Source organism: Oceanobacter sp. ABM4_470 (assembly GCF_056158645.1).
The window spans coordinates 230,687-460,909 of record NZ_JBSWTR010000002.1; the positions used below are offsets into that span (position 1 = coordinate 230,687).

201 protein-coding genes and 2 tRNA genes (1 of these 203 running past the window's edge) are annotated in these 230,223 nt (G+C 55.8%); 132 read left to right on the forward strand and 71 right to left on the reverse strand.

Going from position 1 to position 230,223, the window contains the following annotated elements; genetic code table 11:
- A protein-coding gene (locus ACXADJ_RS17775) for a tannase/feruloyl esterase family alpha/beta hydrolase (RefSeq protein ID WP_475068630.1) crosses the window boundary here: on the forward strand, positions 1–343 show its final stretch. 1,433 nt of this gene lie to the left of the window's left edge; 343 of the gene's 1,776 nt are visible here — the last part of the coding sequence; its start codon lies beyond the left edge, outside the window; the stop codon is at positions 341–343.
- A gap of 248 nt (positions 344–591) precedes the next feature.
- Here the strand turns inward: ACXADJ_RS17775 and ACXADJ_RS17780 are convergent, their stop codons facing one another.
- Positions 592–1,491 carry a choline sulfate utilization transcriptional regulator gene (locus tag ACXADJ_RS17780; protein WP_475068632.1) on the reverse strand — a complete coding sequence of 300 codons (900 nt, stop codon included), beginning with the start codon at positions 1,489–1,491 and terminating at the stop codon, positions 592–594.
- 187 nt (positions 1,492–1,678) lie between these two features.
- Between ACXADJ_RS17780 and betC the strand changes: the two genes are divergently transcribed.
- The 6 genes from betC (at position 1,679) to ACXADJ_RS17810 (ending at position 9,336) form a co-directional block, all read left to right on the forward strand.
- Positions 1,679–3,220, forward strand: a complete 1,542-nt coding sequence (betC, locus tag ACXADJ_RS17785) for a choline-sulfatase (RefSeq protein WP_475068634.1) — start codon at positions 1,679–1,681, stop codon at positions 3,218–3,220.
- An 87-nt stretch (positions 3,221–3,307) separates the two neighbouring features.
- Positions 3,308–4,252 (forward strand): choline ABC transporter substrate-binding protein, encoded by a 945-nt coding sequence (locus ACXADJ_RS17790; RefSeq protein WP_475068635.1) that lies wholly within the window; start codon positions 3,308–3,310, stop codon positions 4,250–4,252.
- Between the two features lie 218 nt (positions 4,253–4,470).
- On the forward strand, positions 4,471–6,255 hold the full coding sequence (locus ACXADJ_RS17795; RefSeq protein WP_475068637.1) for a SulP family inorganic anion transporter: 1,785 nt from the start codon (positions 4,471–4,473) through the stop codon (positions 6,253–6,255).
- Positions 6,256–6,841: 586 nt separating this feature from the next.
- Complete coding sequence (locus ACXADJ_RS17800) at positions 6,842–8,455, forward strand: BCCT family transporter (RefSeq protein WP_475068639.1); 1,614 nt, start codon at positions 6,842–6,844, stop codon at positions 8,453–8,455.
- A gap of 236 nt (positions 8,456–8,691) precedes the next feature.
- Complete coding sequence (locus ACXADJ_RS17805; RefSeq protein ID WP_475068642.1) at positions 8,692–9,153, forward strand: hypothetical protein; 462 nt, start codon at positions 8,692–8,694, stop codon at positions 9,151–9,153.
- A 54-nt stretch (positions 9,154–9,207) separates the two neighbouring features.
- Positions 9,208–9,336 (forward strand): hypothetical protein, encoded by a 129-nt coding sequence (locus ACXADJ_RS17810; protein WP_475068644.1) that lies wholly within the window; start codon positions 9,208–9,210, stop codon positions 9,334–9,336.
- A gap of 85 nt (positions 9,337–9,421) precedes the next feature.
- Here ACXADJ_RS17810 and ACXADJ_RS17815 read toward each other — a convergent pair whose 3' ends face one another.
- Entirely contained in the window at positions 9,422–9,964 is a 543-nt protein-coding gene (locus ACXADJ_RS17815) for a flavodoxin (RefSeq protein ID WP_028293586.1), read from the reverse strand.
- A gap of 257 nt (positions 9,965–10,221) precedes the next feature.
- On the opposite strand from ACXADJ_RS17815, the gene ACXADJ_RS17820 reads away from it, so the two are divergent.
- The 3 genes from ACXADJ_RS17820 to ACXADJ_RS17830 all read left to right on the forward strand — a co-directional run bounded on the left by ACXADJ_RS17820 (position 10,222) and on the right by ACXADJ_RS17830 (position 12,631).
- Positions 10,222–10,569, forward strand: a complete 348-nt coding sequence (locus tag ACXADJ_RS17820) for a hypothetical protein (protein WP_475068646.1) — start codon at positions 10,222–10,224, stop codon at positions 10,567–10,569.
- An 89-nt stretch (positions 10,570–10,658) separates the two neighbouring features.
- Positions 10,659–12,035, forward strand: a complete 1,377-nt coding sequence (locus ACXADJ_RS17825) for a class II fumarate hydratase (protein WP_475068647.1) — start codon at positions 10,659–10,661, stop codon at positions 12,033–12,035.
- A gap of 83 nt (positions 12,036–12,118) precedes the next feature.
- The gene (locus tag ACXADJ_RS17830) at positions 12,119–12,631 is read left to right on the forward strand and encodes a hypothetical protein (protein WP_475068649.1); all 513 of its coding nucleotides are present in this window, start codon (positions 12,119–12,121) and stop codon (positions 12,629–12,631) included.
- Positions 12,632–12,778: 147 nt separating this feature from the next.
- On the opposite strand, the gene pobA is transcribed toward ACXADJ_RS17830, so the two are convergent.
- Positions 12,779–13,984, reverse strand: coding sequence for a 4-hydroxybenzoate 3-monooxygenase (gene pobA / locus ACXADJ_RS17835; protein ID WP_475069137.1), 1,206 nt, complete (start codon positions 13,982–13,984; stop codon positions 12,779–12,781).
- Between the two features lie 479 nt (positions 13,985–14,463).
- Between pobA and ACXADJ_RS17840 the strand changes: the two genes are divergently transcribed.
- On the forward strand, positions 14,464–15,552 hold the full coding sequence (locus tag ACXADJ_RS17840) for a hypothetical protein (protein WP_475068652.1): 1,089 nt from the start codon (positions 14,464–14,466) through the stop codon (positions 15,550–15,552).
- A gap of 144 nt (positions 15,553–15,696) precedes the next feature.
- Here ACXADJ_RS17840 and ACXADJ_RS17845 read toward each other — a convergent pair whose 3' ends face one another.
- Positions 15,697–16,635 carry a helix-turn-helix domain-containing protein gene (locus ACXADJ_RS17845; RefSeq protein WP_475068654.1) on the reverse strand — a complete coding sequence of 313 codons (939 nt, stop codon included), beginning with the start codon at positions 16,633–16,635 and terminating at the stop codon, positions 15,697–15,699.
- 745 nt (positions 16,636–17,380) lie between these two features.
- Here ACXADJ_RS17845 and ACXADJ_RS17850 point away from each other — a divergent pair.
- From ACXADJ_RS17850 to ACXADJ_RS17860, 3 genes are read left to right on the forward strand one after another with little or no spacing between them, the layout of a single operon-like run.
- Positions 17,381–18,433 carry a TRAP transporter substrate-binding protein gene (locus ACXADJ_RS17850; protein ID WP_475068657.1) on the forward strand — a complete coding sequence of 351 codons (1,053 nt, stop codon included), beginning with the start codon at positions 17,381–17,383 and terminating at the stop codon, positions 18,431–18,433.
- A complete protein-coding gene (locus ACXADJ_RS17855; RefSeq protein WP_051219232.1) occupies positions 18,430–18,951 on the forward strand; it encodes a TRAP transporter small permease in 522 nt (173 codons plus the stop codon). The genes ACXADJ_RS17850 and ACXADJ_RS17855 overlap by 4 nt, the downstream gene beginning before the upstream one ends.
- Positions 18,948–20,270 (forward strand): TRAP transporter large permease, encoded by a 1,323-nt coding sequence (locus ACXADJ_RS17860; protein ID WP_475068659.1) that lies wholly within the window; start codon positions 18,948–18,950, stop codon positions 20,268–20,270. The genes ACXADJ_RS17855 and ACXADJ_RS17860 overlap by 4 nt, the downstream gene beginning before the upstream one ends.
- A 60-nt stretch (positions 20,271–20,330) precedes the next feature.
- Here ACXADJ_RS17860 and ACXADJ_RS17865 read toward each other — a convergent pair whose 3' ends face one another.
- Positions 20,331–21,233, reverse strand: a complete 903-nt coding sequence (locus ACXADJ_RS17865) for a LysR family transcriptional regulator (RefSeq protein WP_475068661.1) — start codon at positions 21,231–21,233, stop codon at positions 20,331–20,333.
- Positions 21,234–21,414: 181 nt separating this feature from the next.
- Here ACXADJ_RS17865 and ACXADJ_RS17870 point away from each other — a divergent pair, with 181 nt between their 5' ends.
- The 4 genes from ACXADJ_RS17870 (at position 21,415) to ACXADJ_RS17885 (ending at position 23,842) form a co-directional block, all read left to right on the forward strand.
- Positions 21,415–22,128 (forward strand): alpha/beta fold hydrolase, encoded by a 714-nt coding sequence (locus tag ACXADJ_RS17870; RefSeq protein ID WP_475068663.1) that lies wholly within the window; start codon positions 21,415–21,417, stop codon positions 22,126–22,128.
- A gap of 65 nt (positions 22,129–22,193) precedes the next feature.
- Positions 22,194–22,607, forward strand: a complete 414-nt coding sequence (locus tag ACXADJ_RS17875) for a nuclear transport factor 2 family protein (protein ID WP_475068666.1) — start codon at positions 22,194–22,196, stop codon at positions 22,605–22,607.
- A 30-nt stretch (positions 22,608–22,637) separates the two neighbouring features.
- Positions 22,638–23,000, forward strand: coding sequence for a protocatechuate 3,4-dioxygenase (locus ACXADJ_RS17880; protein ID WP_028293567.1), 363 nt, complete (start codon positions 22,638–22,640; stop codon positions 22,998–23,000).
- Positions 23,000–23,842: a class III extradiol dioxygenase family protein gene (locus ACXADJ_RS17885; protein WP_475068668.1), complete on the forward strand. Its 843-nt coding sequence runs from the start codon at positions 23,000–23,002 to the stop codon at positions 23,840–23,842. Before ACXADJ_RS17880 ends, ACXADJ_RS17885 begins: the two co-directional genes overlap by 1 nt.
- A 12-nt stretch (positions 23,843–23,854) precedes the next feature.
- Here the strand turns inward: ACXADJ_RS17885 and ACXADJ_RS17890 are convergent, their stop codons facing one another.
- Complete coding sequence (locus tag ACXADJ_RS17890) at positions 23,855–24,562, reverse strand: GntR family transcriptional regulator (RefSeq protein ID WP_475068670.1); 708 nt, start codon at positions 24,560–24,562, stop codon at positions 23,855–23,857.
- 238 nt (positions 24,563–24,800) lie between these two features.
- Here ACXADJ_RS17890 and ACXADJ_RS17895 point away from each other — a divergent pair, with 238 nt between their 5' ends.
- The 3 genes from ACXADJ_RS17895 (at position 24,801) to ACXADJ_RS17905 (ending at position 28,002) form a co-directional block, all read left to right on the forward strand.
- Positions 24,801–25,871, forward strand: a complete 1,071-nt coding sequence (locus tag ACXADJ_RS17895; protein ID WP_475068672.1) for a Rieske 2Fe-2S domain-containing protein — start codon at positions 24,801–24,803, stop codon at positions 25,869–25,871.
- Between the two features lie 12 nt (positions 25,872–25,883).
- Complete coding sequence (locus ACXADJ_RS17900; protein ID WP_475068674.1) at positions 25,884–26,852, forward strand: PDR/VanB family oxidoreductase; 969 nt, start codon at positions 25,884–25,886, stop codon at positions 26,850–26,852.
- Between the two features lie 85 nt (positions 26,853–26,937).
- Positions 26,938–28,002: a TRAP transporter substrate-binding protein gene (locus ACXADJ_RS17905; RefSeq protein ID WP_475068676.1), complete on the forward strand. Its 1,065-nt coding sequence runs from the start codon at positions 26,938–26,940 to the stop codon at positions 28,000–28,002.
- Positions 28,003–28,195: 193 nt separating this feature from the next.
- Here ACXADJ_RS17905 and ACXADJ_RS17910 read toward each other — a convergent pair whose 3' ends face one another.
- Positions 28,196–28,957 (reverse strand): SDR family oxidoreductase, encoded by a 762-nt coding sequence (locus tag ACXADJ_RS17910; RefSeq protein ID WP_475068678.1) that lies wholly within the window; start codon positions 28,955–28,957, stop codon positions 28,196–28,198.
- A gap of 262 nt (positions 28,958–29,219) precedes the next feature.
- Here ACXADJ_RS17910 and ACXADJ_RS17915 point away from each other — a divergent pair, with 262 nt between their 5' ends.
- Both ACXADJ_RS17915 and ACXADJ_RS17920 read left to right on the forward strand, forming a co-directional pair.
- Positions 29,220–30,440, forward strand: a complete 1,221-nt coding sequence (locus ACXADJ_RS17915) for a nucleoside recognition domain-containing protein (protein WP_475068680.1) — start codon at positions 29,220–29,222, stop codon at positions 30,438–30,440.
- A gap of 100 nt (positions 30,441–30,540) precedes the next feature.
- Positions 30,541–31,101 carry a DUF2889 domain-containing protein gene (locus ACXADJ_RS17920; protein ID WP_475068684.1) on the forward strand — a complete coding sequence of 187 codons (561 nt, stop codon included), beginning with the start codon at positions 30,541–30,543 and terminating at the stop codon, positions 31,099–31,101.
- 422 nt (positions 31,102–31,523) lie between these two features.
- On the opposite strand, the gene ACXADJ_RS17925 is transcribed toward ACXADJ_RS17920, so the two are convergent.
- The 3 genes from ACXADJ_RS17925 to ACXADJ_RS17935 are packed head-to-tail and all read right to left on the reverse strand — an operon-like array spanning position 31,524 to position 34,637.
- Complete coding sequence (locus ACXADJ_RS17925; protein ID WP_475068687.1) at positions 31,524–32,447, reverse strand: PAS domain-containing protein; 924 nt, start codon at positions 32,445–32,447, stop codon at positions 31,524–31,526.
- Positions 32,444–33,229, reverse strand: a complete 786-nt coding sequence (locus ACXADJ_RS17930) for a response regulator (RefSeq protein ID WP_475068689.1) — start codon at positions 33,227–33,229, stop codon at positions 32,444–32,446. The genes ACXADJ_RS17925 and ACXADJ_RS17930 overlap by 4 nt, the downstream gene beginning before the upstream one ends.
- 37 nt (positions 33,230–33,266) lie before the next feature.
- Entirely contained in the window at positions 33,267–34,637 is a 1,371-nt protein-coding gene (locus ACXADJ_RS17935; protein WP_475068691.1) for a sensor histidine kinase, read from the reverse strand.
- Positions 34,638–35,048: 411 nt separating this feature from the next.
- Here ACXADJ_RS17935 and ACXADJ_RS17940 point away from each other — a divergent pair, with 411 nt between their 5' ends.
- The 9 genes from ACXADJ_RS17940 to ACXADJ_RS17980 all read left to right on the forward strand — a co-directional run bounded on the left by ACXADJ_RS17940 (position 35,049) and on the right by ACXADJ_RS17980 (position 45,543).
- Positions 35,049–37,544, forward strand: coding sequence for a DUF1989 domain-containing protein (locus tag ACXADJ_RS17940; RefSeq protein WP_475068693.1), 2,496 nt, complete (start codon positions 35,049–35,051; stop codon positions 37,542–37,544).
- Between the two features lie 106 nt (positions 37,545–37,650).
- Positions 37,651–38,004, forward strand: coding sequence for a cupin domain-containing protein (locus ACXADJ_RS17945; RefSeq protein ID WP_028292960.1), 354 nt, complete (start codon positions 37,651–37,653; stop codon positions 38,002–38,004).
- A gap of 118 nt (positions 38,005–38,122) precedes the next feature.
- Positions 38,123–38,665, forward strand: a complete 543-nt coding sequence (locus tag ACXADJ_RS17950; RefSeq protein WP_475068697.1) for a dimethylamine monooxygenase subunit DmmA family protein — start codon at positions 38,123–38,125, stop codon at positions 38,663–38,665.
- Complete coding sequence (locus tag ACXADJ_RS17955) at positions 38,662–39,630, forward strand: PDR/VanB family oxidoreductase (protein ID WP_475068700.1); 969 nt, start codon at positions 38,662–38,664, stop codon at positions 39,628–39,630. The genes ACXADJ_RS17950 and ACXADJ_RS17955 overlap by 4 nt, the downstream gene beginning before the upstream one ends.
- A 261-nt stretch (positions 39,631–39,891) precedes the next feature.
- Entirely contained in the window at positions 39,892–40,911 is a 1,020-nt protein-coding gene (locus tag ACXADJ_RS17960; protein WP_475068704.1) for a heme-dependent oxidative N-demethylase family protein, read from the forward strand.
- Between the two features lie 504 nt (positions 40,912–41,415).
- Positions 41,416–42,516 carry a malate dehydrogenase gene (locus ACXADJ_RS17965; RefSeq protein WP_028292963.1) on the forward strand — a complete coding sequence of 367 codons (1,101 nt, stop codon included), beginning with the start codon at positions 41,416–41,418 and terminating at the stop codon, positions 42,514–42,516.
- A gap of 252 nt (positions 42,517–42,768) precedes the next feature.
- On the forward strand, positions 42,769–43,659 hold the full coding sequence (locus ACXADJ_RS17970) for a LysR substrate-binding domain-containing protein (RefSeq protein WP_475068707.1): 891 nt from the start codon (positions 42,769–42,771) through the stop codon (positions 43,657–43,659).
- Between the two features lie 145 nt (positions 43,660–43,804).
- Positions 43,805–44,671, forward strand: coding sequence for a formyltetrahydrofolate deformylase (purU, locus tag ACXADJ_RS17975; RefSeq protein ID WP_028292965.1), 867 nt, complete (start codon positions 43,805–43,807; stop codon positions 44,669–44,671).
- 137 nt (positions 44,672–44,808) lie between these two features.
- Positions 44,809–45,543, forward strand: a complete 735-nt coding sequence (locus tag ACXADJ_RS17980; protein ID WP_475068710.1) for a cyclase family protein — start codon at positions 44,809–44,811, stop codon at positions 45,541–45,543.
- Between the two features lie 344 nt (positions 45,544–45,887).
- Here the strand turns inward: ACXADJ_RS17980 and ACXADJ_RS17985 are convergent, their stop codons facing one another.
- Complete coding sequence (locus ACXADJ_RS17985) at positions 45,888–46,787, reverse strand: transporter (RefSeq protein ID WP_475068712.1); 900 nt, start codon at positions 46,785–46,787, stop codon at positions 45,888–45,890.
- A 232-nt stretch (positions 46,788–47,019) separates the two neighbouring features.
- Here ACXADJ_RS17985 and ACXADJ_RS17990 point away from each other — a divergent pair, with 232 nt between their 5' ends.
- Complete coding sequence (locus ACXADJ_RS17990) at positions 47,020–47,592, forward strand: hypothetical protein (protein WP_475068717.1); 573 nt, start codon at positions 47,020–47,022, stop codon at positions 47,590–47,592.
- Between the two features lie 200 nt (positions 47,593–47,792).
- Here the strand turns inward: ACXADJ_RS17990 and ACXADJ_RS17995 are convergent, their stop codons facing one another.
- Positions 47,793–48,713 carry a helix-turn-helix domain-containing protein gene (locus ACXADJ_RS17995; protein WP_475068720.1) on the reverse strand — a complete coding sequence of 307 codons (921 nt, stop codon included), beginning with the start codon at positions 48,711–48,713 and terminating at the stop codon, positions 47,793–47,795.
- Between the two features lie 354 nt (positions 48,714–49,067).
- On the opposite strand from ACXADJ_RS17995, the gene ACXADJ_RS18000 reads away from it, so the two are divergent.
- Positions 49,068–49,988: a DMT family transporter gene (locus ACXADJ_RS18000; protein WP_475068724.1), complete on the forward strand. Its 921-nt coding sequence runs from the start codon at positions 49,068–49,070 to the stop codon at positions 49,986–49,988.
- 276 nt (positions 49,989–50,264) lie between these two features.
- Positions 50,265–51,146, forward strand: a complete 882-nt coding sequence (locus ACXADJ_RS18005; protein WP_475068727.1) for an arginase family protein — start codon at positions 50,265–50,267, stop codon at positions 51,144–51,146.
- A 151-nt stretch (positions 51,147–51,297) separates the two neighbouring features.
- Here ACXADJ_RS18005 and ACXADJ_RS18010 read toward each other — a convergent pair whose 3' ends face one another.
- Positions 51,298–52,068 (reverse strand): NAD(P)H-dependent oxidoreductase, encoded by a 771-nt coding sequence (locus ACXADJ_RS18010; RefSeq protein WP_475068731.1) that lies wholly within the window; start codon positions 52,066–52,068, stop codon positions 51,298–51,300.
- Between the two features lie 112 nt (positions 52,069–52,180).
- Between ACXADJ_RS18010 and ACXADJ_RS18015 the strand changes: the two genes are divergently transcribed.
- The 4 genes from ACXADJ_RS18015 (at position 52,181) to ACXADJ_RS18030 (ending at position 56,578) form a co-directional block, all read left to right on the forward strand.
- Positions 52,181–53,089 carry a LysR family transcriptional regulator gene (locus ACXADJ_RS18015; RefSeq protein WP_475068733.1) on the forward strand — a complete coding sequence of 303 codons (909 nt, stop codon included), beginning with the start codon at positions 52,181–52,183 and terminating at the stop codon, positions 53,087–53,089.
- Between the two features lie 333 nt (positions 53,090–53,422).
- The gene (locus ACXADJ_RS18020) at positions 53,423–53,926 is read left to right on the forward strand and encodes a DUF3015 family protein (protein ID WP_475068736.1); all 504 of its coding nucleotides are present in this window, start codon (positions 53,423–53,425) and stop codon (positions 53,924–53,926) included.
- Between the two features lie 77 nt (positions 53,927–54,003).
- Positions 54,004–55,848, forward strand: a complete 1,845-nt coding sequence (locus tag ACXADJ_RS18025) for an Lnb N-terminal periplasmic domain-containing protein (RefSeq protein WP_475068738.1) — start codon at positions 54,004–54,006, stop codon at positions 55,846–55,848.
- Positions 55,849–55,936: 88 nt separating this feature from the next.
- On the forward strand, positions 55,937–56,578 hold the full coding sequence (locus tag ACXADJ_RS18030) for a response regulator (RefSeq protein ID WP_475068740.1): 642 nt from the start codon (positions 55,937–55,939) through the stop codon (positions 56,576–56,578).
- A gap of 186 nt (positions 56,579–56,764) precedes the next feature.
- Here the strand turns inward: ACXADJ_RS18030 and ACXADJ_RS18035 are convergent, their stop codons facing one another.
- Positions 56,765–58,630: a sensor histidine kinase gene (locus ACXADJ_RS18035; protein WP_475068742.1), complete on the reverse strand. Its 1,866-nt coding sequence runs from the start codon at positions 58,628–58,630 to the stop codon at positions 56,765–56,767.
- A 194-nt stretch (positions 58,631–58,824) separates the two neighbouring features.
- Positions 58,825–62,196 carry an autotransporter outer membrane beta-barrel domain-containing protein gene (locus ACXADJ_RS18040; protein WP_475068744.1) on the reverse strand — a complete coding sequence of 1,124 codons (3,372 nt, stop codon included), beginning with the start codon at positions 62,194–62,196 and terminating at the stop codon, positions 58,825–58,827.
- A 202-nt stretch (positions 62,197–62,398) separates the two neighbouring features.
- Here ACXADJ_RS18040 and ACXADJ_RS18045 point away from each other — a divergent pair, with 202 nt between their 5' ends.
- Positions 62,399–63,616 (forward strand): hypothetical protein, encoded by a 1,218-nt coding sequence (locus tag ACXADJ_RS18045; RefSeq protein WP_475068746.1) that lies wholly within the window; start codon positions 62,399–62,401, stop codon positions 63,614–63,616.
- Between the two features lie 456 nt (positions 63,617–64,072).
- Here the strand turns inward: ACXADJ_RS18045 and ACXADJ_RS18050 are convergent.
- From ACXADJ_RS18050 to ACXADJ_RS18085, 8 genes are all read right to left on the reverse strand, one after another.
- A protein-coding gene (locus ACXADJ_RS18050) for an IS3 family transposase (protein ID WP_475062188.1) occupies positions 64,073–65,235 on the reverse strand; the annotation gives its coding sequence in 2 pieces (ribosomal slippage) (positions 64,073–64,980 and positions 64,980–65,235; 1,164 coding nt in all).
- Positions 65,204–65,512: a hypothetical protein gene (locus ACXADJ_RS18055; protein WP_475068748.1), complete on the reverse strand. Its 309-nt coding sequence runs from the start codon at positions 65,510–65,512 to the stop codon at positions 65,204–65,206. Before ACXADJ_RS18055 ends, ACXADJ_RS18050 begins: the two co-directional genes overlap by 32 nt.
- A 40-nt stretch (positions 65,513–65,552) precedes the next feature.
- The gene (locus ACXADJ_RS18060; protein WP_475068750.1) at positions 65,553–66,011 is read right to left on the reverse strand and encodes a methylglyoxal synthase; all 459 of its coding nucleotides are present in this window, start codon (positions 66,009–66,011) and stop codon (positions 65,553–65,555) included.
- A 174-nt stretch (positions 66,012–66,185) separates the two neighbouring features.
- Complete coding sequence (gene pgi, locus ACXADJ_RS18065) at positions 66,186–67,844, reverse strand: glucose-6-phosphate isomerase (RefSeq protein ID WP_475068752.1); 1,659 nt, start codon at positions 67,842–67,844, stop codon at positions 66,186–66,188.
- Positions 67,845–68,148: 304 nt separating this feature from the next.
- Complete coding sequence (locus tag ACXADJ_RS18070; RefSeq protein WP_475068755.1) at positions 68,149–68,802, reverse strand: bifunctional 4-hydroxy-2-oxoglutarate aldolase/2-dehydro-3-deoxy-phosphogluconate aldolase; 654 nt, start codon at positions 68,800–68,802, stop codon at positions 68,149–68,151.
- 61 nt (positions 68,803–68,863) lie between these two features.
- Positions 68,864–69,574 carry a 6-phosphogluconolactonase gene (pgl, locus tag ACXADJ_RS18075; RefSeq protein ID WP_475068757.1) on the reverse strand — a complete coding sequence of 237 codons (711 nt, stop codon included), beginning with the start codon at positions 69,572–69,574 and terminating at the stop codon, positions 68,864–68,866.
- Positions 69,574–71,043, reverse strand: a complete 1,470-nt coding sequence (zwf, locus tag ACXADJ_RS18080) for a glucose-6-phosphate dehydrogenase (RefSeq protein ID WP_475068759.1) — start codon at positions 71,041–71,043, stop codon at positions 69,574–69,576. The genes pgl and zwf overlap by 1 nt, the downstream gene beginning before the upstream one ends.
- Before the next feature lie 261 nt (positions 71,044–71,304).
- Positions 71,305–71,625 (reverse strand): hypothetical protein, encoded by a 321-nt coding sequence (locus ACXADJ_RS18085; RefSeq protein ID WP_475068761.1) that lies wholly within the window; start codon positions 71,623–71,625, stop codon positions 71,305–71,307.
- 158 nt (positions 71,626–71,783) lie between these two features.
- On the opposite strand from ACXADJ_RS18085, the gene ACXADJ_RS18090 reads away from it, so the two are divergent.
- The 8 genes from ACXADJ_RS18090 (at position 71,784) to ACXADJ_RS18125 (ending at position 80,820) form a co-directional block, all read left to right on the forward strand.
- Positions 71,784–72,959 (forward strand): maltoporin, encoded by a 1,176-nt coding sequence (locus tag ACXADJ_RS18090; protein WP_051219017.1) that lies wholly within the window; start codon positions 71,784–71,786, stop codon positions 72,957–72,959.
- Between the two features lie 297 nt (positions 72,960–73,256).
- Positions 73,257–74,006: a response regulator gene (locus tag ACXADJ_RS18095; RefSeq protein ID WP_475068763.1), complete on the forward strand. Its 750-nt coding sequence runs from the start codon at positions 73,257–73,259 to the stop codon at positions 74,004–74,006.
- Positions 73,990–75,453 (forward strand): ATP-binding protein, encoded by a 1,464-nt coding sequence (locus ACXADJ_RS18100; RefSeq protein ID WP_475068765.1) that lies wholly within the window; start codon positions 73,990–73,992, stop codon positions 75,451–75,453. The genes ACXADJ_RS18095 and ACXADJ_RS18100 overlap by 17 nt, the downstream gene beginning before the upstream one ends.
- A gap of 274 nt (positions 75,454–75,727) precedes the next feature.
- Positions 75,728–76,978: an ABC transporter substrate-binding protein gene (locus ACXADJ_RS18105; RefSeq protein WP_475068768.1), complete on the forward strand. Its 1,251-nt coding sequence runs from the start codon at positions 75,728–75,730 to the stop codon at positions 76,976–76,978.
- 153 nt (positions 76,979–77,131) lie between these two features.
- A complete protein-coding gene (locus ACXADJ_RS18110) occupies positions 77,132–78,073 on the forward strand; it encodes a carbohydrate ABC transporter permease (RefSeq protein WP_475068770.1) in 942 nt (313 codons plus the stop codon).
- Positions 78,066–78,938: a carbohydrate ABC transporter permease gene (locus tag ACXADJ_RS18115; RefSeq protein ID WP_475068773.1), complete on the forward strand. Its 873-nt coding sequence runs from the start codon at positions 78,066–78,068 to the stop codon at positions 78,936–78,938. Before ACXADJ_RS18110 ends, ACXADJ_RS18115 begins: the two co-directional genes overlap by 8 nt.
- A gap of 232 nt (positions 78,939–79,170) precedes the next feature.
- Positions 79,171–80,286 carry an ABC transporter ATP-binding protein gene (locus ACXADJ_RS18120; RefSeq protein ID WP_475068775.1) on the forward strand — a complete coding sequence of 372 codons (1,116 nt, stop codon included), beginning with the start codon at positions 79,171–79,173 and terminating at the stop codon, positions 80,284–80,286.
- A gap of 288 nt (positions 80,287–80,574) precedes the next feature.
- On the forward strand, positions 80,575–80,820 hold the full coding sequence (locus tag ACXADJ_RS18125; RefSeq protein WP_028292987.1) for a TIGR03643 family protein: 246 nt from the start codon (positions 80,575–80,577) through the stop codon (positions 80,818–80,820).
- Between the two features lie 173 nt (positions 80,821–80,993).
- On the opposite strand, the gene ACXADJ_RS18130 is transcribed toward ACXADJ_RS18125, so the two are convergent.
- The gene (locus ACXADJ_RS18130) at positions 80,994–81,788 is read right to left on the reverse strand and encodes a LuxR family transcriptional regulator (RefSeq protein WP_475068780.1); all 795 of its coding nucleotides are present in this window, start codon (positions 81,786–81,788) and stop codon (positions 80,994–80,996) included.
- 425 nt (positions 81,789–82,213) lie between these two features.
- On the opposite strand from ACXADJ_RS18130, the gene ACXADJ_RS18135 reads away from it, so the two are divergent.
- The 11 genes from ACXADJ_RS18135 to ACXADJ_RS18185 all read left to right on the forward strand — a co-directional run bounded on the left by ACXADJ_RS18135 (position 82,214) and on the right by ACXADJ_RS18185 (position 90,548).
- Entirely contained in the window at positions 82,214–82,819 is a 606-nt protein-coding gene (locus ACXADJ_RS18135; RefSeq protein ID WP_475068782.1) for an acyl-homoserine-lactone synthase, read from the forward strand.
- Between the two features lie 31 nt (positions 82,820–82,850).
- Positions 82,851–83,444: an NAD(P)H-dependent oxidoreductase gene (locus ACXADJ_RS18140; RefSeq protein ID WP_475068786.1), complete on the forward strand. Its 594-nt coding sequence runs from the start codon at positions 82,851–82,853 to the stop codon at positions 83,442–83,444.
- Positions 83,445–83,466: 22 nt separating this feature from the next.
- Positions 83,467–83,961: a DUF2867 domain-containing protein gene (locus ACXADJ_RS18145; RefSeq protein ID WP_475068788.1), complete on the forward strand. Its 495-nt coding sequence runs from the start codon at positions 83,467–83,469 to the stop codon at positions 83,959–83,961.
- A gap of 126 nt (positions 83,962–84,087) precedes the next feature.
- Complete coding sequence (locus tag ACXADJ_RS18150) at positions 84,088–85,272, forward strand: AfsA-related hotdog domain-containing protein (RefSeq protein WP_475068791.1); 1,185 nt, start codon at positions 84,088–84,090, stop codon at positions 85,270–85,272.
- A 1-nt stretch (position 85,273) separates the two neighbouring features.
- Positions 85,274–86,482, forward strand: a complete 1,209-nt coding sequence (locus ACXADJ_RS18155) for an oxidoreductase (protein WP_475068793.1) — start codon at positions 85,274–85,276, stop codon at positions 86,480–86,482.
- Between the two features lie 25 nt (positions 86,483–86,507).
- Positions 86,508–87,281 carry an SDR family NAD(P)-dependent oxidoreductase gene (locus tag ACXADJ_RS18160; protein WP_475068795.1) on the forward strand — a complete coding sequence of 258 codons (774 nt, stop codon included), beginning with the start codon at positions 86,508–86,510 and terminating at the stop codon, positions 87,279–87,281.
- A gap of 9 nt (positions 87,282–87,290) precedes the next feature.
- On the forward strand, positions 87,291–88,043 hold the full coding sequence (locus ACXADJ_RS18165) for an SDR family NAD(P)-dependent oxidoreductase (protein WP_475068797.1): 753 nt from the start codon (positions 87,291–87,293) through the stop codon (positions 88,041–88,043).
- A 39-nt stretch (positions 88,044–88,082) separates the two neighbouring features.
- Entirely contained in the window at positions 88,083–88,502 is a 420-nt protein-coding gene (locus tag ACXADJ_RS18170; protein ID WP_475068799.1) for a hypothetical protein, read from the forward strand.
- A gap of 145 nt (positions 88,503–88,647) precedes the next feature.
- The gene (locus ACXADJ_RS18175) at positions 88,648–89,031 is read left to right on the forward strand and encodes a DUF3127 domain-containing protein (protein ID WP_028292988.1); all 384 of its coding nucleotides are present in this window, start codon (positions 88,648–88,650) and stop codon (positions 89,029–89,031) included.
- A gap of 215 nt (positions 89,032–89,246) precedes the next feature.
- Positions 89,247–89,972, forward strand: coding sequence for a HupE/UreJ family protein (locus ACXADJ_RS18180; RefSeq protein ID WP_475068801.1), 726 nt, complete (start codon positions 89,247–89,249; stop codon positions 89,970–89,972).
- Between the two features lie 15 nt (positions 89,973–89,987).
- Entirely contained in the window at positions 89,988–90,548 is a 561-nt protein-coding gene (locus ACXADJ_RS18185; protein ID WP_475068803.1) for a hypothetical protein, read from the forward strand.
- Between the two features lie 447 nt (positions 90,549–90,995).
- Here ACXADJ_RS18185 and ACXADJ_RS18190 read toward each other — a convergent pair whose 3' ends face one another.
- Positions 90,996–91,160: an RSP_7527 family protein gene (locus ACXADJ_RS18190; RefSeq protein ID WP_475068805.1), complete on the reverse strand. Its 165-nt coding sequence runs from the start codon at positions 91,158–91,160 to the stop codon at positions 90,996–90,998.
- 703 nt (positions 91,161–91,863) lie between these two features.
- On the opposite strand from ACXADJ_RS18190, the gene ACXADJ_RS18195 reads away from it, so the two are divergent.
- Together ACXADJ_RS18195 and pta are read left to right on the forward strand one after the other, a co-directional pair.
- A complete protein-coding gene (locus ACXADJ_RS18195) occupies positions 91,864–93,081 on the forward strand; it encodes an acetate kinase (protein WP_475068808.1) in 1,218 nt (405 codons plus the stop codon).
- On the forward strand, positions 93,081–95,309 hold the full coding sequence (pta, locus tag ACXADJ_RS18200; RefSeq protein ID WP_475068810.1) for a phosphate acetyltransferase: 2,229 nt from the start codon (positions 93,081–93,083) through the stop codon (positions 95,307–95,309). The genes ACXADJ_RS18195 and pta overlap by 1 nt, the downstream gene beginning before the upstream one ends.
- Positions 95,310–95,453: 144 nt before the next feature.
- Here pta and ACXADJ_RS18205 read toward each other — a convergent pair whose 3' ends face one another.
- Genes ACXADJ_RS18205 through ACXADJ_RS18215 form a run of 3 tightly spaced genes read right to left on the reverse strand, consistent with a single transcriptional unit; the run spans position 95,454 to position 98,309 of the window.
- Positions 95,454–96,764: a TRAP transporter large permease gene (locus ACXADJ_RS18205; RefSeq protein WP_475068814.1), complete on the reverse strand. Its 1,311-nt coding sequence runs from the start codon at positions 96,762–96,764 to the stop codon at positions 95,454–95,456.
- Entirely contained in the window at positions 96,764–97,318 is a 555-nt protein-coding gene (locus ACXADJ_RS18210; protein WP_475068816.1) for a TRAP transporter small permease subunit, read from the reverse strand. The genes ACXADJ_RS18205 and ACXADJ_RS18210 overlap by 1 nt, the downstream gene beginning before the upstream one ends.
- Positions 97,319–97,322: 4 nt before the next feature.
- A complete protein-coding gene (locus ACXADJ_RS18215; RefSeq protein WP_475068818.1) occupies positions 97,323–98,309 on the reverse strand; it encodes a TRAP transporter substrate-binding protein in 987 nt (328 codons plus the stop codon).
- Positions 98,310–98,705: 396 nt separating this feature from the next.
- Between ACXADJ_RS18215 and ACXADJ_RS18220 the strand changes: the two genes are divergently transcribed.
- The 5 genes from ACXADJ_RS18220 to ACXADJ_RS18240 all read left to right on the forward strand — a co-directional run bounded on the left by ACXADJ_RS18220 (position 98,706) and on the right by ACXADJ_RS18240 (position 105,503).
- Complete coding sequence (locus ACXADJ_RS18220) at positions 98,706–99,401, forward strand: aspartate/glutamate racemase family protein (RefSeq protein WP_475068820.1); 696 nt, start codon at positions 98,706–98,708, stop codon at positions 99,399–99,401.
- A 473-nt stretch (positions 99,402–99,874) separates the two neighbouring features.
- Positions 99,875–101,131, forward strand: a complete 1,257-nt coding sequence (doeB2, locus tag ACXADJ_RS18225) for a N(2)-acetyl-L-2,4-diaminobutanoate deacetylase DoeB2 (RefSeq protein ID WP_475068822.1) — start codon at positions 99,875–99,877, stop codon at positions 101,129–101,131.
- A gap of 378 nt (positions 101,132–101,509) precedes the next feature.
- Entirely contained in the window at positions 101,510–102,763 is a 1,254-nt protein-coding gene (locus tag ACXADJ_RS18230) for a diaminobutyrate--2-oxoglutarate transaminase (RefSeq protein ID WP_475068824.1), read from the forward strand.
- Positions 102,760–104,022, forward strand: a complete 1,263-nt coding sequence (doeA, locus tag ACXADJ_RS18235) for an ectoine hydrolase (RefSeq protein ID WP_475068826.1) — start codon at positions 102,760–102,762, stop codon at positions 104,020–104,022. The genes ACXADJ_RS18230 and doeA overlap by 4 nt, the downstream gene beginning before the upstream one ends.
- A gap of 80 nt (positions 104,023–104,102) precedes the next feature.
- A complete protein-coding gene (locus tag ACXADJ_RS18240) occupies positions 104,103–105,503 on the forward strand; it encodes an NAD-dependent succinate-semialdehyde dehydrogenase (protein ID WP_475068828.1) in 1,401 nt (466 codons plus the stop codon).
- A 326-nt stretch (positions 105,504–105,829) separates the two neighbouring features.
- On the opposite strand, the gene ACXADJ_RS18245 is transcribed toward ACXADJ_RS18240, so the two are convergent.
- Entirely contained in the window at positions 105,830–107,023 is a 1,194-nt protein-coding gene (locus tag ACXADJ_RS18245) for an MFS transporter (RefSeq protein WP_475068830.1), read from the reverse strand.
- A 222-nt stretch (positions 107,024–107,245) separates the two neighbouring features.
- Here ACXADJ_RS18245 and ACXADJ_RS18250 point away from each other — a divergent pair, with 222 nt between their 5' ends.
- Positions 107,246–107,653: a PH domain-containing protein gene (locus ACXADJ_RS18250; protein ID WP_475068832.1), complete on the forward strand. Its 408-nt coding sequence runs from the start codon at positions 107,246–107,248 to the stop codon at positions 107,651–107,653.
- 132 nt (positions 107,654–107,785) lie between these two features.
- Here the strand turns inward: ACXADJ_RS18250 and ACXADJ_RS18255 are convergent, their stop codons facing one another.
- Entirely contained in the window at positions 107,786–109,135 is a 1,350-nt protein-coding gene (locus ACXADJ_RS18255) for an alanine/glycine:cation symporter family protein (protein ID WP_475068834.1), read from the reverse strand.
- Between the two features lie 496 nt (positions 109,136–109,631).
- On the opposite strand from ACXADJ_RS18255, the gene ACXADJ_RS18260 reads away from it, so the two are divergent.
- The 3 genes from ACXADJ_RS18260 to ACXADJ_RS18270 all read left to right on the forward strand — a co-directional run bounded on the left by ACXADJ_RS18260 (position 109,632) and on the right by ACXADJ_RS18270 (position 113,327).
- Positions 109,632–110,885 carry an ABC transporter substrate-binding protein gene (locus ACXADJ_RS18260; protein ID WP_475068836.1) on the forward strand — a complete coding sequence of 418 codons (1,254 nt, stop codon included), beginning with the start codon at positions 109,632–109,634 and terminating at the stop codon, positions 110,883–110,885.
- A 135-nt stretch (positions 110,886–111,020) separates the two neighbouring features.
- The gene (locus ACXADJ_RS18265) at positions 111,021–111,494 is read left to right on the forward strand and encodes an NYN domain-containing protein (RefSeq protein ID WP_028293001.1); all 474 of its coding nucleotides are present in this window, start codon (positions 111,021–111,023) and stop codon (positions 111,492–111,494) included.
- A gap of 69 nt (positions 111,495–111,563) precedes the next feature.
- Complete coding sequence (locus ACXADJ_RS18270; protein WP_475068838.1) at positions 111,564–113,327, forward strand: SWIM zinc finger family protein; 1,764 nt, start codon at positions 111,564–111,566, stop codon at positions 113,325–113,327.
- A gap of 311 nt (positions 113,328–113,638) precedes the next feature.
- Here ACXADJ_RS18270 and ACXADJ_RS18275 read toward each other — a convergent pair whose 3' ends face one another.
- On the reverse strand, positions 113,639–114,382 hold the full coding sequence (locus ACXADJ_RS18275; protein ID WP_475068840.1) for a DUF5020 family protein: 744 nt from the start codon (positions 114,380–114,382) through the stop codon (positions 113,639–113,641).
- Between the two features lie 654 nt (positions 114,383–115,036).
- Between ACXADJ_RS18275 and ACXADJ_RS18280 the strand changes: the two genes are divergently transcribed.
- From ACXADJ_RS18280 to ACXADJ_RS18295, 4 genes are all read left to right on the forward strand, one after another.
- Complete coding sequence (locus ACXADJ_RS18280; protein ID WP_028293004.1) at positions 115,037–115,834, forward strand: hypothetical protein; 798 nt, start codon at positions 115,037–115,039, stop codon at positions 115,832–115,834.
- Between the two features lie 64 nt (positions 115,835–115,898).
- Positions 115,899–116,876 carry a substrate-binding domain-containing protein gene (locus ACXADJ_RS18285; protein ID WP_245582629.1) on the forward strand — a complete coding sequence of 326 codons (978 nt, stop codon included), beginning with the start codon at positions 115,899–115,901 and terminating at the stop codon, positions 116,874–116,876.
- Positions 116,873–118,390 (forward strand): ABC transporter permease, encoded by a 1,518-nt coding sequence (locus tag ACXADJ_RS18290; RefSeq protein WP_475068843.1) that lies wholly within the window; start codon positions 116,873–116,875, stop codon positions 118,388–118,390. The genes ACXADJ_RS18285 and ACXADJ_RS18290 overlap by 4 nt, the downstream gene beginning before the upstream one ends.
- Before the next feature lie 15 nt (positions 118,391–118,405).
- Entirely contained in the window at positions 118,406–119,437 is a 1,032-nt protein-coding gene (locus ACXADJ_RS18295) for an ABC transporter ATP-binding protein (RefSeq protein WP_475068845.1), read from the forward strand.
- A 223-nt stretch (positions 119,438–119,660) separates the two neighbouring features.
- Here the strand turns inward: ACXADJ_RS18295 and gpt are convergent, their stop codons facing one another.
- The 5 genes from gpt to ACXADJ_RS18320 all read right to left on the reverse strand — a co-directional run bounded on the left by gpt (position 119,661) and on the right by ACXADJ_RS18320 (position 125,614).
- On the reverse strand, positions 119,661–120,161 hold the full coding sequence (gpt, locus tag ACXADJ_RS18300) for a xanthine phosphoribosyltransferase (RefSeq protein ID WP_475068847.1): 501 nt from the start codon (positions 120,159–120,161) through the stop codon (positions 119,661–119,663).
- A gap of 181 nt (positions 120,162–120,342) precedes the next feature.
- A complete protein-coding gene (locus ACXADJ_RS18305) occupies positions 120,343–121,716 on the reverse strand; it encodes an 8-oxoguanine deaminase (RefSeq protein ID WP_475068849.1) in 1,374 nt (457 codons plus the stop codon).
- A gap of 149 nt (positions 121,717–121,865) precedes the next feature.
- The gene (locus ACXADJ_RS18310) at positions 121,866–122,792 is read right to left on the reverse strand and encodes an ABC transporter permease (RefSeq protein WP_475068851.1); all 927 of its coding nucleotides are present in this window, start codon (positions 122,790–122,792) and stop codon (positions 121,866–121,868) included.
- Positions 122,793–122,798: 6 nt separating this feature from the next.
- Positions 122,799–123,929 carry an ABC transporter permease gene (locus ACXADJ_RS18315; protein ID WP_475068853.1) on the reverse strand — a complete coding sequence of 377 codons (1,131 nt, stop codon included), beginning with the start codon at positions 123,927–123,929 and terminating at the stop codon, positions 122,799–122,801.
- On the reverse strand, positions 123,929–125,614 hold the full coding sequence (locus ACXADJ_RS18320) for an ABC transporter ATP-binding protein (protein ID WP_475068855.1): 1,686 nt from the start codon (positions 125,612–125,614) through the stop codon (positions 123,929–123,931). Before ACXADJ_RS18320 ends, ACXADJ_RS18315 begins: the two co-directional genes overlap by 1 nt.
- Positions 125,615–125,801: 187 nt before the next feature.
- Between ACXADJ_RS18320 and xdhA the strand changes: the two genes are divergently transcribed.
- Genes xdhA through ACXADJ_RS18355 form a run of 7 tightly spaced genes read left to right on the forward strand, consistent with a single transcriptional unit; the run spans position 125,802 to position 134,273 of the window.
- Positions 125,802–127,352: a xanthine dehydrogenase small subunit gene (gene xdhA / locus ACXADJ_RS18325; protein ID WP_475068857.1), complete on the forward strand. Its 1,551-nt coding sequence runs from the start codon at positions 125,802–125,804 to the stop codon at positions 127,350–127,352.
- The gene (xdhB, locus tag ACXADJ_RS18330; protein WP_475068859.1) at positions 127,345–129,882 is read left to right on the forward strand and encodes a xanthine dehydrogenase molybdopterin binding subunit; all 2,538 of its coding nucleotides are present in this window, start codon (positions 127,345–127,347) and stop codon (positions 129,880–129,882) included. The genes xdhA and xdhB overlap by 8 nt, the downstream gene beginning before the upstream one ends.
- Entirely contained in the window at positions 129,879–130,817 is a 939-nt protein-coding gene (gene xdhC / locus ACXADJ_RS18335; RefSeq protein ID WP_475068863.1) for a xanthine dehydrogenase accessory protein XdhC, read from the forward strand. Before xdhB ends, xdhC begins: the two co-directional genes overlap by 4 nt.
- Positions 130,814–131,317 carry a 2-oxo-4-hydroxy-4-carboxy-5-ureidoimidazoline decarboxylase gene (uraD, locus tag ACXADJ_RS18340; RefSeq protein WP_475068865.1) on the forward strand — a complete coding sequence of 168 codons (504 nt, stop codon included), beginning with the start codon at positions 130,814–130,816 and terminating at the stop codon, positions 131,315–131,317. Before xdhC ends, uraD begins: the two co-directional genes overlap by 4 nt.
- A gap of 26 nt (positions 131,318–131,343) precedes the next feature.
- On the forward strand, positions 131,344–131,703 hold the full coding sequence (uraH, locus tag ACXADJ_RS18345) for a hydroxyisourate hydrolase (RefSeq protein ID WP_475068866.1): 360 nt from the start codon (positions 131,344–131,346) through the stop codon (positions 131,701–131,703).
- A 1-nt stretch (position 131,704) separates the two neighbouring features.
- Positions 131,705–133,057 (forward strand): guanine deaminase, encoded by a 1,353-nt coding sequence (gene guaD, locus ACXADJ_RS18350; protein ID WP_475068868.1) that lies wholly within the window; start codon positions 131,705–131,707, stop codon positions 133,055–133,057.
- A gap of 1 nt (position 133,058) precedes the next feature.
- Positions 133,059–134,273: a urate hydroxylase PuuD gene (locus tag ACXADJ_RS18355; protein ID WP_475068870.1), complete on the forward strand. Its 1,215-nt coding sequence runs from the start codon at positions 133,059–133,061 to the stop codon at positions 134,271–134,273.
- 48 nt (positions 134,274–134,321) lie between these two features.
- Here ACXADJ_RS18355 and ACXADJ_RS18360 read toward each other — a convergent pair whose 3' ends face one another.
- From ACXADJ_RS18360 to ACXADJ_RS18370, 3 genes are all read right to left on the reverse strand, one after another.
- The gene (locus tag ACXADJ_RS18360) at positions 134,322–134,618 is read right to left on the reverse strand and encodes a type II toxin-antitoxin system RelE/ParE family toxin (protein ID WP_475068873.1); all 297 of its coding nucleotides are present in this window, start codon (positions 134,616–134,618) and stop codon (positions 134,322–134,324) included.
- Positions 134,619–134,656: 38 nt separating this feature from the next.
- The gene (locus tag ACXADJ_RS18365; RefSeq protein WP_475068875.1) at positions 134,657–134,893 is read right to left on the reverse strand and encodes a type II toxin-antitoxin system ParD family antitoxin; all 237 of its coding nucleotides are present in this window, start codon (positions 134,891–134,893) and stop codon (positions 134,657–134,659) included.
- Positions 134,894–135,188: 295 nt separating this feature from the next.
- Positions 135,189–135,836, reverse strand: coding sequence for a TetR family transcriptional regulator C-terminal domain-containing protein (locus tag ACXADJ_RS18370; RefSeq protein WP_475068877.1), 648 nt, complete (start codon positions 135,834–135,836; stop codon positions 135,189–135,191).
- Positions 135,837–135,905: 69 nt separating this feature from the next.
- On the opposite strand from ACXADJ_RS18370, the gene ACXADJ_RS18375 reads away from it, so the two are divergent.
- Positions 135,906–136,142 carry a hypothetical protein gene (locus ACXADJ_RS18375; RefSeq protein ID WP_475068879.1) on the forward strand — a complete coding sequence of 79 codons (237 nt, stop codon included), beginning with the start codon at positions 135,906–135,908 and terminating at the stop codon, positions 136,140–136,142.
- Here ACXADJ_RS18375 and ACXADJ_RS18380 read toward each other — a convergent pair.
- On the reverse strand, positions 136,132–137,526 hold the full coding sequence (locus ACXADJ_RS18380) for a uracil-xanthine permease family protein (protein WP_475068882.1): 1,395 nt from the start codon (positions 137,524–137,526) through the stop codon (positions 136,132–136,134). The genes ACXADJ_RS18375 and ACXADJ_RS18380 overlap by 11 nt on opposite strands.
- Positions 137,527–138,004: 478 nt before the next feature.
- On the opposite strand from ACXADJ_RS18380, the gene pip reads away from it, so the two are divergent.
- Positions 138,005–138,958 (forward strand): prolyl aminopeptidase, encoded by a 954-nt coding sequence (pip, locus tag ACXADJ_RS18385; RefSeq protein ID WP_475068884.1) that lies wholly within the window; start codon positions 138,005–138,007, stop codon positions 138,956–138,958.
- 53 nt (positions 138,959–139,011) lie between these two features.
- Positions 139,012–139,566 (forward strand): HugZ family pyridoxamine 5'-phosphate oxidase, encoded by a 555-nt coding sequence (locus ACXADJ_RS18390; protein ID WP_475068887.1) that lies wholly within the window; start codon positions 139,012–139,014, stop codon positions 139,564–139,566.
- A 192-nt stretch (positions 139,567–139,758) separates the two neighbouring features.
- Here the strand turns inward: ACXADJ_RS18390 and alc are convergent, their stop codons facing one another.
- Both alc and puuE read right to left on the reverse strand, forming a co-directional pair.
- Positions 139,759–140,769 (reverse strand): allantoicase, encoded by a 1,011-nt coding sequence (gene alc / locus ACXADJ_RS18395; protein ID WP_475068889.1) that lies wholly within the window; start codon positions 140,767–140,769, stop codon positions 139,759–139,761.
- Between the two features lie 10 nt (positions 140,770–140,779).
- Positions 140,780–141,718 carry an allantoinase PuuE gene (puuE, locus tag ACXADJ_RS18400; RefSeq protein ID WP_475068891.1) on the reverse strand — a complete coding sequence of 313 codons (939 nt, stop codon included), beginning with the start codon at positions 141,716–141,718 and terminating at the stop codon, positions 140,780–140,782.
- A 271-nt stretch (positions 141,719–141,989) separates the two neighbouring features.
- On the opposite strand from puuE, the gene ACXADJ_RS18405 reads away from it, so the two are divergent.
- On the forward strand, positions 141,990–142,526 hold the full coding sequence (locus ACXADJ_RS18405; protein ID WP_475068893.1) for an ureidoglycolate lyase: 537 nt from the start codon (positions 141,990–141,992) through the stop codon (positions 142,524–142,526).
- Between the two features lie 360 nt (positions 142,527–142,886).
- Here the strand turns inward: ACXADJ_RS18405 and ACXADJ_RS18410 are convergent, their stop codons facing one another.
- The 4 genes from ACXADJ_RS18410 to ACXADJ_RS18425 form a co-directional block, all read right to left on the reverse strand.
- Positions 142,887–143,879, reverse strand: coding sequence for an isopenicillin N synthase family dioxygenase (locus ACXADJ_RS18410; protein WP_475068894.1), 993 nt, complete (start codon positions 143,877–143,879; stop codon positions 142,887–142,889).
- Positions 143,880–144,008: 129 nt separating this feature from the next.
- Positions 144,009–145,097, reverse strand: a complete 1,089-nt coding sequence (locus ACXADJ_RS18415) for a BMP family ABC transporter substrate-binding protein (protein WP_475068897.1) — start codon at positions 145,095–145,097, stop codon at positions 144,009–144,011.
- A gap of 486 nt (positions 145,098–145,583) precedes the next feature.
- Complete coding sequence (locus ACXADJ_RS18420; protein ID WP_475068899.1) at positions 145,584–145,931, reverse strand: cupin domain-containing protein; 348 nt, start codon at positions 145,929–145,931, stop codon at positions 145,584–145,586.
- A 148-nt stretch (positions 145,932–146,079) separates the two neighbouring features.
- Complete coding sequence (locus ACXADJ_RS18425) at positions 146,080–147,459, reverse strand: flavin-containing monooxygenase (RefSeq protein WP_475068901.1); 1,380 nt, start codon at positions 147,457–147,459, stop codon at positions 146,080–146,082.
- Between the two features lie 669 nt (positions 147,460–148,128).
- Between ACXADJ_RS18425 and ACXADJ_RS18430 the strand changes: the two genes are divergently transcribed.
- The 3 genes from ACXADJ_RS18430 (at position 148,129) to ACXADJ_RS18440 (ending at position 151,855) form a co-directional block, all read left to right on the forward strand.
- The gene (locus ACXADJ_RS18430; RefSeq protein ID WP_475068903.1) at positions 148,129–150,573 is read left to right on the forward strand and encodes a membrane-bound PQQ-dependent dehydrogenase, glucose/quinate/shikimate family; all 2,445 of its coding nucleotides are present in this window, start codon (positions 148,129–148,131) and stop codon (positions 150,571–150,573) included.
- 182 nt (positions 150,574–150,755) lie between these two features.
- The gene (locus tag ACXADJ_RS18435) at positions 150,756–151,253 is read left to right on the forward strand and encodes a MarR family winged helix-turn-helix transcriptional regulator (RefSeq protein WP_475068905.1); all 498 of its coding nucleotides are present in this window, start codon (positions 150,756–150,758) and stop codon (positions 151,251–151,253) included.
- Between the two features lie 56 nt (positions 151,254–151,309).
- The gene (locus ACXADJ_RS18440; RefSeq protein ID WP_028293032.1) at positions 151,310–151,855 is read left to right on the forward strand and encodes a glutathione peroxidase; all 546 of its coding nucleotides are present in this window, start codon (positions 151,310–151,312) and stop codon (positions 151,853–151,855) included.
- 147 nt (positions 151,856–152,002) lie between these two features.
- On the opposite strand, the gene ACXADJ_RS18445 is transcribed toward ACXADJ_RS18440, so the two are convergent.
- A complete protein-coding gene (locus ACXADJ_RS18445) occupies positions 152,003–152,440 on the reverse strand; it encodes a MarR family winged helix-turn-helix transcriptional regulator (RefSeq protein ID WP_475068908.1) in 438 nt (145 codons plus the stop codon).
- Positions 152,441–152,523: 83 nt separating this feature from the next.
- Between ACXADJ_RS18445 and ACXADJ_RS18450 the strand changes: the two genes are divergently transcribed.
- From ACXADJ_RS18450 to rarD, 3 genes are all read left to right on the forward strand, one after another.
- The gene (locus tag ACXADJ_RS18450; protein ID WP_475068909.1) at positions 152,524–153,339 is read left to right on the forward strand and encodes a siderophore-interacting protein; all 816 of its coding nucleotides are present in this window, start codon (positions 152,524–152,526) and stop codon (positions 153,337–153,339) included.
- 280 nt (positions 153,340–153,619) lie between these two features.
- Entirely contained in the window at positions 153,620–154,636 is a 1,017-nt protein-coding gene (locus tag ACXADJ_RS18455; RefSeq protein ID WP_475068911.1) for a hypothetical protein, read from the forward strand.
- Positions 154,629–155,564 carry an EamA family transporter RarD gene (rarD, locus tag ACXADJ_RS18460; RefSeq protein WP_475068914.1) on the forward strand — a complete coding sequence of 312 codons (936 nt, stop codon included), beginning with the start codon at positions 154,629–154,631 and terminating at the stop codon, positions 155,562–155,564. Before ACXADJ_RS18455 ends, rarD begins: the two co-directional genes overlap by 8 nt.
- 608 nt (positions 155,565–156,172) lie before the next feature.
- On the opposite strand, the gene ACXADJ_RS18465 is transcribed toward rarD, so the two are convergent.
- Entirely contained in the window at positions 156,173–156,760 is a 588-nt protein-coding gene (locus tag ACXADJ_RS18465; protein ID WP_475068916.1) for a TetR/AcrR family transcriptional regulator, read from the reverse strand.
- A gap of 20 nt (positions 156,761–156,780) precedes the next feature.
- The gene (locus ACXADJ_RS18470; protein ID WP_475068919.1) at positions 156,781–157,269 is read right to left on the reverse strand and encodes an Lrp/AsnC ligand binding domain-containing protein; all 489 of its coding nucleotides are present in this window, start codon (positions 157,267–157,269) and stop codon (positions 156,781–156,783) included.
- A gap of 498 nt (positions 157,270–157,767) precedes the next feature.
- Between ACXADJ_RS18470 and ACXADJ_RS18475 the strand changes: the two genes are divergently transcribed.
- Genes ACXADJ_RS18475 through ACXADJ_RS18485 form a run of 3 tightly spaced genes read left to right on the forward strand, consistent with a single transcriptional unit; the run spans position 157,768 to position 161,275 of the window.
- Positions 157,768–158,763, forward strand: a complete 996-nt coding sequence (locus tag ACXADJ_RS18475; protein WP_475068921.1) for an ATP-dependent zinc protease family protein — start codon at positions 157,768–157,770, stop codon at positions 158,761–158,763.
- Entirely contained in the window at positions 158,760–160,289 is a 1,530-nt protein-coding gene (locus ACXADJ_RS18480; RefSeq protein ID WP_475068923.1) for an inactive transglutaminase family protein, read from the forward strand. Before ACXADJ_RS18475 ends, ACXADJ_RS18480 begins: the two co-directional genes overlap by 4 nt.
- Before the next feature lie 38 nt (positions 160,290–160,327).
- Complete coding sequence (locus ACXADJ_RS18485; protein ID WP_475069139.1) at positions 160,328–161,275, forward strand: alpha-L-glutamate ligase-like protein; 948 nt, start codon at positions 160,328–160,330, stop codon at positions 161,273–161,275.
- 83 nt (positions 161,276–161,358) lie between these two features.
- Here the strand turns inward: ACXADJ_RS18485 and ACXADJ_RS18490 are convergent, their stop codons facing one another.
- Positions 161,359–162,189, reverse strand: coding sequence for an HDOD domain-containing protein (locus ACXADJ_RS18490; RefSeq protein WP_051219031.1), 831 nt, complete (start codon positions 162,187–162,189; stop codon positions 161,359–161,361).
- A 187-nt stretch (positions 162,190–162,376) separates the two neighbouring features.
- On the opposite strand from ACXADJ_RS18490, the gene ACXADJ_RS18495 reads away from it, so the two are divergent.
- Both ACXADJ_RS18495 and ACXADJ_RS18500 read left to right on the forward strand, forming a co-directional pair.
- The gene (locus ACXADJ_RS18495; RefSeq protein WP_475068925.1) at positions 162,377–163,264 is read left to right on the forward strand and encodes an NAD(P)-dependent oxidoreductase; all 888 of its coding nucleotides are present in this window, start codon (positions 162,377–162,379) and stop codon (positions 163,262–163,264) included.
- The gene (locus ACXADJ_RS18500) at positions 163,248–164,042 is read left to right on the forward strand and encodes a hydroxypyruvate isomerase family protein (RefSeq protein ID WP_028293041.1); all 795 of its coding nucleotides are present in this window, start codon (positions 163,248–163,250) and stop codon (positions 164,040–164,042) included. Before ACXADJ_RS18495 ends, ACXADJ_RS18500 begins: the two co-directional genes overlap by 17 nt.
- Here ACXADJ_RS18500 and ACXADJ_RS18505 read toward each other — a convergent pair whose 3' ends face one another.
- Together ACXADJ_RS18505 and ACXADJ_RS18510 are read right to left on the reverse strand one after the other, a co-directional pair.
- Entirely contained in the window at positions 164,043–164,549 is a 507-nt protein-coding gene (locus ACXADJ_RS18505; RefSeq protein ID WP_475068927.1) for a DUF1289 domain-containing protein, read from the reverse strand.
- A 108-nt stretch (positions 164,550–164,657) separates the two neighbouring features.
- Positions 164,658–164,867, reverse strand: coding sequence for a cold-shock protein (locus ACXADJ_RS18510; RefSeq protein WP_028293042.1), 210 nt, complete (start codon positions 164,865–164,867; stop codon positions 164,658–164,660).
- Between the two features lie 326 nt (positions 164,868–165,193).
- On the opposite strand from ACXADJ_RS18510, the gene ACXADJ_RS18515 reads away from it, so the two are divergent.
- Positions 165,194–166,090: a class I SAM-dependent methyltransferase gene (locus ACXADJ_RS18515; RefSeq protein WP_475068930.1), complete on the forward strand. Its 897-nt coding sequence runs from the start codon at positions 165,194–165,196 to the stop codon at positions 166,088–166,090.
- Here ACXADJ_RS18515 and ACXADJ_RS18520 read toward each other — a convergent pair.
- Complete coding sequence (locus ACXADJ_RS18520; protein WP_475068932.1) at positions 166,071–167,060, reverse strand: bile acid:sodium symporter family protein; 990 nt, start codon at positions 167,058–167,060, stop codon at positions 166,071–166,073. The two genes, ACXADJ_RS18515 and ACXADJ_RS18520, sit on opposite strands and share 20 nt — an antisense overlap.
- A 149-nt stretch (positions 167,061–167,209) precedes the next feature.
- Here ACXADJ_RS18520 and ACXADJ_RS18525 point away from each other — a divergent pair, with 149 nt between their 5' ends.
- The gene (locus ACXADJ_RS18525; RefSeq protein ID WP_475068934.1) at positions 167,210–167,836 is read left to right on the forward strand and encodes a flavin reductase family protein; all 627 of its coding nucleotides are present in this window, start codon (positions 167,210–167,212) and stop codon (positions 167,834–167,836) included.
- A 317-nt stretch (positions 167,837–168,153) separates the two neighbouring features.
- On the opposite strand, the gene feoB is transcribed toward ACXADJ_RS18525, so the two are convergent.
- Together feoB and ACXADJ_RS18535 are read right to left on the reverse strand one after the other, a co-directional pair.
- Positions 168,154–170,427 carry a Fe(2+) transporter permease subunit FeoB gene (gene feoB / locus ACXADJ_RS18530; protein ID WP_475068936.1) on the reverse strand — a complete coding sequence of 758 codons (2,274 nt, stop codon included), beginning with the start codon at positions 170,425–170,427 and terminating at the stop codon, positions 168,154–168,156.
- The gene (locus ACXADJ_RS18535; protein ID WP_475068938.1) at positions 170,424–170,660 is read right to left on the reverse strand and encodes a FeoA family protein; all 237 of its coding nucleotides are present in this window, start codon (positions 170,658–170,660) and stop codon (positions 170,424–170,426) included. The genes feoB and ACXADJ_RS18535 overlap by 4 nt, the downstream gene beginning before the upstream one ends.
- A 468-nt stretch (positions 170,661–171,128) precedes the next feature.
- Between ACXADJ_RS18535 and ACXADJ_RS18540 the strand changes: the two genes are divergently transcribed.
- Complete coding sequence (locus ACXADJ_RS18540) at positions 171,129–171,587, forward strand: hypothetical protein (protein ID WP_475068940.1); 459 nt, start codon at positions 171,129–171,131, stop codon at positions 171,585–171,587.
- A 474-nt stretch (positions 171,588–172,061) separates the two neighbouring features.
- Here the strand turns inward: ACXADJ_RS18540 and ACXADJ_RS18545 are convergent, their stop codons facing one another.
- Positions 172,062–173,993: a VacB/RNase II family 3'-5' exoribonuclease gene (locus ACXADJ_RS18545; protein WP_475068943.1), complete on the reverse strand. Its 1,932-nt coding sequence runs from the start codon at positions 173,991–173,993 to the stop codon at positions 172,062–172,064.
- Between the two features lie 481 nt (positions 173,994–174,474).
- On the opposite strand from ACXADJ_RS18545, the gene ACXADJ_RS18550 reads away from it, so the two are divergent.
- Entirely contained in the window at positions 174,475–176,334 is a 1,860-nt protein-coding gene (locus tag ACXADJ_RS18550) for an alkaline phosphatase D family protein (RefSeq protein ID WP_475068945.1), read from the forward strand.
- Positions 176,335–176,375: 41 nt separating this feature from the next.
- On the opposite strand, the gene ACXADJ_RS18555 is transcribed toward ACXADJ_RS18550, so the two are convergent.
- Both ACXADJ_RS18555 and ACXADJ_RS18560 read right to left on the reverse strand, forming a co-directional pair.
- On the reverse strand, positions 176,376–177,083 hold the full coding sequence (locus ACXADJ_RS18555) for a 50S ribosomal protein L11 methyltransferase (RefSeq protein ID WP_475068947.1): 708 nt from the start codon (positions 177,081–177,083) through the stop codon (positions 176,376–176,378).
- A gap of 5 nt (positions 177,084–177,088) precedes the next feature.
- Entirely contained in the window at positions 177,089–177,829 is a 741-nt protein-coding gene (locus tag ACXADJ_RS18560; protein ID WP_475068949.1) for an MBL fold metallo-hydrolase, read from the reverse strand.
- Between the two features lie 61 nt (positions 177,830–177,890).
- On the opposite strand from ACXADJ_RS18560, the gene msrA reads away from it, so the two are divergent.
- Both msrA and ACXADJ_RS18570 read left to right on the forward strand, forming a co-directional pair.
- Entirely contained in the window at positions 177,891–178,529 is a 639-nt protein-coding gene (gene msrA, locus ACXADJ_RS18565) for a peptide-methionine (S)-S-oxide reductase MsrA (protein ID WP_475068951.1), read from the forward strand.
- A gap of 106 nt (positions 178,530–178,635) precedes the next feature.
- Positions 178,636–179,379, forward strand: a complete 744-nt coding sequence (locus ACXADJ_RS18570; protein ID WP_028293052.1) for a ParA family protein — start codon at positions 178,636–178,638, stop codon at positions 179,377–179,379.
- 33 nt (positions 179,380–179,412) lie between these two features.
- On the opposite strand, the gene ACXADJ_RS18575 is transcribed toward ACXADJ_RS18570, so the two are convergent.
- Positions 179,413–179,778: a hypothetical protein gene (locus tag ACXADJ_RS18575; RefSeq protein ID WP_051219034.1), complete on the reverse strand. Its 366-nt coding sequence runs from the start codon at positions 179,776–179,778 to the stop codon at positions 179,413–179,415.
- 411 nt (positions 179,779–180,189) lie between these two features.
- Here ACXADJ_RS18575 and ACXADJ_RS18580 point away from each other — a divergent pair, with 411 nt between their 5' ends.
- The 5 genes from ACXADJ_RS18580 to ACXADJ_RS18600 all read left to right on the forward strand — a co-directional run bounded on the left by ACXADJ_RS18580 (position 180,190) and on the right by ACXADJ_RS18600 (position 185,291).
- A complete protein-coding gene (locus tag ACXADJ_RS18580; RefSeq protein WP_475068954.1) occupies positions 180,190–181,005 on the forward strand; it encodes a TatD family hydrolase in 816 nt (271 codons plus the stop codon).
- A gap of 249 nt (positions 181,006–181,254) precedes the next feature.
- A complete protein-coding gene (locus ACXADJ_RS18585) occupies positions 181,255–182,673 on the forward strand; it encodes a DUF1329 domain-containing protein (protein WP_475068955.1) in 1,419 nt (472 codons plus the stop codon).
- Positions 182,674–182,882: 209 nt separating this feature from the next.
- Positions 182,883–183,968, forward strand: coding sequence for a murein transglycosylase domain-containing protein (locus ACXADJ_RS18590; protein WP_475068957.1), 1,086 nt, complete (start codon positions 182,883–182,885; stop codon positions 183,966–183,968).
- Positions 183,965–184,681, forward strand: a complete 717-nt coding sequence (locus ACXADJ_RS18595) for a class I SAM-dependent methyltransferase (RefSeq protein ID WP_475068959.1) — start codon at positions 183,965–183,967, stop codon at positions 184,679–184,681. Before ACXADJ_RS18590 ends, ACXADJ_RS18595 begins: the two co-directional genes overlap by 4 nt.
- Positions 184,682–184,754: 73 nt before the next feature.
- On the forward strand, positions 184,755–185,291 hold the full coding sequence (locus ACXADJ_RS18600; protein WP_475068961.1) for a hypothetical protein: 537 nt from the start codon (positions 184,755–184,757) through the stop codon (positions 185,289–185,291).
- 113 nt (positions 185,292–185,404) lie between these two features.
- On the opposite strand, the gene ACXADJ_RS18605 is transcribed toward ACXADJ_RS18600, so the two are convergent.
- Positions 185,405–186,460, reverse strand: coding sequence for an AraC family transcriptional regulator (locus ACXADJ_RS18605; RefSeq protein WP_028293055.1), 1,056 nt, complete (start codon positions 186,458–186,460; stop codon positions 185,405–185,407).
- Between the two features lie 174 nt (positions 186,461–186,634).
- On the opposite strand from ACXADJ_RS18605, the gene ACXADJ_RS18610 reads away from it, so the two are divergent.
- The 3 genes from ACXADJ_RS18610 to ACXADJ_RS18620 all read left to right on the forward strand — a co-directional run bounded on the left by ACXADJ_RS18610 (position 186,635) and on the right by ACXADJ_RS18620 (position 187,939).
- Positions 186,635–186,711, forward strand: a tRNA-Met gene (locus ACXADJ_RS18610).
- A gap of 63 nt (positions 186,712–186,774) precedes the next feature.
- Positions 186,775–186,851 (forward strand) — tRNA-Met (locus ACXADJ_RS18615).
- Between the two features lie 362 nt (positions 186,852–187,213).
- A complete protein-coding gene (locus ACXADJ_RS18620) occupies positions 187,214–187,939 on the forward strand; it encodes an SDR family oxidoreductase (RefSeq protein ID WP_028293056.1) in 726 nt (241 codons plus the stop codon).
- A 108-nt stretch (positions 187,940–188,047) separates the two neighbouring features.
- Here ACXADJ_RS18620 and folK read toward each other — a convergent pair whose 3' ends face one another.
- A complete protein-coding gene (gene folK / locus ACXADJ_RS18625; protein ID WP_475068964.1) occupies positions 188,048–188,437 on the reverse strand; it encodes a 2-amino-4-hydroxy-6-hydroxymethyldihydropteridine diphosphokinase in 390 nt (129 codons plus the stop codon).
- Positions 188,438–188,694: 257 nt separating this feature from the next.
- Here folK and ACXADJ_RS18630 point away from each other — a divergent pair, with 257 nt between their 5' ends.
- From ACXADJ_RS18630 to ACXADJ_RS18675, 10 genes are all read left to right on the forward strand, one after another.
- Positions 188,695–189,546 carry a DNA ligase gene (locus ACXADJ_RS18630; protein WP_475068966.1) on the forward strand — a complete coding sequence of 284 codons (852 nt, stop codon included), beginning with the start codon at positions 188,695–188,697 and terminating at the stop codon, positions 189,544–189,546.
- Positions 189,547–189,630: 84 nt separating this feature from the next.
- On the forward strand, positions 189,631–191,385 hold the full coding sequence (gene recJ, locus ACXADJ_RS18635; RefSeq protein WP_475068968.1) for a single-stranded-DNA-specific exonuclease RecJ: 1,755 nt from the start codon (positions 189,631–189,633) through the stop codon (positions 191,383–191,385).
- 37 nt (positions 191,386–191,422) lie between these two features.
- Complete coding sequence (locus tag ACXADJ_RS18640) at positions 191,423–192,148, forward strand: DUF4124 domain-containing protein (RefSeq protein ID WP_475068970.1); 726 nt, start codon at positions 191,423–191,425, stop codon at positions 192,146–192,148.
- A gap of 261 nt (positions 192,149–192,409) precedes the next feature.
- A complete protein-coding gene (locus tag ACXADJ_RS18645) occupies positions 192,410–193,558 on the forward strand; it encodes an efflux RND transporter periplasmic adaptor subunit (RefSeq protein ID WP_475068972.1) in 1,149 nt (382 codons plus the stop codon).
- Between the two features lie 14 nt (positions 193,559–193,572).
- A complete protein-coding gene (locus ACXADJ_RS18650; protein WP_475068974.1) occupies positions 193,573–196,683 on the forward strand; it encodes an efflux RND transporter permease subunit in 3,111 nt (1,036 codons plus the stop codon).
- A 190-nt stretch (positions 196,684–196,873) separates the two neighbouring features.
- Entirely contained in the window at positions 196,874–197,380 is a 507-nt protein-coding gene (locus ACXADJ_RS18655; protein ID WP_475068976.1) for a TIGR03546 family protein, read from the forward strand.
- 6 nt (positions 197,381–197,386) lie between these two features.
- Positions 197,387–199,189, forward strand: coding sequence for a TIGR03545 family protein (locus ACXADJ_RS18660; protein ID WP_475068978.1), 1,803 nt, complete (start codon positions 197,387–197,389; stop codon positions 199,187–199,189).
- A complete protein-coding gene (locus tag ACXADJ_RS18665; RefSeq protein ID WP_475068980.1) occupies positions 199,189–199,776 on the forward strand; it encodes an AraC family transcriptional regulator in 588 nt (195 codons plus the stop codon). The genes ACXADJ_RS18660 and ACXADJ_RS18665 overlap by 1 nt, the downstream gene beginning before the upstream one ends.
- 96 nt (positions 199,777–199,872) lie before the next feature.
- On the forward strand, positions 199,873–200,733 hold the full coding sequence (locus tag ACXADJ_RS18670) for a helix-turn-helix transcriptional regulator (protein ID WP_475068983.1): 861 nt from the start codon (positions 199,873–199,875) through the stop codon (positions 200,731–200,733).
- A gap of 74 nt (positions 200,734–200,807) precedes the next feature.
- On the forward strand, positions 200,808–201,377 hold the full coding sequence (locus ACXADJ_RS18675; RefSeq protein ID WP_475068985.1) for a YbhB/YbcL family Raf kinase inhibitor-like protein: 570 nt from the start codon (positions 200,808–200,810) through the stop codon (positions 201,375–201,377).
- Between the two features lie 117 nt (positions 201,378–201,494).
- Here ACXADJ_RS18675 and ACXADJ_RS18680 read toward each other — a convergent pair whose 3' ends face one another.
- From ACXADJ_RS18680 to ACXADJ_RS18695, 4 genes are all read right to left on the reverse strand, one after another.
- On the reverse strand, positions 201,495–203,027 hold the full coding sequence (locus ACXADJ_RS18680; RefSeq protein WP_475068987.1) for a protein adenylyltransferase SelO: 1,533 nt from the start codon (positions 203,025–203,027) through the stop codon (positions 201,495–201,497).
- Positions 203,028–203,144: 117 nt separating this feature from the next.
- Positions 203,145–206,012 carry an insulinase family protein gene (locus ACXADJ_RS18685; protein ID WP_475068989.1) on the reverse strand — a complete coding sequence of 956 codons (2,868 nt, stop codon included), beginning with the start codon at positions 206,010–206,012 and terminating at the stop codon, positions 203,145–203,147.
- 148 nt (positions 206,013–206,160) lie between these two features.
- Positions 206,161–206,418: a hypothetical protein gene (locus ACXADJ_RS18690; RefSeq protein WP_028293068.1), complete on the reverse strand. Its 258-nt coding sequence runs from the start codon at positions 206,416–206,418 to the stop codon at positions 206,161–206,163.
- Positions 206,419–206,516: 98 nt separating this feature from the next.
- Positions 206,517–208,352, reverse strand: a complete 1,836-nt coding sequence (locus ACXADJ_RS18695) for a hypothetical protein (RefSeq protein ID WP_475068991.1) — start codon at positions 208,350–208,352, stop codon at positions 206,517–206,519.
- A gap of 147 nt (positions 208,353–208,499) precedes the next feature.
- Here ACXADJ_RS18695 and ACXADJ_RS18700 point away from each other — a divergent pair, with 147 nt between their 5' ends.
- Together ACXADJ_RS18700 and ACXADJ_RS18705 are read left to right on the forward strand one after the other, a co-directional pair.
- Positions 208,500–209,057: a helix-turn-helix domain-containing protein gene (locus ACXADJ_RS18700; protein WP_211225077.1), complete on the forward strand. Its 558-nt coding sequence runs from the start codon at positions 208,500–208,502 to the stop codon at positions 209,055–209,057.
- A gap of 80 nt (positions 209,058–209,137) precedes the next feature.
- On the forward strand, positions 209,138–211,294 hold the full coding sequence (locus ACXADJ_RS18705; RefSeq protein ID WP_475068995.1) for a response regulator: 2,157 nt from the start codon (positions 209,138–209,140) through the stop codon (positions 211,292–211,294).
- Positions 211,295–211,305: 11 nt separating this feature from the next.
- Here ACXADJ_RS18705 and ACXADJ_RS18710 read toward each other — a convergent pair whose 3' ends face one another.
- Positions 211,306–211,716 carry a hypothetical protein gene (locus ACXADJ_RS18710; RefSeq protein ID WP_475068997.1) on the reverse strand — a complete coding sequence of 137 codons (411 nt, stop codon included), beginning with the start codon at positions 211,714–211,716 and terminating at the stop codon, positions 211,306–211,308.
- Between the two features lie 171 nt (positions 211,717–211,887).
- Here ACXADJ_RS18710 and ACXADJ_RS18715 point away from each other — a divergent pair, with 171 nt between their 5' ends.
- The 9 genes from ACXADJ_RS18715 to ACXADJ_RS18755 all read left to right on the forward strand — a co-directional run bounded on the left by ACXADJ_RS18715 (position 211,888) and on the right by ACXADJ_RS18755 (position 224,755).
- Positions 211,888–213,033 carry a 1-acyl-sn-glycerol-3-phosphate acyltransferase gene (locus ACXADJ_RS18715; protein ID WP_036535070.1) on the forward strand — a complete coding sequence of 382 codons (1,146 nt, stop codon included), beginning with the start codon at positions 211,888–211,890 and terminating at the stop codon, positions 213,031–213,033.
- A 38-nt stretch (positions 213,034–213,071) separates the two neighbouring features.
- Positions 213,072–214,232, forward strand: a complete 1,161-nt coding sequence (locus tag ACXADJ_RS18720; protein WP_028293074.1) for a hypothetical protein — start codon at positions 213,072–213,074, stop codon at positions 214,230–214,232.
- Positions 214,233–214,439: 207 nt separating this feature from the next.
- Positions 214,440–215,990, forward strand: coding sequence for a TolC family protein (locus ACXADJ_RS18725; RefSeq protein ID WP_475069001.1), 1,551 nt, complete (start codon positions 214,440–214,442; stop codon positions 215,988–215,990).
- Between the two features lies 1 nt (position 215,991).
- Positions 215,992–217,332, forward strand: coding sequence for an efflux RND transporter periplasmic adaptor subunit (locus tag ACXADJ_RS18730; protein WP_475069002.1), 1,341 nt, complete (start codon positions 215,992–215,994; stop codon positions 217,330–217,332).
- Positions 217,332–220,508: an efflux RND transporter permease subunit gene (locus ACXADJ_RS18735; RefSeq protein WP_475069005.1), complete on the forward strand. Its 3,177-nt coding sequence runs from the start codon at positions 217,332–217,334 to the stop codon at positions 220,506–220,508. The genes ACXADJ_RS18730 and ACXADJ_RS18735 overlap by 1 nt, the downstream gene beginning before the upstream one ends.
- Complete coding sequence (locus ACXADJ_RS18740; protein ID WP_475069007.1) at positions 220,502–221,173, forward strand: response regulator transcription factor; 672 nt, start codon at positions 220,502–220,504, stop codon at positions 221,171–221,173. Before ACXADJ_RS18735 ends, ACXADJ_RS18740 begins: the two co-directional genes overlap by 7 nt.
- A gap of 13 nt (positions 221,174–221,186) precedes the next feature.
- On the forward strand, positions 221,187–222,695 hold the full coding sequence (locus ACXADJ_RS18745; RefSeq protein ID WP_475069009.1) for a sensor histidine kinase: 1,509 nt from the start codon (positions 221,187–221,189) through the stop codon (positions 222,693–222,695).
- A gap of 81 nt (positions 222,696–222,776) precedes the next feature.
- Complete coding sequence (locus ACXADJ_RS18750) at positions 222,777–223,643, forward strand: cation diffusion facilitator family transporter (protein WP_475069010.1); 867 nt, start codon at positions 222,777–222,779, stop codon at positions 223,641–223,643.
- A 113-nt stretch (positions 223,644–223,756) separates the two neighbouring features.
- Positions 223,757–224,755: a hypothetical protein gene (locus tag ACXADJ_RS18755; protein WP_475069012.1), complete on the forward strand. Its 999-nt coding sequence runs from the start codon at positions 223,757–223,759 to the stop codon at positions 224,753–224,755.
- 203 nt (positions 224,756–224,958) lie between these two features.
- On the opposite strand, the gene ACXADJ_RS18760 is transcribed toward ACXADJ_RS18755, so the two are convergent.
- From ACXADJ_RS18760 to ACXADJ_RS18780, 5 genes are all read right to left on the reverse strand, one after another.
- Positions 224,959–225,567 carry an alpha-ketoglutarate-dependent dioxygenase AlkB family protein gene (locus ACXADJ_RS18760; RefSeq protein ID WP_475069014.1) on the reverse strand — a complete coding sequence of 203 codons (609 nt, stop codon included), beginning with the start codon at positions 225,565–225,567 and terminating at the stop codon, positions 224,959–224,961.
- A 12-nt stretch (positions 225,568–225,579) separates the two neighbouring features.
- Positions 225,580–226,527 (reverse strand): cysteine synthase A, encoded by a 948-nt coding sequence (cysK, locus tag ACXADJ_RS18765; protein WP_475069017.1) that lies wholly within the window; start codon positions 226,525–226,527, stop codon positions 225,580–225,582.
- A 357-nt stretch (positions 226,528–226,884) separates the two neighbouring features.
- The gene (locus ACXADJ_RS18770) at positions 226,885–227,772 is read right to left on the reverse strand and encodes an acyltransferase (RefSeq protein ID WP_475069019.1); all 888 of its coding nucleotides are present in this window, start codon (positions 227,770–227,772) and stop codon (positions 226,885–226,887) included.
- Between the two features lie 65 nt (positions 227,773–227,837).
- A complete protein-coding gene (locus ACXADJ_RS18775; protein ID WP_475069021.1) occupies positions 227,838–228,263 on the reverse strand; it encodes a PilZ domain-containing protein in 426 nt (141 codons plus the stop codon).
- A gap of 1 nt (position 228,264) precedes the next feature.
- Positions 228,265–229,167: a glucosaminidase domain-containing protein gene (locus tag ACXADJ_RS18780; protein ID WP_475069023.1), complete on the reverse strand. Its 903-nt coding sequence runs from the start codon at positions 229,165–229,167 to the stop codon at positions 228,265–228,267.
- A gap of 158 nt (positions 229,168–229,325) precedes the next feature.
- On the opposite strand from ACXADJ_RS18780, the gene ACXADJ_RS18785 reads away from it, so the two are divergent.
- Positions 229,326–230,222 carry a diguanylate cyclase gene (locus tag ACXADJ_RS18785; RefSeq protein ID WP_475069025.1) on the forward strand — a complete coding sequence of 299 codons (897 nt, stop codon included), beginning with the start codon at positions 229,326–229,328 and terminating at the stop codon, positions 230,220–230,222.
- The last annotated feature ends 1 nt before the right edge of the window (position 230,223 follow it).

Consider the following 230,223-nt stretch of genomic DNA (forward strand, 5'->3'; position numbering starts at 1 on the left):
GGACACTGCCGACTGGTATGACTCACTTGATGAAGGTACTGGCGACGCCGAAGCCTTTGCTCGTTTCTACGCAGTACCGGGCATGGGTCATTGTCGTGGTGGTTTGTCGACCGATCAGTTCGACATGCTGACCCCACTGATTGCCTGGGTTGAGCAGGGCGAAGCACCAGAAGCGGTGGTAGCGACCGCGCGCGGTGTGGATAACGCCGGTGGTGAAAACACCGAGCTGCCGGATGACTGGGCGGAAGACCGTACTCGTCCGCTGTGTCCGTACCCGCAGGTAGCGCGTTACAACGGCAGTGGCGATATTGATTCGGCAGAGAACTTTAGCTGCCAGCTGTAGTCCCACAAGTTCAGCACGACGCGCACGATGGCAGTACCCCGTCCGGTGTTCTCTCCGTTGCCGGGCGGGTCCAATTGGTGGCAGGGTGGCACCTGCCGGTTCGGATGGTCGCAGTCACGATGACTGCGACCATCCGTATCTTTTCTTTAGTTTTCCCTGACTCCCGAGCCTGCGCGGCCCGCTGACTCCCGACTCCCGACTCCCGACTCCCGACTCCCGAGCCTGCGCGGCCCGCTCACTCCCGACTCTCAAACCCTGATCTCTGCAAACCAGTCCAGCAATGCTTGTCTGGCCAGCGAGCGGGTACCCGGTTGCGGTTCGACCAGATAATAGCCGTTGTCTGAATGGGCGCTGTACTCTTCCAGTCCGACCAACAGGCCATTGCTTAGCATTTCATCGACCAGATGTTTCCAGCCCAGTGCCAGTCCCTGACCGGCAATCGCCGCCTGAATCAGCAGGGTGTAGTTATCAAACGTCAGCACCGGTTCGCCCGGTTCTACCTGGCTGTTGCGGGCGGCAAAGTAGTCGGCCCACTGAAACCAATATTGGCTGTCGTCGACCCGCAGCTTCAGCATCGGCAGCGATGCCAGCCCCTTGTGGCTGCGCACCGGGCCATGCTGTTGCAGAAACGCTGGACTGCAAACGGGCATCACCTGCTCACCGAACAGTCGTAAGGCTTTGGGGTGCGCCGCCGGACTGGAAAACAGAATGGCGACATCGATATCGGCGGCCAGCAGCAAATGGCGCTCCTGTGACGTGACGATGCGCACTTCAATATCCGGGTGACGTTGGCGGAAGTCGGGCAGTCGCGGTAATAGCCAGAAAGCGGCAAAAGCGAAATCGGTTGCGACATTGAGGGTTTTTTTATCGCGGTGGGTGCGCAGTTTTTCGCTGCAATCGGCGATGTCCCGCAAGCTGCCTCTGGCCACTTTGTACAGTTCCTGACCGCTCTCGGTCAGCGCCACTCCCCGATAGATTCGCTCGAACAGCGCAATTCCCAGTTCTTGCTCCAGTCCCCGTACCTGCTGGCTTACGGCCGATTGTGTGGTGCCCAGTTCCTTCGCTGCTGCGGTGAAATTCTGATGGCGTGCAGCGGCCTCAAAGGTCACAAGTGCTTGCAATGTGGGCAATTGGTCATGGAGTGGCATTAGCTCACCTAATGGCTGGCATAAGTTGCCGGGCAGTTTACAGAGATTCACTGAACGATACATTGGAAAAAGGCCCAGACGTCGTCGGCGGGCAAAAAACTGAAATATCGGATGGTTGTTGGCCTTGTCTGTTGGCTTTGCAGGTTGGCATCAAACAGCCATCACCAGTGTGACCAGCGGAGCACGTATGACCCAGCAACAACCGAATATCCTGTTCATCATGGCCGACCAGATGGCCGCGCCAGTGCTGAAAATGTACGGCGGCAAGGTCGCCAAAACCCCGCATCTGGATGCTCTGGCCGAGCGTGGCCAGGTATTTGATTCGGCTTATTGCAACAGCCCGCTGTGTGCTCCCAGCCGCTTTGTGCTGATGAGCGGGCAGCTGCCCAGCAAGATTGGCGCGTACGACAATGCCGCCAACTTCCCCGCCGACATTCCAACTTTCGCCCATTACCTGCGCCGCGAAGGCTATAAGACCGCGTTGTCCGGCAAGATGCACTTTTGCGGCCCGGATCAGCTGCATGGCTACGAAGAACGTTTGACCACGGATATTTATCCGGCGGATTACGGCTGGGTAGTGGACTGGGAAAACTTCGAAGAGCGCCCGAGCTACTACCACAATATGTCATCGGTGACTCAGGCAGGCGTGGCGGTACGTACCAACCAGCTCGATTTCGACGACGAGGTGTGTTTTCAGGCCCAACGTTACCTGAATGATTATGTGCGCGGCTCCGACCTGCGACCGTTTTGCCTGACGGTGTCGATGACGCACCCGCACGATCCTTACGCCTGCCTGCAGGAATACTGGGATCGCTACAGCGACGAAGAAATTGATATGCCGTCGTTCGAGATTGACGACGACCAGCAAGACCCGCATTCCAAACGCTTGCTGCACGTCTATCAGAAAGACCGTAGCCAGATTCCGGACCAGAAAATCCGCGATGCCCGCCACGCTTACTACGGCAATTGCAGCTACGTTGACGACCAGATTGGCGCACTGCTGCAAACCCTGAAAAACACCGGCCTGGATAAAAACACCATTGTGGTGTTCTCCGGTGATCATGGCGACATGCTGGGCGAGCGCGGCCTCTGGTACAAAATGAGTTACTTCGAATGGTCTGCCCGGGTGCCGATGATCATTGCCGCGCCAGAAGGTCTGCAGGGTTTTGATTTTGGCGCGGGTCGCATCCGTCAGTCGATTTCGACCATGGATTTGCTACCCACCTTTGTTGAATGGGCCACCGGCCACAACAACACCGACTACGCCATGCCGCTGGATGGCCGTAGCCTTAACCCGCATCTGAAAGGCGATGCCGACAATGCCCACGACGAAGTGATTGGTGAATACATGGGTGAGGGGGTGACGTCGCCGATGTTTATGATTCGCCGTGGGGACTTCAAATACGTGTGTTGTGGCGATGATCCCGAACAGCTGTTCAACCTCAAGGATGACCCGTCCGAGCAACACAACTTGGCCGAGCTGCCGGAATGCGCCGACAGGGTGGCCGCCTTCCGTGCTGAAGCCGCCGAACGCTGGGACGTCGAGGCCATTACCCGCGACGTCATCATCAACCAGAAGCGCCGCCGGGTTGTGACCGCCGCCCATCAGCAGGGCAAAGAGGTGAAGTGGGATCATCAGCCGATCTTCGACGCCAGCACCATGTACATGCGCAACAACATCGATCTGGACGACCTTGAGCGTCGCGCCCGTTTTCCCGTCGTTGATTAAATATAAATAGATGAACTGCCAGCTTGAGTCGATCGAAACGATGGCTCAGGCTGAAAAAAGAAAAACCAACCGAGGAGTAGCAACATCATGATCAAGACCGGCAAATCACTGGCGCTGACCGCGCTGATGCTGACGGGCGCCGCCAGTGCCATGGCAGACGTTCCAGCCAGCTGTCAGACCGTGCGCTTCACCGACCCGGGCTGGACCGATATCAACTCCACCAACGCGTTAACCGCCGAGGTGCTGCAAGGATTGGGATACAAAACCAAGATCACAACCCTGGCCGTTCCGATTGGTTTTGAGGCGCTGAACAACGGCGAGATCGATATTTTTCTGGGCAACTGGATGCCAGCGCAGCAGAAGTTCATCGACAAATACGTCACCGAAGGCAACGTCGAGCAAGTACGTACCAACCTGGAAGGGGCCAAGTTTACGCTGGCAGTGCCAGAGTACGCGTACAATGCCGGTGTGAAGGACTTTGCCGATCTGGCCAAATTTGCCGATGAGTTCGACAGCAACATTTATGGCATTGAGCCGGGGGCACCGGCCAACCAGTTGCTGCAAAATATGCTCGACAGCAACGACTTCGGTCTGGGCGACTGGACCGTGGTGGAATCCGGCGAGCAGGGCGTCGTCGCTCAGGTCAAACGCATGGTGCGCCGCGACAAGTACATTGTGTTCCTGGGCTGGGAGCCACACCCGATGAACACCACCTTTAAAATGAAATACCTGTCCGGTGGCGACAAGTACTTTGGCCCTGACTACGGCGGTGCCACCATTCACACCCTGACCCGCGATGGCTACAGCAACCAGTGCAAAAACGTCGGCAAGCTGCTGGATAATCTGGAATTCAGCCTGACCATGGAAAACACCGTGATGGGCTACATCATGGACGACGGCATGAAACCGGCCGATGCTGCGCGCAAGTATCTGCAAGCCAACCCGCAGGTGATGAACGCCTGGCTTGAAGGCGTGACCACGGTGAAAGGCAAGGAAGGCAAAGGTGCGGTGTACCAGTATCTGGAGCTCTGATCCGGTCACGCCCTGACTCGCAGAATTCAGGTGGTATGCTCTCCCGGTCTGCCGCCTGATGTTGTCACACGGCCCCGCTGCTTGCGCGACGGGGCCGTGTGTTTGAAGGACCCTCTGAATAACTCGGTGCCCGCTCTGGATGACAGGGCTGTGTAGGGTTCTTCATGGAGTCCTTGGCTATTATAAATAAGTCATTCCATTCATTTGTGAGCCTCTGCATGCCATCTTCTGCGAACCTCCACCGGTTTGACCGCTTGCTGCCGTTTCTGGCGTGGGGCCGGTCGCTGAGCCGGGATGATGTTCGATCCGACCTGATTGCCGGAATTACCGGTGCCGTGATGGTGTTGCCGCAAGGGGTCGCCTACGCCCTGATTGCCGGTATGCCGGCAGAATACGGTTTGTACGGTGCCATGGTGGTGGCAGCCATTGCCGGGTTGTTTGGTTCTTCCCGTCATCTGGTTACCGGCCCGGCGGCGGCGTTGGCCATTATGCTGTTCAGTGTGCTGGCACCGCTGGCGGAGCCCGGTTCGCAACGCTTTATTGAATTGGCGCTGTTGCTGACGCTGCTGACCGGCGTGATCCAGCTGGTGTTGGGGTTGGCGCGCGCTGGTAATCTGGTGGCGTACATTTCCCACACCGTGGTGGTCGGCTTTACCTCCGGGGCGGCGGTATTGATTGCCACCAGTCAGCTCGGACATGCGTTAGGTCTGGAGCATCTGGACGGTGGTTCGCTGCTGGTTCAGTGGCAGCAGTTGCTGACTTCGCTGTCGTCCAGCCATGGGCTCTCGCTACTGATTGCGCTGGTGACGCTGGCGACGACCTTGCTGGTGAAACGGCTGTCCAAACGAATCCCCGCCATGCTGGTGGGCATGTTGGTGGGTGCCGGCTTGTGCTGGTTGCTGGATGGCCAACACAAGGGCGTTGCCATGGTGGGCGAAATCCCCAGCAGTTGGCCGCTGTTTCATGTGCCGGAGATTTCCCTTGAGCTGATTGCCATGCTGCTACCGGGGGCATTGACTGTGGCGCTGTTGGGGCTGGTGGAAGCCGCCGCCATTGCCCGTTCAATTGCGATTCGTTCAGGCCAGCGTATCGACGCCAATCAGGAGTTTGTCGGCCAGGGGCTGGCCAATCTGGTCGGCAGCCTGTTCTCCAGTTTTGCCGGTTCGGGCTCGTTTACCCGCAGTGGTCTGAATTACGACTCGGGCGCTCGTTCGCCATTGGCGGTGGTCAGCTCGGCGCTGTTCCTGTTGGTTATTTTGTTGCTGCTGCCTGACGTTACCGAGTGGATTCCCTTGCCTGCCATGGCAGGCGGTATTCTGTTGATTGCCTGGAACCTGTTCGACTTCAAGCAGCTGGCGCACTTCGCCCATTCGGACCGACGCGAGTGGGTGGTGTTTGTGGTAACGCTGGTGGCCACCCTGACGATTCGGCTGGAGTTTGCGGTACTGCTTGGGGTGGTGGTGTCGTTGTTGCTGTTTCTGGACAAAACCGCACGACCGAACGTGGTGGAAGTCGCGCCGATGGCGCCAAAAACCGAGCCGGAATGTCGCAACGTGGAGCGTTTGCAGCTGCCAGTGTGCCCCGAAGTTCGCATTCTGAGAATCGACGGTGCGGTGTTTTTTGGCTCTGCCGATCACATTCAGCAATCGATTCAGCACTTTTGCGAGCAGCACTCGCAGGTGCGGTTTCTGATCCTCAATTGCACGGGCGTGCATCATATTGATCTGGCCGGGGCGGAGATGCTGCTGCAGGAACAGCGGCGCTTGCAACAGTTACCAGGACAGCAAGACGTCGAGCTGACATTGTGTTGGCTCAAGAACCTGTTGTTGCAGGAACCGGATACCGCACGGCTGGTTCAACAGCTGGGCCCGCAGCGGGTGTTTGATACCAGTGCTGACGCGCTTGCGGCTCTGGTTCCAAAGGTGGCGCCCGAACGCTGTCAAAATTGCACCTTACGGGTGTTCAGACAGTGTCCCGCAGTGGAACCGGACTGGTGCCTGTAATTCGGCCAAAAACTGCTCGCGCTGAGTAGTGGCTCGTCGGAGCCTTTCTTTTTCTGTTCAGAAATAATCCATCTATGTCTAATTAATCGATGGGTTTTTCTGTCCTGTTTGGTTGTTTGGCAATCAAAATCAAATATGTATCAATAAGTTTGTTGATTATTTTGGCCGCTTTTTTGGCCATTTATTAAGCATTCTTGCCACTCTTTGCGCATCTTTCACCGCATTTTTCCCTCTTTCTGAATCTTTCACATTCCTGCTCTGCATGAAAATATCAGAATACTGTCAAAAAAGTATAAGTTTAGAGGTCGAAATAAATTCTGAAATCGTTATTATAATAATCTATCAATCTACCCGTATCCGACTTGTAAGAGTCTATCCGCGACAGGCTTGTTCAAACACGACCCGGTTGCTTTGACAGCACCACCAAGGGCAAGTGATGGTAGTGAAATCCATCTTTCGCCGGTCGCTTGGTCGGCGGATAAGTAGCGCTGTTTTCTGGGGAGGAAACCGCGCCAACAACAAGACGGATGGGGAGGGTTGGCAGTCTGAAACGACTGTTAGCGATTACATTCAATAGGGGATCAGCATGAATAAAGCCGATATTCGCGCTCTTGAAGAGCAATATCAGAGTGACTTTGAAGCTGGACAAGACAACCTTGAGTTCATGGGCATGGACTTGCACAAGGGCGTCTTTTTTATCAGCGCGGCACTTATCGTCGCGTTCATCGTAGGAACACTTTTGTTCCCGGAAGCAGCAGGCGAGTACCTGGGGGCGGCCAAATCCTGGTCGATCAGTAACTTCGACTGGCTGTTCATGGTTGGCGGTAACGTCTTCGTTATTTTCTGTGTGGCATTGATCTTCCTGCCTGTGGGTAAGATTCGTCTGGGCGGCGACGATGCCAAGCCGGAATTTTCCACCGTATCCTGGATTGCCATGCTGTTCGCAGCGGGTATGGGGATCGGCCTGATGTTCTGGAGTGTGGCTGAGCCGGTTGCTTACTTCACCGACTGGTGGGGCACGCCGCTGAACGCTGCAGCCAATACGCCGGAAGGTGCCAAGGCTGCTATTGGCGCGACCATGTTCCACTGGGGTCTGCACCCATGGGCCATCTACGGCGTGATGGGTCTGGCGCTGGCGTTCTTCTGCTACAACAAGGGTTTGCCACTGACCGTTCGTTCCGCTTTCTACCCTTTGTTGGGCGAGCGCGTATGGGGCTGGATGGGTAACGTGATTGATATCATCGCGGTACTGGCCACGCTGTTTGGTCTGGCAACGTCTTTGGGTCTGGGTGCCCAGCAAGCGGTGTCTGGTCTGAACTTCCTGTTCGGTACGCCGGATACCATCACCACTCAAATCTTCCTGATCATCTGTGTTACCGCTGTTGCTGCATTCTCTGTGGTACGTGGTATGGACGGTGGTGTGAAGCTGCTGAGTAACTTCAACATGATCGTTGCTGCGCTGCTGCTGGTGGCTGTATTCCTGTTGGGCCCAACCCTGGAAATTCTGGGCTGGATTGGTACTACCGTTGTTAGCTACGCCACCGACGTGGTGCCGCTGTCCAACTGGATTGGTCGTGAAGACGACAAGTTCTACCACGGCTGGACTGTGTTCTACTGGGCCTGGTGGATCTCCTGGTCACCATTCGTTGGTATGTTCATTGCCCGTGTATCCAAGGGCCGTACCGTTCGTGAATTCATGACGGCTGTGCTGATCATTCCGACGCTGATTACCATCGTATGGATGGGTGTCTTCGGTGGTACTGCACTGGAGCAAGCGACTACTGGTGTGGGCGAACTGGCCAACGGCATCAGCAGCGTATCCCTGAGCATGTTCCAGATGTTCGAGCACCTGCCAATGACCGGCATCATCTCCTTCATCGCCATCGTGCTGGTACTGACCTTCTTCGTAACCTCGTCCGACTCTGGCTCGCTGGTGATCGACTCCATCACCACCGGTGGCAAGATCGAATCTCCAGTACCACAGCGTCTGTTCTGGGCGTCTGCTGAAGGTCTGGTGGCGATTGCCCTGCTGATTGGCGGTGGCAAGGCAGCTCTGAGCGCACTGCAAGCGGGTGCTATCTCGACGGGCCTGCCGTTCACCTTCATCTTGCTGGCCATGTGTCTGAGCCTGTACCTGGGCTTGCAGAACGAAATGCGCATCCAGCGTCTGAAAAAGCCAGGCAAAATGGCCAACGCCTGATTGCCCTGACTTACGGCTCTGGTAACAGAGCCTGACCAGGCCCGCCTCGTGCGGGCTTTGTTGTTTCTGGGGTTGTTGTTTCTGGGGTTGTGTTTTATCACTTTGGCGTCGTAGGAGCAGGCTTGCCTGCGCTGGGCGTGGGGTAGCGGAACGCGCCAGTTACGGTGCTGTTACGGCTACAAGGGTGCGGCGGCTGACAGGATGTGCAAGACTGTTATCAGAACGAAGGATTCGTTATGACTGACAAAACAGCGCACAGCAGCGAGGATCAGATCATGTTCACTCCCGTAAAGCAGCAAGAGCCGACGGGCTGCGGCATCGCTTCGGTGGCCAATATTCTGGGTAAAACCTATCCGGAGATGAAGGACATTGCCAACGACATGGGCATTCATGCCGATGACCAGTCGTTGTGGTCAGACACCCGTTATGTACGCCAGATGCTGGCGACTGAAAGCATCGAAACCTCGCCAACGGAAATACCTTTCACCGACTGGGGCAGCTTGCCGGATATGGCGTTGCTTGCCATCAAGCACCATCAGGAGGACGGCAAGGACTTCTGGCATTGGGTGGTGTTCAAGCGGGTGGCCGGGCAACCTTTCGTGCTGGATTCTGCGGCCTATTTACCTTCTAACATTCGCACCGATTTTGATGCCATGGAGCCCCGGTGGTTTATCGAGATAATGGCTCAGTCGCACTAGGGTCCCTCCAAATAACTCAGTGCCCGCTCTGGATGACAGGGCGAGTTGCAACATGTGCTGCCGCAATGGACGCTGGACGATCTGAAAATCTGTGTGTTGTACGCCTCCCGCAAACATAAGTCGACGGCGGTGCGGGCGTTGATTGATTACCTGGAAGTCTGGTTCAAACAGCAGGATTGGTAATCGTCAGGGCGTATTGGGGAAGGGAATAAGACGGCAAGCTCAGGATGGCAAGGCCACCCTGTGCTTGTGAAGCTCGAAGCGCTGATCAGGCGGCTTCTTTCTTCTCGGCGTATTCGGCCACCACCTGCTTGACCCAACGCTCAACACGGTCGTCGCTCAGTTCAAACTGCTGGTCTTCGTCAACCGCCAGACCGCAGAAACGCTTGCCGTCGTCGATGGATGCGCGGGAGCCGTCAAACTCGTAGCCTTCGGTAGACCAGTAGCCAACGAACTTGGCGCCAGTGTCAGCCAGACACTCGTGCAGCCAGCCCACGGCGTCGATGAAGTAGTCGCCGTAACCGAACTGGTCGCCCAGACCGTACAGGGCCACAACCTGACCGTTCAGGTCCAGTGCCTTGAGGGCGTCTTCAAAATCTTCCCAGTCAGCCTGGATGCCACCGAAATCCCAGGTAGGGATGCCCATGATCAACAGTTCGTACTCTCCGAATGTTTCGGAACCCACGTCGGTGATGTTGTGCAAATCGGCGTCAATGCCATGCTCTTTCAGCTGTTCGGCAATACGGTTGGCGATGTCTTCGGTGTTGCCGGTGTCGGTACCAAAAATAATACCGGTGCGTGGGCTGCTCATAACGGTGCCTCTGAATTCTTCATTTCAAAACTTTATAAACCTGATGAACAAACCAGGTTGACTCTGCACCAAATGCTAATCATTATCATTAATAAATCAAGGCTTGACTCGCGGTTTGGGACACTCTTTTTGTGGAAAACATCTGTTCCCGAATGACCTTAATGCGTTGCCAAACGATAGCGCTGGGTGCAGTCGAACTTACAGTTATGAATCTTATCGGACACCGAAGGGGCAGCGCCATGGCGGAACAGCAGACGATGGAAAATTTTCTCGAGCTGATCGACATGCGCCATGCAGTGCGTTACGGCGAACAACCGGACAGTCCGGGCTTTCTGACGCGCTGGCTGGAGCTGGAAGAAATCACCTTTCCGCGCGTGTGCAACTGCATTAAACGCCGGGTGTACCGCCGTGAATACGACCTCTTGATGGATGCCATCACCGACGAGCTGGTGCCGGAAACCTGGCGACAGCTGTGTCTGGATCATATCCATCATCCGTTGAACGGCCTGTCGGCAGTCGCCAGCAAGCCCCACCACCGCAAGGCGGTTAACCGCTTGCGTTGGGAAATGAACACCCTGGCAGGCTATTTCCTCCAATACAGCTGAGAGCACAGCTGGCATACCCAACAAGCATAAAGAGCACGGCGTCAGCGGCCAATCCGATCCGGCCAGCGCCAACCAACAGGAGACAGGCAATGAATTACCGTACCGTCAAAGACAGCATGGGCGAACTGCAAGTACCGGAAGCGGCACTGTGGGGGGCGCAAACCCAGCGTGCGATTGATAACTTCCCGGTCAGTGGCCAGCCGATGCCAGAGGCTTTCATTCGTGCCCTGTTGCTGGCCAAAGCCGCCGCCGCCAAGGCCAACGTGCAGTTGGGCATGCTGGAAAAACCCATTGGTGATGCCATTGTCGATGCCGTCAACACCCTGCTGGGTGATGCCGAGCTGATGACCCACTTCCCGGTAGACGTGTTCCAGACTGGCTCTGGCACCAGCTCCAACATGAATGCCAACGAAGTGGTCGCCACACTGGCCACTCGTTCACTGGGTCAGGACGTTAGCCCGAACGACCACGTTAACTGCGGCCAGAGCAGTAACGATATTATTCCAAGCAGCATTCACATCAGTGCCGCGATGCAAATCAGCGACACCCTGATTCCGGCACTGGATCACTTGCAGCAAGCCATTCGCGACAAGGCTGCTGAAGTCGACGGCTTTGTAAAAACCGGCCGTACTCACCTGATGGACGCCATGCCTGTGCGCATGAGCCAGTCGCTGGGCGGTTGGGCCGAACAAATTCGCAGCTGCCGCAAGAACCTCGATCACCAGCTGACCCAGCTGCTGCGTCTGGCCCAGGGCGGCACCGCCGTGGGTACCGGCATTAACGCTCACCCGGAATTTTCGGAACTGTTCAGCCACGAACTGAGCAAACTGACCGGCTTGCCGTTCCAGCCAGGCCCTGACCTGTTCGCTCTGATCAGCTCCCAGGACACTGCGGTGCAAACCTCCGGTGCATTGAAAACCCTCGCCGTGGCACTGATGAAAATTGCCAACGACTTGCGCTGGATGAACTCTGGCCCGCTGGCCGGTTTGGGTGAAATCGAACTGGAAGCCCTGCAGCCGGGTTCTTCCATCATGCCGGGCAAGGTTAACCCTGTAATTCCGGAAGCCACTGCCATGGCCGCTGCCCAGATCATTGGTAACGACGCTACCATCACCATTGGCGGTCAGTCCGGTAACTTTGAACTGAACGTGATGCTGCCGGTGATCTCTGCCAACCTGCTGAACAGCGTTCAGCTGGCGGCGAACACCTCGCGTTTGTTGGCCGATAAAGCGGTATCCAGCTTCAAGGTGAATGAAGATAAACTGCAGGAAGCGCTGGCGAAAAACCCGATTCTGGTGACGGCACTGAACCCGATTGTGGGTTATATGAAAGCGGCTGAAATCGCCAAGCAGGCCTATAAAGAGAAGCGCCCGGTACTCGACGTTGCCGACGAGCAAACCGATCTGGGTCGTGAAGAACTGGAACGCCTGCTGGACCCTGCCAAACTGACTCATGGCGGTATCTGATTCGTCCCTGACTACACTTGCCGTTGCCTGACCAGAGTAAACACGGCTCTGGTTCAGGCATCACGACATCGGATGGAGGTCGTATGACGCAGCGAGACACAAAGCACACCTGGCAGGCCGGTATACAGGCCCGTCATGGCGAAAAGCCACCACTGGATTGGCAGCACCATATTGAAATGGGTCAGCAAGCGCTGGCAGCGGGCGATCCACAGGCGGCGAGTCAGTCCTTTGTGCAAGCGCTCGACTTCGGCTACGACCTGCTTTATTGCCCCGGCCAATACCCGATGGTGTCTTACGAGACGGCGTTGGCCAGTGTGGTGTTGGCGCTGCTGAATCTGGTGGAAAGTTATCTGGCCGAAGGCCGCAGTGAAATGGCGCTGGTGCGGCTTAACCGCTGTGTGAACCTGCTGGCATCACAGAATAACGACTGCGACCACGAAGGCATTCGGCTGTGTGTGCAGAAAATGGCGGCACGTCTGGCTGAAGAATGTCCGCAGTTATTGGGACGTATCCAGACCAACAAGCCAGCCTTGCAGGCGTTGGTCGCTCAGCTGGGCACTCTGGCACCGAAGCAGAACCGGATGTCGCTGCATTGAATTCGTTGGTGCGCACCCGTTCCATGAACGGGTATTCGGAAAAATCTCGTTAGAGTGTGTACCGCGCACCAAATTGATGTTGATGACATCGTGACCAAAAAAGCCCGCTGATCCTTCGACCAGCGGGCTTTTTCGTTCAAGTAATGCTTACTTTGGCTCTTCGTATGGTAGGCCAACGTACTGCTCGGCGATCACCTTGCGGCCGTTTTCGCTGTTGAGGTAGTAGTTCAGCTCGGACTGCATGAAGCGCTTCTGCATCAGTGGGTCCATGCCCGTGCTGGACACTTCGCCTTCGAAGTCGTGCATCATGTTGGTCATCCACCAGGAGAAACGTTCACCGTTCCAGACACGACGCAGGGCAATTTCGGAGTACTGCTCGGTACAAGCCTTGTCGCCGTTTTTGTAAACACGGGTCATGATCTTGTACAGGGTGGCCACGTCAGAGGCGGCCAGATTCAGACCCTTGGCGCCGGTTGGCGGCACGATGTGGGCGGCATCACCCACCAGGAACAGGTTGCCATACTGCATTGGCTCACACACGAATGAACGCAGTGGTGCGATGCTCTTTTCGATACTTGGACCGGTTTGCATGGTCGCAGCAACTTCTTCCGGCAGACGCTTTTTCAGTTCGTCCCAGAAACGTTCGTCAGACCAGTCTTCTACCTTGTCGGTCAGTGGCACCTGCAGGTAGTAGCGGGAACGGGTCAGGGAGCGCTGGCTGGCCAGGGCAAAGCCACGATCCGACATGGCGTAGATCAGCTCGTCGTTGCACGGTGGCACGTCGGCCATCAGGCCCAGCCAGCCAAACGGGTAAACACGTTCGTGCTCGGTACGCAGTTCTTCCGGAATGGTCTGGCGGGACACACCATGGAAACCGTCACAACCGGCGATGTAGTCACATTCCAGGCGGATGTCTTCACCCTGATAGTTGAAAGTGACGTAGGGGTTGTCGGACTTCACGTCGTGCGGCTGTACCGATTCTGCGTAATAGTAGGTCGGCAGCTCAGCGGCTTCACGGGCGTCCATCAGGTCGCGGGTAATTTCTACCTGTCCGTAACACATGACGGTTTTGCCACCGGTGAGTTCTTTCAGGTCGATGCGATGACGCTGGTTGTTGATGCTCAGTTCAACACCGTCGTGGACGTGGCCTTCGGCATCCATACGCTCGGACACACCGGCTTCACGTACCAGATCGACAAATCCTTGTTCCAGAATACCTGCGCGAATACGACCCAGAATGTAGTCACGGTCTACGCGGTCGATGATGACGTTGTCGATGCCTTGCTTGTGCAGCAGTTGGCCAAGCAGCAGGCCGGATGGGCCTGAGCCGATGATGGCTACCTGGGTTTTTATCGTTTTCATAAGTGCCTCTGCGGTACATTTTTATTGTTACCTTTCCATCATCGTCCGAATAAACGCTGCTCTGAATGGAGAAATCATTCGACGACTGGCACTTTTTTTACATGGGTGTTCGGTGGTTTCGGTACCTTTTAAGCCCCTCTGAAAATCCCATGCGCTGTTTCTGACAAAGCTTCTGGCTGTCTTCAAATTCCCTCCAAACCCCCTCCAAACCCCGATGGTGACTGACCTTGCAGGGCAGTGTGAGTAAAACTCTCTGGTGTGCTCTCTATCTGTTTTTGGAATGTGATGTATCTCAAAAACTTATATAGGTGGTAATTAAAACAATCGGTTTTTACAACATATGTACCCCGATTGCAGTATATGTACAGCCTTTGGGGGTGGCCTCAATCAAACTGAATTGGCTGACTATTCCGGCGCTGGCGTCCTAACGAACAGCCCGGCACAACAATAAATAAAAGAAAGGCTAAATCATGAAGAAGCACTCCCTGGCTCTGGCTGTTGCAGCCTCCGTTATGGCATCCGTTGCAGGTGCCGGTGAAATCGCCGACGTAAACGGCGTGAAATACAGCATTGGTGGTTACGTTAAGGTAGAAGGTGTTTTCAACCGCCCGGACTCCGATGCCGCACTGGATGCAAGCAACTCCTTTAACGCGACTGCCCGTCAATCCCGTATCAATTTTGCTACCCAGCGTGAAATCGAAGGTCACAAGATCAAGACCTTTATTGAAGGCGATTTCTACGGTGGTCAGTTCAATTCGGGTACGACTTACAACTGGCGTCTGCGTCACGCCTACCTGCAGGTAGATAACGTGACCGTTGGTCAGACCTGGAGCGGTGTGTTCTTCGCAACGGCGCCGATGGATGCGCCACAGTTCAACTTCTGGGGCCTGGGCCTCGGCACACTGGGCGGTAATGGCGGTACCATTCGCCCGGACCTGGTGTTGCACTACACCAATGGCCCGGTTCGCATCAGTATTCAGGACCCGGTAAACGCCAAAGCAGGCTACCCGGATCTGGTGGCGTCCTACACCCAGCGCTTTGACGGCGGCAGTGGCTTTACTGTGGCAGCCACCGGTCGTGACGTTGCTGTTGGTGATGGCAGCAACACCGGGGATGAAGATTCCAAGTTTGGTGCTGGCCTGTCGTTCGCCGGTAAGTTGGGCATGGGCGACCTTACCCTGCACGGCTCCGTTTACACCGGTAAGGGTGTGGGCGTGTTCTCTGGTTTCGGTGTGAACGGTGCCTATGCGCCGGTCAAGAACGCCGATGCTGAAGACGGCGATCTGGTTAGTCAGATGGGCTTCGCAGCGGGTCTGAGCTACCGCCTGAGCGACGACCTGAAAGCCGGTGTGCGCATGGGTCGTGTGAGCGTTGACGATGCTGCCGATTCTGAAATGAACGTGATGAACGCCAACCTGACCTACGCCTACACCAAAGGCCTGGATATCGGCGTTGAATTCCGTAAGCAGGACGTTGATACCCTCAACAACCCAACCAGCTTCCCGAACATCCGTCCGAAGGGCAAGCAGCTGGAAATCATGGCCATGTACAAGTTCTGAGTACCGGCCCGGCGTTGGCCTTGCTGATTGGCGGCAAGGCTAACCCAACAAACTCTCCGTTGTGTGTTGTAAAGAATCCGGTGTTGTCATGAGCACCGGATTTTTTATGTCCGACACCCGACACCCGACACCCGACACCCGACTTCAGACGTTCTTGCTACGACTGCTGCGCAGGGTATCCGATGGCGATTCGCCAAAGCGCTCGCGGTAGTAGCTGGCAAAGCGCGACAGGTTGGTAAAGCCGTAGCGGGTGGCGATGTGGGTGATGTTCTGACTGGGGCTGTTGCAGATGTCGTCGTGGGCAGCCTGCAGTTTCACACAGCGAATAAACACCGAGGGAGTGATGCCCAGTTCCTTGTTGAACAGGTTATAGAGGGTCTTCACGCTGACATCGCATTGCGCTGCCAGCCAGTTGACGTCGATGTCTTCGGTGATGTGCTCTAACAGCAACGCCCGTACTTTTTGCACCCGTGGGTGCTGGCTGTGGCCAACGCCGGGACTGGTGCTGTCGTGGCTTTGCAGGCTCTGCCACAGGGCGTGGTAGAACAGCTGCTGGTAGCAGTCGGCGTTGCTGGCACTGATTGGCGTGTCCGGTTCGGCGCAGAGGGATTGCAGCAGAAATTGCAGGCGCTGGTTGCGGCCCTGTTGCCATTGTTGCTGGAAGATCCGGTTCAGCTGGCTGCTGTCAGTCATGTCCAGTCGTTGGTTGTTGACCGCCACGCAGAGCCAGTCCTGATTGGCGCTGGCGCCTAATTCAAGAGCTTGCTGATGGCTGACCCAATGGGGTTGCGCCAGCAGGTTCTCGAACGGGTCGGTCGGCCATACCAGCAGACTGATGTCGTCGGGGCATTCAATGGCCACCCGGCAGCTGCGGTTAAAGTGCAGGCGTGCCAGTTGCAGGTCGCCGATACGCCACTGGTTCTGGCGCACGCGGGCGTCGCTGTTCTGGCCGCTGGCGCAGTCTATGAAGAAGCCTTTATCCCTGCAGGCAAAGAGCTGCAGTAAAGGGCTGTGCAGGGCCTGGTGGTCACTGCCCTGATTGACGGCCAGATCAACCGACCGATGGAGATAGCTTCCCAGCATGGAATCCCTCGTTATTATTTTGTTGGGATTATAGGGTTACTTCACTATTACCAGAAATCGCGTTGAAGTCTCTGGTACAAACATCGTACTGACTGGTACAAAAACAACATCGCCCCTGAAAAACCGTGCCCTTCCACGGCTTTGCGGGTGCTGTTGCGCTACATCGAGGTGTACCGGCTACATGCTCTGACGGCATGTTTATGCTCTCGAATGTTATGTCTGTGTGGCTGTCAGGGCAAAGTCCAATTTCACCAGAGGGGTATTGGTTTTTGCTATAGGGCCGAAAATTTGTTCATCGGCCAGCGTTGCGGATATGTCGCTTTGGAATGATCCCGGTCAATGTTCTTATAGCTTGGCCTGCTTCGTTAAAAGCCGGTTAAACCCTTTGTTAATGGGGCTTGTAGCGATTTTAACCGCTTATTAACGATGCGTTTTGTAGTCTCAAAGGTGCCATTTTGAATATGCAACTATGCAAAAAACGAATGGTATCCCTGCTTATTTAATTACCAGCCGTACTTTCATGGTGCTAGCTTGCAGTCCTGAAGTGAGGATTTCGCTATGGGTCTGCGTGCCGCCAGATGGCAGGGTATTTTTTCAATACTTTTGTGGGTAGACCTTCCGGAACCTGACTGAAAGCCAGAATCTGTTGCATAAAATAACAGTCCAGAGGTTGTATGATTTTGCCGTAAGTGCCGAAATTGGCCGGGGCAATATCTGACCCATAAAAATAACAAGGTGCAAAACAATGAAACTGAAGAACCTGCTGGTAGCACTGGGTATCACATTGGGCAGCCTGACTGCCGCCACCACCCAGGCCGCTGAACCTGAATTCACTCTGAAGCTGCATCACTTCCTGACGCCACTGTCGCCAACCCATCAGAAGCTGATGGTGCCGTGGGCCGAGAAAGTGATGAAAGAATCTGACGGTCGTATCAAAATCGACATCTACCCGGCCATGCAGCTGGGCGGCAAGCCACCACAGCTGTTCGACCAGGCTCGTAAAGGTGTTGCTGATATCGTCTGGACCGTTGGTGGTTACACCCCGGGTCGTTTCCCGAAAGCCGGTGCTTTCGAACTGCCATTCATGCCGGTAAATGCAGAAGCCACCTCCATGGCACTGCAGGAATACGCCGAGACTGAAATGCAGGACGAGCTGGAAGACGTTCATCTGTTGGCCCTGCACACTCACGCGCCAGGTGCATTCCACTCCCGTGACACCCTGATCAAGACCGCTGACGACATCGACGGCCTGAAAATGCGTGCGCCAAACAAAGCCATGGCAGAAGCCCTGAGCACTCTGGGTGCAAGCCCTGTGTTCATGCCGGTACCTACGCTGCCAAGCGCACTGTCCAAAGGCGTTGTTGACGTTGCCGTAATGCCTTTCGAGGTGGTTAACCCGCTGAAGATTCACCAGCTGGCGCCTAACCACACCGAGATCAAGGGCGAGCGTGGTCTGTACACCCAGTTCTTCATGTTTGTGATGAACAAGAAAACCTACAACAAGCTGCCTGCTGACCTGCAGAAAGTGATTGATAACAACTCTGGTATCAACGAAGCCCGTCGCATGGGTTACGAATTCGACCAGGCAGAACTGCCAGGCTACGAAGTGTCCCGTGCCGAGAATAACAAGTTCTACACCATCTCTCCGGAAGAAACCGCCAAGTGGAAGAAAGCCATGCAGCCGGTAACCGACGACTGGATTGAAGACATGAACGACGAAGATCTCGACGGTACTCGTCTGTACAAGAAAGCCAACGATCTGATCAAGAAGTACGAAAAGGTAGTAAGTGAATCATGAATGACATTGCCCTGAACCAGCCTGCGTGGCTGGTACAGGTGCGCGCCATTCTGACATGGCTCGCCCGTCAGCTTGCGCTGGTGGGCGGTGTCATCATGTTGGCCCTGGCCTTCATGACTGTTGTCAGCGTTATCGGTCGCGCCCTGTTTTCAACTGCGATTAGTGGAGACTACGAGCTGGTAGAAGCCGGCTTAGGGATTGCGATCTTTCTGTTTCTGCCCGAAGGCCACCGTGCCTGCGGACACGTGGTGGTGGACGTATTCACCAACAACCTGGCTCCCAAGCCCCTGAAGGTACTGGAGACCGTTGGCGAGTTCTGTTTCTTCGTAGTGTCCTGTGTGATGGCGTGGCAAATGACCATCGCCGGTTACGACGCCTACGACTACATGGAACAGAGCATGATTCTGGAACTGCCGCTGTGGATTGTTTACGCAGCCGGTGTGTTGGCAAGCACCCTGGTGGGCTTGCGCGCTCTGGAACGCCTCATCAGCTTTTTTATGGGGGCAAGTGAAGAATGACTGAGAACGTAGAACTGGCCTTTGGCATGATCGCACTGCTGCTGGTGCTGATGGCCTTCCGTATTCCGATTGCGCTGGCCATGATGGCTTGTGGCGCACTGGGTTATACCCTGCTGGCAGGTTATGAATCCGTGCTGGACTACTTTGGCACCGTACCGGTGGCCAAGTACTCCACCTACGACCTGTCAGTTGTACCGCTGTTTTTGTTGATGGGTGAACTGGCAACCCGTGCCGGTATCACCAGTGAACTGTTCCGAACCTGTAACACCTGGATCGGTCAGCTGCGTGGCGGTTTGGCGATGGCCTCCGTATCCGGCTGTGCGGCCTTTGGTGCGATTTGTGGTTCCTCGCTGGCCACCGCTTCCACCATGGGTAAAGTGGCGCTGCCGGAAATGAAGAAAGCCAACTACGACGGTGGTCTGTCTGCGGGTGCGCTGGCAGCGGGTGGTACCCTGGGTATCCTGATTCCACCGTCCATGGTGTTGATTATTTTCTCGGTACTGACTGAGCAGAACATCGCCAAGATGTTTATCGCGGCCTTTGTACCGGGCTTCCTGGCGGCGTTTGGCTACCTGCTGGCAATCGCAGTGGTTGTGCGCATGAAGCCGGAAGCAGGCCCTGCCGGTGAAAAGACCAGCTGGGCACAGAAGTTCCGCTCCACACTGGATGTATGGCATATCACCATGATCTTCCTGGTGGTACTGGGCGGTATTTACGCCGGTATCTTCACCCCAAGCGAAGCCGCTTCTGTGGGTGTGGTTCTGACCGCGGTTCTGGCCTTCACCCACGGTGGTATGCGCTGGGACGGCTTCAAGGAAAGCATCCTGAAAACAGCGGTTTCCACTGCGATGATCTTCTTCATCCTGTTGGGCGCTGACCTGTTCAGCGTATTTGTTGCCCTGACCCAGCTGCCAGCAGCGGGTGCCGAGTGGATCAGCCATGCCGGTTACTCCCCATACATGGTGCTGACCATCATGCTGATCAGCTACCTGATTCTGGGTTGTTTCATGGACTCGCTGGCGATGATCCTGCTGACCATTCCAATCTACTTCCCGATCATCATGGGCATGGATTTTGGTCTGTCACCAACCGACCTGGGCATCTGGTTCGGCATCATCGCGCTGGTGGTGGTGGAAGTCGGCCTGATTACGCCACCGGTGGGCATGAACGTGTTCATCATCAAGTCCTTCGACAAGGAACTGAAGATGACTGACGCCTTCCGCGGTGTGATTCCATTCCTGATCTCCGACATCCTGCGGGTGATCCTGATGATCATCTTCCCGGGCATTACGCTCTGGCTGGTGCACCTGATCGGCTGAGCCTGACCTTATAAAAAAACCGGACCCTGTGTATGCAGCGTCCGGTTTTTTTGTGGCTGTTTAAAGCGTTGAGTCCGGTTGATTCAACGCCTCAATATCCTCCCGAATCCACTCACATAAGGCCCGTACCCGGGCCAGTTTCTCATTGCGTTTGGGAATGTGCGCCCGATACCAACGGTCTTGTGGTGGGATGTCTGTCATCAACGCAATCAGGCTGCCGTCTTGCAGTCCGGCACGAGCAATGTAGGCGGGCAAAATGGCCAGCCCCAAGCCTTGCTGGGCTCCCAATGTGAGGGTGTAGTTATCGTCGCTGCTGAGTCGCGGTTGTACATCCACATAGACCGGCCCCTTGCTGGATTCAAACGCCCAGGTGTTGCCCTGCGGGCTGAACACCAGACAATCGTGGTCGACCAGATCGGCGGGGTGCTTGGGCGAACCTCGCTGGGCCAGATATGCCGGCGAGCCGTACAGGCCCACCATGGTGGGCGCCAGTGGCAGCTGAACCACGCCGTCGTAGTGCGCCAGTCGGCCGCTGATCATTACATCGATATTTTCTTCCAACGGACTGACCGAGCGATCACTCATCAGGGTTTCCACCGTAATACCGGGATGGGTCGCCATAAAACGGGTGATCGAACGAGACAGGGCGGCCATGGATATGGTGGTCGGCAGCATCAGCCGCAAGTGCCCTTCCAGCTTGCTGTCGTCGGTGCTGGCGTGTTGCAGCAGCGCCTCAAATTCCGCCAGACACTGGCGTGCAGAAGGCAGTAAGCGGCTGCCTGCATCGGTTAACTCCAGCGTGCGGGTGGTGCGGTCGAAGAGCCGGTTACCGAGGGTGTTTTCCAGCTGGGCGATGCGCTTGGCGACCACCGAAGGCACCACATGCAGGCTGCGGGCGGCGGCGGTGAAGTTGCCATGGTTGGAGACGGCCAGAAAGGTTTTCAGGTTGGTCAGGGTATCCATGGCCGCGCTTCCACTGTGAAGGTTATTTTTTCCAAATCGAGATTACAGACTGCTCGATTCTGCATTTTTTATTGCAAAAAGGATTAGATAGCATGATGCCATATCCTGCCAAACAGCGTTATCACGGCTTCCTGAAGCCGTTGGCTGACGCTGAATAACAACCATTGATGCTGGAGCTGATATGCCTGCCAATCTGGTTTTCCTGCCCGGCTTGCTGTGTGACCAAACGGTCTGGAGCGAGCAACTGAACGCGTTCCCCGATAGCCGTTGTCTGGTTGCCGATTACGGCGAACTGGACAGCATTGGGGCGATGGCGCAGCAGGTGCTGGCAACCAGTCCACAACAGTTTGTGCTGGTCGGGCACTCCATGGGTGGTCGGGTGGCGCTGGAAGTTGCTCGTTTGGCACCCGAGCGGGTAAGCCATCTGGTGCTGCTGGATACCGGTTATCAGGCGCGGGCTGAAGGCAGCGCCGGAGAGCAGGAACGTGCGGGTCGTATGGCGCTGCTGGGGTTGGCGCAAAGCCAGGGGATGCGCGCAGTTGGGGAGCAGTGGGTGCAGGGAATGGTGCACCCCGAGCGGCTGGATCAGCCGGAATTTATTGAGTCGATTCTGGCCATGATCGAGGCCAAAACCCCGGCCATTTTTGCCGCCCAGATCCATGCTTTGTTAAACCGCCCGGATGCCACACAGGTATTGCAACAGCTGACTTGCCCTACCTTGTTGATGTGTGGCCGGGAGGACAGCTGGAGCCCACTGGCACGCCATCAGGACATGGCGCAATTGTGCCCCACGGCAGAACTGGCGGTGATTGAGCACAGTGGCCATATGAGCACCATGGAACAACCGGCAGCGGTGAATCAGGTGCTGGTCGACTGGCTCACGAGTCATCACTGAAGCCGCCATAAAAATCACTATAACAATAACCACGTAAACCGCTATCAAGCCGCAGGATATTTGCCATGACTGAATCCCATCAACAGATAGAAAGCGCCTGTATCCGCTTGGTTCTGGATGCCGTGCATTTCGTCGACAGCCGTCAGTTCGATTGTTTTGCCCGTTGTTTCAGTCAGCAAGGAAGCCTGTATCGGCCTGGTAATTCGGTTCCGCTGCAGGGCCATAAGGCCATTGTTGATGCCTACGAAAGCCGTCCTGCTAGCCGGGTTACCCGTCATATTTGCAGCAATATGCGGGTCGATATCCACAGTGCCAGCTCGGCCACGGTGCACAGCTATGTGCAGCTGTACGCCAAAGACACCGCGGCGGATGGCCCGGACGAGCAGCCTGCGCTGAAGATTGGCGAATTCGAGGACGCATGTGTGTTCGAAAATGGCGAATGGCGTATCAGCGAACGCAAGGCCCGCTTCGTTTTGTAAGCACGCAATTTCCACCCGGAGAATAACCACATGACCGATATCACCACGGATACCCATTGGGGTATCCCGGGCACCTATGTCTTCGATCTGGCATTGTCGCAACAGGGATATGCCATTAACAAAATGTGTAATTCGTTAAAAACACAGGCAAATCGGGATCTGTATCTGGCCGATGAAGAAGCCTATATGACGGCTTACCAATTAACCGAGGCGCAAAAAGACGCCATTCGCCAGCGCGACTGGCTGCGGTTAACCCAGCTGGGCGGCAACCTGTTTTTCTTCCTCAAGCTGGCGGCCACTCTGGGCTATGGGTTGTATCAGATTGGTGCCGAAATGCGTGGCGAAAGCTACGAGGCATTCATGCAAACCCGACGTGTTGCGGGGGCGGTGTAATGGCCAAAATCGTCGCCGGTATCGGCTCCTCACATGTTCCTTCCATCGGTCGCGCCTACGACCAGTACAAGCAAACCGATCCCGCCTGGCAGCCTCTGTTCGATGGTTACCAGCCGGTGAAGCAATGGCTGGCAGAAGAGGTCAAGGCGGATGTGGTGATTCTGGTTTACAACGACCACGGCACCGAGTTCTTTCTGGACCGCTATCCCACGTTCGCCCTGGGTGTCTCAAACCGTTATCAGATTGCCGATGAAGGCTATGGCAAACGGCCATTGCCCGAATTTGAAGGTTACGCCGCGTTTTCACGTCATCTGGCCAACCAGTTGGTGGCCGATGAATTTGATCTGACCCTGTGTCAGGAAATGGCTCTCGACCACGGCTTTCTGACTGCTATGCCGCTGTTGTGGCAGCACAGTGACAGCGACTGGCCGGTTAAGGTGGTGCCTTTGCTGGTGAACGTGATCCAGCATCCACTGCCCAGTGGTCGCCGCTGCTACAAGCTGGGACAAGCCCTGAAACGGGCGATAGAAAGCTGGCCCGAGGATTTGCGGGTCGCGATTGTCGGCACCGGAGGTTTATCCCATCAACTCAACGGCGAACGCTTTGGTTTTATCAACGAGCAGTGGGATCAGCAATGGATGCAACGAATCCAGACCGAGCCCGAAGCGCTGGCCGATTTATCGCACAAGGAGGTGATGACTGCCGCCGGTGCAGAAGGTGGCGAAGTCATCATGTGGTTGGTGATGCGCGGTGCCATGGAGGCTCAGGTTGAAGAGATGCATCGCTTTTATTACGCCCCCATGACTACCGGGATTGGCTTGCTGGCGTTGCAAAACGGTTAAGCCGCTGAACGCTCAGCGACGAATCAGTTTGCTTTGTTCGCCATCGGAGTCGTCGGCTGCGTATTCGTTGGCATAGCCCAGGGTGGCGTTGGCGTGTTCTCGCATCAGGCCTTCGGCGCGTGCGCCCTGACCTCGGGCGAGGGCATCCACCACCGCATGATGCTGCAAGTGGGCGTAGTAGAAACGGCGAAATTCCCGTTCCGGCTTGCCGGGGTCGACCGCCAGTGCGGTGACGGATGCAAACGGCAGGTGCTGATTGCGGGCCAGCGCCGCTTCAATGGCCGGGTTGTGGCTGGCCTTGATCAGGGTCTCATGAAACAGGCAGTTGACGTCGTGGTAGGTCTCGAAGTCTTCGTCGGTCAGGTGGCCTTTGGCAAACAGCGCATCGCCGTCTTTCAGGCACTGGCTGAGCGTTGGTAATACGTTTGGATCCAATCCGCGTTCCACCGCTTGCCGTGCTGCCAAACCTTCCAACACCCCACGGACTTCAATCGCACCGGTGATTTCTTCATGGGAGGTTTCCCGCACCGTGTAGCCACGGCCGGTTTTGATCAGAAAACCTTCCTGCTCCAGCTCCTTGAAGGCAATGCGCACCGGCATCCGCGAGACTCCCAGCGACTCGGCGGTGGGGATCTCGGCCAGCCGTTGGCCACCTTTGAGAATGCCGTCGGCAATTTGTTTGCGCAGGGTAACCAGTACCTGTTTGCCGGTAGAAGCCATGACGATGGAAGTCCTTGGGTCAGCGTTGTTGTTATTGGATCCCGATTGTATGTCAGCCGCGCAAAAATTGCCTGTATGGCGCGGTTTTGAATGTTTTTGGATCCCAAAAAATACCTAAAATGGATCCAATTGAGCCAATAAAACCAAGTTTTGCTGATCTGGATCCATATTTTCTATCTAATTGGATCCAATTGGCGAGCAAAGACAAGCGCCGACAATAACAACAAGAGAGGTCACCATGTTTATCAAGAATGCCTGGTACGTTGCCTGTACCCCGGACGACATTGAATCCAAGCCGCTGGGCCGCACCATTTGTGGCGAAAAGATGGCGTTTTACCGCGACGAAACCGGCACCGCAGTGGCGGTGGAAGACTTCTGCCCCCACCGTGGTGCGCCGCTGTCATTGGGATATGTGGAAGACGGCAAGCTGGTGTGTGGTTACCACGGTCTGGCGATGGGCAGCGACGGCAAGGCCGCCAGTATGCCATTGCAGCGGGTACGTGCTTTCCCTTGTGTGAAGTCGTACGCGGTGATCGAACGTTACGGGTTTATCTGGGTGTGGCCGGGCGAAAAAGCCCTCGCAGACCCGGCCAAAATGCACCATTACGAATGGGCGGAAAGCGACGAGTGGGCCTATGGCGGCGGTTTGTACCACATCCACTGTGACTACAAGCTGATGATCGACAACCTGATGGATCTGACCCACGAAACCTACGTGCACTCCACCTCCATTGGCCAGAAAGAAATTGACGAAGCGGCACCGGAAACCAAAGTTGATGGTGAACAGGTACTGACCCTGCGCGAAATGGAAGGCATCAAGGCGCCGCCGTTCTGGCAAATGGCCATGCGTGCCAACGACCTCGACCCTGAAGCCAGCGTTGACCGCTGGCAGATCTGCCGCTTCACACCACCAAGCCACGTGATGATCGACGTGGGTGTCGCACTGGCTGGCAAAGGCGGTATCAACGCCGACCAGAAAGACCGCGCTTCCAGTGTGGTAGTCGATTTTATTACCCCGGAAACCGAAACCTCCCACTGGTACTTCTGGGGCATGGCGCGCAACTTCAAGGCTGACGATGCTGAGCTGACTGCCAGCATTCGTGAGGGGCAGGGCAAGATTTTTGGTGAAGACCTCGAAATGCTGGAGCGCCAGCAAGCCAACCTGTTGCAGTGGCCAGAGCGGGAATTGCTGAAGCTGAACATTGATGCCGGTGGTGTACAGTCCCGTCGCATCATCGACCGCCTGTTAGCAGAAGAGCAGCACGCCGACGTGATTGCCTCCGACGCCCAGCGCCGCAACGTATCGTAACGGGAGCTGGCCATGAGCGATCTGATCGACGTTGAAATCCGTGCTCTTGAGCAGCAATCCGCCCGGGTCACCAGTTACGAGCTGGTGACCCTCGATGGAAAGCCGCTGCCCGCCGCCAATGCGGGGGATCACATTGATGTACATATTGCTGTGGATAACGGCGATAACCTGATTCGACAGTATTCCCTTTGTGCCCAACCGGGAGCGCAAGGCTACCGCATTGGCGTACAACGGGAAGACGACGGCCAGGGCGGTTCCCGTGCCATTCATGCCCAGTGGCAAGTGGGCACCCGGCTGCAAATCAGCCCTCCACGTAACCTGTTTGCGCTGGTCGACGATGCCAGTCACTCGATTCTAATGGGTGGCGGCATTGGCATTACGCCGGTGTTGTCGATGGCCTGGCAACTGCACCAGCAGGGCCGCTCGTTCGAGCTTCATTACAGCGTACGGTCACTGGCGGAGGCAGCGTTTATCCGCGAGTTGCAGCAGTCGCCCTTTGTCGAGCGTGTGCATCTGTACATCGCCAACGACGGTGGTCGGGTGGATATGGCCCGGTTGCTGGTGCGTCCGCAGCCGAATACCCATCTGTTTGCCTGTGGCCCGGCGGGCTACATGGACGCCATCTGGCAAACCGCCGACACCATGGGCTGGAACCACAGCAACCTGCACCGCGAATACTTTGATGCCCCGGCCGTTGAAGCAACGCCTGATGAGGCGGCATTCACCGTACGGCTGCACAGCAGCGGTCAGGAATTCGAGGTTGCGGCAGACCAATCCATTGCCGCAGTTTTGATGGAAGCGGGGGTCGATGTGCCAGTGTCGTGTGGCAAGGGCATTTGTGGTTCCTGCATGACCCGGGTGGTCGATGGCCAGCCCGAACACCGTGATCTTTATTTGACCGAAGAAGAGCAGGCATCCAATCAGTGGATCACACCTTGTTGCTCTCGGTCAGCATCCCCTTTGCTGGTGCTGGATCTCTGATCCGCCCGGCACTGCTCGTAATAACAATAAACCTGTCAACCAAGCGCAATAACTATAAAAAGGCAAAGGTATGAAGATAAAAACCATGATGGCAGTCCTGCCGCCGCGAGCCTCGGCTCTGGCCAAATCCGTCGCAGTCGCCCTGTCGCTGGGCATGGCATCCCATGCTCTGGCAGCAGAACCGGAAGTGACCCTGAAGCTTCACCATATGTCGCCACCGGCGTCTAACGCCCATAGCAATTTTCTTGAGCCCTGGGCCGAAAAGGTGATGAAGGAGTCTAACGGCCGTATCAAGATTGATATTTACCCGTCCATGCAACTGGGTGGCAAGCCGCCACAGCTGTTCGACCAGGCACGCAAAGGCGTTGCCGATATTGTCTGGACGGTGGGTGGTTACACGCCGGGCCGTTTCCCCAAAGCCGGTGTGTTTGAGCTGCCGTTTATGGCGACGTCTGGCCGGGTCAGCAGCATGGCCTTGCAGCAATACGCCGAAGAGGAAATGCAGGACGAGCTGAAAGACGTTCATCTGCTGGCGCTGCATACCCACTATGCCGGTTCTATTCTGTTGCGCGACAAACCCGTCACCAAGCTGGAAGACATGGCGGGCCTGAAAGTTCGTGCCCCCAACAAATTGATGGCTGAAGCGCTGGAGCTGGCGGGAGCATCACCGGTTTTCCTGCCGGTGCCGACGTTGCCGTCTGCCATTTCCAAAGGTGTGGTGGATTCCGCCTTGCTGGCTTATGAAGTGGTGACGCCGCTGAAAATCCATGAAATGACCCAGTACGCTACCGAGATCACTTCCAAACCGGGCCTGTACACCCAGTTCTTTGTGTTCGCCATGAACAAGGACAGCTACGACAAGCTGCCAAAAGACCTGCAACGGGTGATCGATAACAACTCCGGCATTGAAACCGCAGGCTGGATTGGTCAGGTGTGGGACGACGCCGAAGTGCGTAACCGTAATACCATGGTGGCCAACGGCAACGTCATCAACCAACTGTCGGATAGCGAAGTTGCTCGCTGGAAACAAGTGATGCAGCCCGTAACCGACCACTGGATTGAGGAAATGGACGACGAAGGCTTCGACGGTAAACAGCTGTACCAGAAAGCCAACGACCTGATCAGCAAGTACGAGAAAATCGCTGAATAACCGGTGACATAACACCGCAGCAGGGTTTCGCCACCGGCCGACGCACCAGGGTATTGCACCACCCAGCGCGCTGGCTGGTGGCGACTCTGTCTTAAGGCGGGAATTTGTCAGGGAGCGCGGGCCGCTGGCCCGCATACTAAAAACATACCTGGCTCCCACGCTCCTGCCTGACTTCTACGAGGGAGCCAACGCCTCAGCCCTTACGTGAAATCGAAAACGGCCCAAAGCTCTGCGAAGTCGGCATCATCTCCAGCTGGTTCACGTTCAAATGCGGCGGCAGGCTGGCGATCCAGTAAATCGTCTCGGCAATGTCCTCCGGCTGAATCGGCTCGGCGCCTTCATACAATTTATCGTGAGCGTCCTGATTACCGTCGGTCCGCACCAAGGTAAATTCACTTTCTGCCAGCCCCGGTGCCAGATTGGTCACCCGTACTCCGGTACCTGCCAGATCGGCGCGCAGGCCATAGCTGAACTGCTCTACAAAGGCCTTGGTGCCGCAATACACATTGCCACCCGGATACGGCCAGTGACCGGCAATCGAGCCGATATTCACAATCGACGCGCCGCGGCCCTGAGAAATCAGGGTTGGCAGCAGCGCGTGGGTCATGGTCACCAGACCACTGATATTGGTGTCGATCATGCGCTGCCATTTTTCGGTATCGCAGTCTTGTGCGGGTTCGGTGCCTAACGCCAGTCCGGCATTGTTCACCAGCAATGTCACGTCACGGAAATTCTCTGGCAGCTCGGCCACCGCCTGCTTTACCGCATCGGCATTACGCACATCCAGTGTGAGGATGTGGACGTCGGTTTTCTCTGCCAGCTGTTGTTGCAGCTCTTGCAAACGCTCGCTACGACGGCCGGTCAATACCAGCTTCCAGCCAGCCTCCGCCATTCGAATGGCCGTTGCACGACCAAAACCGGACGTTGCCCCTGTTATAAAAGCCGTGTTCGACATACTGATACTCCTTGTTGATGACGCTTGCTGAAATGACTCGATTGATTGGCCTGATGTATTGGCCCGACTTATTGGTCCTGAAGGGCGCGCTATGCACACTTTGCAAATACCTTACCCCATCATCGCAATGGCCCAACAGTAACACTTCGTCTCGTTTTCGGCGGGGCACTTGTTTGTTTTCAGAGACGGGGACGCACCGCCCAAGCGTTCTCGTCGTGGTAGTCTTTCTTCATAACCCATCCATTTACGCAAGGACGCTCCATTGAACCGACTCTGGGCCCTGTTTTTTCTGATTGGTATTGCCGTTGCCGCCGCCCGCTGGCTGGGTGGTGATGTCGAGGTGTTCCAGCAGCTGGTGTCGGCCAGTTTTGATATGGCCAAACTCTCGGTAGAAATTGCCATCGGTCTGGTTGGTGTGCTGGCCTTGTGGTCGGGCTTGTTCGCCATTGCCGAGAAAAGCGGCATGGTGAATGTGCTGGGGCGCGGGCTGCAGCCGCTGTTTTCGCGCTTGATGCCGGAAGTGCCCAGGGGCCATGAAGCCCAGGGTGCCGTGACCATGAATCTGGCCGCCAATATGCTGGGGCTGGATAATGCCGCAACGCCACTGGGTATCAAGGCGATGCAGGCGCTACAGAGCCTGAACCCGGTAAAAGACACTGCCAGCAATGCCCAGATATTGTTTCTGGTACTGAATACCTCGTCGGTGACCCTGCTGCCAGTGACCATTTTTATGTACCGCGCCCAATTAGGCGCGGCCAATCCTGCGGAAGTCTTTCTGCCGATTTTAATGGCCACATTGGCGTCTACGTTGACCGGCCTGTTGCTGGTGATGAAGATCCAGAAAATCCGCATCGACGCTGTGATTCTGGCGTATCTGGGCGGTTTGGTGGCACTGGTGGCCAGCCTGATGTTCTGGCTTGGCGAGCTGCCATCCGAGCAGCTGGGCAGTGTGTCGGGCCAGCTGGCGAATGGCATTCTGCTGTTCGTGATTGCGCTGTTTTTGCTGGCAGGACTGAAAGCCAAACGGCCGGTGTACGAAGACTTTGTCGCCGGGGCCAAAGGCGGCTTTGAAACGGCCGTTACCCTGATTCCCTATCTGGTCGCCATGCTGGCAGCCATTGGTGTGTTTCGTACCAGTGGCGCGCTGGACTATCTGCTCGATGGCTTGCGCTGGTTGCTGGATGCCGTGGGGCTGACCAGCTGGTATGTTGATGCCTTGCCGGTGGCCTTTATGAAGCCGTTCAGCGGCAGCGGTGCCCGCGCCATGATGCTGGATGTGATGAACACTCATGGTGTGGACTCGCTGGCTGGTCTGCTGGCGGCGGTGATGCAGGGCAGTACCGAAACCACTTTTTATGTGCTGGCGGTGTACTTTGGCGTGGTCGGTATCAGCCGCATTCGTTATGCGCTGTGGGCCGGTCTGGCGTGTGATGTCGCCGGGATGCTGGCGGCGATTCTGATCTGTGGTTGGTTCTTTAACTGACGGGCGTCGTCATAATCGAAAACTATTGTTCATTGGTACAACTATGGATGCTGGCAGCGAGTCGCTATCATGTGCGGCTTGATGTCAGCAGGTAGTTTTCATGTCGTTCAATTCCCATCCCCAATCCTCGTCCGTAACCCGCGAGCCATTGCACCGTCGCAACATCGATGTGCAGGGCTATTTGCGCAGTGATGGATTGTGGGAAGTCGAAGCCGTCATGCGCGACACCAAACACTACGACTTTACCTTGCGGGATCGTGGTTTGTTGCCCATTGGCGAATACCTGCACGATATGACGATGGCGCTGGCAGTGGACGACCGGCTGGTAATTCGTGAAGTGCGGGCGGATATGCGCTCGACGCCGTACCGCGATTGCAACGGTGCCGAACCCCGTTATGACCTGCTGGTGGGCATGAAGATTCGTGGTGGCTGGATGAATGAGGTGAAGGAAAAGCTGGGGCGCTCAACGTCCTGTACCCATCTGACCGAGTTGCTGCCCGTGCTGGCAACCGCTGCGTTCCAGACCATTCAGGGGTATCGGTTGGAGCATGACCGTACCCATGCCGCCAGCCCGAAAAACCGCAAGCATATGCAGAATACCTGCTATGGCTACCGCGAAGGTGGGCGGGCAGACCAGTTATTGTGGAAGAGTGCGGAATAGGTTGTTGATGTTTTGGAGGGGGCGTACTCCTTGAGAGTATCGAGAGCAAGCTCTCTCCCACAATCTCGCTGTAGGTTGGGCGGGGCCTACAGGGGACATCTATTTAATCCTGCACGGCTCTGCGCGAGTATTGCCGTTGTTCAGTGCAAGGCGACGGATGCAGCGAAATGACGAGTCCTTTTCAAATTCGTCAACACAGCACTGGGCGGCGGCAACCCGCGCCCTGCGGGGGCTGCCGGATGATCTCGACTCTGTGTCGCCGACTTTTGACTTGACCCGTCAGGCCTGCAAGTCGGCTTCGTGATTCGAAACCACCCGGTAGCCCAGAGTGAGCACCGGATTAAATAGATGTCCCCTACAAGCTGAACACGCAGAGATCGGGAATAAATTCCCTCCTGCAAGTCAGTGCCAGACGCCCGACCTCAGCCTACTTTATTCACATCCACCATCAGGCCTTCGTGGCTGAAGATTACCCCTTCAATCGCCAGTACGTTGCCGTTGCGGCTGTATACGCCGTGGCCTTTTTCGGTGACGTATTGCAGGCGGCCGTCGGTGTGGTACAGCCGGTAGTTGAGTTCAAAGTTGCCTCGTTGTTGCAGGGCGGCCTGAACGTTTTCCCAGACGTAGTCGGCGTCGGCCGGGTGGATCAGTTTGCCGAGGGTTTTCTGGCTGCGTTCCAGCAGTTCGTTGGCGTGGTAGCCGGTGATGTCGTAGCAGCCGTCGCTGACGTATTCCATGGTCCAGTCGCGGTCGTTGCGGGAGCGGTAGATCATCAGTGGCAGTCGTCCCAGCATGCTGGTGAGTCCGCGCTGGTTGGCGCTGGCTTGCTGGTTGGCCTGTACCTGGCTGGTGATGTCGCAGAGGGTGGCGCAGTAGCGGCCCGGCGCTGGGCTGGCGTCTGCTGTGCCTGTGCTATTGGGGATGTTGGCGGTATTGGTGTTCATGGGTTGCAACCGCAGTTCGCACCAGATGGTTGCTTGCTGGTGGTTCAGCAGCCGTACCCAAATCGGGTCGGTGGCCGGGTGCGGCTGGTCTGTTTCAGCGTCGTCGTACTGGCGGGCATCGATGGCCTGCAGCAGTTCCGGCCGCCAGCTCATGGCGTCGAACAGGGCATGCCATTGGCCGCGCTCCTGTGGGTGCAGGAAATCTTCAAAAAATTCACCACAGGCGTCGGCGGGAGCAATGCCGGTCAGCCGTTGCCAGGCGGCGTTGGTGTAAATGATACGGCCCTGGCGGTCGAACTGAATGATGCAGTCAGCCAGGCTGTCGAGCAGGGCGGTCAGTTCGGCCAGCGGGTCGGTGGCCGTCTGTGCCGGACGTTTGAAAAACGTTGGAAAGCCTTTCATTCGGGCACGTCCTCGGGGGCAATCTGGTAGTTGTTGGTGTGCACCCAGGCAGCCAGTTCCAGTCGTGAGTGCAGGTTGAGTTTGCGCAGCAGGCTTTTCACGTACACCTTCACCGTGCCATCGCTGATGCCCAGTTCGCGGGCGATCAGTTTGTTGTTGAGGCCACGGGCGATCAGTTGCAGGGTTTGCTGTTCGCGGGTGGTGAAATCGACGTTGAGGTCTTCACCGCTGCTATCCCGCTGCCCATCTCTGGCGCTTTCTGTAACGCTTCCGTTGTCTTGAATGCGGTTGTTGTGGCGCTCATCGGTTACTGGCGGATTCTGCCGCAGTGTGTTGGCCAACAGGGTGACGCCGCGGTCGCTGACGGCCACTTCGCCATTCATCACCCGTTGCAGTTTGGTCACCAATTCATCCGGTGCGGTGTCTTTCATCAGAAAGCCGTCGGCTCCTTGCGCCAGTGCTTGCAGCAGGTCGTCGTCCTCTTCCGAGGCGGTAATCACCACCACTTTCATCGTCATTCCGGCCGCACGAATCTGTTGCAACAGCTCCAGCCCGCCAATGGTTGGCATGTTGAGGTCGAGCAGCACCAACTGGGGTTGCCACTGCTGCAACAAGGGCAGTAACTCGCGGCCGTCTTCGATGTCGGCCACCACGTTGAAACATGGGCTGTCGTTCAGCAGCTGCACCACGCCGCGGCGAAACAAGGGATGGTCATCGACCATGATCACCGGGGTTACCGTGGCGGCGGGGTCTTCGGGACGGGTTTGAAGGGCGACGTTCACAGGAGCCTCCATCACAGGCGGTTGTTAATACTGGTTGTTATTGTTTGTTGGTGTTGTTTGTTGATGTGGAGCGGGCAGGTTTGGTTGCGCTGTCTTGCGGCAGTGGAATAACCAGTTCTACCCGGGTTCCTTTTAGCTGAGTTCCTTCTGCCAGGGTTCTTTCTTTCCGGGATTCAGCCTGACCTTCGGGGCGTGCGCCAATGTTCAGCACTGCGCCGATACGCTGGGCCCGTTCTTTCATGATCTGGATGCCAAAACTGTCGCTGCGGCCTTTGCCGCGAATGCCTTTGCCGTTGTCTTCAATCTGGCAAATGAGCACCGATTCACCGTGATCAGCGCCGTGATTCAGGTCTCTGAACAAGCGAATGCTGGCATGGCTGGCGTGGGCATGGCGCACCAGGTTGCAGACCGATTCCCGCACGATGTACATCAGCTGGGTGCTGGTTTGTTCATTCAGCGCCAATGCGCTGAGGTCGGCCCGGATATCCAGTTCAAACACCATGGCTGTGCGTTGTTCAAATTCATCGATCAGCTGTTCGAGGCTATTGGCCAGTCGGTTGGGGCTGGTGGTGAGGCGGGCGGTGGCAATCAGTTCACGGGTTTGGCGATAGGCGTAATGGCACAGCTGTTCCACTTCTTTGGCCTGTTGGCTGGCGCTGCTTTCCACTGTCAGCTGGCTTGCCAGTCGAGCGCTTTGCATACGGGTGTAAGCCAGCGACTGGGCCAGCGAATCGTGCAGCTCGGCGGCGTGTGCCCGGCGTTCGTCGGCGACGGCTTGTTGCAGTCGTTGTTGCTGCTGATACCAGCCTGATAACCCCTGTTGCAGCCGTTGTAGCAGCTCGGTCAGGCGAGGCATCAAGCGGTTAGTTGCCTGCTTTTCGGCCCCGTGCTGCTGACACACCTGTACCAACAACCAGCCCTTCGTGTCGGGCTGGCCTGTTTGCGCAATGTTGAACGGAAATAGCTGTTGGTTGGCGGCAAGCCACTGCTCCGGTTGGCGCAATAGTCGGGAGCAGTTATTCACCGGTGCGCTGAAATGCGGGGTCAGGGCGATGTAGTCGTATTGGGCATTGTGGTTGTTCGTAGTGCTGTCAGAGCGGGTACTTGCGGGCTCTGCTGCGGGCATGGCTTGCGGTAACACCAATGCCTGTAAAGGCGCTTCTTGGCTGTCCTGTGCCAGCGTGGATTGAATCTGCTCCAGCAGTTGCGGCAACTGTTGCAGCGAATCGGCGCTGGCGATGGCGCAGGCCAGATCACTCAGCTGCCAGAACCAGGCATCGCTGCGTACTTCGTCTTCCGCCCGACAGCCTGCGTAGCGTTGCTGGTGATCGTGAGTCAGCCATTGCAGCAGTCGCTGCCAGCCGGTTGAGGCAGGGCGGGACGCAGCATGATGAAGCGGTATCGACATAACTCCTCCTTATCTGTCTCCGGGCAAGGCCAGTTGGGCTGCTGATGTTGCACTCGTTGTGCCAGCCAGAACCCCGGCCTGCGGGTTTGTGCAGAAAATCACCTTTACCAAACCGACCAAGTCGCTTTCAGGGGCGCAAAGAACGCCTTGGGTATGTCTGTAACTCTTTGTTTTAAATGATGTTTACGGTCTGTTTTTCGCGCTTCGCTATTGGGGGTAACCCTTCCTGAGTATTGAGAGGTCAGGTCCTGTGGGTAAATATTTTTAACCAACGGGAAACACAAACCCTGTGCCAGAAAGCGGATCACCGGATGCACCAGTGTGAAGCGACAGCGCAGTGATTTGCCCCTGAATTTGGCAATGGCCACGTGTATTACTGCATTCACCTCACAGCACTGACAGGAGGGCATCATGGCGTCAGCATCTTCAACCACGGCTTTACTACTGCCTGGCGCAATGATGGCTAGCCAACAGCTTGCGGCTGCCAACATGCCCCGCCGTTTTCGTATTGCCGGACGCCACTGGCAGCGGCTGGAGGTAAAGCAGGGCGATGTACTGACACTGAATGGCCAGGATGAACATCAGGGGGTGGAGCTTGTGCGACTGGACGCCCGGCTGTCGCCACAACTGAACATGGCAGCATCTGAGCTTGTTGTTCAGCCCGCGGCCCGTTCATTGGCCATGCTGGAAGAAAACCGTCCCGCTGCGGCTACGTTGGCAGCGGTTTTAAGCCAGCACCAATGCGGCCCAGCCGAACTGGAGCAGGCGCTGGTGGTCGCGCCAGAGGCCTTGAAGACTGGCGTCACGTTGACCAGTCTGTGCGACCAAACCTTATTGATAGTGGCTGCGGCACCGGCTCTGAAATTACAGCCTGTGCAGCTTGTTACTGACGCTTCCGGCGAGAACCAAACCGAAGCCGCGATGATTGCACCTGCTGAAATTCTGCTGACGTTTACCAGTGCCCGCACGAATCCCACGGTGAGTGACGACAGCTTGCCCGTGCCGTTTTCATACGATGGCTCAGCGGAGCTGCAAGGTGCACTGAGCAGCCTTCGTGTACCGCATTCCAGTGCCCGTGCCTACACGGTTAAAGCCGGTGAATACATCCAGATTCTGGATGTGCAGGGCAAGCAATGTTCGGACTTTATTGCCTTTGATCTGGCGGATGTTGAAGCCGCCCAGCGCGGCGAGATCAGCCCGTTTGAAATTGCCACTCTGGATGCCGCTGCCACTCGTACCATTATGGGACACACGTTACCCAAGCCGGGCCTGCATTCGCGTTTCTACGATCAGCATATGCGCGCCATGCTGGAAGTGGTGCAAGACACCGTTGGCCGTCACGACAGCTTTCTGATGGCTTGTACTCCCAAGTTCTATGACGACGCCGGCTATTTTGGCCACATCAGTTGCAGCGCCAACTTCAACGCTCAGTTGAAAGATTGGGGCGTGCCGCCTCGGGCTGGCTGGCCTGCGATCAATTTCTTTTTTAACACTGCGGTGTGCGACGAAGGCTCGGTCACCGGTGATGAGCCATGGTCGCGCCCAGGCGACTACGTACTGCTGCAAGCCCAGCGTGACTTGCTGTGCCTCAGCTCTGCATGCCCGGACGACATCGACTCCGCCAACGGCTGGTTTCCAACCGATATTCACGTGCGGGTGTACGCCGCTGATCACTCGTTTCCCCGCGCCATGGCTTGGCGTAATTCACCCGAGGAGCTGCCCCGCATGACCCAGCAGACCGGTTTTCATTCCAGGGTTGCAGCCCTGACCCAACACCTGAGCGAATACCGTGGTTATTGGGTGGCTGACGAATACAACGGCTTTGGCGCTACCGCTGAATATCTGGCTTGTCGTGAGCGGGTGGCCATGATCGACCTGACGCCATTGCGCAAATTCGAAGTCGCCGGGCCGGATGCCGAACGCCTGTTACAGCTGGCGCTGACCCGCAACGTACGTCGACTGTCAGTGGGCGAAATTGCCTATACCGCGCTGTGTCATCCCACCGGCGGCATGATCGATGACGGCACCATTTTCCGCTTGGGCGAGCAAACTTTCCGGCTGGTGGCGGGCGACAGCTACGTTGGCAGCTGGCTTAAACAATTGGCCGAAGAACATGGTTTCCGTGTGCGAGTGCAGGAATCGACTTCGCAGATCCACAACATTGCCGTGCAGGGGCCAAACAGCCGCGAGCTGTTAAGCGAATTGATCTGGACGCCGGAGCATCAGGTGCCGGTCGCTGAACTGGCCTGGTTCCATCTGACGCTCGGTCGTTTGGGGAGCCCGGAAGGCGCGCCAGTGATGGTCAGCCGAACCGGTTACACCGGCGAGCTGGGCTTTGAAGTCTGGTGCCATCCGGATGCCGCCGAAAGCCTTTGGGATGCGGTATGGGATGCCGGACAGCCGTTCGGTATCGCGCCGATGGGCTTCAAGGCCCTCGACATGCTGCGCATCGAAGCCGGGCTGATTTTTGCCGATCACGAATTTTGTCCACAGACCAACCCCTACGAAGCCGGCATTGGTTTCACTGTGCCGATGAAGACCAAGGAAGAAGACTTTATTGGTCGCGAGGCCATGAAACGCCAGGCCCCGGAAAGTCGCCACAAGTTGATGGGCCTGATCATCCACAGCAACGAGCCGGTGGCTCATGGTGACGAGGTGTTTGTGGCCCGTGCTGACGGTGCTGCCGCCGATGACTACAAAAGCCGCTACGCCGTTGGCGTGGTCACCAGTGCGATCTTCTCGCCCTTGTTAAAACAGCAAATCGCCATGGTGCGACTGGCTCCGGAAGTCGCCGAAGTTGGCCTGAAACTGGAAGTCGGCCAGCTGGATGGTCTGCAAAAACGCATTCCAGCAACGGTGACGACATTACCGTTCTACGACCCCGAACGAACCCGGGTTCGATCCTGATTCAGGCGCGCTGCCGCCCCCGCGGCGTGTCTGAAACCTGAAAAACCAAAGCAAGACCGTACTCAGCAGAAATTAATAACCAACATTCAAGACAGAGGATCACACCATGCCAATGACACATTTCTCCAAAGCTCAGGAAATCAAACAACCGCACATGGGTCGTGAAGGTATCCATGCGTTCCTCGGCGACGTGGCAGTTTCCAACGACGAAGACAAAACCATCGCGGCGGGCTTCTTCCGTATGGAAAAGTCCGACGAGCCGCTGGTGTACGAATACACCTACCACGAGATGAAAGTGATTGTGGAAGGTTCCATGGTCATCAGCGATGAAACCGGCCAGAAGGTATTGGCACTGCCCGGCGACGTTTTCTACTTCGAAAAAGGCAGCGTGATTACCTTTAACTCGGAAGATTACGGCATCGGTTTCTTCTGCGGTCAGCGCCGTGAAGGCGAAGGCTGATTTCGAGCGGGTAACTGTTTCAAGGCCGCTCCGCGTTCTCCCTGCTGGTGGGGCGGCCTCTTTTCTTCCAGCACGGATGGCATGTTTGCCGTCAGTCAGGCCAGTACAGGAGGTTGAAATGACCATCACCGTGGAAATCGATGAACGGGTGAAAAGCCGACCGGAATACTCCCCCGTGAAACTCGACCTGAAACAACAGCAACAGGTGTTTATCAGTGCGACGGGCAATAACGCCACACTGAAACGGATGTTCGACGACTGCGTAACCCAATTGGGCAACCAACGAGTGACCTGGCTGCTGGTGCATCAGGATGTGAAACGGGTGATCGCTGAAACCGCCGTCGACTTCCCACTGGCTACCGCCGTCTACATTGCCGGTACTGAAGCCTGGATGTGGGACGTACGTAACGCCCTGATTGCCGAGGATTTTGCACCCGAGCAAATCCAGATGCTGGCACCGGAATCCAACGCCCGTCGGTTGTTTTGCACCCATTGCTACACCGTGATGGAAGGCGTAACGCACAACCCGCACAGCTGTTCAGGCTGTGGTGAATTGCTGCTGGTGCGTGACCATTTCAGCAAGCTGCATGGCGCTTATGTCGGGGTATCCATCAACGCCGAAGACCGCAGTGAGATTCCAGCCACGGAGGCATTGGTATGAGCATGAACAGCACGGATAACTACCGGGTCAAAGTGACAAACATTGTTGAAGTTGCTCCGACCATCAAGGAATTCACCCTGGTTGCCCAAAACGGCGAACTGACGCCATTTTCGCCCGGTGCCCATGTGGTGGTGAGCATGAAAGGCGAGAGCGCCGACGGTCAGCCGAAGCAATGGAAAAACGCTTACTCATTGCTGAGCGACCCGCGCGACACCTCAGCCTACAAAATCGCTGTGCGATTACAGCCGCAATCCCGTGGTGGCTCGGTGTTTATGCACCAGCAGGTAAGCCAAGGCGACGAGCTGGAAATCACCCCGCCAGCCAATCTGTTTGCCCCCAACTGGCGCGCCAAAAGACACCTGCTGATTGCCGGTGGCGTCGGCATTACGCCCTTTATGAGTTACCTGCCGGAACTTGAACGCATGGGCGCCAGCTACGAGCTGTACTACGCCTTCCGTGGCTTACAAACCGGCGCTTACAAAACCGAATTGATCGAGCAGCTGGGCGAGCAGGTGCACTGCTACGACGCCGATGCTGGCGACCGTCTGCAACTGGCTGAACTGCTGAAATCCCAACCGCGCGGTACTCATGTCTATGTTTGCGGCCCAGAGCTGCTGATTGACGGCGTGCGCCAGAACGCTGCGCTGCTGGGTTACCCCGATAGCCTGATTCACTTTGAGGAATTCGCCGCGCCACAACCGGGCAGCCCGTTCACCGTAACGCTGAAAAGTAGCGGTGCTGAAGTGCAAGTGAGCTCGGAAGAAAGCCTGCTGGAAGCCCTCGAAGCCAACGGCGTTGAAGTGCCTAACCTCTGCCGCGGTGGCGTGTGTGGCCAGTGCGTTACCAAGGTGCTCGACGGCGATGTGGAACACCGCGACGCCTTCCTGGATGAACGCGAACAAGACACCTGCATCATGCCGTGTGTCTCACGAGCGAAATCCAAATCGCTGGTGCTGGGATTGTAGAAACCGAATTCGCCGGTGCGCAGTGCGCACCCTACAAAGACCGAAGCGTCAGCGTCGTAGGGTGTGCACCGGCACCGAGCAGCGAATCGGAAGCGCTAAGCAGGGGCGGCCAGACCGGCCGGGGACAAGGCCCCCAGAAGGTCAAAGGCATATCGTCTGGCGCAGTGCGTAGGGTGTGCACCGCGCACCAAAAAACAGAATGAATCGGCAGCCATCGCCTGTAACTGCGCTGGCTTCAGGAACCACCGAGAGGAATTAACCATGCGTGTAGCACCAACCAAAATCGAAACCTTCCGTGACGATTTCACCTACAGCAACAGCGAATTCGCTATCAAGCGTTTTCCATTCCCTTTCCCGGAAGACGACTACATGTACTCGGTGAACATCGAACCGCACACGCTGCCGGGGCCGGTCGGCACGGTGAACGAACACCTGATCGACATCGACGAACACTACCTGTCGGAAATGCGTGAACGCGGCATCGTACTGGAAGAAAACCCCAAGCGTTGCCTGGCCATGCCACACATGGACCTGGCCTGCTGGGATATGATCGACCGCTGCATGACTACCATGTCCGAGGACTACCCGGACTTCTTCTCGCTGACCAAGGACGGTGATACCTGGCACTGGCACAACAAGCTGCTGGATCAGCAGGATACCTTCACCTTTGGTGACAGCAGTACCTTGCCACTGCCGCCGATGGAATACATCGGTCGTCAGGTACAGGGCGATTTTGCTTTGCTGGATCAGCGCGACGGTGACCTGTTTATGGATGCCGGTATTGTCACCTGTCCGGCCGACTGGTCGTTGGCATTTGATGCCGGAATGAGCTTCAAGGAGTGGCACGGACCGGTGCCGATGGCACACGAACTGGGCATTTTTGATCGGGCGCTGAAATACCTCTGTGCGATTCAGGTGAATCGTCCGGTTCGTCGCCTGAATTGGACCCTGACCGTCAATGCCCGTATGGATACCTCACCAGAGACTTATCCACAGTGGGGCACCGACAGAACCACCGTTACCCCTGAAAACATCGGTGAAAAGATCCATTTGCGGGTGGAATTGCAGGTGCTCGACCGCATGCCGCGCTCCAATGCACTGATGTTTAGCATTCGCACTTACCTTGCCAGCCTCGAAGACCTGTGCCGCAACCCGGAATGGGCACGGCGCCTGCATCGGGTTATGAAGGGGCTGCCTGAACCACTGATCGAATACAAAGGCCTGACGCGTTACCACCCGATGCTGGTGGAGTGGCTGTCGCAATTTGATCCGGTGAATTAGGGGCCCCGGGTCTATCGTCCGAATACCCGCAAGAACTTGCCCGCGCCTGTGCGGGCTTTTTTTCGCCTGCTATTCCGGTGCTGTAGCGATTACGGTTACCTTTATTGCTGTCGCTGTAGGAGCGAATTTATTCGCGATGGAAACGCATCAGCTGTAGGCTGGGCCCCGCCCAACAATTGCTGGGCGGGGCCCAGCCTACGGGCTGATGCCGTTGCCTGCTTATCCCCTCGAACCCCATTCAATTGTCGGTTTTCGGCACCAAAGAACAGCTGCCGTCCTGGATAATCCCTCGCACACTCAATAACAGTTTCCAGGGTGTGGTATTGATGAAATTGTTATAGCAACGGTCTTTCAGACCCACGTTCATCATCCATAAAAACAATAGAACATAGCTGAGAAAGCCACTGAACCTGTCGCCTTGAGCGTGTTAGCGTTTCTCTAACGCAGTACACAAACAGGCTTTTTGGCTGGCCATCAGGATTTTTCAAACCAGGGAGAGACCCCATGCGCAGACCCATACGCATTGCCGTAACCGGCGCCGCTGGCAGTATTTCAAGCCACCTTCTTTTCAAGATCGCCGCAGGCGAAATGTTCGGCAAGGATCAGCCGGTCATTCTGCAACTGATCGAAATTCCCCAGGCCATGGATGTCTTGCTGGGGCTGGCGATGGAGCTGGAAGACTGTGCCTTCCCGCTGCTGCACACCATTACCTTGCACGACAACGTCGAAGAGGGTTTTGAGAACGTTCACTACGCCTTGCTGATTGGTGCAACGCCGCGTCGTCCGGGGATGGAACGGAAAGATCTGTTGGAGCAAAACGCCGCTATTTTTGCCCGTCAGGGCAAGGCGCTGAACGATCACGCCAACCGTGATGTAAAAGCCCTGATTGTCGGTAACCCGGCCAACACCAATGCGCTGGTTGCGGCTCGTAACGCGCCGAATCTGAGTCCGTCGCAGTTCACCACGCTTACGCGTCTGGATCAGAACCGCGCCATCGGAACGCTGGCCAACCACACCGGTGTGAACCCGAAAGACATCGACGGTGTGATCATCTGGGGCAACCACTCCACCACCCAATTCCCGGACCTGCATCAGGCGACTCTGTATGGCAACCCGGCGATGCCTGCGATCCCGATGGATTGGTACACCGAAACCTACATTCCAGCGATCCAGAAACGGGGCGGGGCGATTCTGGAGAAACGTGGGGTGTCCAGCGCGCCATCAGCGGCACAGGCGATTGTCGACCACATGCACGATTGGGCATTGGGCACCGGCCCGGGGCACATCGTATCCATGGGCATTGCCTCGGATGGCTCCTACGGCATTGCCAAGGGCATCTACTTCTCGTTCCCGGTGCGTTGCGACTACGGCCGTTACCAGATTGTGCAGGGCATTGATCTGAATGAATTCCAGCGCGAGCGCCTTAACGCCACCGAGCAGGAATTGCTGCAAGAACGCGAAGGGGTTGCGCATTTGTTGCCGAAGGAAACCGAAGCCACCCACACCAACCTCAGCATTTGTCTGAAGTCTGGTGTGACCTTGTACGCGGACGAAACCGGCCCCGGCGAAAGCTATAAATTCCTGCGTATGAATCGGGTGATGTAAGGGCCTGTGGGAGTGGATTTATTCGCGCTGTCTTTCGTTCGCGAATAAATTCGCTCCTACAATGTTCCCGACACCCGACACCCGACACCCGACACCCGACACCCGACACCCGACACCCGACACCCGACACCCGACACCCGACACCCGACACCCGACACCCGACACCCGACACCCGACACCCGACACCCGACACCCGACCATTGCCTTTCTTCTGCTGCCTGTTAACTTGAAACCTCAAACAGGGAGTACCCCATGACCGCCAAACAACTGCGTGCCTTTCTGGCCGTTGCCCGCACCCTGAGTTTTGCCGAAGCCAGCAATCAGGTGTTTTTGTCCCAGCCTGCGCTCAGCCTGGCGATCAAGACCCTCGAAGAATCCCTTGGCGGCAAACTGCTGACCCGCACCACGCGCTCGGTCAAGCTGACCCCGGAAGGCGAGGCACTGGTGCCGATTGCCACTCGTTTGATGGCCGATTGGGATAACGCCCAGGAACAGCTGCAACAGCGATTTGCGCTGCAAATGGGGCAGGTGGCCGTGGCATCCATGCCGTCGTTTGCGGCGGGTTTGCTGCCGCAGGTGCTGAAAACCTACCGCAACCGTTACCCCGCCATTCGTGTGGAAGTTCATGATGTGATTGCCGAGCAAGTGGTCGCCATGGTGCGCTCGCGGCGTATTGAAGTGGGTGTGTCGCTGGTGCCGGAAGGTGCGCCTGATCTGGACTTCACTCCCTTGTTCACTGACGAATTTGTCGCCGTCCTGCCGCCGGATTCGGCGTTGTTAAACGGCCAGTCATCACTCTGCTGGGATCAGCTTCTGGAGCAGGATTTTATTGCCCTGCAACGGCCGTCCATTGTGCGCCTGATGCTCGAACGCCAGTTAACCGAGCAGGGCAAACAACTCAATGTGGTGTTCGACGCCCATCAGCTGGCGACAGTTGGCAAAATGGTGGCATCGGGGCTCGGTATCAGCGTAGTACCTGGTCTGTGTCGTCAGCAAATGGAAGAAATGGGCGCGGTGTGTTTGCCGCTAAACGGCCCGCTGGTGGTCGGTGAGGTTGGCGTTCTAACCCGCCGGGGCCACGAACTGTCGGTGGCGGCACAAGCGCTGGTGGACGTGCTGCAACAGACGTTTTCCGGGGCCTGACAGGGCATCCTGCAAAACCCCTCACAATTCCTCGCAAATTCGTCGCGTTCAGATAAAAAGACGGTGAATTCTGTCTCTCCCGTCGCTGTGCTGGTGCATAATAGGGGCTTCGCTTTTTGTTAACTGAACCAACAAGGTTAATCCCATGCCACACCCGAACGCCAAAAATGAATACGTACTGAAAACCACCTGCCCGGCAGGTAGCGGCATTGTTGCTGCGGTTGCGGGTTTTCTGGCCGAGCGTGGTGGCTACATCAGCGAGCAGTCGCAGTTTGACGACCGCGACAGCGGCAACTTCTTTATGCGTACCCGCTTCAGCTTCGAAGGCGACGACCAGAGCGAAACCGTCAAGGCAGAATTCAGCCAGGTAGCCGAACGCTTCAACATGACCTGGAGCCTGCACAACGCCTGCGCACCGGTAAAAACCCTGATCATGGTATCCAAAGCCGACCACTGTCTGGCCGATTTGCTGTACCGCAAGAACAAGGGCGAACTGAACATGGAAATCACCGCTGTGGTCTCCAACCATCAGGATTTGCGCCCAATGGCCGAGCGTGAAGGCATTCGCTTCGTGCACCTGCCAATCAGCAAGGAAAACAAGCTGGAGCAGGAACGCGTGCTGATGGAAATCGTCGATCAAACCGGCACCGAACTGGTGGTACTGGCGCGCTACATGCAAATCTTGTCGAACGGCCTCTGTGTTGAACTGGCGGGTCGCGCCATCAACATTCACCACTCGTTCCTGCCAGGTTTCAAAGGCGCTCGTCCTTACTACCAGGCCTACGACCGCGGCGTAAAACTGATTGGTGCCACCGCCCACTACGTAACGGCCGACCTCGACGAAGGCCCGATCATCGAACAGTCAGTACAAACGGTTGACCACACCATGGGGCCAGAACAACTGACCACCGCGGGTCGTGATACCGAAACCGTGGCGTTGGCCCGTGCCGTCAAACTGCACACCCAACATCGCGTGTTTATCGACGGCAACAAGACCGTGGTGTTCAAGTAAGCGGATTGTCCGATTTGCGCTGTTGCCATGGGACCCTGTCCTGTTGGCACAAGCCGCTGGCTTGATTCTCCAAGCCTTCCCGCTGTCGTTCGCTTAGTTTGGCTTCATCGCAATCGTGCTGATCGATGGAGCCAACCATGTCTTTTCCTGTATCCAAAAAATCCCTGAAAGCTGCCGTTCTGATGCTGGGTATCACAGCCTCCAGCGCCTCCATGGCGGCTGGCAAGCCTGCTGAAGTAGAGCGTTTTATTGAGCTCAACCACACCATCACCGATGGCATGCAAACCTACCCGGGTCTGAGCGAAGCCGACTATTACAAGGTAGCCCCGCGCTTCGGTAACGGCGCGCTGGTGGATGGCATCAAGATGCTGGGTATTACCGGTACTTATCTGGACGCCCCATTCCACGGTGACGAACACGGCGAGACCATTGCTGATTACCCGCTGGAGCGTCTGGTCAACGTACCGATTGTGGTCGTTACCAAGCCGGACAGCCGTCAGACGTTTGAAGTCGCCGATCTGAAAGGTCTGGATGTAAAAGGCAAGGCGGTGATGTTTGCCAGTGGTCATTCCGACAAGTTCAACACCCCGGAATACGCCAACAAACCGCCATACCTGTCGGTAGAAGCAGCCCAGTGGCTGGTGGATAATGGTGCTTCCATGGTGGGTATTGATACGCCGCTGGTCGATAACATCGACAAGAACGAAGCCATTCCGGTACACCACCTGCTGCTGGAACAGAAGATCATCATCATCGAAGACATGACCAACCTGACCAAGCTGCCTGAAACCGGCGCTTATCTGACAGCGGTACCACCGCGTGTGGAACTGGCCAGCTTCCCGGCGCGTGTGTTTGCGACTGTTTACAAATAAGGGGATTGGCGGGCTAGCAGCCCGGGCTCAAGCCCTGGGTGTTTTGGGCTAAACCAAGCCAAACCAAATCAAGGGCAGAAGCCTAATGCTTCTGCCCTTTTTTGTTTTCTGGTTGCCGCTACTTTTTGCTGACTAATCCAGCCCATATCGGTTAGCTGCTGCCTGCTAACGTCGGCATCGTGGTAAAGCTTTATATCGGATCGTCCTGCTGTTCGGGGGAGATTGATCTGGGAGCGCGGGCCGCTGGCCCGCAAAATACTCACAAAAAACTGCTGACTCCATAAGCAAAAAACCGGTAACGCCTGCGTGATACCGGTCTTCAGTGCCAATTGGGTAGACAGCGATCAGAATACCTGGGTCAGACGCAGCTCGAAGTAAGCATCAGATTTGGTGCCGTTTTCGACACTCAGGTCACGGGCAACCGTGAACAGCGCGTGGCGGCTTTTGGAGTCGTCGATCAGGGTACCGAACTGCAGCTTGGCGGTGGTGGTGCTGGTGCGGTCATCCTGGGATACGCCAGCGACTTCGGTTTCGCCGCCTACTTTCTGGGACAGGCCCAGTGCCACGTGGGAGTACATGGACGATTCCATGTTGTACTTCAACCAGCCGTCCAGTTGGGTCAGTGGCTTTTGCTTCATTTCGGTATCGTCGTTTTCACCGTACCAGGTGGTGTCGACAGAACCGGAGAAGTCCCAGGATTCGCTGAGGGCAAACTGGCCACCAACCTGCAGGGAGAAGCGGTAGCGGTTTTCACCCAGGTTCAGGGCATCGTTCTTGTCGTAGTCACCGGTTGGCAGCCATAGGAACGGTACAATCGCCAGGTGCTTGCGAGCGGCGTAGTCGTGAATTGGCCAGAAACCGGATACCAGACCGAGGTCGCCCATGCCTTTCTTGTCGCCCAGTGCGCTGGCATCACCGGCGGTTTCTACGCTCACCAGTGGCAGCAGGAAGTTTGGTGTCCAGATCACATCGTTACCCACATCCACCGGGTGAACATAACGCAGCAGCGCCACGTTGGAATCGACGCTGGTGTTGTCAGACACTTTCTTGCCATCGGAGTAGGCGTCGGTGGTGCTGTTGTGCGACAGGTAGGTAATCATCATTGGATGGCCAACCTGCGGTGTGATCCAGCCATCGCTGTCACTGCCAATGGCGTGACTGGCGGCCGGTACCATCAGCGCGGCCGAGCCAGCCACAGCAGAAGCCAAAGATGCGTTACGAATCCATACGATCAGTTTTTTCATTATGTATCCCACAGAGTCAGTTCACGGGTAATCGAGGGTTGGATGGGCGCGGCAGAATCGCGCTATCTGGGGGAGATAGTAAAAACTGGCGGGGCAGCTCACTTGGCTACAACGGCCAGCCATTGGGCTGGGGTGGCCAGTGACAAAATGGTCAACTTTGTCAATGGGGAACTGTTTGCTCCGACTCTTAAGGTTTGTTAGTTTCACCTGACATTAATAAAAGGAATTTTTTGTGAAGTTTTTCCCTACACCACCTACAGATAATATATATAAGTTTAGCTTTGTTTTTGGCGCATGGATGATTTTAGGTGCTTTGATTTTCGGTGTTTGGCTCTCATATAAAAGTATCGAGCTTGAGGAGCATGAAGTTAATCTTAACTCATATTATGAGTTGGTGAATAAACTCGATGCGCTAAGGAGAGAGATCGATTTTTTGGAAAGAGGAGGGTCGTATAAAGATCTTGGAGAAGATTGGAATATATTCAAATCTTCAGAGGATGCTATTAACAAGTTGAAAAAAAGTGAGGCTCTAATTGATAAGAGAATGGTAATGTATAAGAAATACATTGATCAGTTTGACGGGGCTGATTTGAGGATTTTTAAACATCCATTTATCGTTTTTTCTTTGATGGTTTATTTGTTTTTAATGGTTTCTTTTTTGATTTTTGGTTACAAGGGGTGGAAGAAAACAACTTTGATAGATGACGAAACTAGGAGTGTTGAACTAAAAATAAAGAATAAATCTTTAGAGAAACTGGAATATGAAATTCGGAGCATTAGGAGAGGGGTGGTTCGTAGACGGTGAAAAATATCTATATTGAGTTTATTCCTCGGTGGCTATAATACTGATTTACTCCGATCTCTCGGGCCCATAACGGACTCAATATCATTTAATAAAAGCTCTGATCGAACTTATAAAGTTCTGCAAAATTTTGGAAAACCTGCAGGCGAGAGACTGCAGGGTGGGCATTTATTTATCCTTACCGCCCTGACTATATAGGCAATTCATAGCAACGAATTTGGTGTGCGGCCGTAGGTTTTCTTGAACGAGCGGCTGAAGTGCGAGAGGTCGCGGTAACCGGCGGATAATGCCGCTTCGGTAACGTTGCGGACGCGGCCGGTGGCCAGGGCATCGTAGGCGTGGGCCAGCCGTTGGGCTTGCAGCCAGCCACGAGGCGTTTCGTTGTGCTGGGCAAACAGACGGCTGAGTGAGCGCACGGAAATATTGTGGCTGCTGGCGATGTGTTCGAGGGTGAGGTTGTCGTCGGTGAGGTTGTTTTTAATGTAGCTGCGAATGCGTTCCAGCAGGTCTTGCTGTGGGCTGCTGCGGTCGAAGTTGCCCTGGGTCGATTGCAGGATTGAGGTGGCAATCATGTCGAGCATGGGGGCGCTCAGTGCGGCACCGTCTTTTAATTCCGTGGAGTTGGCCAGCAGGCTGTTCTGGCGAATCAGTGAGGCAACCAGACTACCGAAAGCACTGTCGCCGGGCAGAATCAGTCCACCAAGGTCATCAACATTATTCAGTCGTGACTGCATCAGCGAACGCGGTACCCGCAGCAGGGTCGACTGGTATTCGCTGCCGTAATCAAACTGATAGGCCTTGCCGGAGTCGTATACCAGTACGTCGCCGGTTTTGTGCACGACCTGACGGTCGTCCTGACTGAAATGGCCGCAGCCGTTTTCCATCAGTGACAGGAAGATGTCGTCTTGCTGGTCGACCTTGAGGTCTTCGGTGCGGCGTTGGTAGCGAATGGCGGTTGTTTGAATCTGGCTGATCTTGAGTGAGCCCAGGTCGCTGACGTTGAGGGAGGCTTTAAATTGATCAACGTTATCGGTTTTGCCCAGACATGGTGCATAGGTTCGACAAATGACTTCGTGCCAGTAATCAAATCCTTTGACCGTGTTGGTATCCAGTGTCTCGTTCATTGGTTTATTCCCGATACGTTGCTGTGCTTTTCAGCGTGCTGACAGTTTCTGGTTATGGTGCTAGAGCGCTAATCAGGTAGCGAGAGTACGTTCCAGAATCAGAAAACAGGCTGTAATGGCCCTTTAATTGAGTCATTTGTTGCTGACGACGAGCATAAAGCAGGAATTGTGCCTAGCAACCCCTTTTTGTCTTGTCCAGCAATTGCCAGTGTAACGATCTTTTGACCACTTTGTTCGCCTCGGGGTTTGGCTGGCCTGTCAGTGCAAGTGGCTGGCCGAAATCAACAAGCTGCTATGGCGGGGCATCCGTAGATTGGAGTCATCAATCATGAATCACTCTGCGGGAGAGTCACCATGAACATGGGCTACGTTTACGTCATTCTTTGCTACACCCTGGTCGGTGTCAGCTATCCAATTGCGGCGGATGCGATGTACAGCATTCCGCCATGGACCTTCACTTTTATTTCTTTCCTGATCGGTGCGGTGATATTGCTGCCGATAGCCAAGACCGTCGACAAGACCAAATTCACCAAAATTCCGGTCAAATCCTGGGCCGCTATTACGGTGCAGGCGCTGCTGGGCGCGGTGCTGTATACCGCCTTCCTGCTGTACAGCTTTGAATACGCTACGGTCATTACCAGTTCCATTTTCTCCAGCCTGGCACCTGCGGTGGTATTGGTTCTGTCAGCGCTGATGCTGGGCGAATCCATCAGTATGCGTAAGTTGCTGGCCATTGCGCTGGCGGTGGCCGGGGTGCTGGTGCTGACCGTACCGGGTGCGGAAAGCTCGGGTACTACCTCTGTGCTGGGCTATGTGTTCCTGGTGCTTTCTACCTTGTCGACGGCGGGTTGTGTGATTGCCGCCAAGAAGCTGGAAGTGCATTTGCCAGCCATCACCATGGCGACTGGCGTGTGTATTGTCGGTACGGTAGCCAGCGCCATTCCGGCCATGACCGAGATGGGCGATTTCTCTGTCAGCTCGCTGACGGCGTCGAACTGGATGGTGCTGGTGTACTACGGTGCGCTGGTGTGGGCAGCCCCGTATGTGTGCTTCTACAAGGGCGTGACCAAAATTCCTGCCAGTGCTACCGGTATGGCCTTCGCAGTGATTCCACTGGCGGCGACTTTCTTCTCGATCATCTTCTTCGGTGAGTCGCTGACGCTGATGGCGGCACTGTCGCTGGGCATGGTACTGGTGTCGATCCTGCTGGCCGAATCCCGTCACGAAGTCGAAGAGATGAGCAACGAAGACGTCAGTCTGGCGAAGATTTCCTGATCATCTCCTTAACATCCCCGAATAGTCACAGCACCGCCTGGCCTGTTGATACAGGCCAGCGCGGTCGGGCGGGTTGTCTTATCCCTGAAAGGTTTGAACTTTGAACCAAACCAGCGCGATCAAAGTTCTTGCCACGCACTGTTCCAGCGGTTTGGCCAGCACATACCAATGGCTGGCCAAAAAACACAAGCCGTGCTGTTCGGGCTCTCGCTACAGTGATCGTTATTCAATTTCTTATTTTCATTTACACATCTCTATCTAATCGAGGAGGGCGCTATGGCTGCCAATACTCTGAGACTGAAATTTCCTATGTGGCAGGGCGGTGCGAACCCGGCTTACCACTTTGGCTCCGAGCTGCTGGCCTGGCTGGCACCGGAAACCGACGGCCCGGTCGAGACCGTGGACGTTGCCTTTAACCGCGAAGACGACAACGCCAACGTGGTGGAAGACGAAAATGGCATCAAGGGCCGCGCCCAGATTCTGAAACAGACCGACCACTGTCGTACCCTGATCGACAAGCACCAGCCAGAATCGCTGGTGGTATTAGGCGGTGATTGTCTGGTCGATCTGGCACCGTTCGCGTATCTGAGCGAGAAATATGGCGACAAGCTTGGCGTACTGTGGGTCGATGCCCATCCGGACATCATGACGTCGGCTGAATTCAACCACTCTCACGCCACTGTACTGGCGGCGCTGATGGGCGTCGGTGACAGCGATTTGACCGGCTTTGTGAAGGCACCGATTGCGCCATCGAAAGTGATGTACGCCGGTGTCAATAACGAGTCAGAGTTCGAAAACAACTTCCTGGCTGAACGCAACATGCAGGTATGCCGTCCGGAAGACATTCGCAGCGGTGTGTCGGCTGAGAAAATCCAGCAGTGGATCAAGGACGAAGGCATTGAAGTGCTGGCCATCCACCTTGATCTGGACGTGCTCGACGCCAGCAAGTTTGGCCCGCTGTTGTTCAACTGCCCGCACGTACCTGCCAGCGCTTTTGATGGTATTGCCCAGGGGCAGCTGACCATTGAGGAAGTGCTGGAGGTGATTGCTCAGGCAACGGCTCATGCAAGTACGGTCGGTATGGGGATTGCCGAACACCTGCCATGGGATGCCCTGCGTCTGCGTAACATGATGCGCAAACTGCCGCTGTTGGGGTAAGAGCTTTGTGATAGTTCCACCCCCGGTAATCACCCAAGGGGGGCTATTCAAATAAGCGGATTTATCGTAGTTCGATTGAAGGTTCAACGGGCATCACGCCGGTTGCCCCCACTCTTGCCGTTAGTCCTGTGTCTGGATCAATGGAGTTGTCTCAGGTTTTGATATGGATGTTTAAGCCTGTCTCGTTGGTGGCGATATGCGGAGCCAGCGTGCTGCCAAGGTAGTCGCCACTGTTCTGGTGTCGAAACGCGATTGGCTGTTCTGAGAACAGATGCTGGAGTCGTGACCGCCATGCCATTGTTTCCGCTTCGACTCTGGCAGTATCGATGCTGCCCGTTCCGTAGACGGCGTGGGTCTTTAGTACTTCGAAGCCCGGGAAGAACAAAGCGCCGTGGGTAATAGGAAACAGCAAATCGTCCAACGGGCCATTAATCCCTCGCGGTTCGTAGTCTTGTGAAGGCCCGCCTACCATCACGGACAGCAAGGCGGTTTTACCTTTGAACACGCCGTCGCCATAGCGATATTGATTGCCCTTATCCTGGTAGCCGTATGCAAATCCATAGGCATAGACGCGGTCGAACCAGCCTTTGAGGATGGCAGGCATGCCATACCACCACAGCGGAAAATGAAAAATCACGGTGTCGGCGGCCATTAACTTGCGTTGTTCTTCGGCCACTTCGGGTGGCTGCTGATTAGCCGCGTAGGCGTGCCTGGATTCGGGTATGAATTCGAGCCGTGCCGGGTTTAGCCGATCCGGGAAGTCGGTTTCGCCATAGCTGGCCTGCCAGTTCATGCCGTACAAGTCTGTTTGCAGCACGGTATGCCCCTGCTGTTCCAGCGTATGAATGGTTTCGGACACGAAGTGTCGGGTCAAGGATAGAGGTTCAGGGTGGGCGTATACAACCAGAACGGTTTTCGACATTGAGATTCTCCTTCTGTATGAATCGGCCGGGTTGGCTAAATGGATTAGGCTCAGTGTGTCGTTAACAGTGGTATCGTTGAAATTCTTATATTTTAGTTATGGTATAAATTTCATGGATGCCAAAAGGCTCGATCTGAATTTGCTGGTAACGCTGGAAGTGTTACTGGAGGAGAAAAATGTCAGCAGAGCCGCCGAGCGCTTGCACTTGAGCCAGCCTGCTGTCAGTGCTCAGTTGGGGCGGTTGCGACAACTTTTCAATGATCAGTTATTGATACCCGAACGGCGAGGGATGACACCCACTGCTTCGGCGATGGAGCTTTCCTCCCCTTTGAGCAGTGCCTTGAATCAGGTACGGGATACACTCGTGTCACATCAGAACTTTGATCCGACGCAGGCGCATTTTACGATTCATGTTGCGTGCACCGATTATTTGCAAACGGTTGTTGGATTGCGGTTGCAGCAAGCACTGCAGAAGCAAGCGCCCAGTATCAAGCTGGCGCTCAGGCATCTGGAACCAGCTGCTATTGAAGCTCAATTGGCTGCGGGCGATATCGACATGGCCTTCATGAGCCCTGAACGTGAGATGAACGGGCTGCGTCGTCACCATTTATATGACGAGCACTATGTACTGATTGGTCGCAGCGGTCACTCTGCCTTATCTGGGAATATGACGCTGGAGCAGTACCTTAAGCTCGATCACATCGTCGTTTCGTTGAACGGAGGCGGCTTCGTCACTGCGGTCGATCAGGCGCTGAAGGTATTGGGGTATTCACGCAATGTGGTGTTGTCAGCCTCGACGTTTCTGATTGTACCTGATCTGGTTCTTGATTCTGATCTGGTCGCTTTGGTGCCTGCTCGCCTGGTAGGGAAGCGCACGGACCTTTGTAGCGTTATACCTCCCTTCAAGGTTGATAATTTTACCGTGGACATGATCTGGCATGAGCGTACTCACAGTCATCCGGCTCATCGTTGGGTTCGTCAGGTGATTCAGCAGCAGTTTGGAGAAAACATGCGTGGCTGACTTATTGTACTGAAATAACCGGGGCGAACTTGAACATGGGAATCGCCTCCTTGCTCTGTGCAGATTTATTCATAGATACCCTGGTTTGTCCCATCACGATCAAATTGAAATTCTATTGTTCCAAAATCAAGGCTTCTAAGGCTCTTTTTTGATTCATAGTTCTGAATATGTAGGGGCCTGACGGATCTAATCAGGACTTAATTGATTCACTCAATGCGCTAATGACAGAACTATACGTTCTGGTTAACATCCGTTTCAGGTTCATTTTGTGAGCCAGTTAACTATTCAAGGACGGTCTGCCAGCCTCTACGGCAGACTTGGAAGGAGAACGATATGTTTTTGAAGAAGAGTGTGTTGGCAACAGCCTTTGTTGCGATTTCTGCCAGCATGGGTGTTCAGGCTGAAGACATTAACAAGTCCGGTGCGGATATCTGGACCAAATGTGGTATCGGCGGCCTGATTTTCCAGGACATTCCGGTAGCTGCACTGATTTCCAACGTGACCTGGGATTTGGGTACCACCGCGTTGACCTCTGCAACGGCTAGCCCGGATACCTGTCAGGGTAGCTCTTTCCAGACTGCTCAGTTCATCATGGAAAACTACGATGCGCTGGCTGAAGAGACTTCTCGTGGTCAGGGGGAACACCTGAACGCCGTTCTGGCTCTGTCTGGTTGTGCCGCTGAAGAGCACGCTGTTGCCATCGACGCTATTCGCGCCGACATGGGCAGCAAGGTGATCTCTGCTGAATACGCTGCTCAAAACCAGCAGCAGAAGTCTGCCGACTTCTTCTCCTCCGTACAGGGTGCAGCGGCATCTTGTCAGAACGCTGTTATCTAAGTGTTCTTGTCAGGTCCAGCATTCGCTGGGCCTGATTATCTCCCTTCCTGTAAATCTCTGAATCGCCTCGCTGTGCTATGAAATTCATCGTCATTGCTTTAATCGCCTGGCTATCGTTGGGCACCTGTGCGCATGCCACTCCCCCCAATGAGCCCATTTATCAGCTCTCACAATCCGACGTGTGGCGGGTTCTGACACAGTATGAAGGCGAGCCATTGGAGCGGGCCATTTCGTCCAGCGAGTTCTATTTGTCCGAAACGCCTACGCCGTATGCCGAGCTGACCGCAACCCTTGCGGCAATGAAGCAACCTGTCCGTATGGATGAGCCTGACCAGCATCCGCAGTGCCGTTTTCCGGCTCGTTATCTTTGGCTCAAGCAACAGGGGGTGTTGGCATCCATTGAAGATCAGCCATGCCCACAGTTACAGGCCTGGATGAAAGACGGCGATATTGATTCCGTCAGCTTTATTCTGGCGACGGGGTACTTTGGAAACCCGGCGTCGTTCTATGGCCATACCCTGTTCAAACTGAATGGCAATCGCGATAACGGCCATCAGGAGCTGTTGGATAGTGCGATCAACTACGGCGCTATTATTCCGCCGGGCGAAAATCCGCTGATTTACATCATTCGTGGGGTCAGTGGGCTGTATGACGCTGCTTTCAGCCAAAAAGAGTATTACTACCAGAATCACAATTACGGTGAAGGCGAGCTGCGAGACCAGTGGGAATACGTTCTGAATGTGTCTCCCGAAGCGGCGCAACTGGTTGCGGCTCACAGCTGGGAGTTACTTCGTCATCGGTTTGATTACTACTTTTTCACCAAAAACTGTGCCTACCGCATGGCGCGTTTGATTGAGGTGATAGAGGGCGTCAGCATACTTCCTGATCGCCAATTGATGATCCCGCAAAGTATTTTCCAGCGCATGGCTGCCACCAACCATCATGGCCAACCTTTGATTAGGGAGGTTATCTATCACCCGTCCCGCCAAACGCGTCTGTATCAGGGATACGCTGACCTCAGCCGGGAACAGCAGGCTTTGCTCAGTCGTATGGCTGTTCAGGGGGAAGGGTTTAACTTTGATCAGAACCCGGATTATCTGGCTCTGCCAGACAGTGACCGCATTGCCGTTGTCGACACCCTGCTGGATTACCAACAGTTCCGTGGTGTTGGAGAAGAAACCAAATCGGCGGGCTATTTGGCAGCGTTGGGTGAACGGTATCGTCTGCCAGTTCGCTCGCAGCGTGCGGTGACTGTGCCTGATATGCAACCACATCAGGGGCGCAATCCCGGGTTGGCTCGTAGTGGATGGCGTTACCGTCCAGGCGATGGAGCAGCCATCAGCGTGATGCTCCGGCCAGCGTATTACGACGCTCTGGATGCAGGTGCTGGACACATTGGTGACAGCAAACTGGTGATGGGAGAGCTGGCGTTGTCGATGACAAGGAATCGGTTACGGCTTGAACATTTCGACGTTATTGCGCTGGAAAGCGTTAACCACTCGGCGACAGGATTACCTGACGATGCAGGTATGACCTGGCGCCTTAGGGCTGGCGCTGAGCAGCTCGACTTCAAGTGCGATGATTGTCTGGTGCCCTTCTTGAACGGTTACATTGGGCTTGCCCGGCCCATGGCTAATGTACCTGTGGTTGCGGGCGTGTTGGCCGGCGCAGGTGTACAGGACAGTCGTGCCGGTTATGGTTACGTCATGGTGTCGGCGTTGGCCTTTGCCAATGTGCATCTGGGCGACCACGACTTCCGCCTCGAAATCGACCAACGTCGCTATGGCGTGCGACATAACCGCTGGGCTCCCCGGGCCTCATTCGAAGGCCGTTGGTCTCCTGGCCTGAACAGCGAGCTGCGTTATGGATTGGGTTTCAATGAAACAACCGAGCTGTCGGTGGGGTATGGAATTTACTGGTAGGTTACTCCTGACCTTGTTGTGAATATCTTGCAGCTCAGCAAAGAGCCTATAAACTAACCAGTTCTTTTGTGTGGAAAGCGGATTTCCTGTGTCTGATTCGATCTCCCTGCCGTTGAACATTCTGATTATTGATGACCACCGTATGTTTGCGGATGCCGTGTCAGGCCTTGTTCGCCAGCAGCTGGGCGGTGCGTCTGTGCACGCGGTGAATACGGCGGTTGAGGGGCTGGATTACCTGAAGCATCAGCCGTGTGATCTGGTGTTGCTGGACCTTGGCTTGCCGGATATGGACGGTGTGCTGGTATTGGAGCAGCTGCGGGTCAGTTGGCCCGGTTTACCTGTGCTGGTGTGTACCGGTGAGGTGCGTCCGGCGGTCTTGCGGCGGGTGTTGCAGGGCGGTGCCGGTGGTTTGATTACCAAAAATCAATCGGCCGAGCAGGTGCTGGAAGCCATCGACAGTGTGTTGGCCGGGCGCCAGTATCTGGCACCGGAGGCAGCGCAAGCCATGCAGTCACGGGAACCTCATGCCGCCGATGTGCTCACCGAGCGGCAGACGGCCATTTTGCGTTTGATGCAGGATGGCCTGACCACGGTGCAAATTGCCGAGCAGCTGTTTTTGAGCCCGAATACGGTGAAGACGCATATTCGTTTGATGTTCGAGAAGCTGGGTGTTCGCAACCGGGTTGAGTGTCTGCGGGCGGCTCATGACCGTGGTTATTTGCACGGTTGATGGCTTTATCGAGAGCAAGCTCTCGATAACCAAAAACCATCGGCAGCAAGCTACCCTCATACAACCTTCCAGTAAGCTGGATAAACGAGCGCAGCGATGTGCCATCCAACGCCTTGGTGTCAGATGGCAGCCGCTTCGCGTCTTTATCTGACCTACAGTCCTCTTCCCGATTCCCTCCCAAAAAACCTAGCCTTGCAGGGGAACTCGCCGCTGTTGTTGAAGGCGTTCCAGCAGTTGCTGTGGTTCCAGCGGTTTGTGGAGGATGGGGTAGCCCAGTTGTGTCAGCTGTTGCAACCGTTCGGGGTTGGTGTCGCCGGTGGCGATGATGAAGTCGGGGCTTTGTTGGTGTTGTTGAAAGCAGGCCAGCACGGCTTCAACGCGGCCGTCGTCGCCGAGCATGTCGTCGCTGATGACGATGTCGGGGGTGCAGGCCGGGTGTTTGAGTTGTTCGTTAAGGCTGTCGAGGCCGTCGGCAACCCAGACGTCGCAATCGCGGTTGACCAGTAGCATCGACAGGCTGTCGAGGATGTCTTCGTGGTCGTCGATGATCATGACTTTCAGGCCGTTGAGTGACGCTTGATTAATGCTTTGACTGTTTCCGGCGGAAGCACTTTGGGTCGCAGCACCAGCCTGTGAGTTAACCGATGAGCGGCTGTCGAGTTCGGTGCTGTTGGCAGCGGGTAGGCCAACGGCAAAGCAGCTGCCTTGCCCTGGCTCGGATTCCAGCACCAGTGGCAGCTGGTTCAGACGGCACAAACGGCTGACGATGGAGAGTCCCAGACCCAGGCCTTTCTGGCGTTTACGGCCGGGGTTATCCAGCTGCACAAATTCTTCAAAAATGGCTTGTTGCTGATCGCTGGCAATGCCAATGCCGGTGTCTCTTACCATCACTTTCACTTGCTGATCACGACGGCTGACGCTGACTTTAATAGACCCTTGATGGGTGTACTGCACGGCGTTGGCGAGCAGATTTTTGAATATCTGTATCGTCATTGTGCGGTCGCAGAGCACCAGTGTGGCGGGGTCGCAGTGGATCTCCAGTTGCAGTTGTTTGCGTTGCGCCAGTGGTGTGAAGACCACGCGCAGTTCTTCCAGCAGTTGGGCCAGATCGAAGGCGGTGGGCTGAATATCGGCGACACCTGCATCCAGTTTGGAGACATCCAGCAGGTGGTTCAATAACTCGTTGGTGGATTTCAGGCTCGCCCCTAACCGTTCGAACAGCGGTTGTTGGTCAAGACTGACGGCGTTCGGTTTGATGGCGCTCCAGTACAAGGAAGCCGCTTGTAACGGCTGGCGAATATCGTGGCTGGCGGCGGCCAGAAAGCGGGTTTTGGCCTGGTTGGCTTGCTCAATTTCGCGCTTGGAGTGTTGCAGCTCCAGTCGGGTGGCGAGGTTATCGATCTGGGTTTTGAACATGGCGTAGCTGAAGCCCACCAGCGACAGCCACACTGCCGGGGCCATGATTTTGTGCAGCCAGACATTGCCCAAATCCATTCCCCATAAGTGCCAGCCAAATGCCCCCAATACCGGGGTTAGAAAGACCACGTAGACGTCCGGGTACAGGCCCATGGTCATTGACGGCATGGTGGACGTGATGGTGACCAACAGCAGCAGTGAGAAAATTTGCACAACCGAGGCGTCGCCCAGAAACAGCAGCGGTAATGCGGCCCACTGGAATCCCCACAGTAACGACAGATAGATATTGGCAATGTGCCAGCGTTTGATGGATGTCTGTTGTTTGGGCTGTGAGAGGGCGCCTTGTTCGTCATTATTATTGTGATAACGACGCAGAATGAGCCAGGAATTCAGGCCAACGAACAGGTTCATCCCAAACCAGATGGCCAGGGATGATGTATGTGCTGAATCTACGAATAACAAGCCGACAACGACAGCAGCAACCATTGTCGCGGCCATGCGTGGGCCAACCTCTTTCATAAACAGGTGGTGACGCTGCCATTGCATTTCGTCGGCTAACGGATGGTCGGCAAAGCCAAGTTTGGTGAGCTTGTCGAGCAGCCCATGTGTTGATGTGCCAGCCTGATTACGCATCATTGGGCGTACCTCATCCTTGTGATCAAACGACTGTATAGAAAAAGAGCCTGGTACAACAGAATGTACCCGGCAGAATAAAAAGACCCGGCTATTTGGGGATAGCCGGGTAAAGGGGTACCAGAACCGCGGTGAGTAGAGGACCGCGGAGTCACTGGCTTGCTCAATGAAGGAGCAACATCATTTCAGTCCGGTCTTTACTTCACTTCAACTTCAGCACCGGCGCCTTCCAGTTCGGCCTTGATTTGCTCGGCTTCTTCCTTGGAGGATTTTGCCATTGTGGCTGTTTCGCCACTGCTGGTTTCCTCGTAGGTCCGGCTCAGCATCCTTGGGGTCGTTACCGGAGTCTGGGAGGTCGCGGTCGGGTCAAACTCAATCAGTTTGCCTTCGTCGGTGGAGTCGTGACACCAGATGGTTGGCGTGCTGCCGCTGTAGCTACCTGTAATGGCGTCAGCGCAGTACTGCAGGTCATCACTCAGGTGATAGTTCTCAGAGGTCTTGGTGTTGGTTGTCGGGTCATAGACCACTTCGTGCACACCAATACTCTCTGATACCAGATAGATGTGGTACGCCGTCGCCGACTCTTTCCAGATATGGATATCGGCGACATCCCAGAAGCCATTGCCATTGTTGGTAAAGCGGTTGTGCGGGGAAATGATCAGATCCACTTTACCGCCGCTGCCATAGTACATGGTCAGGTAGTTGTAGCTGCCACTGGTGTACGCAATGATGGAACGATCCTGGTCATCATCACCGAAGAACTCGACGGACTGAATATCATCGCTGGAAGCGAAGCGGACCGTTGGGCTGGCCGTTGACGAATTGCCGGCATAGCTCAAGGCGTTCGCTGCGAGCGCATTGAAGTCGTAGTTGAATTCGAACCGCGAAAGGAAGCTGTAGTCGTATCTGCCCCATTTTCCGGTGCCGCCAATTCCCATCACCAGATGGAAGTTATCGTTGGTGGCGTCGTAGCTGACTTCTTCAACCGACAGACCCTTACAGCTGTTGATGCTCCATGTGGTACCTCTGTTAACGCCTGCCATGACGGTTTGAGTCAGGCTTACCTCGGAGGAAGTACCCGGGTAGTTGACCAGTCGAGCCGACAAGGTTGCGGGTGACGTGGTTTCGTTACACATCAGCATCAGCAGTTCATCGGTGGTACCGCCCACCAATCGGGCGATGGTCATGTCGGTGTACTGGGTATCCAGCATGGTATCAATCAATTCAAAGTCGATGTCGCTTGAATCTGGCGTCACCTTCATCATGCTGCTGTTGCTACCAGATGCCTTGATCATACCCAACTGCAGCGGAGTCGAGATGGTTTGTTCGCCGTATGGCCATGCCAGCGCTTGCATGCTGTCCTGACCCAGATTCCAGCTTGGATCATGAAGCGCAGTGGTGGCCGGGGCCGCTTCAGTGGTGCTGGTGAAGGTACCTACCTCGGTGCTGCCAATGGTCAGGGTGGAGCTGACATCGGTGGAGTAGTCATCAGAAGACGTATGACGAACCACGATGCTGTCGCCTGCTGAAACGGTAATGGTACGGCCGGCAGCAACGATCTGTCCGCCGTTCACCTGCATTTCACCATGATCAACGCCAGCCAACAGCATGGTGTCAAAGCCACCAACAATCACAGGTGCACTTTCAACCACGGTCGACCGTTCGACGTCGGTGGCCGCTGTAAAGGTGACCATATCCGGACTGTAGTCAGCGCTGCGAGTCGTGGAAGTGAACGTAGCAACCTCGTTGGAGTAGATACTCAGCGTGGTGCTGGTCGCGGTAAAGTATGACGAAGACGCGGTGTGGCGAACGCTCACGCTATCGCCTTCTCTGACCAGTGAGGAGGGTAACCAGCCACCGCCGTTGACGGAGATTTCACCGTTGTCGACAGTGGCATCCAAAACGCCGTCGAAACCGGTCACTGTGATCGCCGCACTTTCAATGGTGTCGCCAGGTTCCACACCGGTTGCCGCTGCGAAGCTGGCGGTATCCGCGATGTTATCTGCGGTTCGGGTGGTTACGTTAAATCGGGTCGAGGTGCCCAGCAGGGTTACGGTGGAGTAGATTTCAGTATCAAACGATGATGATGTCGTTGTTTGAATCTGGATTTGGTCACCGGCAGATACCATCGCAGGTGATGCCACGTTGTTGCCGTTGACGATCAGGGTGCCATTGAAGAGCACCATGCGGTGCGAACCGTCAAAGCCGCTCAAGGTCACGGTATTACTCTCCACGGTAGCCGAGAGCTCGGCATTCGATACTGCTGTGAAGCTGAACGTATCCGGAGTGAGATCAGCAGCGCGAGTGATGCTGGTAAAGATTGCGGTGACAGAACCCAGTGTCACGGTGCTGGTGGCGTTGAGGCCAAAGCCGGATGAGCTGGTTTGTACGACCTGAATCTGGTCGCCAGCAGATACCGTGGCAGAAGAACCGGCAGCAGAACCATTAATAATCAGCGAACCGTTCGCCACTGATAATGGCAGAGTGCCTTCAAAACCTGTCAAGGTCACGGCATCGCTGGTGATGCTGGTGGAAGGTTCAACCTCAGTACGGTCTGTGAATGTGAAACTGTCTGGCGTAGTGTCGATTTCGGTTTCGCCGCCGGTTTCGCCGCCGGTTTCGCCGCCGGTTTCGCCGCCAGTTTCGCCGCCAGTTTCGCCGCCAGTTTCGCCGCCAGTTTCGCCGCCAGTTTCGCCGCCAGTTTCGCCGCCAGTTTCGCCGCCGGTTTCGCCGCCGGTTTCGCCGCCGGTTTCGCCGCCGGTTTCGCCACCGGTTTCGCCGCCGGTTTCGCCGCCAGTTTCGCCGCCAGTTTCGCCGCCAGTTTCGCCGCCAGTTTCGCCGCCAGTTTCGCCGCCGGTTTCGCTGCCGGTTTCGTCGCCGGTTTCGTTTTCAGGGCTCAGTGCAGCGCTTTCGTCGAAGCTGTAGTCCTGTTCGTCAACGTCGACGTCATAGCCACCGGTATCCATATCAAAGACGATGGTGACATCATCAAGCACGGCGTCGAAGCCGGTTTGGTCTGCATTGAAGGTGGCGTTGAACAGATCGTAGGTCGCGGGATCAAGGCCTTGCTCTTCAAATTGATCGGCGAAGTTGGCCAGAATCACGTCTTCGGCTGCTGCCAGAGCATCGGCATCAAAGCTTTCCGCCTCGTCGTCCCAGGCAGCTCGCAGCACTTCGAGGCTTTGATGGTCGTTGGCGAGCAGCAGCGCCAGGGTTGTCAGAGGCGTCACGTTGACGGTGATGTCCGCCGCTTCTGCGAAGGAATACTGAATGGCCAACGCGGCGTTGTCCGGGCGGGCTTCCAGCATAAAGGGTGGGGTCATGCCGTCGACGTTGACGCTGAAGGTGCCGTTGTCTTCGATCACCACATTGGTGGATCGGCCTTCGGCGTCGTATACAAACAGGGTGCCGTCAATGGCCAGGCCGGTGGCTGCGGTACCTGTCAGATAGCTGGATTCGGCGTCGTTGTTTGCGTTGTCGTCACTGTCGGACGACGAACTGCTACCGCAGGCGGTGAGGGTCAAAGAAGATGCTGCCATCAGGGACAGCATAAGCTTGCTGAGTTCCATTGAGTCCTTCCTTCGGAATAAGGTTTGGCGGCACGAGAGGCTCATGTCGCTGGATCATTTTTGGTGTCACGAAACGTCAGCAGATTACGACCTGACAGAGTGGTCAGCTTCACCCATATGGGTGATTTTATGGAACAATATGGCCGCGAAGCCCGCTACCATGGGGGTTCTGACTGGATTGTCATACGATCGGGTAATTCAAATGGATAGAAATGAAAGTCTGATAGCAGCGCCGTTTGAAGGGATTAACGACGCCACAGCCAACTACGACAGTTTGCTTTCGGTGTTGTACGACGGCGTTCAGGCGGAGCAGGGATTTAACCCATTCCTGCAACGGTTACAGCAATTGTTTGGCTGTCGAACGGCGACGCTGTCCGTCAGGGACAGCCATACCGGTCAGGTGGTGGGGGGCTGGTATCAGGACATGCCAGCCGAGATTGTGGCCTGGTACATCGCCGAAATGGCCTGGCGTGACCCTTTGTACTTACGCGCCGTCGACCAGAATGAAGTCGGTTTTTGCAGCGCGCATATCAGTAACGATGTATCGATGGATGATCCGGTCATCACCGAATGGTGCGCGCAGGCCGGACTGGTGGACGGTGCTTGCGCCATTGTTCACCGGGATCAGGATACGTTTACCGCCCTGACGCTGGGGCGATCCGAGGAATATGGCCGCTTCTCGATGGCTGAGCTGGCGGTGTACAACCGTCTGATCGCTCATGTGCGGCGGGCGCTGGGGCTTCGTAAACTGGTGCAACAACAGCAGTCCGCGACGGCTTTGCTGGTGGATGCGCTGCAAACCCTGGCCAGCCCGATTGTGATGCTGGATGGCACCATGAATATCCTGTTCAGCAACCGTGCGGCGGAACAATGGTTACAAGGCAACCCCTGGATTCAACGCCAGCCGTCGGTATTGAGGTTTTTGTCCCACCGTCGTCAAAGCGCATTTATTGAAGCCATTCATACCCTGACACGCCAGACCGACTCTGATGGCCAAAAGCAGGACCTCGCTCAGGTGGTGATGACGCTGGAAGCGCGAGCCACTGCTGACTCCGGAATGCAGGTTGGCGGTGCGACCCTGCTGTTCGCGCCTGTGTATCGCCATCGTCCGGAGGATGGGCCAGCGGTGATGCTGACCATTTATCCGTGGGATGCCCATGGTTTGATTACCCGCGAGCGCATCCAGCAATTCTTTGATGTGTCCGACGCCGAAGCGCGGGTGTGCGAAGGCTTGTGCCAGGGCTGTTCACTGGAAGAGATTAGCGCACAGCTGTGCCGCGAAATGTCGACCATTCGGACCCATGTGAAGTCCTTGTATCGCAAAACGTCCACCAACCGACAGGCCGAGCTGGTGGCGCATGTACTGACTTCGCTGTTGCGGCCGGGCAGTGAATTGGCGGGTCTTTCGGTGCCTGAGTGAGTATCAAATGTATTTTATTTTTCATATTGAAGATCAAAATAAGTATTTGAATACAGCCTAAACAAAGCCGCGGTGATGCCCATCACCGCGGCTTTGTTGTTTGGGATCGAGTGAAATGAGGTACTTTGGGCTGTATGCGTAGGTCCGACAAAGATGCGCAGCGGCTGCCATCGGACGTGGGAATCACCGACGCTGCTGGACAGTGATGAATCCTGTAGCAGCAAATGTATTCGCGAGCTTTTTTGCTGGGCGGGGCCCAGCCTACATCCAGACTTCAGACTCCCGACTCCCGACTCCCGACTCCCGACTCCCGACTCCCGACTCCCGACTCCCGACTCCCGACTCCCGACTCCCGACTCCCGACTCCCGACTCCCGACTCCCGACTCCCGACTTCAGAGGCTACGCGCCCCGCTCAATTCCAGACTCCAGACCTAGCCTTTCCCCACCTGTAGTGGTCAACTGATTCCGGACACGGTTTTAAGTTTTTCTTCTGCGGCGCGAGGGCTGATTCCTCCGTTCGCAGTATGTGGCCGTTGCTGGTTGTAAAAGCCCATCAAATAACGGCCGATATCCATTTTTGCCTCCGCCAGTGATCGATACCAGGTATCCGGAACCCACTCGCTTTTCAGGCTGCGGAACAGTCGCTCCATCGGTGCGTTATCCCAGCAGTTGCCACGTCGGCTCATGCTCTGAGCCATACGACAACGCCAGATTCTCTGACGGAACTTCAGGCTGGTGTACTGGCTTCCTTGATCCGAGTGGAACATCACGCCTTCCGGTTTGCCCCGACGCAGCCAGGCATCCTCTAGTGCCTTTGTCGTCAGCTCGCTGTCAGGGCTGTTGGACATGGCCCAACCCACGACCTTGCGAGCGTATAAATCCATGACCACGGCAAGGTACGACCAACGTTCTCCTGTCCAAATGTAGGTGATGTCACCACACCAAACCTGATTGGGCCGCTCAACAGAGAACTCACGGTTCAGAAGGTTGTTGATTTCAACGTGTTCCATCCCAGTTTTTTTGTATTTGTGGGCACCCGGCTGCTTACTGATCAGCCCCGATTCTTTCATCAGTTTGCGCACCAGATAACGTCCAATAACAATGCCTTCGGTTTTCAATAAGTCACGGATACCGCGGCTACCAAAGCCATGACGACTGAGATTGAATGCCCGTTTTACATGGGCCTTGAGCTCCAGTCGTCTGGGGTTGATTCGACGCTTGTTACGACAGTAATCGTAGTAACTGGAACGCTTGATACCGAACGCCTGACAGACCCATTTGATTGGCTCCAGCTCTCCCAACCGGTCTATCAGTACATATTTTTGAATTCGTCTGACATTAAGAGAGCAGTAGCCTTTTTTAATATTCGCTTCTCGGTTTCGAGCTCTCTTACGCGCTTTTCGAGCTCCTGAATGCGCTTTTGCTCTTCCGTCATGGCCTTGGAGCTTGGCGTTTTGCCACCACGTTCTTCACGAAGCTGGTCAACCCATCGGCGAAGGGCTGTCTCACCCACGTCCAGCGATTTACTGGCCTGCGGAATGGAATACCCCTGATCGAGAACAAGGCTGGCTGCTTCGAGTTTGAACTCAGGAGTGAAGGAACGACGTTGTCTTTTCATTGAACACCTCTTTGGCGGCAAGATTACCACCTATCTGGGTGTCCGAGATTATTGAACCACTACACACCATCTGATTCAACAGCGTCTGGAATTCCTGCTGGCTGATGTCCACCAACTCACATACCCGCCCGTACAGCATGATGGTGGGCACATTGCGGCCGCCCATCTCCTGTTGGGTTTGGTGCAGGCAATAAAGAATCGCCCGCTGTTTACGGGTAAGGCCATCCCTGACGTCTGGTAGATGATCTGCGGCCCAGCGTTCAACATCGTCAGTCATGTCAAGTGGGCAACCATAGCGATGCATGCTCGCTTGACTATTAACCCAAACGCTCAGCCAGATAGGCGTCGTAGTCTGGAATCTGGTAGTCGTAGCCCTGGGCGGTCAGCAGTGAGGTCAGCATAAAGTCGGCAGAGGTGCGGTTACAGGCCACCGCCACGTTCCAGACTGCCGCAATGCGCAGCAGGGCTTTCACGTCCGGGTCGTGTGGCATGGGCTCGAATGGGTCCCAAAAGAACACCACCATGTCGATTTTCTGCTCGACAATTTGGGCACCAATTTGCTGGTCGCCACCCAGAGGGCCGCTGATCTGGGATTCAATACTGAGGCCCAGTTCGCTGGAGAGTTTGTGGCCGGTTGTGCCCGTCGCGAATAGCTGATGCTGTGACAGCAGACTCTGGTGTTGACGACACCAGTCGCTCAACACGGGTTTCATGTTGTCGTGGGCAATCAGGGCGATGCGTTTGATGGCGGGCATGCGCACGGTTTTCTGTTGCACGTCGGTTCTCCACAATTTAGCGAGCGTTTGGCCTGTGTGAGGGGGTGTTTATCGGTGAGAGAACGGTCGCTCACTGTATGAGGGGGAGGTTACCAGACTGCTGGAGGGATGCTCCAGTCAGTCTGATGGTTTGTTAAGAAACACAGGGCCATCACCTGACCCCAGGTCGAAGACTCAGTCGTTGTCAAGCAGTGCCTTGCGGTTTTCCACGAAGTAGCGCATCAGGTTGGCGGTAGAGTCGTCGTGGCCATCCTTGATCACCCCTTCCTGCAGTTCTGGCAAGATGCCTTTGGCGAGGGTTTTGCCCAGTTCCACACCCCATTGGTCGAACGAGCAGATGTCCCAGATAGAGCCCAGAATGAAAATCTTGTGCTCGTACATGGCAATCAGCGCGCCCAGTGTGCGTGGGTTCAGACGGTCCAGAATGATGCTGTTGGTCGGCCGGTTGCCCTCGTGAATCTTATGCGGAATCAGGCGTTCAATGGCTTCGGACGACATGCCTTTGGAGGTCAGGTCGGCGCGAATATGATCGGCGTCGATGCCGCACATCAGGGCTTCGGTCTGGGCGAAGAAGTTTGACATCAGCTTTTCGTGGTGGCCTTCCACCGGCGTACTGGACTCAATCGAGCCAATAAAGTCGGCTGGCACAATGGTGTTGCCCTGGTGCAGGTACTGGTAGAACGCGTGCTGACCGTCGATGCCCAGCTGGCCCCAGATGATGGAACCGGTGGTGTAAGGCACGGGTTGGCCGTCTTTATCCACAGACTTGCCGTTGGACTCCATTTCCGCCTGTTGCAGGTAGGCCGAGAATTTCTGCAGTGGCCAGTCGTACGGCAAAATGGCCTGACTCTGACGGCCGAGGAAGGTGGAGTTCCACAGGGTGGTCAGTGCCAGCCACATCGGCGCGTTGCGCTCCAGCGGTTCGTTACGGAAGTGCAGGTCCATGTCATGGGCGCCTTGCAGCAGTTCTTCAAACTGCTTGAAGCCCAGATACAGCGCAATGGGCAAACCAATGGCAGACCACAGTGAGAAACGACCGCCAACCCAGTCCCACATCTGGAAGGTGTTTTCGGCCTTGATGCCAAAGGCTTTTACGGCTTCGACGTTAGAGGACACTGCCACAAAGTGCTGCGCAACGGCGCGACTGTCGAACGAGGAGGCCATCAGCCAGTTACGTGCTGTATGGGCGTTAGTCATGGTCTCGCTGGTGGTGAAGGTTTTTGACGCCACCACAAACAGTACCCGTTCCGGGTTAAGGCCTTTCAGTACGTTGGCAATTTCAACGCCGTCGACGTTGGACACAAAGTGCACGTTGATCTTGTCGTCAGCGTAGGGCTTCAGCGCCTGGGTCACCATCCGCGGGCCAAGGTCGGAACCACCAATACCAATGTTCACCACGTCGGTAATGCGCTTGCCGGAGTGACCGCGCCACATGCCGCTGCGTACCGCTTTGACGAAGGTGCGCATGCGCTTGAGCTCGTTTTGCACCACCGGCATCACGTCGGCACCGTTGACGTAAACCGGTGCGCCGCCGCGGTTACGCAGGGCGGTGTGCAGCACGGCACGGTTTTCGGTGATGTTGATGCGTTCGCCGTTGAACATGGCTTCGCGGCGATCTTCCAAACCAATATCACGAGCCAGTTGCAGCAGCAGGGCACAGGTTTCGTCGTCAATCGGCTGCTTGGATATGTCCAGCATGATGTTCTGTACTTTCAGCGAGTATTTGCTGAAGCGCTGGGAATCGCTGAACAGCGACTTGATTGGGGTTTGCAAGGCTGGTTCGATGCGCTGTTGCAGGGACTGCCACACAGGCAAATCGGTTACGGCTGACATGACACTTTCCTTCTCGATCTCAACGTAATGTGCTGAGTGTAATTGTTGTTGTTCGTTATGACAGAGAGAAGTGCTTTGCGGGTTTTGTACGTCGTATCGGTTAATTAGTATCAGAAAGCGGTCAATTCGACGCATCGGCCTGGGCTATAAACCTGGCTAGGCAACGGTCGATGCATTGGCTCCTGCTTGTCTGACGGATGTTTCAATAACGCCCGCAAGGGTTATCTCTGTGTGAGCCGGACAGCCCTGTCCGGTTCTGACAGGCTATTGGGCGCTGGCCCAACAGCCTGTGCTATTCGCCTGATTAGCTACGCAGGGCCGCAGCTTCCGCGGCCAGGGTGCGAATGGCATCCCAGTCACCGGCTTCGATCAGGTTGTCGGGTACTACCCAGCTGCCACCCACGCACATGACGTTGCCAAGTGCCAGATAGTCGCTGGCGTTGCTCAGCTTGATGCCACCGGTTGGGCAGAAACGCACATCGCTGAACGGACCGGCGATGGATTTCAGTACCGCAGTACCGCCAGCAGCTTCGGCCGGGAAGAACTTGAAGCGACGGTAGCCCAGATCCAGACCCACCATCATTTCAGACACGCTCTGAATGCCCGGAATCATGGCGATGTTGGCTTCCAGTGCGGCTTCCAGCAGGTCCGGTGTGGCACCCGGCGTGAAAATGTATTCACTGCCCGCATCAATGGCTTGTTGCAGGTTGGTGCGGTTGGTCACTGTGCCAGCACCAACGCGAGCGCCTTTGACGTTTTCGCTGATCAGCTTGATGGCATCCAGGGCAACGTCGGTACGCAGGGTAATTTCCAGTACTGGCAGGCCACCGTCGACCAGCGCCTGTGCCAGTGGTACGGCGTCTTCAATACGGTCGATGCGAATCACCGGAACAACAGGGGCCAGGGCCGCCAGTTCGTCGATCTGGTTGATGAATGCTTGTGGGTATGCGGTTGTCATAACAACTCTCCTTATAGACGGTCGCCGTGCTGCCCGGTGGCAACAGCGGCGGCCGGCGGCCTCACGGGGCCCAGAAAACAGTGATTGGCTGATTCAGGAAGGCACGGATCGGCATCTCCGAAACGTCGGTTCCTGCCAGCGCTTTCATCAGGGTTTCCAGCTTGTCCAGACCGTTCAGATGCAATATCCGCTCCTTGCTGGCGAACAAACGCTGGGGTGTCAGGGTGATGCGCTGATGCGGCGCGGTGGTTGGCTGGCACCAGGCCGCCGCCGACTCGGCATCCCACAGGCTGGCCAGCTCACTCGAGCAAGGGAACAGCGAGGCGGTGTGGCCGTCGTTGCCCATGCCCAGAATTACGCAGGACAGTTTTTCAGGCAGTTGCTGTAACGCCTGCTCGGTTTCAGCCAGGGCGGCGGCATCCGCTGCACCGTCCGAGTGGTTGTTCCACAATGGGATGTAGTTGGCGGCGGCTGCGTCGTTCTGGAGCAGCAGCTGTTGCACTTTGGCCTGGTTGCTGTCGGCGTGGTCCGGGCTCACCCAACGCTCGTCGGCGAGTGTAACGGCGACCTTGTCCCAACCGAGGTCCAGTCGACTCAGGGTTTTGAACATCGGCGCCGGGGTAGAGCCACCGGATACCGCCAGCGAGGCAGAACCGTGGTCGGCGATGTCGAGCGCCAGCGCAGCCGCTACGTGTGCGGCAACCGCTTCGGCGCAATGCTGGCGATCGGTAAAGCGCAGCAGTTCGATGGCTGCAGGTAGTTTGGCAGTCATTACAACAGGTCCTCGTGCCAGCAGTGGCCTTCTTTCAATGTCAGCAAATCCGCGCCTTTCGGGCCCCAGCTACCGGCCGGGTATGGCTGCGGTGGGGTTGGGTCCTGGGCCCACTGGTCTTGCAGTTGGTCGACCCATTTCCAGGCGTATTCAATTTCGTCGCGGCGCACAAACAGATTCTGGTTGTCGCGGCACACTTCCAGCAGCAAACGCTCGTACGCATCCGGGATACGGCCACGGCCGAAGTCGTTGGCGAAATCCAGACGCAGGGAACCGGCACGCAGACCGTTGTCGCGGCCGAGGTCCTGATCCTTGTTCAGAATCTGCAACGAGATGCCTTCTTCCGGCTGCAAGCGAATGGTCAGGCGGTTGTGAGCGGTGGAGCGCTGGCGCTCATCAAAGATGAAGTGCTGGTGCGGTTTGAAGTGAACGGTAATCTCGGTCAGCTTCTGCTTCATGCGCTTGCCGGTGCGCAGGTAAAACGGCACACCTGCCCAACGCCAGTTGTTGATCTTGGCCTTGATCGCGACGAAGGTTTCGGTGTTGCTGTGCGGGTTGGCTCCGTCTTCGTTGAGGTAACCCGGTACCGGTTTGCCGTCGATCATGCCGTCGACGTAGCGGCCACGGACCACTTCACGCTCAGGGCCAAAGGCCACGACCGGGCTCAGTGCCTGCAGCACTTTCACTTTTTCGTTACGAATGGCGTTGGCGCTCAAATCCAGCGGCGGGTCCATGGCGGTCAGACACAGCAGTTGCAGCAAGTGGTTCTGCACCATGTCGCGCATTTGGCCGGCGTCGTCGAAGTATCCCCAACGGCCTTCAATACCGACTTTTTCTGCCACGGTAATTTCAATGTGGGAGATGTTTTTGCACGACCACTGGTTGCCGAACAGCGGGTTGGCAAAACGCAGGGCAATCAGGTTCTGTACCGTCTCTTTACCCAGATAGTGGTCAATCCGGTAAATCTGGCGTTCTTCAAAGAAGCGGGCAACGTATTCGTTGATCTCGTTGGACGACTCGTGGTCGTGACCCAGCGGTTTTTCCAGTACCACACGGCTGCTGTCATTCAGGCAGCCCGCGTTATGCAGGTTTTCGCTCATCGGGCCAAACAGACTGGCGGCGGTGGCGTAGTAGAAAACACGTTCCTTGTGGCCATCCTGCAGGGCGCTTGCCAGGGCCTGATATTGATCCGCCTGTTTGAAGTCGACCTTCACATATTGAAGGCGCTCGGCGAATGCCGCCATGTCGCTTTCCTGACATTCATTGGCAGGCACAAAGCGCTTGAGGTTATTCAGGCTGGTTTCGGTAAAACCCTGGGTATCTGTGTCGTCACGGGCGACACCAAAGACACGGCTGTTGGCGTCCAGCAGACCGGCACGGCCGAGCTGGTACAGAGCAGGAAGCAGTTTGCGCTGGGCGAGGTCTCCCAGGGCGCCAAAAATGACGATGTCACAAGCTTGGGAACTCATGGTGCTCTCTTTTGTTGGCTTGGAATGGGCGTTTATTTGTAATTATTTAACGTTGTTGATGGCGATTTTAGGGAGTGCTTGCCGATCAGGCAAACCAAATATTGTGAAATTTACGAAAATTCTGTGAATTTCAGGGAGTATTTTGGCAAACATACTGGTAATCTCCGCGCCGTTTTTAAGGTTGGTCCGGCGGTTTTGGTGGTTTTTTCGATACCTGCACCGGCCTGAAACGATGAATATGGTGAGAATTTGAGCGTTTGTTCATGAAAATGTAGTTAACTTTATTACATTTATGACAGCCGATACGCTCTGTTCCAGCGCTGAAATACTTGCTGAAAATGCCGTCAGGCCTTGTTTCATGGGCATCGAAGGCGTCGAGTGGCTGAATGGTTGGGTAAGGTCGCCAAAAATCCTGCAAGGTTTTGTTACATTTTGAAGGATTAAATAGCTTTTCCGTCGAAGGAAGTTTGTTAATTTTTCAACACCCGCCATCTGAGCGGCGCGATGAAAATAACAACAAGCAGGTTGGGCGGAAAATCCGACAACCACACCGCGACAGGAGTTCAACACCATTCGTAGCATGGGGCTTTTCCGGCAATTGCTGTGAAGGCGTGCCAACCGCAACGACTTCCAGCCGGGCTTACCCGCTGTTGTTTCATCGCACAGGCTACCAAAAGCCAACCCGTTGGGGTGGTTCCGGTAGACAACAATAAAAACCAAAGACAGAGAGCGACATCAACATGAAACGCGTGACCATGACTCCAAAAATTCTGGCTTGTGCCATTGCTGGCATCGCCGCAATGCCTGTATCTGCCTCCGACCTGGATTTCTACGGTTATTTCCGTGCCGGCGTAGGGACTGCCACTGAAGGTGGTGAGCAGGCGTGCTACAAGGCTGATGGTGCAGGCTCCAAGTACCGTCTGGGTAACGAGTGCGACAACTACTACGAAGCCGGTTTCAAAGGCACCTTGTACGAAGCCAACGGCCGTACTTTCCGCCTCAACACCATGATGGCCGGTACCGACTCCGATGCCTTGAACCCGGTACAGATTGCCGTTCTGGGTGACAACGTTATTGATGCTCTGCCAGGCGCGACCCTGTGGGCTGGCAAGCGTTACTACCAGCGTCACGACGTTCACATGTCTGACTACTTCTACTGGAATGCCTCCGGCAACGTCGGTGCCGGTGTTGAAAACATCGACCTGGGCGGCGACAAGAAACTGTCCGTAGCCTGGATTGAAAACCAGGACGACGTTGACGACGACACCTCTGTTCACAACAACAACATCGACCTGCGCGTTGCCGGTATCGCCATTGCTGGCGGTACGCTGGAAGCTGGTGTTGCCTTCGGTCTGCCAAACCTGACTGAAGAACAGGAAGACGCCGACGTGGCCGACAACAGCGGTACGCTGGTGTCCCTGGAATACGCACTGGGCGTATCCAGCGGCTACAACAAGGTTGTGGTTCAGTACGGTACTGACGGTATGGCAGGCTCCACTGGCGTTAACAACAGCCAGATGGAAGGTTCCATGCTGCGTCTGATCAACCACGGTTTGTTCGACATCACCGACACCAGCGAAGCCCAGTACAACCTGGTGCACGAAACCGTTGAAGATGCCGATGGCAACGCCAAAACCTGGCTTTCTGCGGGTATCCGTCCGGTGTTCCACTGGAACGACACCGCGTCTACCGCGATTGAAATTGGTTACGACTCCGTGTCTTACGATGAAGGCATGGGTACAGACAACAACCTGACCAAAGTAACCGTTGCCCAGCAGTGGGCGGCAGGTGACGACTACTGGTCCCGCCCGCTGATTCGTGCGTTTGTTACTCACGCCAGCGGCAGCAAGGTTGCAATTCCTACCGGCGACAACACTGGCACCAGCTTTGGTGTACAGGCTGAAGTTTGGTGGTAAGCCTCTGATTTGAAGGACCCGGGTGCCTCTGTTCAAGCCCGGGTCGTTCAAAACAGGTTGGCGCTGCTCGTATAGTGCTCGCTCGGATTGGTCACCTGGGTTGCGGGCAAGCGCCACACTCTCGGCTCTGTTCAGGAGCCTGTCGGCTCACCGGTCACGGTGAGCCGACTTTCTATTTCGCTGAGGATGCAGACCTGCGACCTCGCTCATACGAAGTGCTGCAGCTGGTTTATACTGCCATCGGTACGACGCCAGTTTGGCCAGCATGGCCTGCCTTTGTAGATAACCCGGTGAATTATGTCTGTTTCAAAACCCGTATGCGTAGTCGATGATGATGAAGGGATTCGACTGTTACTCCAGGCGTATCTGGAGCAACAGGGGTTTGAGGTGTCTGCTTTTGCAGATGGGCTGTCGTTTGTGGATCACCTGCGTGAACAGGCCGCAGCGGACCCGCAAATTGTGATTCTGGATGTGATGCTGCCGGACATCGACGGCTTTGAAGTGGTCAAGCGAGTGCGGGGTTTCTCGCAAGTGCCGATCATCATGCTGACCGCCAATGCCGAAGAAACCGACCGTATTGTCGGCCTCGAGCTGGGCGCCGATGACTATCTTGAAAAGCCCTTCAACCCCCGCGAACTGCTGGCACGGATCAAGGCCATTCGCCGCCGCACCGAGCAGATGCCGGACACCCCGGTTACCCCGACGGGGCAGCGATTTCGCACTTTTAACGGTTTTGCACTGGATACCATTTCCCGCAATCTGGTGGGGCCGGACGGTGAAGACATTGGCTTGTCGGGCACCGATTACCAGTTGCTGATTATGTTGCTGGACTGCCATGGCGAAGTGCTGACCCGCGAAGCCATTGCAAGTATCACCCGTGGCCGCGACAATCTGCCCATGGACCGATTTATTGATGTGCAAATCAGCCGCTTGCGCAGCCGTCTGGGTGACGATGCGCGAGCCCCCACGCTGATCAAAACCGTGCGTGGCAAAGGCTACGTATTCACCGCCAGTGTGGAAAGCCGGGCCGATGCGCCGCTGGCTTGAGGCCGGGCGTCGACGGCTGCAACAATCGTCACTGTCGGCGCGTTTCCTGCTGCTGCTGACCCTGGGCATTGTGCTGGCGCAGGGCATTTCGACCAGCATCTGGTACGCCCAGTGGCGTACCGATACCAACAAAACCACCCGCGAAATGTCGGAGCACATGGCGTATCGCATTGCTGCGACGGCCAATTTCTTCACCTCCTTGCCGCAAATTTATCGCCATGTAGTGCTCGACCAGCTGCGCGACATGGGCGGCACCCGTTTCTTCGTGTCGCTGAACCGCGAGCGCATTCACATCAACGACCTCAATGACTCCGAGCGCAAACAGATCGTGGTGGATACCACCCGTCAGGTGCTGGCGGAGCAGTTGGGTTTGCACGATGGCGTTTTCATTGAATTCTCCCGCGCGGAAGACCTGCACGTGCTGAACAACGAGGTCAAGCTGGTCGACCTGCCCGACAGCTGGGGGGCGTCGAGCTTGCTCTACAAACCGCTGGATGCGCCGATTCTGGTGGTACAGATTCCGGTGTCCGATACCGAATGGCTGTATCTGGCCACGCTGATGCCAGACCCGATGTTTCTGGATGAGCAGTCGCCGCTGAGTCTGGAGCGGCTGTTGTCCTTGCTGCTGTCGTTGATGGTGGTGTTGCTGCTGGGCAGTGTGTTTGTGCGCTCGCTGACCCGGCCGTTGCGGTCGTTGACTGAGGCGATGGAACAGTTTGGCCGTGGCGATTCCGTGCAGCTGGATGAAACCGGTAGCAAGGAGCTGTTGGCCACGGCGCGGGCGGTGAATGAAATGCAAAGTCGCATTCAGCGTTACCTGAACGACCGCGAACGCTTGTTTGCGTCCATTTCCCACGACCTTAAAACACCGATTACCCGCCTGCGGTTACGTGCTGAACTGCTGCAAAAAGAGCAGGTTCGGGAAGCCTTTATTGACGATCTGGAAGACCTGGAATTGATGGTGAAAGCCTCACTGCAATGCGTGAAAGACACCGACATTCACGAGAACCCGGCCGACGTCGACATCATGAAGCTGTTTACCAACTTGTCTGAAGGGGCGCGGCTGGACGGCAAGCAAGTGGTGGTGCCGCTGTTGCAGGAATGTTTCTACCGCGGCAAGCCGCTGGCACTGAAGCGGCTGTTTGGCAACCTGATCGACAACGCGCTGTATTACGGCGGCAGTGCCGAGGTGTATCTGGAAGACACCGATACCGAACTGGTGGTCGCCATTCTGGATCACGGCCCCGGCATTCCGGAAGAGCAGCTGGAAAAGGTGTTCGATCCTTATACCCGTCTGAAATCCGATACTTCTCTTAACCTTGGCCTGAACATGGGGCTGGGGTTATCGATTGCCCGCAACATTGCGCGCGCCCACGGTGGCGAACTGACGCTCTCCAATCATCCCGCCGGTGGCTTGCAAGCCCGGGTGGTGCTGCCGCGCAGCTAAGCCGGTGTGGTACAGGCTGGTCTATTCTCAATGGGATTGATGTCCCCAACCAATCAGGCTTGCCTGGCTGCTTTCTGGTGTCTTGCAAAAAGATGAGCAAGGTTTGGTTGGATATTTTCTGATCGACGGCGGTTTGTTTCACAATTGAAGGCAATTGAAAGACTTTGCAACACTTCAACGGTGAACCTTACTTTCTGGTGCCGCAGGGTTTGGTACTTTAATGCTTCGGACTTATCCGAACCTGCGACACAAAAAATATAAAAGGATCGCTCACATGCTCAAGATCAAAGCTCTGGTTGGCGCAATGGCGCTGGCTGTTTCTGCTGCCTCTGTTTCCGCTGGCGAAGTGGAAGTCCTGCATTACCTGACCTCATCCGGCGAAGCCGCCGCGGTGAACGTTCTGAAAAAAGAACTCGAGAAAGAAGGTCACAGCTGGAAAGATTTCGCCGTTGCCGGTGGTGGTGGTGAAACCGCGATGACCGTTCTGAAATCCCGTGCGGTTTCCGGTAACCCGCCTGCGGCGGCCCAAATCAAAGGCCCTTCCATTCAGGAATGGGGCGAGCTGGGTTTTCTGGCGTCTCTGGATGACGTTGCCAAGCAAGGTAAATGGGACTCCCTGCTGCCACCTGTGGTCAGCGACGTGATGAAGTACGAAGGTGAATACGTGGCCGTTCCTGTGAACGTACACCGTGTGAACTGGCTGTGGGCGAACCCGGAACTGTTCAAGCAAGCCGGTGTGGCGATTCCGACCACCTGGGATCAATTCTTCATTGCTGCTGAAAAGCTGCAAGCCAAAGGCATTATTCCACTGGCCCACGGCGGTCAGGCATGGCAGGACGCGACCCTGTTTGAAGCCGTCGCCCTGGGTGTGGGTGGCTCTGAGTTTTACAACAAGGCGTTCCACGACCTCGATCAGCAGACTCTCAAAAGCAACACCATGGTGAAGGTATTTGAAACCTTCAAGAAAACCCGCAAGTACATCGATGCTGACGCGCCGGGTCGTGACTGGAACATTGCTACCAGCATGGTCATCAACGGTCAGGCAGCGATGCAGATCATGGGTGACTGGGCCAAGGGTGAATTCACCGCAGCGGGCAAAAACGCGGGCGTTGACTATGTCTGCCTGGCAGCGCCAGATACCTCAGGTGCCTTCACCTTCAACATCGACTCTTTTGCCATGTTCGCTCTGAGCGACGACGAAGGTCAGGCCGCTCAGGCTGATATGGCCCGTCTGGTGATGGAGCCAACCTTCCAGGAAACCTTCAACCTGAATAAGGGTTCTATCCCGGCGCGTCTGGGTATGGATCGTTCCGCCTTTGACAGCTGTGCACACGCTTCCATGGACGCGTTTGTAGCCTCGGCACAAACCGGTGACCTGGTGCCTTCCATGGCCCATGGTATGTCCACCAACTCCCGTGCCCAGGGTGCGATCTACGACGTAGTGACCAACTTCTACAACAGCAAGAACCTGTCAGCCAAGGAAGCAGTGGACAAGATGGCTCGCGCCATCAAGGCCTCCCTGTAATTTCCTGAACCGTCTGAACACCGGCCTGCTGTTATTGGCGCGGCAGGCCAGCGTTCAACACAGTTTTATCTGAAAATGCGTTCTCCGGGTGCCACCTGATTTCGGTCAGGTGGGCATCACAGGGTTCGTACGCTCAAAAAACGGGTACTGACCATGAACCAACAAAGCAATACAGCCGGGCGCAGCATTAACAGCGCTGCCTTGTCGCCACTGGCGCGGCTGCAACAGGCGTTAGCCGACCAGCTGCCGAAGCTCGTCATGGCGCCAACCTTCTTGATTATTTTTGTGTGTATCTACGGATACATCGGCTGGACGTTCCTGCTGTCACTGACAAAATCGCGCATTTTGCCAGTGTGGAAATTTGTTGGATTCGAACAGTACGAAAAACTCTTTATGAACGATCGCTGGATGGTCTCGCTGGAGAACCTGGTGATCTTCTCGTTCCTGTTTATTGCCCTGTGCCTGTTGATTGGCATGGTGCTGGCCGTGTTGCTGGATCAGAAAATCCGCAACGAAGGCTTTATTCGCGGCATCTACCTGTACCCGATGGCAATCTCCTTCATCGTTACCGGTACCGCCTGGAAATGGCTGATGAACCCAAGCCTGGGTCTGGAAAAAATGATGCACGACTGGGGCTGGACCAGCTTCAGCTTCGACTGGCTGGTTGACCCCGACATGGTGGTGTACACCCTGGTGATCGCCGCGGTATGGCAGTCGTCCGGTTTCGTGATGGCGCTGTTTATCGCTGGCTTGCGTGGTGTGGATGACGAAATGATCAAGGCCGCCAAACTGGATGGTGCCTCGATGCCGACCATTTACCGTCGCATCATTCTGCCGAGCCTGAAGCCGGTGTTCTTCAGCTGCTTTGTGATTCTGTCGCACATTGCCATCAAGAGCTTCGACCTGGTGGCCGCATTGACCGGCGGTGGTCCGGGCTATGCCTCCGACCTGCCAGCCAACTTTATGTATGCTCACGCTTTCACTCGCGGTCAGATGGGTCTTGGTGCCGCATCCGCGATGGTGATGCTGGGTGGTGTACTGGCGATTCTGGTGCCGTACCTGTACTCCGAACTGCGAGGTAAGAAACATGGTTGAAGCTCCAATGACGGTAACGCGCCGTGCAGCACGACTGGGCTTGTACGCCATTCTTGCCGCGGTTGCCTTTATCTACCTGATGCCAGTGTGGGTGATGCTGATCACCTCGCTGAAAGACGTGGAAGAAATTCGCTCCGGTAACCTGTTGTCACTGCCGTCTACTCTTAACTTTGATGCCTGGGTGACGGCGTGGGGCAGTGCCTGTGCCGGTTCCAGCTGTGAAGGTATTTCCAGCTACTTCTGGAACTCGTTCCAGATTGTGATTCCGGCGGTGATTATTTCCACCCTGCTGGGTGCTCTGAACGGTTATGTATTGTCGTTCTGGCGCTTCCGCGGCAGCGAACTGATGTTTGGTCTGCTGTTGGTGGGCTGCTTTATCCCATTGCAGGTGATCCTGCTGCCAATGGCGCGCACGCTGGCCTTCTTCGGACTGGCCAACTCAACCCCGGGTCTGGTGTTGGTGCATGTGATTGTCGGTACCGGTTTCACCACCATGTTCTTCCGCAACTTCTACATCGGCTTGCCACAAGAGCTGATCAAGGCGGCAAAACTGGACGGTGCAGGTTTCTTCTTTATTTTCCGTCGCGTGGTGCTGCCGCTGTCGACGCCGATCATCGTTGTGACCGTGATCTGGCAGTTCACCCAGATCTGGAACGACTTCCTGCTCGGTATTGTGTACTCCGGTGCTGAAACCCAGCCGGTGACGGTGGCGCTGAACAACCTGGTGAACACCAGCTTCGGCGGCAAGCAGTACAACGTCGATATGGCGGCGGCGCTGATTGCCGCGCTGCCGACGCTGATTGTGTACATGGTGGCGGGTAAGTATTTCGTGAAGGGGCTCACAGCAGGCGCCGTCAAAGGATAGGCGTTCTGATTTGGGCCCTCAGCGGCGCAGCGCGGCGTTGCGTCCTCGCTGAAACCCGTCGCCTACCTATTTGGTATGTCTTGGGTATTCGGCTGCGGGGCGCCTTGCGCTGCATCCACTGATGACTCCAACTCATCGGCCGTGACTCACGGCGGTGGGTTGGATCAGAACGAAAAAATAAGAATTCAAAGCCCTGCGATTTAAAACGCGGGGCCTGCAAAGAGGCTAAAAAATGGCTGCTCTGACGATTGAAAACGCAGTAAAGAACTACGGCCAGGGGGATATCCTCAAGGGCATTAACATCTCCATTGAGAGTGGTGAGTTTCTGATTCTGGTGGGTCCTTCCGGTTGCGGTAAGTCGACTCTGATGAACATGATTGCCGGTCTGGAAACCGTGACGTCCGGTCGCATCCTGATGGGTGACGATGACGTTACCAACGTGCAGCCGAAAGATCGTGACATCGCCATGGTGTTCCAGAGCTACGCGCTGTATCCGAACATGAGCGTGGCCGAGAACATCGCTTTTGGTCTGGAAATTCGCAAGGTTCCGAAGCACGAGCGTGCTCAGGAAGTGGAGCGTGTTGCCAAGTTGCTGCAAATCGAACACCTGCTCGACCGCAAGCCGGGTCAGTTGTCCGGTGGTCAGCGTCAGCGTGTCGCCATGGGACGTGCGTTAGCCCGTCGTCCACGTCTGTACCTGTTCGACGAACCACTGTCCAACCTCGATGCCAAGCTGCGGGTTGAGATGCGTACCGAAATCAAGAAGCTGCACCAGAATCTGGGCACTACCATTGTGTACGTGACCCACGACCAGATCGAAGCCATGACATTGGCCGATCGCATCGCGGTAATGAAAGACGGCATCGTGCAGCAGTTCGGTACCCCGCAGGAGATCTACAACAACCCGAACAACCAGTTTGTGGCGGGCTTTATGGGCTCCCCGGCAATGAACTTTATCCCGGCCAAACTGGCGGGTTCCGCTGCGGCTGTGACCGTTGAAGTAACCGACGCCAACGGCGCTGTGCAGCAGTTGCCGGTACCCAACAGCGAAGCTCTGGCCAGCCAGATTGGTAACGAAGTGATTCTGGGCCTGCGTCCGGAAAAAATTACCGAGCCACTGCCGCACAAAGAAGGTGACGCCATGGTGCGCCACCTGAAAATGCCGGTGCTGGTGACCGAACCAACCGGTGCCGACACCATGGTGGTTTCTGAATTGAATGGCACTCAGGTGGATTGCCGCCTTGGCCCTCGTTTTGATGTTGCACCGGGGCAGACTACCGACCTGATGATTGATATGAGCCTGGCGGTGTTCTTCGATAAGGATACCGGTGAGCGTATCGACCGCTAATCGCCTCAAGCGACCTCGCTCCCACTACGTTCTGTGTGGGAGTGAGCTTGCTCGCGAAATCAAGCTACCTCCTGCAATCTATCGGTGACTCTCGGGTATCAGGTGGGGCAATGCGTTGCTATATGGAATGCCACAACTGGTGCGCGATGCACACCCTACGGAGGGGTAGAGTAGGGTGCGCACTGCGCACCGAAGATGGAATTTATCTGTACAAAACTTGTACATGTTTTGTTGGGAAGCTAAATTAGCACTACCGAACAAAGAACAAATGCAATCGAAGAACCGCCCATGACTCCTGCCGATATCTCCCGCATCATCGAAATGGCCTGGGAAGACCGCACCCCTTTTGAAGCCATCGAACGCCTTTATGGCTTGTCTGAACCGCAGGTGATCAACCTGATGCGCAAGGAAATGAAAGCCTCCAGCTTTCGTATGTGGCGTAAACGCATGAGTGGCCGCAAAACCAAGCACCTGCAACTGCGCCATCCGGACATTTCCCGCGGCTACTGCGCCACCCAATACAAACATCGCTGATATGCGGTGCCTGACGGGTCAGGTCAAAATCAGCGACACGGTGTTGGTAATACCTGCGATCCCCTCGGGGGCGGCCCTGTTTGAAAAAGGTCAGCCATTACGCTGCATTATCCACCTTGTTCTGCCAACCAGCGGGACTCGAGCGAGCTGTGCAGTGTTATTCTGAGGGGCCCCTAGTAACCGTTCAATATTCCCAGGCAGGCTGCTTTTACCGCGGCAGAAGTTTTATTGGTGCAACCTAGCTTTTTCATCGCGTTGGCCAAATGGAAAGTGACAGTACGCTCGCTTACTGAAAGGATGATGGCGGTTTCCCAGGCGGTTTTTCCTTCTGCTGTCCATCCCAGTACATCACGTTCGCGTGGGGTTAACTCAGGCTTGATAGGTTCTGGGTGCTCCTGCTCAATAAGCTCCGATACACACTGGTGAGTAACCTGGGTGAGCCAGAAAATTCGGCAGCCGAGATACCTGGCTTCGGATTCGGTTACCGAGTTGTATTCCCTTGATATCGTGAGCATCCCTTTGTTGCCTGACATGCTGACACAAGACTGGGAATAACCGTGTTGAATGCCGGATGAAGCCGCTTCGCCCCAGAAGTCGCGTTGTTCGGTCTGGTTCTCGGCTGACCAACAGAAACCGCTCAGTGATCTTCTACCCCGCTGGATTATCGGGTCTATTTCAAAATAGCGATTGGAGTCGTAACTCTGCTGCCACGGTTGTGGATATGTATTCATCATAAACGGCTTGTCGTAACCGGAAAATGATCGGAATTGTATGCCGTAAGCGCAGTGCGAAAATTCCAGCTTTTGGATCTGCATTTGTAATGTATCCAGAATACTGCCGATATCATTTTTGCCACTAAGGCTGTCTATAAAATCGAACCCCCACATGATGATTAATCCCTTCCTTTTGGTGTGATCTGCGCTGGTGATCTGCGCTGGTGATCTGTGCATTCGTCCAGTTTTCATCATATCGACTTTGCGATCAATTACGCGACCAGATAGTGCCCCAGGAGCCTTGGTCAGAAGTGTGAAACAAGGCGCAATTTGTAAGTTCGCACCATGGACCTCCTGAATAATTCTGCAGAGCTCTCGGATCTGGCTTCCTGCTTCGCCCTACCTCCTGCATCCATGCGGTCGTGCGCGTGTCCAGCAGGTTGTACGAACAAGGTGGCGAATGCAGTGGAATGGCCACCCCTTTCCAGGGTGAGGACCGAGTTTTCGTTTGCTAATTTAAAGAAAGACATCAAAGTAAAATTTTTTATCTGAATTGCGCCGTGTGTCTCGCTTTCGATCTTTGGTTTCAGCAAATCGATATAACCTGTCAAAAATTACAGTACCGGTATCAGGGGAGTCACTGTGTAATCTCGCCAACAAATCAACCGGATTGAAATCAGGTGAATATTATCTTCGGACGCCGCCGGGATCTTGGTGGTGCTACTTGGCACGCGTTGCAATTATATCGATACCAGGTCTTTGTCGAGATTCTGGGGTGGCAATTAGATACTGCCGTTGGCACGGAAATAGACCAGTTTGATCACGACGACACGGTTTATATCGTTATGAAAAACAACTCTGGTGACATTTGTGGCTGTGCCCGATTGTTACCGACAACAGGCGACTATTTATTGCAGCAAGTCTTTCCGGCTTTGTTGCAGGGAGCTGATGCTCCGAGCGCGCCAGATCTCTGGGAGTTGTCACGGTTTGCGGCGGTTGATCTGCAAGCAGTTCGCAGTGGTAAGAAGCATCGCTTGTCATCACCAGAAGCCGTTCAGCTCTTGCAATCGTCGATTGAAATCGCTCGCCAGTATGGCGCCTCACAACTCATTACGGTTTCTCCGGCGGGGGTTGAACGGCTGATTCGTCATGCCGGGTTCCGTGCTGGCAGAGCCGGTGATGTGATGCGAATTGACGGCTATTCGCTGGTGGCATGTCTGATTACTACGGAAGGTCAGCAGCCCTCTTATCACTATTCCAGTTACAGCAACCAAATGATCGCCTGATGGTAGATCGTATAAGCAGAAGGAAGGAAAAATGGAAAAGGTTTTGGTGGTATGTGGTCATCCACATCTTGAATACTCGCGCGTTAACTCGGCAATTCTGGAGCAGCTGGCGTCTTCTGACGTGACTCTGCACCGCCTTGGTGAAGCGCATCAGGGGTATCAGTTTGATGTTGCCAGTGAGCAGGCAAAACTGATCGAACACGACAGGATTGTGCTGTTGTTCCCTCTGTATTGGTACTCCGTTCCAGCGTTGATGAAAAAATGGTTTGATGACGTCTTACTGCCAGGCTTTGCCTATGCGCGCGGCGGTGACAAACTGCAAGGCAAGGAAATCATGGTGGTGACGACGGTGGGGGCTGTGGAAGAGGGCTATCGTGCGGGTGGCTTTAACCGCTTTACCATCGATGAACTGATGCGCCCGATTGAGCAGTTAAGCTATTACGTCAAGGCTCGCTATTTGCCACCAGTGGCAATTTTTGAATCCGTGTTTATTGATCCTGAGTCTCTGTTGCAGGAAGCCATTCGCGCTGCGAACCTGATTCAGGCTCACCATGAAGACCCTTCAATCAAATATGAACAAATGCTGCTCAAGGCCGAAGAAATGGCCATCGATTTGATCAGCTGAGTCCCTGAACAAGGAAGTACACATGTATGTTCGAGATCCGTCGTCTGAGGTAGCCCTGATCGCTGAGCGTTCCGAGCTGGATTACTTCGACCAGCAGCAGGCTGGTCTGCCGGAGGGTATGACCGCATTTCAGGCCTACTGCTGCATGACCGCAGATAGCCCTGCCTGGTTGCGTGGTGCTTTCTGGGTGCGTGACAAACTCAGCCAGTTGGCCGGGGTTGAACAGATTGATGGATTCTCTGCAGAACGGCCGGTTTCTCCTCCTCAGGAGGGAGGCAAACTCGACTTCTTTGATGTGTTGGCAATCTCCGACGATGAGTTGCTGCTGACATCCGTTGATCGCCATTTGGGGGTTCTGATTGCGATTAATATCGAGCGTACCGAGCACTCCGGTAGCCGTTTAACCATTACCGCCAGTGTCAGGAATAAAAACTTTTTCGGCCGTTTGTATATGATTCCGGTTGCTCCTGCTCATGTGATGATTGTCCGTAATATGTTGGGCAAATTGCCTTTGTAAAAGCCTGGATTAATTGCCAGGGACTCCCCTGGAGCTCGTGTTTTATTAATTATGCGTTTGGTCGCAGGTATACGCTCGCGCATTGAAATTATATCCATGAATCAAATAACGAAGGATTGTGGTGATATGAACGATTTGGAGTTGGAACCAAAGGTTTTGCATAAAGACCATATTGATGATGTCCTGCTGAAGCAAACCTACCCAATACTTCCGGCCTGGTTTCGGGCTGAGGAAAAACTCGAGCTGGATAATGTAGCAACGGCAGAAGATCTGGCGCTGTTCGATCGGTACTATCAGGTGAGTGGCTCCCGCTATGTGCTGGCATCGGTGCCATGGCAGCTTTCGCTCAGCCAACAACAGGATATAGAAGCTCGGGGGGTGCAGGTATCCGACTGGTACCGGATGGAAGGTGAGCGGGCGATTTTGGAAAGCCGCTTTATTCCACTGACGGTAATGCAGTTACTGGCAGCGAATTATCCTGCTTTGGACGAGCTGGCGATTCCTCGCCAACAAGGTTTGCAGTTGCAGCAATGGTTTCGCCGTTGTCCGCAATTACAAATGGCACCGGTATTTAGCTATTTGGCTGATATCGATACCGGAAATTACTTTTTCTATCGCAAAACCCACGAACATGTACCGGGATTAATGCTGATTGAAATGGCCCGGCAGGCCATGTACCACTACGTATATTCCTGGTCGGGTTACTCCCGCGGTGAAGTCTCGATTTCAATGAATAGCCTCAAGGTGGATTTCTCCCAATACGTTATTTCTCCTTATGAACTCGAAATTTTGGTCAGCCAGAGTGATGGCCAGGGGCGAGAAAAGCCGAAAACTGTCGATAAAACCGCGTCTTTTTATCAGGCGGGCCAACAGGTGGCTTCGATTCGGCTGGAGGGCGCAGCCATGAATATGAAGCTATTCAAACGTCTGCGGAATATCCCCTTTCCAAACAACGAATGGTTTCAGCTCAGCGAGCAAGGCATGAACACCGCGATTCTGACAGATGCGGCTGGTTCATGCAGCCCGGTTCGTCTGCTGGCGCTGGGTTCGGAGGCCGTGCGGCTGGAGAGTAGCCCGTTTGAACAGCATCGCTGCATCAGTTTGATGCAGGCGAGCGGGCAGTATCTGATTCTGCCGCTGGCAGAGCGAGGCGTGCAGCGAGGTGACTGTTTCGAAATCGGTTTTGCCTCGCTTGGCAAACAGATACGCGCTGACTTGCAGGAACTGATCAAGTGCAAAGGCGTGCTGACGCAGCGAGATCTCATGATACCGCCGCTGACGGTTGCTGATGCTGCGATGGTGGCGGACTGATATGACTGCCATACCTGTGGTTGAGCCCGAATCGAATAAGGGAATGGATACGGGGAAGGAGGCCACGACGTACCCGGCGATGACCGCAACGCTGCGGCTAACGGAACAGATTCGACTGAAGAATCGTGCCTATTTTGCGCCAATGGGGATTGATGTTGCCTCGGATGATGGATGTGCAACCCCAGAGCTGATCGATTTTTATCGCAATGTTATTGCTGGCGGTGCGGGCATGGTGGTGCTTGGCAACGCCACTGTCGATCCTGCCAGTCGCCTGCATCAGCGTGGTCTGTGTCTGTACGAAGACGAGCATGCCGAGGCATTACGTCCACTATTTGAGTTGGGGCGTCAGCATCACTGTGAGGTGGTGGTTCAGTTGCAGCATTACGGTGCCCAGGGAAGTACCCAGCTGACGGCGACTGAGCTGATGTCACCCAGCGGCATCGCGTGTCAGCGCATGTCGAAAAAAGATCCGGATTACAAGGTGGTGGCCATGACCCAGATGGACATCAACCGGGTCAAGCGTCACTTCGTAAGAGCTGCCGGTCTGGTTTGGCAAGCTGGCGGACGCATGGTGCAGTTGCAAGCTTCCAACGGTTATCTGCTCAGCAGTTTCCTGTCTCCCTACACCAACAAACGTACTGACGATTATGGTGGCACTGGTCACAAGCGCATGCAGATGCTCTGTGAAGTTGTGCATGACATTCGTCAGGCCTATCCGGAGTTGGCGATCAGCGTGCGACTGGGGATTGATGATGGCCTGTCTGAGCAAGGCCAGAAACCGGAGCTGATTGCGCCACACCTGCATCGCCTGGAAGAACTTGGTGTTGCGGCTCTGACACTGTCGGTCAGCATCGGTGAAACATTCGAGTTGCTGGTGGATGCATCCGATGAAGCGCGCCAACGGATGGCTAGCGGTGTTCGGTTGATTCGCCGCTATTGCTCACTGCCATTGGGGTTTGCCGGGTTGATTGATGGCCTCGACAGCGCCGAACAAGCCCGTTTAGAGCTGGGGGTTGATCTGGTTGGTATGACCCGGGCCCTGTTCGCAGATAACGACCTCATTAATAAAAGCCTGGCTGGCCAACACCAGCAAATTCATCGTTGCCGGTTCGACGGCAACTGCTTTCGCGACAAAAGCAATCCAGCGGCAGAGCGGGTGTTCTGTTGTGTTAATCCGCGTTATTTGCGCCCTGACCATATCGTTTACTGAATACGCTTACTGAAAGGATGTTCCGATGAGTTTTGATAACAAGGTGGTGCTGATCACTGGAGGTACCCATGGTATTGGCCGGGTTTTGGCACGACAACTGGTCCAGGCTGGAGCCCGGGTCATTGTTTCCGGTCGTTCTGCTGAAAAGGCCGAATCCGTGTGTCAGGAGCTGGGCGATAGCGTCAGCTTTATCGCTTGCGATATCAGTCAGCAAGCTCAGGTCGAATCACTGTTCGAGCAGATCCGGGAACGCTTTGGTCGGCTCGATCTGGCGGTTAACAATGCCGGTATTACAGCCAGCCGTGGCGTGGTACGGGCATTGGATCTCAACAACTGGCGGCAGGTGGTGGATATCAACCTGACCGGTACCTTGATGTGTATGCAGCAGCAGCTGCGCTTGATTGGCCGTCAGTCGGGCGGCGCTATCGTCAATGTGTCTTCTTGTGCGGGTGTTACTCCGATCCCCGGGCAGGCGGCTTATTCCGCATCCAAAGCGGCGTTGAATTGCCTCACTCAGGTTGCGGCTATCGAGGCCGCTGTCGACAGTGATGAGGCCTTCGCTGTGCGTATCAACGCCGTTGCACCTGGCCCGACGCTGGGGGGGATGAATACGCCGGAACGGCTTGCGGCCAACCCCGAGGCTACTCGTCAAAAGCTGGCGGTTACGGCGATGAAACGCATGGCCGATCCTGAGGAGGTGGTGGCCGCCATTCTATTTTTGTTGAGTCCGGCATCGTCCTATATCACCGGTACGGTACTGGATGTGGATGGCGGCTACAGCAGTGGCAAGTTTTCCTGAGGGCGCGATATGAGTGTTGTTTTAATTACGGGAGTGAGTGCCGGGATCGGCCTTGCCCTGGCGCAGCAATATCTGGCGTTGGGTTACCGGGTTGGCGGCTTGTCACGTCACCAACCGGCGTTACAGCACCCGAACTTCTACTGGCAACAATGTGATCTGCGCTGTTACGACGAGGTTGAAGCTACTTTTAGCTTACTCAAACAGCAATTGGGCTCTGAGCCACTGGAGATAGCCTTTTTGAATGCTGGCACCTTCGGTGCACCACCCAAACGGGCGGAGCAGGTATCGATGGCCGAGTTCGAGTGGGTGATGAGTCTCAATGTTATGGCTGTCAAAGCTACGTTGGATGCACTTCTGAAGTTGGAATGGCGGCCGCGGAAAGCCGTGGCATCAGCGTCGATATCCGGTCAGCGACCACGTGCTGGCATGGTCAGCTATGCCACATCCAAGGCGGCGCTCAATGCCTTAATCCGGCTTTACCAGCTTGAGAATCCGGATATCGATTTTCTTTCTCTTGGGCTCTGCAACGTCAGGACCAGTGTTTATCACGCCATTACGGATGGTGTGACGGATGAGCTGCCGGAGTTACTGGCGCTCAAGCAGCGCGCCTCACAACCGGGCTACGTGATTGAAGCCGAGCAACGAGCAGCGGACATTATTCAGGTACTGAATCATTGGCCGCTGTTGGAGCTGAGTTCTGGCGAGTTCTATGAAATTCGGGAGTTGCTGAAGCGTCCGCTTTCAGGCGCTGTTCCCGCCTGACCCATTTTCAACCCTTTATTTATTGGCAAGGAGATACCAATGACAACGCAAACCATGGCACAACCAACCAGCCGCTACCAAACTCTCGTCAGAGCCGCAGCGGTGTACGACATTCTGGTGACCACCATTCTGGCAGTACCGCTGCTGGCAACGACTGTGGTCGGGATGATTGCATCGCTGGACAGCCTGCTGGGATTCGATAGTGTATTTCTGCCGTTGGATGAAACCAGTGCCTTCCTGCTCAACCTGGCGGGCGTTTACGTTACTGTGTGGGCGGTGTATCGCTACCTGAATCCGTCAGCAACCGTCGGTCGTTACGACGCGATTGTGCGGTTTTCGCTGGTGGCTATTCAGGTGATTTGTGTGGCCAATGGGGCAACACCGATATTACTTGGCATTGCTGCGGTACTGCTGGTCATTGGTTTGGCTGAATGGCTGATGGCACCTGCGGAATCCTGATCGCCAGGCTTTGTTGGGGGCGAGATGGGTAGTGGGCACCGGGTTTGTGGGCATGCGGGCCGGATGTTGGTCTGATCGGGGCGAACTGGCCGGGATCAATGTTATGATTCCGGCAAATTCAATGACTTCTGAAAGGTCTTTCTTCATGTCCAAAAGCTTCGAAGCCCAAGGCGTTATCCACTCCATCGACGACACCAAAAGCTACGGCCAGAACAATTTCACCAAGCGCGAGTTTGTGATCAAACTGACGGGTGATGGTGAAAAGTCGGAATACCCGAACTACGTGGCGTTTGAGCTGATCAAAGATAAATGCGCCTTGATGGACAGCTTCCACCTGGGTGACGAAATTCTGGTGACCTTTAACCTGAATGGCCGTCTGTGGAATGCTCCGGGCAAGCCGGAAAAATGTTTCACCAGCCTGCAAGCCTGGCGCGTTCAGTCTCTCAGCGAAGCCCAGCCAATGGCGGCACCGGCAGATGCAGGCTTCGCCCAGCAAATGCCAAACTACGATGACGACGTTCCATTCTGATCGCGAGTACCGTTCTGCCTCTCGCTGTATTGTGTACCAAGCCCGCTGATGCGGGCTTTTTAGTGTCTGTTCCGTAGTCTGCCTAACGTAAGACTCAACCGGTACATCATCAGAACCAAGGTGTTATGCCATCGACACCAATAGACTGATGGCGTTGCTCGCTTGGTGTGTCAGCATGACAGATCCTCTGTGTCTGAAGGTTGTGCAGGAAGGATATGAGGCTGAGTCGCGTGTTGATAACCCCATTCCAATTTTCATGGAATAACAGCTTTAAATCGGTCGTTGCTATTCTGCTTGCGAGTACCTCGGTGCTGGCGCTAGCCCATGGCGTCGATGACAACACCCGTATCTTTTTACAGCTCAACAGCGGCGTTCAGTTTGCGCCGTTTCTGTACATTGGTGCCAAGCACATGATCACCGGTTACGACCATATTCTGTTTCTGGTCGGGGTGGTGTTCTTCCTCTATCGCAGCCGCGATGTGCTGCTGTACGTCAGTCTGTTTACCCTCGGCCACAGCATCACCCTGATGAGCGGCGTGCTGGCCAATATCCAGGTTAATGCTTACCTGATCGACGCCATTATCGGTTTGTCGGTGCTCTACAAGGGTTTCGATAATCTGGGCGGTTTCAAGCGTTTGCTGGGTTTTCAGCCAGACACCCGTTTGATGGTGCTGGTGTTCGGCCTGTTTCACGGTTTTGGGCTGGCGACCAAGTTGCAGGAGTTTCACATTCCCGAAGACGGCCTGTTGGATAACCTGGTCGCCTTCAATCTTGGTGTTGAATTGGGGCAGTTTGCTGCGCTGGTATTGGTGGTGTTGCTGTTGTCTGCGTGGCGGCAGTCGCCATCTTTTGGTCGCTTTGCGGTCGTCACTAACTCGGCTTTGACGGCCTCTGGTGTGATGCTGGCGGGGTTTCAATTAACCGGCTATTTCACCCAATAACAGGAGCGTCTTGATATGAGCGCTGAGATTCGTAATGAGGTAAACACGGCACAGGTTTCCGCAGCCACGCTGTGGAAAGCCACCGCCGCCGCCATATTGGTTGGCCTGATTACCTTGTTTACGGTGATATTACCGGCCGAATACAACATCGACCCGACCGGTGTCGGCAAGGCGCTGAATCTGACGGCGCTTTCCCCGGAGACGCTGGAGGCAATGCAAGCGGCACAAGCTCAGGGCGCTGTCAGCAAGCCGTCCGATACCCGAAAGTCTGTTCAACTAACGCTGATGCCCAATAGCGGGTTGGAATACAAAATGACCATGCAGCAGGGCGCTCAGGTCGACTTCCGTTGGATCAGCAGTAGCAGCCAGGTGTACGTCGATGTGCACGGTGAGCCCAAGGGGGATACCAGCGGGTATTTCAAAAGCTACGTGGTGGGACGTTCCACCGAGATGAAAGGCAGCTTTATCGCGCCCTTTGAAGGCAGCCATGGTTGGTACTTCAAAAACGAAACCGATGAGCCTGTACTGGTGCAGCTGATGTTTCGGGGTGACTACGAGAATCCGCATTTGCTGTGAGGCCATACGGGGACATCTATTTAATCCGGTGCTCACTCTGGGCTGCCGCCGCCCAGTGCTGTGTTGACGAACTTGAAAAGACTCGACCGGACAGGTTCGTCATTTCGCTGCATTCGTCGCCTTGCACTGAACAACGGCAACACTCGCGCAGAGCCGTGCAGGATTAAATAGATGTCCCCATACCATTCAGGTGGCAACCAAGTCTGGTTCAAATATTCAGCAAAAAGTGGGGGCTTGGAAACGTTTGTATGGATCAGATGTGTGGATCGGGTATTTGAAGCTGGGTGTTTCAGAAGTGACTTTTAAGAAGGTCTAGCAGGAGGGGGGTATTGCGTAGGTCTTGCGAGGAAATTACCGCCCCAGGTTGTGCCTGACAGCAAGGAAGAATTGTTGTTGGTTCCTTGAAGTCGGCCGATGACCTGCGGGTAAACAGTCGTTGGTCAGCTCTTAGTGAGCGGCAACCAGCTTGTCTGCTTTTTTGGAAGTCAGAGCAACTTTGATCTTGGCGAACAGGGAAGAGAAGATCTCAGCCAAGTAAGCATCACGAGCAGCTTTTGCGTCTGCGATGGCTTGGTCTACGTCGATGTAGTATTCGGTGTTTTCAACTTTCATATTGGTCATCCTGTGGATTGGGTCTGTGTTGTTGATGGGTGCCATAGTAGGGATCGGGGTCTTCAGAATAAAGCGACTCTTTTTCACGGTAATGATTAGAAAATCTAACCATTCAGGTTTTTCACCTGCTTTCTTTCGAGAATCAAATCTCATTTTCCGACTTTCAAAAGCTACATAAGCCCCGTTAATACGGGGTTTATGCCATCTCTGCTGTATTTTTGATCAAATGGGTGGTTGTTCCGGGCTGTCATCAAAATGCCAAAAATAATTGGCTTTTACTGTTACATATTGAGGAAATCGATCTGTTCCTGACAGGCAATCATAAAAAGTCAGCCTCCCAGCCTGCTGATTATTCCGTGTACGAAAGTTGCAAAAGCCCTTGTTTCTTTGGGTGTTAGACTAAAGTCTATATTTTCCCGATCCAAAGCCGTACAATCCGCCGCCACGAAGCCACAGCTCACATCGGCGTGATGCTGTGGTGCCGGAACCAGCCTATAACAACGACTCCCACCTGGTTTTCTGATCAAGAACAGCACCTGTTGCAGTTTTGAGCTTGCGCTCAGTGTTCTTGCATCTCCCCAAGCAACCTTAATTGGCCAAGGCTCAACGTTCGCCGAGGGAACGCTCCACGCGCACGGAAAGCATTTGAATTTAGTTTCGGGCACCCATGCATGCCCCCGACATACAAAGGTTTAGGTAACCCATGTCTACCTCACTGGTACTGGTGATTAACTGCGGCAGTTCTTCTATCAAATTCGCCGTGATCGACCCTCAATTTGGTGATGAAGTCTTAACCGGTCAGGCTGAGCGTCTGTTCAGCGAAGGTGCCGAGATTGCGTTCAAGCAAAACGGCGAGAAAACCCGTGTCAGCCTGCCGAACGCTGGCCATGATGAAGCGCTGGTTGCGGTGGTGGAGTTTATCCAGCAGCAGCCGGGTCTGGGCGACAGCATCAAGGCGGTCGGTCACCGTGTGGTTCATGGCGGTGAGTTCTTCCGCGAATCCATGCTGATTACCGATGAAGTGGCGGAGAAGATAGGCCAGTGCAATCACCTGGCGCCGCTGCATAACCCGGCCAACCTTGCCGGTATCGAAACCGCTCGCAAGGTATTCCCGAACCTGCCGCACACTGCTGTGTTCGATACTGCTTTCCACCAGTCCATGCCAGCCAAGTCCTACATCTACCCGCTGCCGTACAAACTGTACGAAGAAAACGCGGTACGTCGTTACGGTTTCCACGGCACCAGCTACCGCTACGTTTGTGTGCAGGCAGCAACCATGTTGAAGCGTCCGTTGGAAGACAGCGCCATGGTGATTGCCCACCTGGGTAACGGCGCGTCTGTGTGTGCTGTGAAGAACGGTGAGAGCATGGAAACCTCTATGGGTATGACGCCAAACGAAGGCATTGTGCACGGCACCCGTTCCGGCAGCATCGACCCGAGCATTCATGAATATCTGGCCAAGCAGCTGGATATGAACATCGACCAGATCAACGACATGCTGTGGAAAGAAAGCGGCCTGTTGGGTATTTCCGGTTTGAGCAACGACTGCCGCACCATCGAAGAAGCTGCGGAAGAAGGCCACGAGCGTTCCCAGCTGGCGCTGGAAATCTACAGCTACCGTCTGGCGCGTACCATTGCCTCCATGGTGCCGTCTCTGGGTCGTCTGGATGGCGTGGTGTTCACCGGCGGTATTGGTGAAAACTCTGACGTGATCCGCGCCGAAACCCTGCGTCAGTTGCAGTTCCTTGGTATCGAAGTCGACGACGCACGCAACAAGGCCACCATTCGTGGCGGTGCTGGTGAAATCTCTACCGATGCCAGCGCAGTGAAAGCCCTGGTGGTTCCTACCAACGAAGAGCTGATGATCGCCCAGGATGCCGTGCGTTTTGTCGAAACTGCGCAACCGGTAGGAGCTGAGTAATGGCACAGGCATTAATGCTGGCTCCGGCTGGTATCGGCGTAGGCCTGAAAACTGCGGTACTGGGCTTGTTCCATGCCATGGACCGTCAGGGCATCAAGGTTCATTTCTTCAAACCGATCGCTGAAAACCAGACCGACGTCGGTGCCGAAGACCGCACCGTGGCCCTGCTGCAAGGCAGCTGTGAACAGCCGATTGGTCAGCCGCTTTCCATGCGTGAAGCCGAGCATCTGGTGTCTTCCGGTCGTGGCGATGAGCTGCTGGAAGAAATCGTTGCCCGCTACGAGCAGTCGCGCCCACAAGGCAGCGAAGTGGTGCTGATTGAAGGCGTGATTCCAACCGCCAACCAGCCATACGCCACTCGTATCAACAAGGAAATCGCCAAGGCGCTGGACGCCCAGGTGGTTCTGGTGGCTGCTCCGGCCGCTGATTCTGTTGAGTCGTTTGAAGACCACATCGAAATCACCGCCGCTGCGTACGGTGGCGTGCGCAACAAGCGTTTGATCGGCTGCTTGCTGAACAAATTGGGCGCACCGTTGGACAACAATGGCCGCAGTCAGCCAGAGCTGACCGACTACACCGGTAGCCGTCAGAGCCTGACCGCTGAAGAAATGAGCGAGCAGAGCACCATCTTCGGCGACCACTTCCCTGTACTGGGTGAAATCCCATGGCGTGATGGCATCAACGCTCCGCGCATCAGTGACGTTGCCAAGCACATGAACGCCAGCGTGATTAACGCCGGTGACATGGACAGCCGTCGTGCCCGCCGCGTCATTATGTGTGCTCGCACCGTGGCCAACGTACTGGAAGAACTGCGTCCGGGTACCTTGGTGGTGACCCCGGCCGACCGTGACGACGTGATGCTGGCTGCCGGTTTGGCAGCCCTGAACGGCGTTGAGCTGGCAGGTCTGATCCTGACCGGTGACCGCGAACCTGATCCACGCGTGATCGAGCAGTTTGGCGCTGCCAACAGCACCTTGCCGGTACTGAAAGTGCAGACCAACAGCTGGCAGACCGCTATGGACCTGCAACGCATGGACAACGAAATTCCGTTGGACGATGCCGAGCGCCTGAACCGCATTCAGGAAGAAACCGCCCGTCACATCGATGCCGAGTGGCTCAACAGCTACGTTGATAGCGAATACCAGCGTCGTTTGTCGCCGCCAGCGTTCCGCTACAACCTGATCCAGCGTGCCCGCAGCGCGGCCAAAACCATCGTGCTGCCGGAAGGCGACGAGCCACGTACCGTAAAAGCCGCGGCCATTTGTGCCAAGCGCGGTATTGCTCGTTGTGTACTGCTGGGCAAGCCGGAAGAAGTGCACCGCGTGGCACAGAACCAGGGCATTGAACTGGGCGACGGCATCGACGTGTTCGATCCGGACGAGATTCGCGGCAACTACATCGGCCGCCTGGTCGAGCTGCGCGCTCACAAGGGCATGACTGAAATCATCGCCGAAGAACAGCTGGCCGATAACGTTGTACTGGGTACCCTGATGCTGGAACTGGGCCATGTGGATGGTCTGGTGAGTGGCGCGGTACACACCACCGCCAACACCATTCGTCCGCCGCTGCAGCTGATCAAGACCGCGCCGGGCACCAACCTGGTGTCGTCTGTGTTCTTTATGTGTCTGCCGGATCAGGTACTGGTATACGGCGACTGCGCCATCAACCCGGACCCGAACGCCGAACAGCTGGCCGATATTGCCATTCAGTCTGCCGACTCCGCCATGGCCTTTGGCATTCCGCCACGGGTAGCCATGATCAGCTACTCCACCGGTGCCTCCGGTCAGGGGTCTGATGTGGATAAAGTGCGTGAAGCGACCCGTATTGCGCAGGAAAAACGCCCGGATCTGTTGATCGACGGCCCGCTGCAATACGACGCTGCCGTAATGGAAAGCGTGGCCCGCTCCAAGGCACCGAACAGTGCCGTTGCCGGTCAGGCCACCGTGTTTGTATTCCCGGATCTGAACACCGGTAACACCACCTACAAAGCGGTACAGCGTTCTGCCGACGTAATCAGCATTGGCCCAATGCTGCAAGGCATGCGCAAGCCAGTGAACGACCTTTCCCGTGGTGCTTTGGTAGACGACATCGTCTTCACCATCGCCCTGACGGCGATTCAGGCGGACAGCACCGCCGACCAAACAGTTGCTGCGGACAACAGCGCCGTAGCAGCCGAGGCACAAGCCCAAAAGGCACGTGCCGAGCAGTCTGAAACGACCACTGCGTAAACCGAGGTGATCGGCCGGGTGCAAGCCCGGTCTGGCTGTTTTCGAACCCGACCTGACCGATCGTCAGGTCGGGTTTTTTATGGTCTGCTGTTTTGATCCGCACCGCAGAAGCCGTATCAGCCACTACCCATTCCCAAGCCCTGTTTATCCACTGCCCAGTTCAGGCAGCCACAGCACAATGCCGGGGAACAGGGTGATCAGCAGCGCGGCACAGCACATCAGAATGAAGAATGGCATGGCGGCCAGCGCGACTTTGCCAAGCTTTTCACCGGTCAGGCCTTGCAATACAAACAGGTTAAAGCCTACCGGCGGAGTGATTTGACCGAGTTCCACCATGATCACCAGAAACACGCCGAACCAGATCGGGTCGATGCCGGCTTGCAGTACCAGTGGCAGGGTGATCGGCAGGCTCATCACGGTGATGGAAATGCCATCCAGAAACAGCCCTAACACTATGTAGAACAGTGCCAGAATCATCAGCAGTTGGGCCGGGCTCAGGTCCATGGCCGAAATAACGGCAGCGAGGTCTTGTGGAATGTGCAGGTAGCCAACGGCGGTCGCCAGCAGGGCTGCACAGACCAGAATCGAACACACCATCACGCTGCTGAGAATGGCCGAACGCAGCGCGCCGCTGAACAGATCCCGGCTCAGTTGCCGTTCGGCTGCCAGCATCAATAGCGACGCGCCAAGGCCAACGGCGGCGGCCTCCGATGGTGTGGCAAGGCCAGAGTAAATAGAACCAATCACTACAAAAATCAGTGCCAGCACCGGGCTCAGCAGTTTGATGCTTTGCCACAAGGTGACGCTGCTTTCTTCGGTCGTCTGTCGCGGGGCTTTTTGTGGATGCATCACCGCCTGGGCGAACAGGTAAGCGGAGTAGAGCACGGCGATCAACAGGCCCGGAAGTACACCGGCCATAAAGAGTTTGCTGATCGATACTTCGGCCTGTACGCCATAGACGATCATCACAATCGACGGTGGAATCAGCAGCCCGAGACTGCCAGCACCGGCCAGCGAGCCAATCGACAGTTTGCGGTCGTAGCCGCGTTGTTGCAGCTCGCGGGTGGTGATTTTACCGACGGTAGCGGTGGTGGCCGAGCTGGAACCACTGACCGCAGCAAACAGCGTACAGCCAAAAATATTGGTGTGCAGGATGCCTCCGGGAATGCGACGAGCGAACGGCTCGAGGCCTTTGAACAGGCGTTCGGATATGTCCGAACGGAAGATCAGTTCGCCCATGAAGATAAATAACGGAATGGCCGACAGCTCCCATGAGTTACCGGCCCGAAACAGAATCCGCGTCAGGGTGACGCCGATGCGGTGAAAGCTGAAATCCCCCAGCCAGAACAGCGACAGTACCGACACCATAACCAGTCCGGCAAAGACCCAGGCACCGAGGCCCAGCACCAGAAAAATCAGTACCACAACACCCAGGGTGGTCATCAGGGTTTCCATCAGGCCACCTCGCTCTGCTGTGAATTGGCTGAATCGCCATCGGTTTCGTCTGCTTCCAGATAGCAAGGCGGTTGCTGGTAAACCAGCAGGCTCAGCACTCGGGCCAACAAGGTGATACACAGCACGACCATGCCAATGAACACCAGTCCTTCGGGAATCCAGATGGGGGTATCGACCAGCGAATCACTGGTAATGCCGCGCTTGTAGCTGCGCAACACGTTTTTCAGCCAGTACCAGCTAAGCCAGCTGAACAGCACCAATACCGCGGCAGACACCAACGCATCCAGAATGACCGTCCAGACATGGGGCAGGCGGTCGATCAGCATATCCACCCGAATCAGTCCGGCGCGCTCCAGCGTAAAACCCAGTCCCATAAAGGTCATGGTGGCGACGGCGTAGCCGACAAACTCGTTAAGAATGTAGGTCGAGGTATCGAAGAAACGCAGCACAATTTCCAGCAGGATATGCGCCGCCATATACACAATCAGGCTGCCGGCAATGATGCCGCCAGCCTGATTGATGCGTTTTACCAGCAGGATAAAGGCTGCAATCATGGGTTTACTCGGCTGCAAACTGCTGCAACTGCTTGAAGATTTGCTGGCCGGTGTCACCGGTGCTCTTCAGCCACTCATCCAATGCTGGTTTGCCTGCGGCTTTCAGGTCGGCGGCCATGCCCGGGTCGATATCGGTGATGATATTGACCTTGTGCTGGTTCAGCTCGTCGTAGTTTTGGGCCAAACGGGTGCGCACGGTTTGCCAGTTGTGGGCGTCGGTCAGCTTGGCCGCTTCCAGAATGGCTTGCTGGTCCTTCTCTGGCAGGTCGTCAAACACCTCGCGGTTCATGTGCACCATGTTCAATGGAATGGCGTAACGGATTTCGCTGTAGCTGTTCAGGTGTTCCCAGAAACTGCCGTTGGCACCGGACTCAGCCGACGTCAGCACCGCCGAAATACCGCCCGTCGACAGCTGTGGGACTACGTCTGCCCACGACAGCAGCACCGGTGCGGCTCCGGCTTCCTTGAAAGCGATGGTGCCGTTTTTGTCGTAGGTACGAATCTTCAGATTGTGCAGCTCGTCCACCGAGTTCACCGGCCCTTTCGACCAGATACCACTGGCTGGCCAAGGAGAGGCATACAGCAGGATTTGGTCGTTATCTGCGAAGACTTTTTCGTAATAAGGACGGGCAACCTCGTAGAGGGTTTCGGCATCGTCTACGCTGCTGACCACAAATGGCAGCGACGACAGCAGGAAGATTGGGTCAATACCGCCCATGGTGCCCGCCAGAGTGTCGGCGATTTGAATGGCGTTATCGGCTACAGCATAGAAGTGGTCGGCCGACTTGAAGCCCAAGGCACCGCTGGTGTGCAGGGTGATATCCACATCACCGCCACTCAGTTTTGACACCTGTTCGATAAAGTAGGCATCGCCCTGGGCGTGGATCGACTTGTCGTTGTATTCGTTGGAAAAATCCAGACTGGCGGCGCTGGCGAAAGAGGCTGTGATACTCAGAATGGATGCTGCAAGGGCAGAGCGAAGTGGCGTCATTACCATCTCCTGTAACCGTCGTTGGTTGAATGAACTGCGCCCGCGCAGCAAATTCCAATTAATCGAACGGCCGACACAGGCAGGTGCTTCAAGCAAACCGGAATCGAAAGACTCCAAATTGACCAATTGCACATGGGGCTGGTCTGTTTCCGTCCAGATTGTCCGCAGTGCGGCGTGGAGTGGTGAATTGAGGTTAGCGTCTACGAATATTGATCAAGGTTTGTTCACAGCAACTGTACTGCTTTAAGTACAGTTTTAGCGGTTTAGGCCTATTCAATGGCAACTGTTCTGATCATCAAGCGGACAACTGGCTCTAACCCGAAAACAGCCAGCTGTAACAATAGGTGGACTACGCACTCTGCGGATAACTCACTCCATGAACAAAGAGGGACGGCTATGAAAACCATCGGGCTGTTGGGCGGCATGAGCTGGGAGTCCACCCAGACCTATTACAAGCTGATTAATGAAGGCGTACGTGAACGTGCCGGTGGTTTGCATTCGGCGTCATTAGCTTTGGTCAGCCTTGATTTTCAGCCACTGGCGGATTTACAGGCCGAAGGTAACTGGGACGCCATCCGCGATGAGCTGGTCAGCGCCGCCATGCAGGTGCAGGCCGCCGGTGCCGATTGCCTGTTGATTGGTACCAACACCATGCACAAGTTGGCCGACGAGGTAGAAGCGGCGCTGCGTATTCCGCTGCTTCATATCGCCGACGCTACCGGCTCGGCGCTGGTGGCCAAGGGGATTCAGAAGGTTGGTTTACTGGGCACCGCCTTCACCATGGAGCAGGATTTCTACCGTCAGCGGTTGGCCGACAAGTTCGGGCTGGAGGTGGTTATCCCCAACGATGAACAGCGAGCCGAAGTGCATCGGGTGATCTATCAGGAATTGTGTCAGGGCAAGGTACTGGAAAGCTCTCGCGCCAGCTATCTGGCGGTGATGGAATCGCTGGTTGAGCAGGGAGCACAAGGTGTGATTCTGGGCTGTACCGAAATCGGCCTGCTGGTGAAGCCGCAAGATACCGATATTCCGTTATTCGATACCGCTGAAATTCACGCCAGGGCGGCGGTGGATTTTGCCTTTTCTCAATAACGGGATGGAGCCAGTTCAGTCCGTTTACACATTAGAAACCACGACCTTCAGCCGCAATTTAGCCTCAATCCTCCGGCAAATACGACGCATTCTGGTGCGTCGTGTTTTGCTTTGGTGCGATAGTCATTTCTGAACGACCAGTTTCTGTATTTTTCCGATTCGATAGTCCTGACAGTTGTTAGAAAGCCGCCGAGCATAAGCCTGTCATCTGAAAAAATTCCGTTGCCGACAATTGCGCGTCACTCTGTCCACTTGGTCAATAGCGGCTGATTTTCAGCAGCTTGCCAGCGATAAAATCCCATAATCTATCACTCGTTCGAATTTAAATTCGGCGGCACTTTTTTGTGCACGCCAAGTGGCTGTTTTTAAACAAATATTCTTGCTGGTAAAACGCAAAGTCGACAATCCCGTCGTCAGCTGGCCCGAGCGGGAACGCTCCGTGCTCAGGTACAAGTGAAGACCGGAGGAACACCATGCAAGAAATTCTGAACCTGACTCAGCCTGACAAGACTGCTGATGCCGGAAGCAAAGTTGCAGGGCAGCAAGGCAGTGCCAGCGGGCCGGACTGGCCACAACTGATTGCACAAGCGACCGATTGGCGTCGGCAGTTGCACCGTCAGCCTGAGCTGGGGTGGCAGGAAGAACGCACCGCGTTGCTGATTCGCCAGCGGCTGGATGCCATGGGTATTCAATGGCGTGCCTGCGCAGGTACCGGCACGGTGGCGACGCTGGGGGGAATCAACACGGCGGCCACAGACCATCTGCATATCGCCCTGCGCGGCGATATCGATGCCTTGCCGATTGTCGAAGACAGCGGCGTCAGCTGGAGTTCGGAACACAGCGGTTGCATGCATGCCTGTGGACACGATGGCCATACCGCCACTTTGCTGGCGACCGCAGCCTGGCTGAAGCGCTTTGAAGAGCAACTGCCTGCACCAGTCACCTTGCTGTTCCAACCGGCAGAAGAGGGCGGTCATGGCGCCAAGGCCATGATTGACGACGGCGCGCTTGAAGGGGTTGATCAGATTTTTGGCTGGCACAATTGGCCAGCGATTCCGTTCGGCAAGATGGCCTGCCCCAACGGCATTGTGATGTGTGGCAACGGCACCTTCAAAATCACCATATCGGGCAAGGGTGGTCATGCCAGTCAGCCGGAGCTGTGTGCCGATCCGGTATTGGCGGCCAGCGCGGTGGTGATTGCCTTGCAGCAAGTAATCAGCAGACGTTTACCGCCGCAGTTGGCGGCGGTGGTCAGCGTGACGTCCATAGACGCCATCAGTGCACCGACGGTGATTGCCCAGCAAGCGGTGATCTCCGGCAGCATTCGGGTACCCGACCGCGCTACCCGCCAGTTGGTTAACGACGCCATCGAATCCATTTGTCAGCAAACCGCCGCCGGTTATGGCACCACGGCGACGCTGGAATGCTTTCCCCGTTACGAAGCCACCATCAACCATCCTGAGCAGGCGCGCAGTATGCGCAATGGCTGGAGCCAGCTGTTTGGTGAAGACTCACTGGAGCATGGCATCATGCTGCCGGTGATGGCGTCGGAAGACTTCAGCTACTACCTCAACGAAATTCCCGGTGCCTTTGCACTGATTGGCTCTGACGACGGTGCGGCTCCGGCTTGGCCTTGTCACAGCTCACATTACGACTTCAACGACCGCTTGATCGAGCGGGTCACCCGGCTCTACAGCCTGCTGGTGCAGTGTCCACTGCCGCAGGTGTAGTGCTGATCAACAGCTGACTGCTGTTTAACAGACAACCATTCAATCAACGTTTTATTCGATAAATAACAGCTTATCGGAAGCACTAATGCGCCTTGAGATGAGCCAATTTGAACAAGAGCAAATAGAACATCTGGCCATGGATGGCCGGATAGCACAGTTGAGGCATGGATGCCGAATCTGTGCGTGGTCGTAATGCGCTCGTCGTGAAAATTGATATGCGAATCGGCAGCGCGAAGCAGTGGGGATGGCAACCGCCGGGGAGAGAAGTTCTCCCCAAGAGGCATCCAGCTCCGCAGGATATGTTCCAAACCGACCGACTCGTCCGCGAGCCTGGCCACAACCGCCTCAACCAGAGGCAACCCGATGAAGGAGAGCAACATGAGCATTTTTGCGCAACGAGAGTCCGACATCCGCGCCTACTGCCGCGTGTACCCGGTGGTGTTCGAGAAAGCTTCGAACGCACGTCAGACGGACGATCAGGGCAATGAATACATCGACTTTTTCGCCGGGGCCGGTGTACTGAATTACGGCCATAACAACGAGCGGATGAAACAGGCGGTGATCAACTACCTGCAGAACGACGGTGTGCTGCACACGCTGGACATGCACAGCACCGCCAAGCGGACGTTTATGGAAACCTTCGAGAAGGTGATACTGGAACCGCGTTCGATGGATCACAAAATGCAGTTTATGGGGCCAACCGGCACCAATTCGGTAGAAGCGGCCCTGAAGCTGGCGCGCCGGGTCACAGGTCGTCGTCAGGTCGTTGCGTTTTCGAAAGGCTTTCATGGCATGACGCTGGGGGCGCTGGCACTGACGGCCAACAGCTATTTTCGCGGTGCCGCCGGTGTGCCGTTAGCCAATGTGGTGCATCAGCCGTTCGGCTATATGGACAGCCTCTCGCTGCTGAAAGAACTGTACGCCGACCCATCGTCAGGTATGGAGCCGCCAGCAGCCTTTGTGGTGGAGACGATTCAGGCCGAAGGCGGGGTAAACGTTGCCAGCAATGAATGGTTGCTTGCCTTGCAGGCGTTAGCCAAAGACGTTGGCGCCTTACTGGTGGTGGACGATATTCAGGTTGGCTGCGGTCGTACCGGTTCGTTCTTCAGTTTTGATGATGTAGTTGCCAATGGTGAAAGCCTTGATCCGGACATCATCTGTCTGGCCAAGGGTATTGGTGGCATGGGCACGCCAATGGCGATGAATCTGGTCAAGCCAGAGCACGACAAGCACTGGTCGCCAGGCGAACACACCGGCACGTTCCGCGGCCAAAGCCTGTCGTTTGTGGCGGGTACCGAAGCGCTCAAATACTACGAAACGCCGGAACTGATGGATCAGGTGGCCCGTTGCACCACCATCATGAACGACGCGCTGGCGCCGCTGGTGCGCAAATATCCACAAGTTGAAGTGCGTGGCAAAGGCATGATCATCGGCCTTGATGTGGCCGACACCGAGCATTCCAAAGCCATTGTTGCCGAGTGTTTCGACAACGGTTTGCTGATCGCCAGCTGTGGTACTGGCGGCAAGGTGCTGAAGCTGATTCCACCACTCACCATTCCTGAAGACGACCTCACTGCCGGACTGGAAATTCTGGTTCGCGCCACCGACAACACCCTGGAGGCAGCACTATGAAACAGCGTGATGATATGACTTTCCCGTTTTCTGAATACGAGCGTCGCATCAATGACTTGCGTGAACGTATTGCCTATCGCAGGCTCGATGCGGTGGTGATTTCCGACCCGGAAAACATCATGTACCTGACCGACTACCAGACCACGGGCTACAGCTTCTTCCAGGCGTTAGTGGTGCCCTTGGAAGGCGAACCTTTCATGATCACCCGGGCACTGGAAGAGTCGAACGTGATTTACCGCACCTGGGTGGAAGTAACGCGGCCGTACCCGGACACCGGCGATGCTATCCAGATGCTGGTGGATGCACTGAAAGAATTCGGTCTGGGCAACAAGCGCATTGGCTACGAGCGCAATTCCTACTTTTTCCCAGCCTACCATCAGGACTTTATCCACACCCGCATGCGCAACGCCAAGCTGTTGGATTGCTTCGGCATTGTTGAGCAGGGCCGTATTCGCAAATCTGTGCATGAAATTGAAATCATGAAGCGGGCAGCAAAAGCGACTCAGGCCGGTATGGCGGCAGGGATCGAAGCCTGCGCTGCCGGGGTGACCGAAAACGAGATCGGCGGTGCCATTGCCAACGCCATGTTCTGTGCCGGTGGCGAAACGCCATCGGTGATGCCATACGTGACCTCAGGGCCACGAACCATGATTGGTCACGCCACTTTTGAAGGTCGGGTGGTGCAGCCGGGTGAGCATGTGTTCCTTGAAATCGGCGGCTGCTATCGCCGTTACCACACCGCCATGATGCGCACCGTGGTACTTGGCGAACTGAGCGATTCCATGTACAAGGCGCAGGAGAAAATGAAACAGGCGCTCGACGAAGTGCATAGCATCGTCCAGCCGGGCATGACGGTTTCGGATGTGGATAACATGGTCCGTAACATCATCTCGGATAACGATGTTGGCGCCCGACTGGCGACCCGCTCCGGCTACTCGATTGGCATCGCCTTTCCGCCAAGCTGGGACGAAGGCTATATATGCAGCCTCAATCAGGGCGACTCGGTGATACTGGAAGAAGGCATGACGTTCCATATCATCCCCTGGATGTACGGCATCGACGGCGACAAAACCTGCGGTATCTCGGATACCATCTACATCACCGATCAGGGCTGTGCCTCCTTCTTCGACTTCGAACGGGACTTTGTGGTGAAGCCCGAACACGGCGCGAAGAAAACGACGGCCACCGCGACAGGCAGCACAGCATCGCCGGTGGTATCCGTCAGTGCCCAGCCGAAAAAGAAAGTGGCCTCTGCCTGAGAGCGGCAGTGCCTGCCGAACCAAATTGAAGACCATCCAACACGGGCGGCTGCAACAAGCCGCCCGTGACAGGAGACACCATGGCTATACAACAGACACTTACCTCCACCAACCCGGCCACCGGACTGGTGCTGGAACAGTACCCGGCACTCACCGCCGACGAGATCAAAGCCACCATCGACCTGGCCGCCAGAGCCTGGACCAGCTGGCGTCAAACCCGCCTGAATCTGCGTACCAAAATGATGCAGGAAGTGGCTGCCCAACTGCGCGAAAACAAGCAGCTATTGGCGGAAATGATGTCGATGGAAATGGGCAAACCGATCAAGGAAGGCTGGGGCGAAGTCGAAAAAGCCGCTTTCTGCTGTGAGCACTACGCCCAGAATGCCCAGGCTTATCTGGAAAGTGACAGCATCGAATCCGATGCCAAGGACAGCTACGTTACCTATCAGCCGATCGGTGCCTTGTTGGGTATTCTGCCGTGGAATGCGCCGGTGTGGCTGGCGTTCCGCTTTTTGGCTCCGGCGCTGATGGCGGGCAATACCTGTGTGGTGAAACACGATCCCCATGTACAGGGCTGCTCAAAGATGATCGTCGACATTATTCAGGAAGTATGCAGTCGCCTGAAAGTGCCAGACGCCAACATTGTGGTGAACCTGCCTGCAGCAAACAGTGATGTGGAAGCAGCGATTCGTCACCCGGCGATTCAGGCGGTGTCTTTCACTGGCTCCAGTGCTGCGGGTGGCAAGGTGGCAGCGATAGCGGCTTCTGAAATCAAACACGCGGTGCTGGAACTGGGCGGCTCTGATCCATGCATCGTGATGGCCGATGCCGCTGACCTTGAGAAAGCCGCCGATGTGGTGGTGTTGTCGCGCATTATTAATGCTGGTCAGTCCTGCATCGCTGCCAAGCGTATTCTGGTGGAAGCACCGATTTACGATCAGTTCGTTGAAATGCTGCGGGTTCGAATGGAGAAGTTGGTGATCGGCGACCCATTGTTGGACGACACAGATATCGGCCCGATTGCCCGTCAGGACCTGATGGATAACCTCCATCGTCAGGTAACGACGTCGATTGCTGAAGGGGCCAAATGCCTGCTGGGTGGTGAAGCCTTGTCTCGTCCGGGGCTGTATTACCCACCAACCTTGCTGGCGGACGTGAAGCCTGGCATGTGTGTGTTTGAAGAAGAGACCTTTGGCCCTGTGATGGCGGTGATGAAAGTGGATTCTTTCGAGCAGGCGTTAGAGGTGGCGAACGATACCCAATACGGCCTGGGCGCCAGCATCTGGACCGAAAAGCCGCTGAACAAGCGCCATGCGATTCTGAACCTGCAGGCAGGTCAGATTTCGATTAATGGCATTGTAAAAACCGACCCGCGCTTGCCATCCGGTGGTATCAAGAAGTCCGGTTATGGTCGTGAGTTGGGGCCGCATGGTATTCGCGAATTTACCAATGCCAAGCAGGTGTGGATTGGCGCGTCTTGATCACGCAACGCGCTGTAATCTCAAGGACAGCGCTTGTTTGGACCTCCAAAGCGGTTTGCCTCTTGGGGAGAACTTCTCCCGGAACGCCGTATCGCTCCGGCGGCTAGCGATCGAAGCTACTGCCAGAAATGGCGCCGGAATGTCACTGCTAGTGCATTGAGATGAGCCAATTAAAACGAAAGTGAATAGAGCATGAGGCCATGGATGGCCCGGTTAGCCCAGTTGCTACAGGGAGGTAGCGTCTGGGCGTGTTCGTGATGAGCTTGAAGTGGCAATTGATCAGCGAATCGGAAGCGCGTTGCAGTGATGATCTGGCGATCTTCTGTTTAATCTCGCCGCTTTTCCAGCCACGGCAGCAGCACCAGTGCCACCAATACCAATGCAATAAACGGGAAGGTCGCCAGGTTCAGCTGGTGCCAACCGGACACGCTGAGCTGGTGGCCCGCACTGAATGACGCTATGGCTGCGGTACCGAACACCATAAAGTCGTTCACTGCTTGTACCTTGCTCTTTTCAGACGGTTGATAACAACTGGTGAGCATGGTAGTGACGCCGATAAAACCGAAGTTCCAACCCAGCCCAAGTAGAATCAACGCCAGCCAGAACAGGCCGACTTCCATCCCCATCAAGGCCACCAGACTGGCACTGAACAACAGCATCAGCCCCATCGCGGTGGTAATCAGCGCGCTGGTTTTCTGAATCACCTTGCCGGTAAAAAAGCTGGGTCCGAACATCGCCAGAATATGCCATTGAATACCCAGTGTGGCGTCGCTGCTGTCGTGGCCGTGCATTACCATCGCCAGCGGTGCGGCGGTCATCACGAATGCCATCAAGGCGTAGGAGGCGGCTCCGGCAATCACGGCAACGATTAATCTGGGCTGGGCTAACAGCTGTGAGAGCGGACGGGCAGGGGCGTCTGTATGCGCAGCTTTGGCATCCGGTAATTTCAGCGTCATCAATACCAGCACTGCTAATAGCGCCAGGCCACCTTGAGCCACAAAGCTGCCAGCGTATTTATGCTCGGCAATGGCGTCGGTAGTCAGAATGACGGTCTGTGGGCCAATGATCGCAGCGACCAGGCCACCGACCATGATCATCGAAATGGCACTGGGTTTGAACTCGGCTGGCGTAATGTCGGAGGCGGCAAAACGGTAGTTCTGCACACAAGCACCGTAAAAGCCACTCAAGGCCACCGCCACACAGAACAGTTCGAACGACTGCCAGATGATTGCCATGGTCGCCAATACGCTGGCCAGCACACATATCAGTGCCCCGGTTTTATAGGTTGCTACCCGGCCCATGCCCATCATCAAACGGGCGGCTGGAATGGTCGAAAGAGCAACACCAACGCTGTATAGGCTTACCGGCAGGGTGGCCAGGGATGGATCGCTCGCCAGCTGGTGGCCGATAAGACCACCAAGAGCAATCACAATAGGTGCGCTGGAAGCACCGAGCGACTGGGCAGTGAACAGCTTCCACAGTCCATTACGGTTGGAGGCATCGAGTTGATTCAGAAACACAGACGGTACGATCCTTGGATAAAAACAGGACGTTACTCCTCGCTGTATTAGCGGGCAAGCGGGTTATACAGACGTAGAATCTCAAGCAGCTGACAAACTTGAGACCCTGTTCCACAAAAGCCCTTTAGCTTGGGGCATTTTTGCGGCTGAATAGCGCGCCTTGAGTGGCACTTTTCGACACTCGTTTACTCCAACCGGCCAGACTGTTTGCAGGAGTTATGGATGGCTTATATCGACGAATCCCTTTCGAAAGGGGAAAACATTTACAAGGTGTTTGAGTTCCACTGGATCATTCGCTTCTTTCTGGTGCTGCACGTGATCCTCTGCGTCACCATCATCTGGATTCCCGTCGCGCTTTACTACTGGTTAACCTGGAAATGCACCGAACAGGGTGTTACCAACAAACGGGTTATCCACAAGAGCGGCATCATCGCCCGTAAAACCGACGAAATGAAACTGGAAGCCATCGAAGCCATTGAAATCAATCAGGGGATCTGGGGACGGATTCTGGGCTTCGGTACACTGACCATCTACGGCCGTGGCGAAGGCGACGTCATCATGAAATGGATGGCCAACCCGGTGCAGGCCAAACGCGATATTGAAAGCGCGGATTATCAGGAAGAAGAGTGACCCGAAAGCCGGGAAAAGGAATTTGCAGGGCAAAGGAATTGAAAACCCAAGGCCGCCACCCGTCTGGCGGCTTGGGCATCACCTGCAAGCAGGTGGATGGAGGAGCCTCTCACGCCCCTCCCGTGGCACTGATCAGTGCTTGTCGAAGTATTCGCGAGTCAGCTTGAACACCACCGGACTCAACAACGCCAGTGCCACCAGGTTTGGCAGCGCCATCATGGCGTTGAGGGTGTCGGCCAACAGCCAGACGGTATCCAGACTCACCACGGTGCCTACCGGCACAGCAACGATCCACAGCACCCGGAATGGACGAATGGCTTTGACGCCAAACAGGTATTCCGCGCAGCGCTCGCCATACAGGCTCCAGCCCAATATGGTGGTGAAGGCAAACACCGCCAGCGCAATCGCCACCAGATAGTTACCCACACCCGGCAAAGCGGTGGCGAAGGCGGCCGACGTCAACGCGGCACCGGAGACGCCCGATGTCCACTCACCGGAAGTGATGATCACCAGGCCGGTAATGGAACAAATGACGATGGTGTCGATGAAGGTGCCCAGCATCGCAATCAGGCCCTGACGGATCGGGTCCTTGGTTTGTGACGCCGCGTGAGCGATTGGCGCTGAGCCTAAACCGGCTTCGTTGGAAAACACACCGCGCGCCACACCAAAGCGAATAGCCGCCCATACTGCGGCACCGGCAAAACCGCCTTCCGCAGCCGATTCGGTAAAAGCATAGGTGAAAATCAGCTCCAGCGCGTGGGGAATTTCAGCCGAGTTAATCGCCAGTACGATCAGACCAATCACCAGATAGCCCAGCGCCATCAATGGCACCAGAGCACCAGCGACAGAACCAATGCGCTTGATTCCACCCAGCAGCACAGCGCCGGTCAGCACCATCAATACCAGTCCGGTTGCCCATGCAGGTACCGAGAAGTTGGCCTCCAGCACCGAGGCCACCGAGTTGGATTGCACGGTATTGCCAATACCAAAGCCGGCAATGGTGCCGAAGATGGCGAAGGCCGCGCCCATCCAGGCCCAGTTCTTCCCCAGACCATTCTTGATGTAGTACATTGGGCCACCAACGTGGTTGCCTTCTTCGTCTACCTCGCGGTATTTCACCGCCAGCACGGCTTCGGAGTATTTGGTCGCCATACCCACCAGTGCCGTACACCACATCCAGAACAAGGCACCCGGACCACCCAGGAATACCGCCGTGGCCACACCAGCGATGTTGCCTGTACCCACGGTCGCCGACATGGCGGTCATCAGCGCCTGAAACGGGGAAATATCCCCCTGTTGTTTTTCGCCCTCAGAGGCATTGCGGCCACTCCACATCAGGCTGAACCCTGTGCCCAGCTTGCGGATTGGCATCAGCCGTAATCCCAGTTGCAGGAACAAGCCCACACCCAGAATCAGCACCAGCATCATGGGGCCCCAAACAATACCGTTTACGGCTCCCACCCATTCGTTAAACAGCTCCATTTAACAGTCCTTATCATTATTGGTTTGTCTTGGGACCTCTTGAGCAACCCGGTGCCCGCTCTGGATGACAGAGCTGTGCAGGGTTATTCAGAGAGTCCCTTGCTTCCAGCGTGACGGGCCAAACCAGAAGACCATTCAATTTAGCCAAATAGATACAGACCTTTTCTCTGAATAAACGCATAAAACAGGCGAAAGTCCTTCAAGTGATGACGGTCTACTTCATTGAATTCATCGCTGCAATCGGGCTTCGGTTTTATAGGGTATTTTTGCCGTTTGGGTGTTTTATTCGCGAACAAGCAGGGCTCCCTCTATCCGAACATCGGCCTCTGGATCAGCCATAGCAGGCTGTGGGGCGTATTCTTTGCAACCAGCAGCTGACGAAATTGATATATATGGCACCAGCAATATCATCCTTGCGTCAGACGGTTTTCCCTTAACCTGTAGCAACAATAATAAAAGCAGCGCCACATTTGCCGGTGTGGCCACAGGACAGGGTATGAACACTTCTTTGAAACTGATCGCCGCGACGGCACTGCTGTTGGGTGCCACAGCCACATGGGCTGCCGACACCATCAAACTGGGGCTCAACTATCCCCTCAGTGGTCGCTACAAATCCCACGGTTTTGCCCAGGCAGAAGGGGCCTTGTTGGCCATTAACGAAATCAATGCGCAAGGCGGGGTGTTGGGTAAGCAGCTGGAGTTGCTGACGACCGATACCAACTTCGATCCCGCACGTGTGGCGGGTAACGTCAGCGAGTTGGTATCGCAGGGGGCGCAAATGATCATGGGCGGTGTTTCCAGCGAAGTGTCCCGTGCTACCGGGCGTGAGGCCCAGCGCCACGGTGTGCCGTACTTTGCGGTGCAAGCCTATGCCAATGAGCTGACTGGCAAGCGTGGCCACAAGTTGTTCTTTCGGGAAAATCAGAGTGCCCGTATGTCGGCTGCGGCACTGGCCAGCGTGATGGCTGATTCCCTGCAAGGCAAAACCTTCTTCTACATCACAGCCAGTGGCCCGTGGGGCACTTCTACCGAAGACTCCATGCGGCGCTTTACCAACACTGGCGACCGTGGCCAGCACGCCAGTATTCCCACCCAATACCCCAAGCCTCGCAAACAAGATCTGGAGATGGCACTGGCAGTCGCTGATAACTCCGGTGCCGATGTACTGGTGCTGATCCAGTTCGGACGAGACCTTGCCAATATGTTGCAGCACGCCCGTCAGCTGGGCCTGCATGAGCGGATGACCATTGTGGTTCCCACGCTCGATCTGGAAACCGCCCAGGAAATAGGGGCATCGGCGTTAACCGGAGTACTGGCCACCATGCCATGGAGCTGGAATGCCCCAGCCAAATTCGGCTATCAGCGCGGTCAGGCATTCGTCGATGCCTACAGTGCGCTGTACCAGCACCGTCCGTCGGCAGCAGCGGCCTCGGCCTATTCGGTGGTGTACCAGTACGTGGACGCGGTCAGACGGGCAAAATCGGTATCACCCAAGCGTGTGGTCAAGGCGTTGGAAGGGCATCGCTATCAGCTGTTAAAAGGAGAACAGCACTGGCGCAGCTTCGACCATCAGAACGAGCAGTCCGTGCTGGTGGTGCGGGGCAAGCCAAGGGCCGACGTATTGAAAGGCGCTTACCGTAGCGATTTCTTCGAAATTCTGGCCGAAGTTCCTGCCAGTCAGGTAGTCCCTGACTACAACGAGTGGCTGGCCGAACGTCAGGACTACGGCAAACCGGCGACCTTGCAGTAAACAGCCTGGGGCATCTGTAACTGTGCAAGCACGCAGAGGCCCGAGCAGGTACGAAATGAAATAGATGCCCCGAGAGTTCGCCAGCGGCGGCTGGCTGTGGTTGGATACAGGGAACATCGGATCAACGAGCCAGCCATGACCACCGTCGCCATCTTCGTAGACGTTCAAAACGTCTACTACACCACCCGTAGCGCCTTCAAACGCAACTTCAACTACAACCGCTTCTGGGCCCAGGTCACCGATGGCCGCGAAGTGATCAAAGCCGTGGCCTATGCCACCGACCGTGGCGACCCCAAGCAGCGGGAATTCCAGAACATCCTCCGAGCCATTGGCTTTGACGTACGCCTGAAACCCTTTATCCAACGCTCCGACGGCTCCGCCAAAGGCGACTGGGACGTCGGCATCACCATTGATGCGCTGGAATATGGCTCCGAAGCCGACGTGGTGGTACTGGTATCGGGCGACGGCGACTTCGATTTACTGGCCAACAAACTGCGAGTGGGGAAGGGCAAACAGGTAGAGGTTTATGGCGTCACCAAACTGACGGCCTCGTCGTTGATTAACGCCGCCAGCGAGTTTTACCCGATTGAAGGTGGGTTGTTGTTGTAGGGCACTGATTAGCAGAATATGACCCCATTAATCGACGATGTGAATGATTACCTGACCGTGTGATAACTGATGGACATTGATTTGATTCGCCAGCTGGCGGGCGATACCGTTTTCAACAAAGGCCTGAAAATTATGCAGGCCGATAAATTCATGAAGTTTGATGCTCGACCGGATGGAAGAGTGTTTGCGGTTGTTGAAGGCACTCAGAACTATCAGGTGATCCTGACATTTCAGAATGGCGCTCTTGAACGCCATCAATGCGATTGTCCAGCCGCAGATTATCAGCCCATGTGCAAGCATGCGGTTGCTACCTGGTTGGAATATCTCGACATACAAGGAAGCGATGATCAGGTGCTTGACCCGGAAGAACCGTCTTCGCAGGTGCAACCTTTGACTGCCAAAGAAAAAGAACTGCTGGATATTCGCCAATGGCTTGAACAACAACCAAAGGAGTCATTGGTTGAACGCCTGTATGAACAGGTAAGGCTCCACCCGGAGTTGCGGGAAGAACTGGCTCTTCGAGTCGTTTTACAGACTCAGGCGGAATCTATCTCGGCAGTTAACAAGTACATCACCAAAGCGCTGCCAAAACGCAATCATCTGTGGGAATACCGCAAGGTTCGTCAGTATTTCGACAAAGCAGTGACCGTGCTGCAGCCGGTGGTTGATCATCTGGATAACCTGCCTGCAGAAAAAACACTGGGCTGGTGTATCAAGGCATTGCAGCGCCTTGAGTTGATGCTCGAGACCATTGATGACTCCGGAGGCTTTCGTTTCGAGCTGGAGCAGCTGCTTCTGCAGGCGACTGTAAAGCAGTTCAGACGGCTTGCTTGGCCGGAAAACAAACGTCATCAGTGGCTACTGGAGCACCTGTCGACAATCGACGTGCTGGCTGATAGTTTTGCTGATTTTTTGACCGACGGCAGCGAACATACCGCTTTTAGTGCATGGCTACGCAGCGAAATAGATACTATTGAGGTTGCTGCCGATTTTCGCAAACGCCTGCCCAATCGATCTCTGGAGCGACTGGTGTGGCTTTACGTCTTGATTGACCGATCTCCTGACGATAATCATGAGCAATTAGTCCTTAAGGAAAAAGCTGCCCGAACAGCAGAGGACTGTATGTATTTGGCTGAACGCTGGTTAGATATTGAAGATGAACTCAAGGCCGAAGACTTGTTAATCCGCGCTCGTCAATTGCCCTCTGACCACTATGAAAGAAGCAGAATTGAGGAAATTCAGCGACGTATTGATCTTTGTTCAGGCAAAACAAATGAGGTTTGGCATCAACACTGGCAAACCTTTCTCGGCTGCCCCGATTTGGATAACTGGAAGCCTCTTTGGGAGCTATTGAAGCAATACGATGATATTTCGCCACCGGAAGGTTGGTTGGCGCAAGCCGAAGCGGCACTGATTGAAGATGCGCATCTCGAACCAGAAATCGGCGTTCGACGGTTTATGTACGACAGCTGCTCCGAAGACATTGGGCTCTTTTACGTGATTACTCGCCAATATCAGAAATCGTTGGACTGGGCCCATCAATATCCTGTAAGTGAGCATCTGATGCTCAACATCGTTGCAATGTCCGAGGTGGTGGATCTTTCCAATGAAAAAGCTCAGGAGTTGGCGTTCGATGCACTGCAATCGCTGATCAGTCGTACGAATAACCGCTTCTACGAAGAAGCTATGCAATGGTTAGGCAACCTTAAGCAAAGCTGGGTTCCAGAGCATCAACAAAGCTTTCAACAGCTGATCCGCTTGCTGGAAAGCAAACACCGTCGGCGGCCGAACTTTCATGAACCTCTGGTAACCACTTATGGCGAGTACCTGTAGCTGCATAAAAAGCAATACAAAAGAGGGCAACCGGAATCGACTACCCTCTACGAACGGTGATTTATCGCCGATAGAGTACGAGAAATAAGCAAACTAATGTGTCCGGTTTTGTTGACCAAAACATAGTGTCAGGGTGCACTGCTCATTATGTTGCGCTACTGGCACCACACTGAAACGATATCTCCAACTCTGTTCGCAAACCCAAACGGCCAGACCATCAATTACATTCTGATGGCCTGGCCGTTTTTTCTTGCCTGTTTCCAACGGCTTTCTTGCAACTGTTAAAGCCGTAGTTTTACAGGCGCACTCTTTTACAAGTGCACTTTAATAATCGCGCTGACGGTATCTTCGTCGAATTCGGTACCGTATTTGTTGTGCCATGAGCTGACTTCCACACCCACTTTGACCTTGTTTTCGTAGCCCAGCATTGGGCCGAGGTTGTAGGTCAGCTGTGGGTTGAAGTTAAAGCTGGCTTTGTGGTCGTCGGCACCGGTGGAGTAGTCGATGTAGCCTTCAAAAGCGGCGTTGCCCCATGAAGCACCGTAGGTGAGGGTGATCTGGTGATCGTTTTCGACGTCGTTGTCGTTTTTGCAGTAGTACCAGGTAGCGCTGGCGTAGTTCATGCCCGGAATGGCCAGGTCGGCTCCGACGCCATAGAGGTAGTTGTCCTGGCTGAAACCGGAGGAGGTGGAGCCGGATTCTACGGTGAAGGCGAGGTTGACGGTTTTGATGATGCTGTCGTCGAATTTGGCGACGTAGAACTTGGGTGAAAATTCACTGTAGGTGGCGCGGAAATTGTCGTCGCCCTGATCGCGGTCCATAAAGAAGAACAGTCCGCCCCAGCTGTAACCGGACACGTGTTCAACCGTGTAGGTTGTGAGGCCGTAGTCTTTGTTGGACTGTGGCCAGTCGTTGGTGTCCACTTTGAAGTCGCCGCCCATCAGTACGGAAATGCTGTTGTCGGAAAAATAGCGTTCGGCATGGGCCGCGGGAATGGTCGCGACGGCTGCTGTGCTGGCGGCAAGGGCCATGATCAGTGTGCGTTTGTTCATCATCTTCTCTCTTTTATCTCTGTCTCTTTCAATTAAATGAATGGGTCGCGGGTCGGGATTTCATGGTGTTAAACCTGACCGAGTGGACAACTGGCGTTTGAGATAGCAATTAGCTGACCACTTGGGCAGAAAATTTCCATGCAGCAAGAAAACAAGAGCAATCGACGGCTTTGGCCGATGGGATCATGGGGGATTGCCTGAGTCAGATCAGTCTGGCGGTGAGCGTATGCAATGGCACTGATGTGCTGCGGGGCGTGTGTGATTGGGCCGTTTACTTGGCGTGACGTAAATTAGTGCGGCTGGCCATGTGGTCAGCACTGTGCTGGCGCAGCGATTTCAGTGTTCCCTGATGTGATCAGAAAATGCACTGGGGCGTCGCTTTCGTGAACGGGGCCGCTGTTTTCAGTGACAATTGACGTGCAGAACCAGAACCCGGGTTCTGGAGCGGTTGATGTACGACGGTTTTTTGGTCAAGAGTTCTATTGCGGTCTTGTGACACCAATTGAGAATCAATATCATTGTTCACATTAACAGCTTCTCGACCTTTGATTGGTTTACACTTGCAAGCTGTCAGTCGGTTTCAGTGTTGTGGGCCTGCCCTGATGCTGGGGAATTCATTCATAAAAGAATCAAATCAGGATAGTTATGAAAAACCGTATGAACTCTTTGGTATGTGCTGGCGCTGTCAGCCTGATGGCTGCCATGTTCAGCCCATTGGCGGCGGCAAACGGCGCAATCGGTGACCACGTAAACGACATGAAAGCCCACATGGATCAGTACACTCAGGAAGTGAACTGGATCATCGGCAAGATCGACGGCATCGTTGATCGCTATGAAGAAAAAGGCCAGAAGGCAGCCAAGGCTGAAACTGTGGTTGATATCTGGGAAGAGGTGGATTTTCACTCTGCCATTGAAACCAACTATGTGCCTATCTACGCTTCCATCTGGCAGGGCCTGTTTGGCATCAAGGGCAAGATCGATGCAAAAGCGCCGGTAGCGGACGTTCGCGCCGAGCAGGAAAAACTGGAGCAAACCCTGTGGCAAGCACTGGGTGCGGTTCGTTTGGCGGCTCACTACCAGGCTCAGAACCTGCTGCCTGAAATTCAGACCACTGAAAAAGAACCAACCACTCCGGTTGAAACCGTCGACGACATCTCTCATCGTCTGGACCGTGTGGTTGCCAAGTACGCCGAGCAGCTGAGCGATGTTGCTACGACGCTGGTTCACGACACTTACCTGTACCGTTTCGAAGGCATCGAAGGCATGCTGATCGAGAAGGATGCCAAGCTGGTAACCGACATGGAGAAGTACTTCAACGTGACTTTGCCGCTGGCAATCAAAGACAACAAGTCCGTAGATGAGGTACGCTCCGTGGTCGAAGAAATGAAGACCAAGCTGGAGCGTGCTCGCACGCTGCTGGAAGAAGTTGAAAAAGAACGTAAGGACGTATTCTGACGTGCAACGACGTACCCTGATACAGGCGCTCGCTTCGATGGGCGCACTTGGCGGATTGCCATTGATGAGCAATCCGGTTTTCGCCCAAAGCAAGCGCGACCCTGAGTCGGTCAATGATTTGCCTCAGTTGAAAGGCGAATTAACCCTGTATCTGGGACGTGGTGAAGGCGGCCTGTACGAAAACGTACTGGACGCCATTCAGAAGCGTAACCCCGAGCTGACGCTCACCATTCGCCGCGGTGCTACCGCGGCGTTGGCCAACGCTATTATGGCGGAGGCCAAAGCCGGTATTCAGAAAGCCGACCTGTTTTGGGCGGTGGATTCCGGCGCCATTGGTGTGGTGGCAGACAACGGTCAGGGCCAGGCGTTGCCGCCAAGCCTGACCGACCTGCTCGACACCAGTTTCCAGTATCCAAACTGGGCACCTATTACTGGCCGCATTCGTACCCTGCCGTACAACCCGTCACGGGTAAGCGCCGACAAAATTCCTGACAGCGTATTGGCCCTTGCCGATACCGACCTGAAGCTGGGCTGGGCGCCCGCGTATTCCTCGTTCCAGTCGTTCCTGACCGCCATGCGCATTCAGGAAGGCGACAAAGTAACGGGCGAATGGCTCAAGGCCATTAACGCCAAAGCTACCAAGTACGCCGGTGAGCTGGGTGTAGTGATGGCGGTTGAGCGTGGTGAAGTGGACCTGGGTTTTGCCAACCATTATTACACCCTGCGCCTGAAAGCCGGTAAGCCGGATGCTAATGTGCAACTGGCCTTCACCAAAGATGACGCCGGTTGTCTGGTTAACGCCTCTGGAGTGATGGCGCTGACCGAAGGCGATCTGCCAATTAACTTCGTACGTTACTTACTGAGCAAGGAAGTGCAGAGCTACCTGGCTCGCGAAGCGTATGAAATTCCTCTGGTCAACGGTATTGAACCGCCTGCGGGCATTCCGCCAATGACCGAACTGTCGCCGCCGGACATCGATCTGTCGAAACTGTCCGACCTGCGACCTACGCTGAGATTGATGCGCCAGACCGGCGTGTTATGAAGCGCATCCCGGCCCCGTATCCTCTTGCCCTGATCATTGCCATCGCAGCGGTATTGCCGCTGCTGGTGCTGTTCGACCTGGCCTCAGACGCCAGCGACATGATGGGCGACTACAACCTGCGCATTCTGTGGAACTCATTGCTGCTGACTGGCCTGACGGTACTGGGCTCGGTGTTGATCGGCGTACCACTGGCGCTGTTGACCGCTTATGTGCGGCTTCCCATGCCCTCGTTATGGCTGGTGATACTGGCCTCACCGCTGGCGATGCCCAGTTATATTGGCGCGTTTACGCTGTATGCGGCTTCTGGCCCCTCCGGCGAATTGGCGCAGCTGTTTGGCATTTCCACCCCGGTGCTGGATGGCCTGACCGGTGCCACATTGGCGATGGTGATCTACTCCTATCCCTACGTCATGCTGACCACCCGGGCCTCGCTCAAGAGCCTGGATGGCAGTCTGGTGAATGCCGCCCGAACCCTCGGTATGTCGCTACCGGCGAGCCTTTGGTACGTGGTGCTACCACGGGCGATTACCGGTATTGCTGCCGGTGCCTTGCTGGTGGCGCTGTATACCTTGTCGGACTTTGGTACACCCGCGTTCATGCGTTTCGACACTTTTACCCGAGTTATTTTTGTGGAATACAACGCCTTCGGTCTGGCCGAAGCAGCGATGTTTTCATTGCAGCTGATGGCCATTGTGGCGGTTGTGCTGGTGCTGGAATCGCGGGTGAAAGGCGCACGGGAAAAGCCTGGCAAGCATCTGGAGCTGTGGCCCAAGCGCTGGCATCTGGGCCTTGCTGCGGCGTTTGTGACCCCTATTCTGATTCTGGCGATTGTGATTCCGTTGCTGGTGTTTGGCATCTGGCTGGCTCGTGACGGCATCGATCATTTTGATATGACACTGGCCTGGAACTCCGGCTATGCCTCCTTGCTGGCTGCAGTAGCAGCGGTGGTGATTGCCTTGCCGGTGGCGTTTGCTGCTATGTCCGGACGCTTTGGCAAACTGATGGAGCGCATTACCTTCCTCGGCTTTGGTTTGCCCGGCATTGTGATGGGCACGGCCATGGTCTACGTTGGCTTGCAGCTGCCAGTGCTGTATCAGTCGCTGGCCTTGCTGGTGTTTGCTTACGTGTTCCGCTTCTTGCCATTGGCGGTGGGCTCAGTGCGTTCGACCGCCGAAGGCCTCGACCCCAGTCTGGTGAAAGCCGCGCGGGTATTGGGTGCCAAACCCAAAGAAGCCTTCTGGCGCGTCACCATGCCGCTGTCGATGCGTGGCATGGTGGCCGGTGCAGCACTGGTGTTTCTGGAAGCCATGCGGGAAATGCCCGCCACCCTGATGTTGGGGCCAACCGGTTTTGAAACCCTGGCCACCTACCTGTGGCGTGTGTACGAAGCCGGTTATTTTGGCCGTGCCGCTATTCCGGGTTTATTACTGATTCTGATCTCTGCCATCGGTCTGGCGTTGATGTTGTCTGGCGAACGCAAGGCAGATCTGACGGCGGCCAAAGAGCCAAACTAAGGAATTCAGTCAGGTATGCTGAACGTATCCAACCTCTGTATTAACTACGGTGATCATCGCGTTGTGGATGGAGTGAACTTCACCCTCGGCCACGATGAAATCCTGATGTTGGTCGGTCCTACCGGCTGCGGTAAAACCACCATTCTGCAAGCGCTGGCGGGACTGATTCCGGTCAGCGACGGCAGTATCAGCGTTGGCAACTGGACGGCGTCAGCCACCAAAATGGTACCACCGGAAAAGCGCAACGTCGGCATGATGTTTCAGGACTTCGCCCTGTTCCCGCACCTGACCGTGCTGGAAAACGTCAGCTTCCGCCAGAAAGACATTAGCCTCGCCAAACATTGGCTGGAGCTGCTGGGGCTGTCGCAATTCTGCGACGTCAAACCCACCCAGCTGTCCGGTGGCCAAAAACAACGTGTGGCGCTGGCGCGCACACTGGCGCATCAGCCCTCCTACGTATTGCTGGATGAACCGCTGTCGAACCTCGACGCCGCACTGAAAGACACCCTGCGTTGGGACATCCGTCAGGCTTTGAAAGAAGCCGCCGTACCGGCCATCTGGGTTACCCACGACCAGCACGAAGCGCTCTCCATTGGCGATCGGGTTGGTATCCTCAAAGCCGGTAAAGTGCAGCAAATGGCCTCGCCTGAAGAATGCTTCAGTCAACCGGCCAACCGCTTTATTGCAGGCTTCCTCGGCGAAGCGGCTTTTCTGCCTGCCACCCTGACAGGCAATCAGGCCACCACCGAACTTGGCCCGGTGCTGGTACAGCCCCACGGTAGCGTCAAAGATGGCGGCAACATCGACGTCCTGATACGCCCGGACGACCTGGTGATTAACCACAGCGGTGCAGCCCCGGCCAACGCCACCGTGAAATGGTCCCGCTTTGAAGGCGGCAGCCGTTTACTGGCTGCTGAACTGCATGGCAGCCAGCGGGAACTGCGGATTCGGGTGAACCACGAAAATAGCGTCAAACCCGGCGACCCAATCAGCCTGGCAATCGACAGCTCCGACCCATTGGCCGTATTCGCCGAAGGAACCGAGTAAGGCTTATTCCTGTAGTACGAGCGGTAGCTGTTAGCTTGCCTGCGAATGGGCTTTGTTGGTGTTTGAGACAGCTTTTTAACTAGTTCATCACATTGAATCGGTGCGCAGTGCACACCCTACGCGCGATATTCAATGCCCACACAACGGTAGGAGCTGGCTTGCCTGCGAATGGGCTTTGCCGATTGGATAGGGTGGGCACTGGTGCCCACCTCACGCCTGATTGTTACCGACGCTCGGCCAGTGGTGTCGAGAAGGTGTACTCCATATCCCACGGGAACCGAATCCAGGTGTCTTGGCTGACTTCGGTGATAAAGGTATCCACCAGATCAACGCCTGCTGGCTTGGCATAAATGGTTGCCAGGTGAGCCTTCGGTAGCATGTCGCGCACATAACGGGCGGTTTTGCCGGTATCGACCAGATCGTCGATCAGCAGCATGCCTTCGCCATCACCTTCCACACCTTTCAACAACTCAATTTCACCCTGATTGTTCTGGGTTGAATCGTCGTCACTGGATGGCTTGTAGCTGGTGACACAAATGGTGTCGATCAGGCGGATGTTCAGCTCGCGGGCCAAAATGGCTGCGGGTACCAGACCACCACGGGTAATCACAATCATGCCTTTCCATGGGCCTTTGTCGAGCAGGCGCAGTGACAGCGCGCGGGCGTTACGGTGCAGTTCTTCCCAGCTGACGGGGTAGTCCATGGAGTAGGTGAGGTTAGACATGAGGGGCCTGTTTAAGCAAAAAGTTGACCAGGTGGTCACTTTATTCAATCAAAGCCTGTGGATCAAGTGGCAAGGAAGCGGAATGCTGACCCGAGCGAGCAATGCTGACGAATGATGCAGCTGAATTGGCAGGCGGTGTGCAACGCGCACCGGTTAGCGGCGCCCGCCACTGACTCAAGCTTTAAGCCCTGGCAGCCAATTGCTCGGCGGCCTGCTGATGTTCACCCCGCAGCTTGCGGATATCCACACCCGACACTTCACCGTTTTGCACTTTCCATTCACCGGCCACCATCACATGGTCGGCGGTATGAGCACCACACAACAGCAGTGCGGCCAATGGATCGTGACTGCCAGAGAAGCGCAGCTCGTCCAGATTAAACAGCGCCAGATCCGCTTGTTTGCCCACTTCGAGCGTGCCGATATCCGCACGGCCCAGCACCCTGGCAGAGCCCTGCGTGGCCCAGCGGATAGCATCCTGATGAGTGACGTTGGACGAACCGTATTTCAGCCGCTGCAGGTACATGGCCTGACGAGCTTCCTGAATCAGGTTCGAGCAGTCGTTAGAGGCGGAGCCATCGACGCCAATACCCACCGGGCTGCCAGCGGCTTCGAGGTCTTTCACCGGACAGATCCCCGAAGCCAGCATCATGTTGGAGCTGGGACAGTGGCAGATGCCGACACCGGCCTTACCCAAACGCTGGATTTCGGATGCATCAAAATGAATGCCGTGGGCCAGCCAGGTACGGTTATGCAGCCAGTTAACGCTGTCCAGATAATCCACCGTGCGCAGGCCAAACATTTTTTCGCAGAAGGCTTCCTCGTCGAGGGTTTCGGCCAGGTGCGTGTGCAGCCGCACGTTGTGTTTTTGCGCCAGATCGGCACTGGCGATCATGATGTCGCGGGTCACCGAAAACGGTGAACACGGCGCTAGCGCAATCTGCACCATCGAGCCTTCAGAGGCGTCGTGGTAGCGGCCAATCAGGCGTTCGCTGTCGGCCATGATGGCGTCTTCGGTTTGCACCACGTGCTGCGGTGGCAGACCGCCGTCATCCTGCCCCAGGCTCATGGAACCTCGGGTCAGCGTCACACGAATGCCCACTTCCTGCGCTGCTTGCACCTGCACATCAATGGCGTCGGTCAGCGTTTGTGGAAACAGGTAGTGATGGTCGGCCGCGGTAGTGCAACCGGACAGCAACAGTTCGGTTAACGCCAGTTTGGTCGCCTGATGCAGCATCTGCGGTTCCAGCCCCGCCCACACCGGATACAGCGTTTGCAGCCACGGAAATAGCTCTTTGTTCAGCGCCGCTGGCAAGGCACGGGTGAGGGTCTGGTAGAAGTGGTGATGGGTGTTGATCAAACCGGGAATCAGCACCAGCTTGCTGGCATCGAACTTCTGGTCGTAACGGCTGGTGGGTTCACAGCCTGCTGCAACCAGTTCAATGATCTTGCCATTTTGAATCACCAGACCGCCAGCAGCGCTGTTGTTGGCATCTGTTGTTGTGTTGGTTTGAATCGCCAGCGGGTTGGCGATCCACAAGGTGTTTGGGCTAGACATATATTCGGCCTTGTCAGGTGGCGGGCTGATAATTCTGAAGCTATTCCTGAGCGGGTATCGGGAATAAATTCCTTCCTACACCCGGATGCTGGTGCGCGGTGCGCACCCTACAATTCATGCGTCCGACGTCCGACGCCCGACGCCCGAGCTCAGCTCTTGGCGTAAAACGGCTTGCCCAGCGATACCGGAGCCACCAGGCGGTTGCGGCTCTGGTTGCTGGAGAGCACCACCAGTACCAGAATCGTCGCCAGATACGGCAGGATCGCCAGCAGGTTCGGCGATACCGAGAATCCCAGGCCCTGGAATACCAGGTGCAGAATGGAGGCAAGGCCAAACAGCCAGGCACCGAGTAACACCCGTTCGGCTTTCCAGCTGGCGAATACCACCAGAGCCAGTGCAATCCAGCCGCGACCGGCGCTCATGTTTTCTACCCATAGCGGGGTGTAGGCCAGCGACAGGTAACCACCGGCCAGACCGGCCATGGCGCCGCCAAATACAATCGCCAGATAGCGGGTTTTGAACACCGGCAGGCCAATGGCGTTGGCAGAGTGTGGGTTTTCACCAACGGCTTTCAGAATCAGCCCCGGACGAGAGTGATTGATAAACCAGTACACACCGCCGAACAGCGCAAACGACAGGTACACAATCAGGTCCTGACCAAACAGCATGCGGCCGATGATTGGCAAGTCCGTGAGCACGGGGATGTAAATCGGGTCGAGGCCTTCAACCGGCTTGCCCACGTAGCTGGCGCCAATAAAGGCCGACAGGCCGGTACCAAAGATGGTCAGCGCCAGACCCGTGGCTACCTGATTGGCGCTCAGCTCCATGGTGATAAAACCAAAGATCAGCGACATCAGAATGCCCGCCAGAATGGCGACAAAAAAGCCCAGTGCCAGGCTGCCGGTGGTAAGGGTGACAATAAAGCCCACCACCGCGCCCATCAGCATCATGCCTTCTTGACCGAGGTTGAGCACGCCGCTTTTTTCGCAAATCAGTTCACCTAGCGCGACGATCAACAGCGGGGTGCCGGTGCGCACCATGGCATACAGAACGTTGGTAATCAGATCGATATCCATGGTGACTTATCCCTGTGCTGAGGTGTTTGTAGTGGAGAGTGGTTGCGCCGGTGCCGTGCTGCTGCCTTGAGCGCCGGGTGTGTTACTGATCCAGCGCAGACGGAAGCCAATCAGTACGTCACAGGCCAGCAGGTAAAACAGCAACAGACCCTGGAACAGGCTGGTCAGCGCCAGCGGCAGGCCCAGTTCGATCTGTGCCATTTCACCGCCCATGTACAACAGCGCCATCAGGAAAGTGGCCAGCACAATGCCAACCGGATGCAGGCGGCCAAGGAAGGCCACAATAATGGCGGCGTAACCGTAGCCCGGTGAAATGCTGGGAATCAGCTGGCCAATCGGCCCGGTGACTTCACTAACGCCCGCCAGACCGGCCAGACCACCGCTCAGCAGCAGGGCAAAAAATGCCAGTCGTTTTTCCTTGAAACCGGACAGCCGTGCGGCACTGGCATCCAGACCCATCACGCGAATCTGAAAGCCCATAAAGGCTCGGCTCATCAGCACCCAAACTGCGACGACGGCCAGCAGCGCCAGTGCCAGACCAAAGTGCACACGGGTATCTTCAATCAGGATCGGCATCAGTGAGGAATCGCCAAACATGGCGGATTCCGGGAAGTTGTAGCCGTCCGGATCTTTCATCGGTCCGTGCACCGCCCACAGCAGAATGTTCAGCGCGATGTAGTTCATCATGATGGTGGTGAGGATTTCATTGGTGTTGAATTTCACCTTCAGCAGCGCCGCGATACCGGCCCAGAACAGGCCGCCAATCACACCGGCCACCAGTACCACGGGCAGCACCCAGATGCCTTCCACGTCGATCAGTTGCAGCGCCATAAAGCTGCCAAACAGGCCGCCCATCAGCAGCTGGCCTTCGGCACCGATATTCCAGATCTGGGCTTTGAACACCACGGAAAGCCCCACCGCACAGAGCAGAATCGGGGTGGCTTTAACTGCCAGTTCGGTCCAGCCATAGACGTCAGAAATTGGCGTATACAGCAGTGTTACCAGCGCGTGCCATGGGTCAATGCCCAGCAGACTGAACAGAATTACACCGGTCAGCATGGTCAACAGAATCGCCAGTACCGGCGACAGGTAGGCCATCAGGCGGGAGCGTTCGCCACGAGGTTCGAGTTTGATCATCAGAGGGTGCTCCCTTCGGTTGCTGCTGCGGTGTCAGTGGATTCGTCGGCGGCAGAAAAGTCACCGGCCATCATGCGGCCCAGTGCTTCAATGGATGATTGTGGCGTCGGTGTCAGTGGTGACAGCTGACCATCACAAATGGCACCGATTCGGTCGGAAATCAGGAACAGCTCATCGATGTCTTCAGATACCACCAGAATCGCCGCGCCTTGGTCACGCAGCTCGATCAGGGCCTTGTGAATGGCGGTGGCGGCGCCGATGTCTACTCCCCAGGTCGGGTGAGCGGCGATCAGCAGTTTCGGGTTTTGCATGATCTCGCGGCCGATGATGAACTTTTGCAGGTTACCGCCCGATAGGCTGTCAGCCTGAGCATGGCGGCCGGCGGTTTTCACCTTGTAATCACGGATAATCTGGTCGGCAAAGGCTTCGGTTTTCTTCCAACACACTAACCCCTTTTGAACCAGCCTTTTTCCTCCAACCTTGGTGAGGAAGCCGGTCAGCAGGGCGTTTTCGGTGAGACTCATTTCCGGCACTGCGCCACGGCCCAAACGCTCTTCCGGTACAAACGCCAGCCCTTGTTGGCGGCGCTTTTCCGGGGTCAGTCTGGCGACATCGATGCTGTTAAACACAATGCTGCCAGCCGGACTCAGATGTTCGCCGCTGAGGCTGGCCAGCAGTTCTTCCTGACCGTTACCGGCGACGCCAGCAATACCAACGATTTCACCGGCATTAACAGTCAGATTGAGGTTTTTCAGGTGCACGCCGAAGGGATCGTTGCTGGGCAAATCCAACTTGCTAACCTGCAGGGTCGGTTTGCTACCGAGGGTTTTCGGATAGGTAGTGCTGACTGGCGTGTCGTCGCCGACCATCATTTTCGCCATGCTGGTGGTGTCCTGCTCGGCCGGGATGCAGGAACCGGACACCCGTCCAGCCCGCAATACCGTTGCCTTGTGGCACAGGGCTTTTACTTCGTGCAGCTTATGGCTGATAAACATGATGGAGCAGCCTTCGTTGGCCAGCTGACGCAGGGTAACGAACAAGGTGTCGACTTCCTGTGGCGTCAGTACCGAGGTGGGCTCATCCAGAATCAGCAGCTTGATGTTCTGCACCAGACATCGAACGATTTCGACCCGCTGGCGCTCACCCACCGACAGGGTATGCACTTCGCGGTCTGGATGAATCGCCATGCCGTATTTTTCCGATACCGTACGAATCTTCTCTGCCAGCTCGTCGAGGTCTTTGGCATCGTCGCCCAGGGCCAGAGCGATGTTCTCGGTGACGGTGAGGGTGTCGAACAGCGAGAAATGCTGGAACACCATACCGATACCCATCTTACGGGCGTGGGCCGGATCTTTTACATCCAGTGGCAAACCATCCCACAGCAGTTCACCCCGGTCGGGCTTTACCAAACCGTAGATGACTTTCATCAGGGTACTTTTACCCGCACCGTTCTCGCCCAGAATGGCGTGGATTTCGGCGGGAGCAATGTCAATGTGGATGTCGTCGTTGGCCAAACAGCCGGGGTACTGCTTGGTGATGCCTCGCAGGCTCAGGCGCGGCGGTTGCGGGTGGGTTGGCACAGAAGCGTCCTCTCTGGTGTCGGTCCAGATTCGTTGTCGTTTTGAGTCGTCCCAGCTGCACAGCAAAAAGCTGGCCAATTGGTCAGAAACTTTTTTATCGATCATCCTGATTGGCTGGTATATTAAATGCAATACATGACCGATCGGTCAGGTTTTGCCGGGTCTCAGGACCTTTTACAGCGCATATTTGACGAAGCCCTTGGGGAAAAACGGAACAAAGAAAAATTCCCAATAAAAATCAAAAGCTTATGGATTGTTTGGTGATGCTACCGGGCAATTGGAGGACAACCGTGTGATTCGTTTTCTGCTGAATGACCAGATTCAGGAAATTGAAAAACTTGCTCCGGATTTGACCATTCTGGAATACCTGCGCACCGTCGAGGTGCAACGCGGTACCAAGGAAGGCTGTGCATCCGGCGACTGTGGTGCCTGCACTGTGGTCATCGCTGAACCTTCCCATGTTGAAGGAAAACTCAGCTATAAAAGCGCCAACAGCTGCATCACCTTTGTTGGCAGCTTGCATGGTAAACAGCTGATTACGGTTGAGCACCTGAAGCAGGGTCGCCAGCTGCACAATACCCAGCAGGCGATGGTTGATTGCCACGGTTCCCAGTGTGGATTCTGCACGCCGGGCTTTGTGATGTCGCTGTTTGCGCTGCAAAAGAATCAGGCCACTGCTACAGATCAAACGGTGCAGTCATTTGATCCTGCCAATCCGGTTAACCCAGCTCAGGAACGCCACCAGATCGAACTGGCGTTAGGTGGGAACCTCTGCCGTTGCACCGGCTACCGGCCGATTATTGATGCGGCTGCCAATGTATTGAGCGAAGCCCGCTCTGATTCGTTTGAAGGCGATCTATTCGACCAGCAGGAAGCCAATACCTGGGAGCAGCTGATGGCGCTGCGTTCAGAAGATCCATCTTCCGGTTCGGTCAGCGAAGCTTCAGAAATACACTCGTTAGAACGACATTTTTTCTCTCCCAAATCCATTAACGAATTAACCGGTCTGCTGGCGAAATATCCACAGGCGCGGCTGGTCGCAGGCGGCACGGATCTGGCGCTGGAGTACACCCAGATGCTGAAGCCGCTGGATGTACTGGTGTATACCGGCGCAGTCGCAGAAATGAAAACCGTCTCTCTGACCGACGCTTCCCTGACCATTGGTGGTGCCGTATCGCTGTCTGAATCCATGCCCTATATCCAACAAGTGTTGCCGGAATTTGCCAGCATGATGGAGCGCTTTGCAGCGCTGCAGGTGCGTAATCAGGGCACCATGGCAGGCAACGTCGCCAATGCCTCGCCCATCGGCGATACCCCGCCAGTGCTGTTGGCGCTGGATGCCTTGCTGCATGTGCATTCAGCCGAAGGGGAAACGGTGATTCCTGTGAATGGCTTCTTTACCGGCTATCGCCAGACCACCTTGCCAGCCGGTGGGGTGATTACGGCGATTGAAATTCCGCTGAATAAAACCGACTGGCATCGCCGGGTCTACAAAGTATCTAAACGGCTGGAAGACGATATTTCCGCGGTGCTGGCGGCCGTTATGTTCAAGGTTGAAAACGGTGTGATTGTCGATGCCCGACTGGGCTTTGGCGGCGTGGCCGCAGTGCCGTTAAGAGTGGCGTCTGCCGAACAGGCGCTGATTGGTCAGCCCGCCACCGTGGATGGCATCAAGGCCGCACAGGCGGAGTTGGCCAATACCCTCAAGCCACTCACTGACGTTCGGGCCAGTGCCGAATATCGTCTGCAAATTGCCCAGAACCTGCTGACTCGCGCGGTGCTGGAATACCAGCAGCCCGAGCAAGCCGTGACTGTCTCAAGCGAGGTATCCGCCCATGCGTAAGGTTGAATTGGCGTCTACCCAGAACAATGAGCCGAACTCACGGACGTTAGATTCTGGTTCTCTACCTTCTACTACCGCAGCCACTTCTCAGCAGGAACATGCTGGTGTCAGTCTGGTAACAGGCAGCGTCGGCAAGCCGTCCAAACACGAAAGCGCGGTTCAGCATGTTAGTGGCAGCGCCCGCTACGTTGATGACCTGATTGAACCGGCCAACGGCTTGTACGCCGCGGTGATTCGCAGCCCGATTGCCAAAGGAACTCTCAGCAAACTCGATTTGAGTGCCGTCAAAGCCAGCCCGGGTGTGGTTACTGTGATGACCATCGACGAAGTGCCCGGCCATAAAGATATTGGCCCGGTATTCCCCGGTGATCCACTGATGACGTCGACCGAGGTCAAGTTCTTCGGACAGGTGTTAGCTGTTGTGGCCGCCAGCACTGAAATGCAGGCACGGCGGGCGGCGCAAAAAGCCGTGATTGAATTTGATGAGTCTGTTGCGGGCCATAAGCAGCCACTGCTGGACCCTCGCAAAGCCGTGGCTGAAAACAGCCTGGTACGACCCAGCCATTACATGACCCTTGGTGATGTCGATACCGCCTTCGCCCAGTCCACTCAGGTGCTGGAAGCCAAGCAGTTTGTCGGTGGTCAGGAACACTTCTATCTGGAAGGTCAGGTGTCGCTGGCCATGCCGACCGAAGAAGGCGGCATGCTGGTGTATACCTCCAGCCAGCATCCCAGCGAAGTACAGAAACTGGTGGCCGAAGTGCTGGATATTCCGCTCAATCGCGTGACGGTGGACATGCGCCGTATGGGAGGCGGTTTTGGTGGCAAGGAGAGTCAGGCGGCCCAGTGGGCCTGTTTGGCGGCGCTGCTGGCCGACAAAACCGGCCGGGCGGTGAAGCTGCGGTTGCCTCGTCAGGACGACATGATCATGACCGGCAAGCGGCATCCGTTTGCCAACCAGTACCGCATTGGCATCGACGCCGAAGGCCTGATACAGGCGGCAGACATTGAAGTGATTGGCGACTGCGGCAACTCGCCGGATTTGTCCGACGCCATTGTCGACCGCGCCATGTTCCACGCCGACAACGCCTATTTTCTGCCTAACGCCCGTATTGCCGGTCATCGTGCCTTTACCAATACGGTGTCGCATACGGCTTATCGTGGTTTTGGTGGCCCACAGGGCATGATGATTATCGAACGGGCAATGGACGATATTGCTCGCGCGGTGGGCAAGGACCCGTTGGATGTTCGCAAGCTCAACCTATACGGCTCTCTCGACCCAAACAACAACGGTAATCCTGAACGTTCGATGACGCCGTATCACCAGCAGGTGGAATTTAATTACCTGCCAGAGATTATCGAACAGCTGGAAACCAGCAGTGACTACCGTGCTCGCCGCACGGCCATCCGTGAGTTCAACAAAACCAGCCCGATTCTGAAAAAAGGTCTGGCGCTGACGCCGGTGAAGTTCGGTATTTCTTTCACCTTGCAGCACCTGAATCAGGCTGGTGCGCTGATTCATATTTACACCGACGGTTCGATTCAGGTGAACCACGGCGGTACCGAGATGGGCCAGGGGCTGCACACCAAGGTCGGTCAGATCGTCGCACAGACGTTAGGTGTGAAACTGGAGTCCATTCAGGTCACCGCCACCCGCACCGACAAGGTGCCGAACACTTCGCCAACCGCAGCCTCCAGTGGCACCGACCTCAACGGCAAGGCGGCCCAGAACGCCGCGCTGACGCTGAAACAGCGGTTGGTGGAATTTCTCGTTGCTGAAAAATCGACGGCGGAAAACCCGCTGACAGCAGAATCCATCGTGATGGTAGATGGCATGGTGAGCTGGGGCTCTTCTGACGACTCAAGCGAGCCTGAAAAGATGACCTTCGCCGAGCTGGTTCAGGCCGCGTACGTCGGCCGTATCTCGTTGTCGTCGACCGGTTATTACCGCACTCCGAAAATCTGGTACGACCGGAATCAGGCCAAGGGCCGTCCGTTTTTCTACTTTGCCTTGGGCGCCGCGGTGTCCGAGGTGTTGGTGGATACCCTGACCGGCGAATACAAGGTCAGCCGTGTTGATATTCTGCACGACGTTGGCCGCAGCATTAACCCGGCCATCGACCGTGGCCAGATCGAAGGCGGCTTTATCCAAGGCATGGGCTGGCTCACCACTGAAGAACTGGTGTGGCACGAAGACGGCCGTTTGCTGAGCAATAACCCGGCGACCTACAAGATTCCGGCCATTGGCGATACGCCGCCGGTGTTCAATGTTGAACTGTACGAACACGCCAACGACGAAGCCACGGTGTACAACTCCAAGGCCGTGGGTGAGCCGCCGTTTATGCTGGCCATTTCCGTGTGGTCGGCGCTGCGCGATGCCATCAGCAGCCTTTCTGATTACCGAATCAGCCCGGACCTGGATGCTCCGGCAACGCCTGAACGGGTACTAAAAGCCGTGATGGATGTGCAGCGTCAGCTGGCCCTGTCTGTCAAAAACAAAGAGGGCGGTAGCAAGGAGGGTGATGAATGAAAATCTGGTCCGACTCGCTGGCCGAATGCCAGCGCAATGGCACTCCACATGTACTGGTCACTGTGATCAGCACTGGTGGCTCTACCCCAAGGGCGTCCGGCACCAAGATGCTGGTGCTAGCTGACGATGTGATCGACACCATTGGTGGCGGCCAACTCGAATTTCAGGCGGTGCATCAGGCCCGTGAGCTGCTGATCAACCCAACCAAAAATCACCAAAACCAGCAACTGATCAAACAGGTGTTACTGGGTGCCGACGCCGGTCAATGCTGTGGTGGCTATGCCACCTTGCTGTTCGAAAGCTATCCCGCTCGTGCGGCCGAGCTGCTGGTATTTGGGGCGGGCCATGTGGCCAAGGCATTGATGACGATTCTGGGTCAGTTGCCGGTGGCGACACGCTGGATCGACAATCGCCCGAACATGTTTCCACCGCAGGACACCTTGGCGGCCCATATCGACTGTGTATTGGTACAAGAACCCGAGGTTCCAGAGCAGCTGCTGGAACAGGCTCCGGTGGGTTCGCGGGTACTGATTCTGACCCACGATCACGCGCTCGATTACCGTCTGGCCGAAACTGCGCTGAAGCTGAACAGATTTGCGTCTATCGGTGTGATCGGCTCCGACAATAAATCCAAACGTTTCCGCCACCGCCTGCAAGCCAATGGCATCAGCGAGGAACAGCTGGCATCGATGCAATGTCCTGTCGGCCTGGCGAAGGTGGGCGGCAAGCTGCCGATGGAAGTGGCGGTGTCGATCGCAGGTCAGTTGATTCACTTCTATCAAGCAGAGCAGCAACAGACCACCCGTGGCCGCTCAAGAAACAACGGGGGCGTTCCACTCCCAACACTCAAAGCCCTCATGAAAAAAGACAAACTCGAACACGGCGCGCTGCCTGGTTTGCCGGATACCGCCACCACAAAGGCCATTGAATCATGACCCTCGAACAACTGAATCAATTATCCACAGCGGAGGCGACCACCGCCTTTATGCAATGTTGCGTGGCGGAACGCTGGGTTCAGGGCATGGTGGCGGCGCGGCCGTTTTCTTCTGTCGAACACCTGTATGATGCCGCCGACAAAATCTGGCAAGAACTGGAAGAAGCCGACTATCTGCAAGCCTTTGAAGGCCACCCGAAAATCGGCGATGTGACCTCGCTGAAGCAGAAATACGCCAGCACCAAACAGCTGGCTGCCGGTGAGCAGTCGAGCGTAAACCAGGCCACCGATGACGTGATACAGGCGCTGGCGCAAGGTAACGCTGAATACGAACAACGTTACGGTTTTATTTTTATTGTCTGCGCCACTGGCAAAAGTGCCGCAGAGATGCTGGCGTTATTGAAAGCCCGTTTATTTAACGAGCGAACGTTGGAGCTGCAAAACGCTGCCGACGAACAAGCCAAAATCACTCATATCAGAATAGAAAAGCTGCTGGGCTGAAGCCCAACAGATAGCAGGAAAACACCATGATTAGCACACACGTACTCGATACCGCCAAAGGCGCACCTGGGGTTGGCATTCATGTCAGCCTCAGCATCCAGAGCAATACCAGCAGCGACGATAATGACGCCGCGCCGGTGTTCACACCGGTCGCCAGTGGCACCACCAACGACGATGGTCGCTTGCCCGACTGGCTGGATGGCAAGATCCTTAACCCCGGTACTTACCGCATCCACTTCGATCTGGAAGACTACCTGACCCAGAACCGTCAGCCGGTGTTTTATCCACACGCTGATATCGTGTTCGTGGTGGCCGACCCGGCCCAACATTTCCACATTCCTTTGCTGTTGAGTCCCTACGGTTACTCAACCTACCGAGGCTCCTGATATGACCACTGCGTATCGTGGCACTTTGTTGTACTTCACGGATGATCCCTTGTCTTCAGGAAAGAGTGCCGAAGGGGGAGATGCTGTCCACCATATACAGGACGGCCTGTTGCTGGTGGGCGAGGGCGGTTTTATCGAACGGGTGGGAGAATATTCCGAGCTGATCGGTGAGCTGCCGTTTGGCGTCGAAGTGGTCGATCACAGCGGCAAGATCCTGATGCCGGGCTTTGTCGATTGCCATATCCACTACCCGCAAACCGAGATGATTGCCGCCTACGGAACGCAGTTGCTCGACTGGCTGGAAACCCACACCTTCCCGGTGGAGAGCAAGTTCAAGGACTACGACTACGGCGTCAAAATCGCCGAGCGTTTCTGTACCGAGCTGCTGCGCAACGGCACCACCACCGCACTGGTGTTCGGCAGTGTGCACCCTGAATCGGTCGATGCGTTCTTCACCGTCGCCCAGCAACGCAAACTGCGCATGATCGCCGGTAAGGTGATGATGGATCGTCATGCGCCGGATGCGGTGCTCGATACCGCCGAAACCAGCTACACCGAATCCAAGGCCCTGATCGAAAAGTGGCATGGCAAGGATCGACTCGACTACGCCGTTACCCCGCGTTTTGCACCGACCAGCACGCCAGAGCAACTGCAATTGGCTGGACGCCTGTTAGAAGAGTTTCCGGACGTCTACCTGCACACCCATTTATCCGAAAACAAGGATGAGATCGCCTGGGTCAAGCAGCTGTTCCCGGATTCCGAACACTATCTGGATGTATACGATCAGGCCGGTTTACTCGGCAAGCGCAGCGTGTTTGCCCACGGTATTCACCTGTGTGACGACGAATGCCAGCGCATGGCCGACAGCGACTCGGTCGTGGCGCACTGCCCATCATCGAACCTGTTCCTTGGTTCTGGCCTGTTCAACCTCACCAAAATGGACGACTACGGCATTCGTGTGGGTATTGGCTCGGATGTTGGCGGCGGCAGCAGCTTCTCGGCCTTTGATTCATTGGCTGACGCCTACAAAATCCAGCAGCTGCGCGATGTGAACTTCGATCCGTTCCGGGCGCTGTATTTGGCCACCCTCGGTGGTGCCAAAGCACTGTCGCTGGACGACCGTATCGGTAGCTTCAAGCCGGGCATGGAAGCCGACTTTATTGTGCTGGACCCGAAGGCAACGGATTTTCTGGCCTTCCGTACCCAGCACTGCAAAAGCCTCAAAGAACTGCTGTTTGTGCTCAATACCCTCGGCGACGACCGGGTTGTCAGCGCCACCTACATTCTCGGCGAGCTGGCGCACACCACAGATATGAAAGTCGACGCTGAACAGGCGTCAGAAGGAGCATATTGATATGGAAGCCTACCTGGTGGATTGGCTGCACCTGCTGATCCGTTTTTTGCACGTACTCACCGCCATCGCCTGGATCGGTGCGTCGTTTTATTTTGTCTGGCTGGATAACTCGCTGGAAAAACCACCGCAGTGGAAAATCGACAAGGGCATCAAGGGCGACCTGTGGGCGGTGCATGGCGGTGGTTTTTATGAAGTCGCCAAATACCAGAACACCCCGGAACAACTGCCAAAAACCCTGCACTGGTTCAAGTGGGAAGCTTATTCCACCTGGCTGACCGGCATGGCACTGCTGATTGTGGTGTTTTACGTAGGTGCCCAAAGCTACCTGATCGACAGCACCAAGGCCGACCTCACCAGCTGGCAAGCCATCGGCATTGGCGTCGGCTCGCTGTTGGCAGGCTTTGCGGTGTACGAAGGCGCTTGCCGCACGCCGCTGATCAAACACAATCTGGCCTTTGGCCTGGTAATGCTGGCGCTGGTGACCTTTATGGCCTGGGCATTGAGTCAGGTGTTAGGTGACCGTGCCGCTTACATTCATGTTGGTGCGTTGATCGGCACCTGCATGGCGGGCAACGTATTCAACACCATCATGCCGTCCCAGAGAGTGATGGTCGAAGCCGCTGCCAAGGGCGAGAAGCCCGACCCGTACTACGGCACCAAAGCCAAGCTGCGCTCGACCCACAACAACTACGCCACCATCCCGGTGCTGTTCATTATGCTCAGCAACCACTTTCCGATGACCTACGGCCACGAATACGGCTGGCTGATTCTGGGTGCATTGGCTTTGGTCGGTGCCTGGGCTCGTCACTTCTTCAACCTGCGCCATCACGGCAAGGTGAAGCCGATGATTATTGTCTCGGCGCTGGTGGCTTTCTTTGCGATTGCCTTTATCACCATGCCATCGAACGTGCTGTCTTCAGGCAAGTCGGCTGAAATGCAAGCCGGTACGCAGGCATCAGCATTGCCAAGGGTGACTGACGTACAAGCCCTCAGTATCGTTGGCCAGCATTGCACCGCGTGCCATAGCGCGACCCCAACCGACGACATCTTCAAAGTGTCGCCAGGCGGCGTCATGTTCGACAACCTCGACCAGATCAAAGCCATGAAAGACCGAATCCTGGCCCGCGCGGTTCACACCCACGACATGCCGTTTATGAACAAAACCGGCATGACGGAAGAAGAGCGGGAAGTGTTGGGCAGGTGGCTGGAGCAGTAACCTGCTCAAGTGCTATAAATGTGGGAGGTAGCTTGCTGCCGATTTTCCTTAATCCAGCCAGCGGCCCACATCCATTCGCTTGTGCAATATACGTACAATCAGGATTTCGTTGGGTAAGGTGTTTTTATAGAAAATCACATGGCTGTCGTGACGCATTTTTCGGTAGCCAGGTTTTATTTCGTCACAGCGGATACCCGAATCCGGGTGGCTAGCCAATTGCTGAAAAGCACGGTCTAACTGCTGCAAATAACGGTTCCGCTGCGTTTTTCCCCTATGCTTTTCGGTGTGTCTGGCAATGCCAATCAGGTCTTGCCTGGCGCTGTTCGTTAGCTTGAACGTCGACATTCCTTTGCCTCTCCATTTCCAGCAGCTGCTTTGAATGATCAGGAGTTGCTGTCCAGCTCCTTGATCACAGATTCAAGGCTGTATTCAGCAATGCCGCTGGCTTCACCTTCATCGAGTGCTTTACGTAAGGTATCCAGTTTGGTCTGTTCGCTTTCCAACAAGCGCAGTGCCGAGCGAATCACCTCGCTGGCGGAACCGTAGCGGCCGCTTTCAACCTGGCTGGCAATAAAGCCTTCAAAGTGCTCACCCAGGCTAATACTGGTGTTTTTGGCCATAAGGCTGACTCCAATACCAAAATCTATGTAGATTATGGTATCAGGTGGGCTGTATAACAAGTAGACAGCAGTGGTGCCGTTACTTGTCAGAATCAGGCCGATTCGGTTTTGGCGTTGTTGATGGGCGCAAGCGCACCATCCTATGGCTTTGTCTGGCTGGTGCGGATCGGGAAATATCAGGCGGGTGTAGGAGGTAGCTTGCTGCCGAGGTTTTCTCTAACCAAAGCTTGTAGGTCGGATAAGGCCGCGAAGCGCGCCGCCATCCGACACCAGCGTAATGCGCGTGATAACGGCCTTACTTAACCCCACACCCCTTCAGGATGATGTGCGTCAGCGAGCGGGCGGCTGCGCTGTAGTCTTCCTCGACCAGCTCTTCCTTGTTCAGCGCTGAAACAATCTGGAATTTGAAGTCGGCGTAGTGCTGGGTCGATGACCACAGCAAGAAGATCAGGTGTTCGGCGGCGATTTCCTTGTCCATCTTGCCGCGTTCCTGCCATTCCTTGAAGACGGCCACTCGGCCGTTGAACCATTCCACGTAGCCTTCGTTGAAATAGCCTTCCAGGTTCGGGCCGCCGCTGATGATTTCGCTGGCGAAAATGCGCGAGGCGACCGGGTGCTTCCAGGAGAATTCGATTTTCTGTTGCAGGTATTCCGCCAGTGCCTCGGCGGGATCGTCATCGGCGGTCATGCGGGTCAGCGAGCCGTCCCACAGGTCAATGATGTCGCTTAATACGGCCAGGTACAGACCCAGCTTGTTCTTGAAGTAGTAGTGAATATTGGCCTTGGGCAGGTCGGCCCGTTTGGCAATTTCACGCATGCTGGCGCCCTTGAAACCAAAAGCCGCGAATTCCTGTTCTGCTGCCGCGATGATCACCTTTTCGTTACGCTGACGGATATCGCCGGCGGGCTTTTCACTGCGGTGGGAGGCAACGTTTAACGTCATGGGCATCTCTGATCATTCCTGTGAGGGGGCATTATAACGGCACATTCGCACCTTGGGAGGCCAAAAGCGTTGCTGACCAAAAGGAAACACTGCGAATGTTTTGGAAATAATTGCTTCGCTGATGGCAAAAGCGGTCTGGAAGGCAAAGGACAAGGTGGTGGCAAAAACGAAAGACAAGAAGGCAATAAAGCCGCCGAGAAAAAGCCACGAGCAAAAAAGCCGCCGGGAGTTATCCGGGCGGCAAGTGATGAAGGTGGTGCAGAAACGACAGAGCGCAAGGCCGGGTTATTCCTGCTCAAGCGGTAATGGAATTACGGGTTTCTTCATGAGCAGTGGGGTCTGCGGGAGTAGCCAGTGGCTTTTCTTCAGGCAGCAGCACGCTCAGAAGAATGGCCGACAGACCTCCGGTGGTGATGGCGGAACCAAAGATGCTTTGCACCAGTTTGGGCATTTGCGACAGCATGTCCGGCACCATCATGGCACCCAACCCCATACCGAAAGACACCGCCATAATCAGCATTTTGCGACGATCCAGTTGCTCGGTTGCCAGAATCTTGATGCCCGCCGCCGCGACCGTGCCGAACATCACCAGTGTGGCTCCGCCCAGTACCGGCTTTGGAATGTTTTGCAGCACACCACCAATGATCGGGAACATACCCAACACAAACAGAATGGCAGCGATGTAATAACCCACATGGCGGCTTGCAACCCCTGTTAGTTGAATAACGCCGTTGTTCTGGCTGAAGGTGGTGTTTGGCATGCTGTTGAAAAATGCCGCCAGCAGCGAGTTCAGACCATCGGCCAGCACGCCGCCTTTGACCCGTTGCAGGTAACCTTCGCCCTTGATGGGCTGACGGGAAACAATGCAGTTGGCGGTGATGTCGCCGGTGGATTCAATGGCGGTGATCAGGTAAATCAGCGCAATTGGCAGGAAGGCTGCCCAGTCGAACGAGAAGCCGTATTTGAACGGCACGGGAATACTAACGACTGGTAGAGTCGCCAGGTTGGCGAAGCTGATTTTGCCCATAAAGGCAGCCACTACAAAGCCAATCAGCAGGCCCAGCACAATCGACGACAGGCGAATCCAGCTGTTGGAGGAGCGGTTCATCACAATGATGCTGACCAGCACCAGACCGCCCAAGGCCAGATTACCCGGCGCACCGAAGTCTGGTGCCTTGAAGCCGCCAGCCAGGTCGGTCATACCAACCTTGATCAGGCTGACGCCAATGATGGTAATCACAATGCCGGTCACCAGCGGGGTGATGACGGCTTTCAGCTTGTGCAAAAACTGGCTGAGGAAAATCTCAACGAACGCCCCCAGAAAACACACGCCGAAAATCAGCGACAGAATTTCTTCCGGTCCGCCACCCTGGCCTTTGGCGATAAAGCCCGCGGCCAATACTGAACTCAGGAACGCAAAGCTGGTGCCCTGCACACAGATCATGCCGGTGCCAATGCCCAGTGGACGGCGGGCTTGCAGAAAGGTCGCCACGCCAGACACCATCAGCGCCATGCTGATCAGGTAAGGAATATGTTCACCCAGACCCAGCACGCCGCCGACGATCAGGGTTGGGGTAATGATGCCAACAAAACTGGCGAGTACGTGCTGGATGGCGGCGAAAGTGGATTCCATCGCGCCGGGTTTGGCGTCGAGCGGGTAGAGCAGCTCGGAGGGTTGTTGTTCTGCCATGGGACTCTCCCTGAAGTCAGGCCCTGTGTCAGGTTCGGGACAGCATCCGTGCGCCTGAGGGTTTGGGTCGCTTGTTAAGTAATCGTAGTTAATGGGGTAGAACGGTTGACCAAATGGTCAGATGGCAGAATAAAGAGCAAAAAGTTGGCCAAGTGGTCAGGGTGTAGGTCAAGAAACTGTCGGGATTGTTGGGTGTTGCCAGTTAGTTAATAAAAACCCTATAAAAATCATTGGTTTATATTTTTACAGGGTGAGCGTCATGGACGACGCCCGAAAGAAAGCGGGCTCAATACAAGGCGAAGTGATAAAGCTAATGCCCTTTGTGCTGGGCCTATACGCACAGATACGCACAGAAAAGCAGCCGATGAGTTAAAACCGCACAGAAAGTGGGCTTGTATTGCACCCGTGCGAAACCGTGCGCCATGGTGATAATCTGAGCTATACCAGCCAACTAAACGGCCTTCGTGAAGGAAACACCATGAGCACCGAACTGCGCACCCTTTACCCTGAAATTGAACCTTATGACTCCGGCATGCTGGACGTTGGCGATGGCCACACCATCTATTGGGAGCGGGTGGGCACACCGGGCGCGAAACCGGCGGTGTTCCTGCACGGCGGCCCGGGTGGCGGTTGCAACGAATCCCATCGTCGGGTGTTTGATCCCGCCAAATACGACGCTGTGCTGTTCGACCAGCGTGGCTGTGGCCGTTCGACGCCCCACGCCAACCTGGACGCCAACACCACCTGGCATCTGGTAGAAGATATTGAACGCCTGCGCGAAAAATTCGGCATCGACCAATGGCTGGTGTTCGGCGGCAGCTGGGGTTCTACACTGGCACTTGCCTATGCCCAAACGCATCCTGAACGTGTGTCTGAAATGGTGCTGCGTGGCATCTACACCCTGACCCAGGCCGAACTCGACTGGTACTACCAGTTTGGTGTGTCGGAAATGCACCCGGAGAAATGGCAGCACTTTATTGCGCCAATTCCGGAAGCCGAACGCGACAACATGATGCTGGCTTACCACAAGCGCCTGACCGGCGGCGACGACGCCGAAAAGCTGGCTTGTGCCAAAGCCTGGAGCCAGTGGGAAGGCGGTACGTCCACCTTGCTGCCCAACCCGGACATGGTTGAAGACTTTGGTGGCGACCAGTTTGCGCTGGCGTTCGCTCGTATTGAAAACCACTTCTTTATCAACGCCGGTTGGCTTGAGCCCAACCAGCTACAACGCGATGTTCACAAGCTGCACGGTATTCCGGCGGTGATCGTTCACGGCCGTTTCGATATGCCATGCCCGCTTAAAAACGCCTGGAACCTCGCCAACGCCTGGCCGGATGCCGAGCTTCACATTATTGAAGCCGCAGGCCACGCCATGAGTGAACCGGGAATTCTGGACCAGCTGATTCGGGCAACGGATCGGTTTGCCGAATAATTGAGCTTTGCCGGGAGCGCGGGCCGCTGGCCCGCAAAGATAAGGAATCGACAATGAGTAATACCGAAAAACCGGTTCAGCCAACTCAGTCACAGCCTTCGCAACCAACAGCAGAAGAGCAGGCGCAAATCCGCGACGACTTTCACGCCTTCATCGGCGGCTTTAACAGCCTGACGATGGCAACGGTGAACGCCAACGGCGAACCGGAATCCAGCTATGCGCCGTTTATCCAGCAAGACGGCTGCTTTTACGTGTTCCTGTCCGAGCTGGCCAGCCATACCCAAAATCTTCTCTCTTCCAAAGACGGCGAAGCCAACGTCAGCTTGTTCTGGATCGAACCGGAAGATCAGGCCCGCAATATCTTTGCCCGTACCCGCGCCACGGTATTTGCCAGCGCTGAGGTTACCGACCGTGCGTCAGACGATGGCCAGGCCGTTCTGGATGCTATGGAAGAGCAACTCGGCAACACCATGCAGGTATTGCGTGGACTAGGGGATTTTCATTTGTTCAGGCTGACGCCCAAGCATGGCGCGTATGTAACCGGATTTGCCAAGGCGTTTCGGTTGGAAGGACAGGGGTTAGAGCAAGTGGTGCATCAGGGGCGGTGATTTGTTCAGTGCTTCGGTCTGGTTGGCTAGATGGGCACAAGTGCTCACCCTATATATCGTTTTTCATCGTATTCGTAGGATGTATTAGTGGAGCGCCGCCCGGCCGAAGGCGTAATACATCAAACCCAATCGGCAGCAAGCTACCTCCTACATCGGAATAGGCAGCTTGCTTTCAGCGAATAGTCTTCTCTCTTACCCGCTGACTTTCCCCATCAACCGCACCCTGCTTATACCGCCATCCGGGAAGACGTTGATTTTTACATGGGTCACCGGGCCCAGGTTCTTAACTTCGGCCTTGTAGTTGTGTTCCTGATTGGGCTGCATTTTTTGCTGCGGCAGTAGTTCTTCCCAGTACAGGCTTTGGGTTTCTATCTGGTCGTCGGTGCCGCCGGTAACGTACGCCGCCTGAATCGAACACTTGTCCGGGTAGTTGCCTTTGAAGTGGTGGGTGTCGATAAGAATTTCTTCAATGCTACCCGCGTGGCCCAGCGCCAGAATCACCCAGTCGTTGCCCGGTGTGCGGCGGCGGGCAGTTTCCCAGCCATCGCCCATGTTGATGCCTTTGCCCGGCTGGATGATGTTGCTCATATGGCCGAAGTGCTGGTTGTTACAAGCCAGTGCTCGGCCGCCGTTCAGTGCCGCAGCGAGGTCGACCAGTTCATCGGCTGGCTGGTTGCTCCAGTCCTTGAACGGCACGCCGTACACCCGTAAGCGAGCGACGCCGCCGTCGGGGAAGATGTTCAGGCGCAGGTGCGTCCATGGCTGATCGACAAACTTGTCCACAATCGAATGGATGTGGTGGCTGTCTCCTTGCAGGTTCACCGCGGGCAGGATTTCGGTCCATTCAGTGTCGGAAGTCGGATCACCGTTTTCAATGAAACAGGCTTCCAGTGATGCCGATGGCGGGTAGTTGCCGGTGAAGTAACGGGTGTCGATATCGACCGCTTTGATGCTACCGGCGACGCCGAGTTTGACGACAGCATGGTCGTATCCGGCTTCGCGCTTGCGGCGGGATTCCCAGCCGTCCATCCACTTGCCGTTGTCGTCGTAGACGCCTTCTTTCCACACCGGTTCGTCCGGGTTCAGCATGCGGTTGGCTTCGGCGAACCAGTCGTCGGTAACGTAGATCACTTCGGTGCCCAACCGGCGGTTAGCCAGGTTTACCAGTTGCTTCAGTTGTTCTTCATTGTATTGCTTGGTCATCAGGTATTCCTTATTTCCCGGCTGGTTGCGGATAGTGGTGCATATGCCAGTGGCGGGCGATGTCGATGCGGCGACAGAACCAGACCTTGTCGTGCATCGAGACGTATTCGATAAAGCGTTTCAGGGCAGCCAGGCGACCGGGACGTCCGATCAGGCGGCAGTGCAGGCCAATCGACAGCATTTTCGGGGCGGTGGCGCCTTCTTCGTACAGCACGTCGAAGCTGTCCTTGAGGTACTGGAAGAACTGGTCGCCGCAGTTAAAGCCCTGCGGAGTAGCGAAGCGCATGTCGTTGCTGTCGAGGGTGTAGGGAATCACCAGATGCGGTTTTGATGGCCCTTTGACCCAGTAGGGCAGGTCGTCGTCGTAGGCGTCGGAGTCGTACATAAAGCCGCCTTCGGCCATCACAATGTCACGGGTGTTAGGGCCAGTGCGGCCGGTGTACCAGCCCGCCGGACGTTCGCCAGTGATATCACGAAGGATATCGATGGCTTTCATCAGGTGTTCGGTTTCTTCCTCGATGCTCATGTGCTGGTAGTCGATCCAGCGGTAGCCGTGGCTGCAGATTTCGTGGCCGTCGGCGACCATCGCTTTGATCACGTCCGGGTGGCGTTGGGCGGCCATGGCGACGGCAAAAATAGTTAGCGGAATATTGTGCTTTTTGAACAGCTTCAGAATGCGCCATACACCGGCACGGCTGCCGTATTCGTAGATGGATTCCATGCTCATATGGCGCACGTCGGCCAGCGGCTGGGCGGCGGGCATTTCGGACAGGAAGGCTTCGGATTCCTTGTCGCCATGAAGAATGCAGCGTTCACCGCCTTCTTCGTAGTTGAGTACGAACGACAGGGCAATGCGGGCATCGTCGGGCCAATGCGGGTGGGGTGGCTCGCTGCCGTAGCCAATCAGATCGCGCGGGTAGTCGGCGGACTGAGGGTGTTCAATGGACATGGTGTCTCCGGGGAGTTGGCCGTTCCTGGCAATCGCCGACGGGGATCAGCGCAAGGTACAAGGAAGCGGTTTGTTGACGCGCTTGTGCTTTGATTGGGCCAGATTAGTCGTTTATTTTTGGCCCGACAATCAATTTTCCTGACCGATTGGTCAAAGTGTGCATTTGCGGTCAAAATGGCTGGGATTTAGCGCTAGGATGGCATTTCACACAGGCTGTTCAGTGCCCGTTTTCAGCCAGCTTTTGATCGGTAATAACAGAGAGAGAACCCGAATGGACAGCGAATCCACTTTGCCGCAGGCCGTTTTTCAGCTCACGCCACAGCCGCTGACCCGCGAGGCGTTTGCGCCATTCGGGGATGTGATCGAAACAGAGGGCCGTGACCATTTCACCATTAATGATGGCTATGCCGAACGCTTTCACAACCTCGCCGATGTTGATTTGACCGAAGCCGATGGCAAGCCTTTGATCAGTATTTTCAGGGCACGTCCGCGACCACGACCGATTCAGGTGGAGATGATGGAGCGTCACCCGTTGTCGAGTCAGGCGTTTATTCCGTTGTCGTCACAGCCATTTCTGGTGCTGGTGGCTCCAGCTGGGGAGGAGCCTTCGCAGGATAACCTGACCCTGTTCAGAACTAACGGCCGTCAGGGGGTGAATTTTGCCCGCGGCGTGTGGCATTTCCCCTTGCTGGTGGAGCATGAGAATCAAGAGTTTCTGATCGTCGACCGTGGTGCGCCTGCGGCCAATCCGGGCGAGAAGAATTGCGACTTATTCTATTTTGATGGTGTGAGCGGGGAGATTGCCTGAGCGTCGTGATTGTTTCGGGTAGTGATTGTCAGGGGGGCGCGGTGCGCACCTTATATTGCTATTGCGGGCCAGCGGTCGGAGTGCCGCATCACCGCGCTCCCGGAAGGATTCGGTTGTAGGAGGAGGCTTGCCTCCGAAGTGTTTGGTGCGCAGTGCGCACCCTACAGATGGTCGGGAGTCGGCTTGTAGGAGGGAATTTATTCCCGAATAGAGTGCTCCATCGCGAATAAATTCGCTCCTACAAATAAGCCTTGGTGATCAAGTGCCTGGTTGTAGGAGAAGGCTTGCCTTCGAAATATCTGGTGCGCAGTGCGCACCCTACAACGCGGATGGGCAGGGCTGCCCATCCGGGGTTTTGTATCAGGCTTCTTCTTCCTTGCGGTAGGCGTAGGTGTTGTTGAAGCAATAGATCATCCAGTCGCCGGCCGAAATCGGTTCATATTTCGGTGTTTCGCCGTCTGCACAGCAGTTTGGCAAACAGCTGACGTCGGTGTCGAAGTCCGGTTCAACGAAGAACGGCATCGAGTAGCGTTCGGCGCCGGATGGACTGTAAACCCGATGTGGCGTTGATTTATAACGGTCGTTACTCCAGCGCGCCATCATGTTGCCAATGTTGATCACGAAGCTGTCTTCAATCGGCGGGGCGTCGACCCAGTTGCCATTCACGTCCTGTACCTGCAAGCCACCGATTTCGTCTTGCCACAGAATGGTGATGCAGCCGTAGTCGGTGTGTGAGCCCGCGCCTACTGGCGGCACGGCGTTGCCGTCGGCGTCGAGTACCGGCTGGCGTGGCGGGTAGTGCAGGAAGCGCAGCACGCTGAGCGGGTGTTCGAATTTGTCTTCAAAGAAGTCTTCGTCAATCTTCAATGCCAGCGCCAATGCGCTGAGTACCTTCTTGCCCAGCGCCAGCATGTCCCAATAGTGGGTTTCCATTTTTTGCTGGAAGTCGGCGATGGCCTCCGGATATTGGTTTGGGCCGTACAGTGGTCGCTCGGGGCCAATCAGTTCGTGACCCTTGGGCAGGTTGAGGCCCATGTCGAAGGATTCTTTCCAGTCGCTTGGTGCGGTTGGGTCGAGCTGTTCGGCGGCGGTTTCGCCATAACCACGGTGGTTGTCGGACTGGGTGATGGGAATTTTCTGCTTTTCGCTCATCGGCAGGGCGAAGAAGTCTTCCGCCAGCTGGCGCATTTCACTCATGCGTTCACGGCTGATGGGGTGGCCGGTGATGTAGAAGAAACCGCTTTCCTGACAGGCTTTGTCGATGGCGTTGGCGACGGCGAGTTTATCGGCAGTGTTGCCGCTGTAGAGTGGGGCTATGTCAATTTGAGGGATGTTGATCTGAGGGATGTTCATGTTGGTTGAGTCCAATGGAAGCTGTCCTGCTTTTCGTCAGGACAAAGAGCTGCGCCGGGGAACCCGTTCCCGGCGGCAACCTTTGTTCGATCAGGGGCGCGTTTTACGCCCCTGATCGGGTATCGCAAATTACTTCGGCAGTTTGGCGTCGATGCCTTCGACGTACCAGTCCATTTTTTCCAGGTCGGCGAAGGTCATGGCGCTGCCAGCCGGTACACGGACGGTGCCTTGCTGATCTTTCAGCGGGCCGGTGAACGGGTAAACGCTGCCGTCCTTGATGCCTTCAATCAGTTCTTCGGCGTGGGTCACGACGTCGGCCGGGATGGATTTGTTGAAGCCCGGAATCACGATGGCACCTTCTTTCATGCCTTCAACCATTGGCTTGGATTCCCAGGTGCCGTCCATCACAGCCTGTACCTGGTGGATGTAGTGTGGGCCCCATTCGTCAACCACGGACAGCAGGTGGGCGTTTGGACCGAAGGCGGACATGTCGGATGCCTGACCCACGGCGAATTTGCCACGGCGTTCAGCGGCTTGCATGGCGGCCGGGGAGTCGGTGTGTTGCAGGATGACGTCGACACCCTGGTCCATCATGGCGTTGGCGGCGTCGGCTTCCTTACCTGGATCGAACCAGCTGTTTACCCAGATGATTTTCAGTTCGGCGTCCGGGTTGTATTCGTTCAGGGCCAGCTGTACCGCGTTGATGTCGCGGATAACTTCCGGAATCGGGAAGGAGGCGATATAGCCAATCTTGTTGGATTTGGTTACCTGGGAAGCAACGTAACCGGCGACGTAACGGCCTTCAAAGGTTTTGGATACGTAAGTACCCATGTTCTTGGCCAGCTTGTAACCGGTGGCGTGTTCGAATTTGGTTTTCTTGAACTGCTTGGCGACTTTGAGGGTCGGGTTCATAAAGCCAAAGGAGGTGGTGAAAATGATGTCGTTACCGGCTTTGGCCAGGTTGCGAATCACACGCTCGGCATCGGCACCTTCGGCAACGTTTTCAACGTAGGTGGTTTCTACCTTGTCACCGAAGTGCTTTTCGACGGACAAACGACCCTGATCGTGTTGGTAGGACCAGCCGTGGTCGCCAATCGGGCCGACGTACACAAAGCCAACTTTCAGTGGCTCGGCGGCGAAGGCTGGAATGGACAGGGCTGCTGTCAGGGCACCGGCCGCAAGGCCAGTCATCAGTTTGTGAAATTGACGTCGTTTCATCCGTCTCTCCTTGTTTGGGCGGGCGCGAGGGATTATTGGGTGCGTCAGCCGATATTATTAATTTGACCGTTTGGACAGTATTTCGGTTATCCATGTAAGCAAAATGCTGACCAAGTGGTTTTTCGAGCCAGGTTTTTATGAGATTCGAGCGTATTTCGGTGATTCAGCAAGCAGTTCAGCACAGCTGCGTTCGGGATACATTGATCCATTGGTCAGAAACGTGCGTTCTGCTGGTGCATGGCCTGTTCGGCTGGGCACCCTTTTGCGGCAGTGTCTTTTAAAGCCTCACCTTTGTTTTTCAGGCTGCTTGTGGTTTGCGGGTTGATGGTGGTTTGCGGGTTGATGGTGGTTTGCCGGAAATTCGTGGTTTGCTGGATGGCTTCATATTGTCTGGATAAACGTGAGCCATCCGACCGTTCGGAGCGTCGGATGGCGCAGGCTGATCGACCTGCGCGAACAGCAGTGCAGGTCACTTTCTGGGCAGGCTTACTTCAGCTTGATGGTGAAGTGTTTCTTGATCGGCTCGATGATTTTCCAATGGCCTTTGAAGTCAGCCTCGAAAACAAAGGCATCGCCCGGGCCTACGGTGACGGTTTCGCCGCCGTCCGGAGTGATTTCAGCCTTGCCTTCTATCAGGTGTACGAACTCCCATCCGGAGTATTCGGCGTAATAGGTTCCGGGCGTGGCCTCCCACCAACCGGCGATCATGGTTTCGTCCGGTGAGGTGTACTCAATCCAGGTTTTCATGGAAGGCTCGCCTTCCACTTTGGTCCAGCCAGCAAGGTCGTCGGTGATAACGTCGACGGAAGGGGCAGGAATTTTGGTAATGGTCATAAAGATACTCGCTAGGTGTCGGGTGTCGGGTGTCGGGTGTCGGGTGTCGGGTGTCGGGTGTCGGGTGTCGGGTGGGCCGTGTAGGCTCGGGTGTTGGCGCCAGGCAGGCCGGGAGCGCCAGACTCCAGACCCCTGGCTCCAGACCGTTTTATTCCCCTGCCGCTTTCTGAATTTCTTCCGGCTTGGGCTCGTCGGCCAAATAGGCTTCCAACGAATCGTCCAACGCATACAGCCACGGGGTGTGGTGGGCTGGCGACGGCGTGCCGGTCATCACGGATGGGAAGGAGTAGTCACGGAAGGTCATGATGTTTTCCTTCTTGTGCTTCTTCCATTTAAGGAAGGTTTCGTTGACTGCTGGAATATCAAAGTTCGGGTAGTCGGTATCGTCGATCAGGTCCTGAATGTAAGAGCCCTGGTATTCGTAGGCTTCCTTGTCGTTGGCGATTTTCAGTTCGTTGTCGCGCCATATCAGGCTGTGTTCTTTCATGGCGGCAAGCTCTGGCAGTTCGATGCGCTCCATGATGACGTCGCGGGCGAACCAGGCCTGGGCGTCAAACATGTTGAAGCTGTACCACTGGTCCTGCATGCCGATGTACAGCAGTTTGGGGTTGTCTTCCCATACCACGCCTTTGTAGAGGTTCATTACCCACAGGCGGTTGTCGGTTTTCAGGCGCAGGGATTCCGGCAGGAACGGGAAGTGGTGGATGTAGCCGGTGCACAGAATAATGGCATCGATTTGTTTGCTGCTGCCGTCAACGAAGTAGACGTTATCCACATCGACGTGGGTCATGGCCGGCTTTTCTTCCCAGTTGTCTGGCCACTTGTAGCCCATCGGTGCGCTGCGATAGCAGGAGGTGACGGTTTTGGCGCCGTATTTGTAGCACTGGGAACCGATGTCTTCAGCCGAGTAGCTGGAGCCAACGACCAGTACGTTCTTGCCTTTGAATTCGAGCGCGTCACGGAAATCGTGGGCGTGCAAAATGCGGCCGCCGAAGCTTTCAAAGCCCGGATATTGCGGCACGTTAGGGGTCGAGAAGTGGCCGCTGGCGACCACCACGAAGTCAAACTCTTCGGAGTAGACCTTGTCTTCGTTGTGATCGTGAACGCTGACGGTAAAGGTGCTGCTGGCTTCGTCGAATTCAACATTGCGCACGGCCGTGTTGAAACGAATGTATTTGCGCACGTCGGCTTTATCCACACGGCCCTTGATGTAGTCCCACAGTACTTCCCGTGGTGGGTAGGAGGCGATTGGCTTGCCGAAATGTTCGTCGAAGCTGTAGTCGGCAAATTCCAGTGCTTCTTTCGGGCCGTTGGACCATAAATAGCGATACATGGAGCTGTGTACCGGTTCGCCGTTTTCATCGAGGCCGGTGCGCCAGGTGTAGTTCCACTGGCCGCCCCAGTCGGCTTGTTTTTCAAAACACACCAGTTCAGGAATATCCGCCCCTTTGGCCTGTGCTGACTGGAAGGCTCGCAGTTGGGCCAGGCCGCTTGGGCCTGCGCCAATGATGGCTACGCGCTGGGTCATAAGTGTCTCCTCGTTCTATTTTCGCGACAGAAAATTTCTTATGAGGAAACACTAGAGCGAGTGTAAAGGCGGGAACATTCCCCAGTGAGGGTAGTCTTTGGCTAGTCCTTCAAGGCCAGCTTATACCAACTGGGTAGATGAGGTGGCTGCGAGTGCAGTGTCAATAAGCGTCAAATAACAAGAAATACTTGCCAGTAGATTAATAAATCTAATCATTTGATGATGTTATATATCTTTTTGGGTTTATTGAATAATTGATATGGAATGACCTTGAAATTGGAATATTCCGTTTCGGTTTATTTTGATGAACTATCCCTCGTCTATTGTTATCTGTCCCGATAAAGGCAAAGGTCTTTGGCTTAAGGACCCTCTGAAAAACTCGGTGCCCGCTCTGGATGACAGGACGACGCTGAATCACGAAGCTGATTTGCAGGCCTGACGGGTCAAGTCAAAAATCAGCGACATAGAGTCAGCAATGCCCTGCTATCCCCGTAGGGCGCGGCCTGCAGCCCGCCAGAACGGTGTTGGCGAATTTGGAAAGGACTGGTCATTCCACTGCATTCGCCGCCTTGTTCTGACAACCTGCAAGGCACGCGCAGAGCTGTGCAGAGTTATTCAGAGGGTCCTTAATGACCTTTTTCTATCTTTGATCTCTTTCTGGGTATTTCTATGACGGACTCCAACGTATCTGGCTGGGCGCGCGCCTTGCTATGGCTGGTGGGCGCTGTGTTTGCGCTGGCTGGCCTGGGGCTAACTGTGGGCGGTGTGGTTTTGATCACCGAAGGCGGTAGCTGGTATTACTTGCTGATGGGCCTGGCGGTATTGGCCTCGGGTGTTTTATTAATACGCGAAAATATTATGGCTTTGACCGTATATTTTATAGCGTATGCAGTGACGGTTATTTGGGCAATATGGGAAGCCGGCTTTGAATTTTGGCCATTACATGCCCGTTTATATGCCTTTACCGTAATGGGCTTATTGTTGCTGCTGGTGAATCCGATTTTGCGCAAGCAAAACGGCTACTTTACCCATGGTGCAAAAAACTACGGCGCTGCTGCGGTGTTTGCCATTGCGGTGGTGGGCGGTTTTTGGGGCATGTTCCTGCCGCATGGTCAGCACAACTTTGTTGCGGATACGGGCTCGGTGAAAGTAACGCCAGCCACCGAACAGAAAAACTGGGACGCTTACGGCGGTACGTCGGAAGGTCAGCGTTTTGCGGCGCTGGACGACATTAACCGCGACACCGTTAAAGACCTGCAGGTGGCCTGGACCTACCGCACCGGTGACATCGCCGAGAGCACTGGCAACGGCTCTGAAGATCAGGAGACCCCGCTGCAAGTGGGCAATACCCTGTTCGTTTGTACTCCGCACAACAACGTCATTGCGTTGAACGCCGCCACCGGTGAAGAGAAGTGGAAAACCATCATCGATGCTCGCACCAAGGTGTGGATGCGTTGCCGTGGTTTGGCCTACTTCGATGCCGACCAGGCCGTTCAACAGCCATCTGCCGACAACAGCACTCCGGTCGATCTGACCAGTGTTCAGGCCTTCCTGCAGTCGGATAACAATCAGCAGTGTCGCCAGCGTGTGTACACCAACACCAATACCGGTGAGCTGATTGCACTGGATGCCAATACCGGTGAATTCTGTGAAGACTTTGGCTCCAACCCGGCCAAGCCAGGCCGTGTGGATCTGAAAGCAGGCATTGGTGAAGGGGCGGATAACCTCTATTCCCTGACCTCTGCGCCCACCTTGGCGGGCACCACCATCGTTGTCGGCGGCCGTGTTGCGGATAACGTTGCGCTGGATATGCCAGGCGGTGTGGTGCGCGGTTTTGATGTCATTACCGGTGAGCTGAAATGGGCGTTTGATCCGGGTAATCCGGACGACCGTCAGGCTCCAACCGATGGCCAGACGTACACCCGTTCGACTCCGAACGTGTGGGCGGGCATGACCTACGACCCTGCTTCCAACACTGTCTTTATGCCGGTGGGCAGTGCCGCGGTGGATCTGTGGGGTGTCGACCGTACCAAACTGGATGAAAAATACGGTGCTTCCGTGCTGGCGGTTGACGCCACCACCGGTGATGAAAAGTGGGTGTATCAGACTGTTCATCACGATCTGTGGGACTTTGACGTACCGATGCAGCCAACCCTGATCGACTTCCCGACAGCGAATGGAAAAGTGCCTGCCGTGGTCGTTGGTACCAAGGCGGGTCAGATTTTTGTACTGGACCGCGCCACTGGCAAGCCACTGACCGAAGTGAAAGAAATGCCGGTGAAAACCGCCACCATTCCGGGCGAAAAATACGCCACCACTCAGCCGGTGTCTGTGGGCATGCCGCAAATTGGCACCCAGCATCTGACCGAAGCGGATATGTGGGGCGCGACCGTTTTCGACCAGATGATGTGTCGTATCTCTTTCCAAAGCATGCGCTACGACGGCTTGTTTACTGCACCGGATACCGATGTATCCCTCAGCTTCCCGGGCTCGTTGGGTGGCATGAACTGGGGCGGTTTGTCGTATGACCCGGTGTCTGACTTGCTGGTGGTGAACGACATGCGTCTGGGCCTGTGGGTGCAGATGGTGCAGCAGCAGAAAGATGCCAAGGCGTCGGACGGCGGTGAAGCCGTGAACACCGGTATGGGTGCGGTACCGTTGAAAGGCACGCCGTATTCCGTGAACAAAAACCGCTTCCTGTCGGCGCTGGGCATTCCGTGTCAGGAGCCACCGTTCGGTACTCTGACCGCCATTGATATGAAGACCCAGAAAGTCGCTTGGGAAGCGCCATTGGGCACGGTGCAGGATACCGGTCCGTTTGGCATCAAGATGAAAATGCCAATCCCGATTGGTATGCCGACCATTGGTGGTTCGCTGACCACGCAAAGTGGCCTGATTTTCTTCGCTGCGACTCAGGATTACTACCTGCGTGCGTTCGACAGCGCCACTGGCGAGGAAGTGTGGAAAGCCCGTCTGCCTGTGGGTAGCCAGGGCACGCCAATGACCTATCGCTCTCCGGAAGACGGCAAGCAGTATCTGGTGATTTCCGCCGGTGGTGCGCGTCAGTCACCAGACCGGGGTGATTACGTGATTGCTTATGCCTTACCGAATTGATTGCCGAATTGATCGGTAACTGGAGTAATTAAACAAAGGGCGACCAGTGCAAGCGGGTCGCCCTTTTTTGAGCGTTTTGTTGTTTGTTCGTATGGCTGCACCAGTCTGTTTTGCCTTATTAGATTGTGCACAATACAAATGACGGCGTACAGTGAACCTAACCTGTTCACCACGAGCCGTTCATGTCTCACCCAGCCTCCTCTGATACGCCAGCCGATGTTGCTGCCAACCTGCATACCCTTGCGCAACATGGCTTGTTGCTGGATCAGCAGATTTGCTTTCCCCTCTACGCCGCGTCCAATCTGGTGATTAAAGCCTATGGCCCGTTGTTGAAGCCGTTGGGGCTGACCTATCCACAGTATCTGGTGATGCTGGCCCTGTGGCAGCATCAGCAAATGAACGTGGGGGAACTGGGCAAACAATTGCATCTGGACTCCGGCACCCTGACGCCGCTGCTGAAACGTATGGAAGCCAATGGACTGGTGTTGCGCCAGCGTTGTGTCACCGATGAGCGGCGGGTTAATGTGAGCCTCACCGATGCCGGTAAGGAACTTCAGCAGGCTGCTGCGGCCGTACCCCAGGCGATGGCTTGCCGCATGGCAGGAGACAGCCACTGGCTGCGGCAATTGCAAACCGATCTGAATTTATTGATTGAGCGGGTCGAGCAGACGAACGCTTGATCGTCGATTTCGGAACCGCGAGCGGTTTCATAAACATAACAACAGGAGAGCCTGTTATGAGCATTCACGATATCGCAGTAACCACCATCGAAGGCAAAACCCAGCAGCTGGCAGACTTCAAAGGCAAAACCCTGCTGATTGTTAACGTTGCGTCCAAATGCGGCCTGACCCCGCAGTACGAAGCACTGGAAGCTCTGTACAAAGAGAAGAAAGACGCCGGTCTGGAAATTCTGGGCTTCCCTTGCAACCAGTTCCTGGGTCAGGAGCCGGGCACTGACGCTGAAGTAGCCGAGTTCTGCTCGCTGACTTACAACGTCACCTTCCCGATGTTCTCCAAGATTGAAGTGAACGGCGAAGGTCGCCACCCACTGTATCAATCCCTGATTGCCGCCCAGCCAAAGCGTACGACTGCTGAAGGCTCTGGCTTCAAGGACAAACTGGCCGGCATGAACCTGCTGTCTGACGACGAAACCGACGTGATGTGGAACTTCGAGAAATTCTTGGTCGACGCCAACGGTCAGGTTGTCGGTCGTTTTGCACCGGACATGTCACCTGCTGATGCAGAACTGAAAGACGCGATCGAAGCTCAGCTGGCCAAGTAAGCCCAGTCTGGCGTCTGGAGTCTGGCGCAAAGTAAAAGCCCGATTACTGCAAAGTGATCGGGCTTTTTGTTTTTTGGTGGGGGGTTGCGTTTATTCGCTGCCCAAGCGGTGCGCAGTGCGCACCCTACAAAGTTGAGCCATTTCAAATCATTCCTGTTTTAAATTCGCTCCCACCTTTCCCAGCAGGCTCAACAGGGTCTGGCATTCTTCGTCGGTTAATCCTGCTACTGCCTGTTCGGCCATCTGCTGGTTGAGCTGCTCAAACCCTGCCAGCAAGGGAGCGCATTGCTCGGTGACCTGCAAGCGGGTAATACGGCGGTCTTTTTCATCCGCTATACCCACAACCAATCCCTGTTTTTTCAAATTGCTGATGATGCGGGCAATCTGTCCCTTGTCGCGTCCGGAGCGTTCTACCAGATCTTTTTGGGTGGCACCGGGTGTGGCGGCAATAAAGCGCAGCGCTTTGAATTCCATGCCAGCGATACCGTCGGAGTGCTCGCGGCTGAGCTGATGGTGGCGGCTGCGAATGCTGCGCTGGATGTCGCCAATAGCGTCGAAGATGTGTTCCGGGAACGATCTGTTCATAAATGCGACCAATGGTTGACCTTGTCAACCTAACCTCCTGGGTGTTTAATGGATGACATTATCAACCATTCGAGGAAAACTCAATGAACAGATTACAAAGCAAGCTGGCATTGAGAGCCCGTAAAGCCGATGCCCTGCAAGCACGTTCCGGTGCTGTTGCCACGCCTTCCAAACCCGCTGCCAGCCGTTCTATCCGTCGGGTACGCCATGATATCAAGGTGCGTCATGTGGCCGTGGCCAGTGTGCAGCATCCGTCGCCGGGTTTTGTGTCGATCCGTTTGCAGGGGGACGACCTGGTCGACTTTCCCTCACAGTCGTTCGATGACCACATCAAGGTGTTTGTGCCACAAGATGGCGCGGAAGCCATTCGGCGGGATTACACCCCGCGTTGTTTTGATGCCGCAACCGGCGACCTGACCATCGAGTTTGCCCTGCACGATGGCGGCGCTGCCAGCGATTGGGCCAGCCGTTTGCAGGCCGGCGATCGGGTTCAGGTAGCTGGCCCAAAAGGCTCGATGGTGATTCCGATGGATTATGAGTGGTACTGGCTGATTGGCGACCCAACCTCGTTGCCTGCCATCAGCCGTTTTTTGGAAGAAGCGCCTGTCGGCTGCAAGGTGACGGTGGTGTGCCAGATTGCCAACGAAGGTGATCAGCGCGAGTTCGCGACAGCCGCCAACGCCGATGTACATTGGGTCAGCGATTATCAGCAGCTGCTGGCCACCGTACATGAGCTGGAATTGCCAGCGGGCGAAGGCTTTGTATGGGGCGGTCTGGAAGGTCATACCGTGTCTCGCTTGCGCACCATGGTGCTGGAGCAAAAAGGCCACCCGCGTGAGCACAGCAAACTGTCGGCTTATTGGAAGCAGGGGCTGGCGGATTCCAGTGAGAAGGGCTGAAGGCGATTCAGCCCCATTGTTTTGATGATGGACTGGTGCAGGTTGTGCTGGGCAGGGCCCAGCCTACGGTCCCGGGTTTAATCGATCGAGAGCAAGCTCTCTCCCACAATACTGCCAGACGCCAGACGCCAGATGCCAGACCTCAGACCTCAGACCTCAGACCTCAGACCTCAGACTGTACTGATCGAATCGATCGTTTCTGTATCTGTTGCAGTACAGTTGCCTGAGTAAACTATCGTCTTTAATCACCCCCACTGTTTCCTCGTTCGCTGGAGCTTCCGTGTCGCTTCCTTCCCGTTTTGTACGCCAGGTATTACCTGCCTTGGCGCGAGAAATCTGGTCTGTTTACTGGACCCTGTTCAAATTGATGGTGCCTGTGATTCTGGTGGTCAAGGTGCTGGAAGAGCTGGGTGCTATTCCGGTGATCAGTCAGGTTTTGGCGCCGATCATGGGGTTGGTTGGCTTGCCTGAAAGCACCGGTCTGGTGTGGGCGACGACGCTGCTGACCAATATCTACGGCGGCATGATTGTGTTCTTCGAGCTGGCGTTGCAAAACCAGCTGACGGTGGCGCAGGTGACGGTGTTGGGCGGTATGTTGCTGGTGGCGCACGGCTTGCCGGTTGAGGTGCGCATTGTGCAGAAGTCAGGCGTGCGCTGGTTGGTGGCGCTGGCTATCCGTATGTTTGGGGCGCTGTTGTACGGCGCGATTCTGAATCTGGTGTATGCCTCGGGTGACTGGTTGCAGCAGCCTCTGACGCTGATGTGGCAGCCGGAGCTGCATGATCCCACTCTGTTGGAGTGGGGCGTTCAGCAAATCCAGAGTTTGCTGGTGATTCTGGCGGTGGTGTCGGTCTTGATCAGCCTGTTGAAGTTTTTGCGCTGGATTCATGTCGAGCGGGCGATGATCTGGCTGTTGCAGCCGGTGTTGCGATTGTTGGGTATCAGCAAACAGGCCGCCAGCCTGACCATTGTCGGTATGACGTTGGGGCTGTCGTTTGGCGGTGGCCTGCTGATTCAGGAAGCCAAAACCGGACATATCCACAAGCGCGATATTTTTGCGGCGATGTTTTTGCTGTCGCTGTGCCACAGCCTGATTGAAGACACCCTGCTGATTTTGCTGTTGGGCGCGGATATTTCCGGGGTGTTGTGGTTTCGTCTGGTGTTCTCACTGTTGGCGGTGGCGCTGGTTACTCGCTTGCTGGCGCGCTGCAGTGATGCTTTCTGGCAACGTTGGCTGGTCTATCCGGAGCCATTGTCGAATCCGGTTGCAGCACAGGAGGCCAAGAACAATGTCTGAAGTACCTTCTTCCGCTACTCAGAGCAATCCGGCGCAGAACAGCAATGCCGGTATCTGGTTTGCCCTGTCGGCCTATGGCTTGTGGGGGCTGTTTCCGGTCTATTTCAAATGGTTGGAAGACGTACCGGCGTTTGAAGTGTTGCTGCATCGGGTGGTGTGGTCGGTCGGCTTTTTGTTGGTGTTGGTGTTGGTCACCAAGCGCTGGAAGGCGTTTGTCACCGTGATCAAACAGCCGAAGATGCTGCGCTGGCTGACTCTGAGTGCGGTCACCATGGCAATCAACTGGCTGGTGTTTATCTGGGCGGTGGCCAACGAGCGGATTCTGGAAACCAGTCTGGGGTATTTCCTCAACCCCTTGATCAGTATTTTCCTCGGCATGGTGTTTTTGTCTGAGCGTTTGCGGCGAGGCCAGTGGATTGCCCTGTCGCTGGCAGCGGCGGGTGTGCTGGCTCAGGTGGTGATTTATGGCAGCTTGCCTTGGGTTGCCCTGGGTGTGTCGATCAGTTTTGGCCTGTACGGCCTGTTGCGTAAGCAGATTCCGGTGGAGTCGATTCTGGGGCTGTTTGTGGAAACCCTGATTTTGTTGCCGTTTGCCCTTGGCTACATGGTTTGGCTGGAACAACAGGGAACCCTGATGTTTGGTCATGGCGATTGGCGCATCAACGCGCTTTTGCTGGTATCCGGCGTGGTAACCAGCATTCCGCTGCTGCTGTTTGCCGCCGGTGCCCGTCGATTGCCACTGATGATGATGGGGTTCCTGCAATATTTGGTGCCGACCATTTCGTTCTCGCTGGCGGTGCTGGTGTACAACGAGCCGGTCGACAATGCCAAGCTGATGACGTTTGTGGCGATTTGGGTCGCGCTGGTGATTTTTACGTTGGAAGGCCTGCGCAACCGAAGAAAGTCGCTTTTGAAACCGGTTGCCTGATCGTTTATTTGGTCGTGGCCTGTTTGGCGTCTATTCGACTGTTGATCTTGCGGTTTGATGGTCGAAAGGGGGGTTATATCTGTAATCTGGTGGGTGATTCTTGCTGGTGTTTTAGGTCAATACAGGCCATTGGGGCGGGCGAGAAAATGGCTCAGGGATTTTCCCCACAAAAACTATCAAATTGGTTTAAAAAACCATGAATTTGTCGTTATTTGTGCAAATCATTTGGGTGGGTTTGAGTATGATTTGTACAGATATCGCGGTACACCTTCGACGATGTTAGCCGGGTTGGAATTGCCGCTAACCGCTCATCGAACGGACTTTCGCGATTCTTGTTCTGACACTCTGTGTCCTCGTCCTTCGATCCTGCTGATCGAATCCTGCGTCGGTCCCTTCATCCCGGCGCAGGGCTCCGTGTGTAGACACGGTACCTCTAGTCTCTTAATCGAGGTTTTTTTAGCGCAGCCATTGGCTGCGCTTTTTTTTGCCTGCGATTTATTGCCTGTGATTGAACCGTACCATTTAACCCCGGCATTGAGCCGTGCTGTTGAGGGGGGCTCAGCATGGACTGAGCCGACCTGGCTCCCTGGTAGTGGTGACGGAGACGTTTATTCCGCAGGCACCGCGATCAGGTGCTGGATGCCCTGATAAATCATGGCGCTGACCTGTTCTGCCAGAGTGGCCGGGTCGTATGGCAGCCGCTTGTTCAGTATCTCAACAATCACACCCATGGTGGCACTGCTGTAGAACGTGGTGATCAGGTGCAGCTGCTCCGGGGTAACCGGTTTGGTTAGCCCTTGCTCGGCACGGCGGCGGAAAAAGTCGGTGTGCTGGTTGCGCACCATTTGCAGTGCAACGTCACCGGCACGGCCGCTCAGCGCCAGGCGCAAAATCAGGTCGTTGGGGTCGATGGTCAACAGCATGTGCTCGATCAGCGAGCGCAAACGCTCGTGGCCCGGTGGTTGGGCATCGGCCAGGTAGTCGTCAAACAGGCTCTGACGCTTGTCGATCCACTGTTGCACGTGCTCATTGATGATGTCTTGCCTGCTTTCGTAGTTGGAATAAAAAGTCGGTCGGGTTACGCCAGCTCGTTCAGTGATCTGTTCGATGCTGATTTCTTCCAGCGGCTGGTTTTGCAGCAGCTCTGACAGTGCCGCACGCAGTTTGGCACGGCTTTTCAGGCGTCGGGCGTCCATTGAGGGTCCTGAGTTAACGGTTAACGTTCTTCGATGGGGAGCAGTGCGCTCTCTTTGACTTCTTCCATCACGATGTAGCTTTTCGAGTTTTTCACCCCTGGCAAGGTAAGCAGCAGCTCGCCCAGCAAGGCGCGGTATTCGGACATGTCGTTGATACGTGCTTTCAGCAGGTAGTCAGCGTCGCCGGATACCAGGTGGCATTCGAGTACATAGGGCAGTGTAGCGACGGCCTGGTTAAAACGCTGGAACGCATCGGGAGACTGGTAAGACAGCGAAATCTCGACGAATACCAGCATGCTGTATTCCAGCATTTGTGGATTCAGGCGGGCGTAGTAGCCTTCTATGTACCCTTCTTTCTCGAGTCGCTTGACCCGTTCAATACAGGGGGTGGAGCTAAGGCCAATCCGGTCTGCAAGGTCTACATAGCTGACCCGACCATCCCGTTGCAGTTCATTCAGGATGCGTTTGTCGAGCCTGTCCAATGGACGCTTTTTTCCAGAAGTCTTCATCTTGATAATCCAGAAGTTATTCTATTTTTGGTGGAATATACCGGTTGTACAGATTTTTGCAGAAAATCCAGCCAATTAAGATGCTACTTGCGTGCAAATTCTTAATTTTTTGGACATTTTCGGGGAATTGGCGCTTTGTCGGCCGGTTTTCCGGGGTATTTCAGGATTATTGATCTCTCGTGGATCGTTTTGTCATGCATTAATGGCAAAATAGTTGAATTTTCACTGATTTGACGATGGCTGTTGGGAATGTCTGTGGTCGCTGCCGGGTGCTTTGCGTTGGCAGGGAAACCCGGCGTTTACAAAAACAGCCATTCACAAACAGTTTGTTGCCCGGGCTGAGCTAATAACGTGAGAACTTGCGAACCCAGTCCGGTTTCCTAGATAGCTTTATGATGGAGTTGCAGGTTTATGCGGGGCAGGCTGCTGTTGGCAGGTATGACGTTATTGGTTCAGGGCTGTACAACCTGGCCAGACAAGGCACACCGGGACGTGACGATGGACAAGATCGAAACCGTGGTGGCTCGTCACAGTCCGCGCATTGAATTGCACTGCCCCGATATTGATACCGTCAGTGAGCAGCTGGAAGAGCAGCGTCAGATGCTGGAGCACATGAATCGCGCCATGGTACGGCTGGAAGACCAGCATCAGCAGGAGCTTGCGGCGGAGTGCGGCGTGCCCCAGCAGCAACCCCAGAACGTCTGGAACGACAAGGTGATTGTTGGCGAAACCGAATGGATTTACCTGGCACCTCCTGGCCATTTGTACCGCGCCCGGGTCGACAGTGGTGCGACCACGTCGTCGCTCAGCGCTCAGGACGTTACCCGTTTTGAACGCAATGGCGAAAAGTGGGTTCGATTCAAACTGCAGCACGACGATGAAGAAGTGCCGATTGAAGTCGAGCGACCGATTGTGCGTAACGTGCTGATTCGTCAAGCCAGTAGCGAAGACGTGGAACGTCGCCCGGTGATTGAGCTGAATATCCACATGGGCAACGAACTACAACAGGTGACCGAATTTACCCTGGCCGACCGTTCTCATATGGAATTCCCGATCCTGCTGGGTCGCTCATTCTTGCAAGACGTCACTCTGATCGACGTTGGCAAACAATACCTGCACGACAAGTATCAGCCTCAGACCAGCATGGTGGATGACGAGTCGGCAGCCAAAGAGCAAGCCGCGAAAGAGCAAGCCGCGAAAGAGAAAGCTGCAAAAGAGAAAGCTGCAAAAGAGAAAGCTGCAAAAGAGAAAGCTGCCAAAGAGCAAGCCGCGAAAGAGCAAGCCGCGAAAGAGCAAGCTGCGAAAGAGCAAGCCGCGAAAGAGAAAGCGGCCGAACAGGCAAGCGAGCAAGCCGAAAATATTCCATCGGAGCCAGCGACTGCAGAGCCGGAAACATCCCAGCCGGTGAAACCTGCGGACACCAAAGAATCCACCCCTGCGGAATCCACTCCTGCGGATAGCAGCGCACAGCCGAATACGAGTACCGATAAATGATCAAACGGAATTTGCCCTACGCATTGCTGGTAGGGCTGTTGTTGTTGGCAGGGATTGCTCAAATCCTCCATCGCCACTGGGTTTACGACGTGCCACTGCTGCCTGGCGATGCCCAAACCATTTGGTCGGTGGAAGCCAAGGTCGAGTTTGATGCCAACGGTGAACCGGTCAAGGTGCGACTGGCCACGCCAGACAGTCAGCCGGGCTTTATGGTGCTGCGCGACAGCGGTGCTTCACCGGGTTATGGCCTGAGCTTTGTACCGGATGATCATCCGGGTGCCGAGTGGACCAAACGCTCTGCCGAAGGCAAGCAGTCGCTGTTTTACCGGGTCGACGTGTTGGAATCCGATGCCCACGATCTGATGGACGAATCGGCTCCGCCAATCATCACCTCCAGTTGGCCAGAACCCTATGCCAGTGCTGTGACCCAGGTGGTGCAGCAAGCCTATTCCACTTCCGCCGATCATTTCAGCCTGACCCGTGAACTGCTCAAGGCGTTTAATTCCGATCCTCGTGACCAGCACGTGCAACTGCTGGTGAGTCAGTATCGCCAGCGTTTACCACAGTTGATTGTCGATATGCTCAACATGGCGGGCGTGCCATCGCGGGTGGTGTACGGACTGCGACTGCAAGATGGCCGTCGTCAGCAAACCCTGCTGCCGTATATTCGGGTATGGCAGGGCGATAACAGTCAGGTGTTTGATGTGCCTTTGCAGGAGCGCAACCCAACGCTGTTCGACCCAACGGCTCCACTATTGCTGTGGGAGCAACGCGGTGAGCCGGTGATTGAGGTGATGGGGGGCGAGAACTCGCAAGTACGATTCTCCATGATCAAGCGTGAGGAGTCGGCCTTTGGCAATGTCGCCAACCGCTTGTCGGATGAGCACGAACTGCTGAATTTCTCGATCCACAGCCTGCCGATTGAAGAACAGGCGATGTTCAAAACCATTTTGCTGATCCCGATCGGCGCGCTGATTGTGTGCCTGCTGCGGGTGCTGATTGGCCTGAAAACTTCGGGCACCTTTATGCCGGTACTGATTGCTCTGGCGTTTATTCAGACCTCGTTAGTGACCGGCCTGGTGGGCTTTCTGATTATTGTCGCAACCGGGTTGGTGATTCGGGGCTATCTGTCGCACCTGAACTTGCTATTGGTGTCGCGAATATCGGCGACCATTATCACGGTGATCGCCATCATCGGGGTGTTCAGTGTGGCGTCGTACAAGTTTGGCCTGACCGAAGGCCTGAAGATTACCTTCTTCCCGATGATCATTCTGTCGTGGACCATCGAACGCATGTCCATCCTGTGGGAAGAAGAGGGTTGGCGTGAGGTTATGACCCAGGGCGGTGGTTCGCTGCTGACGGCGGTGATTGCCTTCTGGGCCATGAGCAACCCGCTGGTACGCCACCTGACGTTCAATTTCATTGGTGTGCAGCTGGTGATTATGGCGGTGGTGTTGATGCTGGGTACCTACACTGGCTACCGCTTGCTGGAGCTGAAACGCTTCGTGAAACTGGGTAAACACTGATGCCGTCGTTGTCTGAATCGCTCGCTGGCATTGGCGAAATGTTCGGTGCTTACCGCTCCATGAGCCGGCAAGGGGTGCTGGGCATGAATGCCCGCAATCGCCTCTATATTGGTCGTTATAACCAGCGCCGCTTGTTTCCTCTGGTGGATAACAAGCTGAAGACCAAACAGCTGGCCCAGCAATACCAGATTGCGGTGCCGGAATTGATCGGTGTGATTGACTCACAGCATCAGGTCTCGATGCTCAGCAAGCACCTGCAAGGACTCGAGTCCTTTGTGATCAAGCCGGCCAAGGGCTCGGGCGGCAAGGGCATTCTGGTGATTCAGGAACATGACGGCGATGGCTGGATCAAGGCCAGTGGTGACCGTGTAACCTTACAGGATGTTCAGCGTCATGTATCGAATATTCTGGCCGGGCTCTACAGTCTGGGCGGTGCCCAGGACGTTGCCATTATTGAACACTGCATCCGCTTTGATGACTCGCTGGCCAACTATTCCTTCGAGGGTGTGCCGGATATCCGGGTGATTGTGTGCCGGGGATTTCCGGTAATGGCGATGACCCGGCTGGCGACGCGGGAATCCGACGGTAAGGCCAACCTGCACCAAGGCGCGGTTGGGGTCGGGTTGTCGTTGAAGACAGGGCGGGCAATCAATGGCGTGATGCACGGTAAGCTGGTGCAGGCCCATCCGGACACGCTCGAACGCCTGTCCGAGCTGGTGATTCCGCAATGGGATGAGCTACTTAACCTGGCAGCGGGCTGTTATGAAATGACGGGGTTGGGGTACATCGGCACCGATGTGGTCATCGACCGCGACAAAGGCCCGATGTTGCTGGAACTGAACGCTCGCCCGGGGCTGGCCATTCAAATGGCCAATGGCAAAGGGCTGTTGCCAGGTTTGCGTAAAATCGATGCATTAACCGACGCCGAATTGAGGCGTCCGGCTGCGCAGCGAGTCGCGCTCAGTCAGCAGTGGTTTGCTGACTGAGTGTGGATATAAATCAGATAAGTTGAGTGATAAAGCCGGCAGCCTCGCCAAGAGCTGCCGGATAAAACGCTCAATACGACGTATCAGTCGCCCAGAATTTCTTCAAAACCGGACTCCAGGTCCCGGCATTCTTCCAGTGCATTGCGAATTTCACGCAGGTCCAGACCAATCTGACGGGCTGTGCGAACCGGGAACTTCTTAACCAGTTCTTCTTCGCTCATATCGGCTTCATGGGCACAGTGGAGGAATTTGGCTATGTGCAGCAAACCGCCCAGGTTCGAGAATGGCTGCTCAAGCTCCGGATTGCATTGGTCGTGAATGGCTTGTTGGATTTCGCTGGGGAATTTCCAGCGCTTGGCCAGTTCAGCACCGACTTCGGCCGAGGTGAATCCCAGCTGAGCCTGTTCGGCGGTGTGGCGCTGGCTGCCCAGTCGAACGGCGTCTTCAATACGGCTGGCTTCTTCCGGCATCACCACATGAATCAGCATGGAGCCGATAGAATGTAACATTCCGCAGGTAAAAGCCGTCTCCTTATCGCAGTCGGGCATGTACTTGGCCAACCATTTGGCCAGCGACGCGACGGAGAAGGAATCCCTCCAAAATGCTTTTGGATCAACACCGGCAGGCATTTTAATTGCCGATGTGACGCCAGAAGCGAGTACCATGGTGCGCAAGGTGCTGAGGCCGAGCAGTACAATCGCATCTTGTGGAGAAGAAACCTGTCGTGATAAACCGTAGTGAGCCGAGTTGGCTAACCGCAGTACTTTGGCGGTCAGCGCCTGATCCATTGCCACTTTGCGGCTGATTTCATCGGCGTTGGCGTTTTCGTCACGGAATGACTCAATCAGTTCCTGTACAACTTTCGGAATATGAGGCAGCTGTCGGGACTCAGCGAAAATAGTAGCCATGCTCATAACTGTTACTTCCTATCGGCGAGGGGGTTTGGGGAGCATCTGTTTAAGCCCGCGACCAGCGGCGCGGGCTTAAACAGATGCTTCACTAAGCATAGGTCAGCTATCCGCAAACGTCGGACAAACTTGGTTTAAAGTCAGTAACTCTTTGATATTATTGACACTTAATTCAGAACGGAGTGTTTTACACGTGAACATTGGCTTTATCGGCATGGGATTAATGGGGGTCCCGATGACCCAGCGTCTGCTGGCTGCCGGCCATTGTGTTCGTGTGTGGAATCGATCGGCCAACAAACTGGCTGCGGTGGTTGCCAACGGCGCAATTGCCTCAGACTCCATTGCCGAGCTGGTCAGCAACAGCGACGTGGTGATGCTGTGCGTGACCGACACCGTGGCGGTAGAGGCGGTGGTTTTTGCCGAGCACGGGGTGGCCGCGTCGATGACCGACCGACACACTCTGGTCGACTTCTCCAGTATTGATCCCCAGGCCACCCGGGTGATGGCTGCGCGTCTGAAACAGCAAACCGGTGCTGACTGGGTCGATGCGCCGGTATCTGGCGGTGTAGCCGGTGCCGAGCAAGGCACATTGGCGATCATGGTAGGCGCCGATACCGAGGCGCTTGAGCGTGTTGCGCCTTTATTGGCGGTACTGGGCCAGCGTCATACCCATATGGGGCCGGTGGGCTCCGGTCAGGTGACCAAGGTCTGCAACCAAATGCTGGTCAGTTGCAATGTGCTGGTGATGGCAGAAGTCATGGCGTTGGCTGAAAAGTCCGGTGTGCGTGCAGATATGATTCCGACGGCTCTGCAAGGTGGCTTTGCCGACAGCATTCCGTTGCAGCTTACTGGCCCGAAAATGGCCAATCGCGAATTTGACGAGATCAAATGGCACGTGAAAACCCTGCTGAAAGACCTGGATCTGGCGCGCACATTGGCGCATGCCTCTCACAGTGCGACGCCGATGGCGGGGCTGGGTGCGGAGCTGATGCGACAACATGCCAGCCGGGGGTTTGCCGATCAGGACCCGGCCACGCTGGTGCAGCTGTACGCGGAGGCCAAGCATGAAGGCGAGCGCTAATCTGTCGCTGTTATACAGCGAATTGCCCTTTCTGAAACGCTTTACAGCAGCCCGTCGCGACGGCTTTCGAGCGGTTGAAATTCAATTCCCATATCAATATCCCATTGCCGATATCAAGCGCCAGTTGATGGACAACGACCTCAAGCTGGTGCTGATTAACCTGCCGGCCGGTGACCTGATGGAAGGCGGTGAAGGCATTGCCAGTGTGCCGGGCAAGGCAGCGGAATACGCTGCGGCTGTGGTGGAATGCCTGTCATATGCCCGTGCCTTGAAGGTTCCTACGGTGAACGTGTTACCGGGCCGTTGTCAGCAACCGGAGCGTCGCGAGGAATACCTGCAAACCTTTCTTCGCAATCTTAAAATTACCGCCGACAGTTTTGCTCCGTTCGGAATTACCACCACGTTTGAGGCCATTAACCGGTTTGATATGCCGGATTTCATGATCTGCACCGGGCGTGAAATGCTGGCCATTATGGCGCAGCTGCAACACCCGAATATCAAAGCCCAGTTCGATGTTTATCACATGGCACGTATGGGGGTGGATGTCACTGGGTTTCTGAAACGTCATGCGACGCGGATTGGTCATATCCAGTTTGCCGATATGCCCGGGCGACATGAGCCGGGCACTGGACGGATTGATTTCGAACAGGTGTTCAAAACCATTCAACACAGTGATTATCAGGGCTGGGTTGGCGCTGAATATCATCCTTCGATGGCGACGCCACGTACGTTGGAGTGGCTCCGCTATTTTCAGTCAGAATCGCAGGCGGCTGTTTAATCAGAACAGTCCCATCTGGCCTTGATCGTTGACGACGACTGGGCTGTCTTGCTGCTCAGCAGGTTTTGTTTGCTGGGGCTTTGCTGTTTGCTCTGTGTTGTTCTGAGCGGGGTTTTCTCGAGTCTTGTTTTCTTTAACTGTGCTTTCTTGAGCTGCTTTTTCTGGCGTTGTTTTTTCTGCTTCTGGGCCGACCGTGTTGTTGGCGTCTGGCTTATCGGTATCGGCATCGACGACAGGGGCATCAGCAGCAAACAGTTCGGCTTGCGGTGACACTTCGTATTCCGCCTCCGGTTCCTCAATCAAGGCAGCTGTCCGGCCAGCAAGAATTTTCTGGCGGCGCTTGTCGCACAAATTGATGATTAACTGCTTCTGAAACGGCGAGAACTCATACCAGTGCTGGCGTTCCTTGCGGTTGCGTAAACAGCCTTTGCAGTACCCTTTGTTATTAACGGTACAAATGCCGATGCAAGGATTGGGAATATCAAACAGTTCGCCTTGATCTATCATGCCTGAAGCCCGAAAGATGGATGCGTGACTGGAAAGAAGAGGTGCAGCAGGGCTGCGAAGGGGAAAGAATCAGAGAGTGGGAACCCACTCTCTGATTGCTGAAACTGATTACAGCGGAGTAACGTTTTCAGCTTGAGGACCTTTCTGGCCCTGGCTCACTTCCATGGTCACTTTCTGACCTTCTTGCAGGGAGCGACGGCCATTGCCGTTGATGGCGCTGTAGTGTACGAAAACGTCTTTACCGGATTCCTGCTCAATGAAGCCGAAACCTTTTTCATCGTTGAACCACTTTACAGTGCCCTGAACTTGATCTGCCATTGGTATTTCCTTGGGTAGTGCTGGCCGAAGCCGATTAATGCGTTAGTGGCACTGTGGTACTGGCTTGAACCGGTAAGCAATGCCGTTATCGACCAGTTCCTGCTTACTCTGTGAGTGGTACGGTACTCGCCAATAGCGCTTACATGAAACGCTTAGGCATAGTAGCCTACCCGCGTGGTCGTACCAAGGCTTCTTGAGCAATAGTTGCCCGCTTTGTTCAATTTGTGCGTTATGGCGCTGTATTTTGTTTTTCTCAGGCACATACACGCTAATTTTCATGGTACGCCGGAATTTTTCTTGTCTCAGCCGTATTGGCTGGTGAGTATATGTGCAGCAAATCTGATATCCCCTACGTATTACCTGTCTCAAATCAAGCCTCGCGACTGTTCCACGGCCGTGGCCATGCCTGGCCGGGACTGCATCACATCAATATCGACTGGTACGCGCCGGTGGTGTTTATCACCCTCTATGAAGCCGAAGATGCCGAGCGTTTACAGGCGTTAGCCAATGAGCTGTTCGCTGCCATTGATGAATGCGACACCGTGATCGCCCAGTATCGCCACGAATCCATGGCACCAATGGAAGCACTGGTGGGACAATTACCCGACTCCCTTACGGTGGAAGAACATGGCCTGAAGTACGGCCTGAACTTTGGCAAATTCCAGAATATTGGCCTGTTTCCTGACATGGCCAATGGCCGCTTGTGGGTGAAACAACAGGCGCAGGGCAAACGGGTCTTGAACCTGTTTTCCTACACCTGCGGGTTCTCGGTTGCGGCATTGGCCGGTGGCGCCGAGAAGGTCGTCAATTTCGATATGAGCAAGCGGGCACTGTCGATTGGCCGTGACAATCATCGTCTGAACGACCATGACCTGAGTCGGGTGGTGTTTGAAGGTGTGGATATTTTCCGTTCGTTCGGACGCCTTAAAAAGCACGGCCCGTACGATCTGGTGATATCCGATCCACCAACCTTCCAGAAAGGCAGTGTCGATATTCGCAAGGACTATCCGAGGCTGGTGCGTCGACTGCGTGACTATCTGGCACCGCAGGCAGAGCTGCTGTTGTGCCTGAACGCCCCCGAACTGGGCGCCGACTTCCTGTTGGATGTGGTTACGCAAGAGTGCCCGGACTGGCAGTTCATTGAGCGCATTGCCAATCCGGACGCCTTCGTGGAAGCCACAGAAACCAGCGGCCTGAAGGTGCTCAGGTTTCGTGCTCCCTGACGGCAGAAGCATGGCTGCTGGAGCCGGATTTGAAGCTGTTGGCCGCTGACGCCTGCTTGACCCTTTGGCGGGTCAGGTAACGGCATAAAGCGGCGACCAACGAGCCGCTGACGTTGTGCCAGCAGCTGAACAGGGCCGCTGGCAAGGCGACCATCGGGGTGAAAAACTTCAGCGCCAGAGCTGCGCCCAAGCCGGAATTTTGCATGCCCACTTCAATGGCCAGAGTGCGGGCTTCGGCCTCGGTACAGCCACTTAGGCGGCCTCCCAAATAGCCAATAAGCAAGCCACCCAGGTTGTGGCCTATGACGGCGATCAGGGTCGTTAATCCGACTACGCCCAGTTCTTCGGCGTTCAAGGCCACGATAATGGCAATCACCGTCAGAATCGCCAGTGTGGCAATGTTCCCCAGATGAGGCAGCAACGCGCGGCGCCATTGGGGTAGCCAACGGGATACCAACAACCCGGCCAGCAGCGGAATGACCACCATCTTGGCGGTGGCGATCAGAATCAACAGGGTGTCGATGCTGACATTGGCGGCGGCATACCATTGCAGCATTAATGGCGTCAGCACCACGCCCGCGAGGGTCGAAGCCAGTGTCATGCTGATCGACAGTGCCACATCGCCACCGGCCAGGTAGGTAATCACGTTGGATGCTGTGCCGCCAGCACAACAGCCGACCACAATCAGCCCCAGCGCGATGTCATCGGGCAACTGCAAGGCCTTGCCCAACAGCCAGCCGAGTAACGGCATGCTGAGAAACTGCAAACACACGCCCAGTACCAGTGGTTTGGGTTTGCGGGCAATGCGGCGGAAATCCTGCCAGCGAAGTGTCAGCCCCATGCAGAACATGATCACCACCAACAAGGGCACGACGGCTCCTTTCCAGCCGATCAAGGGAGCGGGGTCTTGCCAGGCCAGCAGGCTGACGATAATCGCGAGTAAAGGAAACAGGGATGGCAGGGAAAGCATAATCAACCTGAACAGGGCAGTTGGGTGGTGGCCACTGTAACAGCAACCGGCTTTGCCGGGGTGTAAAAGCCTGTTGCGGTGACGGCCTTGTTGGTTGACGGTAGCATGGCGGTGATTCAGAGGTTTCTTTTCAGCTCAGGGAGTTCTTTATGCTTTACGATTTTTCAGACACATCCGCCGGACAACGCTACTTCCTGATGACGCAGTCGATCATGCCTCGGCCTATCGCCTGGATTCTGACTGAAAACCAGGATGGTTCTCACAACCTGGCGCCGTTTTCCTTCTTTACGCCGGTTTGTTCCAATCCGCCAACGCTGGTGGTGTCGGTGGGTAATAAGGAAGCCGGTATTCCCAAGGACACCTGGGCCAATATTCAGCGCACGGGACATGCGGTTGTGCATGTGCCATCGCTGCGTCATATCGATTCGGTGAACTCTTCAGCCGCAACACTGGATGCAGGTGTCAGTGAGGTTGTAGAGGCTGGCCTGAGCACGGTGCCTTTGCAGACGGTCGCCGGGGACGAATACCCGCTGCCACGCATTGACGGAGTGGATGTTGCCTACGGCTGCCGCTATCAACAGCACGTGGATTTAGGTGCGGCACCGCAGCACATTGTGTTTCTGGAAGTCGAACACCTGTACGTTGCCGATGAGGTGTTGGTTGAGGTGAAAGACCGCAAACAGATTGGCGCCGATGAGCTGAACCCGCTGTCGCGCCTGGGCGGCGCGGACTATGCCGTCATTGGTGACAAGCACAGCCGCGCCCGACCTGCATGATGCTAGGGACCCTCTAAACAACTCTGCACAGCTCTCGGCTCTGGCTTCCTGCTTCGCCCTACCTCCTGCATCCATGCAGTCGTGCGCGAGTCCTGCAGGTTGTCAGAACAAGGCGGCGAATGCAGCGGAATGACCAGTCCTTTCCAAATTCGCCAACACCGTTCTGGCGGGCTGCAGGCCGCGCCCTGCGGGGATGGCAGGGCATTGCTGACTCTGTGTCGCTGATTTTTGACTTGACCCGTCAGGCCTGCAAATCAGCTTCGTGATTCAGCGTCGCCCTGTCATCCAGAGCGGGCACCGAGTTTTTCAGAGTGTCCCTAGCCGACGCTGGTCAGCGGAATCAGCGCGGCATCGCGTTTTTGGGCGTGGCGGCGTATTTGCCATAAACAGCCGCCAATAAAGAAGCCACAGGCGAGTACCCAGATCACCGAGCTGACCGGGTGCACGCCGAGGCTGCCAATCTGATACACAATCACCGCTGTGGTGTAAGCCAAGCCTGTGCTCCAGCCCGCCACAAACAACATCCAGCGCATACCGGCTTCCCGTACCATGGCTCCCAGGGTCGCCACACACGGCGTGTACAGCAGCACAAACACCAGATAAGAGAACGCTGCCAGTTGGCTACCGAACAACTGCTCCATGGCCGTAAAAGTACCGTTGTGAACGCCTTGTTCAACGGTTTGGTCAGCACCAACAAGGCCCAGTCCCAGCGGGTCGAGCAGGTTGTTGGAAACGTCGATCAGGTTGGCCGGAATGGTTAATACGGCTTCTTGCAGTGATCCCCACAAATCGTATTCGCCGCCTGCTTCTGCATCTTCCGGGTTATAAAGCGCATCCAGCGTACCTACCACGGCTTCCTTGGCGAAGATACCGGTAATGATGCCCACAGTGGCGGGCCAGTTGTCTTCTTCTACGCCCAATGGCGCCAGTACCGGGGTGGTGACACGAGCGATTTCAGACAGTACAGACTTCTCGTTGTTTTCGTTGCCAAAGCTGCCGTCGGTACCGATGGAGTTCAGGAACGACAGAATGGTCACCACCATGATGATGGTCTTACCGGCGCGGCGGATAAACGAACGCAGGCGCTCCCAGGTTTTCAACAGCACGCCTCGTACGGTCGGAATGTGGTAAGCCGGCAGCTCCATCACAAACGGCGTCAGTTCCGGTTTGAACAGGGTGTGCTTCAACGCCAGACCGGTGAGCAGCGCCATGGCGATGCCCAGAACATAGAGGCTGAATACCATGGTGGCACCGCTGTCCGAGAAAAAGGCGGCGGCAAACAGGGCGAATACTGACAGCCGGGCACCACAGGACATAAAAGGCGCCATGGCAATGGTCAGCAGACGGTCCTTGTGGGTGTCCATGGTGCGGGCGGCCATCACCGACGGGACGTTGCAGCCGAAGCCGACGATCAATGGCACAAAGGATTTACCGGGTAAGCCAACTGCGCGCATCAGGCGGTCCATCACAAACGCAGCGCGGGCCATATAACCGGAATCTTCGATAATGGATAAAAACAGATACAGACCACCAATAATGGGAATAAAGGTGGCGACCAGCTGAATACCACCGCCAAAGCCATCAGCCAACAAGGTTACCAACCAGGCGGGCAGGGATATGGCTTCCAGCAGGTAACGGAAGCCATCGACAAATATCGCCGCAGAGGCGATGTCGAAGAAATCAATAAAGGCGCCGCCAATGTTGATGGCGAAGGTGAACATCAGGTACATCACGGCAAAAAAGAACGGGATACCGATGTATCGATTGATCACAATACTATCAATCTTCTCGGTAATGGTTTTCTTGTGTTCTGTGCGATGACTGATTTGACGAGTAATACCTTGCAGGGTCTGGTAACGGGAGTTGGCCAAAATAACGTCTATCGGCTGTTCGTATTCCGCTTCCAGTGTTAATCGCCACTGCTCACCAGACTGATGCAAATCGGCATTACCGTATTCCTGACTTTCCAATGCACTGACCGCGTGCCAGCGTGGAGAATCATCATTTGGTATTAATGCGGATAATTCATTCAGGGCTTGTTGCAGTAATCCGCTGGCTTGCCAAACAGGCGTCGGCGCAGTGGCATGTTGCAAGGTGTTGCCGATAACCTGGCGTAATTCATCAATACCTTCGCCTTGCGCTGCAACAATAGGAACAACCGGTACGCCCAGCAGCTTCGACATTTTGGTGGTATCGATATGCAGGCCTTCCCGCTCGGCGACATCCAGCATATTGACGGCGATAATCATGGGTACGCCCATATCCAGCAACTGACTGCTGAGATACAGATTGCGCTCCAGATTACTGCCATCAACAATATTGATCACCAGATCCGACTCTTGCGACAACACAAACTCGCGGGCGATACGTTCATCCAGCGACAATTCATGGTCATTGCTGTCGAGCGCATAGGTGCCCGGCAAATCCACCAATATATGACGCTGCTGCTGAATGGATATGGCGCCTTCTTTCTTTTCCACGGTGACGCCTGGCCAGTTACCGACTTTCTGGCGGGCGCCGGTCAGCTGGTTAAAGAGGGTGGTCTTGCCGCAGTTGGGGTTACCGATCAGGCCAATGGTGGCAGGCTTCATGCAAAGCCCTCCACTAGCAGAATGGCGGCTTCTGTTTTACGCAGGCTGACAGAGCGACCTTTTAATACCAGTTGAATAGGGTCGCCCAGCGGGGCCACTCGTTTTATTTCGACTTCCGTTCCGGGAACAATACCCAGAGCCAGTAATTTGCGGCGGAATTGCGCGTCCGTATGGGTAAACCCGGTTACCGTTACGGATGAGCCTATCGCGGCTTGATCCAGAGTCTTGGTCATGAGGGGGCGCCTGTGTAGACGGGAGAGGTAATTTTGGCGATGGTAATGTGTATCATTTTGATGAACAAGGAGCCCTGTCAGGATTTGGGTCTTTGCAACAATGCGTTGCTGAAAGGTTAATCTCACGGCGGTTTTTTCTGACGTGCAAGTCAGGAAACATCTGGGATTGAAAAGACCTGGATTACAAACCACTGATTTCATGGCTGTTTTTTTTGGTGGCCCAGGATGTCTGAATCGACCACTTTGTGAACTCTTATATGCGGTTTGGGTAATTGTGTTTATTTTATGGATATCGCCTTGACGCCAACGAATCATTGTATAAGTTTATATTATCAGTTTATTATATGCGGAAATTTCAGGTAGGCTTCTCCTGAAAGCATGATTTGATAATAATACCTGTTGCATCTGGCCCATGGATTGGTCTGCACAGGAAACTATGGCTTAAAACTGAAAGTTGTAGAGGTGAATATGAGCATCCTGGATACCGATATTGAAAAGCAAATTCAGCAGCACCAGCAGAAGATTATGGAGCTGGAGCAGCTGAAAAAAGATCACGAGAAAAAACTCGAAGGCCTGAAGCAGTTCGACGCTGAAATCAAACGCCTGTGTGAAGAGCGTTCTCTGACTGAAGACGAGCTGTATGTATCCCGCTCCGAGCAAATCGAGAAGTGGATTACTGATATGGCCAAGCAGGAAGCTCCTTCTGCTATTTATAACAGCCTGCGCAAGCATTTCGAAAAAGCAGCTAACCGTGCAGCCAAAGGCGGCAAGAAAGCGGTTGCGGCTAACAAGCCAAAACTGGAAGTAGGTGCATACACCAACCCACATACCAGTGAAACAGTTGAGAAGATCAAGCGTAACCCGCGTCAATTGGATCAGTGGATTGCAGAACACGGTATTGAAACCGTAAAAGGCTGGAAATCCTGATCGTCGGAATATCCGAATCTCTGTTCACTCGCCTGATCAGCAAAAAAGCCCGCACTGTTTAACAGAGCGGGCTTTTTTTGTGGTTTGCGTTTAGGCGCTATCTTGCGCTGGACGCAGAATATCAGACGAACATCACCAAAGGGGGACATCTATTTAATCCTGCACGGCTCTGCGCGAGTGTTGCCGTTGTTCAGTGCAAGGCGACGAATGCAGCGAAATGACGAACCTGTCCGGTCGAGTCTTTTCAAGTTCGTCAACACAGCACTGGGCGGCGGCAACCCGCGCCCTGCGGGGGCTGCCGAATGATCTCGACTCTGTGTCGCCGACTTTTGACTTGACCCGTCAGGCCTACAAGTCGGCTTCGTGATTCGAAACCATCCGGCAGCCCAGAGTGAGCACCGGATTAAATAGATGTCCCCCAAAGGGCTATACAGGGCTTTTACAAAGCCTGTAGAGCCCTATGGCAATTTATACTTACTTAACTAGCGCCAGTTTCAATTCGCGGTTTTGCGGATTCAGGCTTTCTACTTTCACCCGAACCATCTGGCCGATATCAAAACGCTCTTCGCCTTTCACGTGGCTGAGGGTTTTGCTCTGGAAGCTCCAGTCCTTGGCTTTACGGCGATCAATCTGACCATCAATACCAAAGTCTTCGAGGCGCACGGTGATGCTGCTCTGGTTGGCGTAGTGGATGGTGGCGTCGAATTCCGCTTCCGCTGGCAAGGTTTGCAACCATTGCAGCTTGAGCCATTGCTCAGACTGATTAGCGGCGACACGGGCACGGGTCTGTTTGTCCTGAATATCAGTCAGGACTTCCTGCGCTGGCGCTTCAACGGCTTGTTCCTGCAGCAGGGTGGCAATCAGACGGTGCACCAGCAGGTCGTTGTACTTGCGCAGTGGCGACGTCATGGTGGTGTAACGCTGGAAGCCCAGACCCATGTGCGGGGTACGCTCGGTGGTCAGGGTGCTGCGGTCAAGCTGACGGCTGATGATGTCACGCAGCGCCAGTGGGCCTTCGTGGACGTTGGCTTGTTGCATATAGCCAACATAATCTTCCAGCGTCTTGAACTTCGGCTTGCTCTCCAGCGCCAGTGATTCTTTCAGCATGCTGGCAACGTCGCCGATGCGTTCGGTGCGAATGCCGTTGTGCTGTACAAAAATGCCTGTCTCTCGGGCGTCCAGCCATTCGGCGCAGAGGCGGTTGCAGACCAGCATGCACTCTTCCACCAGCTTTTGGGCATCGTTGCGATCCTGACGCAGGATCTCCTGCACCTTGCCGTGTTCGTCCATCACCAGACGGTAGTCCGGACGGTCGTCCATGGTCAGTGCCGTTTGATGACGATGGCTGGCCAGTGCCCTGAAGCAGTCGCCCAGCGCTTGCAGGGAGTCGGTTACATTCGCAGGGATCTGGCCGCTGCTGTGGTCGGCAAGGAATTCCGCTACCTGAACGTAGCTCAGCTTGGCTTTGTTGGTGATCACCGCCTGACGCAATTGCAGCAGCTCGCTGGCACCGTCGTTGCAAACCTGAATATCCGCCACCAACGCCATGCGTGGCTGATCCTGTTGCAGCGAGCACAGCTGTTCAGACAGCACGGCTGGTAGCATTGGCAACACCTGACCCGGGAAGTAGGCAGAAGTCGCACGGGCTTGAGCGGCCAGGTCGAGTTCCGAGCCCTGAGCAATCACAGCAGCCGGATCGGCGATGGCCACTTGCAGCAGCCAGCCGTTGTCGTTGGCGGTTGCGCTCAGGGCGTCATCCAGATCGCGGGTTGAGGCGGAATCGATGGTGACGAAGGCAACGTCATTAAGGTCGGTGCGGCCAGCCTGGGCAGCTTCCAGACCCTGTTCAACCAGAGCGTTGGCAGCGTTCAATTCGGCTTCGCTGAACTCACCCTGGAGTTCCCACTTGGCTTGCATAAAACGGTTTTCGATGCCGCTTTCGTCGGCCTTGCCAATCAGCTCGGAAACCTGAGCCTGGGCCTTGCCGCTTGGGTAAGGGTGTTGGCTCAGCTTACCGGACACCAGCATGCCGTCTTCGGCCTTGTTGCGCAGCTTGGGCGGCACAAAGATCCAGCGGTTCAGAGCCGGGTGATCTGGCTGAATAAAGTGGCCTTTGCCTTTGACGATGTACTGGCCACAGAAACGGTCAAGCTCGGTGGAAATCAGCTTTTCGATCAGCGCCTGGGATTTCTTCTCATCCACTTGCTCAACGCGGAACGCGACGCGGTCGCCTGGCAGCACTTTTTCCATCTCTTCAGGAGACAGGTAGTACTGTTGATTATCGTCTGTCACTACAAAACCAAAGCGTCCGGCCGTCGAGCGAACCTTGCCTTCGAATCGAGGAATGCTGTTATGAATTTCTTGCTTGAGGTTTTTCAGTTGTGACAGTGCGCTTTGATCTAGCATTCCACCGGTCCTGGCCGTTCTAAAAAGGCCGTAGAGTGTAAAGTAGCGGCCCGCTTCAAGCTAGTGCGCGAATTCAAACGACTGTCTTAATTTTTTAACAGTGATTCCACACTATGGCTCCTCCAATAAAGGGGCATGGTCCAGGAGCATTGTCGCGCCGCCGGTTCCCTTGGGACCCTCTGAATAACTCTGCACAGCTCTGCGCGAGTCCTGCAGATTGTCAGAACAAGGCGGCGAATGCAGCGAAATGACGAGTCCTTTTCAAATCGGGCCGCGCAGGTTCGCCAACACCGTTCTGGCGGCCTGCAGGCCGCGCCCTACGGGGATGGCAGGGCATTGCTGACTCTATGTCGCTGATTTTTGACTTGACCCGTCAGGCCTGCAAATCAGCTTCGTGATTCAGCGTCGCCCTGTCATCCAGAGCGGGCACCGAGTTATTCAGAGGGTCCCTTGTCTGTAATAAGATGAGAGAGACATCACTATGTCAGGTAAACCTGAATTCAGCCGTCGTCGTTTTCTGAAAGCTTCTGCCGGAACCGCCGGTGCCATTACTGTTCCTGCGGTACTCAGTGGTTGTTTTGGTGACGATGACAACGACAGCAACACCGACACCCTGGAGCCGGTTACCCGTTACGCTTCCTTTGTATTTGGTCACGGTATCGCCTCCGGTGACCCATTGGCCGATGCGGTGATTCTCTGGACCCGGGTAACCCCTTATGACGACGGCAGTGGCACAAGCCTTGATCAGGCGGAAGTGTTTTACGAAGTCGCGACCGACGCAGCCATGACCAATGTGGTGTCGGCGGGCTCTGTGATCACGGACTCAGAACGCGACTACACGGTGAAAATCGACGTCACCGGTTTGGCCGCGAACACCATCTACTATTACCGGTTCAACGGTAGCGATGGTGAAACCTCTGCGATTGGCACCACCAAAACCCTCCCTGAGGGGGCGGTCGATAGCGTGAAACTGGCGGTGTGTTCCTGCGCCAACTTTGCCGCTGGCCGGTTCAACGTGTATCAGGAAATTGCCAACAGCGCCGCCGATGCGGTGATTCATCTTGGTGATTACATTTACGAATACGGCTCCAATGAATACCCGACCGAAGACGCCGAAGGCCGTCAGCCAGAACCGGCGGCGGAAATTCTTACGCTGAGCCAATACCGTCATCGTTACGCGCAATATCGCACCGACGCCCAGTTGCAGGCTGCCCATGCCGCGAAGCCATTTATTTGTGTCTGGGATGACCATGAGCTGGCCAACGACACCTGGCTGAATGGTGCCGAAAACCACGATGACACCACCGAAGGCAGTTTTTCCGAGCGCCGAGCGGCGGCCTTGCAGGCCTATCACGAATGGCTGCCTATTCGTACCGGCGCGGATAACTCGATCATTTATCGCAACTTCGACTTTGGTGAGCTGGTGCGTTTGCACATGCTGGACACCCGTATCGTCGCTCGTAGCGAACAACTCAGCTACAACGATTACGTCACCGCAGAAGGCATTGATAGCGCGGCGTTTACCGCTGCGATGTCGGACACTTCGCGGACGCTTCTGGGCAGTGCCCAGTCGGCCTGGCTGAACAACAGTCTGGCATCTTCCGGTGCCCGTTGGGATGTCTTGGGTCAGCAGGTGCTGATGGGCCGCATGTACATTCCACAGGAATTACTGCTGTTATTAGGTCAGCTGCAAGCCACCAGCGACAGCGCCACTGCCGCGGCATTGCAGCAACAGCTGCTGACTTCCCTGAGTGAGCTGGCAACCATCAAGGGCACCATGGCTGCGGGCTACGAAGCGACGTTAACGGCGGAACAGATTGCCCGGGTAAATACGGTTGCGCCTTATAATCTGGATGCCTGGGATGGCTACGAAGTTGCCCGGACCGCGCTGTTCAGTCTGATCAAAGCCGCTGCTGCCAGCCGGGGTGATGTCAATCTGGTATCGCTGGCGGGGGATACCCACAACGCCTGGTCGAGCTACCTGTATCCGGTCAACTTGCTGACAGGGGAAACCGATACCAGCCCATTGGGGGTTGAGTTTGCGACGCCGTCGGTGACGTCGCCGGGGCTGGAGGTTTACGCCGGTTTTGGCGCTGATACCACCGGTGCGCTGCAAGCCAGCTTTGAGCAAGTGATTTCACTGCTGGTGGATCACCTTGAATACCTCAATGCCGGTAATCGCGGTTATATGCTGGTGACCTTTACTCAGCAAAGCGCCAGCTGTGAATGGAACTTCGTCGATACCATTGCCAGCACCGACTACGGAGTCTTGTCGGCGCAAGCCAAAACCTTGCAGGTGATGGCGGGCAGCGTGACGTTGAACGAGCCAGATCACCGATAACGCATCTTATTAAAGTGCTGTAAAAAGTAGCTTAAAAGACACTAACCGACTCGGCGGCGATAAAGCTGTACCCGCTGATAAAAGTCGGTTTGTTGAATGTCCGGTTCGGTGGGGAAGTCGGCGCTGGCTAACAGTGAATAGTCGGCATGCTGAATGTCCCCGGCACGGGACTCCGCCAGCCAAATGTCCCTGGCCTGACGTTGAAAGGCGTCCAGCAAGGCTTGATTACTGTCGTCGTACAACAGGTCGGCGGCGGTGATCAAATCCACCTCGCCTGCTTGTTGAAAGTCTTGCAGTAACTCCAGCTCGACGCCGTTCAAGGCCGCATTGGCAGCGCAAGCATGCAGAGCGATGGGGTCGAGATCGCAGGCAATCACTCGTCGGGCGCCCGCCAGTGCGGCGGCGATGGCGACAATGCCGGAACCCGCGCCAATATCCATCACCGACTTGCCAGCGACACGGGTCGGGTTATCCAGCAGATAGCGCGCTAGTGCCAGACCGCCGGGCCAGCACACGCTCCAATAAGCTGGATCGCTGGCAATCGCCAGTTGTTCGGCCGCGCTGAAACGGCGGCTCAGGCAGTCGGGGGCGGCCAGCCACAGACGGATTTCAGGGCAGGCACGGGAGTGTGTGGCGGTCACATGGGCTCCGGCAAACAGCTGCGCAAAGTGGTGCTGTAAGATAGCCAAATGCTCGCCGGGGTTGTTGTCCTGCTGTGTGTCTGATGTGTGCTCAGCCTGACTGGTCATTGCCTTCAGCCCGGAATATCGAAACGCTGTTGCGGTGAGGCTACCTGATAGCCAGCGTCACGCAGAGCGTCGCCAGCTTGCTGATTGGCGTAGTGATACAGCACCAGTCGCTGGCGCAAGGCGGCTGGGTATTCCCGTTGCAGGTCGTCGAGGCCGGTGTGGGAAGGGTTGGCCATCAGGCCGCAGTCATGAAACACAACCTCGTTGCCGGTCAGGCAATGGTTCAGTATCTCCGGGATTGGTCGGGTGTCGCCACTGTAGAAGAAGCGGCCGGGCAAATGCAGGCTCCAGGCCGAACCGGGTGCGTGATGACGGGCAGCATAGAGCGAGAAATTCAAACCGGCCCAATGAAAGCTGTCGGTCACCGGAATCAACTGGAAGGACTGCCAGAAGTTGTGGTCACCCTCTGCCATGCTGCCGGGGTAGGTCGCCAATCGCTGGTGCAGGGTCGCAATGATTTCCAGCGGCACAAAGATCGGAATAGGAGCCTGATTTTGCAGTCTGGCGCGCACCGTCAGAATTTCCAGATCGGCAATGTGATCCATGTGAGCGTGGGTCATGAAGATGGCGTGAGGCAGTTTGTCATGGGCCTGTTGATAACTGGCCAGCGTTCCCGGACCGCAGTCGATCAGCAGCGCTGCGTCGCCGTCGATCTCCAGCGTCGCCGCCGCACTGCCAAGGGCCAGATGGCCACCGCTGCCAGTGCCATGAAAGTACAGGGATAGTCGGGAGGCGTTTAATGTCATAACCTGCTCATAATGAATCCGTGATCGCTCACTATACCCGACCCGGCAGGAGAACCCGACCATGTGGCGTCCCAAGTTAATGGCCATCCCATCCGCTGAAGAAGCTTTGCCTGGCCGCAGCGAACCGCTGCAAACGTCGACGCACCACTTTGTATCGGGACATCGTATTGCCGGAGCTTGCCCCAGTGGCATGCGCGAACTGACTGTGGGCATGGGCTGTTTCTGGGGCGCCGAACGGGCGTTCTGGAATCTGGATGGCGTGTATTCCACCTCGGTTGGCTATGGCGCTGGCCATACCCCCAACCCGACATACGATGAAGTGTGTACCGGCATGACCGGTCACAATGAGCTGGTTCGGATCTGGTATGACCCGCGTCAGGTATCGCTGGAAGCTCTGTTGGGTGTTTTCTGGGAACGTCATGATCCGACCCAGGGCATGCGTCAGGGTAATGATATTGGCACCCAGTATCGCAGTGGCATCTACCTGTCGGACGAGCAGGAACTGGACGCGGTGATGGCCAGCAAAGCCGCCTACCAGCGGGCACTGACCGCGGCCGGACAGCTTGACATTACCACCGAAATTCTTACCGGCATCACCTATTACATGGCCGAGTCTTACCATCAGCAATATTTGGCCAAGAACCCCAACGGTTATTGCGGCCTGGGTGGTTGTGGCATCCGTTTCCCGGCTCAGGATTAACCAGCGGGGCTGGGATCGCGCTATAAAACAGGTGATTTATTGACCGGATTGACAGTAAGACGCTTGTAAAATTTCGATGGTAGACTGATCGATTAAACAGAAAAGGATGACCAGATTGAGAGCGTTAGCGGTATTCCAGTTGAAAGGTGGGGTTGGTAAAACCACCACTGCCGTCAACCTTGCAGCCATGGCCGCCAGAAGCTCTGTTCGTACCCTGGTTTGGGATCTTGACCCTCAAGGTGCAGCCACCTGGTTGCTGGGTGTGGAGTCGGATCGTAAACAGGACAAGGTCTGGAGCGAAGGAAAGCCAATAGGACGATTTATTCATAAAACGCCCTACGACAAACTCGACGTTTTGGCAGCGGATATCTCCCTGCGCAAGTTTCATCAAAGCGTCGCCGACAAGAAAACCGCGCGGGACTCTGCCGCCAGTGCCATTGATCGGCTGGGCGAGGATTACGAGCTGGTGATTTTTGATTGCCCGCCCATTCTTAGCCCCCAGATAGAAGGCATTTTGCAGGCTTGTGATCGCATACTGGTGCCTATTGAACCATCGGTATTGTCGATTCGTGCCTATGAGCAAAGCAAGGAGCATCTGGACTGGGTGAAGAAAAAGCAGTGGTTGCCATTTGTTACCCAGATCGATCGCCGCAAAGCGGCCCATGTGCAATGGGCCAAAGAACAAGCGCCAAAACTGGACGAGCTGTTGCCAATTTATATTGGCCACTCAGCCAGTGCCGAGCGCATGCTGGAGATGCAGGCTCCGATTGTGGAATGTTTGCCGCACGTACCGTTTGCGAAAAACTACAGCGCGCTTTGGGAGGCGGTAAAAGACCACTTGAAGCTATGATCTGAAACACGTGCCGGGTTATTCACAGGGTCCTTAAGTACCCGGCACGGTTTGGCGGGAATTCGGATAGGCAACGTAGGAAGCCCAGGCGATGGCGGTGGCGTAAGCCAGATTGGTGGTCAGCTCGGTGTCCGGGTCGACCAGAAACTGGCGCTGCGATGCCAGTCCACGAATCAGGCTGGCACGGTCCGGGTCGTAGGCCAGATGCTGATCCCACACCACCCGGTGCATGGCGCTGTCGATGGGGTACAACGGGCACACGTTGTCGTCGGTGTGCTGCTGTTGTCGCATTTGTGCGAGGGCCATCAGAAAGTTTTCGACGCCAACGGATTCTGAATCCAGATACTTCAAGGTTGGGCGAATGATGGTGTCTCTCAGCTCTTGAGGTGTGAGTTTCATCACATACCTCCTGTAATCATCGTGTTGATAGGAATAGCACACTGGCAACAAATGACTAGTTTTTTCTTTGACAACCCTGAGCCATTCCTAATCCTGATACTAGTCGATTCTTACCTTGCCATGGATGTTCCCTGCGTGCTCCTGCTCCCTTGGTCTTAGCTTGCAATGGCTTTGCCAAATCCGCATTTTGTCTGTTTTGGCAAACCGCAGTGGCCAATTACAGATAATTAAAGCTCTTTTATGAGCTTTTATTGGTTGGTGACAGTATTCGGTTCGAATATGACCAAATAAGCCACCAATAAATTGACGCCTGAAATCCGTTATCGGCGACAAGCCTTGCCGCTGGCGGTCAGAATAGAGCGCGTTGATGGCCATTTTTTATAACCCAATGCACTGTAAGCGAGTTGCGAAATGAAGAAAAAATCCAAGGCAGTGCTGGAATCCGCTGGCTGGATCGATTCGCACTGCCATTTTGACTTCCCGGATTTTGACCCTGACCGCGATCAGGAGTGGCAGCTGGCCCAGCAACAGGGCATTTGCGGCTTAATCATTCCCGGCATCGGCCGACAGCAAGGGCAGGCGGTGGCCACCCTGTGTCAGCAGAGGCCCTGGCTGTATGCATTGGGATTGCACCCCTATTTTCTGGCGCAGCACCAGCAAACCGATCTCGACTGGCTGGATGCGGCGCTCCATCAAGCCCACTGTTGCGATGACGGGCTGGTGGCGGTGGGGGAGTTTGGGCTGGATTTTCGCAAACACACCAGCGATGCCGAACGGCATGCCCAGTTATCTCTGTTCGATGCACAACTGCAGCTGGCCAAGCAGCACCGTTTGCCGGTGATTATGCACGGCGTGGGAGCCCATGATCAGATTGCCGCGGCGATTCGACGTACAGGCTTTGCGCACGGTGGTGTGGTTCACGCCTTTAATGGCAGCGAACAGCAAGCCCGGCGCTATCTGGAATTGGGGTTCAAACTGGGACTGGGCGGTTTGTATCTGTCCGACCGAGCCCTCAAGTTGCAGCGCACGGTGGATGCGTTGCCGGTCGATAGTTGGCTACTGGAAACTGACGCACCCGACATGACGCCACTGGTGTGGCCGCAACGGCGTAATTCCCCCAGGCTGATTCCTCTACTGGCCGAACGTCTGGCGCAGGCAAAAGGTATCTCTACCGTCGAGCTGCAATCCCTACAACGGGATTCGCTGATTTCGTTATTGATACTTTGATGCAAAAAGGTTGTTTTTTATGGCGGTTTTTGGGTGGTTTTGGCCGCTTTTATGTACTGATCACTCGAAAGTATGAGTTGGCTCCATCGGTTCGATCAGCCTCGGGATTGAGTTGTTATCTTTGTGTAACATCAAATTGATTGGGGTTGAGGCTCTGTTTAATCTCGTTGTTCTGATAACAACAATAACAAGCACGGCAGCCACTCTCTTGCGAGGGATGCGAGACCGGGCACCAGAGTAGGCTGAACCATGAGAACACTCCCAAACCATCGTCATGGCCGAATATCGCGGCCTGCTTCCCGTGCCACGTTGGCCTCATTCGCGACTGCGCCGGTATTCGCAACGGCGGCCCTGTGGCTGTCGCTGGTGGCCCCATCGCAGGCGCAAATCGCTGACATTGACCGCTTACAGCAAGACCTGACTCCGGTTGGCGCTGAACGAGCCGGTAACGGCAGTGATATCCCGGCCTGGAATGGCGGTCTGGCCGAAGACAGTGGCCCTTGGCCAACGCCGTATCATCCCGATCCGTTTGCCAACGAAACGCCGGTGTTGCTGATTAATTCAGGCAACATGGCCGATCACCTTGAACGTTTGACGGCGGGGCAGCAAAAAATGCTGCAGCGATTCCCGGACTACCAGATGCAGGTGTATCCGTCGCACCGAACGGCGTCTTACCCCAAGTACGTCTACGACGCCATTGCCACCAATGTGCAGCGGGCTACGCTGCTGGAATATGGCTCGGGGGTATCCGGGGCGACCATGAGTTCGCCGTTTCCGATTCCGGAGAATGGCCTTGAAGTGTTGTGGAACCACACCCTACGCTTTCGCGGCCACACCGTCTCTTACGAAGCGGCCAGCTCGCTGATTACCGAAAACGGTGGCCGCATGGATACCGTGCGGGAATACAACTACTTCTTTAAATACAGTCAGCCTGGCCTCGAGCCGCAAGACCTGGACAACAAGGTGTTCTTGCTGACGCGGGAGACCATTTCGCCGTCCCATCAGGCGGGCTCATTGACCTTGGTGCATGAAACGCTGGATCAGGTGCGTTCGCCGCGTAAGTCATGGATTTACACCGCCGGTTCCCGCCGCTTGCGCCGAACGCCGGATTTGGCCTACGACACCCCGGACCCAAACACCCAGTCGCTGCGCACCATTGATCAGGTCGATATGTTCAACGGCGCGCCGGACTATTACGACTGGACCCTGATCGGTAAGCAGGAAGTCTACATTCCTTACAACGCTTATCGGGTGCATCAGGGCGACCTGACACTGGACCAGATTCTGGGTGAGCATCACGTTAACTCGTCGTTGTTGCGCTACGAGCCACACCGGGTGTGGGTAATCGAAGCCAACCTGCGGGTGGGCTTCAACCACAAGTACACCAAGCGCCGCTACTATCTGGATGAAGACTCCTGGTCGATTGTGTATGCCGAAGAATACGACCGTCATGGCGAGCTGGTGCAGGTAACCGAAGGCCATCTGATTAACTATTACGATCAGCAAATGGTGTTCACGACTCTTGAAGTAACCTACGACTTCCCGTCGCGCCGTTATTATGTTGAAGGCATGGATAACGAACGCGGTGAGACCTTCCGCTTCTTTGATACCGGACTGGGTGAAAAAGACTTCTCGACCAGTGCGGTGCGTCGTAAAGCGCGTCGTTGATCTGTCGTTTGGTCAGAAGCAGGCAACAGATCGAACAGATCGCCAGAAAAAAGCTGCGCTGGCCAGACCACTGACAAGCCTGCAACAGGCCGCTACACTGCGGCCTGTTGTGTTAATGGCGAATGATGGCTGTGCGGTTACTGTCTTTACTGAAAAATCGATACCGGGTCAGCCAGTCTGAGGCGAGCGCCAGTCTGTGGCGATGCGCCATGGTTTGTGCTGCGTTTTGCGCAGCGATTTGTATTAGCGCCCTGTGGATAAGCACGGCCGCAGCCAACAACGACGGCCCCGAGCTGCCGGAAAATTTCGCCGAACTGTCGAGCGATGTGCAATCGGTCATTCTGGAATTCATGTTCTTTCCGGAACAAGCCAACCGCATGTGGGGCGACGACCTCGCGGTTTCCAGCGTTTACTCGCTGGTGAAATATCTCGACGATTACCACACCCAGGTACAAATCAATTTCGACCGCGGCAACATCCGGGTAGAAACCCGCGCTAGCCAGACTCCACTGCAAACCCTAAAGCACGCCATCGAAGCCACCTTGCTGACCCCGGCCGACCCCAATGCGGTCGACCTGTTTACGGCGGCGGATTTTGGCCTGACGGGTAAACCCTTTCTGGCAGGCAAAGTGACTGACCACGAGGGCAAGGCGATTGAATACCCTTGGCGAGCCAAACGCTACGCCGAATATCTGGTGCGTCATCAACTGCATCGTTCCGGCAACCGTTACTGGGTCGACTTCAACATGGTGCAGCAATTCAAGCGCATCAGCGCGCGCCAATACAGCGACCTGATCAACCGGGCGGCCAACAAGTACCGGGTTGAACCAACCTTGATTCTGGCGGTGATCGAAACCGAAAGCAGCTTTAACCCCTTTGCGGTGTCTCCGGTGGGAGCATTCGGCTTGATGCAGGTGATGCGTAATACGGCGGGCCGCGATGTGTATGAAAAAGTGTACCAACGCGCTGGTAAACCGAGCCGCGATGAACTGTTCCGTCCGGCCAATAACATCGACATTGGCACCGCTTACCTGTCGATTCTGAGGGATCGCTATTTACGCGATGTTCGTGACCCGCTGACGCGCCTCTACTGTGTGATTGCTTCCTACAATGGTGGCGCTGGCAACCTGTTCAAAACGTTCGACAGTAATCGCAAGCGGGCCCTGCAGCGCATTAATACCTTGTCAGCCGAGCAGGTGTACCGCCGCATTGTGTCGTCACATCCGAGTCAGGAATCCCGCAACTATCTGAAAAAGGTGCACGCCGCCAAGCAGCGTTACGAGGCGGGGTTATGAACCTGCAGCGCTTGCAAGGTCATTTGAGCCAGAACCCAGGCTGGCATCATGCCCAGCTGGAAATCACCTTGTTGCAGCCTGAACAGCTGCGGTTGGCGCTGTTGCAAGTAAACGAGCAGCAATGCTTTACCGCTGACAAGATTGCCGATATCTGGCAACGGCTGCCGTTCTGGGCATTTGCCTGGGCTGGTGGTCGCGCCATGAGCCAATGGCTGGCGGCCAATCCACAACCGGTGCAGGGCAAGCAGGTGCTGGATTTTGGCTGCGGCTCTGGCATGGCTGCGGTGCAGGCATTAAAGGGAGGGGCTGAACGCGTCTGGGTGATGGACATCGATCCTCATGCGCTGGAGGCGGCGCAATACAATGCGCAATTGAACGGCGTCACGGTTGATGTGTGGCAACAGGACGGCTTTCCTCCGGCGGATGTGTTTCTGGCGGGGGATATTCTTTACGACCCCGGTTGTCGCCCGCTGCTGCGGCAGCTGTTGGACGCCATTTCCGTGGGTTATCTGGCAGAGCCCACTGAAGCCTTGCGGCTTTATGCGGGAGCGTCGGCAGGTAACAGTAGCCAGAATGCGACGTTTAACAATGACGTTGCCGCAGTAATCCGGCATATTGCCTCTTTTGACAGTTCGACCCTACCGGTTATCGGCGATTTTGACGAGCACGTCGGGATCGACATTGTCGGCGTCGAACCGGGCGCTGCAGAGTGAATCAAAGGCGTTGATATTGAACAGACATCCTGGTCTGCCTGCTCAGCCCAGCTTAACCTTATGGAGACAGAATATGCGCGCTATCCTGGCAATGGCAGCCTTGCTGACCACTACCTCGGCCATGGCATTGACCCAACAAGAACTGGACAACTGGATTGAGGTAATGCCTCACGTAAACCAGTGGATGGACGAGCACAATGATGCCATGCCACAAGAGCAGCCGTCGCCGCAAGCCAGTATGGAAGAGGTGTTTGCCCAGGGTATTCAGAACCTCAAGGACGCCAACCTGTACGATGATTTTGGCGGCGTTGTAGCGCAGTCCGGTTTTTCATCTGTGGAAGCCTGGAGCGAGGCGACTGCTGATATCTCATTGGCCATGATGGCCATTCAGGTGCGCGGTGAAGGTGGCATTCGTACCCAGCTGGAAAAGCAACTGGCGCAGCTGCAACAAATGCGTGAAACCAGCTCCATGTCGGACGAACGTATCGACGCCATGGAATCCATGCTGCAAGCCAGCCTGAAAATGATTCAGCAAGCCGATGAGGTGGATGACGCCACCATCGAACTGGTGAAAAGCCGTCAGAACACACTGGAAAAACTGATGCAGTAATCTGATGCATCTGTGCGACAACCAAAAACGGCGCGCTGTGATACACAGTGCGCCGTTTTTATTTGAGCCTGAAGAAACGCAAGCTCACATAAAGCCAGATTCAGCAGCGAGGCTCAGTAGTAACTCATATTGGCTTCCAGCGCATGGCTGGTGACCGCAGAACCCTGATTACGCCACTGGCGACGGAAGGCGGCGGGCGTCTGGCCGGTCCACTGCTTGAAGGCACGTTCAAAGCCGCGACGATCTGAAAAGCCCAGCTCATTGGCCAGCTGCTGAACGTCCTTGCTGGTACGCTTCAGCGCCGCGGCGGCACGCACCAAACGGCAATGTTTGCTCAGTTCAGAAAACTGACTGCCTTCTTCCTGCAAACGGCGGGTCAGTGTACGAGCGCTGGTGCCCAGCAAATCGGCCACGGCCTCTTTGGTCATTGGCAAACAGGTTGGCCAGTAGTACAGAATATGACGCAGCTTACGGCTGAATGGACGCTCAGTGTCTTCCGTTTTCCACGGCACTTCGGCACCTTCCAGCATGCTTTCGAGGAACGGCGCAGCCTTCTTCATCGACTTGTCGAGATGCTCGCTTGAGAAACTGATCCAGTTACACGCCTCGCCAAACCGAACCGGTACACCAAAGTAACGATCCAGCTGATCCCGGTAGGCCGGAGCACTCTGCTGAAAACCGATACCGGTAATCTTGTAAAAACTGTCGCCCAGGCGGGAACCCACATCATGAATGCCGGCGGCCACCAGTTCGGCTCGCGTCTGACGATTCTGCAAGCTGCCATCGCTGACGTAAAACACCACCTTCACCGACTGTTGGCCGATAAACACATCCGGTGGATTACTTTCACTGATCAGCGGGTAGTAGCGGCGCAACTGCGACAAGGCATCCCGACCTGTGCGGCATTCGCTGAGCAAATACGCCAGCAAACGAAAACGACGCCAGTCAAGATGGCTACCCAGTTGCACGCCAATGGCCGGCAACTTGAGTGCGCTAGCCGCTTGCTCAAGAATTCGATCAAAAACAGGAACCGGAAATTGCAGTTGGTTATTGCCCCAGTCGCTGGCCAATTCAGGCAGCTCGTCCGGGTTAAGACCGCGATCGCGCATCAGCGAAAACAAAGGATGCAAGGCGGCCGACGTCAGAGTCGGAGTAAGATAAGTGCTCATAGGCATTGTCATGTTGTTATTTTTGTTGGAGTAAACCTAACATCCTGGTCAAACACAGACCACCCCCAAAGACGAGTTTTTGAGAGCTGGCACCTGTCAGAACCTTTAATTTCAAATTAATGACAATCAAGTGTTGACGTTGTCACGAAAAGCCGTATTATACGCAGCCTCTGACGCGGGATGGAGCAGCCTGGTAGCTCGTCGGGCTCATAACCCGAAGGTCGTCGGTTCGAATCCGGCTCCCGCAACCACTTCAGTTTCCTCTTTAAAAGATGAAACTTCGAACGTAAAAATAAGGTCAGAGATTACGATGTCGCGGGATGGAGCAGTCTGGTAGCTCGTCGGGCTCATAACCCGAAGGTCGTAGGTTCGAATCCTGCTCCCGCAACCATTTATAAGCACATCGTACGTAGTGAATCAAAGAAACCAGCCATCGAGCTGGTTTTTTTGTGCCTGGGATTCAGGAAGCTCTAGAACCTTATGGCCTTGCCAATGGCGTAGATTCGTAGGGTGTATTAGCCGCAGGCGTAATACATCAAGTGACATTCTGACCGCTCACCGGAGCTGTTGAAAGGCTCATGCCATTCAGCGCCAGTCACATAGGCTACATTGCTTCCTTTGCCTCACATACTCCCACTGATTGTTTCTTAAAAGTCACCAGTCACCAGCGTTATACGCACTATAAACCGCATCGGCTTTTTATTTGAAAACGCTCTGGTACCCTGTCGCGGTTCACTTTGGAGAGGTCCGTTCATGTCGCGCAGAATTCTGATTACCGGTGGTGCTCGTCGTCTTGGTAAAACCCTGACGGAACATTATCTGGAGCAAGGTTGTGAGGTGGTTGCTCACTACAACACTCGCAATGAGTTGGCGCCGCATCCGTCTTTGAAGGTCATTCAGGGCAACCTGGGCGATAACGCCGATACCTTGCGTTTGTGTCAGGAGCTGGCGAAAGAACAGCCGTTCGATGTGGTTATCCACAATGCTTCCTGTTTTGCCCCTGACGCTTCCGCCGGTTTTACGCCAGCGGAGCAGGCGGCGCACATTAATAAGCATTTGAATGTGCATGTGACGGCACCCATGCTGATTACCCAGGCGTTGGCGAACAGCTGGAACGAAGATGCCTCGATGGTGGTTATTTCAGATATTTATGTGGATATCCCCAACCATCGCTTTGCAGCCTACTGTGCCAGTAAGGCGGCGTTGCATAACTGGGCTCTGAGCATGGCTCAGCGTCTGGCGGGTAAGGTGCGAGTGAATATCCTGCAGCCAGGCCCGATTCAGTTCTTGCCGGATCATACCGAGGAGTACCGCAATCAGGTGTTGTCGCAGTCGTTGATTCGTCGCGAGCTGGGTTATGGCGCGATCGTGAAAGCGTGTGATTACCTGATTGATAACGACGCGGTGACGGGTTCTACCATGCGGGTGGACGGCGGCCGTTTTGTGGCCAACCGCTACGATCAGACCTTTGCTGATTGATCTTCAAGGCCTGACAAATCAGACCTTTAACTACTTATGCCCATTCATCCTGAGTGGGCGTTTGCTGGTTTTTGCTAGTATAGAAACGTGTTCGCCATTTGAAATTTTTCAACAGGCCGTTAGCCAGGCTCGTTGCACGCTGGCGTAGTAACTTTCTTGCAGTTCTTCTTTTAAACACTGTCGCTCGTCGATGCCACTGGCCAGAATATCGATGTCGATGGGCCGGTCGCGGTACTGGCGCGATGGCGTTTTCGGCTCCCTTCCCATGTGTTCTTCCAACGCCAGCAGTTGCTGTTTGAGCTCACGATCGTCCAGTTCGGTACGGATGATCACCAACTGGTTTTTAAACGGGTAATTAAAGGTGTCTCCCACCGGCGTGGTGTCGACCATTGGGGATACGTCCAGCACATCGAACATATGCTGTAGCAGGCGCGCGGCCTTTGGCAGGTTGTTGTCCGGTTCCAGATTGCTCCCCAGACCCAGCAGATAAGTTGGCATACAGGCTCCGGTCAGAAAACCAAAATCTTATACAAGCATGAAAAACTTATACGCGAAGGTCAAGGATGTCCACTTTTTAAGCGTGTAGGTGAATCGTTACGCCGCCATCCATGCCCAATTGGAATGAATGTGTGATTTGTCGCAGCAAAAGGTGAATTTATCTCTTTAAACAGCGCCTATTCCGGTTACAGTGTAGGGAACGAACAGGAGTGGTTCGTATTTCTTGTATTGGATAAATCAATGCGCGGAGAAGGCTAATGGATCTGGCGTTCGTAATTGCACTCTTTTTGTTACTGGGCTCTCTGTCGATGCCTATTTGGGCTGTCGGCACCACAGAACCTCCCATCATGCTGGCGAAAAGCTGGCAAACCTCTCTTGATCCAACGGGCTTTCTGGTCAGTGAAAAGCTGGACGGTGTTCGCGCCTATTGGGATGGCAAGCATTTGTATAGCCGTGGCGGGCTGGTCATTAATGCCCCGGCATGGTTTACCGGCCAATTGCCGGACACTCCTCTGGATGGTGAGTTATGGGCCGGCTATGGCTCATTTGCTCGCATCAGTGGTCTGGTTCGCAAGATCGATCTTCCCAGTGACGAGGACTGGCAAGGGGTGAAATTTATGGTGTTCGACCTGCCTCACAGCCCGGCCATGTTTGAAGACCGTTACTGGGTGCTGAAAACCCTGGTCGCCGAGCTGCGTTCCGACGTGGTGGAGGTGGTGCGCCAGCGCGGTGTTGATGGCAATGCTGCGCTCGATGCGATGCTGGCGGGTGTGGTTGGCCGCGGTGGTGAAGGGTTGATCCTGAAGCAACGCCGGTCGGTGTATCAGGCGTCTCGTAGCAGCGACATGCTGAAGTACAAGATGGCGGACGATGCCGAGGCCGTGGTGATTGGTCATTTGCCGGGTAAGGGCAAATACCAGGGTATGGTCGGAGCATTGCGGGTGGCGCTGGCGGATGGCCGGGAGATCAGTTTGGGGTCTGGCCTCAGTGATGCCTTGCGTCGCGATCCACCGGCCAAGGGCACCTTGGTGACTTATTCCTATAATGGCTACACCTCTACCGGACTACCGCGTTTTGCCCGGTTTTTACGCGTCCGTGATGTCGAATAATGTATGTGTATCTTGTTGGCAGCCGACGGGCCTGAATCTGAATGGCGGTAACGGTACACTAGCGGTTCTCACAGGAGGCCGACTTTGACTATTTCCGCCAGCCCAGCCAGTCCCAATATCGTACAACGCCCGTTACCCGCCGAATGGCAGCTCAGTGGTATTCCTGCCACCTTGCAGCGTATTTACGCAGCCCGTGGTGTGACCCGTGACGACGAATTGCAACTGACGCTGAAATCGCTGTTGCCGTATCACGCCATGAAAGGGTTGGATGCCGCGCTGGCGTTGCTGGTGGATGCGATGCAGCAACAGCAGCGGGTGTTGGTGGTGGGGGATTTTGACGCCGATGGCGCAACCAGTACCGCTGTGGCCATTCGTGCCCTGCGCATGATGGGGCTGCAACAGATCGATTATCTGGTGCCCAACCGCTTCGATTTTGGCTATGGCCTCACGCCGGAGCTGGTGGAAGTTGCGGTGCAGCAGCGGCCTGACCTGATTCTGACGGTCGATAACGGCATTGCTGCCAACGCCGGGGTTGCTGCCGCGCAGGCCTATGGCATCAAGGTACTGGTGACGGATCATCACTTGCCGGGCGACGAGTTGCCTGACGCCGAAGCCATTGTTAACCCCAATCAGCCGGGCTGTGCGTTCGAGAGCAAGGCTGCCTGTGGCTGTGCGGTGGTGTTCTATCTGATGCTGGCATTAAAAACCCGGCTGGCGAGCATTGGCTTTTTTGCCGAACAACAAATAAGCGAGCCAAACCTACTCGACTTGTTGGATCTGGTGGCGCTGGCCACCGTTGCCGACGTGGTGCCGCTGGATTACAACAACCGGATTCTGGTTGAACAGGGCTTGCGCCGCATTCGTGCCGGTCGTTGTCAGCCGGGCATTCGGGCGCTGCTGGAAGTGGCAGGCCGTGATCCGCTACGAGTAGTCTCTACCGATTTCGGTTTTGTGGTCGGTCCACGTCTGAACGCGGCGGGACGACTCGACGATATGTCGATGGGCATTGAATGTTTGTTAACCGACAACCCGTCCATTGCCGTACAAATTGCCACCGAACTGGATGGTATGAACCGCGACCGACGCCAGATTGAAGCCGGTATGGCTCAGGACGCCGAACGCACTCTGAAGTCGCTGACCAGTGCTCTCGACCAAACCACCGCTTACCCGGCAGGGGTGTGCTTGTATCAGGCCGACTGGCATCAAGGGGTGATTGGTATTCTGGCGTCCCGGGTGAAAGAGAAAATCTACCGGCCGGTGATCGCTTTTGCACGGGCCGATAGCGGTGAATTAAAGGGCTCTGCCCGTTCCATTCCCGGTTTGCACATGCGCGATGCGCTGGATCTGGTGTTCAAGCGTCAGCCGGGGCTGATCAAAAAGTTCGGTGGCCATGCCATGGCGGCGGGGCTAACGCTGGTTGAAGGTGGTTTTGACACCTTCCGACAGGCCTTTGCGGAAGTGTGCGAAGAGTTGCTGGAACCGGGCAGCCTGCAAGAACAAATCGAAGTGGACGGCGAGTTGGCGAGCGAGGATTACACCCTCGAATTGGCTGAAACGCTGCGCTGGGCCAGCCCGTGGGGGCAAGGCTTTCCGGAGCCTTGCTTCAGCGGGGAATTCGAGTTGGTGCAGCAACGCATTGTCGGCGAAAAACACCTGAAGCTGGTGGTGCAACCGAAAGGTACCGGGCTATTGCTGGATGCAATTTGTTTTAACGTCGACCCGACGTTGTGGCCGTCGCCAAAAACCGCTGCGCAATTGGTGTTCCAGTTGGATGTCAACGAGTTTCGGGGCAATCGCTCGGTGCAATTGCTGGTAAGGAAGATTTTCATAATGGGTTGATGTCGTCGGTCCACCGACTCACTGGACGGAGGAAACCATGGACGGTGCTCTGGCTTTTATAAACGATCACGGCTCGGCTGACGGCGCTGCTTTTTATGAGCAGCAAGGCTACAAGCCGCAAGGTTATGAACCGCAAAGCGCACGGAAGCTCTCGCATAACCGGTTGCAGAGCAAGGTACACAAAACAGTCGGCTTGCTGCGCCGTGGGCGACGCTTCTGTTATCCGGTGTTGTTATGGTTGTTGGCACCGGTGGTGTTTGGCGAGATTTACCAGTGGCGGGATGCCGACGGGAATCTTCATTTTTCGGATCGCCCGCCAGCGGCGCTGGCGGGTTCTTCTTCTACTCCTGCTCCTACTTCTTCTGCTTCTGCTTCTGCTTCCACTAATTCTACAGCCTCGAACTCTGACCCTTCTGAAAACCAGGATCAAACTGCCAATAACAGGGCGAAAGAGGCCAGTGTGCAAACGGTGCAATTGACGCCAATGTCCTTCTACGAAGTGCCTTCGGCTCACAAGCAGCCGTTACCGCTTCGCTACACCACTGACGAAGCCATCGAACAACGGCGTCAGGCCAATCGACAAAAAGCCACCGCACGGATAGCCGCCAAGGCCCAGCGAGACAAACAGCAGCAACGTTGTCAGGCTCTGCGTAGCCGCTATCGCAAGGCCAGTCAGTCGTTGGCGGGCAGCATCGATTCAGCACTGCGGGCCAGGGATCGAAAGAACCAGCTTCGTCAGCAAATCGACGCAACATGCAAGTGAACTGATCGATCCACTGCTGGAACGGGCAAGGTGGTATTTTCTCAGTTATGCCAACAATTCATTCCGCTGGTGCGACCTAGTTTTCACTGCATGGCTGCACCAGAATTGCTCCCCAATAAAAGAACTATGAATGAATCTGCGTACGGTTTCGGCGGTGCGTGGGTTCATGGCACATCAACCGCCTGGCTGTTGTTGGTGCCCCTGAATTTAAATGATCAGCTGCGTTCAGCAGCGATTTAACGTCTTGTGAAAGAGGAAGGTATGGCGAATAAGCTCGCAGGTTCGGGTTACCTCAAACTCCCGCTTTTGGCTGCTCTGGTTGTGGCGCTGAGCGCCTGTCAGGAAGAGCAGGCACAACAGGCTGCTGCTGCCCCGCAGATGCCGCCTGCTGCTGTGGATGTGGTGGAAGTCACGCCGCAGTCCTATCAGGTTACCGAAACCCTGTCGGGCCGTGTGTCGGCTTACCGGGTGGCTGAGATTCGTCCGCAGGTCAGCGGCATCATTCTCAAGCGTTATTTCGAGGAAGGCACCCGGGTAAAAGCGGGCGACAAGCTGTACCAGATTGATCCAACCCTGTATCAGGCGAATCTGGAAAGCGCCAAAGCCAATCTGGCGGTGGCTGAAGCCAACGCCTACAGCGCGCGCTTGAAAGCGGATCGTTACGCCGAACTGTCAAAGAAGTCGGCCATCAGCCGTCAGGATGTGGATGACTCCTCGGCCTTGGCTCGCCAGGCCGAAGCACAGATCAAAGCGGCCCGTGCGGCGGTTCAGACCGCTCAGGTGAACCTCGGTTACACCGAAATCACTGCGCCAATTTCCGGCGTGATCTCCCGCTCCAATATTACCGAAGGTGCGCTGGTATCGGCCCAACAGGCTACGCCACTGACCGTGATCCGTCAGGTATCACCGGTGTATGTCGACGTGCAGGCTCCGGCCATCAAGGTCATGGGCATGAAGAAAGACGATGTTTCGCCTGACGTAACGCTGGAGCTGCAAGACGGCAGCAAATTTGACGAAACCGGCACCATTCAGTTTGCCGATGTGGGGGTCGACGAGGGCACTGGCACTGTGAACGTCCGTAGCCTGTTTGCTAACCAGGACGGTCTGCTGCTGCCGGGCATGTTTGTACGTGCTCGTATTGCCAGCGACCAGATCGATGACGCCATTCTTATCCCACAAAAAGCCGTGATTCGTAACCCGGATGGCAGCACCACGGTATTGGTAGTGGATGACACCGACACCGTGCAACTGCGTCCGGTGGTCGTGACCCGTGCGGTGGATAACCAGTGGGTGGTGACGTCTGGCCTCAGTGAAGGTCAGCGGGTGATTGTTGCAGGCCTGCAAAAGGTTCAGCCAGGTGCCAAGGCAGCGCCTAATACGGTTGCTGCCCACAGCGAAGCCCAGCACTAAGGAGTCGCGTTTCAATGGCCAAGTTTTTTATTGATCGACCCATTTTTGCGTGGGTAATCGCCATCATGATCATGGTGGCGGGCGGTCTGAGTCTGCTGAGCCTGCCGGTGCAGCAGTATCCGACCATTGCGCCGCCCAGCGTGCAAATTCAGGCGACTTACCCGGGTGCGTCGGCGCAAACACTGCAAGACAGTGTGACCCAGGTCATCGAGCAGAATATGACGGGTCTGGATGGCATGTTGTACATGTCGTCGAACAGCTCCAGTTCTGGTCGCGCCAGCATTACAGTGACCTTTGCTGCGGGAACCGACCCGGACATTGCCCAGGTGCAGGTTCAGAACAAACTGGCGCAGGCGGAAGCCTTGCTGCCGGAAGAGGTGCAGCGTCAGGGTATCTCTGTCAGCAAGGGCCGTGATGGCTTCCTGATGGTGATTGGTCTGGTTTCCGGCGACGGTTCACTGTCCAAGGGCGACCTGGCCGACTTCGGTATCAGCCAGCTGAAAGAGCCGCTGTCGCGGGTTCCGGGTGTGGGTAACATCACGGTGTTTGGTGCCCAGTACGCCATGCGCATCTGGTTGCAGCCTGAAAAACTGGCAGCCTATAACCTGACGCCGCTGGAAGTCAGTCAGGCGGTATCCGAGCAGAACACCCAGTTCCCGGCCGGTGAGTTGGGCGGTCTGCCAGCGATTTCTGGCCAGCAGATGAACGCGACGATTATGGCGCAAACGCGTATGTCGAACGTTGATGAGTTCGAGAACATTCTGCTGACGGTAAACTCGGACGGCTCCCAGGTGCGTCTGAAGGACGTTGCCCGTATTGAGCTGGGCGCTGAAAGCTACGCCATCGACAGTAAGTACAACGGCAAACCGGCTACTGGTCTGGGCATTCAGCTGGCATCCGGTGCCAACGCGCTGGATACCTCGGAAGCGGTACGCAAGCGTCTGGATGAACTGAAAAGCTTCTTCCCGTCGGGCGTTGAGATTGTTTACCCGTACGACACCACGCCGTTTGTTGAAATCTCCATTGCTGAGGTAGAGCACACCCTGATCGAAGCCATTGTGTTGGTGTTCCTGGTGATGTTCCTGTTCCTTGGCAAGTTCCGTGCGACCCTGATTCCGACCCTGGCCGTACCTGTGGTACTGCTGGGTACCTTCGGCATCATGGCCTCGTTTGGTTACTCCATTAACACCCTGACCATGTTCGGCCTGGTGCTGGCCATTGGTCTGCTGGTGGATGACGCCATCGTGGTGGTGGAAAACGTTGAACGGGTAATGGAAGAAGAAGGCTTGCCGCCGAAAGAAGCGACCAAGCGTTCGATGGAACAAATCACCAGCGCCCTGATTGGTATTGCGCTGGTGCTGTCGGCGGTATTTGTACCGATGGCCTTTATGTCTGGCTCGACCGGTGCCATTTACCGTCAGTTCTCGTTGACCATTGTGTCGGCGATGGCGTTGTCGGTGCTGGTGGCACTGACTCTGACACCAGCGTTGTGCGCCACCTTACTGCGTCCGCACAAGGAAGATCATGGTGACAAGGGCCTGTTTGGTCTGTTCAACCGTCTGTTTGGTAAGGCCACTGACAAGTATCAGGGCGGCGTTAGTCGTACCCTGCGTGCGCCCATCCGTATGATGCTGGTGTACGCCGGTTTGCTGGCGGTTCTGGCGGTGGTGTATGTGCGTCTGCCAGCGTCGTTCCTGCCGGAAGAAGATCAGGGCGTGTTCCTGAACCTGGTGATGCTGCCAGCGGGATCAACCATGGAGCAGAACCACGAGGTGATGGACCAGGTAACCGATTACTTCCTCAGTGATCCGGCGGTTGAATCCGTGTTCACCGTGTCCGGCTTCAGTTTTGCCGGTCAGGGCCAGAACCAGGCGATGGCGTTTGTGAAGCTGAAACACTGGGACGAACGGGGTCCGCAAGACGCGGTTGGTGCTGTGATTGGTCGGGCCTGGGGTGCACTCAGCCAGATCAAGGAAGCGGTGATCTACCCGATCAACCTGCCACCGATTGTGTCGCTGGGCACCGCCACCGGTTTCGACATGATGCTGCAGGACCGTGCCAACATCGGCCACGACAAGCTGATTCAGGCGCGTAACATGATGTTGGGCATGGCGGCACAAGACCCTCGTCTGGTGCGGGTGCGTCCAAATGGCATGGAAGACGTACCGCTGTTCCGTCTCGACATCGACTACGAAAAAGTGAAGTCATTGGGTCTGGATATCGCCACCGTAAACAGCACCATCAGCACCGCCTGGGGTTCTGCCTACGTCAACGACTTCATCGACCGTGGTCGGGTGAAGAAGGTGTACATTCAGGCAGACTCTCCAGCGCGGATGCTGCCGGAAGACTTCAACAAATGGTACGTGCGCAACAATCAGGGCGAAATGGTGCCGTTCAGCTCCTTTGCCACCACCCACTGGGATTACGGCTCGCCACGTCTGGAGCGTTACAACGGCGTTCCATCGGTGAACATTCAGGGTGAGGCTGCACCGGGTTTGAGTACCGGTGATGCCATGGCCGCGATGGAAGAAATTGTTGCCAAGCTGCCGCCGGGTGTGGGCATTGAATGGACCGGCATGTCCTATCAGGAACGTATGGCGGGCTCGCAAGCGCCGCTGCTGTATGCGCTGTCGTTGCTGGTGGTCTTCCTCTGTCTGGCCGCCCTGTACGAGAGCTGGTCGGTACCGTTTGCGGTGATTCTGGTGGTTCCGCTGGGGATTCTGGGGGCACTGCTGGCGACTTACGGTCGTGGTCTGGCCAACGACGTGTACTTCCAGGTGGGCTTGTTGACGACGATTGGTTTGTCGGCCAAGAACGCCATCCTGATCGTCGAATTTGCCAAAGCCGAGTACGAAGCTGGCAAGAGTCTGGTGGATGCTGCGGTGGAAGCTGCGCGACTGCGTCTGCGTCCGATCATCATGACCTCCATGGCCTTTATGCTGGGCGTACTGCCTCTGGCACTGAGCTCCGGTGCGGGTGCTGGCAGCCGTCATGCCATTGGTACGGGGGTGATCGGCGGTATGCTGAGTGCGACCTTCCTGGCCATTTTCTTCGTGCCAGTGTTTTATCTGCTGGTGATGAAGCTGGCGCACCTGATCTCGGGTGATAAACGTCAGACTAACTGACCCATTCAGGCTGAACTCATTCGAATTCAGCCGCTCCCATGAATGAGTGCCGATACGCCGGGCAGTGGATTTATCCACCGCCCGGTTTTATATTGGCGTCCATTCAGCTCTTGTTTGCAGCCGCTGCTCAGCGGCCTGTGCAAACGTCCGATGCGCCCAACGAAACAGCCATAGTTCAAGGACTCAACCTATGCTCAGCTCGCTGGCCAAGTTACTCAACGCCCTTAATTCCGAAGTCGCCCCCTGGCAAATTGCGCTGGCCCTGTGCTTTGCCTTGCCGGTTGCCCTGACGCCGTTCTGGGGCTTGCACAACCTGCTGATCTTGCTGGTGGTGTTGCTGGTGCGCTGCAACATCAGCGCGTTTCTGTTTGGTCTGGCGGTGTTTTCGCTGTTGGCGATGCTGATTGATCCGGTGTCGGTGCGACTGGGGGAATCGCTGCTGAGCAACCCGGGGTTGCAGGATTTCTGGACGGGGCTGTACCAGAACGATTTCTGGCGTCTGATGGGCTTTAACCACACCCTGACACTGGGTGGATTTGTGATTGCAGCGATGGCGTTTGCGCCCTTGTTTGTGTTGTTGCGGGTGCTGATTCTGCAATACCGCGTCAGGGTCATGGCGTGGGTAAACAAGCTGAAAATTGTGCAGGCCCTGAAAGCCAGCAAGTTTTACAACATCTATCAGTCGCTGGCGGGGTAAGGGATTATGTTCAAGTGGATTCGCTGGTCTGGACTGATTGGCTTTGTGGTCGTGGTGGGGCTACTGGCCGCCTTTCTGATATTTGCCGCTGGGCCGCTGGCACGAATGGCCATTGAAAGCGTCGGCAGCTCTGTTGCCGGGGCCAAAGTGGAAGTCGACGATGTCGATTTCACCCTGTCACCAATTGGCTTTGAACTCGGTCGATTGACTGTCGCCAACTCCGACAAGCCGATGGAAAACCTGCTCGAATTTGAATCGGCAGCGGCCACGGTGGATCTGGCACCGTTGTTGATGGGCAAGGGCATCATTCGTGACCTCAGCATCAATGGCCTGCAATTCAGCACCGCCCGCATTGAATCCGGTGCCTTGGCGTCAGACAGCGACAACGATCAGCAAGATACTGCAGGCGAAGCTACTGAAGAGAACTCATTGACCGACCAACTGAGCGGTAACCTGCCATCAGCAGAAGAGATTCTGGCCCGTGAAAACCTCTATACCCAGGCCGCTGGCGAAGCCTTCAAGGAAACCTTCGACCGTCGTCAGCAGCAACTGGATGACGCGCTGGCCGCCGTGCCGGATCAGCAGCGTCTGGATGAGTACCAGCAGCAGGTGAAGGCGATTACGTCTGGCAAAATCACCTCGCTGGAAGATTTTAATAAGCGCAAACAGCAGTTGCAGGCTCTGCGCGACCAGTTCAAGGCCGACAAGAAAGCCGTCAATACCGCCAAGGATTTGATTGGCGAAACCCGCGTGGAAGTCACCGGTCGTTTGCAGGATCTCAAGGATGCACCGGCCAAGGACATTGCCAGCATCAAGGACAAATACCAGCTCAACGCCACGGGGGCGGCGAATCTGTCCGGCCTGCTGTTTGGCGACGAAGCCGGTGAATGGGCAACCCAGGCGCTGTTCTGGTACGAAAAGATCAAACCTTATCTGGCTTCTGGCAGCAATGAGGCGGAAGAAGAGGAGTACCTGCGCCCTGATGGTCGTTATGTGCATTTCCCGACCGACGACCCATGGCCTGAATTCCTGATTCGCCATACCGCCATGAGCGCCTCAACCAGTGCCGGTGATCTGGCCATTACCGGTACCGACCTGACCCATCAACAACGGGTGTTGGGCCGTCCGGCACGCATTGATATTGATGGTCAGGGCCTGCGTACCGTCGATGCCCTGAACGCCAACATCACCCTTGACCACACTCGCTCACCAAGCCGCGATACCATGACTCTGGATGCCACCGGCTGGCAGCTCGACAGCGTTAATCTGGGATTGGGAGATACCCAGCTGGAGCGCGCCAGTGCCGATATGCAAGGCATGGCACAAGTGGTGACCAACAGTGACGGTGACCAGCTGACAGCACGACTGGAAGGCCAGTTTGGCAACACCGAATTCAGCAGCACAGGCAACACCACCTTTGCCAAAGAGCTGACGGCGGCGCTGCAAACCATCAACAGCTTCGACATTGATGCCCGCGCCAACGGCGCACTGCAAACCCCATCGATTGAATTTGGCTCCAACCTCGACAGCCAGCTCAGCAGCGCCTTCAACCAGCGCCTGAAAGCCCAGCAAGACAAGCTGGAAGCGCGTCTGCAAGGCAAGCTGGACGACAAGATCAATGAGTTTGCAGGCCCTTACGCCGATCAGCTCAAGGCGCTGAACAACGACGACCAGAAGCTGACCGACAAGCTGGCGCAGCTGGAAGACATGGGCCGTGCCGAACTGGACAACTACGTTGACCAGCAAAAGCAGCAAGCCAAGGACAAAGCCGCCGAAAAAGCCAAAGACAAACTCAAGAGCCTGTTTTAATGACTGAGCGCGACCACACCGACACACACGCCTCCAACGGCACCCCACAAGTGACACAGTCCATCGACTGGCTCGACAGCGACCGCTTGTGGGCACCGGACATTGTGGACATCGTCGAACTGCCGTCCTTCACCATGGTTGTGAAGGACCATCGCGGCCCAATCGAACTGCTGCCTGCGACGATCCAGGAGTTTGTTGCCCAGCGTCAGGCCTGGCACCTGCACCCGAGCATCAGCCGTACCTTTAATCTGAATTATCGCCGCACACCGGACGCCGAAGGCAACTGGCACATTGGCGTTGCCATGGAAGTGCCGAACGAACTGAAAGCGGAAATCACCGCGGTGAAAATGCCCGAAGGCTTTCGCTTACACCTGTTCGGCTTCGGCGAATACGCCCGTATCCGCGTGCAGGGCGGAGAAGCCGGTTTGATGTTTGCGGCCAAGTGGCTGATTGAACAATGGCTGCCGCACTCCCGTTACGACATGGCCGAAGGCATCACGCTGTTTGAACGGGTGCAATTCCCGCCGTTCGTCGACCCCACAGAGGCGCTGGTGGACATTCTGGTGCCGGTTGAATTGGCGATCTGAGTGTGAGCACCGGGTTTTTGTAGGAGCGGATTTATCCGCGAAACCGTATGCGGCTCAACCCCGACCTCCTTCCACTGCGCTTTCACACACAAGATCATGGCCGATAACGACTCCTCATCCCTGCCACAGCTGACGTCCCTGATAGAGGCCATTGCTACGCCAGCCAGTCAGGCCGATGTGTTGCCCTATGCGGTTTACTCCTCGGTACACGAACAGGTGATCGTTAATGTGCCAGTGATCAAACCGACTCTGATTCTGGTGCTGCAAGGCAACAAGTCGTTGGAGTTTGATGGCGTTTGGGAGTGTGGTCGCGGGGAGTTTGTGTTCTTGTCGAACCGACCCGCCATCGCCATGCGCAATATCCCGGCCGACAGCGACTATCTGGCGTTGCTGATCGAATTTGAATTCGACGACTTCGAGGTCTTGCCGCAGCAAGGGCGTGGCTCGCAGCCGTTGTTTACCGGTCGAATGGATCAGGTTCTGATCAACACCCTGCAGCAGTTGGTTGAGTGGTCTCACTATGCACCCGCATCGCTTTGGGCATCCCGCCGACGTGAGCTGTTGTTGCTGATGTATCAGGCCGGCTTCCCACAAGTGTGTCAGGTGGCGCTGCCACCGACTTTGAGCCATCAGCTTTACCAGCGGATTTCGGCGCAGCTGGAGAGCGCCCCACATGCGGAGCAGTCCGCCACCGAGTTGGCTTCCATGTTGGCCATGAGCGAAGCCACCTTGCGCCGCAAACTGGCGGCGGAAAACAACAGCCTGACTGCTATCCGTGACAGTGTGCGAATGGGGCGTGGGCTGCACCTGCTACAAACCACCATGGCGCCCATTGGACGCATTGCCGAATCCTGTGGTTATCAGTCCCAATCGCGTTTTGCTGAACGCTTCCGTCAACGTTTTGGCCTGACGCCGTCCGAGCTCCGTAAAACACGAATGATCGAATCGGGCGAATAGCTGAGCGGACAGGCACTAATGCCGCTGTGATGATCGGACTATCGTGGCAGCCTGTATTTGAACGGGAGTTTCCAATGAAAAAGATGATGTTGGCGATGCTGTCTGCTACATGGATAGCGGTGGCGGTACCGAATGCGCAAGCTGAGATGACGCTTGTCAGTAGCGATATTCAGGCCGGTAAAATGATGCCCAAGGCGCAGGAGTTTCAGGGATTTGGCTGCTCGGGCGGTAATCAGTCTCCGCAGCTGTCCTGGTCGGGAGCCCCTGACGGCACCGAAGCTTTTGCCCTGCTGGTTCACGATCCGGACGCCCCCACTGGCGGTAGTGGCTGGTGGCACTGGCAGCTGGTAAATATTCCGGCGTCGACCACCTCACTGGCCGCAGGAGCGGGAAGTGCTGTGGGGAGTGCAGAGAGCGGTGCGCTGCCGAAGGGCGCGCTGCAAATCGAAAATGACTACGGCGTTAAGGAATTCGGTGGCGCTTGTCCGCCAGAAGGCGACAAGCCACATCGCTATCGCTTTACCTTGTATGCCCTGTCGCAGCCACTGAGTCTGCCGGATAACCCGTCGTCTGCCCTGACCGGGTACATGGTGAACGCTTACTCACTGGAGAGCGTGACGCTGGAAGCCTTGTATCAGCGTTAAGCAGGGCTGACTGGCCGTTGATGGGTATTCAGGGTTTGTGTCGGAGCGACGTCGATAGCGAAGGCCCGATGAATTATCGGGATTGAAATCCCTCCTACAACACCATGCCCAACCCCATCAAGAAGAGCAACTCAGCATGGTCAGCTGTTTGCTATCCGGCGCCCAGCGAAGTTCTTCATCGATACCTTGGTGTACTTCAAACGGGTTTTGCAGCACCTGCAGCCAGTCCTGCACCGGTTGGAAGTTGCCTTTTTCAGCCTCGCTGATCAGTTGGTCGGTAACCCGGGTACGCAGAATGTATACCGGGTTGACCGCCAGCATCGCTGCTTTGCGTTCGGCCGCGTTGCGGCTTTCCTGTTGCAGTCGGGCTTCGTAGTCTTTCAGCCAGCTGTCGAGCCAGAGACTTTGGCTGGGTTCGCCGAGCTGGTCGCGGAAGGCTTGCAGGGCCGCACGGTCAATAGCCGGCTTGCCACCCTGTTCGCACTGACCTTCAGCTAACGCCCGGTAGAGCGGGTTGAAGTCGACTTCGTTCATGTTCAGCAGTGCGCGCCAGCGGCGCAGCAGTTCACTGTCACCTTGGTCTTCAAACGCCAGTCCCAGCCGTTCGCGCATACGCTTCAAATACGCCTGTTGATAATAGTCCGGGAAGTTATCCAGTTCCGCCTTGAGGTCTTCAACGTCGATGATGGGTGTCAGCGCTTGCGCCAGTGCCGACAGGTTCCAGTGCATCACGTCCGGTTGTTTGTCGAAGGCGTAGCGGCCTTCGCGGTCGGTGTGGTTGTACACCGCGTTTTCTTTCCAGCGGTCGATAAAGGCAAACGGGCCGTGGTCGAAGGTTTCGCCCAGAATCGACATGTTGTCGGTGTTCATAACGCCATGCAAAAAGCCGTAGGCAATCCAGCCAGCTACGGTGTGGGCGCTGGCCTGGCTGATGGCCTTGAACATGGCCAGATACGGTTTTTCTGCGTCGCGGCACTGCGGGTACCAGCGCTCCAGACAGTAGTCGGCCAGCACTTTCAGGTCGTCGTGCTGGCGGCTGTAGTACAGGTGTTCGAAGTGGCCAAAGCGTACATGACTGCGGCTAACGCGAATAATGGTCGCGCCGGGCTCCAATCGTTCCCGCACCACCTGCTGGCTGTTCACGCTCAGTGCCAGAGCCCGTGTTGACGGGATATTCAGGTAAGTAAGTGCTTCCCCAATCAGGTATTCCCGCAGGCTGGATCGCAACACCGCCCGGCCATCACCCATGCGTGAGTAGGGGGTTTGGCCTGCGCCTTTCAGATGCAGGTCCCACAGTTGTTCGCTGCCATCGGTTTGCGGTACGGCCAGTTCTCCCAGTAGCAGTCCGCGGCCATCCCCCAGTTGCGGGTTGTAGACACCAAACTGGTGGCCGGCGTATTTCATCGCCAGCGGTGCCGCCTGCTCGGGCAGTTCGTGTCCGCCCATCAGTGACGCCAGCAAGTCCGGCTGCAGTGAGCAGGGGTCAATGCCCAGTTGTTCTGCCACCTTGACGTTGGCACTTACTAACCTTGGGTCCGGCAGTGGCGTGGGCTCCATGCGGGTGTACAAGTGGCCTGGCAGCTGGGCAAAGTGCGATTGCAATTGCAGGGTCGGCAAGCTGGTCCAGCAGGGGGCGGAGTGGTTGCTCATGGGATGGGTAACCTCAGGCAGGCGCTGACGGATGGCAGCGGACGATGGGGTATGGCGTGTGTGACGGGCGCGGTGGTGACACCGGCCCGTCGGGTTTAGCGCTTTTTACAGTAGCTTTTACAGCGGTACGTCGAACTGTGGCTGCTGGGAACGAATCACGTCGTCCAGTGGCTTCCAGTCGCTGACGGCTTCCCCCTGGGTAAACATCAGCCACGGCACCTCGGCGTCCAGCACCATGCGCTGGAACAGCTGCTGAACTTCTTCCAGCGTCACCTTGCGCACTTCGGCGGCAATGGCTTCGTTGGTGTCGAAGCTGTCGCGGCCAACGCCAATATCACGCCAGAAACGTTCGGCTTTTTCGGACATGTTGCGCGCTGGTTCCAGCAGTTTGCTGACCAGACCTTCCTGGAAGGTGGCAAATTCCTCGGCGCTCATGTCGGCGAGGGTTTGCTGGTACTGCTGCCAGAAAATTTCGCTGTGTTCCAGCAGCTGAGCGGGCTGGGCGTCCGGAGACTGCACGATAAACAACAGGCCGGGCACGGTGCGCTGCGGGAAGACCGTGCCAAAGACGATGTAGCCTAACTGCTGTTCGGTTCGCATGTACTGGTAGTACGGCGAGCTGATCATCTGACCCAGCAAGGCAATGCGGGCGCGATTGTGGTCGCTGGTGTCCTGACCTTGCAGGTACAGCACCATGGCCTTGTCGGCATGGTCCATGTTGAGGTCTTTGGCGTATTTGCCAGTGGGGGCCCGAATGATGTCGTTGGCTGGCATCGCATCGGCATTGCCCGGGTAGGCGGTGTTGAGCTGGGCCGACAGTTGTTTGGCGGCGTCAGCGCTCATGCTGCCATGAATAAAGATGCGATTGGCGGTATCGCCCTTGAGCATGATGGCAAACGCTTCCACGTCGGCGCGGCTGACCATGCCAACGGCTTCCAGCAGGTCAGCTTCGTTGAAGCTTGGGGTATGAATCCAGCGCTTCAGTTCGGCAATACCACGCTCATAAGGCTTGGCTTTGAGGGCGTTTTCCAGCCGGCGCTTGAGGGACGCCTGATAGCGCTGGAACTGGTCGTCCGTGAGGCTGACCTGTTGCATGGTGTCGACCACCCGATCGAGCAACTCGGGCAGTTTGTCCTGATAGCCGGACAGCACCAGTTGCAGGCCTTCGGTGGTGGCGCTGAGGCGGTAGCCAAGACCGGCCAATGTCGCCGGGTAGCTGTAGGTATTCAGCGCTTCGTTGACTGCGCGAACGTACAGCTGGGCCGTGGCCATGGTGCGGGCGTCGGCCATACGCTGGTTGCGCATTTCAATGTTGACGCGGGACTTTGGCTGCTTGAACTGCTTTTCCGGGTAATACCACAGTATCTGACCGGCTTCGTCGATCAGCTTGGCCGGGGTGGCTTGCTCTGGTTCGTCATTGAGGTCGAACAGCTGTGGAATAAACGGGTTCGGCGCTGGCAGTTGCAGGCGCTCCAGACCTTCGGTGTGGAGGTCGGTGGTGCTGTATTCCATCGGGCGGATGCGCATGGGGGTGTTGTACCAGGGATCGGCCATCTCGGTGGTGATGTTCGGGGCGATCAGGGTACGCAGCACGTTGTTCATGTTGAGTGCGTCGAGGTACGGCTTGAGGGTCGCCGTATCCGCTGGCAGTGCCAGATAGTCACCGTGAATGATCTGGGCAGCCGGGTAAACCTGCATGTTGCTGCTCAGGCGCACCGCGTAGTCCGACAGTGAGCCGTGTTCCATAAAGCGGAACGCCATTTCGTTCAGCTGTTGTTGCTCTTGCATCAGGTACTGCGGGAAAGGCGTTTGCTTGATGCGGTCGAAATAGGTTTCGAGTATCTGGGTGATGTTATCCACATGCAGCAGACCGGCTTTGGTCAGGGCGATCTGGATCACCAGATTGGATTCGTAGCGGGTACCCAGGCTGCGACCGGCGCTCAGTCCTTCAGCCCAGCCTTTTTCTTTCAGCAGTGCCAGAATGCTGCCTTCGCCTTCATGACCAATCAGACTGGCCAGCAGTTGCAGCGGCTTGTGTTGGTACAGTGACAGGGTTTCCGGCATCGGGAAGGTGAACTGCAAACGGCGGATTTCTTTCACCGGTTCGATGTTCATGTCCATTGGCAGCTGGCCCGGCAGGAACAGCGGCGGGCGGCTGTCGGCGATCTGCACATCACGCTTGGGTACCGCGCTGAAGTGGCTGTTGGCCCACTGTTGCAGTTGCTCCAGCGGGTAGTTGCCCGCCAGCACCAGCGTCATGCGGTCGGCGCTGTAGTGTTGTTGATAAAAGCTCAGCAGCTCGTCGCGGATTTTGCTGTCGGGGCGGTCGGCCAGGGTGTCGAGGTTGCCAACCGAAAAGTGGGCGTACGGGTGATCCGGGTTGTAGGCCTGTTTTTCGGCAGAGTTGATGCGGCGAAAATCGTCTTTGATCTTGGCGGTGTATTCTGCGTTAACGGCGTTTTTTTCGCGGTCGACGTAGGCTGGGTCAAAGGTGGGCGAGATAAAGAACGGCGCAAAGCGGTCGAGGGCGCCGGCCATGGCGTCGTTGTCGATCGAAAAGAAATAGGTGGTTTGCTGGTGGGCGGTAAAGGCGTTGTGGCTGCCGCCGTGACGGCTGATAAACGCCTGATACTCACCGGCGTCCGGGTAGGGCTCGGTGCCCAGAAACAGCATGTGCTCGAGAAAGTGCGCCAGTCCCTGACGGTCGTCCGGGTCATCACCACTGCCAACGCCAACGGTCATGGCGGCGGCGGCCTTGTCGGCTTCCGGGGTGGATACCAGCAACACCTGCAAGCCGTTTTCCAGCGTGGTGTACTGGTATTGGTAGTGGTCGGCAGGGCTGACAATCAGGCTGTTATCGTCGTTGTCGCGACAATTCCAGGGAGCGGTGTCGTCACAGCCCAGTTGCGAGGCGCTGGCCGCAGATGATGAGCCATTAGGCTCTTCTGGCGCGGTGTTTTCTGGCTCTGATTTGGGCTTCAACATGGAATATCCAATGGCTGCGAGTACGATAACAAGAAAGGTCCAGTAGCGCGGCGATAGCATTTCAGCTCCTGACAGGGTCGCGTGGTTCCGTTCACGGTGGGTGGTGTGTGGGCAAATCCGGCTGGGACTCACCCGTGGCGGTCAGCGATTAGTGCGCTGTACCGCGAATTTCAGCAATGGCCTGGGCGTCGGCCAAGGTGCAGCTGTTGGGGTCGAGTTCGCAGATGCGGTTGAGACGCTCGCGGTTCTCTTCCAGTTCCGTAATCAGCAAGGCAAATTGGCCTTGAAACGCTTCGTCGATGGCGCTGTACAGCTCTGCCACGGCATCATCGCTGCTGGCATTGGTGTTACGCAGGGTTTTCAGGCAGGCCAGGGCAATCTGGTGGTAGGCTTGGTCTTTGTTCACGTTCGGTCCTCCGGTTTAGCCCTTAATGATACATGAGTTGTTACGGCTTGAACTGTATCAATATTGCTATCGATTGCTATTGAGAGTGCCCGGTGCTTCTAGTGACTGGCAAACCAGTGAATCTGTTGGGCGCCGATGGGGCGGGACAAGGCGTTGCCTTCCAGCCAAATCGAACTGCTCTGATGGGCGGTGGCCAGGGCTTCGGTGGATTCGATGCCGTGACAGTAGATGCGCTTGCCCTGCTCCAGCAAGGGTTGAAAGATACTGTAATCGGCATCGCCACTGGCGCGCCAGCGATTGATTTCGTTGGCGGCAATGCTGATGCCGTCAATATCGCAGCGGGCCAGCTGTCGCAATACCGGCAAGGGCGCCCCCGGCAGGCCTGCCACTTCAATGATCAAACCGATGCCCTCAGGCAACATCAGCGACGTGCGTTCAAGCTGCGCCATGTCGGCCTGCCACGGCAGAATCAACTGCCAGAGTGGGCTCTGCCCGGTTTTTTGCCACTGGCTCATGCACTGTCGCATGGCCATCCAGACCGGGTTGTTGATGCTGTCGAGACGCACGAAAATATTGGGCAGCTCGTGAATGTGTTGCTGCCAGGTGTGCTGCATGTTTTCCAGCCACAGGTGGCACACCTCCGGGTCTTGAATGTACTCCGGCAGCAGCTCCAGCCCACTGAGTCCCCCGAGCTTGTTAAACACCGGTCGTGCCCGGTAATCGTTGAAGGCCTGCTGGCTGCTGGCGACTGACGGCTGCGCTGAGGTTTTTTGTGATTCCAGCGCCTGGCTGCGACCGATAGGGCTGTCGAGCATCTCGCGCAATCTATCCAACGGGCCGCGCTGATGTTCTTCGTGCAACGGCAGGCAACGCATTTCGGGGGTCAGGGTAATGGCGTCACCGGCACTGATCAGCGGGCTTTGAAAGCGTTGTTTTATTGAGCGTTTGTGATCGTCAGGGCATTGCCTGTGGTCGGTGGCCATCAGCGGCAGCACAAACAGGTGGTTGGCGAGTTGAAACAGCGGTTGGCGGTTGCCAACGCATTCCACCATCGCCTTGTAACAGGCAAAGCCGTCGTCATCTGTTTGCAGTGGCTGTTCGTCAAACCGCACTACTTGCAAACAACTCATACTGGCAGAGCTGGCCAGAAAGCGGTCGAGCTGCTCGAATTGCTGATGCTGATCTTTCATCGCCAACCAGTCGCTGTAATCGCGTCCGGGATGATGGTCAGTGGCGGCCTCAAACACGCAGATGCAATAGTCGCGGCTGACCGAGCTGATGGCTGCCCACATGGCACAAGGCTGGCCATTGTGGGCGTGCAGACTGAAATAGCCCAGCCAGGAGTGGCCAGCTTCAACCTGACGGGTCAATTCGGTCTCCAGCGCCACCGGCATCTGACTGATCTGGTTGCTGAACAGGTTGCGGCCAACCAGATTACTTTCGCTTTCGCCCAGCAATTCACAAATGGAGTCGTTGGCCAGTCGGATAACCCAGTTGCGATCGGTCAGCAGGGTGCACATATCCGGCTTGATGGAGGTCTTCAGCCGAATCAGCTTGTGCAGCAGTGACGCCTGACGGGCGCCTTCCTGAATGTCGCGCAAGAGGCTGTTGGGCAACACCGGGCTGACCACAAACTTGTGCAGCAGGCCTTCCTGGCGCGCAGCATGTACGTGTTGATAGTCGAGGTCATTGGCCATCAGCATGCGGTAGCTGGACGGACTGATGTCACGCAGGTGACTGGCGATCTGACGCCAGTTCGCCTTGCCGTTAATGGCGCCAAACACCACAACCTGAATTTTGCAGGTACTGAATATCGACTCGGCTTCTTTCAGGTTGTGTGCAAGATGCACATCAATGTCCCGGGATATCAGCGCCTGATAGGCTGTGTGCAGTGAGGCTGTGCCATCGTTTATGAATAACACTTGTTGAGCCATGCCGGTTAAATCCTCCCTGGCCACCGGTTGCTGGTTCATATGTCATGCGTTGGGTGCAGCACTTACACAGAGAATACTGTTTTGGACTTGCAAAGGCCAAAGGCTATCTATACTGAGTTTAAAGTATCAGACAGGCTGGGCGGTGTCGTGAGGGGAAAACAAGCTCTTACCACAGGCGAAGTTGCCAAATATTGTGGTGTTAATTTCAGAACAGTCATCCGCTGGATTGAGCGCGGTCATCTGGAAGCATACAAGTTGCCGGGACGCGGGGATAACCGCATTCCATTGCCGGGATTCATCAGTTTCCTGCAAAGCAACCACATGCCGGTTCCGGACGAGTTGCGCCAGCACGGCCGTACCCTGTTGATTCTGGCAGAGCCTGAAGATCTGGCCGCCGAGCTGGCGTCGACGGCGCGGCGGGCAGGCTGGGAACCCATGGTAGCCAGTGATGCGATGCAGTTTGGTTACGTGTTCTCGGAACAACAGCCAACCGCGGTGGTGGTGTCCAGCGAAGAAATGGTCGCGGCTGTGAACCGGGTACGACGGGAATCGGAAAGTCAGGATATCCTCTGTATTGTGGCTGGTGGCGATATTCCGACCGGGGTCAGCACGGATGGCTGGTGTCGAATACAATGGCCGGTGGAGCAAAAACGCTTTGTCGGGCTACTGGATTTGAGCGAAAGTCACACCCAGCGCCCGGTATAAGGTACGCCAACCGGGCCTGTTGAGCCGGGCCAATACGATGACCCGAAAGGCCGCCAACCGGAGCGCAAACATCGGACGTTATGGCAGACCTATTTACCTATCAATGGCTACAGGCGTTGTTCATTCTGGTTGTGGCCGGCATGTTTCTGATGCTGTTGTCGGCCCTGCGGGTGACGCGGGCAGAAAACAATCGCCTCAAGCGCGCCAACCGCAGTCGCAATTTGTGGTGGTGGCAACACCCCGACGTGCTGGTCAGTCTGGACAGTCGCGGCCGGGTGGTGGAAGCCAACCGCCCCTTCCTTGATCACGATCTTGCTCCCGAATCCGAATTCGCCATTCTGTTCCCGGTGGCACTGCGCCAGCAGTTCTTGCAGGCGCTGGAAACCACATTGGCCGGTGGCGACCCCGAGGTACTGGAATTTGAACTGCCGGAACTGGAGGCCAGCGGCCAGATCCGGCTGAGCCGAGACACCAGCAAGCCCGGCTACGTGATGATGTTTATTCAGGACACCAGCGAGCGGTTTGAAGAGTTGCAGCAACTGCGCCAGGACAAACTGGCGGCCGAGCAATCGAACAACGCCAAAAGCCGCTTTCTGGCCAATATGAGTCACGAGATCCGTACCCCCATGACCGGCTTGCTGGGCATGGTGTCATTGATGGAACAGACGCCGCTGGATGAAGAGCAACAGGGTTATCAGCGAGTGATTCACAGTTCCTCCGAACACCTGTTAGCGATCATCAACGACATTCTCGATATCTCCAAAATCGACGCTGGCAAACTCAGCATCGAACAGGAAGAATTTGATCTCCACGAACTGGTGCAAAGCCTGCTGGACATGGTGTCGGCCAAGGCGCAGGAAAAGCGTCTGACGCTGCAATCCTTTGTGGATGACAAGCTGCCGCAACAACTGATTGGCGACCCGATGCGGATTCGCCAAATTCTGATGAACTACCTCAACAACGCCATCAAATTCACCGAACAGGGCCATGTGCTGTTGCGAGCGGTGCTGGTGCGCGACCACGACAGCAACGTTGCCATCCGGTTTTCGGTCGAAGACACCGGCATTGGCATTGGTGCCAGTCGTGCAGTGGCGCTGTTTGAAGAGTACAGCTTTGCCCATGGCCGCATTTCCACCGAAGCGGGCGGAACCGGTTTGGGGCTGAGTATTTGCCAACGCCTGGCGAAGTTGATGGATGGCAAGGTCGGCGTGGTCAGCACTCCGGGTTCGGGCTCGAATTTCTGGTTTGATGTCAGCTTGCCTGTGGCATTTCGGGCCGATGTGCCACGACCATCGGAGCCGGGCAGTGTCAGCGGTGATATGTGGATCTGCGACGATCAGCGCGTGCATCGCACCTTGCTGGCATCGGTGGCTCGCAGCATGAACATGCTGGCGCGTGAATTCAGCAGTACGGTCAAGGTGCTGGAGGCGCTGCAACAAAATCCACCGCCAGTGTTACTGGTGATGTCGCAGCAATGCTGGCACGAGAGTGACGATAACTTCCGGCTGCAATTACGCCAGCGTCGCTTGCTGGTGGCGATGACCTCCTCGGATGGTATCTGGGAGCCACGAGACGTATTGCTGCAACAGGGCATTCGAGCCTGTTGGGAATGGCCGATGAGTCAGGCCAACGTCAAATCGCTACTGCGACGGCTGCTGGTGGCCGCGCCAGAGCAGTTGATTACCCGTGGTCATCTGTTCAACGGCGGTGAGCGCAGTGATTCTTTGCCCGCGGCAGAGCCCGGTATGGCCATGCAGAAGTCGCTGCCGCTGGATCAGCCGCAGCAAGCACTCGTGCCGCATTCGGCTGCGCCTGTATCAGACGCCGGGCTGTTGGAAGGCTGTCGGGTATTGCTGGCGGAAGACAACTCGGTTAACCAGAAGGTGGCCAGTCAGATGCTCAAACGCCTCGGCTGCGAAGTCGAACTGGCGATAGATGGTTTGCAGGCGGTTGCGATAACCGCCGAGCAGTCGTTCAATCTGGTGTTGATGGACTGTCATATGCCGAACATGGACGGCCTGGAGGCCAGTCGCAAGATTCGCCAGCGGGAGCAGCAACAGGGTCAGCCACCATTATTGATCGTGGCGCTATCAGCCGATGTGATGGCCGATCGCAAAGGCGCTTGTGAAGAGGCCGGGATGAACGGCTATTTGGCCAAGCCGATTCGGCTGGAAGATCTCAAACGTGAGCTGCCGGTGTTTTTGGCAGCCCATGCAAATACTCGTACTGATCGCTGACGCAGGTTGCTTTACAGTACGCTGCCGTAGGGAATAAAGCGGTTGTCGGTCAGTTTCTTGATGGCCTTGATCTGATCCTTGGGTACCGGTGTGCCACGCTTCTTCAGCATTCGGAATACCCAGATGGCCGGGTTCTTGTCGGCCAATTGCCAGTCGTCCAGCTGTTGCTCGGCCAGTACGTAAAACAGCGCAATGTGCCACAGCGTCTGGTCGTCCAGCTCGCCCCAGCCGTCCGCCCACTGTTCTTCGTTCAATTGCGTCCACAGCTTGGCCTGTTGCAGCAGGGCGGCGTCGAGGACGCTTTCATTGATTGAAGGCTCGGCGCTGTCGCTGTTAACCAGAGCAGCCGGCAGTTGCTGTAACTGGTCGGCTTTGGGAAGGGAGGCGTTGCTGGCGTTGGCCGGTTGCCATTGTTCAATCATGGGAGTTCTCTCAACTGGACGGTTGCAGACTATGTGGGGGCAAAAACCCGATTTTTAAAGAGGCTGCGGTCAATTTCAGTCAACACGGTAGCACAGTCCTGAATTTGCCTTAAGGCGGCCAACTCAGGCATCATCCCCGCCGCCGATGACTACCCAGACCCTGAACCCTCCATGCAAGATTTATACGCCGACATCCGCCCTTATCAGGACAGCGAAGTTGCTGCTGTTCTCGACCGCATTTGCCAGTCCGACACCGTTCACCGCGCGTTGTTGAAGTATCGTTTGCCGCTGCTGCCAGGCTGGCTGCGTGAGCTGATGCTGCCGTTGGCCAAGCGGGTGCTGATCAAGCAAATGGCCGATGTCCACACGGTGCAGGATTTCCAGATCTGGATGGAAAACTGGATTGGCCGCTTGCTGGCCAAAACCGCCACCGATGTGGTGGTGCGTGGTCTGGATCAAATGAACCCGCAACAAGGGCACCTGTGGATATCCAACCACCGTGATATCGCCATGGACCCGACCCTGATCAACTACTCGTTGCACAACGCCGGTTGGCCAACCAGTCGCATTGCCATTGGCGACAACCTGCTCAGTCACCCGGATGTGGGCGACGTGATGCGCTTGAACAAGTCTTTCATTGTTAAACGAAACATTACCAACAAGCGTGAGAAACTGGCGGCTTTGCAACAGCTGTCGAACTACATTCGTCATACCCTCGATGAGCAGGAGTCGGTGTGGATTGCCCAGCGTGAAGGGCGCGCCAAAAATGCCATCGACATGACCGACACCGCGGTGCTGAAAATGATGGCGCTGCATGGCCGTGAGCGGAAGGAAAGTTTCGCCGAGAGCATGGGCCACTTGCGTCCGGTGCCGGTATGCATTCAATACGAATGGGACCCTTGTGATGTGATGAAGGCCCGTGAACTGGTCGCCAAGGCCCGTTACGGCACCTACAGCAAGGAAGAAGGCGAAGATACCCGCAGCCTGCTGACCGGCATTACCGGTAACAAGGGTGTGATTCATATCGACTTTGGTCGTCCGCTGACGGACGAGGAAATGGCCAGCGCCGACGTGATGGCCGCCGCCATTGACCAGCAGCTACGTGACATGACTGAAATACTGCCCGTGCATCATGCGGCACTGGGGCTGTTGCAGCGGCAATTTGACTGTCACACCGACCTGCCTGCGGAAGCCGTCAGTGCGGAACTTGAACAACAAATGCGCGACCGCTTTGAATCCGAAGAACGTGACGTTCAGAAACAGGTGTTGCTGGCTTATGCCATGCCAATTCTGTTGCAACACGGACGTTCTGAATAATTGAAATGACTGTGGCCTGTTGGCCGCAACGGAACATCATGTCTGCAATCATCAAACGGCTGTTGGGGCTGACCCTGTTGGCCAGCACGGCTCTGACTCTTGTTGCCTGTCAGGGGCTGGGTCGTCATTGGGATGACGAAACCACCACACTCTACATCGACTACTACAAACAGCAGTGCGATGACGAAGACAGCAGTCTGTGTTTCCGCATTCGGGAAGATGAAGACGACAGTTGGGAAGTGGCGGATGTGCCGTTTTCCAACTTTGATGACTTCCAATGGGGCTACCGTTACACCGCTACGGTGACCATCTCCTACGACGACAGTGGTGACCCCGATAGCTACAGCTTCGATAGCACGCAGTCGATGGAAGCAGTGAGCGCCAGCGAAGAAGCCTTCTCTCTGACTCTCTACACCAACACCGGCATCCTCTATGCCCTTGACGACAGCAGCTGGAACCTCGGTGGCGAAATCGACTTCGACTGCAGTGCCAGCAGCAGCTGTGAGGCGCTGGATGCAGCGGTAGCCAACAGCTATGAAACCGAGCTGCAATTTGTGGTGGATGGCAGTGGTGGCATTGCCCTCGACAGCGTGATTTGTGCCGCGGCCGAAGACGACTACGCCAGCGACTGCGAAGGCGAAACCGATGTGTCCTGGTACATTGCTCCAGTGATGAGCGACTGCGGTTTGTCGGAAGCCATGTTGTGTCAGCTGTTCAAGGTGAATGCATCCGGGGATTACGAACTGCTGCAACTGGAAGACGGCATCAGCAACTGGAGTTTCAGCTGGGGCTACCGTTACCACATCGACGTGGTCAAAACCGTCAGCAACGGCGGCATCATCACTGCGGTCGACCTCGACGAGGACGACGACAGCCCGGACGACCGTTTTGGCTCCTCCTACAAATTCCGCATTGTGCTGCGTGCCAGTGCCTTGCCGTCGCAAAACAGCAACTTCACCCTTTACGACACCATTGCCCTTGACTGCGAACAGTACTCCCAGTGCGACGACATCGAAGACGTGGTGGAAGACTACGAAGACGATGACGACCGCGCCGAGCGCTATCTGCTGGTACGGGTGTACGTGGACGACGATGGCAGCCTGATTGCCGATCGGGTGGATTGTGAAGACGAAACCACGCTGGATGCCTTCCGTAGTTGCGTTGAAGACGACTACGACGATGTGAACTGGATGTTCTGAGCAGCGGATTCAACCGCTGTATCCAGCACCTTGTTATTCGGTGGCTCGTTTCTGCAGGACATTTACCGCTACAATTCTTTACTCCAGCCGGTAGCCAGACTACCGCTTGGCAGCTGTTATCAGGTCGTTATAGAGAGACCGCGGTTAACCCGCTGTTAACCGCTTTGTAAGATAATATCGTCTGTATCATCAGGTGGAGTTTTCAGAATGCCGATCCGGCCCGTCCCGCTGTCCGCTATCCCATGTACCCGGAGCGGCACTGCCGCACCGTACACGCGTTCCCAATCGCAGACCGCCGGTCGTCGTGCGTCCTTGCTGTTGGCTGCCGCTGCGGTGCTGCTGTCCGGCTGCTCGGCCTTGTCCGGCTCGCAGCAAAGCGATGAGCAAGCACTGCTGGATGAGCGCAATGCCCTTGGTCAATGGCAGGTAGATACGGCTGACAGCTCTGCTGCTTTGGAAAACTCTAATACCACCAAGACCACAAACACCAGCCTGCTGGATTTACTCGGTTCTGATCAATTGGAGCAACTGGTTGAAGCCAGCCTGAGCGCTAACCCGGGCTTGCAGCAAAGCTGGTTCACCTTGCGACAGCTTCAGGCTCAGCGTCTGGGCACCCGTGCCAGTCAGCTCCCCTCCGCTGATGTGTCGTTCCAGGGCTCCCGCTCTGAAAACAACGGCAACAGCTTTACCAGTTCCCTCAATGTCAGTTGGGAGCTGGATCTGTGGGCCAAACTGGCCGACAGCACCAGCGCCGCCGAGCTGGACGTTGCCGAACAACTGGCGGTGTGGCAGCAAACCCGCGACACGCTGGTGGCCGAAGTGATGCAGGGCTGGCTCAACCTGATCAATCTGAACAACAGCATCCGCCTGCAACAACTGCGTCTGGACGCCCTGCGCAAAAACGAACAGGCCATTGTGCAGCGTTACAAGGCCGGTATTGGCTCGCTGGACGACCTCGACAGTGCCCGCACCTCGCTGGCCAGTGGTGAGGCAACGCTGGCCAACAACCACTATGAGTTGAAAGAAGCCTGGCGTGCCCTGCGTACCTTGTTGGGCACCGCTGACAACCAGCAACTGGCCGCGCTGGGACTGGGCAATCCGGAGGCGATGCCAGAAACCTATCCACAGGTGCAAATGCCGCTGGTCGACTTGCCTGAGCAAACCCTGGCTCGTCGTCCTGACCTGAAAGCTGCCTGGAATGCCTATCAGGCGTCCAGCAAGCGCGTCGACATTGCCTACAAGGACATGCTGCCGAGCATCAGTCTGTCGGCATCGCTGAGTGATTCTGGCTCAACGCCCGGATCGTCGCTGTTCACCGATCCGGTCTGGTCGCTGGTTGGCCAACTTACCCAGCCGCTGTTTCAGGGTGGCCAGCTGAAAGCCGCGGCCAATGCCGCTGAATTCAGTGCGGCGGCATCGGCGCAGTCTTACCGCGATACCTTGCTGACCGCGGTCAGCGAAGTGGAAAACGCGCTCGACAACGAGAACGCGCTGGCGATGCGGGAAGACGCGATCGAGCGTGCGTTAGGCACTGCCAAAAGCAACGAAGCCCGTTACCTGCGTCGTTACCGTTCCGGTTTGGCGACCTTGCTGGAACTGATCTCGGTGCAGCAATCCCGCTACGATCTGGAAGATAACCTTAACAGCTTGCGTTACGAGCGCCTGAGTAATCGCATTGCGCTGGGATTGGCCCTTGGCTTGCCGGGCATTACCAACGAATCCATGACCCCTTCAGCTACCCCGTCGGAGACCCGCTGACATGAGTGACAACACCTCTACTTCCTACAAACGCGCTGCCATTGGCATTGCAGCGGCGCTGATTTTTGTAGCGGGCGCGGCTGTTTATACCCTCAGTCAAATGGGGCCTTCCGCTGGTCGCCCGGGTGGTCCTCCGGGGGCTCCAGGTTCGGGTGCTCCAGGCTCAGCGGGCTCTGGCGCCGCGGGATCAGTCGCTGCCAATAACCAAAACACCGCCAATAACCAAAACCCAGCAGCGGGCCAGGCCCGTAAGGCCGATCTGGCTGCTGCGTCCTCCACTCGAGTGGTGCAAGCCCGTCGTGGTACCTATCAGGCCAGCCTGAGCGGTTATGGCTCGGCCGAATCCCACTACGAACTGGCGCTGACCGCACGGGTTGGCGGCGTGGTGGAAAGCTTGTCGGCCAGTTTTGAGTCGGGCGAACTGATCAAAAAGGGCAGCTTGTTGGCCCAGCTTGAAAACAGCAGCTATCTGGCGGCGGTAGCGGCGGCCGAGCAGTCCGTTGCCGATGCCAAGGTCACCTTGCTGGAAGAAGAACGCGAAGTCGAGCAGGCCCAAACCGAATGGAAAGCGGCGGGCCTATCCGGTGACCCGGATTCGCCGTTGCTGCTGCGCGAACCGCAATTGGCGGCTGCTCGTGCGGCATTGAGAAATGCCGAAGCCGAGCTGGTATCGGCCCGCAAGGAACTGCAATGGACCCGTCTGAGCGCGCCGTTTGATGCGCTGGTGGTCACGCGTGATCTGATGCCGGGGGCGTACGTCAGTGCCGGTGGCGCAGTTGCGACCCTGTACAGCACTGACAAGGTGGAAATTGCGGTGGCGCTGTCCGAGCGTGAATGGGCCATGTTGCCGTCTGAGGCTGACATGCAGCAACAGCACTGGCCGGTCGTTCTGACATCGGTGGAGTCACGCGGCCAATGGCAGGGCTATGTCAGCCGGGTCGAAAAGCATCTGGATGAAGAAACCCGCCAGCGTTCGTTGATTGTGGCGGTGGATAAGCCGCTGCAACAAACTCCGGCGTTGCAGCCTGGCACCTTTGTGAAAATGACCATCGAAGGCAAGCCGGTGGATAACGTCTGGAAACTGCCAATCTCGGCGCTGAGCCAGCGCGGTTACATCTGGTATCTGAACGAACAGCAGCAACTGCAAAGCCAGTTGGCGGATGTGTTGTTCAGCGATGCCCGCTCCATCTACGTGCAAGTGCCAGAGGGGCTGGCTGATGAGCAACTGGTGGTGATGCAGCCATTGTCCAGCTACGCCGAAGGTGCGCTGGTCAGCCCGCGCATTGTGGCCGATGGCGACAGTGGCCTGATCAAGGATTCCAGTGACGGAGCAGCCAACTGATGAGCACTCCGCAGCATTCTAATGGCGTTGGCGGCGGCATCATTGGCTGGTTCGCCCACAACCCGGTGGCGGCCAACCTGCTGCTGCTGTTGGTTATCGCACTGGGCCTGTTCCAGATGGGCGATATCCGCCGTGAAGCTTTCCCCAGCCTCGAACCGGATTCGATTTCCATTTCGGTGAGCTACAACAGCGGCTCTGCTGAGCAATCGGAAGAAGGCATTGCCATCAAGATCGAAGAAGCCCTGCAAGGGGTGTTAGGGGTGGAATCAGTCACCTCCACCTCCAGCACTACCGGTGCTTCGATTACGGTTGAACGCCAGAACGGCTACGACCTGAACGAACTGATGCGAGACGTTCGTGCCGCAGTAGACGGTATTTCCAGCTTTCCGGCCGATGCCAAAAATCCGGTGATCAAAAAAGGTCAGCGGGAAGAACACGCGCTCTGGATTCAGCTGTACGGCGATGTGGATCGTCATACCTTGCAGATGTTCGGTACCGAGCTGAAGTCCGACTTATTGGCCCAGAACAATATCACCAGTGTCAGCGAAACCGGCTGGCGTGACCCGCAAATGGTGATTGAAGTCGATGAAGGCCGTTTGCAAGCCTATGGCCTGACGTTGTCTGATGTTGAAGATGCGATCAACGCCGGTTCAACCTCCAGCATGACGGCAGTGCTGAAAAGCGAGCAGCTGTATCTGCAATTGCAGGCCTCTGAACAAGCTTACGAAACCACTGATTTTGCCAGTATCCCGCTGATCAGCTTGCAGTCCGGCCAGCAATTGTTGCTGGGCGATGTTGCCAGTATCCGTGATACCTACGACGACAGCACCGCGGTGCTGGCACGCTTTCAAGGCAAAAACAGCATTGCCTTGCAGGTGATCACCACCGGTCAGGACGACATTGCCGACACCGTGGTGGCAGCTCAGGCGGTGGTGCAGGAATGGATCGACGATGGCCGCTTGCCGCAGTCGGTGCAGCTGGAAACCTGGAACGACCGCAGTGAATCCATTCAGAGCCGATTGGAGTTGCTGGTGAAAAACGCCGCCACCGGCATCTTGCTGGTGTTCCTGTTGTTGGCCTTGTTCCTCAACCTGAAAGTGGCTTTCTGGGTGGCTGCCGGCTTGCCGTTTATTTTCTTCGGCACCCTGTATTTCATGGGTGATAACTGGACTGGCCTATCGCTTAACTACCTCACCACCTTCGGTTTTATCATGGCGCTGGGGATCGTGGTCGACGACGCTGTGGTGGTCGGCGAGAGTATTTATACCGAACGCAGTCGTCACGGCGACACCGTCAACAACACCGTACGCGGCACCATGCGGGTGGCAGTGCCGACCCTGTTCGGGGTACTGACTACCGTGGCGGCGTTTGGCGCACTGGCCAACGTTGAAGGCCGCATGGGCGAAATCTACAGCCAGTTTGCCGGCATCGTCGCCATTTGTTTGTTGCTGTCGCTGGTGGAATCCAAACTGATCCTGCCATCGCACCTGGCCCATCTGAACACCCATCGTCACGGTGCCCAAAACCCGCTGGCGCGTGGCTGGGCCAAGGTCCAAAACGGCTGTGACGCTGGCCTGCAATGGTTTGGCGAGCGTCTGTACAAGCCGGTGATCGACTTTGCTCTGCTTAACCGCTACGCCATGGTGGTGCTGTTTATCGGTATCTTTGTGCTGGTGATTGGTATGCCGTTTACCGGTGCGGTTCGCATGAGTTTCTTCCCGGAAATCCAGGGTGATACCGTGCGGGCCAGTCTGACCATGGAGCAGGATGCCAGCTATGGCCTGACCCACAGCCACCTGATTGAGCTGGAACAGCAAGCCTATCAGGTGGATAAAACGCTTGGTGGCGACGGCATTGCCTATTTGCAGGTGATTTCCGAGTCTGACCAGTCCGGCAATATCCGGGTGGAACTGCGCCCTGACGCGCCGTACACACTGGTCGATTTCAGTAACGCCTGGAAGCAGATGGCCGGTACACCGGAAGGTGTGCGCAGCCTCAAGATCCAGTCACGTCGTGACGACATATCGGCGTTCCGGGTCGAGCTGCGTGCCAGTGCCGATGACGTGCTGACGGCTTCCGGCGATGCCTTCCGCGAAGCCCTGATGCAGATTCCGGGCGTCAGCGGTGTCGAAGACAACCTTGATCCGACCCAGCCACAGGTCAGCCTGAAGCTGAATGCCCAGGGCGAGGCACTGGGCTTCACCACCGGCATGCTGGCCGAACAGGTGTTACAGGCGTTCAGTGGTCAGGTGGTGCAGCGTTACCAGCGCGGTGCCGATGAAATTGAAGTGAAAGTGCGTTATCCGGAGGCCGACCGTCAGAATCCTGCTGACGTGCTGGCTGCCCGAGTTCGTACCTCCGATGGCACCGTGGTGCCGCTGTCGGCAGTGGCGACCATCAGCTACGGCTACTCCCGCAATGCCATTGCTCGCATTGATGGCAAACGCGCGGTGTACATGACGGCGGATGTCGACAAGGATCAGATCAGCTCCAACGAGCTGGTTAACCTGCTGCAAACCGAGCTGGTGCCCCAGTTGAAGAAAAGCTACCCCGGCCTGGATATTCACTTTGCCGGTGAAGCCGAAGAACAGGAAGAAGCCCAAAGCAGCATGATTGGCCTGTCGTTGCTGGCGCTGCTGATCATCTACATGTTGCTGGCGATTCCGCTGAAGTCCTACGTGCAGCCAGTGATCATCATGACGGCGATTCCGTTCGGCATTGTTGGCGCCATTCTGGGTCACTGGGCCTTTGATATTGCGCTGGGCATTCAGTCGTTCAACGGCATCATTGCCCTCAGCGGGGTGGTGGTTAACGACAGCCTGCTGCTGGTATCCCGTTATAACGACCTGAAGCAAAGCGATGGCTTTGAAAACACCTCTGCCGGTCGTAAGGCGGCGATCAACACCGCCTGTCGCGACCGTTTGCGAGCGGTACTGTTAACCTCGTTCACCACCTTTGCCGGTTTGATGCCGCTGTTGGCAGAAACCGATATTCAGGCCCAGTTCCTGATTCCGGCAGCGGTATCGGTGGGCTGCGGCATCATGTTTGCGACCTTGATTACCTTGGTGCTGATCCCGTCTCTGATGGCGATTCAGGACGACGGCGACCGTGGTCTGGGCAAGCTCAAGCGCCGCCTGTTCAAGCAATCTGAAGGTCCGGAGAGCACCCCATGCTGAATGTGTTGTTGGTGGAAGACGATCTCGATCTGGCCAGCACCCTGATCGACTATTTGTCGCTGGAAGACATCGAATGCGACCACGCCAGCAATGGCGTGGCTGGCTTGAATCTGATGAATGAAAATGAGTACGACGTACTCTTGCTGGACCTCAACCTGCCGCGTCTGGATGGTTTGAGCGTGTGTGAACGGTTGCGTCAGGGCGGCGACAATACGCCGATTCTGATGCTGACCGCCCGTGATCAGCTCGACGACAAGATTGAAGGCTTTCAGGCCGGCACTGACGACTATCTGATCAAACCATTTGAAATGCAGGAGCTGGTGGTACGGGTCGTGGCACTGTCGCGTCGTCGCAGTGGTCAGGTGACCCGCCTAAGCTGCGGTGACCTGGTGATGGATCTGGACGGTCGTACGGTACAGCGGGCAGGTGAGCATGTGCACCTGTCGCCGACCGGCTGGAAACTGCTCGAAGCGCTGCTGCGGGCGTCCCCGGCGGTGGTTAGCCGCGAAGCGCTGGCGCGCGCGGTGTGGGGCGATGACCAGCCCGACAGCAACAGTCTGAAAGTGCATTTGTTTAACCTGCGCAAGGCCGTCGACCACGATGGTCTGCCTGCCATGATCCAGACCCGTTCCGGTCAGGGTGTGGCGATTGTGGCGGCCTCATAAGGCGGAGTTGTTGATGACCTTTCCCCGTTTCCGGCTACGCCTGAAAACCCTTCTGATTGCAGCCTTCCTGTCGTTGGGAATCCTGCTGGCGGTGGGCTATTCGATGTTGACCGCGGATTACATGATTCGCGGTATGGACGTGGTGCTGAGCCGTGATATGGAAGCCACTGTCCGGCATTTGGCCCAGCGTGGCATGCTCAGAAGCGGTCCGTTTGGCGGCTACTACATCGCCGATGAATGGGAAGAACTGCCGGAAAGCATTCGTCAGCACTTTGACAAACAACCCAGAGGTAAGGGCACCATCCATAAAGCCGAAGTGAAGGACGTCACCGGACGCCCGGAAATGCTCTACTTCGTGATGATTTACCCGGTCAGCAAGCGTTTTACCGAACGCGACTTTGGCCGCTTCGGCGGTGACCCTGAGGCGCTTGAAGGCGACGAGCGCGATCGCGGCAATGGTAACGGGAGCAAAGACAGCGGTAGAGATAGCGACCGCGACGCCGACCGAAATGGAGATAAAGGAGGCGAGCGGGACAAGGATCGCTCGGCAGAGCGTAAGGACGACAAAAACGTCTGGTACATAGCCACCACCTTCCGACGCCCCCACGAGCGCAGCATTGTGTCGCATCAGCTGGAAGACAGCCGCCGGGATATCTGGATTGTCGGTGGGGCTTCCATTGCTATTGTGCTGCTGATTGCGTTCTTGTTGTACAGCCTGGTGGCTCGCCCGGCCGGTCGTCTGGTGAACTGGACCCGCAAACTCGATTCCCACGACCTGAAACAGCCAGTGCCGGACTTTGGCTATACCGAGCTGAACGAATTGGCCTCGCTGGTGCACGGCAGTGTTTGTCGTATGCATGAAACGCTGGAGCGGGAAAAGGCTTTCCTGCGTTTTGCCAGCCACGAACTGCGCACGCCGATTGCCGTGGTACGTAACAACACCGAGCTGTTGTCGAAAATGGCTGCCCGTGGCATCGACCTTCACGACGATCGGGTAGTGGCTACCTTGCACCGGCTGGAACGTGCTGGCATCACCATGTCGCAGCTGACTGAAACCTTGCTGTGGCTGAGCCGCGATGACATTTCCCAGTTGCCGCGCAAGCAGCTGTCACCGGGCTTGTTGGCCCGACAGTTGACCGAAGAGCTGGCCTTCCTGCTGAACAACAAGCAGGTAGAGGTGGTGGTTGAAGTAGATGACAACTGGACCGCAGAATTCCCGGCCACGCCGTTGCGGATTGTGTTGGGCAACCTGATTCGTAACGCCTTCCAGCACACCTGGGAAGGGCGGGTCGAAATCCGCCAGCAGGGCGGCACCATTCATATCGACAACTTCGAGCAACGCACGGCCGACAGTGACAGTCAGGATGACATCGAGGAGCAGAAGCAGGATCGTGGTGATCAGGGCTTTGGCCTGGGCTTGCAGCTGACCCAGCAACTGACCGACCGGTTGGGCTGGCGCTACAGCAATCAGGCGGAGCAGGATGGTCACCGGGTTTGCCTGGTTCTGGACACGTCAGAATAACATCTGTCGCTGCGCTAACCCCTTCGCTACAGTTGTTATAGCCTGTCTGGCATACTGACTGGCAGTCGATGGGGATAATCTATGACAACACAGCCACATGCTGTTCTGATCAAGCGCGCTGCGACAGCCTCAATTGTAGTGGCGACAACCTTGCTGATTGCCAAGTTGGCGGCCTGGTACGCCAGCGACTCCACTTCAGTATTGTCTTCCTTGCTGGATTCCCTGATGGACATCGCCGCCTCGGTGGTGAACTTCTTTGCCATTCGCTATGCGTTGATGCCCGCCGATGACGATCATCCGTTCGGGCACACCAAGGCTGAAGGGCTGGCCGCGCTGATTCAATCGGCGTTTATCCTGGGTTCGGCCGCCGCCTTGCTGATTTACGTGGTCGACCGCTTACTGAATCCCCAACCTCTTGCCGCCCTGCCAGAAAGCATTGGTGTGATGGTGTTTTCGGCGCTGCTGACGACCGCATTGGTGATCTACCAGCGCTGGGTTGCCAGAGTCACTCATTCGCTGGCGATCAAAGCCGATTCTGCCCATTACTACGGCGATATTCTGACCAGCCTGGCGGTGGTCGTGGCCTTGGTCGCTGCCTGGTTTGAGCAGTTCTGGCTTGATCCACTGGTGGCCTTGCTGATTGCCGGTGTGTTGCTGCACAGCGTGTACGAAATCATTCGGGAAGCACTGGCAGTGCTGATGGATCAGGCTATGCCACCGGAACAGGAGCAGGCGCTGCATGTGTTGATTCATGGCATTGATGGGGTACAAGGATTCCACGATCTGAAAACCCGTCAGGCCGGTGCGGTGCAATTCATTCAGTTTCACCTCGACCTCAAGGGCGAGCAGAGCCTCTACCGTGCCCATCAAATTGGTGAACAGGTGGAAGCCGCCATTGTGGCGCAATTCCCGCGTGCCGAGGTGCTGATTCACCATGATCCGGTCTGACCGCTGATATGCGCTGGCTATCTGCTTTGCTGGGGTTCCCGTTGCTTCATGCTCGGGGCATTGTCGTGGGGCTTTGCCTGTCCGTCTGGTTACTGAGTCCGACGGCTACAGCCTTGAGCCTGTCGCAACCGGCCCCGGTGTATCGTCAGGCCATTGCGGTGCCCATGAGCCCGGTGCAACAAGAGACAGCAGAGTCTGACTCGCAGGATGCCGAAGCGTCCAACAGCGACGATCAGTATTCGGAAAACCAGCCCATCGATGCCAGTGATGGCATGGTGAACCGTTCGCGCAAGTGGCTGGCAGGCTACCTGGATAACCTGTCGGGGGATATCGATTCGTTCTTTGTGGACACCTTCTTCAGTGAAGACATTCTTGAAGATGACGTTGGTGGCAGTCGCGCCAAACTGTCGTTTTATACCCGCCGGGAAGCGGGGGAGCCGGTGGATTACAAGTTCGGTGTCAGCGTCAATCTGGAGCTGCCCCGCATCAGCGAGCGGCTCAACCTGCTGTTGGAATCCAGTGACGAAGAAGCCCGAGAGGCAGATCCGCTGGAAAGTGTGGAAAACAATAACTACTCGGCGGCGCTGCGGTTTATTTTCCGCGAAACCGACCGCTGGAAAACCAGTCTGGATTCCGGGGTGCGCTGGGGCATGCCACCAGACCCGTTTACCCGGCTGCGGGCCCGTCGCTACGCCTGGTTTTCAGAGTGGGAAATGAAGGCCACGCAAACCCTCTACTGGTACAACTCGAAAGGTTGGGGGGAAGATACCAGCGTGCAGCTGAACTACCCGCTGAATATCGAAAAGCTGTTTCGGATCAACGCCAAGGCGGGCTATTTGCTCGATGACGATTTCTTCAAGCTCAGCTACAGCGCCAGCTTGTACCACGAGCTCAGCTCCAAAGCGGCACTGGCCTATGTTGCCGGTGCCTCGGGGGATACCGAGCTGACGCCGACCTTCTATTCCTACACCGCCAGCCTTCGCTATCGCCGCAAGTTGTATCAGGACTGGGTGTTTGGGGAAATCTCGCCAGAACTGATCTGGGAACGCGACAGCAACTACGAAACGACTCCGGTGATCATGTTCCGTATTGAGACGGTGATCTCGCGCTAGCGAGCGTGTTAAGGACCCTCTGAAAAACTCGGTGCCCGCTCTGGATGACAGGGCGACGCTGAGTCACGAAGCTGATTTGCAGGCCTGACGGGTCAAGTCAAAAATCAGCGACACAGAGTCAGCAATGCCCTGCCATCCCCGTAGGGCGAAGCAGGAAGCCAGAGCCGAGAGCTGTGCGGAGTTTTTCAGAGGGTCCTTAAACCTTAAACCACAGACGTGTTTTGAATCAGTTGCCGAAAGGTCAGGTTGATACGGGCTGATGCGATCCCTGCACGCTTCGGCAGAGCATGTTGCCAGCGTGACTGCATACCGGCTTTCATCACCAGAACCGAGCCATGCGCCAGCGGCAGTTTGGCAAACATGCGAGTCTCGCCTTTCTTGCGCAGGGCAAAATCGCGCTCGGCCCCCAAGGTAACGGATACCACCACAGGCGCAGGCCCCAGTTCGGCTTCGTCGTCGCTGTGCCAGCCCATGCTGTCGTTGCCATCGCGGTACAGATTGCACAGTACCGAATTGTTGCTCAACCCCAATGCCTGATTGAGCTGCTGGTTCAGCTGTTGCAGCACGGGGTGCCACGGCAGGGAATGGAGGGTTTTACCGGAGTAGGTATAGGCCAGACCGGCATCACCAAGCCAGCATTGCAGACGCGGAATCCGGTGCTCCTTGCCGTACACCGTGATGGTGTCACTGTGCCAGGGCAGTTGCTGATGGAGAATATCGAACAGCGGATCGGGTTGAATAACGGCGGCTGGATAAAAATCCAGCTCGCCGTCCAGCAGGGATTCGCCATTGTGCAGATGCAACATCGACATGGCGTTACCCGCTTACTTGTCGAAGAAGCCTTCGAACAGTGGAGAGGTCAGGTAGCGTTCGCCGGAGTCCGGCAGCACAACAACGATTTTCTTGTCGGCAAATTCCGGTTCGCCAGCCAGACGCAGGGCGGCGGTCATGGCGGCACCACAGGAAATACCAGCCAGAATGCCTTCTTCAGACATCAGGCGGTGGGCCATTTCCATGGATTCTTCGTTGCTGACCTGTTCAACGCGGTCAATCACGCTGAGGTCGAGGTTACCCGGAATGAAGTTGGCGCCGATGCCCTGGATCTTGTGTGGTCCCGGCGTCAGGTCTTCGCCAGCGCGTTTCTGGGTGATGATTGGCGAGGCCGCCGGTTCAACTGCTACCGAGGTGATGGCCTTGTGCTGTTTGATGTAACGAGAGGTACCGGAAATGGTGCCGCCGGTGCCAACGCCTGCAACCAGTACGTCAACTTCGCCGTCGGTGTCGTTCCAGATTTCCGGGCCTGTGGTTTTTTCATGAATGGCCGGGTTGGCCGGGTTCTCGAACTGTTGCAGCAGGATGCGGTTTTGCGGGTCTTCGGCCAGCAGTTCAGCGGCTTTATCTACCGCTCCTTTCATGCCTTTGGCGCCTTCGGTCAGCACCAGGTTGGCGCCCAGAGCCATCATCACCTTGCGGCGTTCGATGCTCATGGTTTCCGGCATGGTCAGGGTCACCTTGTAACCGCGAGCAGCACCCACGAAGGACAGTGCAATACCGGTGTTACCGGAGGTTGGCTCAACGATTTCCATGCCCGGCTTCAGTTTACCGTCCTGTTCGGCTTGCCAGATCATGTTGGCACCGATGCGACATTTTACCGAGTGGGCCGGGTTGCGGTTTTCCAGCTTGGCGTATACGTGCGGGTGATCGGTGATCTTGCTGATGCGAACCAAAGGGGTATTGCCAATCGACTGGCTGATGTCTTCATATACCTTCACGGAAAACTCCTGTATTCAACGGACTCGAACAAATTAGGGCTTTTAGATACACCAATGTTCCAACGAACAATAGTAATTCTCAGTTATTAGCTTATGTATTCGGGTGATAGGGACCCTCCGAATAACTCTGCACAGCTCTGCGCGAGTCATGCAGGTTGTCAGAACCAGGCGGCGAATGCAGCGAAATGATGGGTCCTTTTCAAGTTCGCCAACACCGTTCTGGCGGCCTGCAGGCCGCGCCCGGAGGGGATGGCAGGACACTGCTGACACTGTGTCGCTGATTCTGGACTGGCCCCGTCAGGCTTGCAATTCAGCTTCGTTACTCATAACGCCCTGCCATCCAGAACGGGCACTGAGTTATTCAGAGGGGCCGTAGCGTTCTGCCAGTCGTTCGATCAGTGCGTCTTTTTCTTCCCACAATGTTTGTACCCACTGTTGCACCTGTTCCCGCTCCTGCGGGTTGTTCTGGTAGTCGGCTTCCAGCAGTTCGGCGGGAATATCGAATTCACGGATCTCAATATGGCAACGACGCATCTTTCCTTGCAGGAACGACCACATGCTGGGAGCGCCGTCGGGGTAGTAGATGGTGACGTCGATCATCGAGTGGAAGGAATCGCCCATCACACTCATGGCAAATGCCAGACCGCCAGCACGGGGCTTCAACAGGTGCTTGAACGGCGACTGTTGTTCGGCGTGTTTTTCCGGGGTCAGGCGGGTGCCTTCGAGAAAATTCATCACACTGGTGGGTAAGTACTGGAATTTCTCGCAGGAGCGACGGGTGGTTTCGAGGTCCTGGCCTTTTTTCTCAGGGTGCTTTTTCAGGTAGGCCTTGCTGTAGCGCTTCATAAACGGGAAGTCGAGGGCCCACCAGGCAAAGCCCATGATGGGTACCCAGATCAGCTCTTGTTTGAGAAAGAACTTCAGCAGTGGAATTCGGTGGTTGAGGCAGTACTGCAACACCATGATGTCGACCCAGCTCTGGTGGTTGCTGACCACAAAATACCAGCCCTTGGGGTTGAGGTTGGCGGGGGCGTTGATGGTCCACTGCGTCGGTTGGGCGTGGCGCATCCAGAAGGAGTTGCATTTGATCCACAGGTCGGCGAAGGCGTTGACCAGCCCACCCAGTGGCTTTTCAAACGGACGCAGGGTGAATTTCAGCAAGGCCGCGATGATCAGCATCGGTGCCCAAAAGAATGTGTTCAGCACCAGCAGGATGGCCGCCAGCAGTCCCGTAAGTAATGACATGGGTGTTTCTTCTTGTTGGTCGGGAATTTAAAAGAGCGGCATAAAACCGCAGCTGGCCAACGGGGTCAAGGGCTCACTGCGCCGTCCAGTATGGCGGTGCGGGCATTGGTTGCATGAACGCCCCCACGGCTGTGCTCCAGCGTGGCAAGCAAGCGTGACAGCATGATTTCAGCACTGGCCCGGGCTTGCTCGGGAATTTTTTCGAAATTGAAATGCAGGCCGTAGATAAAATCGCCATCCCGCAGGCTCTGGCGCACAATCCGGGCAGGAATGTGGCGCAGGCTGTGGTCGCGATTGCCAACACTGAGCCGCACCGATTGACCGGAGCGGAACTTCAGTGGCGACAGCACCGCGATACCGCTCTTGGCGATATCGATGGCGATGGCACGATTGGGGGAGCGCCACCCTCCCAGCAGGGTTTTCAGCTGCATTTCGACTTGCAGCGGAGCGGCGTCGTAACGTTTGGAGAAGCGGCGTTCCCGTGAGTCCAAATTAACCTTCCTTCGCGGTGCTCTGGATGTCCGCGAGCATTGTCGGATCAAGCTTGTCTAATTTGTTATAGCTGATCATGCTGCGAATTTCCTTCACGTACTCCATTCGACGCTCGGAATAGTTGATCAGGCCTGCGGCCAGATTCAAACCGGTGGCGTAGCCCTGTTTCTTGGTTTCCTTGGCGCGCAGGTCACGCAGGTCGTCGTAGGTGTAGTGACGGTTCAGGTTCAGGATGTAGCTGCGTACGGAGTCCATCGGGTGGTCGAAATCGGCCACTTCGTGAACGGCACCGTCGTTACGCTGTTGCGGTACCAGACCACAGCCTTTGACATAACACCACTGGCCGAAGTAGTTGTTGCCCTGCTTGGCAAAGCGGGAGGTGCCCCAGGCGCTTTCGTTGGCGCCCTGAGCGAGCACCAGTGACGCCGGAATCACCTGCACGCGCTTCAGCAGTTCACTGCGAGCGTCTTGCAGGGACAGTTTTTCATCAATGCGGTACTTCTCCATCAAGTCGGTGATGGCCTGGCTGGCGCCTTTGTCCGGGTTCCAGCTCTCAATCACGCTGCGTTCTGCCAGGACTTCGCGGTTGGCGCGTTTCACCAGATTGTAGAGGAAGTCGAAGAAGGCTTTTTTCTTCTGTTTGACGTCCGTGATGCTGGCGAAGTCGGGCACCGCTGGCAGCTCTTTGCTGACGTTGCGAACCTTGGGTTTGGCGGCAGCAGTTTCTTGCTTGGCTTTATTGGTTTGAGCCGTGCTGGCCTGGGTACTGGCTTTGGCTACTGCTTGTTCGTTGTTGCTGGCTGCTTCGTCTTTGCTGTCGCAAGCGCTCAGGCCGAGTGATGCCGCCGCAATCAGAGGTAAAAGAATACGCTTGCGCGGTCGATATTGGGTAAGTGACATCATGATTGAACGCTCCCTGATGGTTCTGATGGCCAGCACCGGGACGATCCGGGCTGACGCTATTTTGTCGGTGACGATTTATACGTTAGGGTGAGAGGAAATAATACGCCGTCGTCAGTATGGCCCGAATTTCGTGCGCTTTCCGCTAATAAGGTTCCCTTATGGATCAACCTCTTACTGTTTTGTTGGCCGATACCAGTCTGGTTCGGCAGGCATTTATCGGGGATTTGTTCCCATCGGCTTGCCGTTTGATCAACCTGACCTCGTTGGCGGAACTGGAAGACTGTTTGCTGAACGGGGAATTTCAGCCCGATGTATTGATGCTGTCATCGGCGCTTCCGGAGTTGGATATGGGGCAGTTTATGGGGCGCTGGCAGCACCAGTTGCAGCGCTCGGATGCGGATCTCGTCGTGATAGGGCCGGACGATGCGGTGCTCGAAACCCGAGCATTGGTGTCAGGGGCGTCGCTGTATTTACCGTTGCCTTTGAACACCGGGCTGGTGGAAGCCCGACTGGGTGTGCTATTGCAAAAGCGCACTCGCATCAGCACGTTGGAGGCCTTGTCGGTGACGGATGGTCTGACGGGGATTGCCAACCGTCGCCGCTTCGACGAGGTGTTTGCTCGTGAGTGGCGCTGGGCCCAGCGTCACGGCCAGGGCATTGGTGTCTTGATGCTCGATTTGGACGCCTTCAAGGGCTACAACGATACCCTCGGGCATCCGGCCGGGGACAAGGTGCTGCGACGCATTGCCAGTATTCTGAATGGTCAGGTCAATCGTTCCCACGATCTGGTGGCACGCTACGGCGGTGAGGAATTTGCGGTGATTTTACCGGCCACCGATCAACGCGGGATTGAGGTTGTCGCCCAGCGCATGCTGAATGCGGTGCGGATGGCGCGTATGCCGCATCCACAATCGCCATGCAGTGAATACGTTAGCGTCAGCATCGGTAGCAGCTGGCAGCAACCGCAGTTGCGGGATCGGATGGAAGCGTTGGTGGAAGAGGCTGATCGGGCCTTGTATCACGCCAAGGAAGCGGGCAGAAACCGTATTTGTTAGA

Excerpts from the sequence above, each read along its gene's own strand:
- ACXADJ_RS17780 (WP_475068632.1), bottom strand. The coding sequence starts at position 1,491 with ATGCCACTCCATGACCAATTGCCCACATTGCAAGCACTTGTGACCTTT.
- betC (WP_475068634.1), top strand. The coding sequence starts at position 1,679 with ATGACCCAGCAACAACCGAATATCCTGTTCATCATGGCCGACCAGATG.
- ACXADJ_RS17790 (WP_475068635.1), top strand. The coding sequence starts at position 3,308 with ATGATCAAGACCGGCAAATCACTGGCGCTGACCGCGCTGATGCTGACG.
- ACXADJ_RS17795 (WP_475068637.1), top strand. The coding sequence starts at position 4,471 with ATGCCATCTTCTGCGAACCTCCACCGGTTTGACCGCTTGCTGCCGTTT.
- ACXADJ_RS17800 (WP_475068639.1), top strand. The coding sequence starts at position 6,842 with ATGAATAAAGCCGATATTCGCGCTCTTGAAGAGCAATATCAGAGTGAC.
- ACXADJ_RS17805 (WP_475068642.1), top strand. The coding sequence starts at position 8,692 with ATGACTGACAAAACAGCGCACAGCAGCGAGGATCAGATCATGTTCACT.
- ACXADJ_RS17815 (WP_028293586.1), bottom strand. The coding sequence starts at position 9,964 with ATGAGCAGCCCACGCACCGGTATTATTTTTGGTACCGACACCGGCAAC.
- ACXADJ_RS17820 (WP_475068646.1), top strand. The coding sequence starts at position 10,222 with ATGGAAAATTTTCTCGAGCTGATCGACATGCGCCATGCAGTGCGTTAC.
- ACXADJ_RS17825 (WP_475068647.1), top strand. The coding sequence starts at position 10,659 with ATGAATTACCGTACCGTCAAAGACAGCATGGGCGAACTGCAAGTACCG.
- ACXADJ_RS17830 (WP_475068649.1), top strand. The coding sequence starts at position 12,119 with ATGACGCAGCGAGACACAAAGCACACCTGGCAGGCCGGTATACAGGCC.
- ACXADJ_RS17840 (WP_475068652.1), top strand. The coding sequence starts at position 14,464 with ATGAAGAAGCACTCCCTGGCTCTGGCTGTTGCAGCCTCCGTTATGGCA.
- ACXADJ_RS17845 (WP_475068654.1), bottom strand. The coding sequence starts at position 16,635 with ATGCTGGGAAGCTATCTCCATCGGTCGGTTGATCTGGCCGTCAATCAG.
- ACXADJ_RS17850 (WP_475068657.1), top strand. The coding sequence starts at position 17,381 with ATGAAACTGAAGAACCTGCTGGTAGCACTGGGTATCACATTGGGCAGC.
- ACXADJ_RS17855 (WP_051219232.1), top strand. The coding sequence starts at position 18,430 with ATGAATGACATTGCCCTGAACCAGCCTGCGTGGCTGGTACAGGTGCGC.
- ACXADJ_RS17860 (WP_475068659.1), top strand. The coding sequence starts at position 18,948 with ATGACTGAGAACGTAGAACTGGCCTTTGGCATGATCGCACTGCTGCTG.
- ACXADJ_RS17865 (WP_475068661.1), bottom strand. The coding sequence starts at position 21,233 with ATGGATACCCTGACCAACCTGAAAACCTTTCTGGCCGTCTCCAACCAT.
- ACXADJ_RS17870 (WP_475068663.1), top strand. The coding sequence starts at position 21,415 with ATGCCTGCCAATCTGGTTTTCCTGCCCGGCTTGCTGTGTGACCAAACG.
- ACXADJ_RS17875 (WP_475068666.1), top strand. The coding sequence starts at position 22,194 with ATGACTGAATCCCATCAACAGATAGAAAGCGCCTGTATCCGCTTGGTT.
- ACXADJ_RS17880 (WP_028293567.1), top strand. The coding sequence starts at position 22,638 with ATGACCGATATCACCACGGATACCCATTGGGGTATCCCGGGCACCTAT.
- ACXADJ_RS17885 (WP_475068668.1), top strand. The coding sequence starts at position 23,000 with ATGGCCAAAATCGTCGCCGGTATCGGCTCCTCACATGTTCCTTCCATC.
- ACXADJ_RS17890 (WP_475068670.1), bottom strand. The coding sequence starts at position 24,562 with ATGGCTTCTACCGGCAAACAGGTACTGGTTACCCTGCGCAAACAAATT.
- ACXADJ_RS17895 (WP_475068672.1), top strand. The coding sequence starts at position 24,801 with ATGTTTATCAAGAATGCCTGGTACGTTGCCTGTACCCCGGACGACATT.
- ACXADJ_RS17900 (WP_475068674.1), top strand. The coding sequence starts at position 25,884 with ATGAGCGATCTGATCGACGTTGAAATCCGTGCTCTTGAGCAGCAATCC.
- ACXADJ_RS17905 (WP_475068676.1), top strand. The coding sequence starts at position 26,938 with ATGATGGCAGTCCTGCCGCCGCGAGCCTCGGCTCTGGCCAAATCCGTC.
- ACXADJ_RS17910 (WP_475068678.1), bottom strand. The coding sequence starts at position 28,957 with ATGTCGAACACGGCTTTTATAACAGGGGCAACGTCCGGTTTTGGTCGT.
- ACXADJ_RS17920 (WP_475068684.1), top strand. The coding sequence starts at position 30,541 with ATGTCGTTCAATTCCCATCCCCAATCCTCGTCCGTAACCCGCGAGCCA.
- ACXADJ_RS17925 (WP_475068687.1), bottom strand. The coding sequence starts at position 32,447 with ATGAAAGGCTTTCCAACGTTTTTCAAACGTCCGGCACAGACGGCCACC.
- ACXADJ_RS17935 (WP_475068691.1), bottom strand. The coding sequence starts at position 34,637 with ATGTCGATACCGCTTCATCATGCTGCGTCCCGCCCTGCCTCAACCGGC.
- ACXADJ_RS17940 (WP_475068693.1), top strand. The coding sequence starts at position 35,049 with ATGGCGTCAGCATCTTCAACCACGGCTTTACTACTGCCTGGCGCAATG.
- ACXADJ_RS17945 (WP_028292960.1), top strand. The coding sequence starts at position 37,651 with ATGCCAATGACACATTTCTCCAAAGCTCAGGAAATCAAACAACCGCAC.
- ACXADJ_RS17950 (WP_475068697.1), top strand. The coding sequence starts at position 38,123 with ATGACCATCACCGTGGAAATCGATGAACGGGTGAAAAGCCGACCGGAA.
- ACXADJ_RS17955 (WP_475068700.1), top strand. The coding sequence starts at position 38,662 with ATGAGCATGAACAGCACGGATAACTACCGGGTCAAAGTGACAAACATT.
- ACXADJ_RS17960 (WP_475068704.1), top strand. The coding sequence starts at position 39,892 with ATGCGTGTAGCACCAACCAAAATCGAAACCTTCCGTGACGATTTCACC.
- ACXADJ_RS17965 (WP_028292963.1), top strand. The coding sequence starts at position 41,416 with ATGCGCAGACCCATACGCATTGCCGTAACCGGCGCCGCTGGCAGTATT.
- ACXADJ_RS17970 (WP_475068707.1), top strand. The coding sequence starts at position 42,769 with ATGACCGCCAAACAACTGCGTGCCTTTCTGGCCGTTGCCCGCACCCTG.
- purU (WP_028292965.1), top strand. The coding sequence starts at position 43,805 with ATGCCACACCCGAACGCCAAAAATGAATACGTACTGAAAACCACCTGC.
- ACXADJ_RS17980 (WP_475068710.1), top strand. The coding sequence starts at position 44,809 with ATGTCTTTTCCTGTATCCAAAAAATCCCTGAAAGCTGCCGTTCTGATG.
- ACXADJ_RS17985 (WP_475068712.1), bottom strand. The coding sequence starts at position 46,787 with ATGAAAAAACTGATCGTATGGATTCGTAACGCATCTTTGGCTTCTGCT.
- ACXADJ_RS17995 (WP_475068720.1), bottom strand. The coding sequence starts at position 48,713 with ATGAACGAGACACTGGATACCAACACGGTCAAAGGATTTGATTACTGG.
- ACXADJ_RS18000 (WP_475068724.1), top strand. The coding sequence starts at position 49,068 with ATGAACATGGGCTACGTTTACGTCATTCTTTGCTACACCCTGGTCGGT.
- ACXADJ_RS18005 (WP_475068727.1), top strand. The coding sequence starts at position 50,265 with ATGGCTGCCAATACTCTGAGACTGAAATTTCCTATGTGGCAGGGCGGT.
- ACXADJ_RS18010 (WP_475068731.1), bottom strand. The coding sequence starts at position 52,068 with ATGTCGAAAACCGTTCTGGTTGTATACGCCCACCCTGAACCTCTATCC.
- ACXADJ_RS18015 (WP_475068733.1), top strand. The coding sequence starts at position 52,181 with ATGGATGCCAAAAGGCTCGATCTGAATTTGCTGGTAACGCTGGAAGTG.
- ACXADJ_RS18020 (WP_475068736.1), top strand. The coding sequence starts at position 53,423 with ATGTTTTTGAAGAAGAGTGTGTTGGCAACAGCCTTTGTTGCGATTTCT.
- ACXADJ_RS18025 (WP_475068738.1), top strand. The coding sequence starts at position 54,004 with ATGAAATTCATCGTCATTGCTTTAATCGCCTGGCTATCGTTGGGCACC.
- ACXADJ_RS18035 (WP_475068742.1), bottom strand. The coding sequence starts at position 58,630 with ATGATGCGTAATCAGGCTGGCACATCAACACATGGGCTGCTCGACAAG.
- ACXADJ_RS18040 (WP_475068744.1), bottom strand. The coding sequence starts at position 62,196 with ATGGAACTCAGCAAGCTTATGCTGTCCCTGATGGCAGCATCTTCTTTG.
- ACXADJ_RS18045 (WP_475068746.1), top strand. The coding sequence starts at position 62,399 with ATGGATAGAAATGAAAGTCTGATAGCAGCGCCGTTTGAAGGGATTAAC.
- ACXADJ_RS18055 (WP_475068748.1), bottom strand. The coding sequence starts at position 65,512 with ATGACTGACGATGTTGAACGCTGGGCCGCAGATCATCTACCAGACGTC.
- pgi (WP_475068752.1), bottom strand. The coding sequence starts at position 67,844 with ATGTCAGCCGTAACCGATTTGCCTGTGTGGCAGTCCCTGCAACAGCGC.
- ACXADJ_RS18070 (WP_475068755.1), bottom strand. The coding sequence starts at position 68,802 with ATGACAACCGCATACCCACAAGCATTCATCAACCAGATCGACGAACTG.
- pgl (WP_475068757.1), bottom strand. The coding sequence starts at position 69,574 with ATGACTGCCAAACTACCTGCAGCCATCGAACTGCTGCGCTTTACCGAT.
- zwf (WP_475068759.1), bottom strand. The coding sequence starts at position 71,043 with ATGAGTTCCCAAGCTTGTGACATCGTCATTTTTGGCGCCCTGGGAGAC.
- ACXADJ_RS18085 (WP_475068761.1), bottom strand. The coding sequence starts at position 71,625 with ATGCTACGAATGGTGTTGAACTCCTGTCGCGGTGTGGTTGTCGGATTT.
- ACXADJ_RS18090 (WP_051219017.1), top strand. The coding sequence starts at position 71,784 with ATGAAACGCGTGACCATGACTCCAAAAATTCTGGCTTGTGCCATTGCT.
- ACXADJ_RS18095 (WP_475068763.1), top strand. The coding sequence starts at position 73,257 with ATGTCTGTTTCAAAACCCGTATGCGTAGTCGATGATGATGAAGGGATT.
- ACXADJ_RS18100 (WP_475068765.1), top strand. The coding sequence starts at position 73,990 with ATGCGCCGCTGGCTTGAGGCCGGGCGTCGACGGCTGCAACAATCGTCA.
- ACXADJ_RS18105 (WP_475068768.1), top strand. The coding sequence starts at position 75,728 with ATGCTCAAGATCAAAGCTCTGGTTGGCGCAATGGCGCTGGCTGTTTCT.
- ACXADJ_RS18110 (WP_475068770.1), top strand. The coding sequence starts at position 77,132 with ATGAACCAACAAAGCAATACAGCCGGGCGCAGCATTAACAGCGCTGCC.
- ACXADJ_RS18115 (WP_475068773.1), top strand. The coding sequence starts at position 78,066 with ATGGTTGAAGCTCCAATGACGGTAACGCGCCGTGCAGCACGACTGGGC.
- ACXADJ_RS18120 (WP_475068775.1), top strand. The coding sequence starts at position 79,171 with ATGGCTGCTCTGACGATTGAAAACGCAGTAAAGAACTACGGCCAGGGG.
- ACXADJ_RS18125 (WP_028292987.1), top strand. The coding sequence starts at position 80,575 with ATGACTCCTGCCGATATCTCCCGCATCATCGAAATGGCCTGGGAAGAC.
- ACXADJ_RS18130 (WP_475068780.1), bottom strand. The coding sequence starts at position 81,788 with ATGATGAAAACTGGACGAATGCACAGATCACCAGCGCAGATCACCAGC.
- ACXADJ_RS18140 (WP_475068786.1), top strand. The coding sequence starts at position 82,851 with ATGGAAAAGGTTTTGGTGGTATGTGGTCATCCACATCTTGAATACTCG.
- ACXADJ_RS18145 (WP_475068788.1), top strand. The coding sequence starts at position 83,467 with ATGTATGTTCGAGATCCGTCGTCTGAGGTAGCCCTGATCGCTGAGCGT.
- ACXADJ_RS18150 (WP_475068791.1), top strand. The coding sequence starts at position 84,088 with ATGAACGATTTGGAGTTGGAACCAAAGGTTTTGCATAAAGACCATATT.
- ACXADJ_RS18155 (WP_475068793.1), top strand. The coding sequence starts at position 85,274 with ATGACTGCCATACCTGTGGTTGAGCCCGAATCGAATAAGGGAATGGAT.
- ACXADJ_RS18160 (WP_475068795.1), top strand. The coding sequence starts at position 86,508 with ATGAGTTTTGATAACAAGGTGGTGCTGATCACTGGAGGTACCCATGGT.
- ACXADJ_RS18165 (WP_475068797.1), top strand. The coding sequence starts at position 87,291 with ATGAGTGTTGTTTTAATTACGGGAGTGAGTGCCGGGATCGGCCTTGCC.
- ACXADJ_RS18170 (WP_475068799.1), top strand. The coding sequence starts at position 88,083 with ATGACAACGCAAACCATGGCACAACCAACCAGCCGCTACCAAACTCTC.
- ACXADJ_RS18175 (WP_028292988.1), top strand. The coding sequence starts at position 88,648 with ATGTCCAAAAGCTTCGAAGCCCAAGGCGTTATCCACTCCATCGACGAC.
- ACXADJ_RS18180 (WP_475068801.1), top strand. The coding sequence starts at position 89,247 with ATGAGGCTGAGTCGCGTGTTGATAACCCCATTCCAATTTTCATGGAAT.
- ACXADJ_RS18185 (WP_475068803.1), top strand. The coding sequence starts at position 89,988 with ATGAGCGCTGAGATTCGTAATGAGGTAAACACGGCACAGGTTTCCGCA.
- ACXADJ_RS18190 (WP_475068805.1), bottom strand. The coding sequence starts at position 91,160 with ATGAAAGTTGAAAACACCGAATACTACATCGACGTAGACCAAGCCATC.
- ACXADJ_RS18195 (WP_475068808.1), top strand. The coding sequence starts at position 91,864 with ATGTCTACCTCACTGGTACTGGTGATTAACTGCGGCAGTTCTTCTATC.
- pta (WP_475068810.1), top strand. The coding sequence starts at position 93,081 with ATGGCACAGGCATTAATGCTGGCTCCGGCTGGTATCGGCGTAGGCCTG.
- ACXADJ_RS18205 (WP_475068814.1), bottom strand. The coding sequence starts at position 96,764 with ATGGAAACCCTGATGACCACCCTGGGTGTTGTGGTACTGATTTTTCTG.
- ACXADJ_RS18210 (WP_475068816.1), bottom strand. The coding sequence starts at position 97,318 with ATGATTGCAGCCTTTATCCTGCTGGTAAAACGCATCAATCAGGCTGGC.
- ACXADJ_RS18215 (WP_475068818.1), bottom strand. The coding sequence starts at position 98,309 with ATGACGCCACTTCGCTCTGCCCTTGCAGCATCCATTCTGAGTATCACA.
- ACXADJ_RS18220 (WP_475068820.1), top strand. The coding sequence starts at position 98,706 with ATGAAAACCATCGGGCTGTTGGGCGGCATGAGCTGGGAGTCCACCCAG.
- doeB2 (WP_475068822.1), top strand. The coding sequence starts at position 99,875 with ATGCAAGAAATTCTGAACCTGACTCAGCCTGACAAGACTGCTGATGCC.
- ACXADJ_RS18230 (WP_475068824.1), top strand. The coding sequence starts at position 101,510 with ATGAGCATTTTTGCGCAACGAGAGTCCGACATCCGCGCCTACTGCCGC.
- doeA (WP_475068826.1), top strand. The coding sequence starts at position 102,760 with ATGAAACAGCGTGATGATATGACTTTCCCGTTTTCTGAATACGAGCGT.
- ACXADJ_RS18240 (WP_475068828.1), top strand. The coding sequence starts at position 104,103 with ATGGCTATACAACAGACACTTACCTCCACCAACCCGGCCACCGGACTG.
- ACXADJ_RS18250 (WP_475068832.1), top strand. The coding sequence starts at position 107,246 with ATGGCTTATATCGACGAATCCCTTTCGAAAGGGGAAAACATTTACAAG.
- ACXADJ_RS18255 (WP_475068834.1), bottom strand. The coding sequence starts at position 109,135 with ATGGAGCTGTTTAACGAATGGGTGGGAGCCGTAAACGGTATTGTTTGG.
- ACXADJ_RS18260 (WP_475068836.1), top strand. The coding sequence starts at position 109,632 with ATGAACACTTCTTTGAAACTGATCGCCGCGACGGCACTGCTGTTGGGT.
- ACXADJ_RS18265 (WP_028293001.1), top strand. The coding sequence starts at position 111,021 with ATGACCACCGTCGCCATCTTCGTAGACGTTCAAAACGTCTACTACACC.
- ACXADJ_RS18270 (WP_475068838.1), top strand. The coding sequence starts at position 111,564 with ATGGACATTGATTTGATTCGCCAGCTGGCGGGCGATACCGTTTTCAAC.
- ACXADJ_RS18275 (WP_475068840.1), bottom strand. The coding sequence starts at position 114,382 with ATGATGAACAAACGCACACTGATCATGGCCCTTGCCGCCAGCACAGCA.
- ACXADJ_RS18280 (WP_028293004.1), top strand. The coding sequence starts at position 115,037 with ATGAACTCTTTGGTATGTGCTGGCGCTGTCAGCCTGATGGCTGCCATG.
- ACXADJ_RS18285 (WP_245582629.1), top strand. The coding sequence starts at position 115,899 with ATGAGCAATCCGGTTTTCGCCCAAAGCAAGCGCGACCCTGAGTCGGTC.
- ACXADJ_RS18290 (WP_475068843.1), top strand. The coding sequence starts at position 116,873 with ATGAAGCGCATCCCGGCCCCGTATCCTCTTGCCCTGATCATTGCCATC.
- ACXADJ_RS18295 (WP_475068845.1), top strand. The coding sequence starts at position 118,406 with ATGCTGAACGTATCCAACCTCTGTATTAACTACGGTGATCATCGCGTT.
- gpt (WP_475068847.1), bottom strand. The coding sequence starts at position 120,161 with ATGTCTAACCTCACCTACTCCATGGACTACCCCGTCAGCTGGGAAGAA.
- ACXADJ_RS18305 (WP_475068849.1), bottom strand. The coding sequence starts at position 121,716 with ATGTCTAGCCCAAACACCTTGTGGATCGCCAACCCGCTGGCGATTCAA.
- ACXADJ_RS18310 (WP_475068851.1), bottom strand. The coding sequence starts at position 122,792 with ATGGATATCGATCTGATTACCAACGTTCTGTATGCCATGGTGCGCACC.
- ACXADJ_RS18315 (WP_475068853.1), bottom strand. The coding sequence starts at position 123,929 with ATGATCAAACTCGAACCTCGTGGCGAACGCTCCCGCCTGATGGCCTAC.
- ACXADJ_RS18320 (WP_475068855.1), bottom strand. The coding sequence starts at position 125,614 with ATGATCGATAAAAAAGTTTCTGACCAATTGGCCAGCTTTTTGCTGTGC.
- xdhB (WP_475068859.1), top strand. The coding sequence starts at position 127,345 with ATGCGTAAGGTTGAATTGGCGTCTACCCAGAACAATGAGCCGAACTCA.
- xdhC (WP_475068863.1), top strand. The coding sequence starts at position 129,879 with ATGAAAATCTGGTCCGACTCGCTGGCCGAATGCCAGCGCAATGGCACT.
- uraD (WP_475068865.1), top strand. The coding sequence starts at position 130,814 with ATGACCCTCGAACAACTGAATCAATTATCCACAGCGGAGGCGACCACC.
- uraH (WP_475068866.1), top strand. The coding sequence starts at position 131,344 with ATGATTAGCACACACGTACTCGATACCGCCAAAGGCGCACCTGGGGTT.
- guaD (WP_475068868.1), top strand. The coding sequence starts at position 131,705 with ATGACCACTGCGTATCGTGGCACTTTGTTGTACTTCACGGATGATCCC.
- ACXADJ_RS18355 (WP_475068870.1), top strand. The coding sequence starts at position 133,059 with ATGGAAGCCTACCTGGTGGATTGGCTGCACCTGCTGATCCGTTTTTTG.
- ACXADJ_RS18360 (WP_475068873.1), bottom strand. The coding sequence starts at position 134,618 with ATGTCGACGTTCAAGCTAACGAACAGCGCCAGGCAAGACCTGATTGGC.
- ACXADJ_RS18365 (WP_475068875.1), bottom strand. The coding sequence starts at position 134,893 with ATGGCCAAAAACACCAGTATTAGCCTGGGTGAGCACTTTGAAGGCTTT.
- ACXADJ_RS18370 (WP_475068877.1), bottom strand. The coding sequence starts at position 135,836 with ATGACGTTAAACGTTGCCTCCCACCGCAGTGAAAAGCCCGCCGGCGAT.
- ACXADJ_RS18380 (WP_475068882.1), bottom strand. The coding sequence starts at position 137,526 with ATGGCAGAACAACAACCCTCCGAGCTGCTCTACCCGCTCGACGCCAAA.
- pip (WP_475068884.1), top strand. The coding sequence starts at position 138,005 with ATGAGCACCGAACTGCGCACCCTTTACCCTGAAATTGAACCTTATGAC.
- ACXADJ_RS18390 (WP_475068887.1), top strand. The coding sequence starts at position 139,012 with ATGAGTAATACCGAAAAACCGGTTCAGCCAACTCAGTCACAGCCTTCG.
- alc (WP_475068889.1), bottom strand. The coding sequence starts at position 140,769 with ATGACCAAGCAATACAATGAAGAACAACTGAAGCAACTGGTAAACCTG.
- puuE (WP_475068891.1), bottom strand. The coding sequence starts at position 141,718 with ATGTCCATTGAACACCCTCAGTCCGCCGACTACCCGCGCGATCTGATT.
- ACXADJ_RS18405 (WP_475068893.1), top strand. The coding sequence starts at position 141,990 with ATGGACAGCGAATCCACTTTGCCGCAGGCCGTTTTTCAGCTCACGCCA.
- ACXADJ_RS18410 (WP_475068894.1), bottom strand. The coding sequence starts at position 143,879 with ATGAACATCCCTCAGATCAACATCCCTCAAATTGACATAGCCCCACTC.
- ACXADJ_RS18415 (WP_475068897.1), bottom strand. The coding sequence starts at position 145,097 with ATGAAACGACGTCAATTTCACAAACTGATGACTGGCCTTGCGGCCGGT.
- ACXADJ_RS18420 (WP_475068899.1), bottom strand. The coding sequence starts at position 145,931 with ATGACCATTACCAAAATTCCTGCCCCTTCCGTCGACGTTATCACCGAC.
- ACXADJ_RS18425 (WP_475068901.1), bottom strand. The coding sequence starts at position 147,459 with ATGACCCAGCGCGTAGCCATCATTGGCGCAGGCCCAAGCGGCCTGGCC.
- ACXADJ_RS18430 (WP_475068903.1), top strand. The coding sequence starts at position 148,129 with ATGACGGACTCCAACGTATCTGGCTGGGCGCGCGCCTTGCTATGGCTG.
- ACXADJ_RS18435 (WP_475068905.1), top strand. The coding sequence starts at position 150,756 with ATGTCTCACCCAGCCTCCTCTGATACGCCAGCCGATGTTGCTGCCAAC.
- ACXADJ_RS18440 (WP_028293032.1), top strand. The coding sequence starts at position 151,310 with ATGAGCATTCACGATATCGCAGTAACCACCATCGAAGGCAAAACCCAG.
- ACXADJ_RS18445 (WP_475068908.1), bottom strand. The coding sequence starts at position 152,440 with ATGAACAGATCGTTCCCGGAACACATCTTCGACGCTATTGGCGACATC.
- ACXADJ_RS18450 (WP_475068909.1), top strand. The coding sequence starts at position 152,524 with ATGAACAGATTACAAAGCAAGCTGGCATTGAGAGCCCGTAAAGCCGAT.
- rarD (WP_475068914.1), top strand. The coding sequence starts at position 154,629 with ATGTCTGAAGTACCTTCTTCCGCTACTCAGAGCAATCCGGCGCAGAAC.
- ACXADJ_RS18465 (WP_475068916.1), bottom strand. The coding sequence starts at position 156,760 with ATGGACGCCCGACGCCTGAAAAGCCGTGCCAAACTGCGTGCGGCACTG.
- ACXADJ_RS18470 (WP_475068919.1), bottom strand. The coding sequence starts at position 157,269 with ATGAAGACTTCTGGAAAAAAGCGTCCATTGGACAGGCTCGACAAACGC.
- ACXADJ_RS18475 (WP_475068921.1), top strand. The coding sequence starts at position 157,768 with ATGGACAAGATCGAAACCGTGGTGGCTCGTCACAGTCCGCGCATTGAA.
- ACXADJ_RS18480 (WP_475068923.1), top strand. The coding sequence starts at position 158,760 with ATGATCAAACGGAATTTGCCCTACGCATTGCTGGTAGGGCTGTTGTTG.
- ACXADJ_RS18485 (WP_475069139.1), top strand. The coding sequence starts at position 160,328 with ATGTTCGGTGCTTACCGCTCCATGAGCCGGCAAGGGGTGCTGGGCATG.
- ACXADJ_RS18490 (WP_051219031.1), bottom strand. The coding sequence starts at position 162,189 with ATGAGCATGGCTACTATTTTCGCTGAGTCCCGACAGCTGCCTCATATT.
- ACXADJ_RS18500 (WP_028293041.1), top strand. The coding sequence starts at position 163,248 with ATGAAGGCGAGCGCTAATCTGTCGCTGTTATACAGCGAATTGCCCTTT.
- ACXADJ_RS18505 (WP_475068927.1), bottom strand. The coding sequence starts at position 164,549 with ATGATAGATCAAGGCGAACTGTTTGATATTCCCAATCCTTGCATCGGC.
- ACXADJ_RS18510 (WP_028293042.1), bottom strand. The coding sequence starts at position 164,867 with ATGGCAGATCAAGTTCAGGGCACTGTAAAGTGGTTCAACGATGAAAAA.
- ACXADJ_RS18515 (WP_475068930.1), top strand. The coding sequence starts at position 165,194 with ATGTGCAGCAAATCTGATATCCCCTACGTATTACCTGTCTCAAATCAA.
- ACXADJ_RS18520 (WP_475068932.1), bottom strand. The coding sequence starts at position 167,060 with ATGCTTTCCCTGCCATCCCTGTTTCCTTTACTCGCGATTATCGTCAGC.
- ACXADJ_RS18525 (WP_475068934.1), top strand. The coding sequence starts at position 167,210 with ATGCTTTACGATTTTTCAGACACATCCGCCGGACAACGCTACTTCCTG.
- feoB (WP_475068936.1), bottom strand. The coding sequence starts at position 170,427 with ATGAAGCCTGCCACCATTGGCCTGATCGGTAACCCCAACTGCGGCAAG.
- ACXADJ_RS18535 (WP_475068938.1), bottom strand. The coding sequence starts at position 170,660 with ATGACCAAGACTCTGGATCAAGCCGCGATAGGCTCATCCGTAACGGTA.
- ACXADJ_RS18540 (WP_475068940.1), top strand. The coding sequence starts at position 171,129 with ATGAGCATCCTGGATACCGATATTGAAAAGCAAATTCAGCAGCACCAG.
- ACXADJ_RS18545 (WP_475068943.1), bottom strand. The coding sequence starts at position 173,993 with ATGCTAGATCAAAGCGCACTGTCACAACTGAAAAACCTCAAGCAAGAA.
- ACXADJ_RS18550 (WP_475068945.1), top strand. The coding sequence starts at position 174,475 with ATGTCAGGTAAACCTGAATTCAGCCGTCGTCGTTTTCTGAAAGCTTCT.
- ACXADJ_RS18555 (WP_475068947.1), bottom strand. The coding sequence starts at position 177,083 with ATGACCAGTCAGGCTGAGCACACATCAGACACACAGCAGGACAACAAC.
- ACXADJ_RS18560 (WP_475068949.1), bottom strand. The coding sequence starts at position 177,829 with ATGACATTAAACGCCTCCCGACTATCCCTGTACTTTCATGGCACTGGC.
- msrA (WP_475068951.1), top strand. The coding sequence starts at position 177,891 with ATGTGGCGTCCCAAGTTAATGGCCATCCCATCCGCTGAAGAAGCTTTG.
- ACXADJ_RS18570 (WP_028293052.1), top strand. The coding sequence starts at position 178,636 with ATGACCAGATTGAGAGCGTTAGCGGTATTCCAGTTGAAAGGTGGGGTT.
- ACXADJ_RS18575 (WP_051219034.1), bottom strand. The coding sequence starts at position 179,778 with ATGAAACTCACACCTCAAGAGCTGAGAGACACCATCATTCGCCCAACC.
- ACXADJ_RS18580 (WP_475068954.1), top strand. The coding sequence starts at position 180,190 with ATGAAGAAAAAATCCAAGGCAGTGCTGGAATCCGCTGGCTGGATCGAT.
- ACXADJ_RS18585 (WP_475068955.1), top strand. The coding sequence starts at position 181,255 with ATGAGAACACTCCCAAACCATCGTCATGGCCGAATATCGCGGCCTGCT.
- ACXADJ_RS18590 (WP_475068957.1), top strand. The coding sequence starts at position 182,883 with ATGGTTTGTGCTGCGTTTTGCGCAGCGATTTGTATTAGCGCCCTGTGG.
- ACXADJ_RS18595 (WP_475068959.1), top strand. The coding sequence starts at position 183,965 with ATGAACCTGCAGCGCTTGCAAGGTCATTTGAGCCAGAACCCAGGCTGG.
- ACXADJ_RS18600 (WP_475068961.1), top strand. The coding sequence starts at position 184,755 with ATGCGCGCTATCCTGGCAATGGCAGCCTTGCTGACCACTACCTCGGCC.
- ACXADJ_RS18605 (WP_028293055.1), bottom strand. The coding sequence starts at position 186,460 with ATGAGCACTTATCTTACTCCGACTCTGACGTCGGCCGCCTTGCATCCT.
- ACXADJ_RS18620 (WP_028293056.1), top strand. The coding sequence starts at position 187,214 with ATGTCGCGCAGAATTCTGATTACCGGTGGTGCTCGTCGTCTTGGTAAA.
- folK (WP_475068964.1), bottom strand. The coding sequence starts at position 188,437 with ATGCCAACTTATCTGCTGGGTCTGGGGAGCAATCTGGAACCGGACAAC.
- ACXADJ_RS18630 (WP_475068966.1), top strand. The coding sequence starts at position 188,695 with ATGGATCTGGCGTTCGTAATTGCACTCTTTTTGTTACTGGGCTCTCTG.
- ACXADJ_RS18640 (WP_475068970.1), top strand. The coding sequence starts at position 191,423 with ATGGACGGTGCTCTGGCTTTTATAAACGATCACGGCTCGGCTGACGGC.
- ACXADJ_RS18645 (WP_475068972.1), top strand. The coding sequence starts at position 192,410 with ATGGCGAATAAGCTCGCAGGTTCGGGTTACCTCAAACTCCCGCTTTTG.
- ACXADJ_RS18650 (WP_475068974.1), top strand. The coding sequence starts at position 193,573 with ATGGCCAAGTTTTTTATTGATCGACCCATTTTTGCGTGGGTAATCGCC.
- ACXADJ_RS18655 (WP_475068976.1), top strand. The coding sequence starts at position 196,874 with ATGCTCAGCTCGCTGGCCAAGTTACTCAACGCCCTTAATTCCGAAGTC.
- ACXADJ_RS18660 (WP_475068978.1), top strand. The coding sequence starts at position 197,387 with ATGTTCAAGTGGATTCGCTGGTCTGGACTGATTGGCTTTGTGGTCGTG.
- ACXADJ_RS18665 (WP_475068980.1), top strand. The coding sequence starts at position 199,189 with ATGACTGAGCGCGACCACACCGACACACACGCCTCCAACGGCACCCCA.
- ACXADJ_RS18670 (WP_475068983.1), top strand. The coding sequence starts at position 199,873 with ATGGCCGATAACGACTCCTCATCCCTGCCACAGCTGACGTCCCTGATA.
- ACXADJ_RS18675 (WP_475068985.1), top strand. The coding sequence starts at position 200,808 with ATGAAAAAGATGATGTTGGCGATGCTGTCTGCTACATGGATAGCGGTG.
- ACXADJ_RS18680 (WP_475068987.1), bottom strand. The coding sequence starts at position 203,027 with ATGAGCAACCACTCCGCCCCCTGCTGGACCAGCTTGCCGACCCTGCAA.
- ACXADJ_RS18685 (WP_475068989.1), bottom strand. The coding sequence starts at position 206,012 with ATGTTGAAGCCCAAATCAGAGCCAGAAAACACCGCGCCAGAAGAGCCT.
- ACXADJ_RS18695 (WP_475068991.1), bottom strand. The coding sequence starts at position 208,352 with ATGGCTCAACAAGTGTTATTCATAAACGATGGCACAGCCTCACTGCAC.
- ACXADJ_RS18705 (WP_475068995.1), top strand. The coding sequence starts at position 209,138 with ATGGCAGACCTATTTACCTATCAATGGCTACAGGCGTTGTTCATTCTG.
- ACXADJ_RS18710 (WP_475068997.1), bottom strand. The coding sequence starts at position 211,716 with ATGATTGAACAATGGCAACCGGCCAACGCCAGCAACGCCTCCCTTCCC.
- ACXADJ_RS18715 (WP_036535070.1), top strand. The coding sequence starts at position 211,888 with ATGCAAGATTTATACGCCGACATCCGCCCTTATCAGGACAGCGAAGTT.
- ACXADJ_RS18720 (WP_028293074.1), top strand. The coding sequence starts at position 213,072 with ATGTCTGCAATCATCAAACGGCTGTTGGGGCTGACCCTGTTGGCCAGC.
- ACXADJ_RS18725 (WP_475069001.1), top strand. The coding sequence starts at position 214,440 with ATGCCGATCCGGCCCGTCCCGCTGTCCGCTATCCCATGTACCCGGAGC.
- ACXADJ_RS18730 (WP_475069002.1), top strand. The coding sequence starts at position 215,992 with ATGAGTGACAACACCTCTACTTCCTACAAACGCGCTGCCATTGGCATT.
- ACXADJ_RS18735 (WP_475069005.1), top strand. The coding sequence starts at position 217,332 with ATGAGCACTCCGCAGCATTCTAATGGCGTTGGCGGCGGCATCATTGGC.
- ACXADJ_RS18740 (WP_475069007.1), top strand. The coding sequence starts at position 220,502 with ATGCTGAATGTGTTGTTGGTGGAAGACGATCTCGATCTGGCCAGCACC.
- ACXADJ_RS18745 (WP_475069009.1), top strand. The coding sequence starts at position 221,187 with ATGACCTTTCCCCGTTTCCGGCTACGCCTGAAAACCCTTCTGATTGCA.
- ACXADJ_RS18750 (WP_475069010.1), top strand. The coding sequence starts at position 222,777 with ATGACAACACAGCCACATGCTGTTCTGATCAAGCGCGCTGCGACAGCC.
- ACXADJ_RS18760 (WP_475069014.1), bottom strand. The coding sequence starts at position 225,567 with ATGTCGATGTTGCATCTGCACAATGGCGAATCCCTGCTGGACGGCGAG.
- ACXADJ_RS18770 (WP_475069019.1), bottom strand. The coding sequence starts at position 227,772 with ATGTCATTACTTACGGGACTGCTGGCGGCCATCCTGCTGGTGCTGAAC.
- ACXADJ_RS18780 (WP_475069023.1), bottom strand. The coding sequence starts at position 229,167 with ATGATGTCACTTACCCAATATCGACCGCGCAAGCGTATTCTTTTACCT.
- ACXADJ_RS18785 (WP_475069025.1), top strand. The coding sequence starts at position 229,326 with ATGGATCAACCTCTTACTGTTTTGTTGGCCGATACCAGTCTGGTTCGG.